The organism is Bacteroides zoogleoformans (genome assembly GCF_002998435.1).
In the GTDB taxonomy this organism is placed as follows: domain Bacteria; phylum Bacteroidota; class Bacteroidia; order Bacteroidales; family Bacteroidaceae; genus Bacteroides; species Bacteroides zoogleoformans.
Genome location: NZ_CP027231.1, coordinates 958,015 through 1,188,700 on the forward strand (window position 1 = coordinate 958,015; position 230,686 = coordinate 1,188,700).

A 230,686-nucleotide genomic window follows, 5' to 3' on the forward strand; every position below is an offset into this window, starting at 1 on the left:
AAAGCCACGCACATTCAGAAAAGACTTCGCAAGAAGACCGGGAAAGTCCAAACAGCTTCTTTTTTCACAACACAAAGGTAATATTTATTGCCGAAAGGACTATCTTTGCCCTGCAATAAATCAACAAATCACAAATCTTCTCATGAATAAACAAGAAGTAATTCTTTGCGAAAGACTGGCCGACAGCCTGACACGTGCCATTGAAAGATGCCCCCACAACAAGATCTTCATCCTCACCGACCAACACACCCATCGCCTCTGCCTGCCGCAATTAACGCACATCCCGGCAGTGAAAGAAGCTGAAGAAATCGTTATCGGAGCAGAAGACATACATAAGAATCTGGAAACATTGGCTTCGGTATGGCAGGCCTTGAGCGAGAAAGGGGCCGACCGACACTCTCTACTTATCAATCTGGGCGGAGGCATGGTGACCGACCTTGGTGGTTTTGCCGCTTCAACCTTTAAACGAGGCATTGCCTATATCAACATCCCCACCACCTTGCTCGCCATGGTCGACGCATCGGTAGGAGGCAAGACCGGCATCAACTTCAACGGTCTGAAGAATGAAATCGGTGTATTTGCACCCGCTGCCTGCGTACTCATAGAAACCGAATTCCTCCGTAGCCTTGACGCTCACAACTTCTTCTCCGGCTATGCCGAGATGTTGAAGCATGGCCTCATCAGTACTCCGAAGCATTGGACAGAATTGCTGGCTTTTGATACCGAAAACATTGACTATACGGTGTTGAAGCAAATGGTGGGACGTTCCGTGGAAGTAAAAGAACGCATTGTGGAAGAGGATCCTTTGGAGCATGGCATCCGGAAAGCCTTGAATCTGGGACATACCGTAGGCCATGCCTTCGAGAGCCTTTCCCTTGCGGAGCATCGTCCCGTATTGCACGGTTATGCCGTCGCATGGGGCATTGTCTGCGAGTTATACCTTTCTCATATAAAGGTAGGATTTCCCAAAGAAAGCATGTATCAAACCATCCGCTTTATCAAAGAGAACTATGGAGGTTTTTACTTCGACTGCAAACAATATGACCGCCTGTACGAACTGATGAAGCACGATAAGAAGAATATGGCCGGCGTAATCAACTTCACTTTATTGAAAGATATAGGCGACATTTGCCTCAACCAGACAGCAGACAAGGAAACCATCTTCGAGATGTTCGATTTCTATAGAGAATGTATGGGAGTGTAAAACTACCGGAAAGGCAGATGAGTGACAAATGCCGAAGAAAGCCACAAAAGCGGAAGCTTGCTTCAAGGCGTCACCCCCCGAAGCAGCCTCCCCTTTACAAACTCTTCCAGAAACTCCACCGTGGCATCAATGCCCAACACGGACGAGTCGATGCAAAGATGATAGGTAGAGGCAGCCCCCCACGTCTTGTTGCTGTAAAAATTATAGTAACCGGCACGCCTCTTATCAGCTTTCTCCATCAGCTCCTCTGCCTCTGTTCTCGAAATAGAACGCAGACTGCAAATACGGGCAATACGCTCTTCCGGAGTAGAGAAAACAAAGATATTGACACAACGGGGATGCTCGCGCAAGATATAGTCGGCACAACGCCCGACGAACAGACACGAGCCTTTCGAAGCCAGTTTTCTTATCACATCACTCTGAATTTTGAAAAGCGCATCGTTACTCAAACAACTCGTAACAGGAACAGCTCCGTCATTGATAAAAGGGAAACGCATTCCTAACAAGCCTCCAAACACGCCTTGCGATGCTTTTTCGTCGGCCTTCTCGAAGAATTCGCTGCAAAAGCCGCTTTCTTCCGAAGCCAGACTTATCAGTTCCTTGTCATAAAAACCGATGCCCAAGCGGGACGCCAGTTTCTCGCCCACTTCATGTCCGCCGCTACCAAGCTGGCGGCCGATGTTTACTACAAACTTTTTATCCATAATATATCGTCTATCGCACTTGCGGATAACAAATATAGGAAAAATCACGGAATATACTCCTGATAATGAAGAAGCAAATGCTCTTCCATTCTTTTTTTACTATTTTTCTTGCTATTCTAATGGCACTCCCGCCGCAGCAACCTTGAATTTGCGAAACTGCATCACCAGCATCACCAATGCTATCAAGCTTGCAAGCAGGTCGGAAACCGGCATGCTGTACCACACACCCTCCACTCCCCAAAACTGGGGCAGCACCAACAGGCAGGGAAGCAGAATCAACAGCTGGCGGGTAAGGGAAAGAAAGATGGCCTTGCCCGCCATCCCTATGCTCTGGAAAAAATTGGAAGTCACCATCTGAAAACCGATTACGGGAAAGAACATGACGACAATCCGCAATCCGCGGGACGACATCTCTATCAGTTGGGCATCGGAAGTGAAGATGCTCACCACCACGTCGGGCATCAACATGCCCACCCAAAAGCCGAAAGAGGTCACTCCCGTGGCGTAGATAATGGTCAGCTTCAACACTTTCGTGACGCGGGGATAGAGCCTTGCGCCGAAATTATATCCGGCAATGGGCTGCATGCCTTGGTTCAACCCCATCACAATCATCACGACGATAAACACCAATCGGTTCACGATGCCGTAGGCACCGATAGCCAAGTCTCCACCGTGCTTTTTCAGCCCTTGATTGATGAGAATCACGATGAAACAAGCCGCCAGATTCATCAGGAAAGGAGACATGCCGATGGACAGCGAGTCGAAAACAATCTTACGTTTCAGCCGGAAGATGCCGCGGTGGAAGTGCAACAGTTCATCCTTATTGCCGAACAGCTTGAATTGCCAAGCCAACGCCAAGAGCTGCGCCAAGACAGTAGCGATGGCCGCCCCGCGTATTCCCCAACCGAAGCCGTATATGAAAAGAGGGTCTAAAACGGTGTTGATTATTACCGTGCCCACGGTGGCATACATCGCCTTTTGCGGATGCCCCGAAGAGCGCAACACGGCATTCAGGCCAAGATACAGGTGGGTGACAATATTGCCCAGGAGAATGATTTGCATGTATTCTTTTGCATAGTCCACCGTCCGGTCGCTTCCGCCGAAGAAATAAAGAACAGGTTCGAGAAACGCCAGCATCACTGCCATAAAGACCACGCCCAACAGAATGTTCAGCACAAAGACATTGCCCAACACGCGTTGAGCCGTATCATAATCTTTCTGTCCCAACCTGACGGAAATCAGTGTGGAAGCTCCCACACCTACCAGCGAACCGAAGGCAGCCGAAAGATTCATCAGCGGAAAAGTCAGCGCCAGTCCCGAAATGGCCATCGTTCCCACTCCATGGCCTATGAAGATGCTGTCAACCATATTATATAAGGAAGAGGCCGTCATGGCTATGATTGCCGGAACGGCATATTGCAACAATAACCTGCCTATACTCTGCGTGCCCAGCGCTGTGGGTGTTCTTTGTCCTGCCATACTATACCCGTTTCTGTTTTTTCAGGGAACAAAGGTACTCAAATTCTCAAAAGCGTACAAGCAATCTGTCCGTCATTAAGACATAGAACGATGAAACGGGAATGAGAAGCCTACTCACGCAGGAAAAAAAATCAGGACAATCAGCTTTTCTTTTTTCTTACAAAGGGGCGACTATTACCACGAAGCCACCGAAGAGCTGCGCCGGCTGTGCCGCAGGCAAAAGGCGAACCCATCGAATTCTCTTATTGATAACGGAAAAGAAACATGACTACACAAAATTACAAAACTGTTTACTTCTGATATTTGCAAAGAAAAACCGCAGATTTGCTGAAATTTTGCAAATCGACGGGTTTTATATTCAGATTTTGGAAGATAACTTTCTATGGCTATAAGTATTTGTTGAGTTCCATAACCAGTTTGTGAACCGTTGTGGAGGACTCCTCTTCAGCAGGATTGCCATGTGAGATTTCCGCAAGTACTGTCTCTGCATTGTGTATGGCATGCTGCTGACGAGACAAAAGCAAATTGTACATGACTGCACCATATCCCTCACTCTTGCTGTAAGGCACTCCTGTCAGCCCGGTAAGCATGTCCTTGTATTGGCTGCGATGAATGGCACCAGTGTATATTTAGTCATATCAAGCAGGATTAAAGATTTTCTCTATGTCACCAAAGATGGGGGTTGCCCCGTATTTTCCAAGCAAATAGTCCCTCTCAAACGGCGATGTGCTGCGCACCTTGTATTCAGCCAATGAGAATAGTTCCGTTGCACCGAAGTTGTCCTTCTGTGTGAACCAAACCTGGTCTCTTCTGAACAGACCGGCACTCAGCAGGAAAGTATCGTGAGCGGTAAACAGGAGCTGCGCACCCTTTGGGTTCGTCTTGGCATCGTTGAATAGGGTAACGATCTTTTTGACAAGCAGCGGATGAAGCTTGGAGTCAAGTTCATCAATGACAATTCGTTTGCCATTATCGAGAGCGTCAATAATGGGATATGCCAGTGAAAAGTACTTGATAGTACCTTCTGACTCATTTTGGTTGAAAGCGAATGTGACGCTGTTTACTTCACGGCCTTCATCATCATACTGACGGTGATCGCTGACAATGCGGTTATCAATCTTTGATATGTTCTCTATGCCAAGGTCTGCATATTTGGCAAATGAAATGATACGATTGCGCAGAGCTTCATCATCAAGGCGCTTGATGGCATTATTCCACAGCTTGTCATCTTCAGAGCAGAAGACAACGAGCGTGTCATTTAGCCAACCGAGGATGCCGACTGCCGTCGGTTCATTGAACTGGGCAGCCGTTGAGAGCAGCAGCGCATTGCTGCGGATCATTTTCTTATTCACCAGTTCCTGCATCAACCGACTCTTAGGATGAACTGTCGTTCCATCCGCTTCGCGATAGAACAGCTCGACATCCTTGGCACGCTTCTTACATGCTCTTTTATAAAGCCACTCCTCATGAACAGTATGGTTGTCAGCTTCAAAACCATATCTGTAGATAAATTTACCATCGGTAAATGTGGCTTCAAAGGCAGTGGGCTCTTTTACGCTTGACGCATTTAGCCTGAAATTCTCAATGCCGATAGATTCTCCCACCTGGCTGTTCCGGAATGAATCGGTGATAAACCGTTTGTAAAAATCAAAGCCCTTCAGCACGTTGGATTTTCCCGACGCATTAGCACCGTAAATGACAGCACCCCTTACAAGCGATATGCCTGTGTCTTCAAGGGGAAAAAGGTCATTCGGCTCAGAGCAGGACTCTTTGAGCGGTGTCGAGACAAAAGAAAGTTTAAGTTCTTCCTTTATCGACAGATAGTTGCTTACACAAAATTCAAGAATCATGTATTTAACCCATATATTTGTAGATTTCATGCAAATATACAACTTTTCCCTTAAAAAACAAGAAAGAAAAGAACGAAATTTGTGTTATTCACTCTTAATCACACCGATTTTGCCAATTCTGAATAATAACTGAGTATATTGATACTATTTGTTTGAGTACAATGGTGAAAAGATTGCTCCGTAATGAGAAAAGGCCTGCATATGCACCCACACAAAAACAAGAATAAAGGTTGACGAGAACGCTCGTCGGCTCCTCGTCGCCCCTACTCCCCTTTTCTTTGCTCCGAACTTTAAAACATAAAAAAGATGGAAAACGAAAAAAAACTGTTACTATCGGAGAAGATGGAGCAGCTGCACACGCAGCTGACGGCACTGGCCCGCCTGCTCGAGAGGGCCGACGTAGAACCCCGCCCGGAGGTGGCGCGCGGATGGGTGGACGGAACAGACGTGATGGAAGCCCTGCACATCAGCCCGCGCACCCTGCAGACGCTGCGCAGCAACGGCACCATAGGCTACACCACCCTGGGCAAGAAGTACTATTACCGCATAGACGAGATAGACCGCCTGCTGCGCGACAACTACGTCATGTTCCGCCTCTCGGCGCAACGAGGAGGCGACGAGAGCACCTCGTCACGACACAAAAAAAAGGAAGGAGGCGGACGATGAACCGCTTCAGCTTTTTCCGCGCGCCCATCAGCAACGTGGTGCCGCACGCCACCGTGAGGTTACGGCAAATCTACAACGCCGTCAGGGGCGACTATTACCGCGAAGCCACCGAAGAGCTGCGACGGCTGTGCCGCAGGCAGAAGGCGGGCGAGGTGAGCCGCCAAGAGGTGCAACGCTTCAAGGCGGCGCACTTCGACTACGCCACCTTCAGCGGCATCTTCAGCCGGCGCCGCAGCGACGCCCTGGTGGAGCACAGCGGCCTGCTGTGCTTCGACTTCGACCACGTGGACCAATGGCACAGCCGGGGAACCCCGGAAGGGGTATATGGCCTGCGCTATGTCCTGCTCAACGACAAGGAAGTGGACTTCGCCTTGATTTTCCGCAGCCCCGGAGGCGACGGCCTGAAGTGGGTGGTGCCCATAGACACCTCCCTGGCCGACCATGCCGAATGGTTCGACGCCCTGGCCTGCTACGTGCAGCACACCTACGACATCGCCCCCGACCCTTCGGGACGCGACGTGACACGCGCTTGCTACCTGCCCTGGGATCCCGACGTGGCGCTCAGGGAAGACGGCGGACCCATCGAATTCTCTTATTGAAAACTGAAAGGAAACATGACTACACAAAAATTCAACCCGAACGGATGGCGGCAAAGTGCCGCCGCCGATTTGCGCGCGCAGGTGGAGATTGTCACCGCACGCATCGAGACCATGGGCGCGGACATAGCTCCCGCCTACAACGACTGGCGCGACCTGGGCTTCGCCTTGGCCTGCGGGCTGGGCGAAGAAGGCCGCGCCTACTTTCACCGCCTGAGCCGCTTCTACTCCGGCTATAAGCCTGCCGAAGCCGACAAGCAGTACACCGCCTGCCTGCAAAGCCGGGGGCATGGCATCACGCCGGCCACCTTCTTTCACCTGGCACGGCAGGCGGGCGTGGATTGCCGTATTGCCACTTTGCCAAGAAAGGACGGTGCTGATTTTCCCGCTCCCCCCTCCCGCCCCTCTTCCGGCTCGCCGGCTCCCTGCGCCCCAGGCCGCGAGGAGAGAGAGCACCCCGCCCGCGGGCAGGAGGCCGGCAGGCCGGAGCCGCTTCCGTCTTTCCCCGACGAGGTGTACGCCTCGCTGCCGCGCCTGCTCACCGACGTCTGTTCCTACGGCCTCTCGCCCGAAGACACCGACATCCTGCTGCTGGGGGCACTCACCGTGCTCTCTTCCTGCCTGACGCAGGTGTGGGGACTTTACGGGCAGCGGCAGGTGTTTCCCAACCTCTTCCTGTTCATCAGCGCGCAGGCCTCGGCGGGCAAGGGCAGGCTCACCCTGTGCCGCCATCTGGCCGACGTGGTGCACGCCGACCTGCGCATGCGCAACCGCAAGGAGTGGGAAGAGTATCGCAGCCGGAAGGCGCTCTACGACAAGCGGCGGAAAGACAGCCAGGGCGAAGAGCCGCAGCAACCGCCCGTCAGGATGCTCTTCATCCCGGCCAACAGCACCGCCACGGCCCTCTTCCAGACGCTGAACGACAATGACGGCCGGGCCCTGATGTTCGAGACCGAGGGCGACACGCTGGCCACCACCTTCCGCAGCGAGCACGGCAACTACAGCGACGGCCTGCGCAAGGCCTTCCACCACGAGCCCATCACCTACAACCGCCGGAAAGACCGCGAATACGTGGAGATTGCCATGCCCCGCCTGTCCGTCTTGCTCAGCGGCACGCCCGGACAGATAAGCGCGCTGATTCCCGACGCCGAGAACGGCCTCTTCTCCCGGTTCCTCTTCTACACGCTGCCCCTGCGGCCGGCATGGAACGATGTCTTTGCCGGCGACGAAAACGATACGCTGGACAACCGGTTCATCCGTCTGGGAGGACGCTTCTTCCAGTTCTACCGCCGCCTCTCCTGCTCCGAGCCCATGCGCTTTGCGCTGACGCGCCGGCAGCAGACCGACTTCAACCGGTTCTTCGCCGAACTTCAGGAGCAAGGCATGCGGCGCTTCGGCGTGGAGCTGCTGCCATCCGTGCGCCGGCTCGGATTGTCGGCCTACCGCATCTGCATGACGCTTTCCGTCTTGCGCCTGATGGACTACGAGGGCGACACTCCCCTGCCCGCCACGCTGCTCTGCGGCGACGACGACTTTCGAGCCATGCTCCTGATGATGCCCGTGCTGATGCGGCACACCGCGCTGGCCTTCGCCTCGCTGAAGGCCGAAGCGCCACGGCCCGACGCCGCCCCGGCGCCTGCGGGGACAAGCCACCGCGAGTGCCGGCGCAACGCTTTGCTCAACGCCATGCCCGATGCCTTCGACCGCGCGCAGTGGCAACAGAAGGCCGCCGAGCAGAACGTGCCCGTGCGCACCGCCGACCGCTACCTCATCGAGCTTTGCAACAACGGCCGGCTGCTGAAGCCCGCCTACGACTCGTATCGCAAGCCGCCGGCAGAGGGTCCGGAGTAAGGCCCGCTCCGCATCAGGTCCGCATCGGCTCCGTATAACCTCCGTACAGGCTCCGTATCAACTCCGTATCAACTCCGTATAACCTCCGCATAACCTCCGCTCACTTAGATACGGAGCCGACAGGAGGCTGATACAGAGCTGAAACGGAGTTAAAACGGACTTGAAACGGACTTGAAACGGACTTGAAACGGGCTTGAAACGAGCTTGAAACGGACTTGAAACAGAGTTGAAACGGACTTGAAACGGGCTTGACAGGAAGCCGATATGCCAAAAATATGTACATTTGCACCCCGCAACGGCCCGTGGCTTATGCGGGGTGCAATAAAAAAAAAGTTCCTATGTTTAAAATCGGAAGTGACGGATAACATAATATAGCCCTAAAAAAGCTATACCATTATAGTTAACTTTGTAAGTGATAACAACAATATTAACTCATAACGATATAGCTTATGAAACGTGTACAAAGTAACACATTAGATTTCAGTGGTCAAAATATTTATGTAGGAATTGATGTCCACCTGAAGAGTTGGTCGGTTGCAATTTTATCAGAGCATAGTGTTCTGAAGCGATTCAGCCAAATTCCGGAACCGGAAGCATTGCACAAGTATCTTGTCAGCAATTATCCGGGCGCCAATTACTTCTCTGTGTATGAAGCCGGATTCTGCGGCTTTTGGATACACGAGAAACTGATGGATTTAGGAATAACCAACATCGTGGTCAATCCAGCCGACGTTCCGACCATGAGTAAGGAAAAACTTCGTAAGACGGATGCCGTGGATTGTAACAAGCTGGCTCGTGAATTACGTTCCGGTTCGCTGGTAGGAATATACGTTCCCAAGGCGGATGTCCTGGAAATGCGCTCTTTGATAAGGATGAGAAACCTGATTGTAAAAGACAGCACCCGTGCGAAGAACCGCATCAAGTCATTGCTTCGTTTTCATGGAGTGGATATACCCGAAGAGTTTACCCGATGCTCGATAGGATGTTGGTCAAAACGTTTCCTGACTTGGCTTCATTCTCTCGAACTCTCAACAGAGTATGGCAAGAAGACTTTGGAACTGCACTTGGAGCAGTTCGTGCGTTTGCGTAAGATGCTTCTTCAGGAAACACGTGCCATCCGTGAGATATCACGTAACGCACCTTTTGAGAGGCCGATACGTCTTCTGACTTCTGTTCCCGGAATAGGCGTTACTACAGCTGCTACCCTGATGGTTGAACTTGACGGTATAGTCCGTTTCAGGAATGAGGACCATCTGGCTTCCTTCATCGGTCTGGTACCCATGTGCCATTCGAGTGGTGAGAGTAACGGCACAGGAGATATAACGGTACGTCGCCATTTCATGCTCCGCTGCCTGTTGGTGGAAGCTGCATGGATTGCAATCCGTAAGGATCCTGCAATGACTGTAGCCTATACGGAATACCGTAAACGTATGAATCCCCAGAAGTCAATCATAAAGATTGCCAGACGGCTTGTAAACAGAATATATTATGTACTCAAACATGAAAAGGAATATATACCGTGTGTTGTCAAATGATACAGAATCCTATAAGGTAAAACAACTTTCTTTTGAGGAAAATACTATCATTACTTTGCGGCTTTGAAGTCCGCTTAAAAAAGTTTGTAATCCTCATTAATGGTTTGACTGATAAAGGAACTTGCAGCCCCTTGTGTGGTGTCTGCTGTGGAAAGTTTGTTTTACCATAGGATTATGGTTAGGTTTTCTTAGCCATATCAGACGATATCAGTAATACAAAAAGAGAGGCGTGTAACCGCCTCCCAAAGTAGCATTACTGCGTACCGTTAGGATGCTTATTGCTGGTAGGTTGCTCCTCAGCAGAGCCTACTTCCTCTTAACATCCTGACAAAAAGATATGAAACTAAAGTTAATTATTAATGAATTATCCAACTTTGTTTGGATTTTAAATGGAAAGAAAATAGATGAAAGAACTTATATTGAAAGCTTTTCCGGATGACAAGGAACGGAAAGCCGAAGCCGGGAAACTGTGCGAATGGATAAAGACGCTGGCGCTTGCCCATCCGCCTTCGGACGGACACGCCCCGCTCTGCCACCGGCCTTCGCCCGAAACGGTGGAGGTGTGGCTGGCCGAAGAAGACGCTTCGCCCTGCCCCGGGGTGATGGTCTATCGCCGCGTGGCCTTCAGCCCGCTGCCTCCCTCGCCCGTCCCCTACAGATACGGTGGAGACGGCCGCGACGTAAAGGTGACGCTGCCGCCGCCCGTAAGCGTGTTCATGGGGCGTCCCCTCTCGGAGCTGAGACTGCTGGGAGCCGAGCCGGCGCTGGTGGCGGCAGACCGGGAGGTGCTGTCGCCGCACGTGCTGAAACGGGCGCAGATAGCACGGCTCGACAGTATTTACGCCGTGCTGACGGAGAAGATGGCCCTCCGGCTGGGGTTGCCGGCCGAAATCGCCCGCCCCGCGGCAGGCGCAAGGATTACGTCCGCCAATGTGGCGCACGAGGTGGAAGGATTGATACGCCGTTGTTTTCCCGGCGGAGGCGAAGCGGAGGGGTGCCCCCTCAAGCTGCGGCTCTCGCTGTGCGAAGTGCCAGTGGGACGCATCCTCAAGATAGACGACGCCCATCGCACGATGCTCTTCGGCGAAGGCGGTGAGGGGCAGGTGCCTCGCGAGGGGCTGGCGCGCCACGGCGCGTACCGCCCGCCGGAAGCCACCTTCCACACGCTCGTGATGCTCCATCCCGAGGGAGAGCGTCACGCCGCCCGCCGGCTCTTCCGGATGTTCGTGTCGCAACAGGCGCTGCTGCCCGTGATATGGACGGGCGACGAAGCCCACTGGCTGGAATACGAGCCGGGCGAAGGAAGCACCGAACAGCTGCTGCGGCTGCTCTGCCTCCACCCCGAAACCGAGGGCGACGCCAAGAGCAAGGTGTACTGCCTGCTGGTGCCGTCGGCCGGCAAGGCGCCGTCGGTCACAGAACAGGGGGCGGTCGGCAGCGTCAGGCGGCTGGTGGAAGCGGGCGGCGCGCACTTCGTGGGGCCGGTGCCGCTCCATGCCGTGGGCAGCGCCGCGCTGGAGCGCTTCATGCCCACACTGCTTTCCCGCCTGTCGCTACGGATGGGCGGCTTGCCGTGGATGCCCGCGCACTACGTTTCGCAAGACAGCGACCTCGTGGCGGGCATCTCCTGCACCTCCGGCGCCCGGGGCGTCGAGCTGTCTTTTGCCGCCGCCTTCTACGATGCGCCCGCCCGCTATTGCCGCTTCAGCGTTTGCGGGACGGAACATCGTTTCGCTTTCCTCTTCGGAGGACGCCTGCATGCCGCCTGCCGCAGCTTTGCCAACGACCACGACGGAGCGCCGCCCCGCCGGCTGGTGGTGTACTTCCATCACGACCTCCCCCGGGACATGCTGAGCCTGCTTGACGACACGCTGAAGGAGCATGCCGCCAAATTACCGGCGTTGCTGGTGTCGGTGCGGCGTACGGCAGGCGACGTCCCCCGCTGCTACGACAACGACACCTCGTCGGGGATGCCCGCCGCGGGCACGTGCGTGACGCTTTCCGACGGCCTTCATCACCTTTTCTGTCACGATGCCCGGGCCGGACATGCGGCGTACGGCCCCGCTCCGCTGGAGGCCGCTTTCTATCAGTTCGACGCCGACGGCGGCCTGCAACCCCTTTCGCCCTACGAAGAGGAGCATCTGCCGGCGCAGTTGTGCCAATTGGTATGGGCCAACCCGCGGTGCGTGGACGGCTGCGCGCTACCGCTCATCCTGGGATATACGGACGAGATGTTGAGGAAGCGGGAGAACCGATTCCGAGATATTGGGTTATAACATCGGACAAGTATAGTCTAATAAGCCCACGGATATGTGTTAATTTATCAAAAACAATAGGTTTTTAATGTAGATTTCACAAAATTATTCCCTTTTAATGGGAATTTATTGTTAACTTTGAACCGAATAAAATGCTAAACGCATGATTAAAGTAGATTTTTCAGACGACGACCTGCGTGAGCTCATACTAACCGGAGTGAATGCAGGAAAATATAAAAGAATTGCCCGTGACAAGAAATTTGTGAAGAAATTGACTGATATCTACAACCTGATGTGTTCCGTGGAGCACACCTCAAAATTGAGGGACTACAGTTTCCTTCACTACGAGCAACTGAGACATATATCCTTAAGTTCTGTGCGGATATTCAACAATAGAGTCGAGCGGCTGCTGTTCCGGGAAACAGAGACAGGACTGGAAATAACGTTAATCGAATTAAATGATGACCACTATGGCAACAAGAAATGAAAGCAATACTCCTTGGACGGTAACCCATCCGGGTACCATTCTGGGGTATGAATTGGAAGACAGAGACATCTCCCAAAAGGACTTTGCGGTCATGATTGGCATGCAAAAGTCGCACCTGAACGAGCTGATAAAAGGCAAAAGGCCCATGACGAAACCTATGGCAGACAAGATAGAGGAAGTTCTCGGTATCTCTGCCGTATCATTGGTCAACATGCAGACTCAGTATGAGCATGACATGAAGGTTATAGAGCGGAGAGGCGTCGAGGAATTGGAAGCGCAAAATGCCTTAAGCCTTTATAATGAGATTTTTGACGTCAAGACATTATTCAAGCGTATTGACAAGGGATTGACCACAGCCGTACAACAAATAAAGTATATTGCCGAGAACCTATGTCTGCCGCAACCTGCCGAACTGAAGTTGGAAACATCAGGCATGTTCAGGAAATCGGCAAAAACAGGTCAAGACGCCCGAATGTTGATGACATGGAAGTTGTTGGCAGAATCAAAAGCCAAGGAACAAAAGGTAGCCCGACCATTCAACAAGGATGATAAAGAAGCCGTAGTAAGCGCTCTGGCAAGAGCCTTGCATGACAACCGCCATACAGAGAATACCATCAAAGAGATATTATCTGCCCGGGGAATAGCTTTCTGCATAGAGAAAAAGGTGGACAAGGCTTCTGTAGACGGCTATTCCTATATAGAAGACGGTACGCCTTATATTATATTAACAAAGAGGTACGACCGCATAGACAACTTCGCTTTTGCACTAATGCATGAGGTGGGACATCTATTCTTGCATTATCTTGACAGATCGAGACGCGACTGCAAACTCAGCATTCCCGATTATGACAATGAGAGTACAGAAGAAAAAGAAGCCAATGCGTTTGCCGCCAATGCCCTCATACCTGACGAGGAATGGAAAAATGCTCCCCGGGTTAGGGTAAATCCGGTGACGATCCAGCACAAATATACCCAATGGGCCATAAAGAAAGGTCTGAACAAGTGGATAGTATTAGGCAGAATATCCTACGAGACCGGAATGTACAAGTTCCATTCGGATGAAAGTAGAAGAATCGGTTAGGCCTGTCAAGACATAGAAGTGCAGACATAAAGCCCGATTATCAGAAAAAGCACTCCCCCCCCTTGCCGGAGGCAGAAACGGCAAAGTGGCAATCCGGCAATCCGGCAATAAGGGCCGGGGGGGAGTTGCAGCGCAAAACAGCGCAACGGCAGGCAAAAAACACGCTTTTGGTTTTTTGTCCCGCCATTTGTCTTACCTTTGTCTCAGCCGGAAAGGAATACACCTTTTTCCCGCTGTGTGATGCTGCAGAATCACGCAGGGCGAGTCACTCGCTTCTCCGGCTTTCGGGCACGGCACATCGCCTTGCTCTCATCCCTAAAACTTTACGATTATGGGAGAAATCAGAAGAGGAATCCTCGGAGGATTCAGCGGAAGAGTGGGTACCGTGATTGGCAGCACTTGGAAAGACGTAAGCTATATGCGTGCGCTGGCCATCAACGTGAGCAATCCACGTACCCCGAAACAACAGAAGCAGCGCGGCAAGTTTGCCGTCTGCATGAACTTTCTTACGGCCATCACGCCCTATCTGCGCCAAAGCTACCGGACAATGACGCAAAACCGCACGGCTTTCAATGCGGCCATGTCTTACCTGCTTCGCCATGCCATCACGGGCGAAGCGCCCGACCTGAAGGTGGATTACGAGCGCGCGCTGGTGGCCCGCGGCACCCTGATGCCCGCCTTCAACCCCGCCGCCTCGGTGGCCGAAGGCAAGGTGACCTTCACCTGGAAGGACAACAGCGGCATGGGCGACGCGCTGGGCACTGACTTGGCCATGCCCCTTATCTACAACAAGAAAAAGGGGGTGGCCGTCTATACCCTTTCTGCCACCACCCGCGCCACCGGCAAAGCCGTGCAGGAACTTCCCGGCGACTGGACGGGCGACGCGCTGGCCGTCTATCTGGCCTTCGGAAGCGAAGACGGCAAACGGATGAGCAACAGCATCTGCCTGCGCAACGATGCCTACGAGGGCGGCGGCTCCGCACCGGCAGGCGGCGGTGTGCCGGCCGCTCCGGGCGGAGGTTCGGGTGCCGGCGCTTCGGGCGGCGAAGGCGGTCAGACCCCGAACCCGCTGGGCTGACGCATAGCGAACGAACAGATCTGTTTCAGGGCTTGTCAGCCACAGGCCCTGAAACTCGCAAGAACTCACCAAAACAGATTGATTATGCGAAAGATAAATTACATTGTGGTGCATTGCAGCGGCACCCGCGAAGACTGCCCCTACGAGGTGGACGACCTCCGGCGCGACCATTTGCGGCGCGGCTTCAAGGACATCGGCTATCACTACTACATCCGCCGCGACGGCACTGTGGCGCGCACCCGCCCCATCGAGCTTCCGGGAGCGCACGTCAAGGGTTTCAATAAATACTCGATAGGCATCTGCTACGAAGGCGGTCTGGACAGGCAAGGCCGTGCCAAGGACACCCGCACGCCCATACAGCGTGCCGCCCTGCGCCTGCTTGTGTCGCAGTTGCTGTGCCGCTTCCACCAGGCCCGCGTGTGCGGACATCGCGACCTCAGTCCCGACCTCGACGGCAGCGGTACGGTGGAACCCCGCGAGTGGGTGAAACGTTGCCCTTGCTTCGAGGTGAGCAAAGAATTATAGCTTTTCAACAAAAACATTGAAACATCATGAAAATGAGCAGAGAAACTTGGAAAAACATCCTGAAGATACTGGTCACCGTGATCACCACCGTTGCGGGTGTGCTGGGCGTTCAGGCCATGCCTTTGAACTAAGGCTTTGAACGGAAGGCTTTCCGCCCGCGGCATTCTTTTGCCGCCAAGGGGCGCGGAAGCCTTCTTTCTTTTGCCCGAGCGGCCTCCTCACGGGGGTTTTAGGGCCGTTCAGCTTCTTCAGCGGGATTGAATTACCGCCTCCGCTTGTTTCTTTTAAAAGTAAAAGTGTATATTTGTAGCATCTTTTCCTGGTGTTTTAATACTATATTAATAGAACGATGACCTTTAATCTGAGTGATTTCAATCAATTCTTCGAGGAATACCGGCAACGCTTTGTCCACTTTGTCGTCACCTACGTGCACGATGAAGCCGTAGCCGAAGACATTGTCATCGAGTCCATGATGTATTACTGGGAGAACAAGGGACGCCTTGCCGCCGACACCAACATCGCGGCCTACGTGCTGACCGCCATTAAGCATAAATGTATAGACTACCTGCGTCACCGGCGGCTTCAGCAAGAGGTTTCGGACGAGATATCCCGCCTGCATGCCTGGGAGCTGTCGAGCCGCATCCTGTCGCTGGAAGATTTTGAGCCCGACGAGATTTTCACCCATGAGATACAGGAGATAGTGGACAAAGCGCTGTCAGCGTTGCCCGAACAGACACGGCGCATTTTTGTCATGAGCCGTTATGAGAACAAATCTCACAAAGAAATAGCCGAATCGCTGGGAATAAGCACCAAAGGGGTGGAGTTTCATATATCGAAAGCCACCAAGGTGTTGCGTCTTGCCTTGAAAGATTATCTGCCCGCCGCTCTGCTTTTTCTACATCTTCACTGATCGCCGTTTTCTTTTTTCCTTAGAAAGTTTTTCAAGACGGCTTGTCTGAGGAGCAAAATTTAAACTCAAGTCCTAAAAAAACGCCTTTTCCGTTAGGGAAGTTTCTTTCTCATCCGCTATTACTATAGATACGCAAAACAGGAAGTATGTATGGATAAGGATATATTATACCGTTTTTTCGAAGGCTGCGCCTCTGTGGAAGAAATGAGGCGGGTTGAGGAATGGGCCGAGGCTTCTGACGAGAACCGCAAGCAGTTCTTGCGCGAGCGCAAGTTGTTTAACGCCATGATTCTCGTCGGCGGACCGCAATGGAGCGGTATGTGGAAAACGATGCGTAAGAGGCGGAGCCGCTTTATCGGCGAATTTCTGAAAATAGCCTCTGTGGTAGCGATAACGGTGAGTGTGACGGCTGCCTTGTTTTCAATAGGGAAAGAGAGCGATGAAGTGAACAGGGAGATGCAGACCATCACCGTGCCGCCCGGCCAGCGCGTGAACCTGGACTTGCCCGACGGTTCGAACGTGTGGCTGAATGCCGGCACCCGCATGCAGTATCCCACCGCCTTCATGAAGGGGAAGCGCGAAGTGGTGCTGGACGGAGAGGCTTACTTTGAAGTGACGCGCCATGAGAAGAGTCCGTTTGTGGTGCATACCCCTGTGATGGATGTGGAGGTGCTGGGCACGAAATTCAACGTGGAGGCCTATTCGAAGCGGAAGGTGTTTGAGACGTCTCTGATGGAGGGGAAGGTAAGGGTGAAGTCTCCCCTGAACGCGAAAGCTTCCGTGGTCCTTTCACCTCATTACAAGACTACATTGAGGGGGGGGAAGCTGGTGGTGAGCCGGATAGAAGACTACAATGTGTACCGATGGAAAGAGGGGTTGTATTGCTTCAAGAACAAGCCTTTTGCCGAAATCATGAGAGATCTGGAACGGTATTATGACCTGAAGATACAGATGGACAACCCCGCCGTGGCCGGGGTGGCGCTGACAGGCAAGTTCCGCATATCCGACGGCCCGGACTACGCGCTGCGCGTGCTGCAGAACGATGTGTCTTTCAGCTATCGCAGGGATAAAGAGAATGATGTCATTTATATAAAGTAAAGAATCTATTAACCTTAAAAAACAAGAGAACAGCCTATGGAACAATACCGTTGAAAAACAAAAGCCGGCGGATGTTTGCCCCATCCGCCGGCCCGGACTAATACAATTTTTTAATCAATCGTATCAATAACTCATTTGCAAAGATATGAAAAATACTCTTTTGCCGGATTTTTACAACCTTGAAAATCCGAAATTAAAACATTTATTCAGAATTATGCGAATATCGATATTCTTATTGTTTTTTTGTCTGTTCAGTCTGACGGCCGCGAACAGTAGTTCACAAAACGCGAGGGTGACCATAAACAGCAGCAATGCCCGCCTGGAATCCATTTTGAATGAGATAGAGACTCAAACGGATTATCTTTTCATATACAAGGAAGATGTAAACGTGAAAACACGCAAAAGCATACAGGTGACCGACAAACCGGTGTCAGAGGTGTTGCCCGTGTTGCTGGCCGGTTCTTCCATCGGCTACAAAATGGAGGGAAATCATATAATCCTTACGCGCAACGCCGCATTGGCAACGCAGCAGCAGAAGGTGACGGGAGTGGTGACCGACGCCTCGGGCGAACCGCTGATAGGCGTCACCGTGACGCTGAAAGGAGCCGTGCAAGGCACGGTGACGGATATGGACGGAAAGTTCGCGCTGCCCGCCGGAGTGGGAGACGTGATTGTGGTGAGCTATATAGGATATGCCTCGCAGGAGATAAAGCTGAAAGACATGAAGCTGCTCCGCATCCTGATGAAAGAAGATGTGGAACTGCTGGACGAGGTGGTGGTGATAGGTTACGGCTCCGTTTCGAAGAAGGAGCTGACCAGTGCCATTTCGCACGTATCGGCCAAGGACATGCTGCAGATTGGCAACAGCAATCCCGCCATGAAGATTCAGGGAAAGGTGGCGGGTGTGAATATCGATAATACGGCCTCGGCGGATCCTAACAGCAGCGCAAACATACAGATACGCGGGGTCGCCTCGCGCAGTGCCGGTTTAGGCCCGTTGATTGTCATCGACGGTGTCCCCGGCGGAAGTCTGGACAATGTGAATGAAAATGATATCGAGTCCATCGATGTACTGAAAGACGGCGCGGCTTCGGCCATCTATGGCACCCGCGGCTCCAATGGAGTAATTGTCATCACCACAAAGAAAGGCTCTACGGACGGCAACATCCATACTTTCTATTCGGGGTTTGTGAATATTGCCACTCCGATTAGAGAACTGGAAGTGCTGGGGGTAGATGAGTTCAGAAAATATAACCGCGGAAATGATTACGGGGCCAATACGGATTGGTTCGACGAAATCACGAAAGTGGGTATATCGCATAGCCATACTCTGCAAGTGACCGGTGGAAACTCAAAGAATAATTATAAAGGCACGGTGGATGTGAAAAACTCCGAGGGTATCGATTTACGTTCTTCCAAAAAAGAAATAGGCGCACGCCTCAGCCTGAATCATACCTCCAAGTCTGAATTATATAACATCGTATTGAACGTAGCTCCGCGAACAACAGATTATGAGCACTCGGACTATAACGCTTTTTGGACAGCCTTGACCGTGAATCCGACCATTCCGGTGATGGATCCCAAAGAGCCCCATAAGTATTATAAACTGACAGGATGGGATACTTACAATCCTGTGGAAACGTTGAAGCTGGAAAAACATGGCGGTAAGGGGAAAATCTTAAACTGGGACGGGACTTTCAAATTGAATCTATTCCCTTTATTGTGCCGTAACAAATCTCATTATCTCAGTACGCAGATTACCCTGGGCCAACAGATTATGGATTATGACAATTTCTTTTTCCGCCCCTCGACTTCTACCCGCGCGGAGCAGAAAGGTTTCAAAGGAGAAGCCAGCAAAAGTTATGATAAACATAAACAGGAGTCTTTAGAGTGGTTGGTGAACTATATGTTCGACAAAAACAACCACCATTTGAAGTTGATGGGAGGATATTCTTATCAATACTTCGAGAACTCGGGTTTCAATGCGGAAAACAAGAACTTTGCTTCCGATCTGCTGTCGTATAACAACCTGGGGGCAGGCTCGTATAACAGCGCGGCGATAGGACGTTTAGGCATGGGCTCGTATAAGAACGACTCAAAGCTGATAGCGTTCTTCGGGCGTATCAGTTATAACTTGTCTGACAAATATTTTGCGACTTTTTCATTGCGCCGCGAAGGTTCTTCCAAATTCGGGAAGAACAATAAGTGGGGCTCTTTTCCGGCCGTATCGGCGGGATGGAGAATCAGCGAGGAAAAATTCATGAAGAATCTGACATGGATTGATGATTTGAAAATCAGGGGAGATTATGGCGTGACGGGTAATCAGGAATTCGACAGTTACCAGTCGCTGGCCACCATGGGAAGTTATGACCTGAATTTTTATAAAGGACAATACATCCGGGGATGGTCGTTCAATTCCAATCCCAATCCTGACATAAAGTGGGAGAAGGGCAAGAACTGGAACATAGGCGTCGATTTCGTCCTTTTCAATCAGCGCCTGACGGGAAGCATGAACTATTATTCGAGAAGACAATCCGACCTGCTGGGCAGTTATAATGTGTCTCTCCCTCCCAATGGCACTCCTACCACTTTTGTGAATGTGGGTACGATGAAGAATTCCGGTCTGGAGATTGATTTGACCTGGAATGCGGTCAAGACAAAAAAAGCGGGTTATACCATCGGATTTGTCGGCGCCACCTCCAATAATCGTTTTGTCTCCTTTTCCAATCAGATGCATAAAGGACAGTCTTTTTATTGGATGAGTTCATTCCCCACTTATCCGGGAGACCCGGGACCGGTACAGCGCATTGAGGAAGGAGAACGTATTGGCAATTTTTACACGTTTGAATATGCCGGCGTCAACGACGAAGGCCAATGGCTGATCCGCTCCAAAAACGGTGAAGTGATTCCCATCAATAAAGGTACCGATGAGGACAAGCGTGTGGTGGGCAACGGATTGCCTAAATTTACAATGTCGATGACGCACTCTTTCAGATACAAGAACTTTGATATGAGCTTGTTCTTCCGGGGTAATTTCGGTTTCCAGATTTACGATACCCATAATTTGTACTACGGGCTGCAATCGGCCGCGCCCAACACCAATGTCTTAAAATCAGCATATGAAGAAAACAGTGCCGTAAGTACCGGAAAGAATGTGCATAGCGACTATTTTGTGCATAATGGTGATTTCTTAAAGTTGGATGTGGCCACATTGGGATATAATTATGACGTCAATTCGAAGTGGCTGAAGAAGGTACGCGTGTATTGCACGGCACGTAATTTATTCACCATCAGCGGATATAAGGGGTTGGACATGGATACATTCGCTGTGAATGGAATGGAGCCGGGAGTGTCTGCCAACAAAATAAGCTACTATCCTTCTTCACGACAATTTTTATTAGGCGTTCAAATTGACTTTTAATTTATGGCATTATGAAAAGAATAAGTTTAAAACAAATATGGGTCGGTTTAGGCCTTTTGGCAACAACAGGCTGCACCGATTTGTCTGAAAACACATACAGCATTATTCCTCAAGATGAATTTTACCAAACGAAGGAGAACGTGCTTCAAAGCTTTGTCCGGCCTTTCGGACATGCATATTGGTTGAGCTCCAGAAGTTCATACTTGTTCGGCGAGCTTTCGGCAGACCAATATATGATAGTGCAGAGAGAAGAGCATTGGTATGACGGAGGGGCTTATTTCCGCCTTCATTATCACACTTGGACCATTGACGACTGGTTTGTCAACAACATGTGGAAAGACACTTATCGGGGCATCATTCAGTGTAACTCGGTGATATCCGACTTTTCGAAACTGAACCCTACCCGCCTGGGCTATTCGGAACAAGAATTCAATGATTTCATTTCGCAACAGCGGGTTTTACGGGCATGGATGTATATGACGCTTTTTGACGTAATGCATAACATTCCGATTGTGACCCAATATCCGAGTTCCGAGCTGCCGCATCAATCTACGCCCAAGGAGACCTTTGCTTTCCTTGAGAAAGAACTTCTGGAGGCTCTTCCTACTTTGAGCGTCAAATCGAAAAGCGGAGGAAACGGGCCTGATCAAGGATTATGGAATCAGGCCGGAGCGGCAGCATTGTTGGCCCGGCTCTATATGAATGCCTCGTGGTGGATTGATGAAGATAAAAGTGCCGAATGTGAAAAGATTTGTGAAGACATCATCAACGGTAAATATGGCTACTACCAAATAGCCGACAGATGGGACGCTCCTTTTGATTGGGACAATGACAAATGCGATGAGGTGATTTATGCCTTTGCCAGCTCTTACGGAGGGGCTCATTGGGCATATACGGGAAATATGCATTGGTATGTGGCGCCTTTCATGTCGGCACCGTATTTCGGCTTTACAGATTGGGGACGGTGCAATCCGAAGTATGCTTTGCAACCGGGACTGGATTTGGAAGGCAGGGAATATACATTTGATAATGGAAAACCTGTACGTAAATTCATGAACTATCCGGATGATGTACGTTTGAAGAAATATCGAAATCTGGGAAAAGGAAAACGCGAAGGATTATTCTTGTACGGGACTCTGGATTATTCCACTCCGGACGGGAAAACAAAATACGTGCGCTCGGACAATGATGCTTATCAACTGTATATCCGCGACCAAGTAGGCATCTTCCAAGATACGGATACATTGAGCGTTTCGCCCGCACCTTCCAGCGGCAAAGAGACTCCCAAATCGGCCATGCCTTATGGTGACCAGAATTCCGGCTGGTGTCTGGTCAAGTATCCTATCTACAGGTCGGACGATGCTGCAAAAATAGAATCGGACTACACGGTGATTCGCCTGGCGGAAATTTATTATTACCTGGCGGAAATAAAATTTAATAAAGGAGAACGCGCATCTGCCGCCAAATTGCTCAACGCCGTCAGAAAAAGGTATTATCCGGAAGGTTCCGCGAGTTTATATAATGAAGACGGCAGCCAAATAACCAGACAAGAGTTGCTGGATGAATGGGGACGGGAATTTATAGGCGAAGGACAGCGAAGGCGTGTCTTGTGTCGGTTCGGAGTTTATAATTCCGGAACTTGGTGGGATAAAGAACCGGACGCGGACAAACACACCATGTGGATTCCTCTTTCACGCACGGTTCTTCAAACGAACCCTAACTTGAAACAAAATCCCGGATATCCTACTATCAATTAAGTAATAGAAAAAACAGTTTTGATTTTGACATGGAAAAAAGAAGTATGAAAAGATTCTTGAAAAGAATCCTGGTGTTTAGTTGCCTGGCAATGAGTGTGTCCAACTTGTACGCTCAATCTTATACATGGTTTTGCAGTACAGAAAATGATGTATGGAAAGAGACGAAGGTAAAGTTACAATCGAAGAGTGAAACGACTCCGATATTGAAGGTCACAGGAACAGAAAATATACAAATATTCAAAAGATGGGGAACCTGTTTTAATGAATTGGGATGGGATGCACTTAACCTGTTATCTCTTGAGCAACAGGACGCCGTTTTAAGCAAACTGTTCGCACCCGACGGAGAATTGCATTTCTCCATGGGGCGCATCCCGATGAATGCCAATGACTATGCCCGCGACTGGTATAGCTGTGATGAAGTCGACGGCGATTTTCAATTGAAATATTTTAATATTGATCGTGATAAAAAAACGATTATACCTTTCATAAGGAAAGCACAGCATTATAATCCGGATATGACTTTCTGGATTTCTCCATGGTCGCCCCCTTCTTGGATGAAAGTAAATCATTATTATTCGATTCTCAGTAATGATAAAGTGAATAAGATGTCTCCTTTGTCCAATGTTATTCTTCATGAGAACAGTACGGAGAGAAATAATGCTTACTACCCCAAACAACTTGCCGTGAATGACTATTTTATTCAGGATACACGTTATTTGAGAACGTATGCTGATTATTTTTGCAGATTCGTTTCTGCCTATCAGGATGAAAACGTTCCTGTAACAAGGGTGATGTTCCAGAATGAGCCATGGGCGTTTACCATATACCCCGGTTGTGCATGGACGCCGGAAGGAATCATCCGATTCAATGTAGAGTATTTAGCTCCGGAGTTAAAGAAACGGCATCCCGGCGTTTCTCTTTATCTGGGAACGCTTAACACAAATCGTTTCGAAATAGTGGATAAGATTCTCTCTGACCCTCGCATGCAGAAAACGGTGGACGGTTTAGGATTTCAATGGTGGGGTGGGCAGATTTTGCCTGATATCCGTAAAAAATATCCTCATTATAAATATATGCAGACAGAAAACGAATGCGGTTCGGGAACTTTTGACTGGAAAGCGGCGGAGCATACGTTTAATTTGATAAATCATTATTTAGGAAATGGTTGTGAAGAATATACATTTTGGAATGCGATATTGTGTGACGAGGGTACAAGCGGATGGGGATGGAAACAGAATGCTCTGATTCATGTGGATTCTAAAACCGAAACGGTAACCTATACTCCGGAATATTATGCCGTGAGACATTTTAGCGACAAAGTAACTTCCGGTACAAAGGTGTTACAGTACAAAGAAAAAGGCGATGATAAATTACCCGCTATGGTTTTCCTAACTTCAGATAATAAATATCTGGTAGTGGCAGGTAACTTTAATGATGAGCCGCGGGAGTTGACAATACAATTAGGGGCTAAATTCTTAGTTGCAACCTTAAAGCCGCATTCGTTTAATTCCTTTTATATGAAATAGAAAGATGTGCAAACGCCGACGACACAGGGCTTGCAAAAGGCTCTGAGTTGTCGGCGTTCTGCTTCCAGAGACCCGCTTAGCGGAAGCATGAGATTCTTTTCCGGCCGCTCTTATCGAAGCATGAAACGCAGGTTTCCTCCCTGCACCAGCTCTTCGTGAGAGATGCGATAGTGCGACAGCCTCTTACCGCCCAGCTTCATTTCACGGATGTAAAGAGACGTTGCCGAGGGACGCTCGGTTTCTATCACCAGGCGGTTGCGTCCCCAGAACTTCGGGTTGAGCCGGATGGTGACCTTATCGAATAGCGGGGTGGAAAGCGTATAGGCCGGTTCGCCGGGACAGTCGGGATAGAAGCCCATCATGTTGAAAACTGCCCAGGCGGACATGGTGCCTGTATCGTCGTTGCCGGGAATGCCGTCGGGGGCATCCTTGAAGTACGTCCGGAGCAGGCGATGCAACTCTTTCTGCGTGCGCCACTCTTCGCCCTTGAAATAGGAGAAAAGGTGTGCGTAGGCGATGTCCGGCTCGTTGGCCGGGTCATAAAGTCCCTCGTCGAAGACGCGTTGCAGCTTGTCGATGAAGGGTTTCTTTCCTCCCATGAGCTGCGCCAGCCCTTTGATATCGTGAGGCACATAGAAGGTGTAGTTCCAAGCGCAACCTTCGTGGAAGCCGGGATTGGGCTCGAAGTTCGCGCCTTGCTTCGGGTCGAAAGGAGCATAAAACTCACCGTTCGGCAGGATGGGGCGGAAGGTGCCTGACTCTTTGCTGTAATAGTGCTTGTAGCCCAACGAACGCTCATGAAACAGGCGGGCATCGGCCTGATAGCGGCGCGCCTTTTCTTTCTCTCCGCGTGCGGCGGCCTCCTTGCCAAGCGCTTCGGCCATGCGCGAAAGGGCATTGTCGGCAATGTAATATTCCAGCGCATGAGACACGGAATTGTCATACTGCCCGCGCAAGGGAACGTAGCCCAAAGAGAGATAGTCGTCGTTGTCGGGGCGCAAGAGGTTGTCCGCTCCGGGCAGGGTGGCTCCCTTGCGCATGGCTTCGTAGGCTGTTTCGATATCAAAGTCGCGCAAGCCTTTCAGCCAAGTATCCACGATGACGGGGATAGAGGGGTCGCCCTCCATGGTCAGCGTCTCCCGGCCATACAGTTCCCACTTGGGCAGCCATCCGTGCTCGCGATACATATCGAGCATGGAGCGTACCATCTGCAACTGCCGTTCGGGATAGACCAGCGTGAGGAGCTGATGCACATTACGATACGTGTCCCACAGGGAGAAGACGGTATAGCGGTCGCCCTGCGCGGTGAGCACCTTGTCGCTTTCCATGGCCGGATATTGCCCGTTGACATCTTGCAGGATATTGGGGTGTATCAGTGTATGATAGAGGGCGGTATAGAACACGGTTTTCCGTTCTTCCGTACCCCCTTCGACAAGGATGCGCGACAGGTCGTCGTTCCAGCGGCGACGGGCTTCGTCCAGTATTTGGGCGAAGTCTTTGCCTTTCTGCTCGGCCTCCAGATTGAGACGGGCGTTCTCCATGCTTACGAACGAGACGCCCATCTGTACCTCAATCTGCTCGCCTTCGCGGGTGTTGAATGTAAGATATGCGCCGATGTCATCGCCCGCCAACTCTCTGCCATAGTGGGTGTAGAGCTTGTAGCGTCCGTTGTCGGCATCCCATTCCGCCTCTACGCCGGTCATGGGACGCTGCTTCTTCCAATAGCCCGAAGCCACCGGCTGCTTGTTGACGCGCATCACGAAATAGATGGGAAACACGGCCTGCGGGTTGTAGCAGAAGGTGCCCAACAGCTTCGTGCCTTCGAACTCGCAGTCGCCCGTCCGCCGCAGAAAAGCACCGGTTTCGTTGGTAAGCCCCTCGCCCAGATTGAGCAGCACATGGCTCTGCCCGGCAGGGAAAGTGAAGCGGGTCACACCGGTGCGCGGCGTGGCGGTGACCTCGGTCTTCACCCCATAGCGGGTCAGGAAATTGCTGTAGTATCCGGGAGAGGCCTGCTCGTCCGTATAGCGACTGCCATATTCCTTATAATCTACGGAGAGCTTGCCCGTAGTGGGCATCAGCAGCAACGAACCCAAGTCGGGACACCCCACTCCGCTGAGGTTGACGTGGGAATATCCGGTAAAGAAACAGTTGTGATATTCGTAGGGCGTAGACCACCAACGGGCATCCTTATCGTATTGATTATCTTCGGAGCCCATCACGTTGAAAGGCACCACGGACATCATTCCGTTGGGGCATACGGCACCTGGATTGGTGGTGCCGAAGTTGCTGGTGCCGATAAACGGATTGACATAGTCGACAGGACGTTTGTCCGCCGCCGATACTGCCGCAAGCAGGCCGAAAGAGAGGATGAAAAAGGGTATCAGTCGTTTCATGGCAGCAGAAATCAAATACTTGTACGCTTCGTAAACTCTATGATGTCAGAGATATATCCGAAGGCCATTCCCACCACCGTATCGGCGGCGCCATAGTACACTGCCACTCGTTGGCCGTCCTGCAAAGCCGCGCAAGGGAACACCACGTTGGGCACATCTCCCTGCAACTCGTAAGGAGCGGCGGGCGCAAGCAGATACTCGCGCGTGCGGTACAGCACCTTGGCCGGATTCTCTCTGTCGAGGATGGCTGCTCCCATGGAGTAACGGAAGCCGTTGCAAGTGGTAATCACGCCGTGATAGAACATCAGCCAGCCTTCGTCCGTGAGGAAAGGCACCGAGCCCGCCCCTATCTTGGTGCACTGCCATGCGCTCTCGGGGAAAGGAGTAACCTTCATCACACAACGATGTTCGCCCCAATACTTCATGTCCGGGCTATAGCTGATGTAGATATCACCGAAAGGCGTATGCCCGTTGTCGCTCGGACGGCTCAGCATGGCATAGCGTCCGCCCACTTTCTGCGGGAGCAGCACTCCGTTGCGGTTGAAGGGCAGGAAAGCGTTCTCGCACTGGAAGAACTCCTTGAAATCGAACGTATAGCCGATGCCGATGGTAGGCCCGTGATAACCGTTGCACCACGTAATCCAGTATCGGTCTTCAATCCACGTCACGCGCGGGTCGTACTTATATTCGGACTCTATCATGTCCGTGTTTCCTGCCTTGAAGCGGATGGGCTCATGATTGATTTCCCAATGGATGCCGTCCTTGCTGAAACCGGCAAAGATGTTCATCTGCACGGCCTTGTTGTCGCAACGGAACACACCGGCAAAGCCATCGCCGAAAGGAACTACGGCACTGTTGAAAATACTGTTGGACGAAGGGATTTGATAACGTCCGATAACGGGATTCCCGGAGTAACGCCACATGACGTCCGCACATCCGGCGGGGCGGTCTTCCCACGGCATGGTAAATTTGCTGTTCATAATTAACTGCTGATTGGTTAAGTTAGTAATTAAAATTAGTGATATCGTAGGTATCTGGTCCGAAAGGAAGGATATTCCTTCGGCGGATTATGCTTTCGAGTCGTCATACGTGAACGGGATGAAGTAGGTTATCAGCAACGACGGAATGGCCGCCAACAATACATAGATAAAGAACTTCTCGTATCCCAACAAGTCACTGAAGAAACCGCTCATCATGCCCGGAAGCATGACACCCAGATTCATGATGCCCGACGCAAAGGCGTAGTGGGACATCTGATGCTTTCCCGGAGCTATCTGCTGCATCATGAACAAGGTCAGCCCTACAAAGCCGAAGCCGTATCCGAAGTATTCCGCCACAATGCCCGCCCCTATCAGATAGAGGTTTTCCGGCTGGTAAACGGCCAACAACGTATAGGCCATAAAGGGGAAGTTGAACACGACGCAGAGCGAAAACAGTGTCTTCTTCAGTCCACGCTTCGACACGTAAATGCCTGCCAGCAAAGACCCCAAGACAAAGGCTCCCGACCCCATCACACCGTTGAGTGTACCGATTTCGGTCAGTGAGAGACCCAGCCCCCCGACTTCGCGAGAGGCACGCAGAAACAGCGGAGCTATCTTCATCACAAAGCCCTCGGCAAAACGATAGAGGATGATGAAACAGATGTAATAGATGATGTGGCGCTTGGTGAAGAAGTTCTTTATCACCTCCCACAATCCGCGCATCACTTCCCTGCCCGAACGTCTGGCGTGCTCGGGTACCTGCGTGCAAGGCAGCATCTTGGAATGATACAAACCGAGCACCACCAGCAGCACAGCAATGACAATGAAGATTACCATCCATGCTTCCTTATAGGCCGGCATATTATCTTGCACAGACCGGCCTTCCACAGCCCCGAAGCTCTCGGCCAGCATGCCCGCCAACGCCACTAAACCGCCATTGGCCACCAGCTTGGCGATGTTGTAAAAAGCACCCTGCACGCCGATGTACTTGGCTTGGTCGGCAGGCGAAAGCTCGGCCATATATACGCCGTCGCAAGCAATGTCGTGCGTGGCTCCGCTGAAAGCGATGACCGCCATGGTGGAAATGCTGATGGCAAAGAAATAATCGAACTTCAGAGAGAAAGCCACAAGACCGAACAAGAGTCCGCTCAGCAACTGGGTGATGATGACGAAGAACTTCTTTGTCCGATACATCTCCAAGAAAGGACTCCAGAGGAACTTCAACGTCCAAGGCATCATGATGACCGATGTCCAGAAAGCTATCTGCGTATCGGATATGCCCAAGTCTTTGAACATGAAAGTAGAAACCAGATTCACTGCAATGAAAGGCAGTCCCATGGCAAAATAGACGGAAGGAACCCAAGATATGGGTTTACGAGGTTTATTGTGATTCATACCCTTTTCTTGAATTATCTGTTATTCATTCCTACAGGCTTATTGCCCATAACCAACTCCAGAGTACCTCCGTCTATTATATCCTGATGCGTAAAGAACGGCTGGGCAAGTTCCTTTCCGTTCAGCAGCATTTTCTGTACGTACTTGTTCGTGCGGCTGTTACCGGCGGCCTTCACCGTAAACTTCTTCCCGCCTTTCAGATTCACTGTGGCCTTGTCGAACAGCGGGCGCCCGATGGAATAGACCGGCCGGCCGGGACATACCTGATAGAATCCCATGGCGTTCAACACATACCACGCCGACATCTGCCCGCAGTCTTCATTGCCCGAAAGGCCGTTGGGGTCATTGAAGTAAAGTGTCTGTAACACCTCATCCACCAGTTCTTGCGTGCGCCACGGCTGCCCCACATAGTTATAGAAATGGGTGATGTGGTGGCTGGGCTCGTTGCCGTGAGCATACTGGCCTATCAGTCCGGAAATATCGGCCGACACCAATTCGCCTTCCAAAGAAGAATCCGCCACGAACAAGGAATCCAGCTTGCCGATGAAGACGTCACGGCCTCCCATCAGTTCTACCAGTCCTTCTACATCGTGGGGTACAAACCACGTCCATTGCCAAGCTGTACCTTCGCAGTAATCATCATTGCGGTGATTGGAGGAGCGGGGATTGAAAGGCGTACGCCAGTTGCCCTCACTGTCCAGTCCACGCATGAAACGGGTGGAAGGGTCAAAATACTTCTTATATCCTTTACTGAAATCGGCATACTTCCGATGATTCACCGTGTCGCCCAGCTCACCGGCCAATACGGAGATGCACCAGTCGTCATACGCATACTCCAACGCTTTGGCCACAGCCTCATTATCCTTGTCGCAAGGCACATAGCCAATCTTGTTCTTCCAGTATTTTGCCTGCGGCATCAGATGCGGCAACACCAACGGCGGACAATGGATGCCGGCAGTATCGTATTCGGCAGTACGCAAGCAGGCGCGATATGCTTCTTGCACATCGAAATCGCGGTATCCTTTCATGTAAGCATCGGCAATGAGGGAAGCCGCATGATAGCCAATCATCGTACCCGTGTAATTGCCCGCCAGCTCCCACATGGGGAAGATGCCTCCTTCGCGTTCCTTCTGTATCAGCGAACGAATGAAAGCCTGGTTCAGTTCAGGGTCTATGATTGTCATCAGCGGATGGTAAGCACGGAAGGTGTCCCACAAAGAGAAGATGGTGTAAACCGGTTGTTCCACGCTGCCCTGATGCGCTTTCAGATCCATGCCCAGATAGCGTCCGTCGGCATCGGTAAACAGGTTGGGGTGCATGCCGGTATGATAGAGTGCGGTATAGAAGATGGTTCGTTGGTCTTTATCGGCCGTCTCAATGTCAATCTTGGAAAGGTAGTCATTCCATGCCTGCCGGGCGGAGCGGCGTACACCGTCAAAATCCCAATCCCGCAATTCGGCTTCCACGTTCTTGCGTGCGCCATCCATATCGACAGCCGAAACGCCTACCTTCACCAATACCTGCTCGTCTTTTTCCGTCCGGAAGTGCAGCAGTACCTTGGCTGTGGGCAGAAGCGGGCCGCCTTCATCCAGCGCCGCGGAATCTGTCACCAGGGTATAAGTAAACGGTTTGGAGAACTTCGCATAGAAGTTGATGTATTGGTCGAAAGCCCAATAGACGGTCTTCTTGCGCCCTCGAATTTCGGTGTCGCTGATGACTTCCAACTCCATCTCTTCATTCTTCTGTCGCTGAAGGCTGTAATCCAAATCCAGAATGAAGCCCGATTCTTCCGACTCGGGGAAAGTATATCGATGAATGGCCGCACGCTTGGTGGCTGTCAGCTCGGCTTGCACGCTGTAACGGTCGAGGAAGACCGAATAGTAGCCCGGCTCCGCCTTCTCCTTCTCGTGAGAGAAAGCCGAAGCATAGGCCATCTGCTGGCTCTTTTCGCCCATGGCATGATACTCCTGACGGCCTACGGTGGGCATCAACAGCACATCGCCGTAGTCACCGCATCCCGTACCGCTGAGGTGGGTGTGTGAAAAGCCGTTGATGGTGGAGTCCGCATAGTAGTATCCCGAACAGGCATCCCACTGATAAATGCGCGTATCCGGACCGGGTTGAATCATTCCATTGGGTACTACCGCACCGGGATAGGTATGCCCATGCCCACCGGTGCCAATGAAAGGATTTACGTAAGAGGCATAATCTTCTTCCGAAGCAGCGGGGGTACAATTGCATACCGCCATGCCCGACAGCAAGAGGCAACCGGCCTGCAATGCAATCATTTTCATGTTCTTCATGCTTAATTTAAGTTTATAGATATACATATTATTCTTACACACATCAATGATACAATTTATTTAGCTTGACTACTAATATTAAACGTTTACTTTTTAAATTAATTAGCAAAAACGTCGCCTTCATGAGGCCCTGTACAAGCACGCACCACCAACTCGTCCACAAATATCCAACTGCCGATTATACCGTTGGATTTTGCCCGCAGGCGTACATACCGTGCCCTGCAGTCTCCCTCCCAGACATACGTTTGCAAGGTCAACTTCTCGTCTGTCACCGGTATTTCAGTCACTATACGCTTCAAGTCCGTAAAATCCTTTCCATCGGCAGAAACCGAAAATGTCACTTCTTCGGGCAACCAGACATACGGCCCTATCAGTTGCATAAAGTCCGCAGCTATCTGCCCGATATGCTCCTGCCGCTCCAAATCGACCGTTACATCAACGTCCGAATTTAAGAATCCTTGCCAACGGCGGTCTCCATATGTCCATCCGCCATGCCATCCATCCGTCAGAGCCGAATCTCCTCCTGCCGTATATTGTGAGGAATAAGGGGATGCATATCTTACGCTCTTTCCTTTTGCCAAATGATTGTCTGTCGCCAAGGCGATGGGGCGTTCACCTACCTCATTCTTCAGGTCGAACGCATGATAGCCGCACGCCCGCAACCTATCCACTTCGCGCAAGGCGGCTGTATGGAAGCTCTTCCAATCTTTCCGGCCGCCCGATGTCCAAGCCACTTCGGACAAAGCCAGCACGCGGGGATAAATCATATATTCCGCATGGTCGGCAGTAGCTATATACTCTGTCCAGACATTGGCCTGCACACCGCGTATGCCGGCGGCCTCTTCTCCGGTAAGTTCTTCGGGAACAGGATTATAGGAATAGACTTTTTGCAGACTGGTGTAGCCTCCTATCGCCTCCGGCTGTGTGGCAGGCGCATCCTGATAGAAATCGAAATAGCAATGGCTGCCGGGAGACATCACAGTGTAAAGCTCTCTGCGCACAGCCTCAACCCCTTTCGCTTCGCTGCGCCAAACCGTAATACCGGTTCCTTCGGACAATTTTCCACTCAATATTTCATCCCAACCCATCATCTTACGTCCATGCGCAGTCAGGAACGTTTCAATGCGACCTATCAGATATCCTTGCAGTTCACCTTCATCTTTCAAACCTTCTTTCTTGATGCGTTCCTGACAATCAGGGCACTTTTTCCAATGAGCCGTAGAAGCCTCATCTCCACCGATGTGAATATACTCTGACGGGAAAAGACTCATGACCTCCGTCAAGACATTTGTCAGGAAGGTATATGTTTCTTCTTTACCCGGGCACAGTTCCGAACCTGCCTGCCCGTTGCCACCACAAGCCAACCGGGGATAAGCAGCAAGCACCTCTTCCGAGTGCGACGGCATCTCTATTTCGGGGATGATTGTAATATGTCGCCGGCGGGCATATTCCACCACTTCGCGAATATCCGCCTGTGTATAGAACCCGCCTTGAGCACCCGGCGCATCCATCTCACAATAAGTCCGACCTCCTTTCCACCAACTTTTCCAATCAGAGAAAGGACGATAGGCAGTCTTTCGCGTCAGTTCAGGATATTGTTTTATCTCTATACGCCAGCCGGCACCATCTGTCAGATGCCAATGAAAACGATTGATTTTGTAATATGCCAGAGCATCCAGCTGTTTCTTAATGAACTCCTTGGTACGAAAATTCCGGGAAACGTCGAAATGCAATCCTCGGTAGGGAAAGCGCGGAGCGTCTTCTATTTCCACCAAAGGCAAACGCCAGCCACCCTTCCCGTCCGGTTGCGCCAGTTGCAGCAGCGATTGGAAAGCATAGAACAATCCGGCAGACGACGCAGCTTCGGCTTTAATGCCTTGCCTGTTTACCGTCAGCCGATAACCTTCTTCACCGCAACTCGCCAAACAAGATGGCTCTTGCACAAAAGAGATAGTCGATTTCTTCCCCCCCCTCTTCAGCTTCCAAGGAGAATTCTCCAAACAGTCAATAAAATCGGCCTTCTCCTTTGAAGGCAGATTACAGTAGAATGCAGAGTGCCCAGATACCTCATATCGTCCGGCTTCGACATGCAGGCAACGGGGGCGAGGAATGATGCGCACATCGTTCGAAGGTTGTGCAACGACTACTGCCGCTGTTATAGCAAGGAAAACAAAAAACATAAAAAATCGTTTCATGATAATATCCGAGTTTGTTTTTAATTGTACAATCACCGCCCTTTCTACTTATTTTCCGGCTTAAGCTCATTCGAGAAAGAATAAGGATAATCTTCCGGCCGGACGCCCCTCTCTCTATTCGGCCGGTTACTCATGTTGAACATCAGCGTCCCGCCGTTCAACAGTTCCTCATGTCTCAAATAATTCTTCGTATATTCGTCATCATTGAACCGGAGCGATTCAACATACAGATTATCCGGTGTATTATTGGCTGCGTCGATAATCAATGACTTGCCATTCTCGAAATGAAGTGTCGCTTTCTTAAACAAAGGAGCACCCAAGACATATTCGTCCGTCCCCGGACAAACCGGATAGAACCCCAGCGCCGAAAACACATACCAAGCCGATGTCTGACCGTTGTCTTCGTCGCCGCAGTAACCGTCAGGCCCTGAAGTGTACATGCGGTTCATCACCTGACGCAACCAATATTGGGCTTTCCAAGGCTGCCCCGCATAGTTATACAGATAAATCATGTGCTGAATGGGCTGATTGCCGTGGGCATAGTTACCCATATTCATTACCGTCATCTCACGAATTTCGTGAATGACCTGCCCGTAATAACTTTCGTCGAACAAGGGCGGAACAATGAAAACCGAATCGAGCATCTGCACGAACGGTTTTTCGCCTCCCATCAGCTCTATCAGACCTTGCGGGTCGTGAAATACCGACCACGAATAGTGCCAACTATTTCCCTCGGTAAAAGCGTCTCCCCACTTCAAAGGTGAGAAAGGCGACTGAAACCGCCCGTCTTTATTACGTCCCCGCATCAGCTTACTCTCTTTGTCGAACACATTCCGATAGTTCATAGCGCGCTTGGCAAAAAGCTTTTGTTCCTTCTCCGGACGGTTCAAGGCCTTGGCCATCCGATAAATACACCAGTCATTGTAAGCATATTCCAATGTGCGGGCCACACTCTCGTTAATCTTCACATCATAGGGGACATAGCCCAGTTTATTATAGTACTCGCACCCCAAACGGCCGGTAGAAAAGACCTCGGGATGAACATGCTTCGTCCCATGAATCAAGCCTTCATAGAGGGTTTTCACATCGTCAACCCTCACCCCTTTCAGATAAGCGTCGGCAAGCACTGAAGCCGAGTTATTGCCAATCATACAGCCTCGGTGTCCGGGACTGGCCCATTCGGGGAAGAAACCGCTTTCCTTGCAGGTATTGACAAGTCCCTCCTGAATCTTTTTGTTCACCGAGGGATACATCATATTAAGGAATGGAAAAAGAGAACGAAAAGTATCCCAAAAGCCGGTATCGGTATACATATAGCCCGGCAGGACCTCACCATTGTAAGGACTGTAGTGAATAGGGCTGCCATCCTCACCGTACTCGTAGAATGCACGCGGGAAAAGCAAGGAGCGATACAGACAGGAATAGAAGGTGCGATATTGGTCGAGGCTACCCCCTTCTACTTCCATCCGTCCCAATACCTCGTTCCACTCATTCTGTCCTTTCCGTACCAGTGTATCGAAAGAATCGTCACCCAGTTCCTTCAGATTCCTGTCGGCCTGCTCAAAACTGATAAAGGAGGAAGCCACGCACACATGCACCTTTTCACCTTGACGGGTTTTAAAGCCGATAATGGCACCGGCGTGTTCGGCATATCGCTCATCAGCATCTTCACACAACACACTATCGGCAACCAAGGCTTTATACACAAACGGCTTGTCGAACTCCATCACGAAATAGTTCCTGAAGTTCTTGGGCACGCCGCCACTGTTGCGGGTAGTATAGCCGATGATACGATTCCGTTCCGGAAAAATCTTCACGTATGAACCTTTATCAAAGGCATCGACCACAATGTAGGAATGGTCATTCTCGGGGAAGGTGAAGCGAAACATGACAGCGCGTTCTGTAGGCGTGAACTCGGCCAGCACATCATGTTCGGCAAGATATACCTTATAATAATGCGGAAGGGCAAGCTCTCCCTTGTGGGAAAACCAACTGGCACGTTTCTCCTCATCAAACTCAGGCTTGCCCACCACCGGCATGATGGAGAACTGCCCGTAGTCGTTTATCCAAGGACTAGGCTGATGGGTCTGCTTGAAGCCGCGAATTTTATGGGCAGTATATACATATTGCCAACCGTCGCCCATCTTACCCGTCTGAGGTGTCCAGAAGTTCATGCCCCACGGACGGGCTATGGCGGGATAGGTATTTCCGGCAGACAACTCGAAAGTGGACAATGTACCCACAAGCGGGTTTACATACCTGGTAAAATCTTTGGTATGCACTCCTAATGAGCAACTTATAAAGCAAATCAATATAAAAAATCTTCTCATGATATTAAAATTCAGATTATATGTGTCTGTTTAATTTTCATCTCCCATTTCAAATTCAAGAACACCGCCATCCATTATCTGTTCATAGGTAATATGTGTGTCATTATAAGTCTTGCCGTTAAGCTTCGCTGAGCGGATATAACGTTTGGTCTTGCTTACGGCGGGCGCCAATACCCTAAACACCTTTCCCCCGGGCAGATGCAACTTCGCCTCGGGATACAGCGGAGTACCTATTTCGTATCTGCCGCTAATCGGGTTTACCGGATAAAACCCCATTGCGCTGAACACATACCATGCAGACATCTGACCGCAATCTTCGTTGCCACACAAACCATCCGGCGTATTCTTATAAAGTTCGTGCATCACCTTGGCTGCATATTCCTGTGTCTTCCACGGCCGGCCGGCAGCATTGAACAGATAGATGACATGATGGCTCGGCTCATTGCCGTGTACGTATTGCCCAATCATGCCGGTACTGAAAATGGGAAGCTTGTCATCGGCCGAAGGATGGCAGGTGAACATGCTGTCCAGCTTTTGGACAAAGCGTTCCTTGCCTCCTACAAGGGTTATCAATCCATCGACATCATGCTGCACCGACCAGAAATATTGCCAGCCGTTGCTTTCGCAAATATGAGGGGTGTAATCATCGGGAGAGAAGCCTTCAATGAACCGTCCTTTGTCATCACGCGGCTGCATGAAAGAGGTCTGGGGATTATATACGTTCTTATAATTCCCGGCACGCTTATAAAACTCGTCCGCCGTCTGCTTCTGTCCCAGCTTCTCCGCCATGCGGGCAATGCAATAGTCATCGTAAGCGTATTCCAGAGTTTTGGAGAGCGACCAGTTCTCCGCATTATAGCCATCCGTCAGGTTGTAAGGCACATAGCCCAGTTTCTTATACAGCCCGATACCCCGATATGAGTCGATGTTGGCAGTGCTGACACAAGCCTCCAAAGCCTGCTCCGGATTAAAATCGCCCAAACCTTTCAAGTATGCGTCGGCGATGACCGCCACGGCATGATAACCTATCATCATATCCGTCTCGCTGCCATAAAAATTCCATACGGGCAGGCGTCCGTTCTGCTCATAAAAGGCAAGGAATGATTTCACCATATCGTTCACCCGTTCGGGGGCGATAAACGTGTAGAGAGGGTGTGCCGCACGATAAGTGTCCCACAAAGAGAAAGTACTGTAATTCGTCCACCCCGTGGCCTGATGAATTTTCTTGTCAGGACCGTAATAAGCCCCGTCCACGTCACAGTAAACAGTAGGAGCCAGCATCGAATGATACAAAGCCGTATAGAACTTGGCTTTCTCGTCAGAATCGTCACAAGTGATTTCTATTTTGGAAAGATGTTCGTCCCAAGCCTTGCGGGTAGCTGCCAGATACTTGTCGAAATCATCTTCGGGCACTTCGGCTGCCAGATTGCGTGCCGCCCCTTCGATGCTTACACCGGAGAGGGCCGTGCTGACAAGTATCTGTTCGCCGGCCTTGGTTCTGAAATCAAACCGTGCGACAACCGATGTCCCGGTTCGCCGGCCATCTTTCAACACAGCCGCCGTATCAAGCCGCATCGAAGCAAAAGGTTTGGAGAAACGGGTGCGGAAGTAGATGCGCTGGCCGCGTGCCCAGCCATCGGAAAAGCGATAACCTTGAACCGTGACCGAATCGACCGCTTCAACATGCGAATCATTGGTGAAATCCCAGTTCATGGCTTTCCGCAGATTCAGGAAAACCGCGGCATCGGCCTCAGGAAAGGTATATCGCTGGATGCCGCAACGTTCGGTAGCCGTCAGCTCCACATTGATGTCATAATCCTTCAAACGCACCTGATAATATCCGGCGCTTGCCGACTCTTCCGAATGGGAGAATAGGGAATATATGCCCAACGGCGCTTCCGCTTCCCGATAAGGCAATGTCACCGGCATAAAGGAAATATCATACAAGTCGCCCGCTCCGGCTCCTGAGAGGTGGGTGTGGCTGAAACCTGCAATGGTGCTGTCCGGATAAAAATATCCGGAAATCCTGTCCCACCCCGGCAACCCGTTGTCCGGACTAAGCTGCACCATACCGAACGGTGCTTGAGCACCCGGATAGGTGTTCCCTGTAAAGTCCGTACCGATAAAGGGATTCACCAAATCAGCATACGAAACGGGGGCTGCATCCTGCATCCGCACAGTACATGCCCCAAAGGACAAAAAGACTGCAAAGAAAGGGCATATTTTAATTAAATTCATAACATCCAAGGGTCAACATTATTTATTACAACCGAACAGAAAGGGCTACTCATCGCCATCTCTTCCAATATCATTCGAGCTAACAAAAATAATACAATATTCCGAATCTATGGCATAAAGAAGAAGATAAGCTGCTGCATGACATAAAAAACGAGGAAATTCGTTTATTCCACATCCGATTTTACGTTATCTTTGCAGCAAAAAGTCATAATGAACTACACGACCTATCTTTTCGATTTTGATTACACCCTTGCCGATTCATCACGAGGCATCATCACGTGTTTTCGCAATGTACTCACCCGGCATGGTTATGCGGAAGTAACGGATGATGAAATAAAACATACCATCGGAAGAACGCTGGAGGAGTCTTTCTCCGTGCTTACCGGAGTGACGGACGCCGGACGACTGGCCGACTTCAAGGCTGCATACCGTAAGGAAGCCGATACGCACATGACGGTGAACACCGTGCTCTTTTTGGAAACCAAATCGGTATTGACGGCGCTGAAAGACAGTGACGCGCAACTGGGCATCATCTCCACCAAATACCGTTTCCGCATCAAGGAACTGTTGGACCAACATTTCCCGAAAGGCTTTATAGACATCATCGTGGGCGGAGAAGACGTGAAAGAAGCCAAACCATCGCCCGAAGGCTTGCTGTCCGCCATCAAGCAGCTACATGCCACCAAAGCCGAAACGCTATACATAGGCGACAGCACGATAGACGCAGAAACCGCCCAAGCCGCCGGAATAGACTTCGCCGGCGTGATCCACGGAGTGACCACCGCCCAGGAATTAAGCAAGCATCCGCACATAAAAATAATGAACAGCTTGGAGGAGCTTCTGGAAGATTAGGAAAGCAGTCAGCTGCACGCAAGGCGGGAAGCCACATCCAGCCTGAATAACCACCACCTCCTACAGGGCATCTATATCGAGCCCACTTCCCAACACGACTGAAGTACCCTCAATTGTATTGGGAGATAGGGTCTCTCCCTTATCCATACAAGCGAAACCATAAGTCTCATGGTGGCAGCAAATAGTGAAACTGCAAGTGGTAGATTCCAATAGCAAGTGCAAAATCAAGAAATAATAAAACCGAATGAGGTTGATAAAACTCCATTCGGTTGTGAGAGTGAAGTATGTTGCGTAACTTCGCAACAAACATCCGACACTTTTTTGTCAGATAGTATGACAACTGTCAGAACAAGTCTTGACTATTACACCGCCGTCAACCGCTACTTAACCATTCTCCGGACGGAGCTTGCGGACGGTGACGGCGGTCTGCCACATTTCGCTTTCGCGCAAGGCTTTCAGCTCGGCATTCAGCTTGTCGCGATAATCGGGCTTGGAGTTGCTGTCGATGGAAATCTGAGCTTCGTTGCCGGACTTCACGCTTTCGTACAGCTTCTGCACAACGGGCTTGATGGCATCGTGGAACGGGGTCATCCAGTCAAGCGCACCGCGCTGAGCCGTAGTAGAGCAGTTGGCATACATCCAGTCCATGCCGTTCTTGGCAAAGAGGGGCATCAAGGATTGGGTCAACTCTTCCACGGTTTCGTTGAAGGCCTCGGAAGGAGAGTGACCGTTCTCGCGCAACACCTCGTACTGGGCCAGCAGCAATCCCTGAATGGCTCCCATGAGCGAACCGCGCTCGCCGGTCAAGTCGGAGGTAGCCTCGCGGATGAAGGTGGTCTCGAACAAATAGCCCGAACCGATGCCGATGCCCAAGGCGATGGTCTTGTCGAAAGCCCGGCCGGTGGCATCCTGATAGATGGCATAGGAAGAGTTCAGACCACGGCCTTCGAGGAACATGGTGCGGAGCGAAGTGCCGGAGCCCTTCGGAGCCACCATAATCACGTCGATGTCGCCGGGAGGAACCACACCCGTGCGGTCGTTCCAAGTGATGGCAAAGCCGTGGGAGAAGTAAAGCGCCTTGCCGGGAGTGAGACAGGGCTTGATGACGGGCCATACGGACATTACAGCCGCATCGGACAGCAAACACATCACGACAGTGCCCCTGCGGCAGGCCTCTTCGATGCCGAAGAGCGTTTCGCCCGGCACCCATCCGTCGGCCACAGCTTTCTCGTACGTCTTGCCCGGACGCTGCCCCACAATGACGTTGAAACCGTTATCGCGCAAGTTGCATGCCTGACCGGGGCCTTGCACGCCATAGCCGATAACTGCGATGGTTTCGTCTTTCAAAACCTCGCGCGCTTTTTCCAAAGGAAACTCTTCGCGGGTCATCACATTCTCGATAACACCGCCAAAATTCAATTGTGCCATATCTGTTTTAGTTTTTATTTGTGGCTTACGCCAACGTTTATACTTCTGTCTATTTCTCTGTAAATATCACTTTGGAGCGGCAGACTACCTCGCCGCCGCTTTTCTTCACTTCGACAGCGTAGACGCCGCCACCGTCATCGTCCATGAAGAAGGTAAGCCGGTCTCCATAGCGGCTTTCGGTGACATAGGCCATCTCGAAACGGCGGATGCGCTTCTCGCGGTACATCTCCATGGGGAACAGGTCGAGGATGTGCTCGATATAGCGGATGCTGTTGACGTGTCCGTTAATGTCGATATCGCTGTACTTGGCTGTCAGCGAAGCCACCGGCTCCGTGGAAGAGACCTTGATGCGCGACGGCTTCTCGATGGGGCAAGGCTCGTCGCAGACATAGTCCATGATGCCGCCGTCGTGAAGCGTCAGCAAATCGGCCGGCTTGCGCGTATTCATGCTGATCATGGCCCATACGGATCGCGCATAGCCCGTTGTCCGTCCGTCTTTGTCGATAAGGGCGAAATTACGGTCAGTGAAAAGGCGGTAAACATTCTCCACCCACGTCCGGATGGAAAACTCCTCATATTGGCAGGGCATCTCGTCCAGCTCGATGGCCAGACGGGACAGCACCCAGGTATAATTGTCCTCGTTCAAGGCAGCGATGCCGAAGCCGCGGTCGGTGGCATGGAAGCCTGCGCAATTCAGCAGATGATTGCCCAATACGCCCAAGGCGAGCCGTCCGGTGAAATCGACATGGAACGGTTCGGCCACGAACTTGTAAGTTCCTATCTTGTTCTTCTCACTCATCGCCGTTTTGTTTACTTTGAAGGTATTTCGCCTCACGCTCCGCCAGATATTCGTTGACCCGCTCGAAGCAACCGGTGGTAATGGCTACACGGCCCGAACGGACAAACTGAAGCACGCAGTCAAATGCGCTCAACTCCTCGTAGAGGGCGGTAATGTCTTCGCTCATGCCGTTCTTCTCTACAATGGAAAAGACTGTGTTCACCTCCACGATGCGCGCATTGTATCTGCGGATAACTTTAGAAACTTCCGGTTTCTCTTCCAATATGGAAGTGGTTATCTTATAAAGAGCTATTTCATGTTGGTAGATTTCATCGTCCGTAAAGTAATGGGCCTGCAACACATCTATTTTCTTGATGATTTGCTTGGTCACCTTTTCAATGGTCTCTTTGTCCGTCCAAGCAGTGATGGTATATTTGTGTACCCCTTTGATGGAGGAAGCCGATACGTTCAGGCTTTCGATATTGATTTGCCGGCGGGTAAAAACAGCCGTCACCTGATTGAGCAGACCGGCAAAGTTTTCCGAATGGACGATAATGGTATATAATGTTTTGTCACTCATATTTCTTTCGATTTTAAAAGTCAGCATTCCAGTAGCATCTGGTTCACCGAACCACCCGGTGGGGTCATCGGCATCACATTTCCTTCTTCTTCCACGCAAGCTTCGAGCAAGAACGGGCCATCCGTGGCAATCATCTCATCAATCGCTGCTGCCAACTCATCGCGCTTCATGATCCGACGGGCAGGAATGGCATAGGCCGACGCTATTTTCATATAGTCAGGGTTCATCATAGGGGTGAACGAATAACGGCGGTTGAAGAACATCGCCTGCCATTGCCGAACGTTGCCGAGAAAGTTATTGTTCAGCAGAATTATTTTCACCGGTGCCTTTTGCTCCATAACAGTGCCCAGCTCCTGTATGTTCATCTGTAATCCTCCATCGCCCATGAAAACGCATACTGTACGGTCGGGACTGCCAAAAGTGGCGCCTATGGCGGCCGGAAGCCCGAAACCCATAGTGCCCAAACCGCCTGAGGTGACAATGCTACGCTTCTTGCTATATTTGAAATATCGGGCGGCCATCATCTGATTTTGCCCCACGTCGGTGACCAATATAGCCTCATTGCCGGTAGCCTCGCTGACGGCACGCACCACTTCGCCCATGCTCAAAGCTTTGCCTGCCGGATGCAATTCCGGCCGAATGACTTTTTCCTCTTCTACCTTTTCATAAGGCAGAAAAGTTTCGAGCCATTCTTTATGTTCGGCAGGCTTCAGCAATTCGGTCACCACAGCCAGCGTCTCCTTGCAGTCGCCCAACACGGCAACATCCACTTTAACGTTCTTATCTATCTCGGCAGGGTCTATATCGAAATGAATAATCTTTGCTTGTGTGGCATAAGTGGACAATTTGCCGGTGACACGGTCGTCGAAGCGCATGCCCACGGCAATCAGTACATCGCATTTGCCTGTATTGATATTGGGACCCAAATTTCCGTGCATCCCCAGCATTCCCTTGTTCAAAGGATGTGCCGTAGGCAAAGCGGAAAGTCCCAGCAGGGTACATCCGGCAGGCATTCCGGCTTTCTCGATAAAAGTACGGAGTTCCTGTTGAGCTTCTCCCAACTCTACCCCTTGTCCCACCAATACCAAAGGACGCACCGCTCCGTTTATCAGCTCGGCTGCTTGTCTGATGGCTTCAGAATTCATTTCGGGAACCGGAAGATAACTGCGAATATAGTCCACTTTCGTGGGAACGTATTCGGTTTTATCTACTTGTGCATTCTTGGCAAAATCGAGTACTACCGGGCCGGGACGCCCGTTTTTTGCCACGTAAAATGCACGAGCCACCGCCCAAGCCACATCTTCTGCCCGACGGACTTGATAGCTCCATTTCGTAATGGGCTGCGTGATACCTACCAAATCGACTTCCTGAAAAGCATCTGTACCCAGGAAATTTGTTCCCACCTGGCCAGCTATGACAACAATCGGCGTGCTGTCTATCATGGCATCGGCAATGCCCGTAATAGTATTGGTGGCGCCCGGCCCACTGGTAACCAAGCATACGCCGACTTCGCCAGAGACGCGTGCAAAGCCTTGTGCTGCATGGGCAGCTCCCTGCTCATGGCGGACCAAAATATGATTCAACGTCTTACGATGGTCGTATAAGGCGTCGAACACCGGCATGATACTTCCTCCCGGATAACCGAAGATGGTTTTTACTCCCTGATATTCCAAAGAGCGCATCAATGCTTCGGCACCTGTTATCTGAGCTTCACTGCAATCTGTTCCCGAAAAGGAAGAGGAGGCATTGTTTTTTGTATCACTATTTATCATATTCAATAAATCTTCTGATTTCTTTCCATTAAAATGTTTTCTTATTCTCCATGTTTCGCGAAGTCTATATCAACCTCACAGCTCCTTTATCCGCCGAACTTACCATGCCGGCATAAGCTTTCAATGCTTTGGATATTTCGCGAGTGCGTGTGACCGGTGTCATGGGGCGGGCGTCCAATTCTTCATCCGTCAACCTCACGTTGATGCTACGTTCCGGAATATTGATTTCAATGATATCTCCATCTTGAATCTTACCGATGTTTCCACCGGCTGCAGCTTCGGGCGAGATATGCCCTATGCTGAGTCCGGAGGTGCCCCCACTGAAACGTCCGTCGGTAATCAGTGCACACTCCTTACCCAAATGGCGTGACTTGATATAAGAGGTGGGATAAAGCATCTCCTGCATGCCCGGCCCTCCTTTAGGACCTTCGTGGGTGATGACAACGACGTCGCCACTGACCACCTTTCCTCCCAATATACCGTTGCAGGCAGCTTCCTGCGAATCGAAAACCTTGGCCAGACCGGTAAACTTCCAGATACTTTCATCCACTCCGGCCGTTTTTACGACACAGCCATCTTGGGCTATATTTCCTTTCAGAACAGCCAAGCCGCCATCCTTGCTGTAGGCATGCTCCAATCCGCGGATACACCCGGCAACGCGGTCCACATCCGGTTCTTTGTAAGATGCCGCTTGCGAACCAAGCACGAGATTGAACTTTCCGGCAGCGGCGCTGGAGAATTTTTCAATGGCTTCCTCGCATACATTAGGAGAAGTGATGCTATAGCGGTCTATCGTTTCCGCCAACGTCATTCCGTCCACACGAAGAACACCGGTGTCTACCAGTCCGCCCTTCGCCAGTTCGTCCATTATGGCAATGATGCCACCGGCACGATTCACATCTTGGATATGATATTTTTGAGTATTAGGAGCCACTTTGCACAAACAAGGGGTTTGACGGGAGAGCATATCGATGTCGTCCATCGTAAAGCGGGTTTCGGCTTCATGGGCTATTGCCAACAAATGAAGCACCGTATTGGTAGAGCCTCCCATTGCAATGTCCAGTGTCATGGCGTTCAGAAAAGCTTCGCGGGTGGCAATGCTGCGCGGGAGTACGCTGTCATCTCCTTCCTCATAGTACCTGAAAGCATTCTTTACGATTAATTTGGCGGCATCTTCAAACAGTTTCCTGCGGTTGGCATGAGTGGCCACAATCGTCCCGTTGCCGGGCAAGGCCAACCCCAGTGCCTCATTCAGACAGTTCATCGAATTGGCCGTAAACATGCCCGAACAACATCCGCATGTGGGACAGGCCCGTTGTTCTATTTGGGCAACTTCATTGTCGCCTACACTTTCATCGGCCGATTGTATCATGGCATCGATCAAGTCCAGATGTCTGCCATTCCATTCACCGGCTTCCATCGGACCACCCGAAACGAACACGGCAGGAATATTCAGCCGCATTGCCGCCATCAGCATGCCCGGAGTAATTTTGTCGCAATTGCTGATGCAAATCATGGCATCTGCTTTATGGGCATTCACCATATATTCCACGCTATCGGCAATGAGGTCTCGCGAGGGTAAGGAATAAAGCATGCCGTCATGTCCCATAGCGATGCCATCGTCGATGGCAATGGTGTTGAACTCTGCTGCAAAGCATCCCATTTTTTCAATCTCACCCTTTACAAACTGACCGATTTCATGCAGGTGGACGTGTCCGGGTACGAACTGTGTAAACGAATTGACTATAGCGATAATGGGCCTTCCCATTTGTTCTTGCTTCATGCCATTGGCCGTCCACAAAGCCCGGGCGCCTGCCATGCGGCGTCCCTGTGTGCTGAACGAACTACGTAACCGATGCTTCATCTTAATGCTCCTTTCAATGAAAAAGCCTTTCTCACCGTTATGAGAAAGGCTTATTAAAATTATCTTTTATCGTACGAATGCATACACAAACCTTTCTCACGCTCCCAATGTCACCACCACGACGCGAATAATATGCAGGACTGCCAGGCTGATAGATGTATGCAAGTTCATAACTCTTTTTATCTCTGTTAATTTGGTTGCAAAGGTAAGGGCTTTTTTAGAATACCCAAACAAATTGAATAAAAAAAAGAGGATTGAGCAAGGAATCGTAAGAAAACAATCCATCTAAGAGCAAATATCGAAACAGAATTGAATATATACTGATTCAAGTTTCGCAAGTTAATGAGCAATGTTGATATAATGGCATAAAAAAGCATAGGAGTTTCTGTATGTTGCAGAAAATGAGTAAATTTAACGTGAGTTCGACGAATTATAAGTGTCTACAAATTTGGTGCTTATCGAAATTTGTTGTAACTTTATAGTAGTGAAATACAAAGAATTACAAATAAAAATCGCTATGATCACCGAGAGCAAAATTACAGAAATATTTTGTATGGCAGACGACTTCTGCAAGTTTTTTGATACAATGATGGCAAAATACACGCTAAAACCGCTCAAGAAGAGAAAATATCATCGTGACAGCACGATGTCAAAGGCGGAAATCATGCTTATCATGAGTCTCTTCCACGACTCCGGCTACCGCTGTCTGAAACATTTCTATCTTGAAAAGGTGTGCAGGCATCTGCGCCATCTGTTTCCCGAAGTTGTATCGTACAACCGTTTCGTGGAATTGGAAAGAGAAGTTGCCATTCCTCTTGCACTGTTCATCAAGAAAGTACTGCGTGGGGAAATGTACTGGTATCAGCTTCGTTGATAGCACTCCCCTGCGTGTCTGCAGGAATCAGCGTATCCATATCCATAAGGTGTTCAAAGGTATAGCGCAAAGGGGAAAATGCTCCATGGGCTGGTTCTTCGGATTTAAATTGCATCTGATTTGCAATGAGAAGGGAGAGCTGCTCAACTTCATGATAACACCCGGTGACATTGATGCCCGCAAGCCTTTGGAATACAAGGACTTTGCGAAATTCATATACGGCAAGTTGGTTGGGGATAAGGGATATATAAGCAAGAGGCTCTTCCAACGGCTGTTCGTGGACGGAATACAGCTTATTACCAAGTTGAAAAGCAACATGAAGGGTGCGCTGATGAGCGTTTCCGACAAACTGCTGCTCAGGAAGAGGGCTATCATAGAAACGGTTAACGATGAACTCAAGAACATTGCGTAAGTGGAACACTCCAGACATAGATGCTTTGAGAATTTCATCGTCAATTTATTGGGGGCTATTGCCGCATACTGCTTGTTTCCAAAGAAGCCGTGCATCAATGTAAAAAGAACATTTGATACGCAGCTTGCGTTATTATGAATTCGTCGAACTCACGTTAAAATTAATACTCTCCCCTATGCTCATACACAAAGTTACAACATTCCTCTCAGAGATCAGCATTTTTTCCGGGAAAATGATTCCCATAAAGCCATGTATGCCCTTATTGATGTGATTAAAGGATTAAAAATGACAGAGATGTCCCTCTTTGGGACCAAGAGCAAGTGCAACCATGTATATACATTGCTGCAAGTGTTCCAGACTCTATTGATGTATCCTTGTTTCATGGTTCACAATCCTTTCAATTATCATGATTCTTCATTAAGCCATATCCTGCATTGCAAGAAAGATGTATTCTACCGGTTTATGAGTAACCCTCAGATAGACTGGCGCAAACTTCTTTATAGCCTCAACATCCAATTGTGGAATAAAATAAGAGTCCGCACAGAATATAAGCAAGGCACTACCTGTCTGATCGTTGACGATACAGACTATCCCAAGGCCGGAAGACGGATTGAAAACATCGGAAGAGTTTATTCTCATGTTCATAACAAGTGTATCCTTGGCTTCAAAGCGCTGTTTCTTGCCATTACTGACGGCACGAGCCAGATGATCCTTGATTTCGCTATTCTTGGTGAGAAGGGAAAGAAAGGGAATTATGGCATGAGCGACAGGGAGCTTCAACAACGCTTTACCAAAGAACGGGATAAGGATTCCGCGCTGCAGGAACGGCTCGATGAATATTATCAGAAGAAAACAGACTTGATGATAAGCATGATCAGAAGAGCCATCCGAAAAAATATTGGGTTCAGCTACGTGTTGGCTGACAGTTGGTTTGCCTGTAAGGATATTATCCGTTTCATCCATTCCCGCCATATCAAATGCGATTATCTGGGTATGATTAAAGTTGGAGAGAATGGAAAAACCAAGTATGGTTTTGAACGGAAAGACTTTACGGCTCCTACGTTGATAAAGCTTCTTACCCAAAGAAAACAGAAGAAGTACAGTCGTAAGTTGCGCTGTTACTACATCACTGTTGATGTGGTCTTTGCCGATACCCCTGTCAGACTCTTCTTTGTCCGTAGTAGTAAGAACGGAGCATGGAATGGACTTATGACAACCAACACCAAACTGGAGTTCTTCGAAGCATACAGAATTTACTCCCAAAGATGGTCTCTGGAGGCCATTTTCAAGGAAGCCAAAGGGATGCTTGGATTGGGCAAATGTCAGGCCAATAACTTTGCTTCGCAGATTGCCGCCACTTCTTTGGTCGCTTTGCAATACAACATCCTTTCGGTTGTAAAGAGGTTTACGGCATACGAAACGATAGGGAAACTTTTTGAAGACATTACCAAAAACTCTTTGGAACTCTCGGTTACGGACAGAATATGGGGAGACCTTCAGGAAATTGTAATAGCCATAGCGAACCTCTTCGGATTGGTCGATGAGGAAATATATGATGCTATTATTAACAGGTCTGAGGAACAGAACCATATATGCGATATTTACAAATTAAAACTGGCAAGTTGAACTTGCGAAACATGAATACTGATACAACAAAGCCAAGGAGAACTTATCAGCCTATTACTTCACAGCATTGAGTGATAACTCCCTGACTATAACAAAGTCATATCTCATTTACCTCCCCCAAAAATAATCCATCATACAGTTCTATTCAGAGAATTACCAACTTCCATGTTCTTTCTCATATTCAAGAAAGTCGGATTCGCGGCTACATTCCCCACGATATTCCCATTCCATTTCATCCATATATTCTTTGCCTTGCCTGATGACAACTGCCCGCAATACATTCCTGCCGTCGTTCAGTAACACTTTTTCGAAGACGTAATGCACATCGGTATACCCTTTACGAATGCCGGACAGTTCACGACCGTTGAGATATACCTTGGGAGTGCCGATATTGGAATACACCGTGACAGAGGTTTCTTTTTTCTCACGCAACATATTCCGGCGTTGCGTCATGTAAAGCACCGGTTCCTTGCTCCAATTGGCCTTATACCAAAAATAAGAATCTTTCTTGATTTTGCGATCGAAAGTCATCATCCCTTTCATGTTACGCGCATCTACACTGCCTCTCTTCGAAGTAGGCACCGCAAAATCAAACATATTCCACAAATAGGAAGCTGTAATATAAGGATGCTGTGCAATAACGCTCCATTGATATTCATGGGTCTTGGTCTGGAATGTTTCCGGATAGAAAGGGCTCATCCAGTTCAGCGCATCGCGCAGAATTTCGGTCTGGTGAGCAATATTGGCGTCGGCACCATACTCCGTCAACATCAGACGTTGCCAGGGATACTCTTTTTCCATCTTCTCTACCCAAGGCTTTATATCCTGCATCTTCTTTTCGTACCAGCCGAAATAACGGTTCATGCCTTGTATATCCGCATTTTGATTGACCGGATGGTCGACATTGCCATAACCATTTACCGATATGGTATAACGGTCAGGGTCTTCCAGTTTGCAAAGATCATGGACGGACTGTGTAAGGGCGGCAGTATAACCATGTGGATGGTACACTTCATTATGAATGCCCCATACATAGATGGAAGGATGATTGAAACTCTGACGAATCAATTCACGCATCTGCTGATGTGCATTTTCCCACTCTTGTCCAGTCACCCGGTTGACAAAAGGAATCTCTGCCCAAATCACCAATCCCAACGTATCGCAACGCGAATAAATATAGTCGGACTGTTGATAATGGGCAAAACGAACGGTAGTCGCACCTATATCCATAATCTGTGCCAAATCAAAATCATGTTCTTTGTTAGTCAAGGCACTTCCCAGTTCCCACCAGTCCTGATGGCGGGTTACACCGTACATAGGATATTTCTTTCCGTTCAAGAAAAAGCCTTTACCTGCAACAACTTCATACTTGCGGAGCCCCAGCGGCTGAATAATTTCGTCCAGCACACGTCCGTCCTGCACGAGACGCGACACCACTTTATAGAGATAAGGATCTTCACGTCCCTGCCACAGATGAGGATTACTCAACTTGAACTGTGAAGAATAAGTTTGTACTCCCTGTGGTGTAAGTTCAAAGGCCTGACTATGCTTCTTCACCAACTTACCGCTTCCATCGCAGATGGCATTCTCCAGAACCAATGGAACCGGAGTCAGTGTCGCATTATCCATCTTCACTTTTACAGTCACTTCGGCATACTGCTTTGAAACATCTTTCTGGGTGATATATACACCAGACGAAGCACAGTCATTGGCAACAATACTGCAGAGCTCCGTTACCACCAGCCATACGGGACGGTAAATCCCTCCGTAAACGCCAAACAGTATATGATTGGTAGGGATGACATCAGGACGTGCAGTATTATCGGCCTTTACGATAACTTCATTCTCCTCCCCGAATTTCACTTGCGAGCCAATCTCGCATACAAAGGCAGAATAAGCTCCTTTGTGCGTTCCAACCAAATAGCCGTTGATATAAACCTCGGTACATGAGCCCACTCCTTCGAAACGCAGGAAGAGACGCTTGTCTTTCATGTTCTCGGGAAAGACATATATTTTCCGGTAATAGCCCATGCCCTCATAAAAAGCGGACACTTTCTTCTGCATATCTTCTGCATTCCAAGTATGCGGGAGAGTCACTTCCTGCCAGTCGGTACACCACTTCACGGCAGCCTGCATGGCGTCTTTGGGAAAAGGCCCTTTCTTAAACTCCCAATCACTGTTGAACGATATCACCTCACGAGCATTTACTCTGTTGAAGACTCCCGCCAGCAATATGAGAGCACCTACTATAAAAAAATTATTCTTCATAATCCCAGTACTTAACTATTCTATTTTAGAACCAGACAGCAAAAATAGAATTTCTATCTAAAAACATATCAAGTCTGTGCATCACAATATTTGTCAGTAGCACTTACATTATCCTCAATCTGTAGCTTGATAACGAAAGGAGATCCCGGGTCTTTAGCCGGCATATCTACATTATACTCATTACGGGCAGTTTCTTGCACTGCGACTTCTTTCCCGTTCAGCACAACCGCCTTTATAATCTTGACACCTTTCGGTGTTTTCACAACCAGATGTCCGGAATAAGAAGGATTGAAGACCACCATATACACCTCTTTCCCTTTACAGGTATAATATCCCCAAGGCTGCTTATCCCAACCGGCATAGTCACAACCATAAATACACTCCCCGTTTTCCTTCATCCATTTACCGACAGCATCAGCCAGTTCCTTTTCTTCCGGACGGAAATCACCGTCAGCCTGCGGCCCGAAGTTCACAACCATATTCCCTCCCATTGAAACGGCATGCACGATGCGTTCCAACACTTCCAAAGGAGTTTTTACGTAACTTAAAGACCAGTCTTTGTGGTATCCCCATTGGTTTTCAGGGACAGTCATACATGCCTCCCAATCCCACCGAGTTACCTTCAAGTCCTTCACCGGATCGGGAAGGCGACGTTCGTAGCCCGACTCGTAATCACCCATCAAGTGACCGTTACTATCAAAATGTCTCTTACCGTAAATCAGCACGTAAACGGCTATTGACTGTCACACCGGGCAGCATATCTTTCAGCATTCGTTCCACATGAGCAGTCCACCAGCCGTTTTTCTTGATACTTGCATCCCAAGTTCCATCGAACCAGAAATCTTTTACGGTAGGATAACGGATAGCAAGCTCTTTCAACTGATTGTCCGTAAATTCCAGAAAGCGAGTAAAAGCGGCTTCATCATCCAGCGACTTAATATCATACCTATAATCAGGATGACTCCAGTCCATCACCGAAAAATAGAAATGCACATCGATACCTTCGTCATTATAGGCTTTTACCAATTCTCCCAATATATCTTTCTTATAAGGTGTCTGTGCCACCGTATACTTACTATATTCACTCGGCCACAAGCAAAATCCTTCATGGTGTTTTGTAGTAATCTTCACATACTTCACACCCATTTTTCTGAACATCTTTGCCCATGCGCGGGCATTAAATTTTTTAGGACTCCACTGTTCCATCAGTTTCAACCATTCTTCCATCGGAACTTTAGCCCATGATTTCAGCCATTCCGCAGCCCCATTGTACATTTTACCATTCCATGCTCCTCCCGGAATGGCATAAAGTCCCCAATGTATGAAGGCTCCCAAACGGTTATCGCGAAATTTCTTCATATCCACATCCTGACGTTTACCTAAGCGGTCAGCTCCATACTTCAAAGATATTTCTTGATCAGCAGGCAAAATCTGAGACTGCTTTTGAGCCAATACACCCATACACATCCCCCAAACAAATATTCCCATTAATAATAATCGACTCATTACATTAAGCTTAAAATCAAATGATTACTTGTAGAAAAGGAACAAAATTCCATCTATAACAAGCTATTCTATTTCTAAATCCCTTATCTAAACAGGTTAATTCTCCTCGCAACATACTATTCACAACACGTATATCCGCATAGAGTTAGCATGCTTTTTTGAAAGAAAACGAAGTCAGAGAGAACAAAAGTGTCCGGAATAAAAAGAGGTGAGACATTCACATTTATTATTTCGACACACCTATAATATCAGTGCAAATAGAAAAAGACTTATCTATTATAAATAAACACTTGCAAATCTCCTACAGAAACATTACCGTTTTCCGAATAATTCCAATCAGCCTGTCCACTTCTCAAATGACCTTTTATAAAGGTAATTCTGATGTATCGGGCTTCTATCGGTTCTACTGGGAAGAATTGATAATCCTCTACCTTCAAAGACTCCGTTACGCATTCGCCCAAATCGATCCAAGTATCCCCTACTGTCTTTTTAGCCTCCAACCTAAACGTATGGCATTGCAGATGAGAATAATTCAGGCTACGATGTCTATATCCCAATTGTCCGAGCCTGATAACTTCTCCTAAATCAATGTCCAAATAACAAACCGGGTCATAAACCGGGCGCATTGTGATTTCAGGACACCAGAAGGTTGAATTCTTATCGTCAAACAGATTTTTCATATTCCCTTCTTTAGTCCCCAGATTGCAGGAGTAGCTCCATTTTTCAGAGAATGGAAAACCTACATACAAAGGTGCCTCTGCGGCCACCTTCACTCGGCATGTAGCAGTCTGCCTGCCTCTATCATTAGCAGTAATAGTTATCTTAGTAGACTGTCCGGTCTCACCGACCACCGTGATTATGCCATTCCGGTTTATGATTGCCACTGTCGGATCTTCCGAGGAATAAGTAACGCTCTTATCGGTAGCATTGTCGGGATTAACTGTCACATATTGTGCCAAGTTGAAAGTCTTGCCTCTTTCCACTTCCACATTCTGTCCGGCAGACTGAATCGTAATACTTGATACAAGCACAATATTGCTGACAACTCTAACCGGATATCTGACGTATGTACTCGAACCGTCGTCCACTCTTATGATGATCGTATCCGTACCCAATGGAGAAGGGATGTCGCCTGTAGCCGGAGTTGTCAGTTTAGGAGTTATCAAGCCGTCTTCACTTAAATCGATAGCACCGGTAGGTTCACCAGCAAAGTGATAACTAACGGTATTCTTTCTTGCACTCTTGGGCATGATGAAAGGCTTGAGTTGCAAAGGTTGCCCTTCCGTCACAACTACCCCAAAGATATCACTTTCAAGATTAGTCGCATTTTTAGCAGTAATAGTCACTGCCTTACCGAAATCATCGTCATCGCAACCCGCAAACAGTGCTCCGAACGAAAACATTCCTAACAAGATATATATATTTTTTTTCATAATCGTATATTGTTTTTTCTTTTATCTGTTAATATCTTTCCAACCCGGATTTTGTGTTAAAAGCGGATTCATAAGCAGTTCATTCAAAGGTATCGGGTAATAGTATCGTTTATCATTCCAAGGCCGAACCCCCTTGATAACAGTAGTGGATGTAGGATAAGGAATAATAAAGTCATCTTCATCTACAATTACTTTATTCCCCACTTCACCGATAGGAACAGTTACTTTGAACGGATAATTCTTATACTGTTCATCATTACGGTTCTTGGTGTATAACTCAATCTTTTCAGGTGTCATCTTCATACCTCTGGTAGGAACGGTAAATAATTTACCGGCTTTCCATCTCATCAAATCCTCATAACGCATACCCTCTATCATCGTTTCCACACGACGTTCACGTCTAATTTCACGAATAATCGGAGACACGGAGTAATCGAGCTTCTGAGAGTAAATGGCATCCAAACGAGGGTCATTAGGAATGTTAGACAAACTCAGCTTGGCATTGGGATATTTTACAAAATCATATCCGGCTCTTTCTCTCAATGCATTGACAGTAAGGTTCAAGTCGTCATCTGTGATTTCACCCAATTCGGCTCTGGCTTCCGCATAAATCAACAACAACTCTCCATAACGGAACATGTGTGCAGTTTGTACACCCTTCGGGTTAGCCTCCCATTCAGCGTAGTCAGGCATCCAATGCTTGATAAAGCGATATCCAGTCACCGTAGAGTTATACTGTTTCATTGGAGATCCGCCACCTGTATCGTATGTAATCATCGGGTAAATGACTCCGGACTCTTCAATGCTGTATGTATTGTCATCCGCATCAAAAATAGAGGCATACTCACCCGGCTTGCAAATGGTTTGTCTCAAACGTGGGTCACGGTTATCCAGCTCTTCCCACATGCCGTCATATCCCTTGAACAAAGGATTTCTTTCATAATTGCCTTCAGTACCATCGATATAGACCGGACGTCCGTCTTCACACAGATAGTCTTCGAGTACATCTACAGTAGCCCCCAAGCAGTAACGTGTGTGGTTGTTCTTCCCCCAATAACGAGGATTGTCATGCCCCAATTTCACGCCGTCATACACACGTGCCAGAATTGTTTCTTCATTACCTTCCGTTTCGGGAGAGCCTTTCTGCACGAATAATTGCCAGTAAGAATCTTTTTCCGTAGGGTGTTTGAAGAGCTTGTATCTATTCTTTTCAATAATCTTCCAAGCAGCATCACGGCTCATCTTCAATAACCCATCAGCAGTAGACAGCAGATTCAATTCCGTATGATATTTGCGAAAAGTTCCTTCGAACAGGCAGAAACGAGATTTTAGAAATAACGCCATATCTTGATTGATATATCCGCAAGAGTTGTCATTGTCTTCGAGATTCTGAATGGCAAAATCAAAACATTTCAAAATATTTTCAACTAACTCCACACGTGGCATACGAGGGCCGTAAAGTTCCGGAGAACTTGTATCCAGTTCTTTGTCCAGCCAAGGCACTTCACCCAGAGCCACCAATTTAATATAATAATCCCATGCTTTGAAGAAATAGGCTTGCGCCGCATATTTCTTCAGTGTTTCCGGGTCGCCCACTTCCGCATAATGGTTTAGGAAGTAGTTCACCTTACGAAGTTTTTCCCACTGCCAAGGAGCATCGAAGTTCTTGGACGCTGAATTCGGAGTATCGTACGTATCTCCCAATTTGCCATCGATACTGCCTGCATAAACCGTGTTGTCACTGAACGCATCTCCAAAAATAATCTGACTACCGGCTTTTACGGCCAAGAAACCTTTGTCATGCGAAGTATTATTAGTTCCACCAACTCCATGTCCATACACATAGTATCTGTAAATTCCGTCTAGATAGAGTTGCAAGTCGGCTTCTTTGGTAAAGAATGTGCCGTCTGCCATATCGTCTATCGGATCCCGCTGCATGAAATTATCGTTGCAAGACGACAAAGATGCCGCCAGAACCACGAGCAAAGTTATAACCGAATATTTTCTCATAATCTCTTTTCTATTTTAAACGTTAAAAACCTACTTGAATACCTACACTGAATGTCCGCTTTGGAGGATACGCATCAGATAGATAATCAGTGTCATAGTACTTGGGCATATCTGAAATTGCAAACAAATTGTAAGCAGCTACATTCAGCCTCAATTTCTGCAATCCGATTTTATTGACCTGCGCTTTCGGGAAAGTATATCCCAGAATCATCTGCTTCAGCTTGATGTAAGAAGCGTCAAGCAGATAACCGCTTTGAGTATAGCTGCCAAGGCCGAAACCATACATCGGAAATTTAGCATCTGTTCTTTCGGGAGTCCATGAATTATTATACGTTTCCCACGAACCGGCTCCATTGCCCCAATAACTTGAATAAGATGACAACCAGTAGTCTCTCTTACCTACTCCTTGGAACATCAAATCCAAGTCAAAACCTTTATGCTGGAAGTTGGCCGTAATGTTATAGCGATAGCGCGGTGAATTATTACCGATTACTTTTCTGTCGCCCGGATCATCCACCGTATTCAAGCCGGTGGTAATGACACCATCATGGTCCAAATCCTGATACCACACGTATCCCGGATAAGTCTGTCCTCCCTTGAAGTAAGGTCCGTAATATAACGGTTTCCCGTTAGGGCCTACACCGTCAAAGTCATCCTCTTGCAAAATGCCTCCGGTAACATACCCCCAGATATCACCCACCGTATACCCTTTGTATAAGACACCGTCGCCGATTTTGTTGGTAGGATTGGAAGGATAACTCATCACCTTGGCCCTATCATCAGAAAGTGCTACGCCTAAGCTATAAACAAATCCGTTAGCCAGTTTATCCGACCATTTGGCCTGAAGTTCAAAACCTGTGGTCTTCAAGATGCCTGCATTCTCGAAAGGCAGGTTATCGTCACCAATCAATGCCGGATAATCTTTTCCCCCAGGTATCAAAATATCTGTTACTTTTCTTTTGAATATATCGGCAGTAAACGTCAAACGGTTCCGCAAGAAAGTAAAATCAAACCCTAAATTTTTAGTAGTCGATTTTTCCCAGGTCAGGTTAGGATTGGTTAACGAAGGCGTAGTGATGCCTGTCGGATAACGCATACCGTCGAATAGGAAATGACCTTCAGTTGTTCCGAAAACAGACTGATACGGATACACAGAACTGGGTTGACTACCCAAACGTCCCCATGAGGCTCTGATTTTGAAGTTATCCAACCATTCTTTAGACCAATCCATAAATTTCTCTTCTGAAACTCTCCACCCCAATGATACGGTTGGGAAGAACTGGAAACGAGAATCTTTCGGAAATTTGGAACTACCGTCATAACGAGCATCCACTTCTATCAGATATTTGCTCATATAGTTATACATGACACGGCCGAACAAAGCACGCTGTGCTATCTCATGATGAGAATTACCCGATGTATTGGCTGTAATGTCCTCTACCAAAGAAGGATTCAATATATACGGGTCAAGCATTTTAGACAACGAGATAGAAGAACCGGCATATTTTTCCTCTTCCTGATTAACACCCAACAATACAGAGACATTATGCTTTTCTACAAAAGTCTGGTTATAATCAGCATATACGTTGATAGCATATCTGTCTGTAGTAGAACGTTGGATATAACCGGTATTCTCCGTTGCCCAACGATTTTCGAGAGCAGTCCATGAATTGTTCACGCGTGACTGCTTAGGATGTGTTTTTTCCTGCTGGTAAATAGTCGGAGTAAAAGACAAATCTGCCTTTATCTTCAGTATCTTAGGCAGAATCGTAAACTCAGGATTGATAGAAAGAATCGTCTTGCGCCTGGAAGTAATATTACGTCCACCTGCATACAGATAACTCACAGGGTTTTCTGTTACATAATTAGGTAGAGGATCGTCCGGAGCGGTCAATACAGGCTGATAAATATAGTTTTCAGGATAATAAGATTTTGCATACTGCCAAAGGTTCACGCCATCGGTTTGCTGCGTCGGGGCATCATAATCGAACACATTGTATGAAGCTTTTGCTGCTACCGTAAACCAATCTGTTACTTTAGCATTGACACTTAGCATCGCATTGTATCTTTTCAACTCATCGGTTCTGATTTCATACATACCTTTTTGGTCTTGCATACCCAAAGATATGTAATAGCTAATTCTGTCGCCACCACCACTGATAGACAGGTTGTGCTTCTGTGTCGGGGTCCACTTCTTCACCAGTTCCTCATAAGGATTCGTATTGCCCACCCACTGTATGGCATTACCTTCCATAAAATAAGGTTTGTTGCTCACTGGATCCTTTATATAGGCCATCATGTGTTCCATCATGTCTTTATCATGCTGAGAGTATTCGACAATAGCCCCCGTCCAGAGGTTCCTGTCTGCTCCCGCCTTATAGATATGATAAGAATCCATAATGTCGGGCAGCTTGTATGGCTGGTCGAAAGCCAGATTATAAGAATAATCTATTTTTGCCTTTTGCTTGTAAACTCCTCCCTTGGTCGTGACCAATATTACACCGAAAGTAGCACGCGTACCGTAGATGGCGGCAGCGGAGGCATCCTTCAGGAAAGACATGTTATCAATATCATTCGGGTTCAACTGGTTCAAGTCCTCAGCGGTAATTTCCACACCGTCCAGCAAAATCAGAGGAGAACCTGAAACTACGTCGAATTTGTTCTTGTCATCATTCGATGTACCTCTCTGACGAAATGTTGTAGCACCACGGATATTCAATGAAGGCACTTTGTTAGGGTCGCCGCCAGCAATGCTGACATTCAGACCAGGAACCATGCCTTGCAATGCCTGTCCGATATTAGCGACCGGACGATCTTCCAAGATTTCCGCTCCTACAGAAGCGACAGAGGCTGTAAGGTTTCCTTTCTTCTGAGACTGGAAACCGATTACTACCACCTCGTCAATCATTTTGGAGTCTTCAACCAAAGTGACATTGATGACTTGCTGATTATCGACCGTCACCTCTTTGGAAGTATATCCCACGAAAGAGAACGTCAGTACACTCTTGCTTTCGGATACAGATACATTATAGTTACCGTCAATGTCCGTGATAGCACCCGTAGCAGTACCTTTCACCATTACCGTAACTCCAATCATGGGCTCACCATTGACATCTTTTACAACACCCGTAATCCGCCTATTCTGGTCAACACTCATTGCAACATCCGAAGCGGCATATACCACCTGCGGAATCCCTACTGACAAGAAGAATAAGCAAAGGAAAAGCATCAGATACTGATGCTTTTTCCAATTTTTAATTAGCATTTTCGCATCTTTCATAATGTTTACATTTAAATAGTAGCGCAAAGATTACTCTATTAATACAATCAGCTTTACTGTTTTATGTTTTTCTTTTACTCTTTTAAACAAGAACGTTTAAATTACTGAAGAACAAAACCATAGTATACAAAAAAGAAGTAAATTCTTGAATAGACGTTAGCACGACGAATAAAAAAATGATTTATCAGCTTTCAAATCTTTCGAACCGATATTGTTCAGGATGAAAAAGATATATTTGGAGCAAAAAATGCCAAAAGCCACTTTGAATACTGCAGATAGAGGGACATTTTGCAAAATTCTGCAAATCATATACAGAGTCCTGCCAAAGACACTGTTGACATCAGCAATAGACATGCAGAAAACGCTATAAGAAAGAATAATAAGGTTTTATATATGAAGAAACAATAACAACATCTTCAAAACAAGAATCAACTGCCGTTATCGTATCATCAGTCAGCCAACTATCGTCCGAAAGACCACACTTTGTCGTTCGAGATCCAGAGTATTTCAGGAGATACGGTGTGGCGTTTCAGACGATAAAAACGTGGCGATGCAATTTACTTCTCTGACATCTTGTAAATCTGGCAGCCAGCCAACAAGAATGCTCCTACTCCATATACTTCGGTCATTTCTCTCGTCACCTTGCGCGGGTCAGCACCGATGGGTTGCACGTAACCCTGTTTCCCATCGGGTTCTACGGCGTCGACCAATGCTTCCCATCCCTTCTTGATAGTAGGCATGAAGGTCTTCTTGTCAAGTAAGCCTTCGTTCACACCATATGCAAAGGCATAAATGATAAGACCAGTTCCACTCGTCTCAGGCGACGGATAAGATGCTGGATCGAGTAAACTGGCGCGCCAATAACCATCCGCACTCTGCAATCCGGCAACACGGGTGGCCAGTTCCACGAACAAATCCTGATAGAAAATACGCGAAGGCTCATCTTCAGGGAGCATTTGTAGGATTTCTGCCAATCCGCCTAACACCCAACCGTTGCCACGTCCCCAAAACACTTTCTTACCATTGGTTTCACACTTGCCAAAGTATCGACGGTCACGGTAGAATAGTTGTTCCTCTTTATCATATAAATGGTCGTAGGTGGCCTTGTACTCCTTATTCAGGAAATCCAGATAACGCTTGTCCTTAGTCAACGCATACAGTTTGGCATATACGGGGGGGGCCATAAATAATGCGTCACACCAAGACCAGCGGTCTAAAGTTTCCAGTTTACCGTAATCTAGTCCCAGAGCTATTTCAGACGGATTTTCCACCACCCAGTTGGCACGAGCCATCACAGGATCTATCATCTTCTTATTGCCATATTTGAAGTAAAGATCGATAAAAGGCTGTCCTACAGCAATAAAATCTGCATGATACATCCACTTCCCTACCTGGAAATGATTGCGTTTCCCGATGTGGAGCAACCACTGGAAATAAGAGTCATCAGCATCTTCCTTCTCTGCCAATTCCGCCCAGTCCAGCATACCCATATACAAAGCAGCATGTGTCCAGTCCAAATCGTCATGTTCGACTCCTTTATTCGGATTGCTGATCTGCCAGTCGACCACACGTTTCATCACGGACTTTACGACAATCTTGCAGAAATTCTTCCCGGCATCCGCTTCCATCGCGAACAGCAAGAAGAAAGAGAATAACTTTTTCATCATAGAGAATACAATAAATTATAGAATTAAAAGTTGCACAAAGAAAATCCTTGCTACCTTCAGCCACTTGCTTTATTCGTTATTTCTTTTATCTAAATTACTCTTATTCCTTCTTTTTATGCTTGCTGGCAAATGAAGTGGGCGTTTCGCCAAAAATCTTCTTGAATGAGTTCGTAAAATAAGCCTGACTCTCAATGCCTACCTGAGCTATGACTTCTCTCATGGTCATGTCCTTTTCTATTATCAGTTTTGCTGCCTTGCGCAGCCGACAATTCAATACAAACTCCACGACTGATTTTCCTGTCAGGCTTTTCACTTTCGTATATAGCTTGCTCCGGCTCATCAGTAGCTCTTCGGCAATGAGGTTCACGTCCATGTCCGACTGATCCATGTGTTCGTCTATGAAGTCGACCAGTCGCTTCAGGAACTTGTTGTCCTGCTCGTTGGTCGCCAGCTCGCCACTATCGGCATAGTAATTCTTGGCATAATGTTCCTTGATCTGCTGTCGGTTCCTGAATATGTTCTGCATCGATAGTTTCAGATAAGTCAAGTCTACCGGCTTTTCAAAATAGAGGTCCGCACCGGAATCCACTCCTTCTATCTTGCTCTCCAAGCTGGTTTTTGCGGTCAGCAAGACTACCGGTATGTGCGAGGTATTGACATTACCCTTGATGTCATTGCATAAAGATACCCCATCCTTGCGTGGCATCATAATGTCGCTTATCACGAGGTCAAAATCCAAATCCTCCATCTGTTTCAGTGCCTCTACACCGTCACCTGCCTGCATCACCTGGAATTCGTCGGAAAGGGCTTCGGCAATCAATTCCCTGAGGTCTGTGTTGTCCTCTACGATAAGAATTTTCCGGGCGCTCGGATGCACGATTTCCAACTCCGGTTCCTTAGTCTCGTCCGGTGTCTGGCTTGTTGTGGGCAGGGATACGGAGACTTCGGTAATGAGATCAGACTTGCTCCGAGCAAAATCAGACTCGCAGAAAACGCTGCAGTCCATAGGCAGACAAACAACCATATCCGTACCTTTTTCGCGCTCACTGTAGATGGAAACGCTACCTTTATGTAGCAGCACGAGACTCTTGACCAATGCCAGCCCGATGCCCGTGCCCAGATGACAATCAGCATTCATGGTATTCACTTTGTAAAATCTCTCAAACACGCTGTTTATCGACTCACTTGAGATACCTACGCCTCTATCGCTCACCACGATGGAAAAAGCATCTTCCACACAGTCACCCTCTTTGTAGTGACCAGTCCACTGTGAGATAAACTCTTGACCACGTCTTGTCACTAACACGATACTCCCTCTGTCACGTGTATATTTGAAGGCATTGTTCAGCAGATTCATCACAATTTTCTCCACTACGTTCTTGTCCACATAGATCTCTGTAGGTAATGTCTCGTCACACTCTATCCGGAAACTAATCTTCCGCTCTGCAGCATAATCTGTAAAATCACCAGCGATACCTTTCACAAAACTGTTCACGTCTGTCGGTTCCAACTCCAGTTTCATCATTCCGTTCTCCACAGCTCTGAAGTCCATCAACTCATTTACCAGTTTCAACAATCGTTGCACGTTTCCGTTCAATAAGCGATAATAATATTCTTTCAGTCCTTCACGACGTAGTTTATCCAGAGCAGCCATAAGCAAGGATAACGGCGTACGGAAATCATGTGATATATTGGTAAAGAAGCGTAGCTGTGCCTGATGTATCTGCTCTTTTTTTTCTCTCTCCACATTCTCTTGATAGAGCAGCATCTTCAAGCGCTTCTTCTCTGCATAGTACCTGAAGGCCATGTAAACTATTCCCAGCACTGCCAACACGTAACAGATGTATGCCGGTACACTAACCCAAGGAGCCCTGCGTCTCACTACCTTGATAACTGTGGGATCGCCCCACACACCGTTATTGTTTGCGGCACACACTTCGAAAGTATAGGTTCCCGCAGCCACCTTGGAGTACATCACCGTGCGCTGTCTTGCATCCACCGTAATCCAATTATCGTTGTATCCTTTCAGTCTGTATCTAAACATGTTTTTCTCTGGAATCTGGTAGTTGTCTGCCGAGAATTCAAAACCGAAGTTCGACTCGTCATAATTCATCACAATGGTACGGAGTGAGCCACTCATTCCATATTGGGGATGAACAGGCTCATGATCCACAAAAAACTCTGAAATGACTGCTTGCGGCTTGTAGCGATTATAGGATATGCATGCAGGATTCACCACCGTAAACCCGTCGGTGCCTCCAAAGTAAAGTTTGCCATCCTTACCTTTTAGCACGGCCAGCGGATAATATACCTGCCCTTGTGTATTCTCACACTTGTCGAACTTCATCAGCTGCTCGCTTACCGTATCGTAGCAACATAGCCCGTCGTCCGTACCCATCCACACCTTGCCATCACTGTAGCAGATACTGTAAATGGAGTAGACTGCCCGTTGCAGCCCATCTTTCATCGGGATGAACTCCAAAGTATTGGTATCGAACTTTATCAGACCGTTGCCGATGGTTCCTATCCAGATGTTACCTCCGTCGTCTAAGCAAAAAGTGAACAATCCCAAGTATTCAGAATTGTCTGGTTGCACTTTTCTGACTTCCTCTGTCTGTATGTCAAGCCTGTAGAGCGCCTCATTACTGATGGCCCACAGCATCCGTTCACCCTGCCTAAGGATGTCGAACAAGTAATCATAATTTCCAACGCTGTCCAAGCTGATGTGCCTAAATTTCTTTTCCTTGAAAGAAAAATAAGAAATCTTCGGTGCCGGATACTGATAAGCTACCCACAGTCCCGAATCCCCCTCAAACACAGTCTTACGCACATCGTTTATAAGCAAATCTTCCGGTGCGCCGCGACCACGCTTATAATAAGTCTTTTTCCGATGCCCGCCATCGAACATCTCGATACCACCACGGAACATCGCAACCCACAGATTGTGCTGTCCGTCCATCATCAAAGATTTGATATTGTTGGACATGACGTTTTGTCCGTCCGTCAGTAACCTGAACTCACCCGTCCGCTTGTCCATTCGGTTCACTCCTCCGCCCTCGGTTCCTATCCACAGATAACGCTCGTCTTCGGCAAAGGCACTGACCGGTGCATAGTTCAGTCCGCTACTTCCGGGAAGGTAGGAGCGGAAGGCGTTTTCTTCCTCCATGTCCACGTAGCAAAGTTTTCCCGAATAGGTGCCTATCCAGATGTTACCTTGACGGTCTTCATAGATTTTCCACACGGAATTGTTCGGCAGGCTGAAAGCGTCCGTTGCTAAATGTTTGTATTCTTTCATTGAGCCGGTGGCGGGATCAAATATGTAAAGCCCTTCCATCGTGCCTAGCCAGATTTTCCCTTTACGATCCACATGAAATTCTCTGAGTCCTTTTTCCTCACACCCAATAAACGCCTTGTAATGTTCTTTTATCTCAAACGACGACAAGTCAATCTTATAGAGCCCTTCTTTATCCACATATATCCACATCTTTCCCGTCCGAGCTTGTGCAAAGCGAATATTTCCGCCCGTACCGGGCAACCGCATACAGAGGATGAAGCAATCCCCCGCCTCGTTGTATCTGTACACCTGCCGATAGATAAACGTATAAAGATCTTTGTTGTGCACACAAAAAACTTGGTTGACATACGTTGGCTTCTCCCCGTCATATTCAGGTATCCGGATTCCACCGGTAGTCAGGTTCAGCTGTCTATAGAGATTTCCCCACCTCACCCAAAGCCTGTCCCTGCCATCTATCTTCAACAAATTGACGTCCTCGAACACTCGCTCGAACCTATCCGTTATCCCGTCATGCCGATATATGCCGTTGTTCGTATTCACATACAGATTTCCTTTCCCGTCCGAACTCATTCCTCTGAATATCCATCGTTCCGTGGGTATCATTTTTCAAAACAAGGGTAATACTTCTTATACTTATATCCGTCGAAGCGGTATAGCTCGTAATCCATCATTATCCACACAAAACCATTTTTATCCTGTTCTATTGATTTGACTCCGTCGTAATAAAACCCCCCGTCGGGCGAGAGTGTCCTAAACTTATAATTTCCCGCAGCATTTATTATCATCCATGTACAGAGGAAGAAACACAATACGACCAAAGTTTTGTCTTTCATAATGGCATCCCGAGTAAATATAGTAAATCAACCCGTTGACGGAATTAAATTAAGCTAATAATTATGAACAAGTTGTACATATCGTTGTTTTTAGTAACTTAGCAGTATCAAAATCATTCAGCTTAAATCATCGTATGCACAGATCAGATACAAAATTCGTCAAAACACTTGAAATATGCAAGCAATTCTCTCAAAATATAGTCAAGGTAGAGTCAAAATAAGTTCGGCAGGCATTCACTAATCACACAAAATATTTGTATCTTCGCCAACTAATAAATAAACATTTATAAAATCAAGAGAATGGGAACAATAGAAAACAAGTACATTACAGTAGTATACAAGCTGTACGCCGTGGAGAACGACGAGAAAGATTTCACTGAAGAGGCGTCTGCAGAGCATCCTTTCCAGTTTATCTCCGGATTAGGAATGACGCTGGAAGCTTTTGAGACTCAAATCAAGGGGTTGAAAGCCGGTGATACTTTCGATTTCACCATTGCCGCTTCCGAAGCTTACGGCGATTATGACGACGACCACGTAATTGAGCTTCCCAAAGAAGTTTTCTTCATAGAAGGAAAGTTTGACGACGAACGGGTAACAGAGGGTGCTGTCCTCCCCCTGATGACGTCGGGAGGACAACGCATCAACGGAAGCGTGGTAGAGGTGAAAGAAGATGTGGTTGTGATGGATATGAATCATCCTTTGGCCGGTTGCAACCTGAATTTTACAGGCGAAATCGTGATGAGCCGTCCGGCTACGAACGATGAGATTGCAGAAGCGGTACGCCTGATGAGCGGCGGTTGCAATTGCGACGGTGATTGTGGCGACGGATGCGGCGACCACGGATGCGGTGGCGGATGCTGTCACTAAATCACGATGAGATGCTTCGACAGAAAAAAGTTTTTCCTTGATATCATCATAAGGCAGAAACACCTTTATGATTTTTTTTAGGCGCGGATTATGCGGATTTTGCCAATGAGCACAATATTAACCCGCATGATCTGCACCTCTTTTTATACCGCAACACAAGAAATTTACAGCTTCTCTACTCATACCCCTTCTTCCATCTTTTGTCAGCCTTTGTGCGTCATAATCTCCAATACCAGCTTGTCCGTTTCGTTCATGCCTTTCGAGCCTATCTTTGTCAGGTTGCGGATACTTTGATCCACATCTTCATCAATGATTCCTTCGACAGAAGTCACGCAACGGTTTTCCATAGCCATGATGGCTGAAAGAACCGCGGTTGAGACACCGGTGGTTACTTTCAGCGCGCAACTGGGTTTGGCACCATCGCAAATCATACCGGTGAGATTGGCAATCATATTCTGCACGGCATAAGCCACCCGGTCATAGTCTCCTCCCATCAGCCATGTGATTCCGCAACTGGAGCCGGTGGCTGCCACGACACAACCGCAAAGAGCGGATAACCTTCCTAAACTCTGCTTGATATAAATCACTGTTAGATGGCTCAACATCAAGGCACGGATGATTTCTTCTTCCGATTTTCCGTTTTCCTCGGCATAGACCAGAACCGGTAAAGTGGCCGATATGCCTTGATTTCCGCTGCCTGAATTGCTCATCACCGGAATCATGGCACCCGCCATACGTGCGTCGCATGCTCCGGATGTATAAGAAAGGATGTGAGAGAAAACACTGTCGCCCATCACCTTACGTTTATAAGTACCCCGAAGGATTTTCCCCAAGCTGTGACCGTAGTCTCCTTCGAAAGAGCGTTCGGCGGCCGCTTTGTTCAGTCGGGCTGTTTCCAGGATAAAACGGATTTCGTCCAACGGAGCTGTCAGGGCAAAATCATAGACTTTACGTAAACTCAACTCTGGCACGTTGTTCTCCTTTTCTTCACCGGCAGCGGCTTGCTTGGTCAGCAGCACTTCCTCGTTGCGCGCCATATATATAAAGGTAGTATGCCCGCCGGCAATGATGGCGGCAGACTTATCTTCTCCCGCCTCACAACACACTTCTATATAAAGTTTTTCTTCGATACCTTCTTTCAGAGCTATGTGAATGCGCTTCTCGTCGATGAACCGCTTTCCTTCCTCCACCGCATCGGGGGTGCAGTCTTTCAACACTTCCAACTGATATGCCGACTTGCCGATTAAAACGCCCAACGCCACAGCAATGGGCAGTCCGATCATTCCGGTTCCGGGAATTCCCACCCCCATTGCATTCTTCAATATATTGGCGCTTAAAAGCACGGTTACCTTTTCGGGACGCTTGTCCAATATTTCCGCCGCTTTTGCCGCACACAACGCCACGGCAATAGGCTCCGTACACCCTATGGCAGGTATCACTTCCGATTTAATCAGGGCTATTATCTGTTGCCTTTCTATTTCCGTCATAATGCTTTTATAGTATAGATCACTGCTGGGCACTTAATCCCAGCTGATTTTCAATTGTTTATAATTTAGTTCTTTGACATTTTTGTAATCGCAATCGGCAAGTATCTCTCTTACAGACGTTTTATCCAGTAGAGAAAAGCTCAAAATTTGTAGAATTTCGTAGATTGGACGGTTAACTTTCAATCTGTAAGCGATAATGGCAACCAGACAGTATGTTATGATGGCACAGTACACTTGTATCTTGACTGCATTCATCGTGGTGCCCCAAAAAGATTTTACTTTCAGGTGTTGCTTTATCCATTTGAAAAATAGTTCCACCTGCCAACGGTTCTTGTATAGCAAAGCAATTTCCTCTGCTGATAGTTCCATGTTGTTGGTGATGAACACAAATTCTCTGTCCAGTTCTTCATCGTAGTATTTAACCCGCCGGAGTTTGTCCGGATATGCTTTGAGCGATTTATACGTTTCAAGCATTCCAATCTGATCACATTTTATTCCGGTTGTTTTATCGACTTCACGGGAATACATTCTACGGAATCTCATATTATCTTTTGCACGTGTAACGAAGTAAGCACCACTGGTGTGAAGCTTATGCAAACGGGTGAAGTCAACATATCCTTTATCCATGATATAGAAACTTCCCTTTTCATAACTCAACTCATCCAGCATGTTTACGTCATGTACTTTAGCATTGGTTACCAGTACGATTGTCGGTATGGAAGTCTTTACATCATACAAGGTATGAAGTTTGATGCCTCCTTTGTGTTTCTTAAATTCCGCCCACCAAAAAACATTCAGACAAAGGTCTATGGTGGAGGAATCAAAGGCATAAACATTACCGTCAACTTTCACCTCGAAGTCATTTTTGTTGTAGCTATTACGGGCTTCCGCAATCAGGGTATAAGCAAATTCTTCGTAGATACGATAATCTCTATTCCGGTTTGCTTTCCCCAGATTGGTACGGCTAACTGTTGCACCGAATCCCAAGTGAAAATACTTGTTCTTGTGTGCCTCAAGGCTGAGCATAAGATCACGCATACTGTCTCGGGCGGTCAGTTGTCCGAAGATCATGCACAGCATCTGATTCCAACAGGTGAATGTTCTGATTTTCTTATTCCCGGAATACTTCTCTACCAAACGGTCAAAGACACGACGGGGAAGAAAATCTGTAAGTTGAGCGAAGATATATTTGCCTTGATTCATTGTTTTGAGCTTTTGGGCAAAGCTAAAACAACTTTTCAATTCAAATCGTCACGCTACAAAAAGATACATAACTATGCGATTATCAAAGATTTCAAAGAACGATGTTTAATTTAAAGTGCCCACTAGTGAGTATAGATGTCTTTGAGTACAAATGTACATGATAATTTTCATAAATCAAGCAATATTTGCAAATTGATACATATATACTATTTCTACAGGCAATTCACGTGAAGCAGCCCTTTAAATATACAGGCTATACTAACCTTTATGACAGGTGCATCGGGTTGCCATCACACCACAATCTGTTTCCTTGAGAGTAATTCAAAGGCAGGAGATACCCGATATCAGGGCCGGATTAAAGGAAAAATAAAACAAACTCTAAACGTTTTCTCATAAAATATTGTTATCTTTAGAAGCCCAAACATCATCGGGAGAGAAAAACAGCAATGCATCTACCTTATACATAAACCTTTAAAGCAGCAATTGATATGTTCAACTCATTTGGAAATATTCTTCGCCTTACCAGTTTCGGAGAGTCACACGGCAAAGGCATTGGGGGCGTAATAGACGGATTCCCGTCGGGAATAAGCATTGACATGGATTTTGTACAATCTGAACTCGACCGCCGTCGTCCCGGACAATCGCGCATTACAACCGCAAGAAAAGAAGGAGACAAAGTGGAATTTCTCTCCGGAATCTTCGAGGGTAAATCAACAGGGTGCCCCATAGGCTTCATTGTGTGGAATGAAAACCAACATTCCGACGATTACAACAACCTAAAGGAGGTATACCGCCCTTCACATGCCGACTATACCTACAAGGTGAAATACGGTATTCGCGACCATCGGGGAGGAGGACGCTCTTCGGCACGCGAAACCATTTCGCGCGTGGTGGCTGGAGCGTTGGCCAAACTGGCCCTGAAACAATTGGGCATATACATCACGGCATATACTTCGCAAGTAGGCCCCATCCGGTTGGAAGAAAATTATACCGCCTATGACCTTGACCTGACAGACACCAATCCGGTGCGCTGCCCCGACCCGGAGAAAGCCAAAGAGATGGAAGAACTCATCTTCAAAATAAAAGGAGAAGGAGACACCATCGGAGGTGTCATCACTTGCGTCATCAAAGGTTGCCCCATAGGGCTGGGTCAACCGATATACGGCAAACTGCAGGCCGCCCTTGGCAGTGCCATGCTCAGCATCAATGCCGCCAAAGCTTTTGAATACGGCGATGGTTTCAAAGGACTGAAACAGAAAGGTTCGGAACAAAACGACGTGTTCTACAACAATAACGGACGTATTGAAACGCGCACCAACCACTCGGGAGGCATACAAGGCGGCATCAGCAATGGACAAGACATCTACTTTCGTGTTGCTTTCAAACCTGTAGCCACCGTATTGATGGAGCAACATACGGTAAACATTGACGGCATAGACACCACATTGAAAGCCCGCGGCAGGCACGACCCATGTGTGTTGCCGCGTGCCGTACCTATTGTGGAAGCAATGGCCGCCATGACTTTGCTGGATTACTTTCTAATAGACAAAACCACGCAATTATAAGCAGTGAGTGGTGAGCGGTTAATGACTTTCGCCACCAGCCACTAATCATTACTCAACTAACCCCTAATTTACATATGGAAATAAAAAAATATATTGCAGAAAATGAGTCACGGATGCTTGAAGAGTTATTCAGCCTCATCCGTATTCCAAGTATAAGTGCCAAACCTGAGCATCATGACGACATGTTGGCGTGCGCCGAACGTTGGGAACAGTTGTTGCTACAAGCCGGAGCAGACGAAGCATTGGTGATGCCCTCGAAAGGCAACCCCATCGTCTTCGGACAAAAGATAATAGCCCCAAACGCCAAAACCGTATTGGTATATGCCCACTACGACGTGATGCCGGCAGAACCGATGGAGCTTTGGAAAAGCCGGCCTTTTGAACCCGAAGTACGGGATGGGCATATCTGGGCGCGCGGTGCCGATGATGACAAAGGACAATCGTTCATTCAGGTAAAGGCATTTGAATATCTCGTTAAGAACGACTTGTTGCGGACCAATGTAAAATTCATTTTCGAGGGTGAGGAAGAAATCGGTTCGCCAAGTCTGGAAAGCTTCTGTCAGGAGCATAAAGATTTATTGAAAGCAGACGTCATATTGGTATCGGATACCAGCATGCTCGGGGCCGATCTGCCTTCATTGACCACCGGACTGCGTGGGTTGGCTTATTGGGAAATAGAGGTTACGGGGCCTAACCGCGACCTTCACTCGGGACACTTCGGAGGTGCCGTGGCCAACCCCATCAATGTATTATGCCAATTAATCGGCAAAGTGACGGGTGCGGACGGACGAATCACCGTGCCCGGATTCTATGACGATGTGGAAGAGGTTCCAAAAGCAGAACGAGAAATGATAGCCCACATCCCCTTCGATGAAGATAAGTATAAGAAAGCCATCGGCGTACAAGCACTCTTCGGCGAGAAAGGATATAGCACACTGGAACGCAACAGCTGCCGCCCGTCATTCGACGTATGCGGCATATGGGGAGGCTATACCGGCGAAGGTTCCAAAACCGTACTTCCATCCAAGGCTTACGCCAAAGTGTCGTGCCGACTGGTTCCTCACCAAGACCATCACCAGATTTCCAAACTGTTTACCGACTATATCTTGAGCATCGCCCCCGACACTGTGCAGATAAAGGTCACTCCTATGCATGGAGGACAAGGCTATGTATGCCCCATCTCACTGCCGGCCTACCAGGCTGCCGAAAAAGGATTTGAAAAAGCATTCGGCAAGAAGCCGCTGACCGTACGCCGTGGCGGAAGCATCCCTATCATATCTACGTTCGAGCAGGTATTGGGGCTGAAAACGGTATTGATGGGTTTCGGACTTGAGTCCAATGCCATTCACTCACCCAACGAAAACATGTCACTCGATATTTTCCGCAAAGGGATTGAAGCCGTAACGGAATTTTATCAACACTACAAATAATCGTCCCTGAGCCTGTTCCCTTTTGCGGACAGGCTCTCAAACATATCCATCAACATGAAAGATTTTCAAATCCAAGCCATCGGACTCATGTCCGGCACTTCCCTTGATGGACTGGACGTTTGCTGTTGCACTTTCCTGAGACAGTCGGGCAAATGGAGCTTCCACATAGATTGTGCAAAAGGCTACAGCTATCCGGAAGAAATAAAACAGAGACTTGGCACCGGCGCACAACGGATGAGTGCTTTGGACTTTATCGCTTTTCATAGTTCCTATGGCAAGTTTCTCGGCGAACGGGTAAACGACTTTATGCGGGAATTCAACGTACGACCGGACATTATAGCCTCTCATGGACATACCATCTTCCACGAACCGCAAAAGAGAATCATGTATCAAATAGGAGACGGTGCCGCCATAGCGGCCGAAACCCGGATTCCTACCATATCGGATTTCCGTCGGTTGGACATCATGTTGGGCGGTCAAGGTGCTCCGCTTGTACCAATAGGAGACCGCCTGCTCTTTGCCGAATATGATTATTGCCTGAACATAGGCGGATTCTCCAACATTTCGTTCGAACAGGAGGGAAAGCGCATCGCCTTCGATATCAGTCCGGTTAATTATGTCATTAACCATTATTGCCGGCAAATAGGACTGGAATTTGATCGTGACGGAGGCATCGCCCGCCAAGGCACTGTCTGTCAAAATCTTTTAGATGAATTGAACGACATGGATTTCTATCGTCAATCAGGTCCTAAATCATTGGGTCGCGAGTGGGTAGAAACGCTTGTTTATCCGATGCTGGAACGTTATGAGTTGAGCATGGAGGACAGATTGTGTACGTTTTATGAGCATGCCGCCCATCAAGTGGAACGTGCTATCACAGTGCATCCGCTTTCAGGAGGCAGCGGTAAGTTGCTGATTACTGGCGGAGGCGCTTTCAACAAGTTCCTGATAGAACGGATCGGTACGCTCTGCCCGTGCAAGATCGTCATTCCCGACCGACAAATCATTGAATATAAAGAAGCTTTGATATTTGCTTTCCTCGGTGCGCTCTACATGACCGATGAACCCGGCTGCCTCGCTTCCGTAACAGGAGCTTCGACAGATAATATAGGAGGGATGTTGTTCAAGATTCAATAAATAAGTTCCTATGTTTAAAATCGGAAGTGACGGATAACAGAAGATAGCCCTAAAAAAGCTATACCATTATAGTTAACTTTGTAAGTGAAAAAAACAATATTAACTCATAACGATATAGCTTATGAAACGTGTACAAAGTAACACATTAGATTTTAGTGGACAAAATATTTACGTAGGAATTGATGTCCACCTGAAGAGTTGGTCGGTAGCAATCTTATCGAAACATTCAGTACTGAGAAGATTCAGACAAGATCCGGAGCCGGAAGCGTTGCATAAATATTTGGTAAGCAATTATCCGGGTGCCAATTACTTCTCAGTTTATGAAGCCGGTTTCTGTGGCTTCTGGATACACGAGAAGTTGACGGATTTAGGTATCAACAATATAGTGGTCAATCCTGCGGATGTTCCGACGATGAGCAAGGAGAAATTACGTAAGACCGATGCGGTGGATTGCAACAAGCTCGCCCGTGAGTTACGTTCAGGTTCGTTAGAAGGGATATATGTTCCGGGAACTGACATCCTGGAAATGCGCTCTTTGATAAGGCTGAGAAACCTGATAGTAAAAGACAGCACACGTGCCAAGAACCGTATCAAATCATTGCTTCGTTTCCATGGAGTGGAAATACCGGAAGAATTTACCCGGAGTTCAATCGGGTGCTGGTCGAAGCGTTTTCTGAATTGGCTGCACTGCCTTGAACTCTCAACGGAGTATGGAAAGAAAACACTGGAGCTTCACCTTGAGCAGTTCATCCGCTTGAGGAAGATGCTGCTGCAGGAAACACGTGCCATCCGTGAAATATCCCGGAAAGCACCATTCGACAAACCGATACGCCTGCTGACATCCGTTCCGGGTATAGGTGTTACAACCGCCGCTACCCTGATGGTCGAGATTGACGATATTGTCCGTTTCAGCAATGCGGACCATTTAGCCTCTTTCATTGGATTGGTTCCCATGTGTCATTCCAGTGGTGATAATGATAATGTGGGTGACATTACACCCCGTCGGCATTTCATGCTCCGGTGTCTGTTGGTGGAAGCCGCATGGGTTGCCATCCGGAAAGACCCGGCCATGACAATGGCTTATACGGAATACCGGAAACGGATGAATCCGCAAAAGGCTATTGTGAAAATTGCCAGACGGTTAGTGAACAGAGTCTATTCTGTACTTAAACATGAAAAGGAATATGTGCCATGTGTTATCAAATGATATAGAATCCTATAAGGTAAAACAACTTTCTTTTGAGAGAAATACTACATATCTTTTGCGGCTTTGAAGTCCGCTCAAAAAAGTCTGTAACTCTCATTACATGGTTTGACTGATAAAGGAACTTGCGGCTCACTTCGTTGATGTCCGCTGTGGAAAGTTTGTTTTACCATAGGATTTTGGCTCAGGTTTTCTTAGCCATATCAGACAGTATCAGTAATACAAAAAGAGAGGCGTGTAACCGCCTCCACAAGTAGCATTACTGCGTGCCGTCAGGATGCTTATCGCTGGTAGGTTGCTCCTCAGCAGAGCCTACTTCCTCTTAACATCCTGATACAAAGATATAATACAAAAGTTAATTATTAATGAATTATCCAACTTTGTTTGGATTTTAAATGGAAAATAAAATATGGGAAAATCGAAAGAAGCGTGGGAAATAATATCCGGTGAATATCTGCATAAAGCCCCTTGGCTCACCGTGCGGAAAGACCATGTTGTGTTACCCAACGGGAATCACATCCTTTCTTATTATATTTTGGAATATCCGGATTGGGTAAACACTATTGCCATCACACGGGACAGACAGTTCGTATTTATCCGCCAATACCGTCACGGGCTGCAAAAAACGTCTTATGAGCTTTGTGCCGGAGTCTGCGAGAAAGAAGATGCCTCGCCGTTGATTTCGGCGCAGCGCGAACTGCTGGAAGAAACCGGCTATGGAAACGGGAAATGGAAAGAATATATGCAAGTTTCTCCTAATCCAAGTACACATACCAACATCACATATTGTTTTCTGGCCACAGATGTGGAAAAAATTTCCGAGCCACATCTCGAAGATACGGAAAGCCTGACGGTACATCTGCTCTCCCTGCAAGAAGTGAAAGAAATATTGCAGCGAGGAGAAATACTACAAGCACTGATGGTTGCCCCTCTCTGGAAATACATGGTCGAAAACGGATTATGAGGGAAAATTATTCGAACGGTTTGCGGAAAACACAACCACTCCTCCACTCTGAGCACCCGTAAGCCGTTCTTCCTTTTATAATGGTGCCTTTGCCGCAGAGGGGGCAAGGAGTGCCAATCAAGAGGTCCGTTGCTTGTTGAGGCGACGTTGTGATGCTTGCCGCATCTTCCTTTTCCACCCCTTTCTTCCGCGGTGCTCTCTTCTTGAGTTCTTGTTTGGAGCTATCACTTTTTCCTGTTTCCTTGACAGAGGGCTGTCCGCTTTTTACCTCCGCAGCCGGTATGGTGATATGACGATTGCTATTATCGGAAAGCACATTCATCACCACCTCGGATACCATCTGCTTCAGTTCATTCAGAAATTGCCCGGCATTATACATACGTTTCTCTATCTCACGGAGCTTCTTCTCCCAAATACCGGTCAGCTCTGCCGACTTCAACAGTTCTTCACGGATAATCTGTATCAATTCCACCCCCGTAGGAGTAGCTATCAGATTCTTCTTTTCCTTACGGATATAGTTCCGCTTGAACAGTGTCTCGATAATGGCTGCACGCGTAGACGGTCGGCCGATACCATTTTCTTTTAAAGCATCGCGAAGTTCATCGTTGTCCACCAACTTTCCGGCAGTCTCCATGGCACGAAGCAGGGTGGCTTCAGTATAAGGGCGGGGCGGCTGTGTCCATTTTTCCATCAGCTCAGGCAAGTGAGGACCGCTTTCTCCTTTCACAAAAGCAGGCAGTAACTTGTCGGCCGAGGCCTCTTTTTCCTCTTTCTCCTCTTCAACCGGAGCATTGGGCGACTGCTGCGAAACAACAAACACCATCCTCCATCCGGGATTCAATATCTGTCGTCCGGTGGCTTTGAACAATATTCGCTCCACTTCACCCAGCACAGTGGTGGTAGCAAACTGACAATCAGGATAAAACACGGAAATGAAGCGACGCGCAATGAGGTCGTACACCTGCTTCTCCATGTTGCTCAGTGCCTGCGGATATTGCCCGGTAGGAATAATGGCATGGTGGTCGGTCACCTTGAAATTATCGAACACTTTCTTTGATTTAGGCAATGGTTCCTTTTCCAACGGAGCGGTAAGGCCAACGTAATCACGCAGGCCCTTCAAGATGCCGGGACATTTGGGATAGATGTCTTCGCTAAGGAAAGTTGTATCCACACGTGGATAGGTAACCACTTTTTTCTCATACAGAGATTGTATGGTTTTCAATGTATCATCGGCAGAGAAAGCAAACTTCTTATTGCACTCCACCTGAAGAGAGGTAAGATCGAAAAGTCGGGGGGGGGCCTCCTTGCCATTCTTCTTAACTACCGAAGTAATGGTGAATGGGGCGTGTTTTATCTGCTCCAGTAGAGCAACACCGCAATCATAGTCCGTAATGGGGTCTATACCGAGGTTATCATCGGTTGGCTTGTTCAAGGCCGAAGTCGCGTTGTTTTTCCGTCCTTCTCCTTGTTTCTCGGCTTCCAAAACAAGTTCTTCCTCACTCTTACGGATAAGAGCGGTGAACGCAGTTTCACGATAAATGGTGCTCAGTACCCAATATTGTTTGGGCACAAAATTCCGAATCTCCAACTGACGGTTCACTATCAACGCCAAAGTCGGTGTCTGCACACGCCCGATAGAAAGCACCTGTCTGTTTTGTCCATACTTCATTGTATAAAGACGGGTGGCGTTCATACCAAGCAGCCAATCACCGATGGCACGAGCCAACCCAGCCTCATACAAAGGCTGGAAATCCGAAGCGTCACGCAGTTTGGCAAACCCTTCGCGAATGGCCTCTTCCGTCAACGAGGAAATCCACAGACGTTTTACCAGACAATGCGCACCGGCTTTTTGCAGCACCCAGCGCTGTATCAATTCCCCTTCCTGCCCGGCATCACCGCAGTTTATAATCATATCGGCATGCTGCATGAGGTTTTCTATGACATGAAACTGGCGTTCGTAAGTGGGGTTGCTGATAAGTTTAATTCCGAAACGGGGCGGTATCATGGGCAGACTTCCCAAGCTCCACGATTTCCAGTTGGGTGTATATTCGTGCGGTTCTTTCAGCGTACAAAGATGGCCAAAGGTCCAAGTCACCTGATACCCGTTCCCCTCTATATATCCGTCTTTCTTATCTTTCGCTCCCAAAACATCGGCTATGTCACGTGCCACAGAAGGCTTTTCGGCAATACAAACTATCATTTGTCACTCTTAATTATTCATGGAGCAAAGGTACAAAAAAGGAAGGAAGGATAAAAAAATAAGTGATTATCCATACCGATAAAGTAATATTGAGACAAAAATGAGAGACTGCTACACAATATTAATAGCCGAAAGCACATTTTATAGCATAAAAAAAAGATTGATGACAGCTGTATTCTATAAAAAGAAGTAATTTAGTTGCGCTGAAAATTATCTGTTAAAACCATAACCATAAAAAAAGTTCCTATGTTTAAAATCGGAAGTGACGGATAACAGAAGATAGCCCTAAAAAAGCTATACCATTATAGTTAACTTTGTAAGTGAAAAAAACAATATTAACTCATAACGATATAGCTTATGAAACGTGTACAAAGTAACACATTAGATTTTAGTGGACAAAATATTTACGTAGGAATTGATGTCCACCTGAAGAGTTGGTCGGTAGCAATCTTATCGAAACATTCAGTACTGAGAAGATTCAGACAAGATCCGGAGCCGGAAGCGTTGCATAAATATTTGGTAAGCAATTATCCGGGTGCCAATTACTTCTCAGTTTATGAAGCCGGTTTCTGTGGCTTCTGGATACACGAGAAGTTGACGGATTTAGGTATCAACAATATAGTGGTCAATCCTGCGGATGTTCCGACGATGAGCAAGGAGAAATTACGTAAGACCGATGCGGTGGATTGCAACAAGCTCGCCCGTGAGTTACGTTCAGGTTCGTTAGAAGGGATATATGTTCCGGGAACTGACATCCTGGAAATGCGCTCTTTGATAAGGCTGAGAAACCTGATAGTAAAAGACAGCACACGTGCCAAGAACCGTATCAAATCATTGCTTCGTTTCCATGGAGTGGAAATACCGGAAGAATTTACCCGGAGTTCAATCGGGTGCTGGTCGAAGCGTTTTCTGAATTGGCTGCACTGCCTTGAACTCTCAACGGAGTATGGAAAGAAAACACTGGAGCTTCACCTTGAGCAGTTCATCCGCTTGAGGAAGATGCTGCTGCAGGAAACACGTGCCATCCGTGAAATATCCCGGAAAGCACCATTCGACAAACCGATACGCCTGCTGACATCCGTTCCGGGTATAGGTGTTACAACCGCCGCTACCCTGATGGTCGAGATTGACGATATTGTCCGTTTCAGCAATGCGGACCATTTAGCCTCTTTCATTGGATTGGTTCCCATGTGTCATTCCAGTGGTGATAATGATAATGTGGGTGACATTACACCCCGTCGGCATTTCATGCTCCGGTGTCTGTTGGTGGAAGCCGCATGGGTTGCCATCCGGAAAGACCCGGCCATGACAATGGCTTATACGGAATACCGGAAACGGATGAATCCGCAAAAGGCTATTGTGAAAATTGCCAGACGGTTAGTGAACAGAGTCTATTTTGTACTTAAACATGAAAAGGAATATGTGCCATGTGTTATCAAATGATATAGAATCCTATAAGGTAAAACAACTTTCTTTTGAGAGAAATACTACATATCTTTTGCGGCTTTGAAGTCCGCTCAAAAAAGTCTGTAACTCTCATTACATGGTTTGACTGATAAAGGAACTTGCGGCTCACTTCGTTGATGTCCGCTGTGGAAAGTTTGTTTTACCATAGGATTTTGGCTCAGGTTTTCTTAGCCATATCAGACAGTATCAGTAATACAAAAAGAGAGGCGTGTAACCGCCTCCACAAGTAGCATTACTGCGTGCCGTCAGGATGCTTATCGCTGGTAGGTTGCTCCTCAGCAGAGCCTACTTCCTCTTAACATCCTGATACAAAGATATAATACAAAAGTTAATTATTAATGAATTATCCAACTTTGTTTGGATTTTAAATGGAAAACAACGATATGATAAAACAAATCCTTATGAAGCGTTTGGCTTTTTTTTCATTACTATGCCCGTCTGCGGTTTCTGCCACCGAACGCCCTAACATCATCTACATCTTCACCGACCAACAGACAGCCAGTGCCATGAGCTGCACCGGAAATCCGGACTTACGCACTCCCAATCTTGACAGATTGGCAGCTGCCGGCATCATGTTCAAAAATGCTTATTGCACAGCTCCCCTCAGCGGCCCTTCACGAAGCTCCATGTTTACCGGATACTATCCGGGTGCGGTAGGATTATCCGTCAATGGGGCGCCCATGCCCGACTCTCTCGAGGCACAAACGTTGGGTACATTAGTAAAAAATACAGGATACGAATGTGCCTACGGCGGCAAATGGCATTTGCCTTTGCTTGACATCCCCGACAAGTTATACGGTTTTGAGAATATATACAGACACTGCGATGACGGACTGGCCGAGGCTTGCGTAGAATACCTCGCGCGCGAACATAAAAAGCCGTTTTTTTTAGTTGCGTCATACGACAATCCGCATAACATCTGCGAATATGCACGAAGCCAGAATTTACCTTACGGCAATATCGACATTCCCGACATACGAGACTGCCCGGGACTGCCTGCCAATTTTGCCAAGAATCCATATGACGCCGATGTCATCGAAAACGAAAGGAGCAACAATTATAAAGTATATCCCACCGCCAACTTCACTCCTGAAGACTGGCGCATGTACCGATACAATTATTATCGTCTGGTAGAAAAAGTAGATAAAGAAATCGGTAAAATCATTGATGCCATCGATAAATACAATCTCTGGAAGAATACGGTCGTGATTTTCTCGAGCGACCACGGCGACGGTACAGGCGCTCATCATTGGAATCAGAAATCAGCCTTATATGAAGAAGTCGTCAACATCCCCCTTATCGTCACGCTGCCGGGCAAAAAGAATGCAGGCAAGACGCTTCCACAACTCATCAGCAACGGTGTAGATTTTTTCGTTTCCGTGTGTGACTGGACGGGAGCCAAGAGACCTGAAGGCACAGCCGGGATATCTTTCCGCAGAATTGCAGAAGAAGGGAATTACCAAAATCCGCATCAAGAATATGTCATTACCGAAACACAGTTCGACGGAAGTAAGACAAGAGGCTGGGCTGTACGCAGCGAACGTTACAAATATGTGCTATACGACAAAGGAAGGTATCGCGAGCAACTGTTCGATATGCAGAAGGACAGAGGAGAAATGAGAAACCTGGTAATGGAGAATGCTTACGATAAAGAACTGCAAAAACATCGGGATATCCTCGAGAAATGGATGAGGATGTATAACATACGTCCTACCCGTCCGATACTGCACGATGTTCCGGGCAAAAGGCTCTAAAAAAACGGATTGTTCCGAAAGGCATGTGGAAAATTAAACCGCCTCAGGCTCAGTTCCATAAATCTGTTGGCAGTTCATGACTTCTTAAGGGCTACCTCTTCCTTAAAATGTGAGGATACCTTCTGAGGTATGGGAGTAGCTTCCGTAAGGTGTGAGCCGGATAAAGCCATCCTCACTAAAAAAACTACTGACCCTCATAAAGAGGAAACACAAAGACATAAAAAAAGGAGTACCGCTGTACTCCAACCTTTGTTAACCTTAAATCTAATACTATGAAAACACATTGCAAATGTACGAGTTTTGAAGTAACCTGCAAATTTTACAAGAGGAAAAGAGTGTTATATAACACAGATTAAGAAAAAGGAGCGAAAACGCAAAGATCTCCCGCTCCTTTTTAACATTCGTCACTAATATCATTCTCCTTAATCAAGGACATTGTCTCTTATCAGAGGACGCCTTCGCAAAAGGATGATATTATGCTTTTCTTATTCTTCGTCCAACAAGATTTCAAGAATCTGGCAGGCAGCCTTTGCCACCGGAGTACCCGGACCGAAGATTGCAGCCACACCTGCTTTATAGAGGAAATCGTAATCTTGCGCAGGGATTACGCCACCGGCAATTACTATGATGTCCTCACGGCCCAACTTCTTGAGCTCTTCGATGATCTGCGGAACCAATGTTTTGTGTCCGGCAGCCAGTGAAGAAACTCCCACTACATGGACGTCGTTTTCCACAGCTTCACGAGCCGCTTCGGCAGGAGTCTGAAACAACGGTCCCATATCCACGTCGAAGCCGCAATCGGCATATCCGGTTGCCACCACTTTGGCACCACGGTCGTGACCGTCCTGCCCCATCTTGGCTATCATAATACGAGGTTGACGTCCCTCTTTCTTTGCAAACTTCTCGGCCAACTCGCAGGCACGCTGGAAGTCACTGTCATTCTTACTTTCTGATGAATACACGCCTGAAATAGTTCTGATTATTGCTTTATAACGTCCTACAATCTTTTCGCAAGCATAAGAGATTTCGCCCAAAGTAGAGCGAACCCGAGCTGCTTCTACCGCCAGTTCAAGCAAGTTGCCCTTTCCGGTCTTCACACACTCGGTGATGGCTTCCAACGCCTTATCCACTTCGGCTTGATTACGCCCTTCTTTCAGACGTTTCAAATTCTCGATTTGCTCTTGTCGAACGGCCGTGTTGTCAATCTCAAGGATGTCAATCGGAGCCTCTTTCTCCAGACGATACTTATTCACGCCTACGATGGTCTGCGAACCACTGTCAATACGCGCCTGCGTACGTGCGGCCGCCTCTTCGATACGCATCTTGGGGATGCCCGTCTCGATGGCTTTCGCCATACCACCGAGCTTCTCCACTTCTTGCAGAAGCTCCCAAGCCTTGTGAGCCAGCTCATTGGTCAGAGACTCTACATAATAAGAACCTCCCCAAGGGTCGACGTTCTTACAGATATAAGTCTCCTCTTGAATATAAATCTGAGTATTACGTGCAATACGTGCGGAGAAATCGGTCGGCAGTGCAATCGCCTCGTCAAGCGCATTGGTGTGCAACGACTGCGTATGTCCCAATGCGGCCGCCATCGCTTCGATGCAAGTACGACCAACGTTATTGAAGGGGTCTTGCTCGGTCAGCGACCAGCCGGAAGTCTGGGAGTGCGTACGCAAAGCCAAAGATTTAGGATTCTTCGGATTGAACTGCTTCACAATCTTTGCCCACAACATACGGGCTGCGCGCATCTTGGCTATTTCCATGAAGTGGTTGGTACCGATGGCCCAGAAGAATGAAAGGCGCGGGGCGAAAGCATCGATATCAATGCCGGCAGCAGTTCCGGCACGCAAATATTCCAGTCCATCCGCCAAGGTATACGCCAGCTCGATGTCCGCCGTAGCACCGGCCTCCTGCATGTGATAGCCGGAAATGGAGATAGAGTTGAACTTAGGCATCTTCTGCGAAGTATATTCAAAGATGTCAGAGATAATCTTCATGGAGAATGCAGGAGGATAGATATAGGTATTACGCACCATGAACTCTTTTAGAATGTCATTCTGAATAGTACCTGCCATCTCTTCCAACTTGGCTCCCTGTTCCAGGCCGGCATTGATGTAGAACGCCATAACGGGAAGCACAGCGCCATTCATGGTCATGGAAACAGACATCTTGCTCAAAGGAATGCCGTCGAAAAGAACCTTCATGTTCTCCAACGAACAGATGGACACACCGGCTTTACCCACATCGCCCACTACCCGTTCGTGGTCGGGGTCGTAGCCGCGGTGAGTAGCCAAGTCGAAGGCTACGGATAAACCTTTCTGCCCGGAAGCCAGATTACGGCGATAGAAAGCATTAGACTCTTCGGCCGTCGAGAAACCCGCATATTGGCGGATAGTCCAAGGGCGCAGCGTGTACATCACAGAGTATGGTCCGCGCAAATAGGGAGGAAGACCGGCGGCATAATTCAGATGCTCCATTCCTTCGAGGTCTTCTTTTGTATAAACAGGCTTTACTTCAATATGCTCCGGCGTTTTCCAGTCTGCCCGGATGCCATTGGCCTTTTGCCACTCGGTTCCGTTGACAGGGCGGAAAGCGGCATATATATCTAAGTTCTTAAAATCTTTTCTCATTTTACTTCAAAAGTTTAGCGTTGTATTCCTTTAATGTTTCCAATACGTTGACACGAACATGGATAAAGTTCTCGATGCCGGCAGCCTTCAGCTCATCCATACACGCGGGAGCGCCCGCCACGATGAACATGGCACGGCCGTTCAAAGCCTTGAAAGTCGGAACGGCATACTCGGCATATTCATCATCGCTCGAGCAAAGCACCACAATATCAGCCTTGGTAGCCATGGCGGCTTCCACGCCTTCTTCTACTGTGGGGAAGCCGAGGTTATCAATAACTTCATATCCGGCACAAGCCAGGAAGTTGCATGAGAATTGCGCACGCGCCTGACGCATCGCCAAATTGCCGATGGTCAGCATAAAGGCTTTCGGACGTTTACCCGAAGCTTCTGTCTCCAGACGCAGAGCCTCGAACTCGCTAGCCGCACGGTTGAAGTTCAATGTAGGAACATCCTTTTCGCATGTATCATCATGGCCGCCGCAACAACCTGTTGCCTCAACCGGCTTCTTTTCACCCGCTTTTTCATTGAAGTTGGGGAACTGATTGGTGCCCAGCAATACTTCCTTACGCTTGGCCACATCGGCATGACGCTTATCGTTGCTTTCGTTCACGGCAGCTTGCACCTTACCGGCTTTGACGGCGTTGTAGAACCCGCCTTCTTCTTCCACGGCCAGGAACAACTCCCAAGCCTGCTTGGCAATAGCCACAGTCAGGTTTTCAATGTAGTAAGAACCGGCAGCCGGGTCAATGACCTTGTCAAAGTGAGATTCTTCTTTCAGCAATAACTGCTGGTTACGAGCCATACGCTCGGAGAATTCATTAGACGCCTCGTAGGTCTTGTCGAACGGAACAACCGTCATCGAGTCAACGCCGGCAAGAGCGGCACTCATGGCCTCGGTCTGTGTGCGCAACAGATTTACGTACGCGTCAAACAAAGTAAGATTGAAAGTGGAAGTTTCAGCATGAATGTTCATCTTGGCTGCGTTGTGGCACTCATCTTGCTCACCCTTATTTTTGCATTCCGAGGTATAAGTCGCCACGATATTCGCCCACAGCATACGGGCTGCACGGAATTTGGCTATCTCAAGGAAATAATTAGAACTGATGCCGAAGTTGAATTTCATCTTCCCGGCTACCAAAGCAGCGGGAAGTCCCGCATCGGTCAACCGGTTCATGTATTCATTGCCCCAGGCCAGTGCATAGCCCAATTCTTGATAGATATATGCACCGGCATTGTTCAGCGTCAGCGCACTCACATTCAGCACACGATACCGCGGAAGTTCGGCAGTAGCCTCAATCAACGCCTTGGCCGTTGCCACCATGTCGCCCTTTTCTTTGCCTCTGGTCAACATCTTGTTAAAGAAGTCATAGCCAATGGAGCCTTGCAACTTCGATAAATCATAACCTTTCTTCCGGAAGTAAGCCGCGAGAAGCTCAGCAAGCTCTACCACATGTCCCTGGCAGGTAGAGAAGTTGAGTTCGACACATTCGGCGCAGATGTCTTTCAAGAGCGTTTCAATGTACTCTGCGCTCAGCTCTTTGGCTTTCACCTGAAAAGAAAGAGAGTCGATACCCTTATTCAAGATGTTCAGTGCCTTGGCATTGGCCTCTTTAGGAGATTCGACCCTGATTTCTTGCCGGACAAACCATTCGTTGTTGTCCTTCTTGGTTCCTCTGAGGTAGGGGAACTCGCCGGGAAGAGCGTCTGTGGTTTTCAAGCCCTCGAGGTCTTCCATGCGGTAGAAAGGTTTCACCTTAAATCCTTCGTTTGTTTTCCAAACGAGTTTCTTCTCATAGTCCGCGCCTTTCAGGTCGGCGATGACCTTCTCCATCCACTCCTCAGTGGAAATGGGAGAGAAGTCTGAGAAGAGTTTTTCTTTACTGTCTGCCATAGTTTATTTAAAATTAAAAATAGATGAATATTATTCATTTTGTTGTCAAGAGACTTGCAAATATACTGAATTACTTAGAAGAACAAAGCGTTTTAGAGAAAAATAGCATGCCCTCGTAACCATCTGTCAATTGCCGGAAGTGGGTATCTGCCACTTTCATCCCGTTTTTTGCAAAGTCCAAGATTTTTTTAGAAAAATCTCCGAAATATATTTTTTAGAGCCGCTAAAAAGCTATATATTTGCAGTCCAAAAAATTAGGAAAACTATAGTAATAATATTTTTTTTTAAAGAAAATGACTAAAGCTGATATTGTAAACGAAATCACAAAGAACACCGGAATTGATAAGGCCACTGTACTTACAACCGTTGAAGCATTCATGGACGCTGTAAAAGCATCCCTATCCAAAGATGAGAATGTTTATCTTCGTGGGTTTGGTAGTTTTGTAGTGAAGAAGAGAGCTCAGAAAACAGCTCGCAACATCTCTAAAAACACCACTATAATCATTCCGGAACATAATATTCCGGCATTTAAACCTGCAAAAACATTCACTTTATCAGTGAAAAAATAACAAACAATAGTATTAACCCATAAAAATTGAAGCTATGCCAAGCGGAAAGAAGAAAAAAAGACATAAAATGTCTACGCACAAACGTAAAAAAAGACTAAGAAAGAACAGACATAAAAGCAAAAAGTAATTTTTAGTCTGAAAGACAAAATAAAGAACAAACTTGTGAAGAAAAATGTCTCGCGGGTTTGTTCTTTGTTTAAGTAGTAATATTGAATAATTATAAAAAGAATTTATTGTGACAAGCGAACTCGTTGTAGACGTACAGCCCAAAGAAGTATCCATCGCACTGCTTGAGGACAAGCAGCTGGTGGAACTGCAAAGTGAAGGCAGAAACCTCTCCTTTGCTGTGGGTAACATGTATTTAGGCCGCGTCAAGAAATTAATGCCCGGACTGAATGCTTGTTTCGTGGATGTAGGCTACGAGAAAGACGCTTTTCTTCATTACCAGGACTTAGGTCCTCAATTTAACTCCATAGCAAAGTACGTAAAGCAAACTTTAAGCAACAAAAAGAAACTAAATCCGATTACGAAAGCCTCCATACTTCCCGATCTTGAAAAGGATGGAACAGTATCCAACACCCTCAATGTAGGACAGGAAGTTGTGGTGCAAATCGTTAAAGAACCCATCTCGACTAAAGGACCGCGCCTAACTTCCGAGTTATCTTTTGCCGGAAGGTATCTTGTGCTGATTCCTTTCAATGACAAGGTTTCCGTATCACAAAAAATTAAATCGAGCGAAGAACGTGCCCGCCTCAAGCAATTGCTGATGAGCATAAAACCGAAGAATTTCGGGGTCATTGTCCGCACTGTAGCTGAAGGGAAACGCGTTGCCGAACTTGATGGAGAGCTTAAAGTTTTATTGAGACATTGGGAGGAATCCATCGGCAAGGTGCAAAAAGCAACCAAATACCCCACCCTGATTTACGAAGAAACCAGTCGTGCCGTCGGACTGCTGCGCGACTTATTCAATCCGTCATTCGAAAACATCTACATCAATGATGAAGCCGTGTTCCATGAAATAAAAGACTACGTGGCTCTCATCGCCCCAGAACGGGCAGGAATCGTAAAACAGTACAAAGGGCAACTCCCTATTTACGACAATTTCGGCATCACCAAACAAATCAAGGCATCATTCGGTAAGACTGTTTCATATAAAAGTGGCGCTTACCTGATTATTGAGCATACCGAAGCGCTTCATGTGGTAGACGTAAACAGCGGTAACCGCACCAAGAATGCCAACGGACAAGAAGGAAATGCATTAGAGGTGAATCTGGGTGCAGCCGATGAACTGGCTCGCCAGCTAAGACTGAGAGATATGGGAGGTATCATAGTGGTAGACTTCATTGACATGAATGAGGCCGAAAACCGCCAAAAGCTCTATGAGCGCATGTGTGCCAATATGCAGAAAGACAGAGCACGCCACAACATCCTGCCATTAAGCAAATTCGGGCTGATGCAGATTACCCGTCAGCGCGTGCGTCCGGCTATGGATGTAAATACGATGGAAACATGCCCCACTTGCTTTGGAAAAGGTTCTATCAAATCATCCATCCTCTTTACAGACACTTTGGAGAATAAAATTGACTATCTGGTCAATAAACTGAAGATTAAGAAGTTCTCGTTACACATCCATCCGTATATTGCCGCCTATGTCAATCAAGGATTTATTTCTTTGAAGCGCAAATGGCAAATGAAATACGGATTAGGTATCAAAATTATTCCAAGTCAAAAACTCGCATTTCTACAATATGTCTTTTATGATCCTCGAGGGGAAGAAATTGACATGAAAGAAGAAATTGAAATCAAATAAAAAAAGAATGGCGGAACGTTTTAAAGCCTTCCGCCATTCTTTTTTTATTTGATTTCAATTTAAGATAGTCACTCTACGGCAACTGCTCCTTCACCGCTGACTTGAGGCCATCCCGGATTTTGATAAACCACGGATATTTTCAAATCTGTTTTATCTCCACTGGCCGTTTGACGGAATGTACTTTGCGGCAACGGATTGAGGTAGTGAGCAGGTGTAAAATTGTAACCATTAAATACAGAGTTGTTCACCTTACTATTCTGGTACGGACGCATATAAACACCACTTATGCTCTCTGAGGAAATATTTCCTTTACCACCTTCCACATCAACCAAAACCAAATCTCTTCCTTCCTTATCGGTCAGATGTCCTTGATAGATGCTTCCCCAATAGCGCATACCCTCAATATGATAGCCTTTCACTTGGTCACATGCTCTCCAACGTTTCAAGTCAGCCCAGCGCATACCTTCTCCGATGAATTCGTTACGGCGTTCGCGACGGATATTATAGAGCGTAGCATCTACCAACTGACCGTGAGAATAAGCTCCAAAATCTCCTTTGGCCTCTTCGTTCATATCAGTAGCCGCAATAGTGACTTGATAGTCGTCATTCACTTTTGCACGACGACGCAAAGCTTTCCAATACTTATCGGCAGTGGCATCCAGATTCTTGTTCTTTTCATAACAAGCTTCCATATAGTTCAACAGAGCCTCCGTTCCTCGGAATACAATGCTTCCAGTTGTTCCTTTATGGTGCAAAGTCTGCATGTAGTCATTGTAATGCTTACCTTTCTTGATGGCAAAACCGGTAACCATACGCGTCTCGTTGTTGCCTTTCACAATCCATGTAAAATCTACTTTGTTTTCCGTCCCATCGGCATTATAATTGTCGATATCTCCGTCTTTCTTTGTGAAAAGGCGAATGCGCGAATCACGGTTTTGCAAAGTTTTAGCCACACCTTGCTTTTCCCATTCCACGTCATAACCCGATCCTGTTGCATAAATGGGCAGTCCGTTTTTCATTAGGAACGAGTTCACCAATCCGCGCGTCCATCCTGAACCACCTCCATTGTTTTGCAATTGCATTTGAATGTTATGAGTCACCTGTTGAGATTCATTATAAACACGCCACATCAACACCTCGCTATACGCATTCATATCCACATCGCAGAACATTGTATAATAGGGATTCAGACTGTTGAATTTTCCGTCCATTCCTTCAGATGAATCAGTATTTTCAACCAAATTATCTACCAGCTTATCACCGATAATCTTGGCCGACGTCATCGCTTCCGTCAAGAAAAAATTTATTTCACTATCAATATTGAACCCTTGCAGATCGGCGCTATTGCCCGGCCAGCCTTTACCTCCCGGAACAAAAGCAGTACCTTTATGGTGCTTGAGCCACGTGCCTTCATAAAGGGCTACGCGCGAACGGAATAACTGAGCGGCTGCTTTGGTGATACGATTCTTTCCGCCCGGACCAGATTCGGAAAGGAAGTCAATGGCCTTATCCAAATCAGAAAGGATGAAGCGTGCCACTTTATGGCGGGGTTGGCGCGCAGACGCCTTTACCAGTGTCTCCTCCACATCTTCCAAAGCAGTTTCTATGATCGGGCAGTCGCCGATAGTCTGTAGCTTATCGAAGTAGGCGTATGCACGCAACATGTACATCTCACCGATGTAATGACGTATATTCGCCTCGGAACCGGAGATGGCTTTGGCTTCGTATTTGGGCAATACCTGGTCAAAGAAATAATTGCAGTCTCGTATCTGGAAAAAGTTCCAAGGCTGTTCCTTTTTCTTTGGGTCGGTGGTAGAAGGTACTTTCCACTCGCCCGGCACCCAGCGAGTAGAGTAATCTACAGAAGCTTGATTGTCTGTTCCATTGTCATATCCGAAAACACTGATTCCGTAACTTCCGGGCTCGATGCTCGTGAAGTTATACAGATTAATGGCATAAGCCGCAAGATCAGCCTCAGCGGTGAAATAAGCATTAGGCGTGACCGAACTTTCGGGCACTTTGTCCAAAAAATCATTGCATGCGGTGAGTGAAGCACCCAGCAAAAGTATAGATAAATATTTTATTTTCATAATTTTATGATTTTGCAAATTAATAACGGGTTAATAAGAGCATTTCTGTTTTCCGTTTTAAAAAGTGACGCTCAAACCTAATGACACGGTCTTAGACAGCGGATAGGTCTTACCGAATCCCCAGCCTGAAGCATCAATCAATTCCGGATCGGCCAGTTTTGTAAAATCGGTAATGGTCAGCAGATTCTCACCCGATACAAACACACGGAGATTTTCTACATAGAATCTCTTTGTAACCTCTTTAGGCAGTGTATAACCCAGAGTAACGTTCTTCAAACGTCCGTATGCGGCATTTTGCAGGTACTTGGTTTGTATGTGTTCGTTTTTGCTTCCGTTCCATGCCACGCGAGGATAATAGCTGTCAAGATTCTGTCCCAACGGATCATTAGCATCCGCACGGAAATAATCCAAATGTTCCTTGAATCCCAAGGCTTGCCATTTGTTGACACTTCCTCCCCAAAATACGGCATCGTTTTGTCCGATTGCGTAATCGCGCTTCAGCGTGCCTTGGAAGAAAAGTTTCAAGTCAAATCCTTTGTAAGTTGCATCTATATTTAAACCAAAATTGTATCGAGGATTGGAGTTACCAATGATACGATAGTCACCGGACTTGTCTGCTCTATCTTCCCCTTTATTCACTTTGCCATCTCCATCCAAATCGGCATACATGATGTCGCCGGCTCCCCAATTACTGCCCAATGCGCTTTGGTCCACCTTAGCCAAGTGAGCTTTCATCTCTTCATCCGTCTTGGCGATACCCACTGTGGTGTATCCCCAAATGTCACCTAAACGTGCACCTTTGTAATATTTCAAGTTCAAGGCTTTCGAGTCATTGGGATATTTGTCTATCGTCACTTGATTGTCGCTCAATGACAGAGTGACGCCATAGCTCAATTCGTTAATCCGGTCTCTCCAGCTTATCTGCAAGTCCCAGCCTTTGGAAGTCATATCCAGATTGTTCACTTTTGGGGCATTAGCTCCAAGTACATCAGGCAACTCGGGCGCAGGGCCTACCATGTCATAAGTCTTACGCTGGAAGTAGCCGAATGATCCGGTCAGTCGGTTGTTGAATGCTCCCCAGTCCAAACCGATTTCCCACGTACGGCTCTTCTCCCATGTAAGCAGAGAAGAAACAAGGGCAGGTTGCCAAGATTTATTAGGCTTAACACCGTTCACCAACCAATTGCTGTCTTTTGCCTTGTAGCCGATGGTGGGATAGAACGGATACCAGTTTTCTGTATTTTGATTTCCCAATTGTCCCCACGAAGCACGCAACTTCAGCATATTTACAGTTCCTGACAGATTTTCCCAGAATTTTTCCTGTGCGATGTTCCATCCGATAGAGAAAGAGGGGAACCAATTCCAGCGATTGGCCCGCAAGAAACGTGACGAACCGTCGTAGCGCAAATTGGCTTCCAACAAATAACGTCCTTTATAGTCGTAATTCAAACGTCCGAAGAATCCGGCTGTAGCCCAGCTTTGATACTCTCCTTTCACGCGAGCGTTATCACTGGTAGTATCCAGCGTGGGCAATCCTGAAAGAATACCGTCTTGTTGAGCCGTCACAGACCGATGGCGCAACCATTCGCTTTGGAAGCCGACCATGATTTTAGCATTGTGGTCGCCGAAAGAACGGCTGTATTCGGTGAAAATGTTCGGGTTGAAATAATTGCTCTTATAGGTATATTCTTTCACGCTCGAAACATTGTTGAAAGCTACGTAAGGATTCTTATCCACATCATAAGCATTAACGGTGAGCCAGTCTGTGTGCTGATTCTCATTAATGATACGGTAATTCAGTTCGGCATTGACAATCCAACCTTTCACGGGAGTAAGTTGCAAACTGAGCTGTTGAGCCAAAACATCGTGTTGGTTGTTGTATCTACCTCCGTCTTTCAGCAGGCCGACGAATGATTCGGGCACATAGTATCCATTAGGATCGGTCACCGGAACAATGGGCCAATAGCGACAGACATTATGATAAAACAAACCTCCATCGGTACCGATGTTTGAAGGATTCTCAAAGTCCGTACGGGTAAAGCGAATGCTGTAACCCATCTTGAGCCAGTCGGTGAGGGAGGCATTAATTTTACCAGTCACGCCATAGCGTTGCTTATTTTCGTCGCCATGACGCAAGATGCCCTCTTGCTCCAGATAGTTAGCAGAGAAGTAGTATTGCATATTCTCGCTACCACCGTTTACACTCAGGGTATGCTCTTGTGAAAAGCTGTTGCCGAAATGTTCTTTCAACCAATCGGTATTGCCCACCGGAAGCAAATCCATCGCATCCCATACTTCCCAACGATTATTCTTATTGGCATACATCTTAGGTATGCTCGAATCGTTTTGAGCTTTCTTTAAGAGTGCAAGTTTGTTGTCTGAGAACCAGACACCGTTTCCGGAGTTAACGCTCGCCGCATTCATATAATTGGCCCATGTATAGGAATCCATCATTTCGGGCATATTCAACGGAGAGTTAAAACGAAAACTGTTGTTGTAGTTGATGGAAGTTTTACCGGCACGTCCTTTCTTGGTCGTTACCAAGATTACACCTCCCGCGGCACGCGAACCGTAGATAGACGAAGCCGAAGCATCCTTCAAGACTGAAACATTCTCAATGTCTTGCGGATTCAGCATGTTCAAGTCTCCTTCCATACCGTCAATCAAAACCAAGGGAGAAACCGATGAACCTTCACCGATGGTACCCGTACCGCGGATATTGAACCGTTTGTCCGAGTTCAAGGCACCACCTTGTTTGCCTACGAAAAAGTTCATGCCCGGAACCGCACCTTGCAAGGCATCGACAACCGAGTTGACCGGACGTGAAGCAAGTGTTTTGGCGTCCACCGTAGATACGGCTCCCGTGAGATTTACCTTTTTCTGCGTGCCGAAGCCCACTACCACCACTTCTTCCAGCATTTTGCTGTCATCTTTCAAGATAATGTTCAATGGTGTTCCCGTCCATCTGACTTCTTGTGTCTGATAACCGACGAATGAGATTTGAATAATACTTCCTTGAGGAACATTTCTGAGTGAAAAATCGCCGTCAATACCGGTAATCGTACCGTTGACGGTTCCTTTGACTAAGACAGAAGCTCCGATAATGGTTTCGCCAGTGCTGTCTTTTACAATGCCGGTACATGTGCCGTTTTGCTGAACGACTTCATTACCTGCCACATCCGCTGCAAATGAGGGTTGAACTCCCCCACACCAAAGGGAGAGAATCACCCCCCCAATTTAAAACTTTTTAACATAGACATTTGTTTTTGGTTATCTTATCGAGGTTAATTCGGTTAAAAGCTGTCAGTAAAGAATCTGAAATAACAGTCATCACCTTTACCAAAATCTCAATAAAACAAATTTAGCGGTGCAAAGATAGCTCTTTTTTTAATTCAAAAACAAATAACCAGCATTGTTATTAATCATTTTGTCAGAATCAAAGCCCTTTCGTGTAATTTTTCAGAAAAATCTCCCACCATATCCTGATTTAAAGTAGCAGTAACTTTCAAAATGATTATCCGCCCAAATCCGACAATTACCTACCATCGAAAAATCTCCCCCAATTGTTGTTTAAAGAAGTCTCGATAACCCGAGAAAAAAGACAAGACAAGTTTATCTTTCTTGATGTAAACATTCACACTTATGCACCTTAAATCTTTTAAAACTTGATTCAATCAGTACGCTTAATAGCCTCTGCAAACGCAGACATGCTTTTCCACTATTGGAAAGTGGGACATTTTTCCTCTACCTCCAAAAGAAAGAAGGTTGGGACAGCAAAGTGATTGATAACCTTTCCAAAGCTATACGTTCTAAATACCCAGATAAAAAGGGGTATTCTCGCAGAAATATCTTCTACATGTGCCAGTTCGCCCGTACTTATCCATTGGAAGTGCTGAAAGAAATGGACAGAATAGATGACTTGCTCACGACTCCTACGGTAGAACGACCAGCCTATTGGTGTTAGTGATTATCAACTAACAAAGGCTATCCCCGATAATCTGAAATCGGCTCTGCCTACGGTTGAAGAAGTTGAGAAAGAATTGTCGAAGATAGTAGAACAAGATAGCGAAAGATAAAGCGTCAATATTATTGAATTTTTGGTCCACTATTTGAGGCTACCCCACTCTATCATCTTTAAAACGCGTCTCCGAATAATATTTAGAGATGCGTTTTTTCTGCCTGAAACCTCTATCTAACATCTTTTAAAAAAAATCCTTAGTCCCGACAATAAGTAATCATTAAATTTGCTACACTAAATCGTTTGACAAACAAGATGAAACTTATCGTAGTTACGGCACCCACATTCTTTGTGGAAGAAGACAAGATTATCACTGCGCTTTTTGAAGAAGGATTGGACATCCTGCATCTAAGAAAGCCGGAAACCTCTGCCATGTATTCAGAGCGTCTTCTGACATTGATACCTCCCCAATATCATAAACGCATTGTTACGCATGAGCATTTTTACCTTCAGGAAGAATTTAATCTGATGGGAATCCATTTGAACGCCCGTAATCCGAAAGAGCCGCACGATTTTTCCGGTCACATCAGTTGCACCTACCATTCGTTGGACGAAGTAAAGAGCAAAAAGCATTTCTATGATTATGTCTTTCTAAGTCCGATATTCGACTGTATCACCAAAGACGGAATGTCTTCAGGTTTCGAAGCCGAAGAACTCAGACAGGCGGGAAAAGAGAGAATAATAGACAACAAGGTCATGGCTTTAGGAGGCATAACCCCTAACAACATATTAGAAATTAAAGATTATGGTTTTGGTGGTGCGGTTGTGGTGGGTGATTTATGGAATAAATTCAATGCTTGTACCGATTGTAACTATCTGGAGATTATCCGCCACTTCAAAAAGCTCAAGGAAATGGCTGATTGAGCGAACAGCACTCAATCAGAATTTACCATATTCCTTGTATTCCATACTGGCCGGCAAAGTAAAATAGAATGTTGAACCTTCTCCTTGTTTAGATTCTACGCCAATACCTCCACCATAATGCTCAATGATAGATTTGGTGATGGAAAGTCCTAATCCGGTGCCCTTTATATTGTAGTTCATTTTTACGAAACGCTCAAAAATGGCATGCCGCCCTTCAGCATCGATACCGCATCCCGTATCTGCTACATAAAAATAGTAATTGCCGTTACTCAGTCTTCTGCTTCCCACCGTCACACTGCCTTTTTCAGTGAATTTCAACGCATTCCCCAACAGATTTTCCATAACCTGAGCAAAACGCTTGCGATCTGTTCGCAGCCGGCATTGCGGCAGCCTTTCCGGATATTCCACTTTTATCCCACCGGGATGAAAGCGTCTATTCTGCACTGCACATACCTCATCAATAAGGGCATTTACATCTACCTCCTCGTCATTATACTCAAAAGTATTCGATTCTATTTTAGAGTAATCCAACAAGTCATTAATAATTCTCAGCAAAGACTCCTTGTTATCGTTTATTTCTTTTAAGAAAGACATACGCGTCTCTCTATCTAATCCATCCATCTCGGCAAGCATGGTGGTGAATCCCACAATGGCATTTAAAGGAGTACGTATTTCATGTGTCATATTGGCAATGAATGCCGTTTTCAACCGGTTAGCCTCTTCCGCAATATCTTTTATTTCCTGAAGAGCTTTTACTTGTCTGTTCTTACTGACATAAAATACAACCATAACCGTAAGCATCAGAAGGATAATCAGAGTAAAAGAAATCCATAAAGCTTCTTCCTTATGAATAGGCCCTATCCCCCAAGCATATAATATGGCAAGCACGTGTATCATAATTTACGTTGTTCTCTCATTTTTTCAGGAAAGCAAAGATAGAATTAAAATATTAAAAAATAAAAAAGGGAAGCACAAACTTTACACAAAATACGTTAACGAAAAGCCTTTGGAATCAATAAATCCTGTCATCTTCAGAACAGCTGTTCAACGAACCATCTTCTATAAAGATTAGTATTTCTTTCAAGGGAACAAACATCTCATGATTTTTATATACATTTGCAAATAAACTCATTGCAGCAAATTTACATGGAACTATTGGTATATAAGGCTTCCGCAGGCTCAGGAAAGACGTTTACACTGGCCGTGGAATACATCAAGCACTTGATAATCAACCCTCGCGCCTACCGTCAAATACTTGCCGTGACTTTCACCAATAAAGCTACGGCAGAAATGAAAGAACGAATCCTGCAACAACTCTACGGCATCTGGAAATGTGATCCGGAATCTGATGCCTATCTGAAACGCATCAAAGAGGAACTGGCAACAACCCGCTATTTGCAAGCTGCCCCGGACAGAGGGACAGAAGAGTTGCGGCAACGTGCGGGGGTGGCATTGCAATACATACTTCATGATTACAGCCGCTTCCGTGTAGAGACCATCGACTCTTTTTTCCAGTCCGTTATGCGCAACTTAGCCCGCGAACTAGAACTAAATCCTAATCTCAACATAGAGCTAAACACCAACGAAGTGCTGAGCGAGGCCGTAGACAGTCTTATTGAAAAGCTCACTCCTACTTCACCGGTACTGGCTTGGCTGCTGGAGTATATAGACGAACGCATTCGCGATGACAAACGCTGGAATGTTTCAAACGAAATCAAAAGTTTCGGGCTCAACATTTTCAATGAAAACTATATCGAACGAGGCGAAGGCGTGAGAGAATGCCTGCGCACGCCCAACACATTGAAACTCTATCGAAATGTGTTACGTGAAATGGAGACAGAAGCTTTAGAGCAAATGAAAGGCTTCTACGATCAGTTTGAAGGGGAATTGGAAGGGCATGCGCTCATGCCGGAGGATTTGAAAGGAGGCTCTCGGGGCATAGGCAGTTACTTCCGAAAACTTCGTGATGGCAAGTTGACAGATAAAGACATATTGAACGCCACGCTGCAAAACAGTCTGGCAGATGCCGGAAACTGGGCCGCTAAAACATCCTTGCGAAAAGATGACATCGTCCGGTTGGCAGAAAGCAGCCTGATACCGCTGTTGAAAGATGCCGAACGGCTACGCCCGCAAAAAAACCGTACCATCAACAGTTGCCGCCTTTCACTGCAACATCTCAACAAGTTGCAACTGCTCAATCACATCGACGAAGAAGTACGTACACTGAACCACGAGCAGAACCGTTTTTTACTGTCTGACACCAATGCTCTGTTGCACAAGTTGGTGCGCGAAGGCGACTCTTCTTTCGTATTCGAGAAAATCGGTGCCAATATACGAAATGTCATGATCGACGAGTTTCAGGATACCAGCCGTATGCAATGGGACAACTTTCGCTTGCTGCTACTCGAAGGGCTCTCGCAAGGAGCCGACAGCCTGATTGTAGGAGATGTAAAGCAATCCATTTATCGTTGGCGCAACGGAGACTGGGGCATTCTGAACAGTCTGGGACAAACCAGGCTAAACAATTTTCCCGTCCGCATAAAAACGCTGAAGACCAACCGGCGGAGCGAAGCAAATATCATCCGCTTCAACAATCAATTCTTCACTACTGCTGTGGAGTATCTCAACACTCAACATCTGAACGAGCTGAATGAAGAATGCTACCCCTTGAAACAGGCATATGCCGATGTCAGGCAAGAATCTCCAAAGACAGAAGCACGCGGTTACGTAAAAGCCTCTTTTCTTGAGCCGGACGATGAACACAACTATGCGGAACAGACACTGCTTGCCATGGGAGCAGAAGTGCAAAGATTGCTTGAAGAAGGCATACAACCCAACGATATCACCATTCTTGTACGCAAAAACAAGAACATTCCTCCTATAGCGGATTACTTCGACAAGGAACTTCAGCTACCCGTTGTATCAGACGAAGCTTTCCGGCTGGATGCATCTCTCGCCATCTGCATGCTGATAGACGCCTTGCGCTATTTGTCCAATCCGAAAGATAGAATCTCGAGTGCTTCGCTCATATTCAATTATAAACTGCAAGTTCTCAAAGAAGAGAACGATCCGTCTTTCCATCTTGACGCCCTATTGACAGAGCAACCCGAACTACTGCTTCCTGAGGCCTTCACATCTCGTCTGGAGACGTTGCGCCTGATGCCTCTATACGAACTGCTGGAAGAATTATTCACCATATTCGATATGGAGCGTATCAAGCAACAAGACGCCTATCTCTTCTTCTTTTTTGATGCGGTGACGGAGTTTCTTCAAAACAATTCATCCGATTTGGATAGCTTCATCCGTTATTGGGAAGAAACACTTTGCGGCAAAACGATTTCCGGTGGTGAAACGGACGGTATACGCATACTTTCCATACACAAATCCAAAGGACTGGAGTTCCATACCGTACTCATCCCGTTCTGCGATTGGAAACTGGAAAACGAAACCAATAACCAGCTGGTATGGTGTACCGCTCCCGAGGCACCCTACAATGCCATCAGCCTTGTTCCGATGAACTACTCAAGCACAATGGCAGAGTCAGTCTACCGACAAGACTATCTACATGAACGCCTGCAACTGTGGGTGGACAATCTCAACCTTTTGTATGTAGCCTTTACGCGTGCCGGAAAGAACCTCATCCTCTGGAGCAAGAATGGTCAAAAAGGAACGGTTTCCGAACTGCTCGCCAATGCTTTGCCGCCTATTGCCAATAATGACGAAGGAAATTGGGATGAAGAAGCAGCAGTCTATGAAAGCGGACGGATTGTCCCGTCTGCCCTCCCCCGGGCAGATGTCCGTCACAATGCTCAAGACGGCAGTATCATCAATAAATTCTCTCAAAAAGCCGTAAAGCTGCCCATCCGCATGGAAAGCACGCTTCATGACATCGAGTTCAGACAGTCTAACCGTTCGGCCGAATTCATTGCCGGAATAGATGAAACCGAATCCGACCGCCGTTTCATCAATCGCGGACGGCTACTGCACACTCTGTTTTCTGCCATCGAAACAGAAAAAGATATCGACAATGCCATCAGCCGACTGGTGTTCGAGGGAATCATCGGCCGAACCGAAACAGAAAAGGAAATACGTGCATTGACTGCACGCGCTTTCTCCTTGCCTCAAATCAAAGATTGGTATTCGGGCACATGGCAACTCTTCAACGAGTGCGACATCATCTGGCAAGAAAACGGAATACTCCGAACCCGGCGCCCGGACCGTGTCATGATGCGCAATGAAGAAGTTGTCGTAGTGGACTTCAAATTTGGAAAAACCAACAAGAAATACAACAAGCAGGTGAAAGACTATATGCAACTGCTTGCCCGCATGGGATATGCCTCTGACAAAATCAAAGGATATCTATGGTATGTAGAAGAAGAAATCGTTGAGAAAGTATAACACACACCCGCTAACCAGCCAAACAGTCAAAGATTAAAGAGAACATGGAACCATTCCTTCAATCAGTCGCCAAAGACCTTTATTCCAAAACAGGAAACAACTTGTCGCACACTGCCATCGTTTTCCCCAACAAACGTGCCGGATTGTTTTTTAATGAATTTCTGACAGCAGAGACCGACCGTCCCTTGTGGTCGCCCGCCTACATCAGCATCAGTGAACTCTTCCAACAACTATCACCCTTGAAATTGGGCGATTCTATCCGGCTGGTGTGCGAACTCTACAGAGTCTTTCGAGAAGAAACGCGCAGCGAAGAAACGCTTGATGACTTCTATTTTTGGGGCGAATTACTCATCAGCGACTTTGATGATGTAGACAAAAATCTTGTGGATGCAAGCAAACTCTTCACCAACCTGCAAGAACTGAAGAATATAATGGACGGATATGAATTTCTTGATAAAGAGCAAGAAGAAGCAATCCGGCAATTCTTTTTAAACTTTTCCATAGAGAAACGTACAGAACTAAAAGCCAAATTTATCTCACTTTGGGATAAACTCGGCGATATATACCGGCACTACCGCAACAATCTCTCCGACCTTGGCATTGCCTACGAAGGCATGATGTATCGTAACGTCATAGAACAATTGGACATCAACCACCTGCGCTACGACCGCTATGTATTTGTCGGGTTCAACGTACTGAACAAAGTGGAGACCGAGTTTTTCAAACTCCTGCAAGATGCCGGAAAAGCATTGTTCTATTGGGATTATGATATATACTACACCACACTTCCCCGCTTACAGACACCTCCCTACACCCACGAAGCCGGCGAATTCATTTTACGCAATCTGAGCAGATTTCCCAACCAACTGCCCGAAACCGCTTTCGACGTGATGAGGAGACCTAAAAAGATACATTACATTTCTTCTCCCACAGAAAATGCACAGGCACGCTATCTGCCGCAGTGGATTAAAGAAGTCGCCCACCCCTACTCAACAGCTGCTGAAGAAAGCCGAAGCGAACAAGAAGCGAAAGAAAAAGAAAATGCCGTTGTTCTCTGCAACGAAGCGTTGCTGCTCCCCATTCTCCATTCCATTCCCCCCGAGGTGAAAAACGTAAACATCACCATGGGATTTCCATTGGCACAAACTCCGGTCTATAGTTTCATCAATACATTGACAGCATTGCAGACCACCGGTTATCAGACAAAATCGGGATGCTACACCTACGATGCCGTGCTCGCCGTATTAAAGCATCCTTATGTCCGTATCCTCTCTTCGGCGGCAGAAGCTCTGGAGAAACAGCTGATTAAAAACAATCGCTTCTATCCCCTCCCATCCGAACTGAAGCAAGACGTTTTTCTGGAGCAGGTCTTCACTCCGCAAAACGGTATTGCGGCTCTATGCAGCTATCTCACCGACTTGCTTCGCGAGGTAGCAGTTGTGTATCGTAAGGAAAAAGAAACGGAAGATATCTTCAACCAGCTCTATCGCGAATCTTTGTTCAAGGGCTACACCCTTGTCAATCGCTTGCTTAACCTGATTGAAACCGGCGAGTTGAGCGGTCTGAAACCGGAGACATTGAAAGGTCTGCTGAACCGCCTGCTTACTTCCTCCAACATTCCTTTTCATGGCGAACCGGCCATCGGCATGCAGGTGATGGGGGTACTTGAGACGCGCAACCTCGATTTTCGTAACCTCATCATACTCTCCCTGAACGAAGGGCAATTGCCAAAAGCCGGCGGAGAATCTTCTTTTATCCCTCACAACCTGAGAAAAGCTTTCGGCATGACTACCATCGAGCATAAAAATGCGGTTTATGCCTATTATTTCTATCGCCTCATACAAAGAGCGGAAAATATTACCCTACTATACAACTCTTCTTCCGACGGGCTGAACCGTGGAGAGATGTCACGCTTCATGCTCCAGCTTCTGGCGGAGTCGCCCTGCGACATCTCGCGCCAATACCTTGAAGCCGGACAGTCACCTCAACAAAGTCGCCCTATCGACATTATAAAAACACCGGAGATGCTGCAACGGATGTACGATGCCTACGATATCCGGCGTCATCCCGCCAACTTCTTCTCTCCATCGGCCCTCAATGCCTATTTGGATTGTCGTCTGAAGTTTTATTACCGCTATGTGGCCGGCTTGAGGGTTCCCGATGAAGTAAGTGCGGAAATAGATTCCGCTCTGTTCGGAACGATTTTCCATCATGCCGCCGAATCCATATATAAAGATTTGACATCCAACAGCAAAGATATAAGGAAAGAAGATCTGGAGCAATTGATGAAGAATGAAGTCAGACTCCAGACCTATGTGGACAACGCTTTCAAAGAAAAGTTTTTCCATGTGCCCCAAACGGAGCAACCGGAATACAACGGCACGCAACTCATCCATTCAAAAGTTATCGTTTCCTACCTGCGTCAACTTCTACGCAACGACCTGCAATATGCCCCTTTCCGCATGGAAGGAATGGAAGAAGAGGTAAGGGAGATGGTAGAGATTGATACTCCGCAAGGAAAACTCCTGTTGCAGATTGGAGGAACCATAGACCGAATGGACAGTAAGGAAGGAACATTGCGCATCGTAGACTACAAAACCGGAGGAATGCCCAAAACTCCCGAAAACGTCGAACAACTGTTCACCCCTGCCGAAAACAGACCCACTTATATTTTCCAGACATTCATGTATGCAGCCATCATGTGCCGCCGGCAACCATTGAAAGTAGCCCCCTCACTACTTTATATACACCGTGCCGCTTCTGAAAGCTACTCACCGGTCATAGAGATGGGAGCACCCCGCCAGCCCAAACTTCCCGTAGAAAATTTCGCTTTCTTTGAAGAAGAATTCCGCAAGCGCCTGCTCAATTTGCTGCAAGAGATATATAATCCCGAAGAAACTTTCAGTCAAACGAAAGACAGCAAGAAATGTGAGTATTGTGATTTCCGAAGTCTCTGTGAAAAGTGATGACACGTTAGGGTCTACACTTGTACAATATTGTACTGCTTCAGTAGTCACTTCCTCCTAAATCATGCTGATATAGTAGACACACCTAAGTGTAAAAGCCTTCAGGCTTTTTCAATTAAAATATTGTGGATTTTTTTGACAGAGGATGACGTAGATGATGACCGGCGCCCCGATGACAGGAGTTACGGCATTCAGTGGAATAATGCCCGCTTCGCCCGGAAGTACACACACCAGATTGCACAGCAAGGCCACCGCCCCTCCGCTTAGAATAGTGACAGGCAATAACGAATTATGATTGGCCGTTCCCAAAATCATACGTGACACATGCGGCACGGCCAACCCGATGAAAGCCACCGGACCGCAGAAAGCTGTGGTGACGGCAGTCAACAATCCGGTTACTGCCAGCAATAAGTTCCTCACCCTACGGATGTTTACCCCCAGATTCTCCGCATAGCGTTCGCCCAGCAGCAACGCATTCAAAGGTTTTATCAGCAGCAACGAAGCGAACAACCCCAGCACGGTGATCGCAGCAAAGGCCGGCATTTGTCGCATAGACACACCGCCAAAGTTACCCATGCCCCATATCATGTACGATTGTACCCCTTCGGCAGTAGCGAAAAAGTTTAGCAACGCAATGGCCGAAGAAGCCATATAGCCAATCATGATACCCGTTATCAGCAACAGAATGTTACTCTTCAATAAAGTAGAGAAGAACAGGATGAGCGCCATGATCAACATAGCTCCTACAAATGCTCCGGTCAGCACGGAGAAGAAGCCCGACAGGCTCAACGTGCCCGTTGTGATGCTGCCGCCGAAAAACAGCATCACAAAAGCCACCCCGAGACTTGCGCCGGAGTTAATGCCCAAAATGGACGGACCGGCCAGCGGATTCTTAAAGGCGGTCTGCAACATCAGTCCGCAAACCGCAAGTGCGCTGCCACACAGCAATGCTGTCAATGCCAGAGGCAGCCGAGACTCCCACAGGATAAAAGCCCAACCGGCCTTCACTCCCTCAGCCCCCAAAAGAATACGGAACACATCGGCCGGCGGAATCGATACCGACCCCACCAGCAGATTGGCCATGAAAAGCAGCACGATGACCACCCCCAAGCCGATACCATATTTTCCCCCCCTACTCATTCAGTTTGCAAAAATAGCGCAAACCTCCCAAATCTCCTATTTCAGGATGCAGAATCTGTATCAGGTCGGCCAGCAAATAATCCGGACGAAAAGGCGTCTCTTCATAAAACGGCACTTTCCCGGTGTTGCAGCCGTAAATGTTCCGGGTCTTGAAAGCCTTGAAGCCGGTATAGCCCGCAAAGTCCGCTTCCAAATCCGCATAAGTCATATCCCGGTCGCGGTTGTATTTAATGGTCCACACATCCGCATCCCCTGCTTTGTCGAACACCGTTTCAAAGGCAAGAGGCACGGAGCCGCTGTGCGTGTCGTCGGCAAAGACATAGCGCCCGCAGGCATCCCCGAAGAGCCGCCCCATTGTGCTACGCCCGCCTGGCACATACCAAGCCGTCCCGTTCTTCAATTCACTGAGCACCGACAAACTCACCGACGAAAGTTCGGCACGCATCCTCAACCGCCGGTAGCAACTGTCCACCTCGGCAAAAAGCCTGTCGGCTTGATCCTCCGCACCGAACAGCAACCCGTAAAAGCGCATCCACTCGGCACGCCCCATGGCAGAAGTCTCCATGTAGTCGGCACACTCTATGATGGGGATGTTCAATTTCTCCACACGTCCATAGCCGCCGCTGTTCTCAAAAGGCGAGAGCAAGATGGCATCCGGGTGCAGGTCGATGATTTTCTCCATATCCGGATTCATTCCGTCGCCACAGTCCGCTATCGTTCCGTTGCGACATCCCTCCTGCACGGCCGGCAACTTGATGTACTTCAAGTCGCACACGCCGCCTATGCTGCGAAAGGCTCCCAGCCTCGCCACTAATCCGCAATGCACCGACGAGTAGATCACCGCCTTTGAGAGCGGCGTACGCACCACCGTACCCTCCGGCAGATTCTCCGGCAAGGGATCGGCGGCAGGCACAAGCACATACGTATGCAGTGTTTTCAACGTATCCCACGGATTGCGCAGCGAAGCCACGGTATAGTCAGGATAATCCACCAACACGAGGTTATCGGCATAGCGCAACACCACCGTGTCGCCTCCGGCAACGTCTGTAACACTCCTGCTCCTTCCGCCACAAGCCGCAAAGAGCCAAATGACAGAGCATACAACAACCGATACGAAAAATCTTCTCATCCGTTTTTAGTTAAAGAAAAGCGAGGTAAGGCCTGTTATCAAGTCCGATATTTTTTACCTATAATATTTTTCACAGAAATTCATTATGCCTTTTCTTATTTTTATTTTTAATCTTGCACTTTTGTCTTTTTTCTTTAACAAACTTCTTATATCCTTGTAATCTTCTTCTAATAAAAAAGAATAAGCCTCCCAAACTAATCTATAAATCTCTTTTTGATAATAACATCGTAACCACATTGCAGCAATCATTAAAAACACCAAGAAGAAAGCTATTCCACACTTATTGCCATTGGGAAATAAGAAAAGAACGGTATTACAATCTCCAAGAAATGCAATCAAATAGAGAAGAATTATTAAAAACATATTTCGCATAAAATTTTCAAGTGCTTCGAGAATTGGAATATTCATCAACCAACCCAGCTTGCCCATCTCGTAATATGTTGCAAGATATGTTCTTTTTATACTTTCCGGCAATGCTAAGTTGGGATTCTCTTTTGTGAAGGCTTCTTTTATCTCCTCCTCATTCAAACTAAGCCATGACTTTGTTAGCTGTCGAATGATGGCTTGATATACACAACCAACCATAAAAGCTACAATATAAAATACGATTCCACTCTCCATTTCTTCCCCCACAATAAGCAATAACAATAATACCCCCACAGTTAATTTGTTCAGGCTATCATAAAAACTTAATCCGGAAAAAGTCTTCATCGCATTAATTATTTCGAGTTCATTAATGTAATATCATTTATGAGTTTTTATCTCACTATCGCCTCTTTAATACTTTGCACTATATACCGCACATCCTCATCCGTCACATACGGACCTGCAGGCAGACACATGCCTATTTTGAAGAGTTCCTCCTCCACACCATTGGTATATACAGCAGCATCAGCATATACAGGTTGCTTGTGCATGGGCTTCCAGACAGGGCGGCACTCCACCTTCTTGTCAAGCATAAATACACGCATAGCCTCCACATTATCATTTGGCTGACAATCGGTCGTAGGGCTATCCACCTGATGAATCACACCGGCAGCACCACCCACGGCAGTCTTTATCACCTCCTTATATACATTCTCCTGTCCTTTCACCTTAACGTCTTTATCCAATGTCATTGTGCAAAGCCAGAAGTTAGCGTCATAGCGAGGATCCTCAGGTTGCTTGTTAATCTTTACTCCGAGCACATCAGCGAACAATTCCTCATACAGCTTCTGCACATGCTTATGGTGGGCTATATGGTCGTTCAGCACAGTCATTTGGCCACGACCGATACCTGCACACACATTACTCATACGATAGTTGAAACCAATAGCTGTATGCTGATAATAAGGATATGAATCCCGAGCTTGAGTAGCATACCACATAATCTCATTTGCATCCTCCTCATTACGGCAAACGAGTGCGCCACCACCGGAAGTAGTAATCATCTTGTTACCATTGAACGACATCACGCCATACTTGCCAAATGTGCCAAGCACCTGACCATCGAAACGAGAGCCAAGCCCCTCGGCAGCATCCTCAATAACAGGAATACCATACTTATCAGCAATAGCTATGATTTTATCAATCTGATAAGGCATACCATAAAGTGCCACAGGCACTATGGCCTTAGGATACTTACCAGTCTTCTCCTTACGGTCAAGAATCGCCTTCTCCAACAATTTCGGATCCATATTCCAGGTCTCCTTCTCACTGCCGATAAACACTGGTTTTGCGCCAAGGTAAGTAATTGGGTGCGAAGAAGCACAGAAAGTGAAGCTCTGCACACAAACCTCATCACCAGCCTGCACACCACAAGCGATTAATGCCAAGTGAACAGCCGCAGTACCAGCCGAAAGACAGACCACCCTGCGGTCGAGTTCTTCACTACCATCAACCTTACTATTGAAAAAATCCGCAAGATCTTTCTCGAAAGAATTCACATTAGGTCCCATAGGAACCACCCAATTCGTGTCAAATGCTTCCTTAACATATTTCTGTTCCATACCGTCTTCGCTCATATGAGCGAGACATAAATAGATTGTTTTTCTTTCTTCTGGCATAATTTATATGTTGTATTTTTAAAATTCTTCACCAGCAAACTTAATTTTGCAACCAAGTACAGTTGCGATAATCATCTCGATATCCTTGAAGAAATTGTAGTGGCGATAGTAATAGCAATTCAAGCGAACCTTATCAGGATAGATTACATTGTCATTATGCTCCACAGCAATTTCTTGAGCTTCACGTTTATCACCTTCTGCCTGCATCTTTGCCACATATTCAGAAATCATCTCATCTTCGAGACGATACTTCAATGTTGCAGGCCCCGTGATACCAGGGCGAAGCTTCAGTACATCGCGATCTTCACCTGTCAACTTATCTGCATAACCTGGAACATCCGGACGTGGCCCCACAAAACTCATGTTACCGATAAGCACATCCCAAAGCCCAGGAAGCTCATCCAACTTATAGTGACGCAACGTAACACCAAAAGGAGTAATTCGACTGTCACCCGCTACAGAAACCGATGAACCATTATGCTTCACTGTCATACTTCTGAACTTATGACAATTAAACAACTTACCATCTTTACCTACACGTTTCTGAACAAAGAATGCAGGCCCTCCAGGCATTTTAATCTTCACCATGATTGCTACAATGAGCAATACTGGCCACAGAAAAAGTAAACCAATAAGAGCAACTACACGATCAAAAATCCATTTTAATATCATAATTATTATTATTATTTCTATCTTGGAGAATATTTGCACTTCTTAGTGGAACTTATCGCTTAGCCCGGCGGTTGGACTTGCTTAATCCCGAAAGAGACTCTTGGAGTTCAAACAGGTCATGAATACGATATTGAGAGTAGTATTTCATGTCGCTTCTTGTAGGATTTAACACTCAAAGGTAATCATTTTTTGCGAATCAAGCAAATCTTATACAAGTTAATTTGTTAATTTCCAATATTTTGCATTAAATTAGTAGACCCTAATTAACGTGAATTCGACGAATTATAAGTGTCTACAAATTTGGTGATTATCGAAATTTGTTGTAACTTTATAGTAGTGAAATACAATGAAAAACTATAATAAGAAAATTGAATACGGTTAACGATAATTAGCATAATCATGCAGGTTCTCGTGTATGGAAAGCTCGTCGGGGCTGACTGCTCAGCCCCTTGCCGCATGGCGTTCCCTCCGCATATGAGTATTTATGGTCTTTCGGACTTGAACCCATCAACATACGGTTTCCCTTGCGTGACTACAGCAAAGGCTTGCCTTACAAGTTTGTTGGCGACCGCAACGACCGCCACCTTACCCGGCTTGCCGTTAGACCGCAAACGGTCGAAACATGCCTTGCACTCAGTATTACACCTGAGCGATGAGAATGCCGCTACATAAAGCTGGCTTCTGAGGCTTGAATCTCCGTTTCGGTTGATGTGACCTTTGACATTGACTGACGTACCGGATTGTTGGTAAGTAGGCGACAAGCCCAGATAACGGGTAAGTTGCTTGGCGTTATCAAAGTAGGTGAACCCACCGGTGGCTACGATGAGTGCTGCTGCCAGTGTGACACCGATACCCTTGATGGAGGTGAGCAGGTCCATCTGTTTCTTGTACTCACCTTGTGCCAAGGAAGCAATCTTCTCTTCCATTGCCTTGATTTGCTTCTCCAGGAATGTAATCGTCCTTTCGATGGTTTTCTTACATTCAGGGTCAAAAGAAGGAAGAACCTCCAGTGAACCTTTGAGGTTGCGTGTTGCCACGAGTTGCTTCTTGAGTTGTCGCAGTACCGTGCGTTTCTGCTTCAGGATGAGGATTGAATCGCTGCGCAGCTTGTAAGGAGCCGGTTGCATCCTCTCGCCGTACAGAGCTATCAGACGGGCATCAATCTCGTCCGTCTTGGTGACGGAGAGCATGGCACGGGCGAAGTTCTTTATCTTCAGCGGATTCTCAAGGCTGACGGTTATCCCGGCTTCGGAAAGCAGATAGACGAGCAACGCACTGTAATTCCCGGTGGCTTCCAAAACGCAATGGTGCTCTGCTGCTGAAACGGTCTGTATAAACTCATGTACACCTTTTACAGTGTTTTTAAATGTTTTTGTCCTGCCTGTCTTAGCAGACGAATAAGCGACAACGAAGGTCGCCTTGCTGACATCAATCCCAACGTAAGTCATAGTCTGAATAATTTATTAAAACAACATCTATATACCGTGAGCCATCATTGCGAATGCGGGGTCAAAAGCCCATTGAACTATCCGGTTTCTGATATAAAAGTGTGGGGGCGAAACATACCTCACGGTCTTTATGACTAATGAAAAAGCTGCCTTATTCCATACTCTGATGTTGAAACTTTATGCAAAAATATAACAATTAATAATATACAACGAAATATTGCAGATATAAGCAAATAATTTGCATTATAACAAACTATAAATCATGAGAGTATGAAGTATTTAAGGAACGACTATGTATGTGATATATATGATTCAAATGTCATCACATAGCAATTAGCCTCTTTCTTCTGGAATCCGAGGGATTGAAAGAAATGGTTGGCGGCTATTCGCTTGGGATTGGAGGTTACTTAAAACTCTATGGGTACAAATTTCTGGACTTTTAGCAATACATGCTCTAGATTTGCTTATCGAAGGTTTATTCCTCAGCCCCATAATACTTCGCATACCACTGAGCGAAGGCACGAAGGCCTTGACGAAGACTTGTACTTGGCTTGAATCCGAAATCTTGCTCAAGTGGAGTTGTGTCAGCGTATGTTACAGGCACATCACCTGGTTGCATGGGTACGAGTTCCTTGTGCGACTCAAAGTCATAGTCTGCAGGAAGCACCTTGGCAGCAATGAGTTCCTCCTGAAGGATAGTAACGAAGTCAAGAAGGTTCTCAGGACTGTTGCTGCCGATGTTATATACCTTGTATGGAGGGATTGGAAGGCCATCTTCGCCATTCTGCTTCTCTGGAGCGTGCTGCATGATGCGTACTACACCTTCTACGATATCGTCAACGTAGGTGAAGTCGCGTTTGCAATTGCCGTAGTTGAAGATTTGTATGGTCTTGCCTTCGCGAAGCTTGTTGGTGAAACCGAAGTAGGCCATATCAGGACGACCAGCAGGACCGTAGACCGTGAAGAAGCGGAGACCCGTTGACGAGATGTTATAGAGTTTTGAGTATGAATGAGCCATGAGCTCATTGCTCTTCTTGGTGGCGGCATAGAGCGAGACAGGGTTGTCCACCTTATCGTCTGTTGAGTATGGCACCTTCTTGTTAGAGCCATATACCGATGATGATGATGCATAGACGAGATGCTCTACTGGGTAGTTACGGCATGCCTCCAAGATGTTATAGAAACCAATAAGGTTGCTTTCTATATAGCTGCTAGGATTTGTGATTGAATAGCGCACACCTGCCTGAGCAGCAAGGTTGACAACAACAGCGAACTTCTCCTCGGCAAAAAGCCGATCAATAGCTGTTTTGTCTGCAAGGTTTACCTTAACGAACTTCCAGTCACGCCTGAGTGCCTCAATCTCAGCCAGGCGTTCGTTCTTGATATTCACATCATAGTAATCTGTGATGCTGTCCAGACCAACCACACGTACGTTCTGGAAATCCTTGAAAATACGCTTTACGAGATTAGCGCCAATAAAGCCTGCTGCACCGGTTACGAGAACTGTCTTACCCTCAAGGTTTACATTATAATTTACCATAATTATATTATCTATCATTGGTGAGTTAATAATCTGATGGACACTCGTTAATCATTTTACGATTCCGGGATATTCCTTCTGTACCTACTCATAGATCTGGAGATTGCCGATGTCATAGCGGCGACCGGGCATTTTCACGGCGTGGACGGTCGTCTGCTGGCAGAGCCATGCGATGAAGCTATCAGGAGCATCTGTGCCACAAACATTTGCGATAGCCTCGGGAATGCGATTGGCATCCTCTGCCTTGTAGTAGTAGAAAGGAGGGCAGCACCAGCGACTCTTAGGGACGGCTGGTTTTTCTTCCATGTTGATGATGCGATCGGTATCATCAAGCTGTAGCACACCACACTTGTGGAGACGCTCCTCGCTGGGTTCGTAGAAACGCATCACGCACGAGGTCTGCCTTCTCATTGCCATAGTGAACAAACTTCTGCAAGCTGAAGTTGAGGACATTGTCGCCTGCTATGACCAGGAAGTCTCCACTCTGGTTCAGCTGGTCAACAGCAAATTTGATATCACAGACAGCACCAAGGCTGGTCTCGTTGGTGGAAGTGTCATCATCCACAACGGTTACCTTCTGAGACTTAGTTTCCGCCCAGTCCTGAAAGTGGTGGGCAAACTTATGGTTGCTGATAACTACGTATTCATCCACGAGTCCGGCACCATCTATATCGTCAAGGAGCCAGTCAAGAATGTTCTTGTCACCAACCTTCAGAAGTGGCTTAGGGAAATTCTCTGTAAGGGGATATAAGCGGGTAGCGTAACCCGCAGCTAATATAAGACACTGCATAATCTTTATATGATAATCTTATGCCATCTGCACTATGGCAGATGATTGATTTATACTTTCCAATCAAATCAGGGAACACCTTAAGGTATTCCGTTGTGACTTTCTCGATGATGCTGTCACGGAGGGCGGGATCGATAACCGCTACACAACAACCCTTGAAACCGACACCCGAGAAGCGGTCACCATAGATACCATCCGTTCGGGTCATGATGTCGTATAGGCACTTGAGCTCGGGGCAACCCTTCTCCCAATTCTCGATAGACGACTTACCACTCTCAAACGACAGCTTGCCATAGGCTTCGATGTCACCTCTCTGCCATGCCTCGGCTGCCTGTTCCACATGCTCCTGCTCCGTATACCAATGCTCGGCTCTGCGAGCCCATGTCTCGGGCAACCTGTGCTTGTACTGTTCGAATATCTCACGTGGGATGTCTCGGGTATTCGTATCCTTGTACTTGCCATACTTCATGCCAGCAAAAGCCTCGAGGGCGTAGGCAGCACTCCACAGTTCGTCCACACGCATGTTGAGATTGGTGCCACTCAGGTTCCTTTCCTATCCGCTGAAGAAGATGGCAAACTCATAGGGTTTCATCGTGGGACTGGTAGGAATCAACTTGAAAGAGTCGTCCTTGTTGTCGATCAACACAAGGTTGTCCTTCTTGGAATAAACCTCACAGGCCTGATCATTCTTGCCCACGTTAACTCCCACATAGTCCTTCTCGGCCGACAAGGCCATGTCGATGATTCCCTGACGGGAGAGTTCGATGCCATTCACTTTGGAGAAGGCTGAGAGGAACACGGTGGTGACAGCTGCCGATGAAGACAGTCCACCAATAAGCAGTGAGCCATTAATCACGCCACTCATACCGTACCACGGAGGATATTTCTTGGCTAATACCAAGGTGGCACCTCTGAGGCAATCTGCCCAGTCCGACTAGGGTGTCTCAGACGTGCTTGCAATATGTCACTGAGCTCTCTTCTCAAACAGGAAAGACACCTGCTCAATGACGTCATTCATCTTCTTGCGGTACGCAAGTCGGATTCCCTTATCAATGGTGAAACCCGTACTCTTTCCCAATCCATAATCAGAGTGTGCGATTACAGGAACCACTCGCTGAGGGCAAAACTTTACTCCATCTGGATCTTTGCCATATCTCAAAAAATCTTTGTGCTGAAAGGTAATGCATCTGTAGTTGATTAAGAATTAGTCCCTTTTGAAAATATCACGTGTATAAACCTTGTCCATCACATCTTCCAAACAGTCATCATATCTGTTCGCAATAATCGCCTTTGACTTAGCCTTAAACTCATCAAGGTTGTTTACGATCTGGCTGCCAAAGAATGATGTTCCATTCTCGAGCGTTGGTTCATAGATAATTACTTCAGCACCCTTTGCTTTGATGCGCTTCATGATGCCCTGAATAGCAGACTGACGGAAGTTGTCTGAGTTGCTCTTCATTGTCAGACGATAAACGCCGATGACACACTGATGTTCCTTCGATGAATCCCATGAAGCATTTTCTGCATAGTAGCCAGCCTTGCGAAGGACTGCATCGGCAATATAGTCTTTACGAGTGCGATTTGAATCTACAATAGCACTCATCATGCACTGAGGGACTTCGGCATAATTTGCGAGCAACTGCTTAGTATCTTTAGGTAAGCAATAGCCACCATAACCGAACGAAGGGTTGTTATAGTGAGTACCGATACGTGGATCAAGACCTACTCCACTAATGATGTCCTGAGTATCAAGACCCTTAACCTCTGCGTATGTATCAAGCTCGTTAAAGTAAGAGACACGGAGGGCAAGGTAGGTATTTGCAAACAACTTTACCGCTTCTGCCTCCTTCAACCCCATGAACAAAGTATCAATATTCTCCTTGATAGCACCTTCTTGCAAAAGGGTAGCAAAAGCCTTTGCATACATCTCTGCTTCAGAATTTCCGATAGTAGCAATTGCCACATTCTCCTCTTCCCATTTCTTCTTCACGCCAGTAGGCAACACTTTTGGATAGCCCACAATGATACGACTTGGGTAGAGATTGTCTTCCAGAGCCTTTGACTCACGAAGGAACTCTGGCGAGAAGAGAAGATTGAACTTCTTATCCTTCAAAGTTGGATCAGTCAAGAACTTGAGAGCATACTTCACATAGAGAGAATGGCAATAACCAACAGGAATTGTCGACTTGATTACCATGATGGCATCAGGGTTTACGCTAATAACCAAGTCTATCACATCTTCAATATGATGAGTATCAAAGAAGTTCTTCACAGGGTCATAGTTGGTAGGAGCAGCTATAACCACATAGTCAGCATCCTTGTAAGCACTTGCACCATCAAGTGTTGCAGTCAAATTCAAATCTTTTTCAGCAAAGTATTTTTTTATATATTCATCTTGAATAGGACTAATTCGTTTATTGATCTTATTTACTTTCTCTTCTATTACATCAACAGCTGTAACCTGATGGTTTTGTGCCAACAGAGTCGCAATAGACAGACCTACGTAGCCTGTACCAGCTACAGCTATTTTCATTTCACTAAATTCTCTCATAATAATAGGGCTAAAACTTTATTTCATTCAAGTTATTTGTCATTAGTATATCATTTGGTACATATCATCCACGAATCTTGCACCATCGCCAGGTTTCACCCAGAATACCTTGAAGGTATTCTCGTATTCAGGATAGTCAGCGAGGTATTTTTCTGTGAGTTCCTTTTCGATGTTTTCCTTGTAAGCAGGATCAACAAGGGTTATTACAGCACCCTTGAAACCAGCACCAGAGAAACAACCTCCATAAACGCCTTGCATAGGACGATGATATTGTAGATAGAAATTAACTCAGGGCTACCGCACTCATAATTGTGAATAGAAGACTCACATGAATCAAATGAGAGTTTTCCCAGGAGTTGAAGATTACCTGTTTCCCAAGCAATTACTCCCTGACGTACTCTACAATACTCAGAATAGAAATGCTCTGCCCTGCGTGCAAAACGAGAAGGCATCATATCGCGGGTTTTGTCGAAAGATTCCTTTGGAATGTCACGAAGGAACGTCTTATCGAATGTTTTAAGAGGCTGATCCATATATGCAAGCATATTCCATACAGCAGTCTTACACTCAAAAACGCGGAGGTTATAATCTGAACTAACCAAAGAACGTATCAGTCCGCTGAAGAATACGCCAATCTCAAAGTCTGGCATATTCGGATTGCGTTTGATAACTCGCCAATCGTTGCTATCGCAGTCAAGGAAGAGAAGGCCATCTTTCTGCCCAAGTGCGATACAAACCTGATCAAGTAGGCCATTATTAAGTCCGATATACTCACGTTCTGCTTCAGAAGCAATTGTCACAACTTCAAACGGCTGCAACTTAATTAATGCCATTAGCCTTGGCAAAAGCTATGACATATGCGATAAGTACCGCTGCAGAAGAAGATAAACCTCCTACTGGTACTGATCCTTGCAGGACACCATCAATGCCATGTGTAAGTTCAAAACGCTTTTGTAGCGCATACTTTGCACCACGAGCATAGTCACCCCAATGTTTCTCACGTACTTCTGTGCGCTTCCGAAGATCTATATGCACTTCGCCTTCGAAGCTCTTGCTTGTAAGATTTACTTGTCAATCCTCACGCACATTCTGCTGCCCGTACATCTTGAAAGCTGCCCGGAGGCACTTGTAGTCATGCCGGCTGAAGCACGCAAGAAGATTGCCCGCCTGTCTGCCGAGGAAATCAAGAAATATCTGGAAATCTGCCTGGAGACAACGTATCTGGGTCAAAACGCCTTGCAAGGATTGCTTGGTTGCAAAATCGTACAAGACCTCCCATTCGGCAACAGAAGGAGCCTTGTCCAGACCCTCTCTATTGCCTAATGAAACCTTTATCAGTTCAAAGAATAGTTTTATCATCTAAACGTCTTATATGCAAATTTCTTCACCCATCCAGGGCTGATTGCCATAATGTAATACGCATAGCCGAAGAGTGTAGCCTTCATGCCATAACCCAAACCACGGTTTACCTCGTTTCTGAGCTTCAGCACCTCCTTGGCGAACTTCGTTCCACCTCTGCGCTTATACATGTCCTTCGATACGCGGAATGTCAGTACCACATCCTTCAGATTGCCGAACTTACATCCAGCCTTGAATGCTCGGTACCACAATTCCGTATCCTGATTTTTCTTATATGAAGCATTATACGATATAGCCTTGTCGAAGAACCTTGCTCGGAACATGACTGCAGGATGCGCCAACGGATTGCGAGTTGCGAAGAAAGCAAAGCAATCATCATGCGTCAACGGATAGTTTATCACCTTTCCATTCTGTTTGCCGTCATACTCCATTTCCTCAATAGCGCCACCTATCACGTCCAGATCTTCATGCTCCTCCAGGTACTTCACCTGCTTCTCAAAGCGATTTGTCTTCGATATGTCATCGGCATCCATGCGTGCAATATACTTTGGCTGCAACCGCTTGCCTTCTTCCAGCAGGTTGTTCAATACGGCAGTTAGACCTCTGTTCTCCGTGAACCAGAACACTTTCACGCAAGAATCCGACTCATATCCATGAAGCACATCAGCAAGGCCATCGCTCACAGTACCATCTACACCCACTAGCAGTACGAAGTCCTGATACGTTTGTCCAAGAATGCTCTCAACTGATAAACGTAAATGCTCGGGATTGTCGTTCTTATATACCGACATCAATACTATCATATTATTCATCCCTATTCTTTTTAATCAAGGTTTACTACATATAAACCACGTCTTCCTTCAAAAACCGAATCGAAGCAAACCGCCTTACCATCTTGACGCCAACGTGGGTGCAGGTCGTTACGGGTGTTGTTGTCGTACTTGAATGGAGAGAACACGCGAGCAATCACCTTCACACTTTCGCCTGTGGTATCAGTATCGAGTCCCAACTTCAATTCCTGCACACGCGAACGACTTGGGTAGGTATCGAACACCACCAGATGATTCTCGGTTGGGCAATAGCTTGGATGGCCGTCATTACTAAGCTGTGGCCAGATGTGAGTCCACTCCTGAGTCTTATCTTTCATAAGGTAGTAACCCGGGCCAAACTCCTTCTTACGCTCAAAAGCGATGATTTCCTCATCGTTCTTCCAGTAGCAATGGCTCACCATGTCGTCATCCGAGAGAACATACATATCCGTACCATCCACGTTACAGGTAACGAGTCGGGTGTATTTTCTCTGACCGCAGAACCAACGGTACAGTACCATGAAGCGTTTGCCGTTAGGCGACAACATCAGATGGTTCACCTTGTGTACACTACCCTCCTCCTGCATCTCCGGACGAGGCTGGAAGTTTGCGAAGTCGATATATTTTAGGAGTTCAACCACCTCACCAGTTTCCACATCCATCTTCCATACGGCAGGAGTATCGGGCAAAGCCACACCCTTCGTTACCTCAGGCAGTTCTGCATAACCATAACCAAGACGAAGCGAATGCAAACGTGAGAAGTCCAACCCGAGAGCTGTCTTACCATCAGCCGAAAGTGTATATACCGGCATAGGCAACACACGCTCTTGGAAGGTATTTACATCAAGAATTACCGAGCAATACTTGCCATCACGAAGGTCGTTATACAAAATACGCGATTTAAAGTCAGGCCCCATCCATTGTGCCATACAACCTTGCTGCACATTCCAGCAATTAGTGGTTGCAAGTGTAACGGCAGTTTTAGTCGTCGTGTCGATACGGATGATCTCTGCAATCCCAATTGGATCTGGCTCGCTCCATGTATCCTTCGCCTTCATGCAAAGCATATATCGCATGGTTGCATCCCATGGCGTCTTGTCGTAATAGCCGAAGAAGAATTCTCCTTCTTCATTGGGCGACACCTTTACGATATTACCCTGACTCTTTATTTTCTTGCTTACAGCATAGCATCCCAACTGATATATACGCTTTATTACCTTCTTAATAGCCGGATATTTATTCAGCTGATAATTTATCTTTTGTTCTATACTTGCCATATTTACAATGACTTTAATAGATTAAACATTTCTATAGGCGTTTTTATGTGTTCAAAACCAAAATATTTTTTACATATCATATCTTGTTCCGAAGTTAATAGTTTTTTGTATTCAGAAAAAATCGAGTAAAGTTCTTCTATCTCAGAATTGTGTGTACTATCCGAAGCCTGCCAATTATCTATTGCAAGATTTGCATTGCCTTTATCACTGTTTGCGGTCGTTTTTATTTCTTGTCTGACTATCCAATGTGGTTTTCTTAAATAGGTACAATATGCTATATGCGTACCCACACTATTTGACATTGTCATATCTGATAGTTCAATCATAGATTTTTGACGTGATAAAAAGTTATAATCATATCTATGACCTGAGCAAAATATTTTGTAATCTTTCTTCAAAAGTTTTTCTTCCACCTCAAGTGTTATGTCACTCCAGAATAAGGATATAACAACACTATCATAGTCATGACGGATTTGCTCAATTTTTGAAATCAAATAGTCTATGTCAAATGAAACACTACACCCAGTAGGAGCATGAGAAAAGAAAACCAACAATGTCCTACCAAGCATTTTTTTTATGTTACCAAATTCTAATTCTGTAAGGTACTGATTCGCATAATGAATATACGGTCCAATAGGTATAGCTTTTTTCTTTTCAATATGATTTTGTATATGTTTCACTCTCACCTCTCCAAAAGTTAGTATCGTATTAGCAAACGTCATTGTTTCTTGAGATGAAACATAACTGCCGAAAAAATAACCATGCTCGACTAATGCTTTTATATAAGACTTTTTCCAACTACAATATTTTCTTATACTATAACCAATGCCGAAACAATTATTGTCCGTTATTATTTCATTAAAGTATTTAGGAAGAGGCTTAGATAGCTGTTTATAATCAAACATGTCCAAATATGAGCGATTATGTACATCACGTACATAACGACTATTTTTTATGCGAATCAATGCACATGAAAAAGAGCTCAACAGTTTTGAGCCGTATACAATTTTAGATATACACATTATTCTGTAATATTAATTAAAATTTTGATATAGTTTAATATAGTTATCAAACATTCTATTTACCGTAAATCGTTCCTTGAATAGCTTTTTGGACTTTTCACCCATTATCATCAACTCTTCTGATGACAACGAAAGCATATATTTATATGCATTAGTTATTGAAACCACATCATATTCTATCACCAAACCTGTTTCGCCATCGATGATTTGCTCTGGTATTCCCGCTACATTCGAACCTACAACAGGAAGGCCAATCCGCATAGCTTCAATTATTGATATTGGCAATCCCTCGTCTTTACTGACCAATATAAAAACATCTGCTTTTTTTAAATACGAATCAACTTCAGTTGTATTACCAATAAAGTTTACACAATCTAAGTTATTTGTTAAAACTGCATCTTGGAGTTTTTCCCTTATAATACCATCACCGACTAATGAAAGTTCGACTCTTATTTTTTCTTCTGGAGTTAACCGAGTAATGGCTTCTATCAATCCCATTTGGTTTTTTCTATTAGTCAAAGACCCTACGCAGATAAAATGGAGTCTGCCTTTATTAGAAGTTGGTTCTTTAACAAAATCTTTATCAATAATACCGTTATAAACATAAAACAGTTTTTCTCTCTCAAACAAAGGATGGTTTTGAGAAAAAATTTCCATAGACTTTCTTGAAACAAATCCAACCTTTGTAATATGGGTTAGTACGAAGTTCAGTCTGTTGTATAGGTATTTTTTTCCTAACCAAGAATTAAGGGCTGGTTTATTAGTATATACCATAGAGAAATCTTCTCCATTTGTATGAAGTGTGAGAAATACCTTACTTTTAATAGAAGGATAATATTTATATAAATAATATGCAGTACTTAACTCCTGACAATGAATCACATCGTAATTCGGATTACTGTCGCAAAAGCGTTTTACTATTTCGCGCATATGCCGTTCTTCTACAAAATAGTTATACACTATTGATAGTATCGTACTATATTGCAATATTCTATGAATAAGGAATTTAATCTTATTTCTCTTTTTAATAGTTTCTTTGTTTGTAAAATCCTTGTAAACAAAACGTTCCTTGGAATAAACATCTAATTCTATTTTTTCTGAGAAATATGATTGATTATCTACAAAGCTTTTTACAAAAGATGATGCGCCATTAGGTGCATTATACCATCCAGAATAAAGAATACAAACTTTTTTCATTTATTAAAATATTAATTGTTTTCATAATCATGCTTCAATGCGAACGGTAAGGAAATAAACATAAAGAATATTCCCGACATGTATATAAATGTTGGTCTTTGATAGTAAAACATTAATATATACAAAATATATAAAAGAAATATTTTTTTATTCTTCCTACATGTCTTTATTCCATATAGTACCATTATCAACAATGATATCATAATATATATTAATCCGTAATCATAGATAATCATCTTATAAGTTGAAATTTTTGAATCAATAGCCATGTGAGCATTTAACCCTTTACCAAATAACAGATCAGATGACCCCCATAAAGCATCATACGCCCTATTAAAGCTTTCAGAGCTTCTATTGTCACCACCTAAATGACCATTTCCGATAGATAAGCGATCAGAAACAAGTTGTGTTAAGTCAATATCTGTTTGGTAATAACTGTTAATAACTAATAATGCAACAATGCTAATAATAGCAGGGATAATGAATTTTATATTAACAATTTTCCTATATTGAAACACAAAAAAAAGTATTGTTACTACGTAGAAAAAAAGTGAGAATGATACAATTCCAGAGATAAACAGAACTACGTTTCTCCATAAATTTAGTCTAAAACGGTCCATTATCAAAAAAGTAGTGGCAATCGTACTGACTACACCAGGTTCTTCAAATATAGCGTGAAACCTATATAATAATTGTATATCTCTTACATTCGTAGGTACTAGAAGAAGGTAATAGTTATTATACAAATAGTCTTTCGTTTCATTTAATGGCATAATTGTTATGTGAGGCAGATTCAAACCTACATAAACCACTGCTATATACATGACTAAAGACACTAATAATATACATGATATTAACGTTTTGAACCGTTCTAATATTTGTAACATATAGTCTTTATCTGTATATAAGAAGACAACAAGTAATATTCCTAGCACAGAACTTACCGATAGCTTAAAACTACAATCTAACAAAACTTTTAATATCAGTAGTAATATTATACCATTAAGACCATAATTATGAACAATTCTTTGACTGCAATGTGGTATCAATAATATTGTTAACACGATAAGAGAATATCCAGGCAATGCATTCGTCCATGCGAAATATGGCACAAACGTAACAAGAAGCAGAGCTGCCAGGAAAAAGTATAATATCTCCTTATTTAGAATAAAATCCGGTGATCTCATTTTTTTTATATAAAGACTTTTGTTTTGAAAATAAATTTATATATTTCAAAGCAATATTCTTACAATCATGCAAATTCAATGCATAATCGATTGATTCTTTTGAAATCATATCGATTTTTGATGGATCATTAATTAATATATCCAACTCGGTTAATATGCTATCTACAGTAGGACAAATATTAACAACTGGGCAATAATTAATGGTAAATTCTTGCATGTTTTCTGGCTCATTTCCACTTAATACAACTTTACCCATTGACAATGCCTCTATTGTGTTCATGCCGTAACTATGAGCGTAGCATTGGTCGATAATTATATCGGCATCTCTCATTATTGCTAAATATTCATTGAGCGGCAAATGCGATACAATATTAATTGTAACCTTATCGTTGTAACGCTCTGCAATTATCTTAAGCGCTTTAATGATAATTTCACTTCCCTTTTCTTTACTCCTTGTTACTCCGTGAAAAATATTAATTTTCCCACATCTTTCTTTTGTTTCAACCTTTAATTTCACGTCGTAAGGCAAAGGAATAGTATTAAATATTTTGTAATTATACTCCGTCTGGAAATAACGATATGCATCAGCATAATCAACCATAACAGGAATAACACCTCTAATTGAATCCAAAATATTCAGAAATTGTTTTTTTGTTGTTTCAATCTGTCCTTGATATTTCTTTATATAGAATTCGCTAGTTTTTTTTCTAAAAGGCAAAAACGAATTAAAAATAAAGTCATTTCCGCAAGCAGATAGAAAAATCATTTCTTTTTCAACTAACATGGACTTCACTTCTTCAATAGTGGGCAAAGGATCGTACCATAATCCATCATTATTTTTAATAAATGTTGGGTTCACAATCAAAGCACAATCATAATAGTGTTTCTTTTTTTTGATGATCCTCTTCATTTTTATATAGGAAAAAAATCTCCTAACATAGTGAGAGCCCTTTATATCCTTACCAAACAGTTGATAATTGCTTGTATCAATGGTTACTGAACCAGGTTCTGATACTATTTTTTTGAACGTATCACCCCAGTTGAATGCACACGCCTCCACTCCAACTCTGTGAAATCCCCTACATAAGTATTTTGAGAATCCGCTATATTCACCAATAATTAAAATTCTCATGCTATGATTTTTCAAAATATATGTACAGGTTGGCAGTATCGAACTGCATACTTCGAGATTACTCAGTACCACCTGTGCAACCTGTTAATCTTATAGATTTACTTGAACTCGTTGATGAGACGTACAACCTCTGCCACTTCCTCCAATGTAATAGCAGGACCGATAGGCAGACTCAGTTCTTCATCTGCCAAACGCTCTGTAATAGGAAGGGATAGCTGAGGAGTGTTCCAAACCTCTTTGGCATAGCACTCTTGCTGATGTGGGGCGATAGGATAATGGCATACAGTTCCTACACCTTTCTCTTCAAGATAGTCATGCAGACGGGCACGGTTCTCCTTACCGCTTACGATAACGGGAAATAGGTGATATGCATTCTGCTCATCAGGAAAGAGATCAGGAAGGGTAATCAGCGGATTGTTAATGTGCTCATAATAGTAGTGAGCAACGGCCTTACGCTTTGCATTATCCTCGGTCAGATACTTCAGTTTCACATCAAGAACAGCAGCCTGAATCTCATCCAAACGGCTGTTACGGCCAGCGTACTTGAAGACATACTTCTTCTGGCTACCATAGTTAGCAAGAGCACGAACGGCAGCAGCCAGCTCAGGATCATTGGTAGTAACAGCACCACCATCACCAAGTGCACCAAGGTTCTTTCCAGGATAGAACGAGTGACCTGCTGCATCACCAATATTACCGGTTACACGGCCATCGGTATGCTTGCAGCCATGGCTCTGAGCGCAATCCTCAATGAGCTTGAGGTTGTACTTCTTGCAGATCTCGCCAATCTTATCAGTATAAGCGATACGACCATAGAGATGTACGATAGCGATGGCCTTGGTACGAGGAGTGATAGCGGCTTCAATCAAGTCGTCATCAATCTCAAGGGTGTTGGGCTTTGGCTCAATGCTAACAGGCACCAATCCGTTCTCTGTGATAGAGAGGGTGGTTGCTATATAGGTGTTTGCAGGAACGAGCACCTCATCACCTGGCTGCATCACGCCCATCTCGATGTAGGCACGGAAGATCCAGATGAGAGCATCCAAGCCATTGGCACAACCGATGGTATGCTTGCAGCCGATAAACTCACTATAGTGCTTCTCGAACTGCTCGTTCTCCTTACCCTGGAGATACCAGCCATTGTTTACTACTCGTGTAACAGCTTCGTTAATTTCAGATCCATGAAGAGCGGTTACGTCCTTAAGGGACAGAAAGGGGATATTCATAATTTTAAAATTTATTTATTTCTTTATATCATCTTTATCCTTCAGCATGAATGGTTCTCCATGTCCAGGATAAATGTTAGTTTCATTTGGATAGGTGCCCACAATCATCTGTATGCTTTGTTTATACAGTTCAAAGCTACCATTACGCTTGTTGACATATGCTTTGTATTGCATGATGGTATCGCCTGTAAACAAGCATCCATCTAAATCAATACATATTGAACCCATGCTATGCCCTGGAGTTGGTACAAACCTAACAGTATGCTCACCCCATGTCAATATATGGTTCAAAGATTCTGTGGTATAATCCACACGTCTTACAGCATAGGTATAATTTTCACGCTCATAATACAAACGGAAATACATATTACCAGCTTCTAGCAGATTGTTTTTGCATGCCTCCGAACATATTACCTTGGAATCATACTTGTCTAAGAGTGCATTCACACCCCATGTATGATCTGTATGTTCATGGGTTAGAATTATGTAGTCTAAGTGCAAGCCGTTCTCTTCTATGAAAGCAGTCTCACGAAGAGAGAATTCACTTGCTGGATCTATACAAATGGTGCACTTTGTTACATCGTCCCAGACGATGTAACAATTGGATGTCATAAGTTCGTTTACGTATCTTTCTATCTGTATCATACGTTAAAAATAGAGTACCATACCACCCCACGTGTATCCCAAGCCTTGAGCCATGGAGAGTACCTTCATGCCTTGTTTCAAAGTGCCGTCCTCCAACGCTATGCAAAGTGCAATAGGAATAGTAGAAGAAACGGTATTACCTACGTTGGCAATGTTGACATAATACTTCTCAGGTGCAATCTTCAACTTACGTCTTTCAAGATTAGCAAGGAAAATGTTGGCCTGGTGGTAAACGTGCAAGTCAATGTTGTCCTTCTCCTCGCCATTCTTCTCCAGTACATCCTTAAAGAGTTGAGGTATGCTTTCGAGAGAGTAGTTGAGGATAGCAGGGCCATCCATATAGAGGTTGTCTGACGAATGAGGATTGCCGTAATCGTCAAATTTCAAGTCGTTCAGAGGTTTTGGATTGCGAGCACAACCTGACTTTACAATCAGATTCTCTGCACCGCTACCATCGGTACCAATCACGAAATTGCCTATACGTGCCATGCCCTCAGTACTTACGAGAGTAGCAGCTGCACCATCACCAAAGATTGTACGGTTGCCCTTGTCACGCTCATGCATGTACTTCGAATAGGTCTCTGCTGTCAATAGCAATACATTCTGAGCCTGACCGCTTACTACCACAGCCTTTGCAAGAGACAGACCTGTTACGAAGCCAGAACAGCCCAAATTAACATCGATAGCTGTAATTTTGTTGGACAGTCCTAAACGGGTTTGAATGGTACAAGCAGTTGTCGGCAGATGATAATCTGGACTCTGTGTAACGAAGATAAGGTAATCAATGGTCTGGCGGTCAATATTGTTTGCCGCAAACAATTTTTCAGTAGCACCACAAGCCAAGTCGCTTGCAGTCTCACCATCGACTGTAACATGACGCTCCATGATACCTATCTTGGATGCTATCTTCTCTTCAGTCCACTCGGGAAAATCCTTCGCAATATCAGCATTGGTCAGGATTTTCTCCGGGAGGTTGTAAGAGAGAGCTTTAATATATGCTTCTATCATTACAGTTCAGTTTTTTCAAGAATCTTACAATCAGCAATGTTCAAGAGAACAGTACCATAAGCAAAACCAGCACCAATAGCATTCATCAATACAGAATTGTTTGGCTGAATCTTCTCACGGTTTTCTACCATGCACAAAGGGATGGAGGTTCCTGCTGTATTACCATACTTCTGAATTGAGTGAAGAATCTTATCAGGATTGGCCTTTGCCTTCTTTGCAATATAATTTGACATGAAGTTATTAGCCTGATGGAATGCATAGATGTCAATCTCATCAATCTCCTTGCCAGCATAAGCAAGCAATTTCTTGATATCCTTTGGCAAAACAGATATAGCAAAGCTGAACACGTCATCGCCAACCATATTGATCTGCTCATAGCTTCTCATGCTTCCATCTTCCTGCTCCACGAGCTTCATGGTCTCAGCTGAGCTGGGGATACGCGCTCCACCTGCAGGTAGAATTACAGAATTGAGGTGAGCACCATCCGTATTCATCGAGAAGTAACTCTCGCCATATTGCTCTCCCTTGCTCAAAACGGCTACAGTACCGGCATCACCTAAAAGCTTACCAGTACCTTTATCCTGCATGGAAATCATCTTGGTAAGTGTTTCACCTACCATGATCATTACGTTATTGATACCAGGCTGCTGCAGGAAATTGTATGCCATAAGCAGACCATGAATAAAGCCAGAGCATGACATATTAACATCATATACGATGGTCTCCTTGCTCAAACCCAGTTTGTTCTGAAGAAAGCCTGATGTTCCAGGAATCTTGTAGTCAGGACTCTGACTTATAAAAAAGAGTGCATCAATATCCTCGCGGTTGATTTCCGTTTCGTCAAAAATCTGACAGGCAGCCTTGTAGCAAAGATCTGAAGCGCAAACATCCGGATCAGCAAATCTGCGCTCTTCAACACCCGTTGCAGCAATAAACTTTTCAATCTCTTCCTCTGAATAATATTCGGTAAGGGAAGTGGTCTTGACAACCTTGTGAGGAACCGTTGCAGCAATAGCACGGAGACCGATATTGTTGAATTTTAGTAATGCCATATTATGCAAGACAGTAACCACCGTCAATTAAAAGATTAATACCAGTTACCCAAGTTGATGCGTCAGACAGCAGATAGATAGCACCATTAGCAATATCTTCTGGTGTACCCACACGCTTCAAAGGGTAGCGGCCATACATCGTCTCTTTCAGCTGTTCCTCAGAGAACATTTCGTTTGCCAGGTCAAGAATGCTTGTTGGAACAAGACCTGGGCAGATAGTGTTAACACGTGTACCCATGGCAGCAAGTTCGTAAGCAGCACTCTTGGTGAAGCCTGCTAATGCACCCTTTGTTGCATCATATAGAGACTCGCCTGTATTGCCAATAAATACACCTGACATTGATGCGATGAAGACAATAGAAGACCTCTTTACGAGTTTCTTTTTCTTCAGCAAACCAGAGGTAAGAAGGATTGGAGCCAACTCATTTACGTTGACAATTTCTTCTAACAACTCACGTTTGATGTTCTTTACACCACATATTTTAGGAATACCTGCACTATGAACTATGCCATTAATTTCGAGGCATTCCGCTACCACCTTGTCAATATCCTCCTGATTTGACAGATCGGCCTGGATAGCAAAGTGTCCTTCACCCTCCAACATGCCAAGAGTTTCGTTCAAACGTTCCTGATTACGACCGTTAATAACCATTTTAGCTCCCATCTTGGAGCACTCAACGGCAATGCCTCGTCCGATACCGGACGAAGCACCCGTTACGAGTATGGTCTTTCCTGCTAGAGAAAAGGGATTATATGCCATTACTTGCACAGGATTACGTTATACAAATCCTCGATAGTAGTGCAAGAACGGATGTCTGCACCAGTAATGCTCTTGTCAAACTCTTCGTCAACCATAGCGATGATTGAGAGAGCGGTCAGAGAGCCCCACTCTTCGAGCTCACGGAAGTGAGTACCAGCAGTGAACATTGACTCTTCAGTTTCGTTGAACTCTTCTGCGAAACGACTTACAAATTCTTCCAAATTCACAATTGTAAAATTTTAATTATTTTTAAATGTTAACTAAAAATATTATTTAAACGGTTTTTCAAAATCCGGATTTTCATACGGTTTTACACCTTGGTACTCAAGGGTGTCCCAAATGCTCTTTACTGTAAGATCGGGCACCATGCGAGCCACAATCTTCTGGAGGGTATCGTCACAACCCACCTCATACCATTCGGTCACGCCATTAGCTTTCATATTCATGGTGATATCAGTCCATTGAACAGGATAGGTCATCAGCTTCAACTCTGTCTCAAGAATATCCTGAGGGTCAGTATGTTCCTTTCCATCGGCATCCATATAAATAGGCACACGTGGAGTCATCCAATGCATCTTCTTCAGCTCTTCACCAAGTATGCGACCCTCTTCAGCAGAGTTAGGTGAATGACCCACACCCTTCTGAGGGAGAACCAAAGCACGTTTTGCACCCATACCTTTCAGTATCTTACATGCTTTCTTTACAGAATCGCGAGCTCCGGTAATAACCAACTGGCCAGGGCCATTATAGTTGGCCACATAAAGGCCGGTGTTATCCTCCTCGCTCACTTGCTTCAGCACTTCACGCACCTGCTCATCAGGAACTGCAATAACTGCACCCATGGCAGAAGGATTGCGCTGGAAGACATCATAGAACACCTGTCCGCGAGTCTTGATGAATGGCAGACACTCCTCAAAGCTAAGAGCGCCGGCTACTACAAGAGCAGCATACTCGCCAAGTGAATGGCCTGCAGTACAATCGGCCAAGACTGCATCCTGACCAAGGGCAGCAGCCACCTGGTAGATGAAGATAGCAGGTTGTGTATAACGGGTATCCATCAGGACATCCTCCGATGCTTCAAACAGGAAGTCCGAGAACCGCTCACCAAGGATGTCATTGGCGTGCTCAAAGATGGCTCTCGCCTTCGGACACTTCTCGTACAGGTCCTTACCCATACCGAGCTTCTGGCTACTTTGGCCAGGGAAAACGAATGCTTTCATATATATTAATATCCTATCATTTTTAATAATTTTGGTTTATGCGACTCAAAATCTTCCTTGGTCATAGACATAGCCACATATTCACCTTTGACATCTTGAAAATGCTTACATATCTTCATTCCACTCATAAGATTATATTTAATAACTTTCTTGTTATCAACATGGCATGCATCATAATCATCTTCAAACTCCATTCCGCACACTTCAAACGCGATTTCTCGCATCATAATTGGACATGCAATAACCTCTTCCATAGAAGCTTCCGGAGCCATAACCCAACTACCTCCGGTATATGTTCTATCATGAATGCTGTAAATACGGTTTAAACCGACAGGTATCTCATCCCTATAAAATATAAAATAATAGTCCGTGCCTTCTTCCTCTCGTTTTTTATAATTTCGAATCCATTCAACCTGGTTTTCGACACCTCCCTCAATGTCATGAATATATTTTGACCGAGTTGCATCAGATCGAAGTCTGAAGATAAATTCAGCGTCAGATTCTTCCACAAGTCTTGCATGTAAACCATACTTTTCGTATGTGAAGTCTTTTTCGATTAATCTCATAAATTATTTACTCAAGTTTCGGGTTTAGTCTGAAGAACTAAAAAATTGCATAAAAAGACTTTGAGCATTTCCATATATCACGGAAAATAAGTAAATTAGATGTGTAAAAAACATTACTCAAAACTCGAAGCCATGAGCAAATTTACAAAAATTCTTTCAGAAATCCGCCATTTTTTCAGTGAAAAACATCGTAGCATAGTAATGGATACGTTCACCCGACTACTTGACAACATCAATTTGGACTGCCGCAGCCTTGGAGGAATGAAACGCAAGAACTGCCGACTTACCAATCTTCAGATATTGGTTATTCTCTCACGTGCAGGGTAATTATATTGAAGTTGTTGCTACCGTAGCTGAACTTACGGGTGCAGATTCTGACGATTTGACTATGCAGATTATTGAAAATGACAAAAGACTGGCGACACTTAGAGCGTATGCGCAAACAGCGTAAATTCTAAATCCGAAACTTGAATTATTTAGTCTTTCTGTATTCTAAAAATTCGTTATAATCACGTATGTAATCCTCCTTTATGTATATATCAGACGCTAGTACCATACAAACAGCACCAGAAGAGAAATCCCCTAGGTCACGCCACATTCCAGGCTTCACATACAAACCCTGGTAGGGTCGGTTCAAGAAGAATGTACGCTTGCATCTGCCATCATCTAGAGTTACATTAAATGAACCAGAAGCTGCAATTATAAGTTGACTCAAATCACGATGAGCATGGGCTCCACGCTCTTCTCCACCTGGCACATCATATAAATAGTATACACGTTTAACATCAAAAGGAAGGGTCTCGCCATTTTGCACAACAGTAAGATTACCCTTGCGATCTGAATGATGTCTGTCGAGCTCTATGATAGAGCAATCAAATACATTAAATTTCTCCATCCTCTTTTAACTTAACAAATTGCTTGTATTCTATGATATAGTCCTTTTTATCATACTTAGTATCTGCAAATTCCAATGCAAGTGAGTTAGTAGAGAAATTCTCCATCTGACGCCACAAGCCATTGGGAATATAGAGACCATAATAAGAGCGATTGAGAGTAAACGTCTTCCGATTTATTCCATCATCGACCGTTACATCAAAACCACCAGAAATGGCGATGATAAACTCTGATGTTTTTCTGTAAGCATGTCCACCTCGATTTTCTCCACCAGGAACATCATAAATCCAGTAAATCCTCTGTATTGAAAACGGGATATGGTTATTCTGCTCTGCAAAAGAAAGATTTCCTCGTGGATCATTAAAACGAGGCAATTCAACGAGTTTTACATCATCTTTTGTCATTGTTTTTCTTTTTAATTATTGTCAAAATATCGATTCTATGATTAAGTCCCATAATTCCATGAATTAATGAAGTAAAAATAATTAATGAGCCTAATAGGTACTTAATAAATCCATCTGTTACTAAGACTAACACTAAACTGCTTATTACGAATAATAATTGAATCCCATAACACTTAACAAACTGTATGCTAAACTCAAATGAGTATTTATTTCTTGCTATGACATAGACTTGTATGAAATAAATAAAATAAGTTAGGGCAAAAGCTATTCCAACACCCTCTAACCCCAATACCTTATAACCTAGTATATTAAATATCAACCCATAAGAACATGCAAAAACCTCGTTGAGCATGAATAATTTGGATTCAGCTTTTGCAACAAACAAATAACTAATTACCCAAGAACCCAATCTAAGTAACATACCTAAACATGCCCATGAAATATACAAATTTGCAGATAGGAACTTATCGCTGTATAAAATTTCTAACACAAATGGCATAAACAAAAGGCAAATTGTGAGCAAAGGTGCTAGTATCAATGTCCCTATCTCTCCTTGCTGACATACGGCATTTCTGCATTTATTATTATCCTTATTTATAGAAGCTAATCGAGGATAATAATCTGTTGCAATGGCATTCATGACTAGTCCGACATAGGTTGTCATAATCATAAAACCAGCTTGATATAAACCTACTTCCCCTACTCCACCAAGACTCTGAATATAACTCCTTGTTATGTATGCTACTGCCGTTGCCAGTATGCCGCTAATACTCATAGATATACCCATAACAAGCATTTGCCGACCATGGGAAAAAGTTTGCTTCAAAGAAATATTATTCTTTTCAATTTTGATTTTTCTAGAATATAACCATGATATAACCAAGGAGCATAAACTTGTTAATACCAACGTTGGAGCAATGCCGTTTATTCCTAACCAATAATAAAAAGGTATAGAAACTAATAATCCTATAGTAATACCAATCGCTGAACACTTAGCAAGTTCCTTTAATCTTCTTAACCCTTGAAGTACCACTTTTTGTCCAGCTGATAATTGATCAAAAAGTAAAGTAAACGATAGAAAAACAAATGGAATAGAGTAATCGTAGTTACCAAACGCGGACTTACTCAAAAGAGGTGATATAAAAACGACACCTAATAACCCTAAAACTCCGGTTATTCTAACTAATCTACGAACAACTGTAACGGTTTTGGATATTCTTTGAAGATTACCCGAACCATTAGCTTCAGATACGTCACGTACCGCACTTGAGGCAAGTCCCATATTAGTTATTTGTTGTACTAATTGTAAACCACTCTGAAACAAGCCTAGCACTCCGACACCAGCTGGACCAAGAAGAATTGCGATAACTTTCGACTTTATTATTTGAATCAGAATTTGATAAAACTGAACACCTCCAAATAATGATGTCGCTTTAAAAATACTTCTATATGATGATGTATTATCAGACATTTTATATATCACTCATTTATCTTCCTTTATACATATCCTCGTAGTACTTCTCATACTCTCCGCTCGTGATGTTGTCCATTCAGGCTTCGTTCTCAAGGCACCACTTCACTGTCTTCTCGATGCTCTCTTCAAATTGGAGTGATGGTTCCCAGCCAATTTCCTTCTGCAGTTTGGTGCTATCAATAGCATAACGTGCATCATGACCGAAACGGTCGGTGACGTACGTAATGAGGTCAAGGTCGGCACCCTCTGGACGGCCAAGGAGACGGTCCACTGTCTTGATAACGGTATGGATGATATCAATGTTCTTCCACTCATTAAAACCGCCAATGTTGTAAGTCTCTGCAATAGTACCCTTGTGGAAAATCACATCTATTGCACGGGCATGATCCACGACATACAACCAGTCGCGTACATTCTCGCCCTTGCCATAAACAGGGAGAGGCTTGCGGTGGCAGATGTTGTTGATGAACAGCGGTATCAGCTTCTCTGGGAACTGATAGGAACCGTAATTATTAGAGCGGTTGGTCACGATAGTTGGCATGCCGTAGGTATCGTGGAAGGCACGGACAAAATGGTCGCTACTAGCCTTGCTTGCTGAATATGGTGAGTGAGGATTATACTTGGTGATTTCATAAAAGAAGTCCTTGCCGTAAGCAAAATGATGTTCAGAAGAACTTGAGTTGTGGTGAACGGAGGTTCAATTTCCTCAGGATTGGCCATTTCAAATGCGCCATAGACTTCATCGGTTGAGATATGATAGAAGCGCTTGCCCTCATACTTCTCAGGGAGTGATTCCCAATAAAGCTTTGCAGCCTGAAGAAGGCTCAAGGCACCCATCACATTAGTTCGAGCAAAAGTGAACGAGTCTTTGATGCTTCTATCAACATGACTTTCAGCAGCAAGATGGATGATGCCATCAATCTTCTCGTCCTGCATCAGCTTATAGAATGCATCGAAGTCACATATATTCATCTTGATGAACTTGTAGTTGGGCTTATCCTCAACATCTTTGAGGTTGGCGAGGTTGCCAGCGTATGTGAAATTATCTAGGTTGATGATGTTGTACTCGGGGTACCTGTTTACGAAAAGGCGAACAACGTGGATGCCAATGAAACCGGCACCACCAGTGACAACGATATTTTTCATATTTTTATACTTGATAAAAAGTCACAATCAAGCCCGCATGATATTTATTGCGGAGTAATCATCGATTTGCAGAAAAAGTGTAACTATCTTAGAATGAGACAGGTATACACACTTCTTCAGAAACATGGCATTGCCATCAGTATGACGGAAGACTACAAACCGACCGACAATGCCGTTGCGGAACGTATCAACGGAATTATTAAGACGGAAAGTAGCCATTCTCGACACCGGTTCAATGACATCGGGCATGCAAGAAATGTAATAGGCCGCTGCATACATTTTTATAACCATCGCAGACTGCATATGAGCATCGGATACAAAATACCCGCTGTGGCGCATCTGGAGAAGGGAATACAGAAGAAAGGGTGGCAAAAGAAAAAATATCCTTCTAAAAGTAGCAATAAAGAGAAGGATACAATATCTTTGCAAAGCCGAACAACAAGTCCGGGAGAAGGCGTATGCCGGCGTACCTGACAAAAACAGATTCCCCATCCGGGGGCACCCTGTCTTGCCGAACAAGCAAGCACGGACGCTGTAAATCCGGCAAGACGACTGTCTACAGAATCAGGACAACTCACTTAAGTGTGTCTACCATATCAGCATGGCTTAGGAGGAAGTGACTACTGAAGCAGTACGATATTCTAAAGAACAGTCTACTGATATCGTTTATAAACAGAAAAAGCGTATAGCTAAATCAGGAAAAGACAGCGGTTTAAAGAAAAGATATGTTTATCCTTACCATCATCCAAGATTACATCAAAGCTACCTGACATTGCTACTATGAATTCACAATTCTCATAATAAGCATGCCCTCCTCTTTTTTCTCCTCCAGGTACATATGCACGTTCAATCTTAAAAGGGATCTGTTTAAACTCCTCTATAATAGACAAATTTCCCCTTTTATCTCCAATCTTGAGGAGCTGTATTATTTTTGGTTGTTCCATATTTTATGTTTTATATCTGTTTTTTTTACATTCCAGAAAGACTTGCAACAGCCAAATTTTAGTTTTTTTATTACTTTTCAACAATCCTCCCCAAAATGCAGAGGCAATCAACAAGTGTTATATTACGAAATTATATTAAAAAATGCCTTTCTGGGACAACGCCTCCTGCAAGAAGAAAAACTTTCATGTTATATATTTTACAAAATTGTAATCGCCCCATAGCAAGGTCTCAGTGCCAAATGTCTATGAATACTAAAACCATTCTTATTCACACCATCCACGTCATGATATTTGCCACAATAGATTCTATCACCATTGTGATCTACATCAGAGCACCATACAAAATCGTGATACCATAGCTTCTTTCTCTTTGATAGCCAAAGGACAAAGAATGAATAGGTACACTGAATAGCAGTTGGGAATGAGATTGTCATCATCAATTCTGTTGGCATGACAGCGCGACTATCTTCAAATACATCCTTACGAATAAGATACCAACCTTCTTTCATTGCTAAATCAATAAAGTCTTCCTGTTCATACCAATCCTGATTGTAGAAACAAGGTTCACATACTCCTGAGTCTTTACCAAAAATAGACTTCATATTTCGAATGGTGACTTTTTTACTATCCTCAAATTCAGACAATCCAAGAACTAAACAATAATGATTCTTAACTTCTGAAAGTTCTTCTTCCGAATAAGGAATTGTTGGCAGTTTTACAGGGTATGAGAAATTTAAAATAGGCGCACATGCTTGAAGTTCATCAAGTCCAATGAAAGCATCGCTCATAATCTCCTTAGCTCTTTCTATAGTGATATTACTCATTTTTTATTTATTATCAAGAAAAGATTCTTTCCACCTCTGATATTTAACAACCTCTTCAACATTTGCCAAATGGCCTAATGCTGTATAATTTTCTATCCTATCGAATTCTCCTTTAAGTCGATCAAAGCGCATCCCCCATCCACTATCCACAAACCATTTGAGATTTCTTGCAGGCGCATTATAGAGGATGATACCACTTTTTGAATCAAGCACTTGACGCAGGAAAGTCAAATAAGCACGGTACTGATGCTCGTGTGAGGCCACCAATGCAAGACGTTTCCAGCCATTCTCCATAGCCATCTTTACAATCTCGACAGCTTGTTGTTGTGTCTGAAGAGATTTATTCTCATGAATCAAATCTTCTTCAAGAACTCCCGCTTTTAGGATAAGCGGCTTTATTTCCTCAAATGGATAACTGCCATATTCTTTCTGAACAATAGCACCACTGAAGACAATCTTTTTGCCCATACCTCGATGATAAAGGTTGACAGCTTTTTGATACCTATGGAAGCCATCGCCCTCCAAGAGAATGATGGCATCCGAAGGTTTCAAGCAATCGTTGTTGACAATTGCCATGATAATTTCTCTATCTGTAATCATCTATTAAAGATCTTCCCAGAAAATAGGATCACGGGCAAGGATGTCCTTATTGACAGTCTTGCCAATGATCACGTCCTTATACTTAGGCAGAATACCCAGGGCAGGACGCAACACGTCCAAATCACCTTCAGTAATCACCTGGCCTTTCTTCAAATCCTTCCTGGCATAGAGGCAACGACGTTGTACGAATACGGTCTCGCCTTCCTCCTTCTGCACTTCCTTACGAGTGCTACCCATAGCCTTTTCAACTTCACGGATACTATCCACCATAAACTTAAACTCAGTAGGCTCCATAGAATGAGGATGGTCAGGGCCCTTGTCCTTCTTGTCCAGCGTAAAGTGCTTCTCAATCACGCGACCGCCCAGAACCACAGAAGCAATGGCCACAACGGAGCCGGGTGCATGATCGCTGTAACCGGTCAGGCAGCCAAAGGCGCTCTGATAGGTCTTCAGCACGTTAACATTGGCACTCTCCAGCTTGGAAGGATAGTTGGTAATGCACTGCATCAGTACAAAGTCCTTGTTACCAGTCCTCTCAATGGTGCGCACAGCCTCATCAATCTCAGACATGGTGGCATCACCTGTAGCCAGCATGATAGGCATACCCTTACGAGCAATGTAGTCCAGCATTTCCAGCCAAGTGATTTCACCAGAGCCAATCTTGATAAAAGGTAGCTTCATCTTGGCGCAGAGGTCAACGGCCTCCTTATTGTAAGGAGAGGTTGAGAAGTCAATACCTATCTTTGCACAATAGTCTGCCAACTCCTGATGCCACTCCAGCGGGAGTTCCACATCCCTGAATACCTCGCTCACGGTACGCCCCCATGAGCCATGTACGCCGTGAAGTTCCATCTTTGAGAAACCGCCCTCAGAGACAATGCTCTCGGCTTTGAAGGTTTGGAATTTGGCGCAGTCAGCACCTGCGGTCTTGGCGGCGTCAATCAGGCGTTTTGCCTTATCAAGACTACCATCAAAGTTACCACCAATCTCAGCAATGATATAGGTGGGATAGTCGAGACCTATCATACGGTCACCGATCTTGATGTTTTGATTAAAATCCAACATATTTGATTATTAATTTAAGCGTTTAAAACCGGATTGACAAACAGGGCCTTCCAGTGCTTTCATTACATCGCGACCATCTTCGAAGTCACGGATATCGGCAAACACCTTATCCAACTCCTCAAAGTAATGGTCAATGATATCAGACGTGTGGGCAATGCAAGGATACATGCTGTTACCTGCCAGGAAACCCTTCTTTAACATCTGCTGTGTGATGTAGGTTTTGTAAGCAAGATGGTTGGGGCTATCGAAGTTATAACCAGCCAATGCAGGAATACCCCATTGGATAATCTTCAGACCATACTTGTCTGCCAATGTCTGCCAACGACGCTTATTCTCCATACCCTTGGCGGTAATAATTTCCCAAGACTTCATGCGCTCCATCTCTGCCATAGCAGCCAGTGCAGCAGTAGGTCCAATACGCTCTGTCCAGAAAGTAGAGCTAATCCAAGAACCCTGAGCAGCTTCCATTATATCCTTGCGACCAATTACTGCGGCGCAAGCATAACCATTAGCCATGGTCTTGCTATAAATGGTCATATCAGGAATCACACCATATTTCTTGAACAGGCCACCAAAAGTCTCACGAAAACCACTAGTACATTCATCAAAGATAAGGATGATGCCACGTTCGGTACAAAGGTCACGAACCTTTCCAAGAAAGTTGTCCTCAGGACCAAAGTTACGACATACTTCCATCTTGACAATAGCCAAATCTGGATTCTTGTTGACAATGTCAAGCAGTTCCTCAAAGTTGTTGTAGTGAAAAGGAATAGCCGTCCCACGAAGTTCACTGGGTACACCATTGGTAGGAATACCAGGGAGAAGGTGCCCTGCAAGAGCATTACTCTCACCTAAATTCACAGATACATACCAGTCGTGCCATCCGTGATAACCACAAATAGCAACTTTGTCTTTTCCAGTAAAAGCACGAGCAATACGAACACACATAGAGTTGGCTTCGCCACCGCCACGAGTATAACGAACACCACCTGCCCAAGTCTCCATCGAAAGAAGTTTTTCAGCCAGATAAACCTCCTCAGGGCAATTAAGCGTAGTCATATTACCATTCTTAACCACCTCCATAACAGCCTCATCAACAGCGTCATTGGCATAACCAAGGGTGTTGGTGCCAATGCCCATCATGGAACAGTCATAGTAATGGTTACCATCCAAATCCCATACTTCACAGCCTTTAGATTTACTGTAATATGAAGGCCAACTCTCGGGCAATAATTGCTCAGGTCTCTTAGAAAGGAGAGAGGTTCCTCCAGGAATCATTGTTTTTGCTTTCTTGTAAAGCTCTTGACCTTTTCCCATAATAAATTTTATCTGATTATTTAATTTCTTTATCATTTGCCAAAGACTTAGCATATCCTTCATTGCGCATGATGGAAGAATTAATGTCCTTCACATCCTTGTGCATATCCAAATAGTTCACATAGTCAGCACAATGCTTATCAACTCCAACGTTCTCAATGAGAACCTTAATAACCTCAAAGTCGCGCTGTTCATCAACCGTGATGCGGAGTGCGGACAAATCCACATCATTCACCACATTGAATGACTTAAAGATAGTACCACCCATTACCGTGGAGTTTTTCTTGATGTAAGGAGTCACATGTTCATGTTCGCTGGGCAGTTTGGCATCCTTCCACGCAACTTCCAAAACAGAGAACTTGAATACCTCAACATCCATTCCATCAGGATAGGTAGGAATCAAGGTGTTTGATGCATAGTCATAGCCACCATCAATACAAGTCTTGATGGTCTGGTCAATAATATCCGAATCAATCAGAGGGCAGTCGGAGGTAACACGCACTATATAATCCGGATTCTCAGGCTTAGCCGTCTGATAGAAACGGTCAAGTACATCATCCACTGAACCCTGACAATATTCCACACCTACTTTATCGCAGATGTCAATGATATACTTGGATCCTTCCTCATCAGTGGTAGCCACCTTAAGTTTGGTTATCATCTTCGACTGTATAATGCGGCGAAGGTGGAGCTCCAATAATGTAACACCATTCACTTCCTTCAATATTTTTGCAGGAAAGCGGGCTGAGCCGTAACGGGCTTGAGTGATTGCTAACACTTTCATTTTACCTCGAAATTTGGATCAACATATTTCTTGATGTTTTCACGCATAGACTCCACTGTTTCCCACTCAGTATTGATATCCGAACTATAATGGAATCCATCAGAAACCAATTTCGCATTATGATGTTTGATAAACTCTTCGCGAGTATGTATGTAAGACACAGATGGCATGATTACATAGTATTTACCCAAATCTATGGTGTCTAGTGCATCTGTAACCGTAATCATCTCCTCGTGAAGCTTCTCACCTGGGCGTATTCCTACCTCTACCTGCTTAAGGTTTGGTGCTATTGCAGTAGCAACGTCGCAAATCTTATATGAAGGAATCTTAGGAATAAAAATCTCCCCACCAAGATGATGACCAATAGCATACATCACCATAGCGACACCTGCTTCCAAGGAAATATTAAATCGCGTCATACGCATATCAGTAATAGGCAGTTCCTTAGCGCCCTGATCTCTCAATTTAATGAAGAAAGGAATAACGGAACCTCGAGAGCCCATTACGTTACCGTAACGAACCACTGAGAACCGGATATCCTTACTACCCTTGATGTTATTGGCTGCACAGAAAAGCTTATCACTAGTCAATTTCGTAGCACCATAGAGGTTGATAGGTGCGCATGCCTTATCGGTGCTAAGTGCGACAACATCACTTACGCCTGTTGCCAAAGCCGCTTTAATTACATTCTGCGCTCCATGCACATTGGTCTTTATGCACTCTTCCGGATTATACTCCGCCGTATCCACCTGTTTGATTGCAGCAGCATGGATAATCACATTTACTCCCTCACAAGCACGCGTCAGACGTTCCAAATCACGAACATCCCCAATAAAGAAGCGAAGTTGCGGATATTTTCTTTCCGGATACTTTTGTTTTAACTCAAATTGTTTGAGTTCATCACGTGAATAGATAATGATTTTTTTCACTTGCGGATAATCACGTAAAATCGTTTCCACAAACTTCTTACCGAACGAACCAGTTCCTCCGGTAATCAATACGACTTTATTATTCAACATTATAATAAAATATTAGTTATAGCCTTTTCTTTGGTTATAAGTTTCTACCCCACCACCTCCAGCATCCCCCCCGCAATCTCCATCCTGGCGCATCCCAGCATATCCACCCGTATCACCAAGTAGTTTTTTCCATCTCCAACTTCCAGCACATACCCTTCCAGCCCCATGAGCTTGCCGCCGTTGACACGGACTTTGGCTCCAAGGGGGATATCGATGGGGGCGATGGAGACTTCGCTGTCGCCGTCGTTCACCATCCGTTTGAGGCTGCACATCTGGCTGTCGGGGATGACGGCTACGGGGCGGATGCCTGTAGCGCCAGGCTTGCCGGCGATGTTCACCATGAAGCGTTTGATGTAGGGCAGGCGGACGATGTCCCGGCGGCGCAGCTGCTCCGTACAACGGATGAAGAGCATGGAGGGAAAGAGGATGCGCTCTACGGTGCGGCGCTTGCCGTCGGCACGGACACAGAGCGTTTGCTGGACGGGGACATAGACTTCGTAATCCTTGGCGCCGGAGGGCTGAGCGGCAATGCGGGCTTCGAGCTTGTCGCGGCAGATGCGCTCGGAGTTGTTGCCCACAATGGCGATGTACCACTGCTTCATTGCGGGTGTTTTCTCCGCGGCGGGTACGCCTACGGCGTCGTCGGTTTCTGCAACCGCCGCTGTCTTCCGAGGCTTGAGCGAACTCTTTTCTGTATTTTTTTTCACAAACTGATGAAAGCCTTAGAACTATTCAATCCTCTTCTTTTTCACTTTTCCGGCGGCGTCTCCATACGACCTCTCTCACTCATACAAGAGAAAGAGACCAAAGAAAGCCAAAGCGTGCCGGACGAGACTACAAGCGGCTTCTTATCGCAAGGATATGGCGCCGACGCAACGGTCAGAGAATCGTCTGTCGATGCAAAGATACTGCTTTTTTTCATATCCCACCGCTTATCTTTTAAAAAAAAAGAAAAATTTCAACAGAACGATAAGTTCCACTAAGAAGTGCAAATAGTCTCTGTTATTAGAAGGTGACTATAAAAAACACTCGAAGAGCGCTGTCGGCAAGGGGCTGAAAGCCCCGACGAAACAAAAGATTTCAATAGCAATACAAAAAAAGAGAAAAGGGAGACCGAAATCTCCCCGAGATTAATCAACTTTGTATTGTTATGAAATATCATCAATTAACCTCAGCACAAAAGTACATAAAAAGCATGAGCTTTTTACACCGGCATAATAAAGAAATCATTTTTTTCTAATGAGGAAAGATACACGATTTTTGTATTGCTGAAAAAGAGAATATCGGTAAAAGACATTGCAGATACGATAAATGTGTAGCAAATAGAACGGTTGCCAAATTGTTACTCGAAAATCTGTCTGTCATACGGAACACCTTTGTACAAAGGGTTACTGGCTCTCTAACCAAAGTTACGGAAAACATCATTCCTGATAGAACAAAAAGAAGGACAGAACGTAAAAAAAGAAGGCTACCTCAAAGCAAATTGAGATAGCCTTTTTACAATCGGATAGGTTATAATCAATTAGGTTGAGCCAATTTATTATCCGAGCCAAGCACGTTGATAATCTTATGCTTGTACAATTTTTCCATATTGTCGCGAGCCGGACCGAGATACTTACGCGGGTCGAACTCTGCAGGTTTCTCTGCAAAAACCTTACGAACTGCGGCCGTCATTGCCAAACGAGAGTCCGAGTCGATATTGATTTTGCAAACGGCAGATTTCGCAGCCTTGCGCAGTTGTTCTTCAGGAATACCGATAGCTGCTTCCAGCTTACCGCCATATTTATTGATGGTATCCACTTCTTCCTGAGGAACTGAAGAAGAGCCGTGAAGAACGATGGGGAATCCCGGAAGTTTCTTCATTACGGCATCCAGCACGGCAAATTCCAGAGGAGGAGGAACCAGACGGCCGGTAGCAGGATCTACATGGCACTGTTCCGGTCTGAACTTGTATGCGCCATGAGAAGTTCCGATAGAGATGGCCAGAGAATCGCAACCGGTACGGGTAGCAAAGTCAATCACCTCTTCCGGATTGGTATATGTGTGGTGCTCGGCAGACACTTCATCTTCCACGCCGGCCAGTACGCCCAGTTCACCTTCTACGGTTACATCGAACTGATGAGCGTATTCAACCACTTTCTTGGTCAAAGCAACGTTTTCTTCGTAAGGCAAGTGCGAGCCGTCAATCATTACTGAAGAGAAACCTGAATCGATACAAGACTTGCAAGTTTCAAAAGTATCACCGTGGTCCAGGTGAAGAACAATTTCCGGATGTGCGCACCCCAATTCCTTGGCATATTCCACAGCGCCTTGCGCCATGTAGCGCAACAATGTAGCGTTGGCATACTGACGAGCACCTTTGGATACCTGAAGAATGACAGGAGATTTAGTTTCGACAGCAGCCTTGATGATGGCCTGCATCTGTTCCATATTGTTGAAGTTGAATGCCGGAATAGCATACCCGCCTTTAATGGCTCTGGCAAACATCTCTCTTGTGTTTACCAGTCCTAAATCTTTGTAGTTTACCATTTTGTTTAAAGTTTATTGTTAGTGAATAAAAATTCTATGCAAAAGTAATCATTATCCTTCAAACTAAACCACCCGACCGGAATAAAAGTTCAGGTTTTCGCCGTCAATTACATTCTATTTCAAAGCTATTGGTTTCATTTAACAGAAGATTGCAATCTCTATATTACAAAAAAACGGCAAATTTCTGCTTTTCACCCACCTTTTACTTACACGGTTTTATCAATAAATTTACCCTTCGCGACCTCTTCTTTCCAGTTACTTTCCGGACTCTAAAAAAAACTTCTCTCACAGCTGTCCCTGTGGTGTTTTTTCGTACCTTTCCTCTAAAAAGAAAAATCTCCATCTATTATATATCCATATTTAACCGATTCGTATTCCTTTGGTTATATTATAGCTTGTAAACTTTTCCCATAAGTCTCTTTAGACGACAAGTATTTTGTCGTCTGTACTAATAAAGTTTTTTACTTTCCTCTTCAGCCTGGAAGGACTACGCCGGTGTCCAATCCCTCTATGGATGCAATAATTTTGTAAACGCGCTCATGTGGCGGCACAAAGGTAATTATGTTGTCGATAGAGGTATATCGGAATGGTCTATCCGACCAATAACGATTCTAATTCCCGGATTTTATTTTGCCATTCCGCCTCCTTTTCAAGACGCTTGAGATAAACATCCATAAAATCCTCATCTTTTGTCAGCATGTGCCATACCGCGACTAATATCTTTCGGGCGATGGCTACTTGTATCTTCATCTTGTTCTTATGCCGTTGGGTGCATTGCACGTAGCTGAAGTTTGAGAAAAAGCAGTTTCGGGTTCTTGATGCGCCCCAGGATATTTCAACCAATATCTGACGCAGGAATCGGTTCCCATGCGTCGTCCTATTGCTCTTGACTTTATTGTTGCTTATATCATTGCGTGGTTTCAATCCACACCATCCAACAAGATTTGTTGCTTTTTCAAACGGTTTCATGTCAGCCCCGGTCTCCGCAATTATAGCTGAAGCTGCGCGTTCTTTAACACCGGGGATGCTCTGTAGACGTTTGAATTGTTTCGGGAAATGTTCCTGACACATGGCAATGAGAGCTTGCCTGCATTCTTCGATTTGTCGCCCGATTACGTCTATAAGCTCTGCGTATTGCTTTAATAAACAGATGTCTGCCTGGTGAAAGTCACCCGTTACGGCATCCTTTATGATGTTAAGTCCGTATTTACGTAGAGTTTTTCCATGAATGAGTTTCACCAACTCCTCAGGGGCTGTTATCCCGGTTATTATCGCACGGACGCACTTCTGATAACTTTTTCCATTGACGCGGGATACATAGTTACTTAACCGGAAACCACATCGCTGTAAAGCAGCGTCCAATTTATTCAGGTCTTCATTCAGGTCGAAGATGCGACGGTTATACTTGCGCATATCCTGCACGCTCTTCTCCGGCACAAAACTTCCCCGAATCAGATGCTTCAACAGACACTCCGCTATCCATTGGGCATCTTTCACATCACTCTTGCGACCGGGAAGCTGCTTTATAAAATAAGGATTTACCAATTTGAGCGACATGCTATCGCACAAGGCATTCCACACCGGAACCCAATAGGTCGAGGTGCTTTCCATTGCCGCCTCTGTCACCCCATGAGAAACCATATCCGAACACATAAGTTGCAAATCCGGAGTTAATGTGCCATAAACATTTGCAAAAATAACGGTCTCTGCAGTGTCCAACACACAGAGATAAACTGTATCTTTGTGCACATCGAGGCCGGCCACGATTCTGTCTTTGTCCATATTTGAGATTTTTTAGTTACACTCCTTAAATATAGGACATTCGTAACAATTAAACAAAGCATGAAGCTGAGTTTGTGGCCCGGCCTCGGTTTTTATTACGCCGGTATAGAAAAACTCGATTTTTCTATATAATTTTGTGCATCAAAAAAAAAGTTTTATGCCGAATATGGAAGCATTCACATTAGAGAATTCTGAAAAAATATTGCTTGTCGCAATAAGCGTGTTGTTCATCATCCAGACTCTTTACTACTTCTGTCTGTACAATCGCATTCACTCCCGAAACCGTGCAGTGAAACAAGGTGATACACATTTTGCGCAAGCGCTTCCACCTGTATCGATCATCATTTGTGCCCACGACGAAGCAGAAAATTTACGCGACAACCTGAGTGCCGTGTTGGAGCAAGACTATCCCCAATACGAGGTTATCGTCATCAATGACGGGAACACCGATGAAAGCAAAGACTACCTGACATTGCTCGAAGAAAAATACCCCCATCTATACCACAGTTTTGTTCCGGCTTCTTCCCGCTATATCAGCCGGAAGAAGCTGGCCGCAACACTCGGCATTAAAGCCAGCAAGTACGATTGGGTAGTATTCACCGACGCCAACTGCCGGCCGCAAAGCAATCAATGGTTGCGATTGTTGGCACGCAACTTCACGCCGCGCACTCAGGTGGTGCTGGGTTACAGTGGATATGAACGCGGCAAAGGCTGGTTGCATAAGCAAGTGTCTTTCGACAATCTGTTCACCTCCATGCGCTATTTGGGATTTGCCTTGGCCGGCAGCCCCTACATGGGCATAGGACGCAACCTTGCCTACAGAAAAGAGTTGTTTTATCAGCAAAAAGGCTTCGCGGCCCACCTCAACCTGCAAAGAGGAGACGACGACCTTTTTATCAACCGCATAGCCACAGCCGACAACACAAGGATAGAGACGGACGCGGACGCCATCGTGCGCATGCAACCCGTCCGGCGGGCCAAAGACTGGCGAGAGGAGAAAATCGGATATACTTCTACATCCTATCTGTATCATGGGATGCAACGATGGTTGGCAGGAGGAGAGACCTTTACACGCTTGGCTTTCCATGCGACATGGATAACCCTGCTCATCGTCGGCATTCTGCATGCCAACCGGCCGGCAGCCGGAATCGCATTCACACTTTTCCTGCTACGCTTCATCGTGCAGGCCATCATCATCAATCAAACGGCAAAAGACTTGAAGGAGAAACGCAGGTACTACTTCACACTCCCCTTGTTCGATTTGTTGCAACCGATGCAATCCATGCGTTGGAAGTTATACTGCCTGTTACGCAAAAAGAGCAACTTCCTCAGAAAATGAAACCTTTTACTCGTATCGGATAGAGGTGGCCGGGTGGATGCGCGTAATCAGGAAAGAGGGTCCCAGCAACATCAGCACGGCAGCCAATAGGGTGCCGACATTCAGCAATAAGAACAACCAGATATTGAAAGATACCGGAACCGCAGCCATATAGTACGTTTCCGGATCAAGTTTGAATAAGCCGAACCAATGCTGAACAAAATAGAATGCCAGTCCGATAGCATTTCCCCACAACATTCCTTTCCCTATCAGAAAGACTGAAAACCAGAGAAAAACCTTACGAATGGTAAAATTATTGGCTCCCAGCGATTTCAGCACACCTATCATGGAAGTACGCTCTATGATGATAATCAGCAAACCGGAAACCATCGTAAAGCCGGCAACTCCAATCATGAGTATAAGAATAACCCAGATATTCACATCCAATATGCCCAACCAGGCAAAAATAGGAGGATTAAGCTGCTCCACGTTACGTACACAATATTCGGCGCCATAACGGTCGAAGCACTGATCTGTATCGGCGGCAATCTCATAAGTGACTTCTTCCAGCCTGTCATAGTCGCGGATTTCCAATTCTACCCCGCTCACCTGATCCGGTTGCCAACCATTCAAGCGATTTACCAAACAAATATCGGTAAGGAGGAAAAGGTTGTCGTATTCTGAAAAGTTCGTCTGATAGATACCCACAATCTTCAAGCGACGGGCACGCACGTCATCCTGAATAAAATACGCGTCAATCTTGTCGCCAAGCTTCAACTTCATTTTATCGGCAAGTAGCTTTGAGATGACCACACGATTGGAGGAAGCCGAGTCACTGAACTGTGGAAATTCACCTTGAATGATATGTCGGCGGAAGAATGTCCTGTCATACTCAGGGCCGACACCCTTCAATACCATTCCCTGAAATGCGTCGGAAGTCTTTATCATGCCAGGTTTGGTGGAATAACGTTGCACATGCTTCACCTCCAGATAATCGGTAAGTGCGGCAATCATGCTATCGCCCACTGCAACGGGGCGTGTCTCGTAGGAACGTGCGGCATCGAGATTGCTTATCTGTATATGCGCACCGAAGCCGACAATCTTATCGCGCACTTCGCTCTTGAAACCTATGATTACGGACACGGCAATAATCATTACCGCCAGACCTATGGCAATGCCAATCATGGCGATAAGTACGGCAGGACGGGAAACTTGCTTTCCCGGTTGTGCATTACGATAAATGCGAAGCGCTATGAAACGAGATAAATCCATACCCTGTGCCCGACAGCCATTTATTCAGTACGCCCCGGATAAGCCTCCAATGCCTTCTGCAAGACAAATAGCGCCCGTGTCAGATCTTCTTTTTTCAACACATAAGCAATGCGCACCTCGTTACGCCCGGCACCCGGCGTAGTATAGAAACCTGATGCCGGAGCCATAAAGACCGTCTGCCCTTCGTACTCGAAATCGGAAAGACACCAAGCGCAGAACTTGTCGGAATCATCTACCGGCAATTTAGCCACGGTGTAGAATGCTCCCATCGGAATGGGAGAATAGACACCGGGAATGCGATTCAGCCCATCAATCAAGCATTTACGGCGTTCCACATATTCATCATACGTGTCGCGCAGATAATCCTCACTCGCATCAAGCGAAGCCTCTGCCGCAATCTGACCAATCAGGGGAGGACTGAGGCGGGCTTGGCAAAACTTCATGACTGCATCGCGTATCTCCTTATTCTTCGTTATCAAAGCCCCGATACGGATGCCGCACTCGGAGTAACGCTTGGATACGGAATCAATCAGTACCACATTGTTTTCGATACCTTCCAGATGGCAGGCCGAAATATAGGGGGAACCCGTATAAATAAATTCCCGGTACACCTCGTCCGAGAAAAGGAATAAATCGTATTTCTTCACTAAGTCGCGAATCTGGTTCATCTCGCGCCGTGTATAAAGATAGCCTGTCGGATTATTCGGGTTACAAATCAGTATGGCGCGCGTACGTTCATTTATCAGTTCCTCGAACTTCTCTACCTTGGGCAACGAAAAGCCCTCTTCTATAGTAGTGGCAATGGTACGTATCTTGGCTCCGGCAGAGATGGCAAACGCCATGTAATTGGCATAGGCCGGTTCGGGCACGATGATTTCATCGCCCGGGTTGAGGCAGGCCAGAAAAGAGAACAATACGGCTTCCGAACCGCCGGAAGTGATGATGATGTCGTCTGCCGTGAGATGGATGTTGTATTTCTCGTAGTAGCCCACCAACTTCTCGCGATAACTGCGATAGCCCGCACTGGGGCTATATTCCAGAATCTTCCGGTCGATATTTCTTATCGCCTCAATAGCAACTTGCGGTGTAGGGAGGTCGGGCTGCCCGATATTCAGATGGAATACATGTATGCCCCTTTGTTTGGCGGCGTCTGCCAGAGGAGCCAGCTTTCTGATGGGAGATGCGGGCATCTCCGTTCCACGAATAGATATTGTTGGCATTGAAGTCTTTTTTATTATTTGAAACTGCAAATGTAGCGCAATTATTCGAAACCGAAAGGAAGCATGGACATAAAAACTTTAGAAACTTTATTTTATCGTAAAAACGTTGTGTCATATAGAAAGAAACCCTTATTTTTGAATCTGCAAACAAGAAAAGAGCTTTGCTCACAAAAGCAAACAGTAAAAACTAAAACAACATCATGGTCATCAACCTAATAGCTTTTGCTTCTATCCTGCATAAACAGACCACTGTCCGTAACTCTCACGAAGTGATACTCACAGAGCTGGAAAAATATTTTACCGTCAATATCATCGATTACCAAAATCTCGACCAACTCTCGTCCGATGATTTCAGCATCCTGTTCATTGCCACCGGAGGTGTGGAACGATTGGTCATCCAACATTTCGAATCCCTGCCCCGCCCTGCCATCCTTTTGGCAGACGGCATGCAGAACTCGCTGGCCGCAGCACTCGAAATATCGTCATGGCTGCGCGGACGCGGAATGAAAAGCGAAATCCTTCATGGGGAACTGTCGGAGATTGTCAAACGCATCTTCGTTCTTCACAGCAACTTCATGGCGCAACGCAATCTTTCAGGGACTCGTGTCGGCGTGATAGGCACTCCGGCGGGTTGGTTGGTGGCCAGCAATGTAGATTACCTGCTTGCCAAACGCCGTTGGGGCATTGAATACACAGATATTCCATTGGAACGTGTGTATGAATATTACGAACAAATCACAGACGATGAAGTAGGCCAGGCATGTGCCGATTTGGCCGGAAAAGCATTGGTCTGCCGCGAAGCCACCCCCGAAGATTTGGTAAAAGCCATGCGCCTTTACCGTGCCGTCAAAAGAATAGTGACAGAAGAGAGGTTGAACGCCATAACCCTGAGTTGTTTCCGGCTGATAGAGCAGACAGGAACTACCGGATGCCTTGCACTTGCTTTGCTCAACGATGAAGGGATTGTGGCCGGATGTGAAGGAGATTTGCAGTCGGTTTTCAGTATGCTGGCCGTCAAGGCATTGACCGGAAAAGGTTCTTTCATGGCCAATCCTTCGATGATTAACACCCGCTCCAACGAAATCATATTGACCCATTGCAGCATCGGCATCACCCAGACAGAGAAATTCATTATCCGCAACCATTTTGAAACGGAAAGCGGCATAAGCATTCAGGGAATCTTGCCTACGGGAGACGTAACCATCGTAAAATGCGGAAGCGAAAGCTTGGACGAGTACTATCTAACCACCGGCACACTGATCGAAAACACCAACTACATCAATATGTGTCGCACGCAAGTAAGGGTAAAGCTGGATTCTTCCACCGATTATTTCCTCAAAACGCCCTTAGGCAACCATCACATCATGCTGCATGGCAATTATGAGGATGTGCTGAATGAATTTCTGCAAGCAAACGGGTGCAAACGGATTGAATAATCCGGTGGGTTGCACCTGTTTCACTCTGCTTCATCGGGCAGCCTCACCTCAAAGCGCGTCCCTTTTCCTTCTTCAGAAGTCACCGAGATGGTTCCACCAAGGCGGGTTACTATGGTCTGACAGATACTCAATCCCAAACCTGCGCCTTGAGTAAAATTATCCACCTTATAGAAACGTTCGAAGATGAGTTTTTTGTTCTCTTCGGAGATACCCTTACCGGTGTCTTCCACAAAGACTGTAGTGTATCCCGGCTCGGTAACTGTATATCCCAATGTGATGCTTCCTTCTGCCGTAAACTTCTTGGCATTGTTTATCAAGTTATTCACAACCTGCTTCAGCCGAACAGCATCCGTCCGTATAAACTTGTCTTCGTTTACCGGACATTCAACGCGCAGTTCCACTCCCCGCGGCATTCCCATGCGCTGACTGTTGTATATCTCTTGCATGACGGAAGTAAGATTGTAATTGGAGAACTTAAAATCCATCGTACCCGCCTCGATACGCGACAAATCGAGGATATCATTGATCAGTGCCAGCAGCAAAGAGCAATTGACGCCTATCAGTTCCACAAAATCTTGCACTTCTTCCGTGGTGAAAGCATCCAGGTTCTTCAGCAAATCCGAGAACCCCACAATGGCATTCAGCGGAGTGCGTATCTCGTGGCTCATGTTCGCCAAAAAAGCTGATTTAAGTTTATCGGCTTCCAAAGCATGGTCTCTGGCAGCAATCAGAGCAGTCTCCGTGTCTTTGTATCGCTGAATGCTCTGTCCTACGCCCAATACCATATAAGGGACATCAATAGCCAATCCCTTATAGATGGTACAGCGAAACTCCCACCATCCATAATCTCCTTCGGATTTCTTCACCCGGAAACTCATATGCACATTGGTGCACTCTCCATGCAAAAGGTCTAAAAAGCTATTATTAGCAGACTCACGGTCATCGGGATGTATCAAGCTTTGCATCTCTTCGGGAGTCATAAAACCGCGGTTTGGCGGATAGCCCAAACGAGCCAACAATCCTTCGGAGATGTTGAAGCGCTTGGTATGTGTGTCGAACTGCCACGGATATATGGAACTCTCGTCCATAGCCATGCGGAAAAGGCGTTTCTGCCTTTCTTCCTCAGAGATGTTACGGCATATCAACACAACACCGTTTATCCTACCTCTGGCAAAAACCGGAACAACCTCGCCGGACACGGGAAAGTAAAGTCCTTTTTGATTTTCGCACATGAAAGCATTGGAAGGAATGCGCATAGCCTTCTGTTGTGCAAGAACCTGCTTCAACAATTCAATCAAGATATTCTTACCATCGAGGTAAATATGAAAAACACTTCCTGCCTCCTGTCCCTCGTACGAACAAACCGAATGCCCCTCAAACGGGAGTCCGAGCATCTGTCTCAACGAACGATTGACAAAATGAATGCGCAAATCGCTATCATAAGATATAATACCGTCGCGGATAGAGTAGAATATATCGTCGAGCTCATTTCGCTGTTCCACCAAGCGCAATTGAATCAAGAGACGGGTCTGAGCTTGAATGCGACGGCGGGCTTCCTTCCTGTTAGAACGTACCAACCGGATTATCAAAACCACCGGCAATGCCATAACAAGCAAATAGAAAGTAATGAGCCATGCCATGTAGCGTTCGCTGAAAGAGATATTCATGACAATGCCATGTTTATTTACAACGCTACCGTCCACGTGAAAGAAAGCCAACTGCTTGTAGTCGTACAAGAACTTCCCCTCGAGGTTGACCACTCCATGGGCCGAAGGAGTGGTTTTTCCCGATAATATCCGTGCCGCCAGTTTCCCTGCCACCAACGTACTTTCCAAAGGTTCGGCGTCGTAAGCACAGAACACTCCGTTTGTCAGCGCCAGATTCTGTCCGGTGAAGACCGGTGCCTTGGAGTTCTTACCTATGAAAGAGAGAAAAGGACTCCATTTGGGAGCAACCACAACGCAGTCATAAGCATTATAATTGTAGCAAACGGAAGAGATGGCGGTTATAGGAGATTGCTTCTGCACGTTATTGCTGATAAGGGTATATTCCGGATTCTCTTTCTGAAACCCGGGCCATACACTCTCAAAAGCTTTCACTCCTCTGCGGCTGAGCAGAGAACTGTCGGAAAGACAAACAACCTCCTTGCGATGGGGAAATATGCGTTTCATCTCATCAAGCAGCTTCCTGAAATCTATTCCGACTGTGAAGCCGGAAACATTAGGCAGACTTTTCATCAACTCTTCATTGGGATATTTGATAGCCGTAACAACAACCGGCAACTGGTATCCCAACGAATCTCCACACTTCATCAAGCCATAAAAAGCCTCATCGCCCGACGTCACAATCAGATCCGTCCCACGTTGCCGCGCCCGTTGGCAAATGCGGCGCATAATCGCACGCTCCGAAACATAAAGCCAATAATCGGCGTTGATGTATTCCACGGTAACATCGGCTTTGACACCTTCCTTATTCAAACCTTTTTTCAATCCTTCGATAAGCACATCGTGGTAGGGAGTATTATTGGCATACGACTGTATAAACAGGATATTGTACGCACGGTCTGCACCGGAGATTGTACCGGACAGTACACCTGCCATTCCCAAGAGCAGAGACAGAAGGAGTCTTTTCATAGTAAATGTTGTTTGCCGATTAAATCGGTCGTTACATTCGCAAAGATAATGTTTTTGTCATTTCACGCATTGTTTTTATGAAAGATATTACCAAATTCCACTTAGAAAGTCGAGGAAAAAGACGTGACAACTATTCGTCGTGCAGCGCTTCGGCCGGCTGTATCTGCATCGCCTTGCGGGCGGGGAAACAGATGCCGAACACGATTATTACGGCCAACAGCAGCACCGCAGCGGCAAAACACAGGAAGAAGCGCCCCGGAGTGGCGTCCATCAATGTATGCACCGTGAGGTCGGCCGCCTGCATATTGACACAGACAATCAAGGCGGGCAACGCCGCCAGAGCCAGCAACAGCATTCCTTCCATCAGATAATAGCCGAAAACGCCGGAACGGGAGCTGCCCAGCGCCATGCGCAGAGCCATCTCGCACTTCCGTTTGCGGGTACGGAACCAGAAAGTGCCCAACACTCCCAGAAAGACATTGAATGCAAAGAAAAGTATGACCGCATAGGTGGTGTTCAGATAGTTCACCGTGCCCTTCTCAATATCGAAGGCCTCCTTCATGTCGGCATACGAACGGATGTCGTACAGATGATAGGGGCCGATGGCCAGGCGGCTTTGCATGTCAGTGGTGAAGCGTTCGGCAAAACCGGCCACAGAGCCGGATGCTACGCGGAGGGCAATGCCGGCCCAATGTCCCGGCAGGGAAGCGGCGGCCGGAAGGTAGATGAAAGGTTCGTAGCGCTCGTATTCGTCCGTCTTATGGGCGGGAAGCACAGCCATCACTTTATAGTTGGTCTCGGGCCGGGCACTTTTCATATAGTAAGGGTTGAAACACGTCTCTCCCACCCCGCTGCGGCCACTGAAAAGCGAATCGCTCAACGCCGCGCTCATCATGACGGGCGTGGGATATTCGTCCTTCAGCCAATGGGCTGCATCGAAAGTGCCGCGCAAAGGTTTCAGGCGAAACACTTCGAAATAGTCGGGACTGACGTAGCGGATGTTGCAATGCACCACGTGGGTAGAATCGGTGTGAGGAGCATATCCTTCGAACATGACATTATCGGTATAGGGAACGGTTCCCCAATAGTAGCAAGCCGACTCCACACCGGGATAGCTGCCGATAAGACCGTATATCTGCTCTAAATAGTCGGCAGAACGGCTCATCATGGCAGAATCGCGCGAAAGCATGGGCTCGATGGTGAGCTGCACATGAAACACGTTCGCCGTATCATAACCTTTGGGGCGGCGGGCAGCCGCCTCGTAATTATATATCAGGTCGATGCCGTACCACAACAGTACAAGCACCACCCACAGTTCCGCCCCTATCCATGCGTTGGAACGACGCTGATTCCATATCTGACTGAACAAGCTCTTTATCATTTTTCTTCTCCTTTCAAAGTGGACGCTATGTTGCGCCGCGAGGCCATATAAGCCGGCAACAGCACCGATAGCAGATTAAACAACAGGCAAACGACAAACACAAGCCCGAACAGCGCAGGCCGAAGCAGCAGGCCGCCGCCCACACTGATGCCCGACAATTCTACATCGCCCGTGCCGAACAACCATGTCCGCCCCAGCCATACCAGCAGGCAAGAGAGTAAATACCCTAGCACGCCTCCGGCAAAGACCGCAAGCAGGTTCTCCGTGAACAAGCGGTAAAGGATGGAGGCGTTCGAGGCTCCATAGGCCTTGCGCACGGCTATCTCGCTGACACGTTCCTGCATTTGCGCATGCGTCATGCCGGAAATGTTGATGGCAGGAACGATGAGCAGCACCATCGCCAGCAACCCGTAAACCAACGAGGCGCTGATGTTTTTGTCGCGGAAGAACGTATATCCGACATGCGTATAGAGAGACGACAACTCAAAAGCATATTCGGCCGTGGAGCTGTTCAAGCGGTCTTGCCGATGCTGCACTTCCGCACGGATGTCGGCAGGACGGGCACCGGCCGAGAGCTTCAGCACACAGCGGCGAATGCCTCGCAAACCCTCCGTGCGGCCGGAATAACCGTCTTCATTCTCCAAGGAGAAAGGCGTGAAGACATCGGCATAGGCCGTCTGGAAGATGGCATTGACATCCTTCACCACACCCACCACACGCGCCGGAAAGAAACTGATGCGAAGTTCCTCACCCACGGCATCCGTCGTGCCGAAAAGCTGCAAGGCAGCATGTTCGGTGAGGACGCATACCCAACGGCAGGCATCGTATTCCTCGGCGGTAAAAGGGCGTCCGGCCACAAACTCATAGCGGAAGAAGCTGAACCAGTTTGCCGCAACGGGACGGACAAAATAGTTGTAGGTCGATTGGGAAGCCGGCAGCCCGCAGATGGATTTGGATACACCGCGATACCAAGTCACATCTTCCACACCGTCCAAATCATTGAAAAGTGCTTCGAATGCCATACGGCCTATTCCACCGTTATTGACATCGCTATGATTGCTGCGGCGATAGGTCGTGGCATCGCCCACATACATCAGCCGGGAACGGTCTGCTTCCGGAGCCATATCAGCCGTACGAAAATCATAAATCATCGCCACCGCCATTACGAAAGCGATGGTAACAGCCGTTCCCGTCACACTGATGACAGCATGAAAAGGATGCTGTCGCATCAGCCGGACGGCTTGAGAGACAATCTGTTTCATTCCTTTATATTTAAGTTCCAATTCATTACCTATTCGTCGTGCAGCGCCTCGGCAGGCTGTATGTTCATCGCCTTGCGGGCGGGGATGCCGATGCCGACGGCAATCATCAGTGCCATCAACAGGAAGCTGATGACGGCACACAACAGCAGACGCTCCCACTCCAGTGTGGTTCCGTTGCGCCAAGAGTTCAGTTCCAAATCTGCCAGATGATAATCGACGAGCAATGCCAACGGGGTGACTAATAACAGGAGCAGCCAGCCTTCGCACAGCAAACGCCTAAATACGCCGCCGTCCGTTGCGCCGTGCACCTTGTGCAAAGCAATCTCCGACTTGCGTTGCTGCGTACGAAACCAGAACGTGCCCAGCAGACCGAGAAAGATGTTGAGCAGCAGGAAGCCCATGCCCACCCCGTAGTTGCGCAACTGCGACATCCAGCTCCGCTGGAAATTCTCGCGCACCTCGGCAAACGAGCGCACCTCGGCAATGAAAAGATTGCCCACGCGATAGAGTTTCTCGCTATCGGCCTTCAGGCGGTCGATGAAGTCACGGTCTTGGTCGGCACGCACCCGCACGCACCATTCCTTGCTGTAATCCATCATGTAATCCGGCAACTTATAGACCATCCGGTAGGAACTGCGGGCCTGCTGATAGTCGCTGTATCTCACATTCTGCAAGGCTGCGCCCAACTTAATTGCATTGACCGTGTCACCGAACAGAAAGAAAGGCTTCCCCACCAACGAGGTCATCGTCAGGTTGTACTTTCTGTAAAGATTATCCGAGGCAAGGAACTGCCGAGGATCTTTCAGGATTTCGGCCAACTGTTCCGGTGTCTCGCCACGCGTGCCCCGGTAGCGGAACACCCGTACAAAATCAGGTGTCACAACGCTGCGTATCGTCCATTCGGGCGACTCCAAAGTATCATGCCGCACCATCGTCGTACTGTTGCTTCCATTGTAAGGGAAAGAGTTCTGCGAAAGGCTCACGGCCTCCACGTCCGGACGGTGTTGCAGCCTGTTCAGCATCTCCCGCACGTCGTTACGGCAGTCTTCTTCAGTCTGATGGGGGATGTAGTCGGGACTTTTGTCGGTCAGCATCCCCATATTGATAAGGTAGCAATGCTCTATGTCGAAGCCTCTCGGCTCCAGGTAAGTGGCCGCACTTGTATAGATGTAGTCCACAATGTACCACATCACCACGCTGACCACCAACAGCTCCAGAGCCAGCCAGACATTGCCTTGCCACTCGTTCTTTATCTGTGTCAATAATTTCTTAGTCATTGATGTATCGTTTGAGTTCGTTAGAATCTGTTCATCGGATAAACGCCGGCCGGCCGTTAATGCAGACGTCCGCCCAATGCGTTCACCACTCCCACTCTCGAAGCGCGCCATGCCGGAAAGCCGCTGCTCAGCACATTCAGTACGAAGCAGAAAAGCAGTGCCCAACCGAAGGTGGAGGCATGTATCAGGATGGAGGCGTCAATCACCGGCACGTTTATCATCTTGCGGAAGCCTTCGGCAAAGAGCATCGCATCGGCCGCATAGGCAAACGCCACACTCAGCAGCAGCCCCAGCACACCGGCCAGAAGCGTCACCACCATGTTCTCCGCCACAATCTGCCCCATAATCTCCATGCGTGTACTTCCGAAGGCACGCCTCACACCTATCTCGCCGACACGCTGACGCAAGCGGCTCTGTGTCATGCTGCTCAGGTTGATGGCAGGCACTATCAGGAGGATGGCGAAGACAATGAGGCGTTGGCGTCGCGCGGCCTCCACATCGGGCTCTATGTTGGCTCCTACCACAAGCGCATTCTTCTCTTGGTCGTAAGGGCGGTTGCGGTAAAGCAGCGTGTAGCCCTCTTCGCCGATGACCTTGTTGTGTTCCTGCCTGCGTCGCTCCACCTCCTCGCGTATGGCGGGAAAGTCGCTGCGCCGGCGGGCCAGTATCGTACAGCTGGCCATTCCCATGTGGTCATCGGTCCAAGTGTCTTGCTCGAAGTCGGTAGAAGTGAACGGTATCCATACCTGCCCGTAGGCAGAGGAAGCAAGCGTAGAGACATCTCTCACCACCGCGCATACCCGGTAGGGGGCATGATTCAGCAGAAACTCCTTCCCGATGGCTTCCGTCGTGCCGAAGAGATGGCGTGCCACACTTTCCGTGACCACCGCCACCGGCCTCCCGGCATCGAACGTGGCCTTGTCGTAGGGCTTTCCGCCGATGAAAGAGAAATCGAACACCTGCCAAAACACGTCGTCCGTCTGCAGCAGGTCTATGCCCGTGGCAGGCTGCCCCGGCAGGGAGACGGGTGTGGAAACCGTCATGCAGGCATAAATGGTGACAGCCTCCGGTGTCTTCAACGACTGGAAACATTCGCGGGCTGTGCGCACGCTCATCGGCCCGTTGCTGGTGCTCCCCTCTCCCCAGTCCTTATGGTTGATGCTCATCCACTTGACGTGCAGAAAGCGGTCGCGATTGCTCTCGGGAGCGAAGGACACCACCTGCACCTGCTGAATCATCACCACCAGCATGATGAGGAAAATGGCGAGCGCCGTGCCCGCTATGCCTACGGCACTGATGACGGGCTGCTGGCGAAGCTGCGCCAATGCTTGTGTGATATATTGTTTAATCATAACTCAACGTCCTATCCTTTAAAGCGCGTGTATTCACACGGCCTATGCCACCCCGTACGTAGAGGCGACATCTGTCATACTTGTTCTTATCTTGTCTCGCTCTTTCAATCTGTGTTCTTCTTGCCGCCCGGCTTATTCCACTTGCCGTCCGTCGAAGAAGCGGACAGTTCTTGAAGTCTGCTTGGCCTGATCTTCGTTGTGCGTCACCATCACGATGGTGCGCCCGTCTTCTTTGTTGAGCCGGTGCAACAGCTCCATGACTTCGGCACCCATCTTGGAGTCCAGATTACCCGTAGGCTCATCGGCAAGGATTATCTCCGGATTGCCGATAATGGCACGGGCAATGGCTACACGCTGGCACTGACCGCCGGACAACTGCGTAGGCATGTGACGCATGCGGTGGCTCAGCCCCACCTTCTGCAATACCTCTTCCGCCAGCCGGCGACGCTCTTTGGCCGACACCTTTCTGTATAGCAGGGGCAACTCTACATTGTCCAGTACGTTCAATGAGTTTATCAGGTGGAAAGACTGGAACACGAAGCCCAGATTCCGGTTACGGAATGCGGCCAGTTCCTTATCTTTCATGCCTTCTACTTCGGTGCCCGCAATTTCGATGGTGCCGCTGGTAGGAGCATCAAGCAAGCCCATAATGTTCAGCAAGGTAGACTTGCCGCAACCCGACGGCCCCATGACGCTGAGGAACTCGCCTTTGTTCACTTCGAGGTTTACATTCTCCAATGCTACGGTCTCAATCTCGTTCGTACGATAAATCTTGTTGATGCCTGTTAACTTAATCATAATGGTAAAGTATTAAATTGTTATTATTTGGTTTATTATATCTCATGGGCGACGTCCTATATATCTCATTAAGCATGTCCTATATATCTCATGAGTGACGACATACGTATCTCATGGGCAATGACATCAGCATCTCATGAGCAATGACATCAGTATCTCATGAGCAATGACATCAGCATCTCATGAGCAATGACATCAGCATCTCATGGGCGATGACATCAGTATCTCATGGGCGATGACATCAGCATCTCATGAGCAACGACATCAGCATCTCATGAGCAATGACATCAGCATCTCATAGGTAACGACATACGCATGTCATAATCAATGACATAATTAACTCATAGAACACGTTGCACAACACTCGCCCCCTACTCGTCACGCAAAGCTTCCGTGGGCGAAATGCGGCTGATGTTGCGCGCCGGAAAGAAGATGCCCGCCATCACCACTGCAAGCAGCAGGATGAAGATGATGAGCGATACTCCGATGAAATGCTGCGTGAAGTCGCTCACCCAATAAGAGTCGGCCGCCCCCTCCATCCATGACAGCCCCTTGTGAAGCCCCTCCTTCAAGGCATATTGCAGGTAAATGAAGAAACCCACAAGCGAAGCCGTCAGCGTGAGAACCGTCCCCTCGCCCATCAGCATGCGTATGATGCGACCGGGCGTCCCTCCGAACGAAAGCATCACGCCCACCTCTTCGCGGCGTGTACGCGTCTGCAACCAGAAGGTGCCGATGACGCCCAGGCAGAGATTGACGAGGAAGAAAGCCGCCATCGCCAGATTGCGGCGGTAGATAGGTCCCGCATTTGTCGCCTCGCGCTCTGCAATGATGGCATCGTAGGAGCGCACCTGCCGGGCGAAGAGGTTGCCTGCCCTGAGCTCTTTCACCATCCACGGACGGAAGTCGTGCAGAAAACGCTTCATGCTGACGCCCTCCTTGAGCCTGACCAATATCTGTGCGTTCTCCGGGATGTCGGTCACGTCCACCGACAGCACGGGGCGGAAAGCAACCATGACGGGCTTCCATTCACTATATGCCTTGAACGTCCCCAGCACACCGACCACCGGATAGTAAGTTGTATCGTTGGCGTATGCATTATAGCAACGTTTGCCGGACACGTCGCTCCGTCCGAAAAGCGCTTGGGCGGTATTCTCCGAGAGCACAACATCGTTTTGCGCATAGTCGCAGTCGGACAGCTGTTCGGGCGTTCTTCCCGCCGCCGGACGGAAGCCGTAGGTCTCGAAGAACTGCGTATGGGGCAGAAACTGCATCCGCAACATTTGATAACGCAGCGTGTCGTTTTCGGCCATCACGACGTTGCTGCTGTTTCCTTGCGAGCAGGGATAGCAAAAGCCCAATACCGGCGTTGTACGCTCCACGCCTTCGAAGTCGCGGGCGCGACGCACCAAATTCATGTAACTGCTCATCAGCGTGGCCGAGTCCAGCTTCTCCGAATCATAGTCCGGAGCGCCCGGCTGCAAAGCGGCCAGCGAAACCAAGCAAAGACGGTCGGCGTCATAGCCGAGGGGAATACTGCGGTCGTGCGTCACCACAATAACGGGGTCCAATATCACCCAGGCGAGGATGCTTACCAGCAACAACTCGGCCAGCAGCCATCCGTTACGGCGACGGCGTGCCCAAAGGTTCTTCAATATAAGTCTGAACATAACTATATCTCCATTTTATCACCTCTCATCGGGAACGAGAGGGTTAACGTTTTTCATTCAATGAGTTCACAATAGGCCGGCGCAACGAATGCCAGGCGGGAAGTAAGGCCGACAGCAGATTCAGCAGCACGCATACCACCAATGCCGCCAAGAAGACCAACGGGGCAAACAGCATCTCACCCGAAACGCGCACCTCCACTCCTTCGGGCATGATTCCCGGCCAACCGTCGAATACCGTGAACACCCACTCGCGGGTGACATAGAGAGTCAGCCATGCCAGCAGCAACCCCAACGCACCGCCCATCAGCGTCAGCAGCAGATTCTCCCACATCACCTGCGAGAGCAGCGTCCGCCTCCCGGCGCCGAACGACTTGCGCACACCCATCTCGGCCAACCGCCCGTCCATGCGGCTCGAAATCATGCCGCTCAAATTCAGCGAAGGAACCAGCAGCAATACAATCAGTATCAGCGCAAAGTAGCGCACCGTGCGCCATGCATCAAACTCTTGGCTTACATATTCTTGAAACACGCTGCGCAAATGGGTGGTGGGCTGCTCCCAGAAATTCACTATCCAGTCATCGGGGTGCATCGAGTTCTCCTTACGGACAATCTCTTCCAGTTCCGCCCGCAAAGCCTCGCCCTGCCGGCTGTCCCCTACAAGGAAAGTCACGTCGAACGCCCCCAGATAGTCGAAGCCGTACTCCGCCTTCCGATAGTCCGGCGATACGCTGTAAGGAAGATAGACCTGCGCATACGACTTGCGCATCAGGTAGCTGGCGGAACGAGCCACACCGCATACACGGTAGTCCACATAGTTCAGACTGAACGTACGTCCTTCCACTCCCTCGGCCGTGCCGAAAAGGCGGTGGGCCAGCTCGTCCGTTATCACGGCCGTATGGATGCCTCCGTCCAAATCGGCCTCCGTAAACGCCTTCCCCTCCATGAAACGGAAGGCATAGATACGGAAAAAGGCAGGGTCGGTCAGCTTGACGGATACGGAGAAATCGCCGCTTCCATCCACAGGCTGCACATAACTGTTCTCCTGCATGTCGTTACTCAAGGAAGCCGAAACGACCAACGCATTCTTCATCGGATAGAACCACTCCTGCAAAGCTTTGTAAGACACACCCCACTGATAGGTGTGCCGGCGGTCGGTGCCGGGATTCTTATCAAAGCGGGCATTGGTGAGATAGAGCGTGTTCGCCCTGTTCACCTCCGGATAGACGGGGGCCAGCTTGACGTAATAGACCACGGCGATAATCATGGTCATGGCAATGGCCAGTCCCGTGCCCACGATGTAGAGCGCACTGAAGAGCTTGTTTTGCCTCATCAATGCCCAAGCTTGTTTGAAATAGAGTTTTATCATAATATGTTGAGAGATTATATTAATCGGGATTATTCTTTCTGTTCCGGTTTACTTCTTTCAGCTTCCGTTTAATCTTTCAGCTTCTGTTTGTTCTTCCAGCTTCTGTTTACTCTTTCAGCTTCAGCCTGTTCTTGTTCTTATACTGACTCATGTCGCTCACCACCACTTCGTCGCCCGGCTGCAGGCCGCCGATGACTTCCACGAACTCGAAATTGCTGTCGCCCAGTTGCACTTTGCGTTTCACGATCTCCCGGTCGGAGTTGCGCACAAAAAGCTCGTACTCTCCGCGCCCCACGTAATAGCTTGCATTTGCCACACGCATCACGTCTTCTTTCACGGCATTCATCACATAGACATCCGTCTTCAACCCCGAACGCAGGCGGCGGTTGTTGTCTTCGTTCAGTTGCACGGTGAAAGATATCACGCCGTTCTTCGAAAGCGGTGTCACACTGCTGATGTTCCCTTCCAGCTTCTCGCTGCCAATCTTCACGATGGCCCGTCCGCCCGCCGCCACACGGTCTCCGTAGGTGTCGGCAATCTCGCCCTCTACCTTGAAGTGGCTCAAGTCAGAGATAACGGCTATCCGGCTGCCTTCGGGCACTTGCGCCCCAATCTGATTGTTGATGTATGTAAGGATGGCCTTGCGGGGCGAACGCACCTGCGCATCGTCCAGCGTGCGCTTGGTTTCGGCCAGGGTCTTCCTGAACATGCTGAAGTCCAGTTCCCGCACCTGATATTCGGCGGCCAGCACCTCTTTCTCGTTGGCATACTGCTGCCGCAATTGTTCGTACTCCAGTTGCGCCACGTTGTAACTGAGCTCCGCTTGGCGCACCTTGTCGGTAGTGCCCGAGCCGAGGCTGTCGAGGTATTGCTCGTTGCGCAGCTCCACCTTCATGCGGTCCAGCTTCATGGCGGAGACCTTGATTTTCATCTGCAAGTCGGTCAGCTTGGTCTGATTGTCGAGCTTCAGCTGTTTCAGCTTGTAGCTGCGCATCTGCTCTTCGTCCAGCAACTTCTTGTAGTCTGTCTCGGCGCTCTGCAAGTCCAGCTTCAGGATGGGAGTGCCCGCATCCACACTGTCTCCCCCCTTCTTATACACTTCCAGAATACGTGTGTTGATGGGCGAATTTATGATTTCCTCGAAGGCCGGAACCACCTTTCCCGAGGCGCTGACACTGACCTCGATGGTTCCTTTCCCTACTTTTGAGAATACAAGGTCGCTTTCCTTCACCCCCGTACGCATCAGCGAGATAAGTATGCTGACCGCAACGACACTTACCCCGGCAACAATGCCGTAGCGAATGATTTTCTTATTACGCTCTTTCTTACGCACTTCTTTCGGAATTTCCCTATCCATAGCTTCTGTTTTTACTGTTTGCGAACATTATACTGAAAATAAACCAATTCCATGCCAAAACCATAAAGAGCTGAAAATAAGCGTAAAGAGAAAAAAGAAAGGTGTCCGTTTTCGAACACCCTGTACATTTTCGGATAAGAAAGTATGTTTTATTTGGATTTATTTGTAAACTTGTCCTTTGTTTCATTGAAGCCTGCCAATTTACAGTTCACACCGTACATCCTCCGCATCAGCTCCGTATCAGCTCCGTATATCCTCCGTATATCCTCCGTATCAACTCCGTATCAACTCCGTATATCCTCCGCTTCTATAGACACGGAGCTGATACGGAGAGGACACGGCTTTGATAAGGCCGGGGTATCAACAAGGAAATTAAGCGCCTGTTTAAATATTACCCTCAAAACAAGCCGGTCAAAACTTCCTAAGGAAAAATCAGACAGGTTCTAAGGGGATGAAACGCAATGCGTCCGGCTTCAAAGACGGGAAGTGCTTCTGATTGAGACTATACTCTTTGCATGACTGCCGTTTCACCCGAAAGGCAGGGTGAACCCAATCGCACAGCATACAAGTCGTCATCGCAGCCTCAACCTGTCTCCCACCTCGGGCACGTAGTCCGCATCCTTACGATTCATCTTATAGAGGTTCCTCAAACGGATGCCGTATTTCTGCGAAATGGAATGCATGGAATCACCGTCTTTCACAATGTATACGGTATATGCCTTAGAAGCTTTTTTCTTTTTCCCTTTCAGATAAATGATGTCTCCATCCTCCAATGTATAGTCTTTATGGAGGTCGTTGTACTTCACCAACTTCTTCCAACTGATGTCGAACTCCTTGCCCAATAGACGGAAAGAATCTCCGTCGCGCGCCACCACGTAGGCTATGCCATTGGCAATATACACCTGATGCGGATGGGCAAGCCAAGGTTTCTTCTTCAACTCCTTCTCCCAATTGCGGGTTTCGCTCTTGCTCATGCCGCGACTGTCGTACCGATAGAGTTCATAATCCTCGATAATCGTAATCAACCGGTTGGCATACGAAGGGTCGGTGGCATAACCGGCTTTTTTCAATCCGCGCGCCCAACCTTTATAATCCGTAATCTTCAGGCTGAAAAGAAACGCATAACGCGCACCTTGTCTCAGAAAGAGAGAATGATCCTCATAGGAATCTTTCGGGTCGGGATAGGCACGGAAGCACTCGTCACGGGCGTCGTCATCATGATAAGTTCTGCGTCCGGACCAGTTACGATGACACTTTATTCCGAAGTGATTGTTGCTTTTGCGTGCCAACAAGCTATATCCGGCGCCACTTTCAAGCAACCCTTGCGCCAAAGTGATACTGGCAGGTATCTTATATTTCCGCATCTGCTCCACGGCAAGCGGAGCATATTGTTTGATATATTCATTGAAACGGGGATTTCTGCGCTGGGCATGTGCCGAAGAAACAGAAAAGAGTATAAGGATAATGACAGCAGTCTGTCTGAAAACACATTTCATTATTTCAATAATTGAATTTGATACTTTTGATACAAAAGTCCGCAAAAGAATTGAAAAAACCAATCTCTTTTCTACCTTTGTAACATTAATTACAATATAATCCTCCTTCTTATGAAAGAACTGAGTATCAAAATCAACCTCAAAATATACCAATACGAAGAGCTGGATGCCGCCGACCGCGAACTGACGGATGCCGCTTGCGAAGCCACGAAACGTAGCTATGCACCCTACTCGCACTTCTCGGTGGGTGCTGCCGCCAGACTGGCAAACGGCATCATCGTAACAGGCACTAATCAGGAAAATGCCGCCTACCCGTCGGGAACTTGCGCCGAACGCACCACTCTGTTCTATGCCAACTCGCAATGCCCCGACCAAGCTGTGGATACTTTGGCCATCGCTGCACGTAATGAACACGGTAACTTTTTGGAAGATCCCATCCCACCTTGCGGAGCCTGCCGACAAGTTATGCTTGAAACGGAAAAGCGCTTCAAGCACCCCATGCGTGTGTTACTGTATGGAACAAAAGGAATTTATGAATTGAACAACATAGGTGAACTACTCCCCTTGTCATTCGATGCTTCGGCCATGAAATGACTCTTGTTGTGCATATTACAGCAAGATAATCTGTTTTCACCAACCGCATTTCCCTTAAAAAATAAAACAATATGGCAATGGAAACAAAAACAGTAAAATTCTACACGCTGGACTATAGCAACGTAAAAACTTATCTGGCAGCCTCTCTGTTCATTTTAGGCAACATCGTTCTTCCTCAATGCTTTCACCTCGTTCCTCAAGGAGGAATTACTTGGCTACCTATCTACTTCTTCACTTTAGCAGGAGCTTATAAGTTCGGTTGGAAAGCAGGTATGCTTACTGCGATTTTCTCTCCCACTATCAATACTTTATTATTCGGCATGCCACTCCCCGCAGCACTTCCCGCCATTCTTCTGAAGTCTGTATTATTAGCAGCAATAGCCGGTTGGGCCGCACATCATTTCCAACGCGTCTCCTTGCCCATCCTGTTGGCTGTTGTTCTTTCTTATCAAATTTTCGGCACCCTTGGAGAATGGGCCATGACCGGCAGTTTTTTCAAGGCGGCACAAGATTTCCGCATCGGCATGCCGGGCATGGCGCTGCAAGTAATAGGCGGATATTTATTACTGAAATATGGCTGTGGAAGAGTTTAAAATCAGTAACCAAGAGCAGCGGTTTCATGCAAACGTTTTCCGGTGAATCATCCCTTTTTCAATCCGATGATATCGGGAAGTCATTCATTCTTACATATATTTGCACTACAAACGTTATAAAAGAAAAGTAGCATGAGAAACATGAAAGCAATCTGCACAAGAATGGTTTGCTTCCTGCTCGTTTTGATGATGAGTAGTGCAGCAATGGCAGAGGGTATCACCTCTCCAAACGGACAACTCAAACTGAACTTCTCGGTGAATGCGCAAGGCGAACCGGTTTATGAGCTTTTTTATAAAGGAAAGGCCGTGATTAGCCCTTCAAAGTTGGGACTGGAACTGAAAAACGATTCGGGACTGATGAACGGTTTTACGCTGACAAACGCAAGTACATCTACATTTGATGAAACGTGGCAACCGGTTTGGGGAGAAGTGAAACACATCCGTAACCACTACAACGAATTGGTTGTGACGCTTAACCAGAAAGCGCAAGACAGAAATATGATTATCCGTTTCCGATTGTTTAACGATGGTCTCGGCTTTCGCTATGAATTTCCTTTGCAGAAGAATCTGAATTATTTTATCGTCAAAGAAGAGCGTACACAGTTTGCCATGACCGGTGACCATACGGCTTTTTGGATTCCGGGCGACTATGATACACAGGAATACGACTACACAGAGTCCAAACTCTCCGAGATTCGCGGGTTGATGGACGAGGCCATTACCGAGAACTCTTCGCAAACGCAGTTTTCTCCTACCGGCGTTCAGACCTCCTTACAGATGAAAACAGCCGATGGCTTGTACATCAATCTCCATGAGGCGGCTTTGGTAGATTATTCTTGCATGCACCTGAATCTGGATGACAAGAACTTTGTGTTTGAGTCTTGGCTGACACCTGATGCCGTAGGAGACAAAGGTTATCTGCAAGCGCCTTGTACTTCGCCGTGGCGCACGGTGATTGTCAGCGATGACGCCCGTGATATTCTTGCGTCTAAAATCACACTGAACCTGAATGAGCCTTGCGCTTATGAAGACGTTTCGTGGATAAAACCGGTGAAGTACGTAGGCGTATGGTGGGAAATGATTGCCGGCAAAAGTTCTTGGGCATACACGGACAACCTGCCTTCTATAAAATTGGGCGAAACGGATTATGCGAAGACCCGACCAAACGGACGCCATGGAGCCAACAATGAGAATGTCAAGAAGTACATTGATTTTGCAGCCAGGCATGGCTTCGACCAAGTATTGGTAGAAGGCTGGAATGAAGGTTGGGAAGACTGGTTCGGCAAATCGAAAGACTACGTGTTCGACTTTGTAACTCCTTATCCTGATTTTGACGTCAAGATGCTGAATGCCTATGCCAAGAGCAAAGGCGTAAGATTGATGATGCACCACGAAACTTCCGGTTCCATACGAAACTACGAACGACATATGGACAAAGCTTATCAATTCATGGTGAGCAATGGCTACAATGCCGTGAAGAGTGGATACGTGGGAAATATGATTCCCCGCGGAGAACATCATTACGGCCAGTGGCTTAACAATCACTACCTCTATGCTGTGAAGAAAGCGGCCGACTATAAAATTTGCGTCAATGCTCATGAGGCTGTGCGCCCCACCGGTTTGTGCCGCACATATCCCAACCTGATTGCCAATGAGTCGGCGCGCGGTACTGAATACGAAGCATTTGGCGGCAGTAAACCGTTCCACACCACATTGTTACCTTTCAACCGTCTGATTGGCGGCCCGATGGACTACACGCCGGGCATATTCGACACGAAACTCGACTTTATGGGTACTCTGCCTCATGGGCAAGTGCAGACCACCCTTGCCAAACAGTTGGCTCTTTATGTCACCCTCTACAGTCCGTTGCAGATGGCTGCCGACTTGGTGGAGAACTACGAAAAGCACATGGATGCTTTCCAATTCATCAAAGACGTTGCGGTAGATTGGGATGACAGCAAGTACATAGAGGCAGAACCGGGTGATTACATCACCGTGGCTCGTAAAGCAAAAGGCACCGGCAATTGGTTTGTGGGCGGCATCACGGATGAGAATACGCATACCGCTGTCTTTACACTCGATTTCTTGGAGCCGGGCAAACAATATGTGGCTACTCTCTATGCCGACGGCAAAGATGCAGACTACCAAACAAACCCCACCTCTTATCAAGTCAAAAAAGGTATTGTAACCCATAAGACCAAGCTATCTGTGAAGGAAGCACGCAGCGGCGGTTTTGCCCTCAGTCTGTTTGAAGCAACTTCCATGGATAATAAGTCACTGAAGAAATGGAAATAACTTAGAGCCTGTTTGTTTTGACAATTCCTCAAAAAGGATTCACGACAGAGCTGATAAAGGCAGAAAAGGAAAAAACAGACAGGCTCTAAGTTTTTTTTTTAGATATGTATCGGCAGAAAATAATGTGAAGAAAGAAACTTCTTTGTACCTTTGTCTCCGTTAATTTTAGTAACCAACAATAAAAAAGATTTTATGGGAGGCTTTTTCGGCACAGTAGCCAAGGCTGATTGCGTGGCTGATGTGTTCTATGGTACAGATTACAATTCCCATTTGGGAACGAAACGTGGCGGCCTGGCCACATACAATACAGAAAAAAAAGAATTTATCCGTTCTATCCACAACCTGGAAAGCACCTATTTCCGCACGAAGTTTGAAGATGAACTGGATACATTCAAGGGAAATTCCGGAATAGGAATCATCAGTGATACAGATCCGCAACCCTTGATTCTGAACTCTCACCTTGGCCGCTTTGCCATCACGACAGTCGCCAAAATCGTAAATCTACAAGAACTTGAAGCCGAACTACTGGCTCAAAACATGCACTTCGCTGAACTAAGCTCGGGCAAAACCAATCAAACAGAACTTATCGCTCTCCTTATAATACAAGGCAAAAATTTTGTGGAAGGAATTGAAAATGTGTATAAGCACATCAAAGGTTCCTGTTCCATGCTCCTGCTTACGGAAGATGGCATTATTGCCGCACGCGACCATTGGGGACGCACACCTGTGGTCATCGGCAAGAAAGAAGGCGCCTATGCCGTCACAAGCGAGTCGAGCAGCTTCCCGAATCTGGGTTATGAAATAGAACGTTATCTCGGCCCCGGTGAAATCGTCCGTTTGCGAGCCGACGGCGTGGAACAGATGCGCAAACCTAATGAGCAAATGCAAATCTGTTCATTCCTATGGGTATATTATGGCTTTCCCACTTCTTGCTACGAAGGTAGAAACGTAGAAGAGGTACGTTTTGCTTCCGGTTTCAAAATGGGACAGAAAGATGACTCGGTAGTAGATTGCGCGTGTGGCATCCCGGATTCCGGTGTAGGCATGGCTTTGGGCTATGCCGAAGGTAAAGGGGTTCCCTATCACCGCGCCATCTCCAAATACACTCCTACTTGGCCTCGCAGCTTTACTCCCAGTAAACAGGAAATGCGTTCTCTGGTGGCAAAGATGAAGCTGATACCCAACAGGGCCATGCTCGAAGGTAAACGGGTGTTGTTCTGCGATGACTCCATTGTTCGAGGCACACAACTGCGTGACAATGTGAAGGTGCTTTATGAATACGGAGCCAAAGAAGTACACATCCGCATTGCGTGTCCTCCATTGATTTACGGTTGTCCCTTCATTGGTTTTACAGCCTCTAAAAACGATTTGGAACTCATCACAAGACGTATCATCAAAGATTTGGAAGGAGATGATGCCAAAAATCTGGAGAAGTATGCCACTACCGGTTCACCGGAGTATGAAAAAATGGTAGAGGTGATTCGAGAGCGTTTCGGCCTTTCTTCTTTGAAGTTCAATACACTGGAAACTCTGATAGAGGCCATCGGTCTGCCTAAGTGCAAGATTTGCACGCATTGTTTTGATGGCAGCAGCCATTTCTGATTGACAAAATGCTATACATGAATGAAAAAGGGGAGTGAATTGCTTGGCTATTCACTTCCCTTTTTTTACCTTTACGGCAATCAATAAGCACCTTTTTTCTTGTAAATAATTAAAGCCTTATGGACATGACATTAATAGAACGTTTTTTGAAGTATGTAAGCTTCGACACCCAAGCAAATGAAGACAGTGGAGTGACCCCGAGCACTCCGGGACAAATGGTATTTGCCAAGTATCTGCAAGAGGAGCTGGAGGCTTTAGGCCTGAAAGAAATAACATTGGACGAGAATGGCTATCTGTTTGCCACACTTCCGGCCAATACGAATAAGCCGTTGCCTACCATCGGATTCATTGCACATATGGATACAAGTCCAGACATGAGCGGAAAAGATGTATCTCCGCGCATTGTGAAAAACTACGATGGCAAGGATATCGTTCTCTGCGCTGAACAGAATGTGATTCTTTCTCCTTCACAATTCCCCGAACTGCTTGATCATAAAGGAGAAGACCTGATAGTAACGAACGGCAAGACCCTGCTGGGAGCTGATGACAAGGCCGGTATCTCCGAAATTGTATCAGCCATGGTTTATTTGATGGAACACCCTGAAATCAAACACGGAAAGATTCGCATCGGCTTCAATCCGGATGAAGAAATCGGTTTGGGAGCTCATAAATTCGATGTAGAGAAATTTGGCTGCGAATGGGCTTATACCATGGATGGCGGTGAAGTGGGCGAACTCGAGTTCGAGAATTTCAATGCGGCAGCAGCCAAAATAATTTTCAAGGGACGCAATGTACATCCGGGTTATGCCAAGAACAAAATGATTAATTCCATTCGAGTGGCAAACCGCTTCATGGCCATGCTTCCCGCTCATGAAGTTCCGGAACATACCGAAGGTTATGAAGGTTTTTATCATCTGATCGGCATCAACGGCGAAGTGGAACAGACAACGGTTTCTTATATTATTCGCGATCACGACCGCACGCGATTCGAAAGCCGCAAGAAAGAGATGGAACATCTTGTGGAGAAAATAAATGCCGAATACGGTTTGGGAACCGCCACCCTTGAACTTCGCGACCAATACTACAACATGCGCGAACAGATAGAACCGGTGATGCACATCATCGATACCGCCTTTGCAGCAATGAAAGCAGCAGGCGTTGAACCCCGCGTAAAGGCTATTCGTGGAGGAACGGACGGCGCACAGCTCTCTTTCAAAGGGTTGCCATGCCCCAATATCTTTGCCGGTGGATTGAACTTCCACGGGCGCTATGAGTTTGTGCCCGTTCAGAGTATGGAAAAGGCCATGAACGTCATCGTAAAAATTGTAGAACTTGTAGCCGAGAAATAATTTATAAATAATCATTCATCACTTAATTCTTTATCATCATGAAAACCACTCCGTTTACAGAGAAACACATCTCGCTGGGTGCCAAGATGCACGAGTTTGCGGGATACAATATGCCTATCGAATACTCCGGAATCATAGATGAACACCTCACCGTTTGCCGGGAAGTGGGTGTATTCGATGTATCCCACATGGGAGAATTCTGGGTAAAAGGGCCTCATGCACTGGAGTTCCTGCAAAAAGTAACGTCAAACAATGTAGCGGCTCTTACCCCGGGAAAAGTGCAATATTCCTGCTTCCCTAATGAAAAAGGAGGTATTGTAGATGATTTTCTGGTCTATCACTATGAGCCCGAAAAATACTTGTTGGTTGTGAACGCCTCCAATATAGAAAAAGACTGGAACTGGTGCGTTTCGCATAATACGGAAGGAGCCGAACTGGAAAACGCCTCCGACCGCATGGCACAGCTTGCCGTACAAGGCCCAAAGGCGATTCTTGCTTTGCAGAAACTGACCTCCATCAACCTCTCCGAACTTCCTTATTACACTTTCGCGCATGGAGACTTTACCGGTCAAAAAGATGTCATTATCTCCAACACCGGCTATACAGGTGCCGGAGGCTTTGAACTCTATTTCTATCCTGATGTCGCCATGAAAATCTGGGATGCCGTATTCGAGGCCGGTGCAGAATTCGGAATCAAGCCTATCGGACTGGGGGCACGCGACACACTACGCCTGGAAATGGGCTTCTGCCTGTATGGCAACGATTTGGATGATACCACTTCGCCCATTGAAGCAGGATTAGGATGGATTACAAAGTTCGTGGACGGGAAAAACTTTATCAACCGCCCGATGCTCGAGAAGCAAAAAGCCGAAGGAATCGTTCGCAAGTTGGTAGGTTTTGAGATGCTGGATCGCGGCATTCCTCGTCATGGATGCGAGCTTTTCAGCGCGGATGGCACTGCTATCGGTGTGGTGACATCGGGCACCATGTCTCCTATGCGCAAAATCGGAATAGGCATGGGGTATGTGAAACCGGAATACGCTAAAGCAGATACGGAAATCTACATCGATGTGCGTGGGCGTAAGCTGAAAGCGCAAGTGGTAAAGCCACCGTTCCGTAAATAGAGCGGCCGGCAATCAGCGGTTAGTGACCATGCGGCATGAGAATATCTTGTTCTCTATTTGTCGCTGCTCACTAACCACTATTTATTCATAGCAGTCGCTACACACACTATAACATGAGCCGTTGCATATTTTGAAGAGTATCACAAGAAGAGAAGCTTGTATCAAAATTTGATTTCGGTTGAATAAAACTTTCAATCCGGAACTTGTCCCCTCAAAAAGATAATGAAAAAGCCCTATCAGAACTTGAAAACAGAGTTCGATAGGGCTTTTCATATATGCTTGTCACAACCTGTAACTTTAAGGAATGTCCACCATCTTAATTTTGATGCGCTCTCCTCTTGCCACAAAAAAATAAATCAGGGCTGATTATTTCTTACGATTACCATAACGGCTCATAAACTTATCAACACGACCGGCTGTATCAACCAGCTTAGACTTACCGGTGTAGAACGGGTGGGAAGTGCTGGAAATTTCGAGCTTTACCAACGGATAAGTTTCACCTTCGAATTCGATAGTCTCTTTTGTGCTGCAAGTGGAACGAGACAAAAACATGTCACCGTTTGACATATCTTTAAATACTACCGGACGGTAATTTTCAGGATGAATACCTTTTTTCATTTTGATATTTGTTTTATAATTTATTATTCTGTTACTATTTTGGTAATAAATAGTGTAATGGTCTTCTTTTTCAGAGCGCAAAGATAGTACAAGTCCGAGACACCGCAAAATAAAATCCGATTTATTTTTCGCAAGGGATATGGGGATAAGTTCCACTGAGAAGTACAAATAGTCTCTGTTATTAAACGAAGAGAATGAAAAACACTCGGGGAGCGCTGTCGGCAAGGGGCTGAAAGCCCCGACGAGACAAAAGATTTCAGTAGCAATACAAAAAAGCATAAAAGGAAGTAGGTTTATCGCATTTTATTTCTGACTTTTGCAGAAAATAACTCTATAAATATGAAGAAATTATTTGTATTATTCTTTGTCTGGCTTTATGTCTCGACATCGGGTGCACAAAATACGGAGCAAAAAGTATATAGCGTGGCGTTCTATAATCTGGAAAATTTGTTTGATACGATTCATGATGCGGGTAAAGCGGATTATGATTTTTTGCCCAATGGCAGTTATAAATGGACTGCTCGAAAATATGAGGCAAAGCTGCGGAACATCTCCAAGGTGCTGGGAGAACTGTCGAGAGATTTAGTGCCCCAAGGCCCGGCTTTCATCGGAGTGGCAGAAGTGGAAAACAGCAGGGTATTGGACGACTTGATTAAACAACCGGCCATATCGGACTACCGGTATATACATTATGAAGGCCCCGACCGGCGCGGAGTGGACTGTGCTTTGTTGTACAATCCGAAGCAATTCAGCGTCACCAAGTCCGAGTTGGTTCTTTCCGTCCCTTTCAAAGGAGACACTACGCACCTGACACGCGGATTCCTGATAGTAGACGGCCGGTTGGCCGGTGAGCGGGTTTGTGTCATCGTCAACCATTGGCCGTCCCGCGGAGCAGATTCACCGCTTCGCGTACATGCGGCACGGCAGGTAAAAGCCTTGAAAGATTCGCTGATGCGCGAAGACAAGAAACTTAAACTCATCATTATGGGCGACATGAATGATGACCCTATGGACGAAAGCTTGCAAGAGCTCGGAGGACGCAAATACGCCAAACAGGTGAAGCAAGGCGGACTTTACAACCCTTGGTGGGAAATATTGGAAGACAAGGGAGTAGGCACGCTGCTCTATCGGGGCAAATGGAACCTGTTCGACCAGATTCTCGTCTCCCGCTCCCTGCTGAAAAAGCGCAAAGGATTGAGATACGACCATAACGAAGTATTTATCCGCGATTATATGATTCAGCAAGAGGGAAAATACAAAGGCACTCTGCTGCGCACACACGGTGGAAGAACTTGGCTTAATGGCTACAGCGACCACTTACCTACCATTATCTATCTACGAAAGTAATCTTGGATTTATACGCATTTTTTACTCCTCATAAAAAGATTCATAAACAATTAAAGCGTCTCTAACGTTATGTAAATCAGAGCGATAGTTTTTACTAAAAAACGGGAAGGGGGTTAACACAGCATCCTATTTTCGTTACGAAGAAGCGCTTTTTGTAAATAATAAAAAAAAGAAAGAAAAGGATTCAAACTAAATTCCGGTTGTTTGTTATTTAAATACATTTTAAATTGTCTACGATATATGTGCATAAACACTATCTTTGTAATATAAAAACAGAAAGACGGAAGAGAGTATGCGTTTATCCGAGTTGAAAACCGGTGAAAAAGGGGTAATCGTGAAAGTGCTGGGACACGGCGGTTTCCGAAAACGGATTGTGGAAATGGGGTTCATAAAAGGAAAAACCGTAGAGGTGCTCCTAAATGCCCCTTTGAAAGACCCCATTAAATATAAAGTGATGGGATATGAGATTTCTTTGCGACGCCAAGAGGCCGAGATGATAGAAATCATCAGCGAACAGGAAGCCAAAACGCAAATTGTGGTGCCTGACTATCACAGAGGACTGAGCAAAGAAGAGAGTTTGGACGAAGCCCACCTCAAACGCCTTGCTCTTGGCAAACGCCGCATCATTAACGTGGCCTTGGTGGGAAATCCTAATTGCGGCAAGACTTCCCTTTTCAACATCGCTTCCGGCGCACACGAGCATGTGGGGAACTACAGCGGAGTCACCGTGGATGCCAAAGAAGGCTATTTCGATTTCCAAGGGTATCACTTCCGCATCGTCGATCTTCCGGGCACCTATTCCCTTTCTGCCTATTCGCCCGAAGAAATTTACGTCCGCCGCCATATCATCAACGAAACGCCCGATATCATCATTAATGTGGTGGATGCTTCCAATCTGGAACGCAACCTTTATCTCACCACTCAGCTGATTGACATGGACCTGCGTATGGTCATTGCTCTGAACATGTACGATGAATTGGAGTCCAGTGGAAATACGCTGGATTATGCCAAACTCGGCCGGCTCTTCGGCATCCCGATGATACCTACGGTCAGCCGTAATGGAAAAGGCATCGACCAATTGTTTCATGTAATCATAAGCATCTACGAAGGCGCTGATTTTCTGAACAACAATGGCAAAATGAATAGTGAAGTCTTAGATGACCTTCGGGATTGGCACCAGGAATATGTACCCGACCACGCTTTCGGCAGCCACAAAGAGGAAGTGGAACAGACACGTGGGTTTTACCGGCACATTCACATCAATCATGGGCCGGAATTAGAACGGAGCATCGAGAGTGTGAAGCAGGTAATCAGTCTTAATGAAAACATTCGCCATAAATACTCCACCCGCTTCTTGGCCATCAAGCTGCTGGAGAACGACAAAGATGTGGAGAAGGAAATACAGAAACTGCCCAATGCAAAAGATATTCTTGAGGTGCGCGACCGGGAAATGAAGCGCCTCCGCAATGCAATAAATGAAGATAGCGAAGAAGCCATCACAGACGCCAAGTATGGTTTTATTGCCGGCGCCTTACGCGAGACCTATGTGGATAACCATCAGGACATATCACGCGTCACCCATACCATCGACTTCTTCGTGACACATCGCATTTGGGGATACCCCATTTTCTTCCTGTTCTTGTATCTGATGTTCGAAGGCACCTTCGTGCTGGGCGACTATCCGATGCAAGGCATCGAATGGCTTGTCGGACAACTGGGCAATGCGGTACATGAGATTATGCCTGAAGGCCCATTGAAAGATTTGCTGATAGACGGCATTATCGGCGGCGTAGGAGGCGTCATCGTCTTTCTACCGAACATTCTCATCCTATACTTTTTTATTTCATTGATGGAAGATTCGGGTTATATGGCACGTGCCGCCTTCATCATGGATAAGATTATGCACAAGATGGGATTGCACGGAAAGTCTTTCATTCCACTGATTATGGGATTCGGCTGCAATGTTCCTGCCATAATGGCTTCGCGGACCATTGAGAACCGCAAAAGCCGTTTAGTCACAATGCTCATCAACCCCTTGATGTCGTGCAGTGCCCGTCTGCCTATTTATCTCCTGCTTGTCGGAACCTTCTTTCCGGACAGCGCCAGTCTGGTACTACTATCCATTTACGCCATCGGCATCCTGCTGGCGGTAATCATGGCACGCCTCTTCTGCCGTTTCCTGGTCAAGGGCGATGACACGCCTTTCGTCATGGAACTTCCGCCCTACCGAATGCCTACTTCGAAATCCATCCTGCGCCACACTTGGGAAAAGGGAGTACAATACTTGCGCAAAATGGGAGGAATCATCATGATGGCCTCGGTTGTGATATGGGCTTTGGGCTACTATCCCAACCACAACAGCTACGACACAGTGGCCGAACAGCAAGAGAATTCCTATATCGGTCGCATCGGCAAAGCCATGGAGCCGGTAATCAAGCCGTTAGGCTTTGATTGGAAACTGGGCATCGGCATCCTTTCCGGTGTGGGAGCAAAAGAATTGGTAGTAAGCACGCTGGGAGTACTCTACACCGATGATTCTGAGGCAAATGCCGTTAGTTTGGGCGAGCGCATCCCTATTACTCCCTTGGCAGCTTTTGCCTACATGGTATTTATTTTGATATATTTTCCCTGCATAGCCACTTTGGCGGCTATTCGAGGGGAGTCCGGCAGCTGGAAGTGGGCATTGTTCTCTGCATCATATACCACGGTGCTGGCCTGGCTGATTTCTTTTGCAATTTATCAGATAGGAGGACTATTTACATGAGTAATTGGCAAGAGTGGATAGTAGCCGCTTTTTTATTGTTTTGCGTTACACGCATCGGCATGAGTTTTTATACATTTTTCCGTCGTTCAAAGAAGAGCGCAAACCCATGCGACAGCTGTGCCGGTGGCTGCGATTTAAAGCGATTACTGGATGAAAAACGAAATGAATGTGTAAAAACAAAAGGGGAAAAGAAGAAAAGTTGCTGTGGATAGTTGGAAGTTACAGAAAATATACTACCTTTGCATCCGCAATCGAGAAACAAAGATTTCTTGAACAGTCCGGTTCCTTGGATGAGTGGCTTAGTCAGCGGTCTGCAAAACCGTGTACGGCGGTTCGAATCCGCCAGGAACCTCAAGCAAAGCTCCGAAACTACTGATAATAAAGGATTTCGGAGCTTTTAAATTTTGAGGGGGCGCAAATAGGGGCGCAAAATGATTATTTTATAAGTGGCAGATTATCAATATATCTTTTAAATCATCCCAACTTATAGAGGAAAATGGAGACTTAAATACATCATCATCTTCTTTCATGAGAATGTATATCTGAGGACGGTCAATAGCTTTTTAGTTTCACTTTTTCAGGATAAAACAGAACATAATTATGTCCTCTGTGGCACTATAAAATATTTTGTGTAAATGTAAAATACGGGATTCAATATGGGTTCCGTATTTTTTATTTAATAGCTTTGCAAAATGAAGAAAATTATGAAAGAGAAGAATCATGTAGTGCCTGATGAGGTATTAAGTAAGGAGTTCCTTAGCCTGTTCAAGACAGAAGCTGATGTGAGCAAGTTTCTGAAGCAGTTACACGCGCAGGTATTGGAGAAAATGCTTGAAGGTGAGATGGATGCGCATCTGGGTTATGAGAAGAATTCGGTTTCCGGTCATAACAGCGGTAATTCCCGTAACGGCAGCTACCCCAAGAAAATCCAAACCGAACACGGTGAAGCGGTCATACCTATTCCCCGTGACCGTAACGGTGAATTCGAGCCCATAGTTGTTCCCAAACACGAGAGTCGTGGGCTTTCCATAGAAAAACTTGTTATCTCCCTATATGCCAAAGGAATGAGCGTGTCCGACATTGAAGAGGAGATGCGTGAAATCTATGAAATAGAACTGTCCACATCAGCCATTTCCATCATCACGAACAAAGTCAGCCAGGCTGCTCAGGAATGGCAGAACCGCCCTTTGGATCCTGTCTATCTCATCGTTTGGATGGACGGTATTGTATTCAAGGTTCGTGACAACGGAAAAATCATCAACAAGACTGTCTATCTCTGTGTCGGTCTGAAACAGAACGGCTTGAAGGAAGTCCTTGGCATGTGGGTGGGAAAATCAGAAAGTTCTTCATTCTGGATGGGTGTCCTGACAGATTTGAAGGCCCGCGGAGTGCAGGACATACTGATTACCTGCACTGACAACCTGAACGGATTTACCGACACCATACGTGCCGTATTTCCTGAGTCTTCCACACAAATATGTGTCGTACATCAGATCAGGAACTCCTGCAAATATGTCGTTTACAAGGACAAGAAAGAGTTTACAGCCGATATGAAGAACATCTATAACGCGCCCAACAAGGAGGCTGCTGCCGTGGAACTGGATAATTTGGAAAAGAAATGGGGAGGGAAGTACCCTTATGCCATCCTCTCATGGAGGAACAACTGGGATGACCTGACTGTTTTCTTCCAGTTTCCATTGGAAATCAGGAAAATAATCTACACTACAAACCTCACAGAAAATCTGAATGGGAAAATAAGAAAGTACACTAAATCAAAACTTTCATTCCCGTCGGATGATGCTGTGAAGAAAATGGTATACCTCGCTCTGATGGAGATTGAGAAGAAATGGACGATGCCGATTACTAACTGGGGATTGATTATGAATCAATTTATGCTTATGTTTGAAAACAGAATTCAGATATAAGAGAACTTATAACTGAATCCCGTTTACATTTACACAAAATTGTGGACAGTGCCTCCTCTGTCATGAAGATTTCTTTAAAATCCCTGACAAGCGTGGTCATCTTCGCCTGCATGGCGGCACGCTTGTCGTTGGCCGCCTTCTCCACATCAATGACACGCTGCCCCGACTTACGCACGATGTCCTCTTTGGTCTCGGCATCTGTCAAAGCCATGGAGCGCGCATCCTCGTAGAATTCCCGTTCTATCTGCAAGCGGGCTTCCGCATTCTCTTTCTCCAAGGAAAGCATCATCATGTCGTGCTCGTCCTTGGACATGCGGTTCTCCGACAAGGCCGCGTTAAACCCGGCCACCGATTTATTGTACCACTCCTGCTGCGATAGGAGGGCGTCTTCACGCAACGCCTCCAGCGACTTCACCGCTTCCTTTTCGGTGCGGACACTGTCCTTCAGCTCTTTATCGGCGGCCTTGCCCAAGGCGCTATCCTTTTTTTTTGCGGACGCCCAAATTCTGCAAGGCTTCCAGTTCAGCCTTCAGGACAGCCACCTTCCGGTTGCGGGCGGCAACTTCCTGCCTGGTGGTAGCCACCACCTTTTCGGCTTCCTCTATTTCCTTCTTCTTCAAGGCAACGAGATCTCCTTTTTCGGAAGAGCCGGCTGTTACGGAAGAGTATTTGTTCGAGATATTGGCCAACTCTTCCGCATATCGGCGCATCATGTCTTCATAGCGCTTGACGTCATTGTCCACTTTTTTCTTCTGCTCTGACCAAGCCCGGAATGCGGAGGGGGAAACTCCCACAGAGGCCGCGACCTCCGCCTCCGATTTCCCTTGATTTTGCATGTCGTTCTTGCCCCATTCCACTTCTTTCATTTTCAGAGCCGTGCCTTTGTCTTGCTTGGAATACCATTCGTCCCGAGCCTCGAGGGCTTCCCGGAGTTTGGCGTTGGCCGCTTGTTGCTTGGCGGTAATAAGCAACTTCTGGACATACAAGTCTAAAGCGTCAGCGTTGTTGATGAGCTCACCTTCCTTGGTCAGCGAGGCATGATAATCGGGTACCATCTCTTGTATCCGATCGAGCGCCCATTTCCTCTGGTCATAGCCTTTTGAAGAGTCGAACAGTATTTTCTTAAGAGACTCGAGATTGTTTCTTTCTTCCGCAATGGAACTGTTGGCCTCTTTCGTTATTTTCATCACTTCATCCGTCCGCTTGCGGAACAGGAGGAAGGCCGATGCGCCGGCGACGATTCCCGCGACCAAAAGTCCGATAAGATTGGCCTTACAGGTCTTATTGAACAACTTCATCGCCGCATTGGCCTTCAGTGTGTTCCCCGCCAGCTTGGATTTCGCCGCCGCATACAGCAAAGTAGCCCCCTTGGTGTTGTTTATCCAAGCGAGTTTTATCTTGTCGAGCAAAATGGAAGCTTTGGTAGCGGTTGCATTCTTGTAAGTCTCCGTTGTGGCCAGTCTGACGGCAGCTCGATAGGATAAATAGGCAGCCAGTAGAGTTAACAGTACGCTATAATGCTTGACACTCCACCCAATCAGATTCATGACTCCGATGGAAGCCCCTGTATAGAGCTCTTTGAAACCTTCTTTCAACGGAAGCAAAGTTTGCCCCAACCTCAACTGCGCGTTCTGAAAACGGACGGTGGCCGCCTGTGCACGGTCGGAAGCCGACACATAATTTTCGCCGGCCGCCGCCAGCTGCTTGTCCACGATGGAGGCAACGGCCGACATGAAGTCGCCGGTCTTCGATACCTGCTCATTGATTTCAGCGGCGGAGAGTCCGAGGTTGTCGAGTATCATCACGGATTTTCTACCCAAACCGGTGATGATGGAATTGGTCATGTACTCCACCGATTGCCCGGTTTGCTGAGCCTTCAGCTGGGCGAACTGCAGATACTTTCCCAGGTCTTCCAAGGGTATGCGGAAGTCCTTGGCCTGTACGGTGGCTTTCATCAGGTCGAGGTCGGTAACGGTACCTTTGGTGGCCTTGCGCAGGTTGTCGAGAATGGAACCGTCGTCCAACCGGTCGAACGCACGCTTTACGCCGTCGGCGGCTTCGGCCATTTCTACGCCTTCGGCGGCAAGTTCTTTCAGCTTTCCAAGTCCGGTCAACCCCCATTTTGCAACCTGCATGTAGAGATTACCGAAGAAGGCAGTCCACTTGCCGGTGGACTTGGCAGCCTGCATGAATTGAGATTCAAGTTCTTTTCCGGAATCTTTGAGCTGCGACATCCTTTCTTTGGTGTCTGTCAGCTTTCGGTTCAGTTTATTCCATTGGTCGGGATGGAGGGCCTGAGAAGTATTGTCAAGCTGTTTCTGCAAGTCCTGCGCACGGCGTTTCAACGAGGTCATGGACAGATTGTTCAGGTCCTGCTGGTCTTCCAGCTTCTTCAGGGCAAGGCGGTTCAGCGTAAGCTTCTCTGTATTCTTTTTGTATTGAGCCGACAAGGTTTTATATTCCCTGCTCTCCTTTCCCAACCGGAATTCTACCTCGCGGATGGACTTGGCCAGTTCTTTGTTCCGCGACTGGAGTTCTTTATTCCGCTCTGTGATTTTGTGTATTTCCTTGTCCGCGTCACTGGCGTCCAAAGAAAGAATCCATTTGATATGGTCTTCCGACAAACGTTTTGCCATAAAAAAACTGCTACTTTGGTGATGACACGAAAGTAGCAGCTGAAAGCCCTGTTACAAAGGACAGGATTTATCATTTAGGCCACCCAATCAGCTTGTTGGCAAGCCACAAAGGAAACATGCCCAGAAATGCGGCAAACGGCGAAAGTACTAAGGATACCGGTGTTATAGAGAGTGCAATAATGACGGCTACTGTCCTGTTTTCTACACACCATCCCTTAGACTTCATGTGTAAGGGCAGCAAGGTAAAGCTGAAGATTATATGCAATATGATTATTATTCCCATTGCAGTTGTGTCCATTACAGTTGTTTCCATGAAAGTCATTTTTTTAGTTTCAACAAAACTACTAAACCTCTATCGAAAATCAAAGCTTTTCAGGAGATATTTCCTTCAATTTCGCCGTAATGGAGTCCTTGATGTCCTGTGTCAGTCCGTATCGCAAATCATTGATAGTCTCATGATAGAGGCGTCCCCATACGACCCGGTTATAGAGTGCCAGTCGGCTGCGCAATTCCATGCTTTCACGGCTGTACTTGATGTCGAGAAACCGGAGGTAGGGGAATATATTGAAATGATAGTCCAGTTTCAGTCCTCCTCCTGAAACACTGAACGGGCGGGAGGAAAGGAATGAGGCAAGTTCTATGGCTCGTGGGTTCGTAAAGTTGTCACGCAGGACTCTTGCTTGCGTCTCGTAGATGAAAGCGGCATCTCGGCGCAGTATCTGGTGTACGAACTGTTTGCGGATAATTTCTTCTGTAATCATGGCTTATCGTTGTTTTTGCAAAGAAATGTATTTATTCTATCTTAAGTAAAGGACAGTGCGGCTATTCGTCGCGAACCGCCGCACCCGGAAAAATGTATAAAAAATGTTCCTTCAGTCAGGTCTTTGCCTGAAGCATCCAGCGGAAGTCGAGACCGGTGGCCCCGGGACGGGGCTGGTATTTGTAACCGGCATCGAGCATGGCTTGATGCACTTGCTCTTTGGAGATGTTGGCTCCGGGGTCGATGCTCCGAATGGCGTCGAAGACCTCGTCGGTGGAAAACCAATGAGAGGTGTGTCCGGCATCGAAGGCGGGCCTGAACGTGGAGGACAGGGCCGCAATGTAGATGCTGACATCTGTGATGGTTTGTTCTTGCTCTTTTTTCATTGTTCTGTTTTTTTTGTTTAACATCAGGGTTATTCGCCCGCATCCTTTTGGGCATCGGGCAGCAATTCCAACAGGGCCTCCTTGGCGTTATAGGCGGCGAACAGGCTTTCCAGGAGTTCGGAGGAAAAGTCGGCAAGTTCAAGTTGGCGCTTCAGCAGGAAGCCAATCAGTTTATCCAAGGAGTCGACAACTGCCTGGCCGTAGCCGTCCTGCAGGTTGGATAAAGATTCGGAGACTCGATGGTTCAATATCACTCCGTTGATGGAGGTGTCTCTCTTATTCATGATATCCTCCTTTCTTCGCTTTATAAACACACCATGCAGTGGCTGCGAACAGCGGTGGGAAAACAAAGCCCAGACAGGTGGAGAGGATGGCGCCGAAGTACCAGCGGTCGGCGGCGGTGCGAAGTTCGCAGTCGGGGGCAAGGCTGCGGTAGTAGCGGCGTTGCAGGTTGTTTACTCGCTCGGTGAGAGCGTTAACTTTCTCGCTCACGATAATGCGTGAGGATGGTACGGATGGCGTACCGAGAGTTAATTCTTTCATCTTTGTAGGTCATTTTAAAATGAAACAATATGTTGATTAAAGACAGGAAGGGAACAATAAAGGTTCCGCTTTCCCGTTGACCTACACCCTGAATCAGGCAGCGGGCGCATTAACGCTCCACACGGGGGTCGGAACCAGTATCGCAAGTTGAAGGCATAAAAAATGCCCGCAGCAATTATGGCGAGCCTACTCGCCCGATTCAAATGTAGGTCACTGCAAATATGCACATTCTTTTTGAATCTGCAAACTTTTGAAGAATGTTTTTTCACTTGCCCGGTAAGGGCGTTGACATTCTCACTCACGGCGATACGTGAGGATGGTACGGATGGCGTACCGATGATAAGTTCTTTCATATCATTGTTCAGTTTAGCATTTAGGCAGAAAAACGGCTGCCATTTCCCGTGTTGCTAAACTGAACAATGATAGTTGCCGAGGCAAAAATAATGTTTGGGAAAGGCAGCCGCCAATATCATAAGAACCGGGCATAAAAAAAGCCCGCAAAACCTGTGAGCATTATACGATGCACATCGGCAACCAATCCGGGTTGCTCAGTTTAGCACGACAAATATCAGAATAATATTTGTAACGGCAAAAGAATATTGATTATTTTTGTAGAACTAAATAATGTTATCAAAATGGAGAGATTGACAAAGCAACAACTTACAGTGATAGAGCTTTCATTGCTTGAATGGTACTATGAACAGGCCAGCATCAGACACCGGGATATGATACGGGTAGAAGCTTTTATCACCGAAAGGTCTTATACCCTGTTCACTGTATATTTTGCAATCCTGTCGGCGGCACTGGGGTATGTGCTAACCCATCTCAACACACATAATGACATGGCACTCGCAGCGGGATGTCTCGCACTTATCGTCTTTACAAGTGTTTCGATAGGATATATCTGCCGCGTGATGTGGCCGCACGATTTCATGCCACCGGGCAAGGAACCCGACAAATTTGCAATACCCGATTACATCGCTTATTTTAAAGACAACAACATTTCGGAAACCGATCAGAAAAAACAAATCATTGGCGATGAACTTGTAGAACTGCAAAGAAAGACTTCCATACAAGAAAAAAGCAATATTAAAAGAGTCGAACAGACCAAATACTCTATCGTATTCTTACTGTTCGGCTCCTTTGTAGCCGTCATCTCTTTTCTCATAGGCCTTGCCATGAATCAGTAGAATCATCAACAATCATCCCATTGGTAGCAGATGGTGTTTCTTGAGGAATGTCAGGAAGCTCCGCAGGCTCCGACGATTGTTCGGAGTTATATTCTCCGGGGATAAAGCCTCCCGACTCCGAGCTGAAATAATCTTCAAACATATGTCAAATGGCGAACCTCTTATCAGCACGTGCCCAAAGGTTCACATCACCTTAACCCGATTGTCTACGGATTACGTACTGAAAAGAGGTTCATATATGTGATTGATAGGGCATTGCAAAAATGAGGATTCCTTCCGTAACGGCAAAATAAAAAGCGGAGTTTTTCGCTCCGCTAAACTTATATAGTTACCTATAGATATCATCATCCTCAAGTCTCTTCTTTTTGGATGATACTTCTAGGCTTTAAATGCTGTCCGCTGCACGACGTATTCGGTCGGACAATTATACAAAAGCCGTTGCTGCCTTTTTCAATTTATTAGCCACATCATTCAGGGCATCAGCCAGTTGATGCAGTTCACCGGGAGTGAACGTGACCGTTTTGCCATGCACTTCGTTCCCGTTAATGCGCTGATGCAGCCATGAAGCCGACTTTCCAAAATAAGTCTTTGCGAATTCCGATACAGAGATGAACGGCAATGTTTCAGACAAGATTTTGCGCACTTCTATCCGCTGCTTTAGAATCTTTGCTTCCTCAATGTCGTTATGAATTCTGGCAAAGTCTTCCGTGACAGCTTCTTGAAGCTCTGCTTCATCTTCCGGGCGTATGGAGTTAAAGAACGCTTCCATTTCTTGCTCCGCTTTTATCCGATCAGCTCCTTTACTTTTAATACAAGCCTCTTTCAGTCTGAAAAAATCTTCTTTTACTCCCATAGCTTTTATTTTTTAAGTAATACATAATGAATGAAGATAAGGAAGCTGTCCGGCCAGACAGCTTCCTCTTTTCTACCGGAATGCGGAAAGACGTTGAATCTCCAATTTAAGAGATTCTATTTCAGCATCCAGTACCGATTTTCTATATCCCAGCCCGATAAGCCGGTGATAATTTCGGAGGTAGTAGTTGAGATTCTCGATCAACTCATCTACCTGCGCTTTTAGCGCTTCTTCATCAGTCATTCAAAGAGCTCTTTTTGATTGACAATACAAAGATAAAGAAATTATTATCACCTGCAAGATGTTTAGATAAAAATTTTATTATCAACCTGCAAAATAGTATAAATCGCCCATTTGCATAGATGCGAAATGACCTTTCATTCAATATTTAAATATTTATATAACTTTAAATCCTCCAAGAAGTGCTCCGGAGAATCGGCTCTAATCACATGCCCGGTCTGGTCGTGATAACGGTCTAATGCAAGTATCACCCCACATCGAACCAATCGGAGGCCGACGCACTGAACATCAACGTCCAGCCAATGGACTTGAATTCGGGCGAGACGAACGGAATGATCTCGTGGCTGTCCGACATCTTGTCGAGCCACGGCAACTCCTCCGATCGGGAGTCGAGTATGAGACGTTTCCGTAAATCGGCAAGCAGGGACAAGGCTGTGTCCGACGCGATGGCCGTCTCGACGATGTCGGCCGAGTCGGTGAGCTTTATCGCCACGGTGGCCGCCAGCTTCTGGCTGTCGATGATGGAGTTGCGAGCCGTCCGGCCGGAGGAGAACTCGCCGTAGTCGACGAACAGGTAGCTGCCGGTGATGCGGTCTATGCACTGTTTGACGTGGTCGAACGACTGTCCGAACACGAAGTTCTCTATCTCCGGGATGACAGCCTCCGGCAGGTTCCGTACGAAGCCGGACAGTTCCGCATACCGGGGGAAGTCGCTGCCGCCGTTGGCGAACATGGAGAGGACGCCGGCTTTCCGCGGAAACCGGGCGAAATACTTAAGCAGGTCGATGATCATCATAATATGTCGTTTATAATATGTATGGGTAGTCTGGTTTCATTGGCTATATCCATCTTGTCCATCTTGGCGGCGTGCAGGCTGCGTACGGTGTCGATGAGTTTCTTACGGAGGATCGTCAGGAACTGGACGATGTTCATCCGTTCCACCCGCTCCACGTCGCCGTACCCTTCGGAACTCAGGTTGTACAGCGATTCGAGGGCACCGGTAGAAATGGCAGACTCCTTGCTGTTCCCGACCTCGGTAAGCAACCTGAATTCCGTGCGGGTGAACAGATAGTTGATGAAAGCCTGGAAGTTGAAGGCTACGGCCGCCAGTTCGTCCGGGTCGGCGGCCGCGAACTTCCGTGCCAGCTCGTGAGCGCCGGCCGACGAGTACCGGCCGGGATAGTACAGGATGGCCGCCAGCAGCGGAAGCTGCTCTGCCGGGCATCCCGCGAGGGTGCGCGCCTCGATGAGCTGCAGGGCCGTGAGCGAGCAGGTCAGCCGGCCGAAGTCAGTGTCTATCGTGTAGGCGTGATACACTTCGTCGTCATCGATGTGCAGTGCCGGAACCAGTTGCGCGCAAAAGCAGGAATCTATGGCATACCGGTAGTCCAGCCGGCTCAGATAGCGCGACAGGGTGATGCCGTGCAGCCTGTGGGGCGGTATGCGCTTGCAGAGCCTGTACGTCTCGGTGTCCAGGCCCTGAAGGGCGGCATCGTTGTCCGGATAGACGATGGTGAACGGAAAGGTGACCTGCTCGGCAAGCCATGCCAGGTTCTCCCACCCGCCGGATTCCTTTATCTTCTCCGCGTTCCATCCCATTGTCCGGCATATATGGTTGACACGCACCATCGCTACTGACATCTTGCCTTGGGCAAATGCATACAAGTCACGTATAAGAGCTTGGAACAGATAAGGGCTCAGCCCCTCCCAAGCATTGGGGATGCTATATTGCACCCCCCTTACCATAAAGTCTATCGTCAGCATGGCATCAGCATGATTATGTCGTCTGGACGGTTGAAAGATGTGTCGGTATCGACGCTTCCGGAGGCTTCCGTCGTCAGAAGCATGTCCACGCCGGCCAGTTCGCGCTTCACCTCCCCGGCCAGCCTGTCGGCCAGCTCAAGCATGCGGGTTTGTTCTTGAGCGCCATCCCGCGCAGCCTTGGAGTCGTCGAACAGGTTACGGATGGTGACGGGGAAGTCGAGGATATCGAACCGGCGCAGGGCAATGGCAATCGTCTGTTTGGCCAGGCACCGCTCCAGCAGGGATATAACATCCGCTTTTCCCTCGGCGCGCTCGAAGTAAGAGGCCAGCCCGTCGTCCAGGGCCTCCTTCTGCAGAGGGATTGTCCGGAAGAAGAAGAGGTAAGACAGGTCGACGGGATAGAGCAGGTCGAAGTCCTCGGTGCGCTTTATGCGCAGGCCGTCGAGCATCTTCCGGTAGCGTGTCTCCTGCCAGGAGGGCACATCGTCTCCGGCGTCGAGCAGCCGGATGATGCTGTCCATAGCGTTGTAATAGTTCTCGATGTAGGAGCGGCGCATGGCCTCCTGCTCGTGCTTGTAGATGTCCACATCGTCTTTCCGCTTGGCCACCACGTCGAATATCAGCTGCTTGGCCATGGTCAGGTTGGCCATTGCCAAAGACAGAGCCTCGCGCGGCTCACCGCCGGCGGCGATGATGGCCGTGTAGACATCCCGTGTCAGGATGACGACGATCTGTTTCTTGGCCGAGATGGCGGATGAGTTGAGCTGGGCGAAACTGATGTTGCTCTCGGCATACGGAGCGTACTTGCGGAACTCCGCTACGTTCTGGAAAAGTTCTTCTAATATGATCATGATTGTTGCTGATTAAGTCGGTCTTCGGGTGATACATCCTCCTGCCTGGCCGGCACTTCGCGGTAGAAGCCGATACGGAAGCCTTGCCTGTAGAGGTGTGGGAAGTTGACCTGCAGGGCCATGTTGAAAGGCTCGGAGCAGATCTCATCTTCCGAGGTGAGTGACATGATGTATATCAGGTAATTGTAGTAGGCATCGGCTCCCGACTTGGAGATGACCCCGTCCTTGCTCACGCCGGAGATGGAAGCATCGAGCCCCACGCTGGAGAGGAGGACTTCGTCGGCCCGCTTGTCGTAGGCTATCAGGGCTTCCACATACTCCTTGTACTTCAGGTCCACGGTCTCTATCTTCCACCGTTCCTCCTCGTTCTGCCCGTTCTTGAAGCTGATGGTGGCATAGGCCTTGCCCTGGTTGTCCGCACCGGACAGGTAGCCGGATATCTTGCGCAGCTCCGACTGCAGATAACGTATCAGCAGCGATTCCTTGAATTCCGTGCCTATCTCGATATCGTTGTAGAGCAGCAACTCATCCCCCTCCTTCTTGCGCCGCTTGTTCTCATCGCACAGCTTGGTTATCTGGGTGCGTTTCGCCTCCAGCCAGGCGTTGGGGATGACGATGTGTATCTTGGCGGCCAGCGAATTGCGCAGGAAGGAGTTGATGTAGTCCGCCGTCTCGTTAGAGCCTTTGATGTACGAGCGTGTCCCGGCGTGGGTCTCGTTCACGCCGTAGAATTCATCCACAGATTTCTCGCGGTGGTGCGACACGGCGGCGAACCGGTAACTGTCCACCTCCGAGAGCGAGAACTTGGGATAGATGCCGAACGAGGAGGTGCCATACCCCCACCTTCCTACGGCGATATGCCGGAAGTCTTTATAATAGACCACGTCCGTAGCCACATCTTTTTTCGTGGTGGCCAGCCGGCACAGGTTGTTCTCCATGGCCTCCAGCCCGGCCACGGGCAGCGCGCCACAGCCTTTGCCCCGGGTGAAGCGCCACTTCACGAAGAAGTCCCTGAAGTAATAGTAGTTCTTGATGATGGCCTTGGCCACTTCCCGGTAACCCGCCTCCAGGCCGCGCTCCTGCCAGCTATCCAGCCAGTCCGTGACCTCCGGGCAATCCACCCACTCCTTCTTCAGTTTCCCGTCGGCAATGGCAGTCTTGTAAACAGCCGGCCCATGCCCGTACAGCATGTTCACCTGCTTGGTGATGAGACGCGGCAGCAGGCGGTTCTTCTTGATGTCGGAAGCTATCTCCTCGCACTTCCGGTTATTATACCCGCGGCTGCACACCTGGAAGCCCCGGATGCTCTGCCACTGCACGTCCTGACTGTCGGCGCCGAAGAACTCGTGGAACAACGGGTCGGTCGCAAGCAGCGAAGCCCGCGGGCCGTCGCCCACCTGAAAGGATATCACATTGTCGTCGTCAAGGTAGCAACCGAAGTTGCCCAGCATCTGAATATTACTCATAGCCAATCTATTTTATGAAGTTTGTAACCGTCCTGCGGAAATCCCATGTAGCGGATGAGTATGCGGTAGCACATCTTCGGCTCGCCGTATTCGTCCGTGAACAGGAAGAAGTTGTCGCTGTCTATACTGAACCTCTCTTCCGGAAGCTGCGTGCGCCACCGGCACCCCTCTTTTACCTTCAGCACGGTGGAAGCCTCCCCCTTGAGCCTCGAGCAGGGGAAGAAGGCTATGCTGAAGCAGCCGTCGGGGAGCTTGGACAGCTCCCTGGCCCATTGCATGGCCCGAAGGCCTGTCATCGTCGTTTCCATGCCCGAAGATAGTCCGTTTCCGCCGCCGGAGAAAGGACGGAGCCCGGCGCCCCGTCATATTTCCGCCGTCGGGGAAGACGTGCCGCGCAAACCGGAAAGTCAGCGGTGCGGGGAGACAATCGTGGCATGAAATTTCCCCGGTTTTCAGTCCAAACAGCGAAAGTGCTGTCAATCAACGAACTAAATATTATTTTCATGTCAAAAGGCATCATTATTGCCCCTTTCGGCTCTATTTTTCGGGGAAGAAAGAGCCGTTATACGGTCAGATTGTCGGGCAGATTGTCCGGCATGGACGATAATTCACTAAGCACTTTGTTTCCATACCTGCCGAACAGCAGATAAATCAGGGCGCTGGGAAGCTGCGTCGTCAGTCCCGCCTGGTGCTTCAGGGCTACCTTCCGCTCCGACGATTTGTCAAGCTCGATGCGCCCTTCCGTCCGCTTCAGCGGCGACAGCATGATGGCGCTGCACAGGTTCTTGCACTCGTTCTCGTCTATCAGCACTTCGGGCAAGGCGTTGCTCCTGCCGCCGAAGATGAGCAGCAGCAGCTTGAACTGCTGCCAGTGGTAGATGGTGGCCTGCCCCTCGTTCATCAGCTCCACCTCGAAGCCGTAGCTCTCCAGCTCGCGCTTCAGCGCCCGGCTGTCGGTGGTTATCTGTTCCAGCTCCTCGCGGCGCTTGTTGCCGGCACGGTCGGGATAGAGGATGACGCGCTTGTTCCCCGCGTCGGCGCCGAAGAACTCGTGGAACTGCCGGGCAAGTTCCGGCTGTTCGTCGGGATAGCAGCAGTAGAACTCCTTCAATATCCGCAGACGCCGCCCGTAGTCTTTTTCCTGCCCCACCACCAGCGACGAGAAGTGTCCCGGGTCGTAGCCCACCAGCAGTTCGCCGCGACGGTCGTAGTGCTTGAGGTAGCGGGCCGTCAGGATGAAGTGCTCGCGCAGGTCGAGGCGGAGTATCGACTCGTAGATGTAGCTGTCCGCGAACTGGTGCTTCTCCTTGTTGTAGTGGGCGAAGAACTTGTTGACCGCCTCTTTGTGCCGGATGGCGCAGATGGAGGTGAGGAACTCGTCCATGTCCAGCGTGTCGAGCTGCGTCTTGAAGAACTTAGGGCCAAGGATGTCCTTGTTGCAGAAAGAGCTGGCACGGATGTAGAGCGTGGCGTTGCGGCGCATGTCGGCCAGGCGCGGCTGCCACAAGGCGATGATGCGCTCTTGCTTGATGATGTCGAGCCGGATGCGTTCCAGCGTGACGGGGTTAGTGGTCTCGCGCTGCGAGTTCATCAGCCGATATTTCCGATAGATGGCCTCGTTCACGTGCAATGCCACGGTGGAGACTTCCTCCATGAGCCGCCTGTCCATATTCTTCTCGTACTCCTCGAACCAGTCGTCCTCGCCGAGGTCTACGCGGGCGGTGTCGGACACGCCGGTGACGCCTTGGTAGTAGGGCGAGCGACGTATCTCGGCACTTGCCCCGCGGAGTGACGGGAACAGGCGCGTCTTCAGCTTCTCGCCTTTATTATGCTTCATCTCCTCGATGACGGCATGCACGGCCGAACGTCCGGCCACCGACTCCGGCTGGTCGGAACTCACCAGCTGTATGTGATGCCCGTTGCGGAACACCACGCTGTGCCTGGGGTAAGCTATGGGATAGCGCGGCCGCCGGAAGTGAGAGGGCAGCTTCGCCTCGCCCACCACATAATCGATGCCGTATTCGAGCATGGGGCGCACCCTGCCGCCTACGGTAACTTCCTTGGAGAAATAGGCTTGCAGGTTGGGCCACACGTTCATCATCAGGGCCACGTAGGTCTTGTGCACGAGGAAGGAGAGTTCGCCCGGCATGTCGCCCGCCACACGGATGATACGCGGGCCGGTGATGCCTTCCGTCTTACCGCCGGCACGGGCCACTTCGGCAAAGATGTTGTTGGCGTCTATCACGTTGGCCAAGATTTGCATCTCGTTCATGTAGTAGCGTTCAAAGTCGGCCACTGTGTCCCGCTCCCTTTCAGCAAGCGGGAATGTCGTATCTCTTCTCATGTCACTCTTCGTTAAGTTCTTCGTACTCGGCCTCCTGAATGTCAGCATCGCGCAGAAGGCGCTTCTTCTCCGCCTTTTCGATAGGCAGGTTCTCAATCAGGTTCAGATAGAAGCCTTGATTATGTTTGGCGGCTATCTCCTTGAGGGATGCCTTGGTATAGCCCAAGTCTTCCGGCGTGAGGTTCGGCGAAATAAGGAACACGATGCCGAGGTCGCGGTCGGCTTCGGCAATCTCGGAGGCCCGGCGCCGGCATTCCAGCGCGGCGGCGTAACATTTTCCCTGTGTTTTGTAATCGCCGGCTGCCGCACAAAGTTTAGCCAAGTCCTCATATTTGTCGGCGTAGTTGGACTCCCACACCTTGATAGATACGTTGTTGTCGATGTTGAAGTAGTTGATGGCAGCGTATATGCGCGCCTTGCAAGTCCGTTCGTCCAGACTGAGCCGCTGCATGGCGTTGATGCGCTGGCGCAGCTGCTTGGCTGCACGTGTCAGGTTTCGCTCGTACTCATAGATTTCGGCCGCCCATTGCAGCTGCTTGAGGAACAGCTGCACATCGGCGGGGATGCCGTCGCTCTTTCCGGAGGTGAGGAAAGCGGATATCAGGTCGGGGTGTATCTTGTCAAGGGCGTCGAGCTGTGTCATATTCCGAAGAGTTCTTTTCGCAGTTTTTCAAGTTTGGCCTCCCGGGCGGTTTCTTTCAGCAGGACGATGGCGTCGAGGTCTCCGCCGGAGGCTTTGTCGAGGAGCTGCTTCATGATGGCTTGCGCCGTTTCCTCCGCGGTGAGCGGGGCGGCTTCCGCCTTTTTTTCGCTGTCGGGTGCGGTTTTCTCTTTCATGAGCTGCATGTCTTTTTTTATCTACGGCAAATATAGCCCATTGTGCGGCCGCCACAAAAGACAGGCCGGCACTCCCCGTCGCGGGCAAGGGTGCCGGCCTGTTCACTCATTCATCGGATGCCTGTTCCTTTTTATTCATGTCCGCCGCCTTCCTTGTTAACGTCGAGGGCGTGTTGCAGGCACGAGATGATCTCCTTGAGGCAAAAGGAAAGCGGAGTTTTTCGCTCCGCTTCCGTTCACCCGGCAAAAGAAAAGGCTTTCCGCAAGAGGAAAGCCCCGCTTCACATCAAAAAGATGCCGTCAAACAAATAATTCGATCGTGAAGCTATAATACCGACAACTCGGATAGTTCGTCGGCAAAGCCGTGCAAAGCTTTTTCTATCCGTTCCTTTTGCTGCGCGCGCGGCTTGGAACGACCGTGCATATAGGCCCACAACTGCTTTTGATGAATTCCCGTTAAACGCTCCAAGCCTGAGAGAGACAGCGTATTTCCATAATAATACAACAAGCTCTGTACATCATAACGCCATACCAGCACATAATCTTTCTTTATTTGTTCAGGCCACTGTTCTTCAGGCAGATTTTTCTTTATCAACGAGATAGCCGTTTCCACGTCTTTCTTGCATTCTTCCACTGTATCGCCGGCTGCATAGATGCCTTCACAGTTTTCCGAATAAGCCGCGAAGCTATCCGAACTTGCACAGATGTTCATAATAATTCTTTCCATGATTCAAAGATGCTTATAGGATTAATATTATTTCTGTTTTAAAGGAGTGGATGGGGTCAAACCCCCATCGCCTTCGCTATTTTCTTTCTTAACGGTTCCGGCATCTCTTTCGCCCCGTGATAGGGCACCGGTTCCGACAGCCTGTCGCCCTTGACGTAAAAGTAGTGACTGCCCTCCGCATGGTGAAACTTCCAGCCGGCAGAAATGATTTTTCGATGGAATTCTTTGTACTTCATTTTCACTTATTATTTGTTTGACCCTGCAAAGATAGAAATTTTTCTATCAATAACAAGGAATAATGGAAATATTTCTATTAATAAATGTCCGTAACGGCAAAATAAAAAGCGGAGTTTTTCGCTCCGCTTCCGTTCCGGTTTTATTCTCCCGGTTCGCCCAGATACCTGATGATGGCCTCGTGCTGCATGGGGGTCAGGGCCCGCTGGCGGGGCTTGAAGTGCAGGGCCTTGAGCTCGGCCTTCAGTTCGGGGTTCAACTCTATCCAGCGGTGCAGCTGGGTGCAGGCGCTGCGAGGGGTGCTCTTGGGGAAGTAGGATTGAGCGAGGTCGCTCATGTAGATTGCTTTCATGTTTTTCTCGTTTTGTTTTCCGTATCGCTAAATTAAAATAAACTGCCTATAGGCAATAGGACATCCGCCTATAGGCAGTGGCGGGATTACCTATAGGCGGTGTCGTGACAGCCTATAGGCGGCGCCGTTATCCCAACGGGTTTTCGCCCTGGTTTTCGCCGCCTCCCGGCTTCGGGCTTTCCGCTGCGGCGTCCTCTTTTCCGGGCTTCGGGCCTTTGCCTTTCTTGGGCACCTGCCTGAAGGTCAGGGCGCCGTCGGCCGCACGGGTGGCAGCCTTGAAGGGCTTGCCGGGGCGGAACTGTATGGCGGCCCCGGTGATGTGGGCCGGCGTGAACTTCTTTTCGGTCTCGGCGCCTTTGGAGCGAAGCTGAAGCTGGAAGCTGCCGAAGTTCTCCAGCCTGACAATCTTGCCGGCCGCCAGGTGCTTGTTGACCTGCTTGACGAGGGCGCGGATGGTGTTCAGCACGTCGCCGTCGGTCAGGGAGGTGGAGTAGGCAATCTCCTCGGCCATTTCGTCCATGGTCACTTCGCCGTCGGCTTGCGCCTTGGCATAAAAAAGTTTCGGTGCGCCCGCTTTGCCGGGCTTGCTGCTCATGCGGGCAAGGGAATAATTTACACTCATCTTTTTCCAATGTTTTAATGGTTACTGCTTTTGTCGTTTCGCGAATTGACAAAGCTAAGATAGCTGGTTGTGGAGAAGACGACGTGGATTAGGGCGCATTATCCGGGGTTTGGGGCGCCTTATGCGGATTCATGGGTGATTCGTCGAGCAGAATTGCTTTGAACAGCGCCTCACGCTCGCGATGGCGGCGTAGGTTCTCTTTGTCCTGCGCGCGCCGCGTCTGCCGGTCGGCCCGCTTCAGGTAGGATTCGTACCGGCGGATGTTGTCCGCCACATTCTTGTGTTGGCGCAGGAACTCCTGCGGGTCGGTCTTCATCAGCTTCGCCAGTTGCGCTCTCTCCGACCGGTGGGCGATGAGCGGGTGAATGTAGAGGAACTTCCCGGTGTCGTTGAACGATTGCAGCTCGTCGAACGCTTGCAGATTGCGGATGCGCAGCTCCACCATGTCCATGATGTCGCGTTCAGCCGGTTTCTTGTCCAATCGCTCGTCGAGCTGCTTCATTTGTTTCCAGGTGACCACACGGTCGTTGTAGATGAGTGTGGCCATTTGCACTTGCGGGTCGAAGAGATTGTCCCAGTCTATTTGCGGGTACTCTTCTTGCTTTTGGATTTTGCGGGAGCCTTGGCCGGAGCTTTTTTTTCTCCTCTTCCAATGCCTGTTCGGCTTCCTCGGCACGTTGCTCAGCAACCTCTTTGGCTGCCTCGGCTTCCTCGGCACGGATTTCCGCTTCTTCTCTGGCATCTTCAGCTTCCTCGGCACGGGCTTTCAGTTCCTCTTTGGTTTCCGATGCATGGGATGCGCAAGCCATCGGGCTGCGGCGGTTGTCGCGGATCTCCTCGCGGCTCACGCAATCGAGCAGCGCATAGAGGATGTCGTCGGCATATCGGCCGGGGTTGCGCTTGAAGGTTTCCAGCCGCGGCTCCGCGGGGTTCGCCTTCTGGAGCAGCCGAAGGTCGTGTCCGGCGACGGCAGGATTGCGGAGTGCGGCGAAGTGATGTTTTTTCTCTTTGAAACTATACATTATAATAGTGTGTTAGGATTGCAAGCCGGTGCCTCCGGAAGACGCCGGCTTGCAGTCAGGTTATGAATCAGGCTGTCTGAATCCGGCTGCCGGCAACCTCTACGAGTGTGGAAGCGTCCAGCACCTGAAGCGTGATGGAAGAACCGGCGCGGGCCGTCCAGGTGGCGCCGTCCTCGAGGACGAACGCGGAGCCGTCGGCCACGGTGGCCGCCTTGTCGGTTCCGCTGCCTTCGAGCGTGATGTAGCGGCCCTTGTCGTTGGCCGTCAGGCCGGCAAGCGCGTTGATGGCATAGGTGGCGCTTGCGCCGTTGGGAATCTCATAGCGGCTGTTCTGCGGCGAGACGGTCAGGGTGGTGGCGCCGGCCGCATGCTTGGCGGCGGGAACCCGGACGATGTCGCCCGAGTACTTGCAGTACTGGTCGATGGAGGTGCGCTTGAAGGTGAAGGTGACGTAGCGTCCGTCCTTGTCGTTCTTGGCCTCGAAAGAGGAGAGTATCATGGGGCGGTCGTAGCTGCCTATAACGTACCATTGCTTATCGCCCACCTCCTTGAAGATGACGATGAACTTGCCGCCGGCATGCTCTTCGATGAAGTTGAGCAGCTGGTCGCGCATGCCGCCCATGACGATGACAAAGTTGTTCTCGCCGCTGGTCGTGATGTCGCCCTTCTCGCCGGTGGCGGTGTAGGTGGGCACGTCGTGGGCGTCGAAGTATTTCATGTACTGCCCGGGCTTCAGGGGAATGGTACCTACTTCACGGCTGGCGTTGGGCAACGGGAAGTCGACTGCCGGGTTTATCTGCGACAGCTCTACCAGATAGACCTTATAGGCGATGTTGGAACCGTGCGTCTTGCGGTCGGACACGTCCTCCACATCGCCTATCAGCATCATCGACGCCATTGTGGTGCCTCCGAATCCGGAGAGGCAGAATACGGAAGACTCAGGGTCGAGCAACGCACCGATGACGAACACCAGGGCGAACAGCGTCATCAACGAGAGAAAAAAGCGGACTTGCATCTTGCGAGCCGCCCGGTTTCCTTTACGGAAAGGATCTGAGATTTTTTTTGCTTTCATTTTTTTTCTGAATTAAAATTGGAGTTAAAGAAAGGGGCGGGCTACCCACCCGCCCCGTGTCACCTGAAAAACAATCCTGTTACCTGTGTGAAGAACTATCTCACGCCGGGAATGTTGGGCTGCAAGTCTTTGTTCACCTTGCGGACGCCGCCCTGCTGACGTTCCAGCTCGAGGAAGTTGCCCGCGCCGTTCAGGATGAGCATGATGTAGTCTCCCACCCGGGTCGGCGTATAAGCGGCGGTGATTGCGGCGAACTTTCCGCTTTTTGCAATCGTAGTGGCATTATCCGTGCTTCCGCACTCGATGATGTAAGCCACTCCCGCCTTGGCGTTGGTGATGTCGGTAATGGCCTTTGCGCCCGTGTTGGCAACCGTCATCTGCCAGAAACCTTTGGACGCGTCTACCGTGGCGGCATCGGCCTCCATCTTGACAACCGGCTTGTTCATGAAGATCTGCTGGAACTCGAAGTTGTTGGCTTTCAGTTTCTCAGGGCTGTCGAAGCGACGTCCCGTAAAGGAAGCTGCCGTGCCCTCCTTCCAGGTAGACCACGCCTTTAGAAGCTCCATGTCTTCTTTCACCTTGATGGAGAGCATTTCGCCGGGAACGTACTCGAGGAACTGCAAGTTGCCGGGAACGTCCATGAACATCAGCGGCAGCTGGCCGAGATAAGGCAGCCACACGATGCGCATGCCGGTGTCGGGAACCACGTTCTTGTAGCTGTCGGGCCCGGTGAAGTCGATGTCCTTGCCGTACTTGGCGCGTACGTTCTTGATCCACCACGGCTGGTGCGTCTTGTTCAGGTAGAGGACGTGGCGGTCAAGATCCATGTCCTCGGAGCAGGAGGCGGTGACATCGGCCACGAACTCCTGAACGGAGTCGAGCATGTTGGCCGACGTGTAGCCGCGATAGCTCTCATCGTCGTGCGCCAGGATCTTGTACTCGTGCATGTAGCGCACCAGCGTGTAGAGGATGCCGGTGGAAGCGTTCAGGAAAGAACCGGCGACGCCGGCTTCGGGCTTCACATAGATTCCGCGCATGCGGCGTTTGTTCTGTTCCACCTGGGCGGTCTCCAGCGAGTTGAGAATGCAGAACTCGATCATGTTCCACTTGACGGGGTCGGAGCCTTCCTTGTTCAGGTAGGCGATGTACATGCGTTCCAGTTCTTTCATGGGGCCGAACTTGAGCTTGATCATCGCGTCGTCCACGTGTCCCATCTCGTTCTCGAGCTTCATGTCGCCCTTCCAGATCTCGCCGGTCTGGTAGGCCTGTGAAACCTCCGAGAAGAAGGCGTTGAACACGAGGTCGTGATCCTGAATGCCGTAGCGGACGGGGAAGTACTGCGTAAGGTCGCGAACCTTAAGCACACGCGCTATCAAGGCATCCTGACGAAGAACAACGTACTGGTTGCCCACGCCGGCGGTGTTCACGCCCTCGTAGTTCGTGGCGAACTCTCCGGCGGCCAGACGCTTGTGGTCGAGCATGCCGTTGGCGTGCAGGTAAGCGTAGCGGTTCTGAAGGGAGCGTGAGAACGCCACCGCCTGCTTACGGAACGCGGCCCCCTCGAGTTCTTCGTCCCAGGCTCCGAACGAAGCGGAAGCGGAGGGGTTGAGGGTGATGCGGTTCCAGCGGTCGCGCATGGAGAACATGGGATGCTCGATGCCGAAAAGATACTGCGAGCGGTCGGCCGGGCCGGTGAACATGACGCCGGCCCCGACAACGGTCTGCGCCGGCCGGTCTTCGGCAGCCTGGTTGCTCAGGCGACTGACCAGAGCCTGTACGGAACCGGCAAGCTGCACCAGGGCGGCACCGTCGGCCGGCTGTTCGGCGGCCTGTTGTCCGGAGGTCTGTTGTGCCGCCGGGTCACCGCCTTCTTCGCCGGCGGCCGGAGAGGAAGCGCTGACAATGCTACCCAGGATTGACTGTATCCGGTCAATCTGTTCCTGTGTCATGGTTGGCGGTTCCTGTCCGCCGGATTGCTCGGCCGCCATGTCGTCCTGCAAGGCGGACCGGTATTCCGTCTGATAGGAGTTGACGATCTGCCCCCACTCTTCATGGGTAAGCTGATTGGCTTTCGCTTTGTCCCACAGATTCAGCTTCTGCAGGACAGTTTGAAGTTTTTCTCTGAAATTCATGATAAACAAAATGTTAAGTTATAAATAGTTGAGAGCGCCTTGTTTTATTTTCTCCATCTCCGAATAGTTGCGACCGAGCTCGACGGCTTTCGCCACGGCCTCGGTGAAAGTCATGGACCCGTCGATGAGTCCCTTTTCAATGGCGTGCCGCGTATCGAACGTCTCACCTCGGAATACCGGGTCGTCCTCATCCAGACTGCTCATTCCGGGTCTGGAAGCAAGCACGGCTGCCAGGAATTTCTCATTGATGGGATCCAGCTCTTCCTTGATGTATTGCTCCGGCTTGCCGTTCTGAAGGTCTTCCCACTTCTTGTTCTTAAGGTCGGCTTTCGTGGCACGAGCCATGATGCGCTTAATACCCATCTTTTCGAACCAGCCATCGTAGTTGTAAGTCTCGATCATCGTTCCGATACAACCAATCGTGTCGTGAGCCGTAAGGGAAGCGATGTAGGCAGAGTGGCAGGTGATGTAGTAGCAGGCCGAGCAATCTGACTTCTCCACAAGGGTGATGATGGGCTTGTTGCAGGCACACATGGTCTCCGTCAGCCGGTCGATGTACCACGCCTCTTCTCCGGGGGAGTTCGCATGAAGGAAGTGGCAAGTGACGGCCGGATTGGCTTCAGCCGCAAGAAGGTCGAGCTCGAACTGTTTGGAAGAGAAGTACCAACGGCTGTCGGCGGTAATAAATCCCCAGATGCGATGGTAAGCGATACTGCCTTCGGGAAGTTCCTGCGAGGCATAGTCATCTGTAAGGGTTACACCCTGGAGTTCCGAACGGGCCACTTCCTGCTGAAGAAGCGAAAGAGCCTTTGTCGATAGATCCTTATAAGTAGGAGGATTCTTATCGAAAAAGAAAGAGGTAGGCTTCTCCATGGCAAAGGCTTCCATCACGGCGGCGGACAAACCTTCCGCTGTGATGAGAAGTCTTTTTAAGTCGGATGTAAGAAGCTGGCGAAGAAAGATTCTGTTCATTGCATGTCTTTTCAGCGAAGATAGGCAGCATACAGAATGTAGTGAAGGACGTTATAATAAAGGAGATTGAAGCATTTTACATTCTATCCTCAACGTAGCCGTGTTCAGGTGGGGCGATACAGATACAATGGCGGGTATCCGCTTATCGCCGACACGGAACACCCGGCGCTTCGTGTCGGCGAACTCGACAACCGCAAGCCGTCCGGCTATGAACTCCCTTGTCACTTCCGAAGGGGGAAGGCTGATGACTATATCTTTGTCGCAGTTGAAGCAACACCCGGCTTCGGAAATTTCGGCCAAAGGGGAGAACTCAAACTCTTCGGCCGTGAAGTGATACACCTCCTGACGCATTTTCGTAACAGGATGAACCTTGATTTGAATGGAAAGCTCTTTCATTGTCGGCAATATGCTTATAATTAATCAGTTCGCAACTATTGTGTCTAATATGATTCAGGGGCATCAGGCTACGTTCAAGCCTATCAGTGACCACGTTTGTTTTGGCATCGCGTTGCTGACAAGTAAATTGCTGTCACTTGGCGCATTGCTCGTGGGATTGGAGTATAATAACTGTATAACTATATATAACGTAAGCTCAGCGAACTATGAAATTGAAGACGCTACTGTGTTTAAGAAGACCAATGAGGGGAGTGAACCCTTCCTGCTTTGGATTACAGGAGAAGCATACAACGAAAATTGATGCTGGTCAATAAATAACTCAAAAACACAATAATAGAACAAGTTTTTTGTTATCTATTTGCGCAGTTAGACAAAAAATGTCCATCTTTGCAAACGAAATAATGAATACAAGATAATGGCGAGTATAGCAAGCTGGATATATGATAAGTCGCTTAGAGGCAATTACACCTTCACACACGATGAGGTGGCGCAGGCATTCCCTGACCTGAGTGCCGGCAGCATTGCACGGGCGCTGACTAGGGAGGTGAGCAAGGGACGGATTATGTCGCCCCTGCGCGGTTTCTACGTCATAGTGCCGGATGAGTATGTGCTGCGCGGAGCTGTGCCGCAGTCGTTTTACTTGGATGACATGATGCACCACCTGAGACGCAAATACTATGTGGCTCTGTTGAGTGCGGCAAGTTATCACGGAGCTTCGCATCAGGTTCCGCTGCGGTTCAGCGTGATGATAGAGCCTCCCGCTATGCGTGACAAGAAGGGAGAGAAGTACCTTACGCATTATTTCTGCAAGAATCATATTCCTGAGGCATACGTGGAGAGACGGCAGACACGGACAGGCTACATTAACGTGTCATGTCCTGAACTGACGGCAGTGGATTTGTTGACGTATCAGGCTAAGACAGGGAGCGTTTCGCGGGCAGCCACTGTTTTGGCTGAACTGGCTGAGAAACTGGATTTTGGGCGCTTAAGGGCTGACTTTGTGAAGGAGGTGCCGGTAACTAGTCTGCAGCGTCTGGGCTATATTTTGGACGAGGTGCTGGAGGAAGGGGAAACGGCAGAGTCAGTGTACAGTCTGTTAAAGTGTTCCGGTTTTGTGCTCCAGTATATACCTTTAAAGGCAGGAAAGAGCAGCGAGGGGTGCGAAAGGAACGCCAAGTGGAGAATTATTGTGAACGAAACCATCGAGATTGACGAGTTATGATACCAGAGCGATATATTACGGAATGGAGCGAGCAGGCCCCGTGGGTGGTGAATAAATTCATCGAACAGGATTTGATAGTCTGCCGTGCATTAGTGTCTATTTATAGCGATGCATTTCTTGCGGAGCATCTGGCATTCAGAGGCGGCACGGCATTGGGTAAGTTGTATCTGAAGCCGCAGCCCAGATACTCGGAAGACATCGACTTGGTGCAAGTGAAGGCAGAACCCATCAAAGAGACGATAGACCATCTAAGGGATGCGTTGGTCTGGCTGGGCGAACCGGTGGTAAAGCAAAAGAAACACAACAATACGCTGGTATTCAAGGTGCAACCGACGGATATGGATGCGGGGGAGATTCACTTGAAGGTGGAGATTAACTGCAAGGAGCATTTCAGTGTTTTTCCAATGGTAAGAATGCCTTTTGCGGTGAATAGTTCGTGGTTCAAGGGGGCCTGCGAGATGCTGACGTATGAGTTGGCAGAACTGACAGGGACGAAACTGAGGGCTGTGTATCAGCGGAGAAAAGGGCGTGATTTGTTTGACCTATGGAAGATACTGTCAATGCACCCCGAGTTGGATAAAGGGAAAGTGATTGAGAGCTATGAGCGGTATCTGGGCTTCACGGCATCGCACCTGCCTACGTACAAGGAATTTGTGCTGAATATGGACGGGAAGCTACAGGATGAGGAATTCTTGACGGACACGGAAATGATTCTTGGGCCACAGGTGGAGTATGCCCCTCAGGTGGCGTGGGAAAAGGTGAAAGTGGAGTTGGTGGAGAGGCTTAATACTGAAGTTTGAATCTTAATACTTGAAACATGGAACTTGAAACAAATAATATCATAGTTGGTGCAGGCCTGATAAGTCTGGATGTGTTGATTTGGGACGGGCAAAGAGTCCCCATATCCTATTACGTAGGTGGCACATGCGGTAATGTGATGATGATTCTCTCCCACATGGGTTGGGATGCCTATCCCATAGCCCGTCTGGATGGCACGAAAGACGGGGTGAGAGTGTTGGATGACATGAAAAAGCACCATGTACACACTGATTTTGTCTCTACCCAAGACGGTAAGACACCGGTGATAGTGCAGCGTAACTTCATTAACAAGGACGGTGTTCCCACGCACAAGTTTAAATCACGCAACAATATCGGGCGGTTCTATCTGGACTTCAAGTCGCTGACGCTGAAACAGGCGAATGAGGTGATTGAGAGGATAGACTTTGTGCCAAAGGTATTCTTCTTTGACAGGGTTTCACCCGCCATCTTGAAGCTAGCCCCCACATTCAAGGAAAAGGGTTCGGTGATATTCTTTGAGCCTTCCAGTAGAGGAGGTAATGTTAGCCTGTTCAACAAATGTATTGAGGTGTCTGATATAGTCAAGTTCTCGGAACAGAGGATAAAAGACATTAACCAGTTTAAAGACTATAAGGATAAGCTGTTTATCCAGACGCAAGGGGCAAAGGGTTTGAGCTACCGCTTGAGTGGTGATTGGAAGCACTTGGAACCTGTTGCAAATGAAAAAGTGGTGGATACCGCTGGTGCGGGTGACAGGACAGCGGCTGCTTTGATTAATAATTTGTTCAAAGATAAAGTAATGTTTGGAATATGCGATCTCTTAGAATCAGATTTGGAAACAGCTCTGAAAGAAGCGCAGAAAGTAGGTGCTGAGAGTTGTTCTTATGAAGGGGCGCGTGGCATGATGCAGCAATGAAACAACTAAAGGACGGAGATATAGATGAAATAATAGCTAAAATTAACACTAGGCCAAGAAAGAAACTCAATTTTCTGAAAGGAATGAAAAGTAGTGCAAGCAAAAAAATCGAGAAATCGCAAAAAAGATGTTTTTGTTCGGAAGCTGTTTAAAAATGAATTAAGATAATTACTATATATACGTTTATTATATTGAATATCAGTTGGTTGATTGATATATTATTTATAACTTTATGGTTGCAAAGACATTAAGTTATGGAACAATATTCAACCAACCTCACTGATAAACAGTGGCAATTTATAGAAAAAATACTCGTTGGTTGAATTAAATTAAAGCGTATTTAACTTGTCCGATAGGCTTATGATTTATAAGATTGAAATACTGCAACATGGTGAAAGCAGCGACTTTGGCAGCCATTCTGGTAAAAAAGCCTTGTGGTTGCTTGGCATAAGTTGCGTATCATCATCAGATGGTCATTGAGTTGGGAGAATACCGTCTCAATTCTCTTCCTGTACCTTTTGTAAGGCCACAGCGGAGGTCTCCAGTTCTTCTGGTTCAGCCTGTAAGGGACCTCAAGGGTGATGTTTGCCGATGTAAACAAGTCCTGATGCATGGGAGCGCTCAAATACCCCTTGTCCCCAAGTATCATACAGTCATGGTATTCCCACTGAATGTCTTTCAGGTAGTGGATGTCATGCACGTTTGCTGCGGTCATGTCATAGGAATGTATGCCCCCCGTTGTGCCGCAAAGAGCATGGAGTTTGTAGCCGTAGTAGTGCATTCCTTGCGAGGCGCAATAGCCCCAGGATGGCGCATGGTCTATATCCGTCTTGCCCATGGCACATCTTTTGGCACGTGCGTTCTGGCACACCTTGACAGGCTTGGAATCAATGCAGAACACAAACTCTCCGCCGTCAAGGGCCTTGGCTATAGCCTTTCGAATGTTCTCGCCAAGCAGGCGGGTCAATTTCCTGCGCTGATTGAACTGCCGGCGGGTAATAAGGTTGGGAATGGCGTCAGGACACTCAATGCTCAGACGGGTAAAGAGATAGTTCTCGCTGTCGATACAGAATGCCTCAGCAGTGATGGAAAGTGCCACAACCTCCAGGTCGGAGAAAGTGGGAACAACACCACGGCGAGGAACATTTCCTCTCTTGTTTACTTGATTTCCTGCATATTGCTTGCAGATTTCAAGAACTTTTCGGAACTTTGCAATGAAGTTGTGCATGGCTATGATATTGTAACATAATGGATTTAACACTACTAAGTTACTAAAAAATCAACGACATGTGCAACTTTTTCATCATCAAAATCTTATAAAATCAATTCATCCAACAGGTTTTTTTTATACTCTCTGCAATTATTTCGCCTAATCTTGGAGGTACAGCATTTCCTATATAACGTGAAGCTTTAACTAAAGATACTTCTTGCTCATTAGGAAAGAACTTATATGTTATCGGAAAAGTCTGGAACAATGCAGCTTCACGTGCTGAAATAGCTCTGTTTTGAACTGGATGTCCGAAACGCCCGTTACCTATACCTGTACAGAGTGTGGTCATCGTTGGAGCAGGTTCTTCCCAAGTCATACGTCCATAAACACTGCCAAAACTCTTACCGCCTTCTTTCTTATGGCAATTTAACATGAGTTCCTCTGGCCAATCTCTCCAGCTTCCACCATATGGCGTAGCCTCAATTCTTCTCATATTCAATGCAGATAAGGCCCGGCAACGATGCAACTTGTCAGTAGGACATTCTTCACCAGCTTGAAGTGGGGGAAGGTTACTGATTACATCACCAACGGTCACGTAATTATCTTTTTGGTGTGTTGGAGAAATCAATTCAATCTCACCTAATTTAGAGGCTAGCAATACTAATCGTTTACGTGTCTGTGGTATGCCATAATCGGGACAATAAACCACATGATAGGAGACATAATATCCTTTTGCCTCAAGTGTATTAACAAAGTCTCCTAATACTGATTGAAGTTTAAATGAAGCTATAGCCGGAACATTCTCCATTGTAACGATGTCTGGTTGCACATCTTTAACAAGACGTCCAAATTCATAAAGAAGGTTGTATTTTTTTTGGCTCTTCCGACATTTCGAGTGATGGTATGTTAAAGAAGAAAACCGCTGAACAAATTGTATATTTGAATAACCACAAACAAATGTACATTTATGAACAGCAGTTTTCTATATCATGCGTGGGGGCTATACAATCACAAATGCACCCGTGAGGAATACAAAGGTAATACAATTATTCTGCATGTTGAAGCAAAAGAACGTCAAAATGAGTGTCCCAAGTGCGGATGCCGCCATTTGGTGAAGAATGGTTACCGTATGCGTGACTTTATCGGTCTTCCTGTTGGCGGCAAAAAGGTGATAGTCCGCATGAAAGTACAACGCTACAAGTGTAAGAACAAGGATTGTGATTACGACCGCCAAGAGAATATCCCCTTCGCCACAGGCAATTGCAGCTACACCCACCGTTTCGCAAGGTACGTGGTCGGATTGTTAAAGGCAATGACTTTGAAAGATGCGGCCAACCTGTTGGGAGTAACATGGGACACCATCAAAGACATACATAGCCGGTATTTGGAATACCATTACACCCCTCCTTCGTTGGAGGGTGTGGATTGTATCGGCATAGACGAGTTCGCCGTAAGAAGAGGGCACATATACAAGACAATAGTTGTCGACCTGAGGAGCGGACGTATCATATATGTTGGCGAAGGCAAAGGAGCTGATGCCTTGAACGGCTTTTGGAAAAGGGTAAAGCGAAAAGGCATTGACATCAAGTATGTTACCACAGACCTTTCTGCGGCATTCATTTCGTCCGTATATGAACATTGTCCCAATGCGCTTCATGTTTTTGACCATTTCCACGTGGTCAAGCTCATGAACGAAAAGCTGGATGACATACGCAGAGTACAGTACAACATGGAAAAGGATATCAATAAGCGGAAGGTCCTCAAAGGCACGAGATACCTCCTGTTAAGCAATGGTGAGGACATCTTTGACAAGGAATATAAAACGAGGCTTGACAATGCTCTGGACATGAACAAGCCTCTCTCGCAGGCATATTACCTCAAGGAGCAGCTCCGGGAATTTTGGACACAGATCAACAAGGAAGAGGCGGAGAAAGTAATGCTGGATTGGGTAAACCAGGCTAAAGAGAGCAAAGTGCCACAGCTGATGAAAATGGCTGCAACCATTATGGCGCATCGAACGGGAATACTCGCATGGTACGACTGCCATATCTCTACCGGCAAAGTGGAGGGCATCAACAATAAGATAAAAGTAATGAAAAGGAATGCGTACGGATTCAGGGATGAACGATACTTTGAGCTTAGGCTTTATGCACTACACGACTGCCGTATCACTCGAAATGTCGGATGAGCCTTTTTTTTTATCTTTATTCTTGTTTTTAAATGCGTATGACGAAAAAGGCTGACAAGGAGCGCAACCAGCTAAAACCTTTATTGATTTCTTGGAATAGAAGGATATTATGTCCTCTTTTTGAACTGTCCTAATGTCCTTGAAAATAAACTTTGCTTCATTATTGGTCTCATATCACTGCTGGGCACTTAATCCCAGCTGATTTTCAATTGTTTATAATTTAGTTCTTTGACATTTTTGTAATCGCAATCGGCAAGTATCTCTCTTACAGACGTTTTATCCAGTAGAGAAAAGCTCAAAATTTGTAGAATTTCGTAGATTGGACGGTTAACTTTCAATCTGTAAGCGATAATGGCAACCAGACAGTATGTTATGATGGCACAGTACACTTGTATCTTGACTGCATTCATCGTGGTGCCCCAAAAAGATTTTACTTTCAGGTGTTGCTTTATCCATTTGAAAAATAGTTCCACCTGCCAACGGTTCTTGTATAGCAAAGCAATTTCCTCTGCTGATAGTTCCATGTTGTTGGTGATGAACACAAATTCTCTGTCCAGTTCTTCATCGTAGTATTTAACCCGCCGGAGTTTGTCCGGATATGCTTTGAGCGATTTATACGTTTCAAGCATTCCAATCTGATCACATTTTATTCCGGTTGTTTTATCGACTTCACGGGAATACATTCTACGGAATCTCATATTATCTTTTGCACGTGTAACGAAGTAAGCACCACTGGTGTGAAGCTTATGCAAACGGGTGAAGTCAACATATCCTTTATCCATGATATAGAAACTTCCCTTTTCATAACTCAACTCATCCAGCATGTTTACGTCATGTACTTTAGCATTGGTTACCAGTACGATTGTCGGTATGGAAGTCTTTACATCATACAAGGTATGAAGTTTGATGCCTCCTTTGTGTTTCTTAAATTCCGCCCACCAAAAAACATTCAGACAAAGGTCTATGGTGGAGGAATCAAAGGCATAAACATTACCGTCAACTTTCACCTCGAAGTCATTTTTGTTGTAGCTATTACGGGCTTCCGCAATCAGGGTATAAGCAAATTCTTCGTAGATACGATAATCTCTATTCCGGTTTGCTTTCCCCAGATTGGTACGGCTAACTGTTGCACCGAATCCCAAGTGAAAATACTTGTTCTTGTGTGCCTCAAGGCTGAGCATAAGATCACGCATACTGTCTCGGGCGGTCAGTTGTCCGAAGATCATGCACAGCATCTGATTCCAACAGGTGAATGTTCTGATTTTCTTATTCCCGGAATACTTCTCTACCAAACGGTCAAAGACACGACGGGGAAGAAAATCTGTAAGTTGAGCGAAGATATATTTGCCTTGATTCATTGTTTTGAGCTTTTGGGCAAAGCTAAAACAACTTTTCAATTCAAATCGTCACGCTACAAAAAGATACATAACTATGCGATTATCAAAGATTTCAAAGAACGATGTTTAATTTAAAGTGCCCACTAGTGGTCTCATATGCATACACACAAGTCCAATCCAAATCGAAACCGGCTTTTATCTTGAGGCCTCTTGACTTCATTCCATAACTCAGTCCGCCTATTCCGCAAAATAGGTCAACCACCTCTATTGAAGGTAGTTTCCCGCGTCGTTTATGTATTTTACTTTTAGGCATATTATTCTGTGATAAGTTTTCGTTTTTCACATCCTAACAAATCGGCAATCTTAGCTAACGTCTGTAAGCCCGGCTGGTGCATATTGGTGCACCACTTACTTACTGTTACAGTTGATACGCCCAATTGTTCAGCCAACCATTTGCTTGTCTTTTGCTTCTCAACAAGAACCACTTTAAGTTGATTAAGAGATTTCATTCATCTATATTTAATTAAATATCAAATACAAATATACGCCAGTTCGGGATAAGTTTAGCATGCAAATAGTTCCAGCTGCCTTGATTTTTCCACATACACCGGCAGTGCCTCCGGCTTGTTCTCAAAGAAGCAGTATGCCGTAAGGGCAGAACACAAGTTCATGATAAAGTTGTGTATCGATCGGTGTCTCGAGTGCACGAGGTTGGCTTTGTTCTTGAGCAATTCGTTAATGCACTCGATGATGTACCTTTTCCTTAGCATGATCTTGTCCCACATAGGCATCAGTTTGTTCTTCATCTTAGCCTTGAGCCCATGAACGAGTTGGATGCCTTGATCGAACAGGCTCTCGAAGAGTTCCTGCTTGATGTATCCCCTGTCTGCAAATACCTTTCCATATAACACTTTTGCAAACACCGTCCATACCCTGCTATCCCTGTCATCCACGTTTGCTCCTGTAAGACAGAACGTTATCACTTCTCCGGAATCATTGCAGAGCAGATGCAGCTTGAATCCATGGCACCAGCACATGGTACCCTTTCCGTTCTTGGCAAGGCCGGCAAAGACCTTGTTGTAATATCGTCGTACATTGTGGCATACGGGTATCATGGTGCTGTCAACGTAGGTGATTCCCGTACACTTGCCAAAAGCATAGAGCTTCATGAACAGCATCATCTTAAAGAACACTCTTGGCATGAGCTCAACGAAGCGGTTATAGGAAACCCCATCGGGAAAATCCTGCCGCATCACCCCTTTGACCCAATTCAAATAATACTCCTTGAAATTGCGATATGTGCCGAAATGATAGCATACCAGAATGGTCATAATCTCACTTTCGGAGAGCCTGCCCTTGCGGTTCCGGTAGCGTTTGCCGTCACTGTTATGGGACGGCAGACGCAGGTTTTTCGTAAGTTCAGCACTCAAATTCTTGTCAAACTCGTCGATTATACAGAAAATTTCAGTAACTTTGTCGTTGGTAATCATCGCTTAATTATTTTTTAACTCATTGATTTTTAACTATAAAGGTACGAAATATTAGCGAGATTACCAACTTTTTAAAGACTTTTTCTTATCCCGAACTGGCGTATATATGCAAAGAGGGTTTGTTATTCGCAATACAAGATTAGTTATACAAAGTCAGCCAATAATATTAGGCTTTTCCAATGTAGATGTTCTTTTATTCTACATATCTCAAATTACTCTTTTATACTCTATCCCTTACTTTTCCTATTTATTAGAAGAGAAAAGACTATTTTCCGCTTAAAATGCTTGATAATTCAGCGAATTCAATCTTTTCATCCTTACTTTTCCTAAACAAACTTTTCATTATATCATCATTGTAAGCATTCGAAGCACTACAGGTTTTGAACCTTTCTATACAACAATAACGACTGTCACTATAAACCAAATAGTTGCAGTCGCTATTGTTTTGTTGAACCTATATTTTGCAGCTGGGGGTCAGTTACTGGATTCTGTTGCCTGTTTGGTCAACACACTCTCCGGATGTTGCAACTTCCATTGATGCGGAAGCAGCTTTATGAGTTCCTCATGTGTGGCCTTCTTATGATAGGGCATTCGGGCAATGATGTCATTCAGATAATCCCTCGGATTCACATCGTGTGCTTTGCAAGTAGCCAGCAGGGAACAGATTACAGACATATTGACGGCCGCCTCGTGGTTGCCGCAGAAGAGGTAATTCTTTCGTCCCAGTGTGATGGGGCGGATGACATTTTCCGCCAGGTTGTTGTCCCATAGCAGACGTCCGTCTTCCAGGCACCGCATCATATTGTTCCATCGGGTATAGGTATATGTGATGGCTTTGCCGGCCTGTGACCTGGGGCTGTACTTGATACCTTCCGCTTCCATCCATGCCTTCATGGCTTCCAGGATGGGACGGGCCAGTTCCTGACGCTTGTTCTTGCGTTCTTCATACGACAAGCCTGCGTCATTGCAGCCATGCTCTATCTGATAGACTTTCTGTATCTGCGTAAGCCCATATTCGGCCATTTCCCTATTTTCATCAAGCGCCTGTTCAAAATGCCGGCGGATATGTACCAGACAGTTGACCAGGTGCACACCGGGGTTGGTCTTGAAGGCTGTTTCATAACCCGCAAAACCGTCGCATTGGAGGTAACCCTTGAAGTGGTGCTGATTAGCCAGGGATTCGATGACCGCTCCGGCCCGCGATCCCCCGTCGTAATGGAAGATGACCAGTTTTTCCAGGACCGACCTGACCATCCAGAGGTATTCCTTGTCGGCCCTGTGCTTTTCCTTGTTGATGACCGGAACGGTGGTTTCATCCGCCTGCACATAGTCACAGGAAAAGACTTCCTGCTTTAGCGCTTCGTACAGCGGTTTCAGCAGTTCTACCGTTTTCTTGAACCATCCGTCCAGCGTGCTTTCCGTCAGTCCTTTCATGCCAAGGTGGCGATACTGCTGTATCTGACGGTAGAACGGAACGTGATACTCGTATTTCTGGAGGAGGATTTCGGCAAGCAGGCTGGGGTCGGCGATGCACTTGTCGACGGGCATCAGCGGCATGGGAGCCATCTCCACACCTTTCTGTCCCCCGGGTGGAAGACGCGTGTTGTCCTTGAGCGCATATTTGGGACGGATGATTTCCTTTACATAGAGCATTCCCGGTTTGTGTTTGACAACACGGGTTACCTCTTCGCCTATTCTGCGGTACAGGGAAAGGTCCACGCCATCCGGCTCAATCACTTCGGTTTCGAGTACAGGCAGGTCTTCCATCATTTTTCGGTTCTGCCGCTTCTGTCTCTTCTCCTCGGCGGACTCCTTTTCCATCTTCTCCACCGCTTCGTCACGCTTTTCTTCGGCCTTTCGCTGCAGGCCGGCAAATTCATCCGCAAAGAGATCCGGCATGTTGGGGTCGTAGACAGGAAGCTTTTCTGCTTTACGGCCAAAGAGCTGGCGGTTCAGCCATGCGACCTGAGCCGTCAACTCTTTGATACGTTCCTGCAGCTTTTCATTCTGCTCTGCCTGTTTTTTGTTGATGGCAGACAATGAAGCAACAGAGGTATTCAGCCCTTCTATCGTCTTGAGTAATGTATCTTTTTCATCCATTGTCTGTCTCTTTTTATAGATGTAAAGATACTAAATATTAGCGGATTGCACAATAGGAACACTACTTTTGTTTCAGAAAAACAGGTTATACATGGTACTCTTTACGCTCGGCCCTAAGCCGCCGGAGCCTCTGCTGCGGATTCTCCTGAATGCCTTCAACCATCATTACCAGGTCACGCCATTCCATGGGATAGCTGTTTGATTCGGGATCGTATTCCGGCAGTTTGAAGCGACCTGCCTCCAGCCGTTTGACGTACATCACCATGCCGCCGTCTTCCGCATGAAGCAGTTTCATGAGATTGAGGCTGGACCCGACAAAGATGAACACGTCACCGTTCCTCACTTCGCTCTTCATCTTCTCATGCACCAGTCCGCACAGCGAACTGATGCCCTTGCGCATATCTGTCCTGCCGGGACACAGAAAGTAGCGCATCGTATCGTTCAGGCTAAACATGGGCATCTTCGAGACTATGGGTTAGCAGTTCCATCAACAGCTTCTCGGATCCGCTCCCGAAGTGGGCACGGAGACCGTTGGGGGGAAAAGCAGGGCTACACCATGCGGCACCTGTTCACCCAAGGTCAGTTCTGCAGTGGGGCGCTTGAAACTGATGGGAGCCAACTCCTGTTTCAGACTGTCTGTTTCTGCGGCACATTTTTTACGCCAGTAATGATAGGTTGAATAACTTACACCTGCCTGTTGCAGGTACAACTTCAATGGCAGGGCGCTTTGTTGAACCTGCAATTCCAATTCTTCAAATTTGGATCTGTTCATAACAATTAGGGTTTGATTGTTTTCGCGAGTACAAAACTACAATCAAACCCTAAGGGGGGTAATGTGTATTTATTCGAAAGCTTACTCATCATTGAAAGTTTTAACCCGTTGGCGGAATTAAATAGTTGGCAAAATGTATAAGAAAAAGTTGCATATATCGCAGATTTTTAGTAACTTAGAGTATTCAATATTTAAGTTATATAATCTCGTTATGTGCAACTTGTATACAAAGTTCGTCAAAATTCTGGAGATATGCAAGGAATTCTCCGAAGATTTAGTTACTGAAGCTGGAAATGTTCGTCGTCCAGGCCCTGTGCCTCGTTTCTCCGATTTGGAAGTCATCGCATTGAGCATGGCTGCCGAGGCTGAGGAGATAGACAGCGAGAACTGGCTGTTTGAAGCGAAGTTGAAGGAGTGCCGTTCTTCCATCCCCAACCTTATCTCCCGCCGTCAGTTCAACGACCGCCGCAAGTTGGTTAGTGGTCTTTGTGAGCAGATACGCAGCCGCATGGCCAATCATATAGATGGTGGCGAGGATTACTTCTGCATAGACTCAAAGCCAATAGAAGTGTGCCGTGTGGCTCGTGGTAAGAGATGTAAGATGGGACGTATTGGTGATTTCCACAAAGCCCCTGACTTCGGTTATTGTGCATCCCAAGGCAGTTACTTCTTCGGATATAAACTTCACGCACTCTGTGGCTTAAGCGGTGTCATACATTCATACGACCTGTCCAAGGCGAGTGTTCACGACATCAACTATCTGAATGACATCAAGCCGCTTTACCACGATTGTAGCATATTCGGTGACAAGGGATATATCGGAGCGGAAATCCAGCTTGACCTCTTCGAGACGGCCAACATCAGGCTTGAGTGTCCCTACAGGCTCAACCAAAAGAACTGGAAGCCGGCCTTCATTCCTTTTGCAAAGGCAAGAAAGAGGATTGAAACTCTGTTCTCACAACTTACAGACCAGTTCCTCGTCATCAGGAACTACGCAAAAGAAACATGCGGCCTTTTTGCCCGAATAGTGGGCAAAGTCAGTGCCCTGACTGCATTACAATACATCAATTACATTAACAACAAACCCATAGGTAGGATTAAGTACGCACTGATTTAATTCCGCCAACGGGTGTTTTAAAATTATAATCTTCTTCCGAAGCATACTTTTTCAAAATTATAACTACATCTTTGAAAGCGTCACTTTTTGCGGATTTTTTACTATCAGAAGTCTTGGCACTTTCTATACGTTCTGCCCGATATTCTTCCAAAAACATTTCAAATCCGAAATTCTCTAATCCATAAATAATATGCCTTTCCTTTGGAGTTAGTTTTTCTTCTTGGTAACTCAACTTATTGAAGAGTACCAACCGTTTGATTTCCCTAACAAAGAAACGGTACAGGTCTGAATAATTATCTAACAAATCCCCAAGATTCTGAATATGCTTCATTTTGTGATGATCGAATGCATTTTGATCATCAAGAGTAAATTCTATCCGTAAAAAATCATTTGTAAGCCTCCGGTAAACCACGTATTTTCTGCAATCTCTTCGACCAGTATCTTTGTGCCCAAAAATAAAACTTATGATGACACGAGAAGAAGTTGCAGAAAATACGTGGTTTACCGGAGGCTTACATTTTATGGTGTAATACATCACATAAAAAGACAGCAACGAAACATAACTGTCATAAGGATTACATGTTGATTATCAATGTAAGTAGTGGAGAATATCAGTAGCAGATTTTTATGGTAGTGTCGCCTATCATATAGGAATCATAAGGCAATCACAAGAAATGACCGTAGATAAAAATAAAAAGCCACCCATGTAAATTCTACGCAGATGGTTATGTTTATTGAAAACATTGAAACGATAAAAGCTTATAGCACTCTATTTGCAATTGGTTAATATTATTCTTTCTTCTTTTGGACTTCTAAAAATGCGTTTATTATTGGATACATAAACGAAGAGCCATCTTTAGTTTTAACTTTTGTCAGAGTGGGAAATAAACAGTCCTTTGAGTTTTCAATAATGGCTTCTTTACTAACCAAATATTGAGCAGAATCATTTTTTGTTATTAAATCAAATGAGAGTAATTCTGAATGCATGTGTTTTGTTCTATGTCTATAATCTAAATTCAACAAATTGATATCGTTGTAGTATATCATTTCTCCTACATAAAAAACTGCTGCAATATTTGCTCCTGCCCTTATTTCTGCTGCAATTTCATTAATCTTTCTATATGTTGTTGTTTTGATAGATGCATCATACATGAGCATAGATAAGACTCCATCTCCGCTTAAGATCAAGAATGTTGGCATAATCTTTTTTTGCTTAGAAAAAGATATAATATGCATCTTTTTAAATGCTTCGAAAGTTTCTTGAATAAAATCTCCTTTTTTCTCTATGTGAAGTAATTTGCAAAAATCAATGTATTTAACACCTATTTTAAATGGTGTAACTAATTCCAACCGTTCACCTTTCTCAAAAATATTATTTTCTCGATAGTAAACATAGTCATCAATAAACCAAGTATCTTTTGGAATACGGTGAAAAAGTAGTTTTTCAATCTTATTTTGAACAGTTTTACGCATTGGAGACACTTCATTGCCAATTTCTTTATCCAATTCTACAATTAAAGACAGAAGTGCTTCTATACCATAATTTATACTATTAAATAAATTTACATCTGAAGCTATTTCCTTATATACGAATTCAACAGAAAAAAATACTTCAATAGCAGAAATATTAGAAATGATTGTCTTGACAGATTCAATTAATGATTCATAATCAACTTCATCCTCTATAGTATAAGATTCGGAATGAAATACACCTGCTGTATGTGGCAAATAGATAGTCAATATGATTTTTTTCTCTAAAGAAAAAGGTCTCTCTTTAAGTACTTCGTTGCGTTTCTTTACCAACCAAGAACATTGGTCATTTTTTAGATATTTATCGCGAAGATTTTCATATAAAGATATATAGCCTGTGTGTGCTAAAGATTTTTGCAGAACGAAAGTAACATTACGATATTCAGACAAAAAACTATCAATGCAAGCAATGTTATCATATAAATCTTGCCCCTTACCAAATCTTTCCAGACTAGCAAGAGCCGCATATAGTTTTTGATATACAGGTAATAACAAATCTTCTTTCATAAATTATTTCATTCTTATAGTTATAATATTATATTACTATTGAACTAAATGCTTATATATGATAGATCACTAGTGGGCACTTTAAATTAAACATCGTTCTTTGAAATCTTTGATAATCGCATAGTTATGTATCTTTTTGTAGCGTGACGATTTGAATTGAAAAGTTGTTTTAGCTTTGCCCAAAAGCTCAAAACAATGAATCAAGGCAAATATATCTTCGCTCAACTTACAGATTTTCTTCCCCGTCGTGTCTTTGACCGTTTGGTAGAGAAGTATTCCGGGAATAAGAAAATCAGAACATTCACCTGTTGGAATCAGATGCTGTGCATGATCTTCGGACAACTGACCGCCCGAGACAGTATGCGTGATCTTATGCTCAGCCTTGAGGCACACAAGAACAAGTATTTTCACTTGGGATTCGGTGCAACAGTTAGCCGTACCAATCTGGGGAAAGCAAACCGGAATAGAGATTATCGTATCTACGAAGAATTTGCTTATACCCTGATTGCGGAAGCCCGTAATAGCTACAACAAAAATGACTTCGAGGTGAAAGTTGACGGTAATGTTTATGCCTTTGATTCCTCCACCATAGACCTTTGTCTGAATGTTTTTTGGTGGGCGGAATTTAAGAAACACAAAGGAGGCATCAAACTTCATACCTTGTATGATGTAAAGACTTCCATACCGACAATCGTACTGGTAACCAATGCTAAAGTACATGACGTAAACATGCTGGATGAGTTGAGTTATGAAAAGGGAAGTTTCTATATCATGGATAAAGGATATGTTGACTTCACCCGTTTGCATAAGCTTCACACCAGTGGTGCTTACTTCGTTACACGTGCAAAAGATAATATGAGATTCCGTAGAATGTATTCCCGTGAAGTCGATAAAACAACCGGAATAAAATGTGATCAGATTGGAATGCTTGAAACGTATAAATCGCTCAAAGCATATCCGGACAAACTCCGGCGGGTTAAATACTACGATGAAGAACTGGACAGAGAATTTGTGTTCATCACCAACAACATGGAACTATCAGCAGAGGAAATTGCTTTGCTATACAAGAACCGTTGGCAGGTGGAACTATTTTTCAAATGGATAAAGCAACACCTGAAAGTAAAATCTTTTTGGGGCACCACGATGAATGCAGTCAAGATACAAGTGTACTGTGCCATCATAACATACTGTCTGGTTGCCATTATCGCTTACAGATTGAAAGTTAACCGTCCAATCTACGAAATTCTACAAATTTTGAGCTTTTCTCTACTGGATAAAACGTCTGTAAGAGAGATACTTGCCGATTGCGATTACAAAAATGTCAAAGAACTAAATTATAAACAATTGAAAATCAGCTGGGATTAAGTGCCCAGCAGTGATGATAGATAATAAAATCTATTCTCACATAGATAAATCCAATTTAATGGTTTCTGTAGCTTTCTCTTTCTTTTCATCAACAACCTTTGCATACACTTGGGTTGTCCTTACGTTTGTATGCCCCAACATTTTGCTAACTGTATAAATATCAGTACCTCCAGCCAGTTGCAGGGTCGCATACGAGTGCCTAAAACAATGAAATGTAATGTGTTTGGATATTCCGGCTGCTTCAACCCATTTCTTGACAGGGCGATTTATCCATGAAGGGTTGGGTAGTCCGGCAAACACAAGAAGTTCTCCTTCCTGTTGTTCTCCGCAAAGACTATATGCTTGCTCTGAAATGGGCATATATTCAACACCTTTTGTCTTTTGTTGGGTAAAGTTCAGCCGATAGCCTCCATTGAACATTTCCACTTCCGACCATTTCAATTTTTGAATGTCGCAGTGACGGATTCCTGTTAAAGCAGAAAACAGAGCAGCACGTTTCAGTAATGGGTCACAAGGCGTTTGAGCCAGTCGGTTCAATTCCTCTACTGTGAGATGTTCTCTCCGGCTTTCCCTTTCCTGAACACCTTTGACTTTCGCAGAAATATCAATAGTCAAGTAGCCGTCTATAAATGCTTGCTTCAATCCGGCTTTGAAGATTGAGAAATAAGTCGCTGCTGTATTTTGAGATATTGTACCTCGCTTAGTACCACCTTGCGGTGCGTTCATTATGAATTGACGGAACGATTCTACCAACTTTAAGTCTATTTGCGAAAAGAGGATGATATCGCTTTTTGCAAAGATCTTCAACAACTCATGAACTCGCCTCCAGTTGACAATGATAGAATCAGAACTATAGGCATGTCTTGTTCGTTGCACATGGTCGAAGTATTCGATAAAATTGCTTCGGGAGCGTTCTAATTGTTCTGCCTGTTCAGCATCGGTATCGGCATAAAGAGCCGCATTGTCATATTCCTTTTGCCGTAGACTTCTGACCTTATCGGCATAGATACATGATTCTTGGTCTAATTGAGACTTGCATTGTATAATACCGTTCAGGTCTCGCTTTGGCTTATAAGTGGTTTTGCCATCGGCATTAGTTCTGGCATTGCGAGACTTATCCCAAATAGGTGTCGTAATGGTACGATTGAGATATTCACGTACTCTTTGCGGTGTATCTTTACCGGATTGGAATACTGGGTAAGATTCCACATAAAGATACCACTCATCACGATATTCAGACTTACGAAGCTTTACCGACACTCGTGTGTTTACTAATGCTTTCTTCATCGCTTCATACCTTTATATAAGTTATCAATTTCTTTCTTGGGTACATACACAAAATTTCCTATCTGCCGGGTAGGAATGGAGTATTTTCGGATATGGAGATAAACTGTACTTTCATTCACAAGAAACTTTTCTGTTATCTCTCCAATTGTATAACAGTCTTTTGGCTCCAGACTATACAGCTTGGCAATAGGCTTTGGTTTTGCGAAAGCTTTCTTTCGGAGAGGATAGAGTTTCATCAATTCTTCTTTTGATAGTAAAGTCTGTCTTTCTCCGGCATTCACACTTGGGATTGTACCCTTACGAATTAAATGATAAAGAGTTTCCTTACTTATGCCAAACAAAGCGTATGCTTCAAGAACTGTGATATACTCTTTGGACTTGGGGATCTTCTTAACCACATCGTCCAACTTTTTCAATCTCAGTTCTTCATCCTTGCGCCGTTTCCATGCAATTTTGGAACATTTGGGAGAGCAATACCACGATTCAATGGTTTTAGCAACAAAGGTTTCTCCACAAACCTTGCATTGACGTGTTATTTCAAATTTTGCTGCTGGCATAATCTACTTTTTACTTATATTCTTCATTCTCAATACCGTTATTTTTATAAGTGTCACATTATCTACTTTTAAGTGTCGGTGCAATTATGGCATAAATATACAATAAAAATTCGGATAACAAGCAAAATCAAAGAAAAGTGATATAAAAAGAAATAGGGCATAACTTACTGAGTTACACCCTATATTCCTATTATTAGTTATCGTTGTTTACCGATACTTACTTCACTTCCTCAAAGTCCGCATCTTGTACATTGTCGTCATGCTTATTATTCCCTTGTGCATTGGCATTTGATCCGGCATTCATGTCAGAACTTGTTTGTGCATTGCTTTGAGCATACATTTCAGCACTTGCAGCTTGGAAAGCAGAGTTAAGTTCTGCCATAGCGGAATCAGTAGCAACTAAATCCTGAGACTTGTGGGCATCTTTCAATTTCTGTAGAGCGGCCTCAATAGAAGCTTTCTTGTCAGCAGGCAATTTGTCGCCCAATTCTTTCAGCTGATTCTCTGTCGTGAAAATCATGGAGTCTGCCTGATTCAGTTTATCAATCTTTTCACGTTCTTTCTTATCCGCTTCGGCATTGGCCTCTGCCTCAGCTTTCATTTTTTCGATTTCTTCCTTGCTCAAGCCACTGGAAGCTTCAATGCGGATGGCTTGTTCCTTGCCGGTAGCTTTGTCTTTGGCCGATACCTTCAAGATACCGTTGGCGTCTATGTCGAACGTAACCTCGATTTGAGGAACGCCGCGAAGAGCTGGAGCAATACCGGTCAAATTAAACTGGCCGATTGATTTATTCATTGAAGCCATCGGACGTTCTCCCTGCAATACATGAATGGTTACCTCTGTCTGATTATCGGCTGCAGTAGAGAATGTTTCACTTTTCTTGCATGGGATGGTTGTGTTGGCATCAATCAGCTTGGTCATCACACCACCTAACGTTTCAATACCCATAGACAGCGGAGTGACATCCAGCAACACCACACCCTTTATTTCATCCGTCAACACTGCACCTTGAACAGCAGCTCCCACAGCTACCACTTCATCTGGGTTAACACCCTTGGAAGGTACCTTACCGAAGAACTCTTCCACAAGTTTCTGAACAGCAGGAATACGTGAAGACCCCCCGACAAGGATTACCTCATCAATATCTGCGTTGTTCAATCCGGCATCGCTTATGGCTTTCTTACAAGGCTCCAAACAAGCTTGGATCAAGCTATGGGCCAAAGCTTCGAATTTAGCGCGAGTCAATGTCTTCACCAAGTGCTTGGGCACACCACCTACCGGCATGATATAAGGCAGATTGATTTCTGTGCTGGTAGAAGAAGACAGTTCTATTTTTGCCTTCTCGGCTGCTTCCTTCAAACGCTGCATTGCCATTGGATCCTGCGTCAGATCGGCACCCTCGTCGTTCTTGAATTCCTGAACTAACCAATCGATAATCACTTGATCAAAGTCGTCACCTCCGAGATGAGTGTCACCGTTAGTTGACAGGACTTCGAATACGCCACCGCCAAATTCAAGAATAGAGATATCGAATGTACCGCCACCAAGGTCGAATACAGCCACTTTCATATCCTTGTGAGATTTGTCAATACCATAAGCAAGAGCCGCTGCAGTAGGCTCGTTCACAATACGTTTCACTTCAAGACCTGCAATTTGGCCGGCTTCTTTCGTAGCCTGACGTTGAGAGTCTGAAAAATAAGCGGGAACGGTAATAACAGCTTCTGTAACTTCCTGTCCCAGATAATCTTCGGCAGTTTTTTTCATCTTTTGCAGAATCATAGCGGAAATCTCCTGCGGAGTATACAGACGGCCATCAATATCTACACGCGGAGTGTTGTTGTCGCCTTTCACCACTTTATATGGCATGCGAGCTACTTCTTTCTGCACCTGCTCCCAATTTTCGCCCATGAAGCGCTTGATAGAGAATACGGTCTTCGTTGGGTTGGTGATGGCCTGACGCTTGGCCGGGTCGCCAACTTTACGCTCACCACCATCTACAAATGCCACTACCGAAGGGGTGGTGCGCTTGCCTTCACTGTTGGCGATTACCACCGGCTCGTTACCTTCGAATACGGAAACACAAGAGTTTGTTGTTCCTAAGTCAATTCCAATAATTTTTCCCATGATTGTTCTTATTTTATTTGTTATTATTCAATGTTAACCGTCCACTATATCAGCAGACATCAACCCCTAAAAGACAAACGTCGTGCCAAAACTTGCAAAGGTCTGTTACAATTCGATGGTGACAGAACTTACTGTCAAATTGTCAGAATTCTCTTCTTTTTTCTGTCTACAATAGTAGTTCCCACTTCAGAGCTTGTTCAGAGACTGACTTCCGTAATGTCTTCAAGATGCAAAATAGGAGTTTTTCTGGTCTGAAGACTTTTTCTGTTTCTATGATGTAATATGATTGCGACACGTTTGTAAAAGCTGGACGACCTCATATTTTCCATCCTCTAAAATTCTTCACCATTGTTTTACCCCAGAAAAGCAAAAAACGTTGTAACTTGTTCAGTTACAACGTTCCGTGAGGTTTTTAAGAGTGGTGCCACCAGAAAGTGAACACTTCACGTATCACCATTGACAATCACCGACTTATCTTTTCTTTCATCGGAAAATCCACACGATTTAGCACACGATTATTTCTCATCGTTTTGCCCGTGATTTAACACGATTGTTGTTGCAAAGTTAAGAAAGAATATCAAATCAATCCATTGTTTACCCGAAAATTTGAAATAATTAGTCTTTTTATTTCTGCTATGCAGTAAAAATGGTGCATAACGGAAATAGAATGGGAGATTTTATGGTGGTAAAATTTACGGCTGTTTAATTTGCCTTTCCATTGTTCCGAAACTATCAGTTCCGAAACGCACATTTCGGATCGAACTATTCTGTAAGTGAATTTACAAATTCTCCAAACCTCAAAATCTTCTCGCTATTCGCTTTATTGAAAAGTAGGTGCTCAAAATCCTTTTTTTTCTTCTTCAAATCGACTGTTTTCAGCAATTCGGCTGTTGCTTGTTTGAACTCCTGCAAATTATGTACTCCGCAACGCTTTGAAAGAAAATCGTAATCGGGTTTTGCCTGCGCCAATAAAAACATCAGGTCGTAGAAATCACGTCCTTTTGCACGGGCTAACATGGCGGCAATTTTCATACTGCACAATACACCATCGGAAGGAACAGGAAACGGAAAAAAGAATCCGCAGCCTTTGATATTGGTAATAACCGGAGGATAAACGATTCTTTGGCCTTGGCTTTCAACCTTTATCAAAAAACGTTCTTCCTTGTGTCCGCTCAACCCCAAATCGAATAGTAGTTCAGGTAAATGGATATTCCGCCTAAAAGCTGTTAGTTTCGGATTATCCTTATCCTTTGCCTCCACCCTCAACCCTGAACACTCTAAAAACTGGATTACTCCGTTTGTCATTTCAATAAACTCGTCTTTCGACAGGTCTTTGCAGTAGAAATCCAAATTTTCAGAAAACCTGTCTATACCCTTTACCAGACGCAAGTTTGTTCCACCAATAAAAGCCATCTTTTGGATGCTTGGCGTAGAAGAAAGGTAATCTAGAATCATCAACTGCAAATACTCTTTCAGGATGTGCTTATTGAAACCCGAATTTCCACGGATTTGAGCCGGAAAATAATTCTTTATCTGTTCTATCTGTATCATAAATCGTAAGTTTTAAGAAGTAGCTTTACCCGATGGTCAAGCGCCTTGCTTTGAAACTTGTCGCAGTAGTCCATCAGTAAATCCTTGTTTAAATCATCATGCAGGTAATCTTCATCCAAACGCAACTCTTCCAATTCCTGTTTGCTATCATAGAACGGATAAAGATACAGTAAATCAAGTAATGCCTTCTCAGGTGTGGCAAACTGTATGGTGCGGTTGTCTGCCATTGGCTTTAAGTCGTACCCGAATAGCAGATTTTCTTTGACATTCTTATATGAGTATTCGCCGAAGTCATTGGCGAATGATGCTGTTTTCAGGGTTGTCACACAGGTAATCTGCACCACCGCCTCCGGTATCATCCCGTAAAACGACAATGTCGTATGCAGGCTGATATAGGACGGACGGTAAATCCGGTTGGCAAAATAAAGGGAATAATCCGGCTTGCTCTTATACTCCGAAAAAGCAAAATATCCCATACAGTTATACAGGAACTTCTACGTTAATCAGCATATCAGGTTATTACTCATAATGATGTTCAATTTATTTTTTATTGAACATGCTGAAAATAGAGAGCAAAAGATGGACAATGTTCATAGTATTAATTGGTGTCTGTAATATTGATTGAGGATATGATTGCCAGATAATCCAAAAATAATATTACTATGGATGAAAAGTTCAAAATTATTCCTTCTAAAAGGAGGAAAGTGTCCTCTCATTGCTTTTCAATGATGAGAAGAGTGAAAAAAGTTAATGAGTAATCTCTACTTTTTTTCTAATAGGCTATAATAAAAAAGGACACCTAACTGAATAGATGTCCTTTTCTAAAGTTTAAAAAGTAATTTGTTATTTCTTGGTATAATGGTATTTCATGGAAAATATGTAAACCTCCACTATATCGTCATGTACGGAATAGACTATTCTGTGTTCCGCATTAATGCGCCTTGACCATTTGCCAGTCAGTTCATATTTGAGGGCTTCGGACTTTCCTATGCCTGTGTAGGGATGTTCCGCAATGTCATTCAGCAAAGCCTTAATCTTGTTCAAAACAGCTTTGTTTCCGCATTGGCAGAAAAAACGATATTCCTTTTGCGCCTGTTCTGATAATGTTATTCTGTACATGATATGCGTTCCAAGAAATCCTTCATGCTTTCACCCTCATTCTGAGAAATGAATTTTCCGTTCTTAATATCTTCCTCTCCCTTGCGTATAGCTTCCATCGTGGCAGGTGAAGACATGATGTATTCCGTTTCCTTTAATGAATTGTATTCATCCAAAGAAATCATCACTACCCCTTTACCGTTTCCCCGATTGATAATTACTGTATCACAATCATCCACCACTGAATCTATGTAGCCTTTCAAGTTGGCTCTTAAATCCGTATAATTGGCTGTTCTCATAATTTCTCCTTTTTAGTTATTGCAAATATATGTACTTATTAGCGTACTTACAAACTTATATAGTTAATTTTGTAAGCCTCCGGTAAACCACGTATTTTCTGCAATCTCTTCGACCAATATCTTTGTGCCCAAAAATAAAACTTATGATGACACGAGAAGAAGTTGCAGAAAATACGTGGTTTACCGGAGGCTTACGTTGCTATGTAGTCGTCCCTTAAAAACTATATTTCAGCGTAAAGTTTGTAAAAGCGAACTTCACGCTGATTTTTTTTGGTAGTGTAAATAACCTGTGTCACGCATTATTTCTCTCTATAAAACTCATCGGTCGAGGAACGGCCAGCGCCAAGGGGCAGGACTACCCGTCCCGACGAGCGTAAAATTACAATAATTTAAATCGGTCTCCAAACTTTATGGCCATTTGTTGCGAGATTGTGGCCTGATGCCCTCAAGTTATTAATTATTTTTCTTTTGACGCTTTTAAGCGGAAAATACTAACTTTGCAGTCCGAAATCCACCTAATACAGACTCTTATATGGCAGAAAATACCTCTATCTCCATCAAAGGCGCGCGCGTTAACAACCTAAAAAACATCAATGTAGATATTCCACGTAACCGTTTAGTAGTCATTACCGGATTGTCCGGTTCAGGTAAGTCGTCGCTGGCTTTCGACACGCTTTACGCCGAAGGGCAACGCCGCTACGTGGAGAGCCTGAGCAGCTACGCCCGCCAGTTCTTGGGACGGATGAGCAAGCCCGAATGCGACTTCATCAAAGGCATACCGCCTGCCATCGCCATTGAGCAAAAAGTAAGTAGCCGCAATCCTCGCTCCACCGTAGGTACCTCCACAGAGATATACGAATACCTGCGGCTGCTCTACGCACGAGTAGGAAAAACACTCAGCCCCGTCAGCGGGCAGGAAGTGAAGAAACATTTTACCGAGGACATCGTAAAATGTATGCTACAATACCCCGAAGGAACAAAATATACCATACTTGCTCCGGTAGTGCTACGCGAAGGCCGAAACATGCAGCAACAATTGGAAGTGGACATGAAGCAGGGATTCACCCGGCTGGAGGTGAACGGCGAAACGATGCGCATGGAGGAATATCAACCGAAAGCCGGTGACACCGTTTTCCTGCTGATAGACCGCATGACGGCCTCGGCCGAGAAAGACTCCATCAGTCGCCTGACCGACTCAGCCGAGACGGCCATGTACGAGGGTGACGGCGCCTGCCTGCTGCGTTTTTACCAACCGGACGGCACAACGTGCCTTTACCGCTTCAGCACCAAGTTCGAGGCAGACGGCATTACTTTCGAGGAGCCGAACGACCAAATGTTCTCTTTCAACTCGCCCGTAGGCGCTTGTCCGGTATGCGAAGGCTTCGGCAAGGTGATAGGAATTGACGAACATCTGGTAGTACCCGACCGCTCACTGTCCGTCTACGACGGTGCTGTGGTGTGCTGGCGAGGCGAAGTGATGGGCGAATGGCGGGACATGTTGATACGAGGAGCCGAGAAAGCCGGCTTCCCCATCTTCACTCCCTACTACGAACTGACTGACGAACAACGCCGGATGCTCTGGGAGGGTACTCCTTACTTCGAAGGCATCAATGCTTTCTTCAAGATGGTGCAGGAGAACCAATACAAGATACAATACCGCGTGATGTTGGCACGTTATCGTGGCAAGACCATCTGCCCCAAGTGCCACGGCACCCGCCTAAAACCCGAAGCCAACTACGTGCGAGTGGGAGGACGCAGCATCTCCGAGCTGGTGGATCTGCCCATCACAGAGCTGAAGCTTTTCTTCGACAAACTTAAACTCGAACCGCACGATGCCGATGTAGCACGCCGTCTGCTGACGGAAATAAACAATCGCATCCGCTTCTTGCTCGACGTAGGTCTGGGCTATCTCACACTGAACCGCCTGAGCAACTCGCTGTCCGGCGGCGAGAGCCAGCGCATCAACCTTGCCACCTCGCTGGGCAGCAGTTTGGTGGGCAGTCTCTACATCCTCGACGAACCGAGCATCGGCCTGCACAGTCGGGACACCGACAAACTCATCGGCGTGCTGCGCCAACTGCAACAGTTGGGCAATACGGTCGTCGTTGTGGAGCACGACGAAGAAATCATCCGCGCGGCGGACTATATCATCGACATCGGCCCCAAGGCAGGACGCTTGGGGGGCGAGGTGGTCTATCAGGGTGATATGAAAGACCTCCACAAAGGAAGCAACAGCTACACTGTGCGCTACCTGCTGGGTGAAGAAACCATCCCAACGCCCGCACAACGCCGCCCATGGAACAACTATATCGAGATTAAAGGGGCCCGTGAAAACAACCTGAAAGGAGTGGACGTGCGCTTCCCGCTGAACGTAATGACCGTAGTGACAGGTGTCAGCGGTTCGGGTAAGAGTACGCTGGTACGCGACATCTTCTACCGTGCTCTGAAACGCGAACTGGACGAATGCAACGAACGTCCGGGCGAGTTCGTCTCCATCAGCGGCGATCTACGCAACCTGCGCAATGTGGAGTTCGTAGACCAGAACCCTATCGGGAAATCGTCACGAAGCAATCCGGTGACTTACGTCAAGGCTTACGATGAAATACGCAAGCTCTGGGCGGAACAACCTCTTGCCAAGCAGATGGGTTACAGTGCCGGGCATTTCAGCTTCAACAGCGAGGGAGGACGTTGCGAGGAGTGTAAGGGCGAAGGTACCATCACTGTGGAGATGCAATTCATGGCCGACCTTGTGCTGGAATGCGAGTCGTGTCACGGCAAACGCTTCAAAGCCGACACGCTGGAGGTGAAGTTCCACGACGTCAACATCTACGACGTGCTGAACATGACCATCGACCAAGCCATCGAGTTCTTTGCAAAGCATGGGCAGAAGAAAATCGTAAAGAAGTTGCAACCCCTTCAAGATGTGGGTTTGGGATATATCAAGCTGGGGCAATCGTCCTCCACGTTATCAGGCGGTGAAAATCAACGTGTGAAGTTGGCCTATTACCTCAGCCAGGAGAAGGCCGACCCCACCCTCTTTATCTTCGACGAGCCAACCACCGGTCTGCACTTCCACGACATCAAGAAACTGCTCGAGGCATTCGACGCGCTGATACGCCGTGGACACTCCATCCTCATCATCGAACACAACCTCGACGTGGTGAAGTGTGCGGATTATGTGATAGACCTCGGCCCGGAAGGCGGAGACCAAGGCGGCTACATCGTAGCGGCAGGCACACCGGAAGAGGTGGCCCGATGTGCGGCAAGCTATACTGGACAGTTTCTGCAAGAGAAACTGCAAGGAGACCGACATGACGGTATGAAATGATTCTTTAGACGCAGATGACACAGATTTTCTTTTTATTTTATATCTGTGCCATCCGCATCTGAAAAATATCTTAAGGGAATATACCCTTCCTTTTTCGAGAATCCCTATAAAGTAGGGCTGTTTGCTTAGAAATAAAAACCGAATCCCACCTTCAGGCCAAACTTGGAACGGTCGTCATTTATATTCCAATAAACGGCAGGCTCAATTGTCACCGTACGGCTGAGGAAAAACGCATAACCGGCTTCCAGACCAAAGGAAATATTTGTTTTATCCTGATTGTCACCCCAATTCCAATGATCCGCATTCACATCGGCTCCCAAGAACACACCGACTTTATCCAAATAATAACGCCCACCCACACCCATCGTATAGATGTCGACATCAGAACCTCCCGCATTCCATGAAACACCTGCATGCACCAATAAGGCCAAATTATCTGCAAGAAATGCACCACCCTCTGCCTCCAGTTCGAAAGAGGATTTCTCCCTTCCGGTATCATACGACAAATCCAACCCCGTTATAGACGGGCTTACAAACCATTTTCCTTTTTCAAACTGCGCCTGTACCGCAACTGTAGCAACAAGCAGACAAACAAGTAATCCTATCTTTTTCATCTTGATTATTTTTTGAGTGAATAGTTATCATTTTCTATTTTCTTCTCTTCTTTTTCTTTGCAGCTCCTCCTTTTTGCGAAGAACCAGCCACAACAGCAATACGATAACGTATGAGGCCGCTACCGTGACATATTTCTCGGTTGCACTGATCTCCGTATTACGAGGCAGAAAATAAGCCGCTGTTATCGTGACATAAACAAACAGAGCCCCAATCAGTCCGGTAGACTTTTTAATCTTTCTCATCACCAAAGTTTTTTAGTTGTTCTAAAGTGCCAAATGCCAAACCACAAAGTCGCTATCACCACTGCCGACAAAGCTATGGGCAATACTACCTGATCTCCCATGCCTAACCCTTCGGGTGAAATACAGATATAAGTGGTACACACTGCCGTCATAAACAATGCCGGAAGGTAAGTGACATAATAATAGTGTCCTTTCTTTTCACGCACCAGATAAACGGTGATAGCCCATAAAGTGAAAACAGACAAAGTCTGATTGGCCCACGCAAAATACCGCCAGATCATGTCGAAGCCGTCTTTATCGCGCAGACTGTAAAGCAACAACCCGACAGCCACCAAAAACATCGGCACACATATATATAAACGACGACGTATGCTTTTTTGTTCCATTCCCAGAAAATCGGCCACAATCAGACGTGCCGAACGAAAAGCGGTATCGCCACTGGTGATTGGAGCCGCAATGACACCAAGAACAGCCAATATGCCCCCAATCGCCCCCAACCAGTTCTTCGTTATGGCATCTACGATGACGGCAGCATTGGTCTCTTCCATACCATGACGATGAAAGAAATAAGTGGCAGCGGCAGCCCAAATCAAAGCGACGATACCTTCGGTTATCATTGCACCATAGAATATGGGACGCCCATGGTGTTCGCTCGTCATACAACGTGCCATCAAAGGACTTTGAGTGGCATGAAACCCACTGATTGCGCCACAGGCTATACTGACGAACATAATGGGGAAAATAGGCAGTTTGTCCGCATTGGGATGTGTGTTCTGCAGTCCGTCCCAGATTTCGGGCAATGCAGGATGGTTGACATAGAGCATCGTCAGAATACCGACAGCCATGAATAGCAGGGCAACAGCAAATAACGGATATATCTTACCGATAATCTTATCTATAGGCAACAAAGTGGCGAGAATGTAGTAGGCAAAAACTACAATAATCCAGAAGGTGGCATCCATACTATCGGGAGTCAACTTAGCAAGCAGACCCGCCGGTCCTGCCACGAACACCGCTCCCACCAATATCATCAGTACAACCGTAAAGCCACGCATCACCTGTTTGGTTTCCACACCCAAATAACGTCCGATGATTTCGGGCAGGCTCTCACCTCCATGACGCATGGAGAGCATGCCGGCAAGGTAATCGTGCACGGCACCGGCAAAGATACTTCCAAGCACAATCCACAGATAGGATGCCACACCGAATTTGGCGCCCATAATAGCTCCGAAGATAGGTCCTAACCCCGCAATATTAAGGAATTGTATCATAAAGATCTTCCATGTAGGCAAAGGCATGTAGTCCACACCATCGGCCTTGGTCAAAGCAGGTGTGCTACGGTCATCAGGAGCAAAGACACCCTCCACAAAGCGACCGTACAATACATAGCCGGTTATCAACGTCAGCAGGCAAAGTGTAAATGTAATCATGGTGTATTCCTCTTTTTAATACGTGCAAATGTAACAGTTTCTAAATAAACAGCATAAAATTATCGAAGGTTTTGCTTACCTTCGTCGCTAAAATATAGAACCTGCATGAAACGAAGAATCTTCACCTTATTATATGTAGTGCTTATGCTGCCTCTTGCAGCTCAGCCCCCCAAACACGAAGTACGTGCCGCTTGGATAACCGCCGTCTACGGGCTGGACTGGCCTCGCACACGTGCCACCTCGCTCGAAAGAATGCGCAAGCAGCAAGACGAACTCGTGGAGATACTGGACAAGCTGAAAGCCGCCAACTTCAACACCGTGCTGTTCCAGACGCGCACACGGGGCGATGTGCTCTACCAATCATCCATCGAGCCTTACAACTCCATACTGACAGGCAAGGTAGGAGGAGACCCCGGCTACGACCCGCTGGTCTTTGCCATAGAGGAGTGCCATAAACGGGGCATGGAATGCCATGCTTGGATGGTGAGTATCCCTTTGGGTAATAAAAAGCATGTAACGGCTCTGGGCAAAGAGTCGGTCACCAAAAAGAAAGCGGCCATATGCGTCCCCTATAAGAATGAGTATTTCCTCAACCCCGGACATCCGCAAACCAAAGAATACCTGATGAGCCTCGTACGCGAAGTAGTGAAGCGCTATGATGTGGATGGAGTGCACTTCGACTATCTGCGCTATCCGGAGAATGCCCCGCGATTTCCCGATGGATATGACTACAAAAGATACTCCAAAGGCCGCAGTCTGGCGCAATGGCGCAGAGACAACATCACCGACATTGTGCGCTATATTTACAAAGAAGTGAAAGCGCTGAAGCCTTGGGTAAAAGTCAGTACCTCGCCCGTAGGCAAATACCGCGACACTTCCCGCTACTCCTCACGTGGGTGGAATGCCTACCACACCGTCTACCAGGATGTGCAAGGTTGGTTAGGCGAAGGCATTCAGGATCAGATTTTCCCGATGCAGTATTTCCGCGGCAACCACTTCTACCCATTCGTTCTCGACTGGAAAGAACAGAGTAACGGACGACATATCATCCCCGGTCTCGGCATCTATTTCCTCGACCCCGCCGAAGGCAACTGGACATTGGATGAAATTGAGCGGCAAATGCACTTCATACGTGCCCAAAAGTTGGAAGGCGAAGCGCACTATCGGGTGAAGTACTTGATGGACAACACGCAAGGAGTATATGATGTTCTGGAAGAAAAATTCTATACCGCCCCTGCACTGCAACCTGCCATGCCATGGATAGACAACATGTCGCCTACCCCTCCCACCAATCTCCGAACGGAACAATTAGCCCAGGGCTACCTGCGCCTCTATTGGGAACCTTCTACCGATAACGACCGGCAGAATGCGCCGACGTATGTCATCTATGGCTCGGACACGTATCCCGTAGATACAGACAATCCGGAAAACATTCTGGCGCAACGGGTGCAAGAAACAGAATTTATCTATGCCCCCATCCTCCCTTGGACTGCCCGGAAGTATTTCGCAGTGACGGCAGTAGACCGATGCGGAAACGAGAGCAAGGCAGCACTATTTGACGGAACGTTTCTTAAGGAAAAGCAATAAGCAGAAGTGATGCCCCATCAGTCGACCTGTACATACGCCCGGTAGCTGCTTCTCGCCGTAACCGGAACTAACGGAAGATAACCGGAGACTAATTTCCCGTCTTTTACCACAACAGGGTGTTGTAACCGATCTTGTTCATGTTGCTTGCGTAGTGCTTCATTGGAAAGAAAATATTCAATAGTGAATAGACCGGTACGCTCCGAAGCCATAAAGTATTCGTGAAAAAGGAGAGAAAACACCCCCATATTCATCCGCATATTGACTTCTACACAAGGATGAACAGCATATCGGCCATCCTGCAGTAGACAAACCATCATATCCACTCCCAGATAGCCTTGATAGGTGGCACCATATTGTTCTGAAAGTATCTTGCACAATCTGTTGCGCACATCGTGCAACAGCTGCCCGCTGACGTATCCTGCCATTCGTTTCTCTATCTCCGGCGAAGCCATCAGAAGGTTACCGCTATACGCCCCGCTTTTATTCGTCAAGAACAAAGAATACCCCACAAAAGAAACCTTGCCGCATCCATCGGAACAAAATTCCATGGCAAAATCTTCCACTTTATGATAGAGAGGCTCTCCCGACACAAATCCTTGCTCCCTAATGATGCGTTCGCACCAGCCCTCAATGGATTTTGTGAAAATGCTCTTACACCAATTCAACCCCTTGCCACTACCCGACCAAGGCATTTTCAGCACACAAGCATCGTGCTTCAGGACGAACTCACGACAATCGGCTGTAGTAGCCAGGCGATGAGATTCACCGCAACATCCTTCGGGCTGTAAGGACATAAAGTGCTTCAAAACCTCCATTGCCCTTTCGCGCGAAGAAAGGCGACGATAGGCGGCAAGCTGCTCTGCCACGGGTAGTCTGCATGCAGGAACTCCGGCTTTCAACAAACGCTTACAAATGGCAGGATTCCATCCCCAAGGCATCACCTGTACATCTTTACAGATAGCCAATTCCGGCAAAGTCAGTAATTTCACATCCGGCCGGAACATCTCCTCCACCTGCTTCAGGAAATCAGTGTTATAGGCCGAAGGAGCCAATACCGCACTGCCCGGTTCGGCATACCAAACGGGCAGCAGAGCTAAATCTTCAGCCATGCGGCAAATGGCGGCAGGTGCCATGTAGTTCTCCTCATTGTTTCCTAAGGCCATATCCGCATCCGGATTGAACAGGTAGAGCTTCATCTTTAATGGTTCATTGGTTATTCATTGCTTACTTGACGGCACAAAGTTATATAATATTTTGTCATCTCCACTTTGCAATTTCATAAAAAAGGAATATCTTTGTCGCCTGATAAACCGAACTTAAAGCATGGAAGCATTTTACCGTACACACGCTTATCTTGTAGAGCATACCAATGCTCCCGTACGCCGCGACCTTATGGATGAGATTGACTGGAACGACCGTCTTATCGGCATCAAAGGGACAAGAGGGGTCGGTAAAACCACATTCCTCCTCCAATATGCCAAAGAAAAATTCGGAACGGATCGCTCTTGTCTCTTCATCAACATGAACAACTTCTACTTCTCCGGACACAGCATTGTAGAATTTGCCGCCGAGTTCCAGCGCCGTGGAGGGAAAGTGCTGCTGATAGACCAAGTGTTCAAGTACCCTGATTGGAGTCAGGAGCTGCGCATGTGCTATGACCGCTTCCCTCATCTGAAGATCGTATTCACCGGTTCGTCCGTGATGAGACTGAAAGAAGAAAACCTTGAGTTGCGCGATATTGTCAAGAGCTACAACCTCCGTGGATTTTCATTCCGGGAGTACTTGAACCTGCAAACAGGCATGAAGTTCCGGGCCTATACGCTGGAAGAAATTCTGAGTAACCATGAACAGATAGCCAAAGGCATTCTTTCCAAAGTGCATCCGCTGGACTATCTTCAAGACTATATGCACCATGGGTTCTACCCTTTCTTTCTCGAAAAACGGAACTTCTCGGAGAATCTGCTTAAAACCATGAACATGATGGTGGAGGTAGATATTTTGCTGATTAAGCAAATAGAGCTGAAATATCTTTCAAAGATAAAGAAACTGCTATACCTGCTGGCCGTAGACGGACCGAAAGCACCGAATGTCAGTCAACTGGCAAACGACATACAGACCTCACGCGCCACTGTGATGAACTACATCAAATATTTGGCAGATGCACGTCTCATCAACATGTTGTATCCCAAAGAAGAAGAATTTCCCAAGAAGCCTTCTAAGATAATGATGCACAATTCAAACTTGATGTATTCCATCTACCCCGTCAAGGTGGAAGAACAAGACGTATTAGATACATTTTTTGCAAACACCATGTGGAAAGACCACAAAGTGAACAAAGGAGACAAGAACATGTCGTTCATGGTAGATGAAGTGATGCCCTTTAAGATCTGCCTGGAAGGAATGAAAATAAAAAATAATCCGGGGGTAACGTACGTTCTGCATAAAGCTGAAATAGGCCGGGGCAACCAAATACCTCTTTGGCTGTTTGGCTTCTTATATTAATAGTATTTTTTCACTTAATAAATAAATTAGTTATGACTAAACAAAAGAAATTCATTACTTGTGATGGAAATCAAGCTGCTGCACATATCTCGTATATGTTCTCAGAAGTAGCCGCTATTTATCCTATCACCCCCTCTTCTACGATGGCTGAATACGTAGACGAATGGGCTGCCGCAGGTCGCAAGAATATCTTCGGCGAAACAGTTTTGGTGCAAGAAATGCAATCAGAAGGCGGTGCCGCAGGTGCCGTTCACGGTTCTTTGCAAGCAGGAGCACTGACCACTACGTATACCGCCTCGCAGGGTCTGTTGCTGATGATTCCGAACATGTACAAAATTGCCGGTGAATTTCTGCCTTGCGTATTCCACGTATCGGCACGTACTTTGGCAAGCCATGCGCTGTGTATCTTCGGCGACCACCAAGACGTGATGTCTGCCCGTCAAACCGGCTTTGCCATGCTGGCAGAAGGTTCCGTACAGGAAGTAATGGACTTGGCGGGTGTGGCTCACCTCTCTACTTTGAAAAGTCGCGTGCCGTTCGTCAACTTCTTCGACGGCTTCCGCACCTCGCACGAAATCCAGAAGATTGAAATGCTGGAGAACGAAGACCTCGCTCCGCTTATCGACCAAGAAGCTTTGGCCGAGTTCCGCGCA

184 protein-coding genes, 1 tRNA gene and 12 pseudogenes (1 of these 197 cut by a window edge) are annotated in these 230,686 nt (G+C 46.8%); 59 read left to right on the forward strand and 138 right to left on the reverse strand.

The window, feature by feature from the left end:
* Positions 1–142: 142 nt before the first annotated feature.
* The gene (gene aroB / locus C4H11_RS04035; RefSeq protein ID WP_106040561.1) at positions 143–1,204 is read left to right on the forward strand and encodes a 3-dehydroquinate synthase; all 1,062 of its coding nucleotides are present in this window, start codon (positions 143–145) and stop codon (positions 1,202–1,204) included.
* A 62-nt stretch (positions 1,205–1,266) separates the two neighbouring features.
* Here aroB and C4H11_RS04040 read toward each other — a convergent pair whose 3' ends face one another.
* The 3 genes from C4H11_RS04040 to C4H11_RS04060 form a co-directional block, all read right to left on the reverse strand.
* Entirely contained in the window at positions 1,267–1,908 is a 642-nt protein-coding gene (locus tag C4H11_RS04040; protein ID WP_106040562.1) for a cytidylate kinase-like family protein, read from the reverse strand.
* A gap of 111 nt (positions 1,909–2,019) precedes the next feature.
* Positions 2,020–3,387, reverse strand: coding sequence for an MATE family efflux transporter (locus tag C4H11_RS04045; protein WP_106040563.1), 1,368 nt, complete (start codon positions 3,385–3,387; stop codon positions 2,020–2,022).
* 638 nt (positions 3,388–4,025) lie between these two features.
* Positions 4,026–5,237: an AAA family ATPase gene (locus C4H11_RS04060; RefSeq protein ID WP_106043114.1), complete on the reverse strand. Its 1,212-nt coding sequence runs from the start codon at positions 5,235–5,237 to the stop codon at positions 4,026–4,028.
* 306 nt (positions 5,238–5,543) lie between these two features.
* Between C4H11_RS04060 and C4H11_RS04065 the strand changes: the two genes are divergently transcribed.
* From C4H11_RS04065 to C4H11_RS04140, 15 genes are all read left to right on the forward strand, one after another.
* Positions 5,544–5,903 (forward strand): helix-turn-helix domain-containing protein, encoded by a 360-nt coding sequence (locus C4H11_RS04065; protein ID WP_106040566.1) that lies wholly within the window; start codon positions 5,544–5,546, stop codon positions 5,901–5,903.
* Positions 5,900–6,502, forward strand: a complete 603-nt coding sequence (locus C4H11_RS04070; RefSeq protein WP_106040567.1) for a BT4734/BF3469 family protein — start codon at positions 5,900–5,902, stop codon at positions 6,500–6,502. The genes C4H11_RS04065 and C4H11_RS04070 overlap by 4 nt, the downstream gene beginning before the upstream one ends.
* A gap of 15 nt (positions 6,503–6,517) precedes the next feature.
* Positions 6,518–8,350 (forward strand): DUF3987 domain-containing protein, encoded by a 1,833-nt coding sequence (locus C4H11_RS04075; protein WP_106040568.1) that lies wholly within the window; start codon positions 6,518–6,520, stop codon positions 8,348–8,350.
* Between the two features lie 449 nt (positions 8,351–8,799).
* Entirely contained in the window at positions 8,800–9,885 is a 1,086-nt protein-coding gene (locus C4H11_RS04080) for an IS110 family RNA-guided transposase (RefSeq protein ID WP_106040569.1), read from the forward strand.
* A gap of 404 nt (positions 9,886–10,289) precedes the next feature.
* On the forward strand, positions 10,290–12,161 hold the full coding sequence (locus C4H11_RS04085; protein ID WP_106040570.1) for a hypothetical protein: 1,872 nt from the start codon (positions 10,290–10,292) through the stop codon (positions 12,159–12,161).
* 142 nt (positions 12,162–12,303) lie between these two features.
* Positions 12,304–12,627: a hypothetical protein gene (locus C4H11_RS04090; RefSeq protein ID WP_106040571.1), complete on the forward strand. Its 324-nt coding sequence runs from the start codon at positions 12,304–12,306 to the stop codon at positions 12,625–12,627.
* Positions 12,611–13,708: an ImmA/IrrE family metallo-endopeptidase gene (locus C4H11_RS04095; RefSeq protein WP_164996505.1), complete on the forward strand. Its 1,098-nt coding sequence runs from the start codon at positions 12,611–12,613 to the stop codon at positions 13,706–13,708. Before C4H11_RS04090 ends, C4H11_RS04095 begins: the two co-directional genes overlap by 17 nt.
* 331 nt (positions 13,709–14,039) lie before the next feature.
* Positions 14,040–14,786: a DUF6266 family protein gene (locus tag C4H11_RS04105; protein WP_205729981.1), complete on the forward strand. Its 747-nt coding sequence runs from the start codon at positions 14,040–14,042 to the stop codon at positions 14,784–14,786.
* Positions 14,787–14,870: 84 nt separating this feature from the next.
* A complete protein-coding gene (locus tag C4H11_RS04115) occupies positions 14,871–15,311 on the forward strand; it encodes an N-acetylmuramoyl-L-alanine amidase (RefSeq protein WP_106040574.1) in 441 nt (146 codons plus the stop codon).
* 32 nt (positions 15,312–15,343) lie between these two features.
* Positions 15,344–15,442: a smalltalk protein gene (locus tag C4H11_RS14145; protein ID WP_234819872.1), complete on the forward strand. Its 99-nt coding sequence runs from the start codon at positions 15,344–15,346 to the stop codon at positions 15,440–15,442.
* Between the two features lie 218 nt (positions 15,443–15,660).
* A complete protein-coding gene (locus C4H11_RS04120; RefSeq protein ID WP_106040575.1) occupies positions 15,661–16,221 on the forward strand; it encodes an RNA polymerase sigma-70 factor in 561 nt (186 codons plus the stop codon).
* Between the two features lie 150 nt (positions 16,222–16,371).
* A complete protein-coding gene (locus C4H11_RS04125) occupies positions 16,372–17,319 on the forward strand; it encodes a FecR family protein (RefSeq protein ID WP_106040576.1) in 948 nt (315 codons plus the stop codon).
* 214 nt (positions 17,320–17,533) lie between these two features.
* Positions 17,534–20,740 carry a SusC/RagA family TonB-linked outer membrane protein gene (locus C4H11_RS04130; RefSeq protein ID WP_234819873.1) on the forward strand — a complete coding sequence of 1,069 codons (3,207 nt, stop codon included), beginning with the start codon at positions 17,534–17,536 and terminating at the stop codon, positions 20,738–20,740.
* An 11-nt stretch (positions 20,741–20,751) separates the two neighbouring features.
* A complete protein-coding gene (locus C4H11_RS04135; protein ID WP_106040578.1) occupies positions 20,752–22,497 on the forward strand; it encodes a RagB/SusD family nutrient uptake outer membrane protein in 1,746 nt (581 codons plus the stop codon).
* A gap of 44 nt (positions 22,498–22,541) precedes the next feature.
* Positions 22,542–24,023 carry a glycoside hydrolase family 30 protein gene (locus tag C4H11_RS04140; RefSeq protein WP_106043116.1) on the forward strand — a complete coding sequence of 494 codons (1,482 nt, stop codon included), beginning with the start codon at positions 22,542–22,544 and terminating at the stop codon, positions 24,021–24,023.
* A gap of 110 nt (positions 24,024–24,133) precedes the next feature.
* Here the strand turns inward: C4H11_RS04140 and C4H11_RS04145 are convergent, their stop codons facing one another.
* The 7 genes from C4H11_RS04145 to C4H11_RS04175 all read right to left on the reverse strand — a co-directional run bounded on the left by C4H11_RS04145 (position 24,134) and on the right by C4H11_RS04175 (position 37,860).
* A complete protein-coding gene (locus C4H11_RS04145) occupies positions 24,134–26,419 on the reverse strand; it encodes a GH92 family glycosyl hydrolase (RefSeq protein ID WP_106043118.1) in 2,286 nt (761 codons plus the stop codon).
* An 11-nt stretch (positions 26,420–26,430) separates the two neighbouring features.
* Entirely contained in the window at positions 26,431–27,399 is a 969-nt protein-coding gene (locus C4H11_RS04150) for a glycoside hydrolase family 130 protein (RefSeq protein ID WP_106040579.1), read from the reverse strand.
* An 87-nt stretch (positions 27,400–27,486) separates the two neighbouring features.
* Complete coding sequence (locus C4H11_RS04155) at positions 27,487–28,794, reverse strand: MFS transporter (RefSeq protein WP_106040580.1); 1,308 nt, start codon at positions 28,792–28,794, stop codon at positions 27,487–27,489.
* A gap of 14 nt (positions 28,795–28,808) precedes the next feature.
* Positions 28,809–31,097 carry a GH92 family glycosyl hydrolase gene (locus C4H11_RS04160; protein ID WP_205729982.1) on the reverse strand — a complete coding sequence of 763 codons (2,289 nt, stop codon included), beginning with the start codon at positions 31,095–31,097 and terminating at the stop codon, positions 28,809–28,811.
* Positions 31,098–31,195: 98 nt separating this feature from the next.
* Entirely contained in the window at positions 31,196–33,292 is a 2,097-nt protein-coding gene (locus C4H11_RS04165; RefSeq protein ID WP_106040581.1) for a glycoside hydrolase family 20 protein, read from the reverse strand.
* 44 nt (positions 33,293–33,336) lie between these two features.
* Complete coding sequence (locus C4H11_RS04170; RefSeq protein ID WP_106040582.1) at positions 33,337–35,622, reverse strand: GH92 family glycosyl hydrolase; 2,286 nt, start codon at positions 35,620–35,622, stop codon at positions 33,337–33,339.
* A gap of 30 nt (positions 35,623–35,652) precedes the next feature.
* Positions 35,653–37,860, reverse strand: a complete 2,208-nt coding sequence (locus C4H11_RS04175) for a GH92 family glycosyl hydrolase (RefSeq protein ID WP_106040583.1) — start codon at positions 37,858–37,860, stop codon at positions 35,653–35,655.
* A 210-nt stretch (positions 37,861–38,070) separates the two neighbouring features.
* On the opposite strand from C4H11_RS04175, the pseudogene C4H11_RS04180 reads away from it, so the two are divergent.
* A pseudogene (locus C4H11_RS04180) lies at positions 38,071–38,703 on the forward strand (HAD family hydrolase); the annotation flags it as partial.
* Between the two features lie 393 nt (positions 38,704–39,096).
* Here the strand turns inward: C4H11_RS04180 and ilvC are convergent.
* From ilvC to ilvD, 5 genes are all read right to left on the reverse strand, one after another.
* A complete protein-coding gene (gene ilvC / locus C4H11_RS04185; protein WP_106040585.1) occupies positions 39,097–40,140 on the reverse strand; it encodes a ketol-acid reductoisomerase in 1,044 nt (347 codons plus the stop codon).
* Between the two features lie 49 nt (positions 40,141–40,189).
* On the reverse strand, positions 40,190–40,939 hold the full coding sequence (locus C4H11_RS04190; protein WP_106040586.1) for an acyl-[acyl-carrier-protein] thioesterase: 750 nt from the start codon (positions 40,937–40,939) through the stop codon (positions 40,190–40,192).
* Positions 40,932–41,498 (reverse strand): acetolactate synthase small subunit, encoded by a 567-nt coding sequence (gene ilvN, locus C4H11_RS04195; protein WP_106043122.1) that lies wholly within the window; start codon positions 41,496–41,498, stop codon positions 40,932–40,934. Before ilvN ends, C4H11_RS04190 begins: the two co-directional genes overlap by 8 nt.
* Before the next feature lie 20 nt (positions 41,499–41,518).
* The gene (gene ilvB, locus C4H11_RS04200; RefSeq protein WP_234819901.1) at positions 41,519–43,180 is read right to left on the reverse strand and encodes a biosynthetic-type acetolactate synthase large subunit; all 1,662 of its coding nucleotides are present in this window, start codon (positions 43,178–43,180) and stop codon (positions 41,519–41,521) included.
* Between the two features lie 154 nt (positions 43,181–43,334).
* Entirely contained in the window at positions 43,335–45,134 is a 1,800-nt protein-coding gene (gene ilvD / locus C4H11_RS04205; RefSeq protein ID WP_106040588.1) for a dihydroxy-acid dehydratase, read from the reverse strand.
* 517 nt (positions 45,135–45,651) lie between these two features.
* On the opposite strand from ilvD, the pseudogene C4H11_RS04210 reads away from it, so the two are divergent.
* Both C4H11_RS04210 and C4H11_RS04215 read left to right on the forward strand, forming a co-directional pair.
* Positions 45,652–46,558 (forward strand): annotated as a pseudogene (locus C4H11_RS04210) (IS982 family transposase).
* Positions 46,559–46,595: 37 nt separating this feature from the next.
* Positions 46,596–48,046: pseudogene (locus C4H11_RS04215) on the forward strand (IS4 family transposase).
* A gap of 153 nt (positions 48,047–48,199) precedes the next feature.
* On the opposite strand, the gene C4H11_RS04220 reads toward C4H11_RS04215, so the two are convergent.
* From C4H11_RS04220 to C4H11_RS14380, 8 genes and pseudogenes are all read right to left on the reverse strand, one after another.
* Positions 48,200–50,314 (reverse strand): glycoside hydrolase family 2 protein, encoded by a 2,115-nt coding sequence (locus C4H11_RS04220; RefSeq protein WP_106040589.1) that lies wholly within the window; start codon positions 50,312–50,314, stop codon positions 48,200–48,202.
* Positions 50,315–50,382: 68 nt separating this feature from the next.
* A pseudogene (locus C4H11_RS04225) lies at positions 50,383–51,775 on the reverse strand (alpha-L-fucosidase).
* A gap of 314 nt (positions 51,776–52,089) precedes the next feature.
* Positions 52,090–53,253, reverse strand: a complete 1,164-nt coding sequence (locus tag C4H11_RS04230) for a discoidin domain-containing protein (RefSeq protein ID WP_106040590.1) — start codon at positions 53,251–53,253, stop codon at positions 52,090–52,092.
* Positions 53,254–53,274: 21 nt separating this feature from the next.
* Complete coding sequence (locus C4H11_RS04235; protein ID WP_106040591.1) at positions 53,275–55,263, reverse strand: RagB/SusD family nutrient uptake outer membrane protein; 1,989 nt, start codon at positions 55,261–55,263, stop codon at positions 53,275–53,277.
* 22 nt (positions 55,264–55,285) lie between these two features.
* Entirely contained in the window at positions 55,286–58,528 is a 3,243-nt protein-coding gene (locus tag C4H11_RS04240; protein WP_234819874.1) for a SusC/RagA family TonB-linked outer membrane protein, read from the reverse strand.
* 572 nt (positions 58,529–59,100) lie between these two features.
* Positions 59,101–60,207 (reverse strand): glycoside hydrolase family 88/105 protein, encoded by a 1,107-nt coding sequence (locus C4H11_RS04245; protein ID WP_106043124.1) that lies wholly within the window; start codon positions 60,205–60,207, stop codon positions 59,101–59,103.
* Positions 60,208–60,310: 103 nt separating this feature from the next.
* Complete coding sequence (locus tag C4H11_RS04250) at positions 60,311–64,108, reverse strand: hybrid sensor histidine kinase/response regulator transcription factor (RefSeq protein ID WP_234819875.1); 3,798 nt, start codon at positions 64,106–64,108, stop codon at positions 60,311–60,313.
* A complete protein-coding gene (locus C4H11_RS14380; RefSeq protein WP_234819876.1) occupies positions 64,105–64,338 on the reverse strand; it encodes a hypothetical protein in 234 nt (77 codons plus the stop codon). Before C4H11_RS14380 ends, C4H11_RS04250 begins: the two co-directional genes overlap by 4 nt.
* Positions 64,339–64,418: 80 nt before the next feature.
* Here C4H11_RS14380 and C4H11_RS14645 point away from each other — a divergent pair.
* Together C4H11_RS14645 and C4H11_RS04255 are read left to right on the forward strand one after the other, a co-directional pair.
* A pseudogene (locus C4H11_RS14645) lies at positions 64,419–64,541 on the forward strand (IS982 family transposase); the annotation flags it as partial.
* 97 nt (positions 64,542–64,638) lie between these two features.
* A complete protein-coding gene (locus C4H11_RS04255) occupies positions 64,639–65,205 on the forward strand; it encodes an FKBP-type peptidyl-prolyl cis-trans isomerase (RefSeq protein ID WP_106040593.1) in 567 nt (188 codons plus the stop codon).
* Between the two features lie 203 nt (positions 65,206–65,408).
* Here C4H11_RS04255 and C4H11_RS04260 read toward each other — a convergent pair whose 3' ends face one another.
* Entirely contained in the window at positions 65,409–66,692 is a 1,284-nt protein-coding gene (locus tag C4H11_RS04260; protein ID WP_106040594.1) for an L-cysteine desulfidase family protein, read from the reverse strand.
* A 33-nt stretch (positions 66,693–66,725) separates the two neighbouring features.
* Positions 66,726–67,895 (reverse strand): IS4 family transposase, encoded by a 1,170-nt coding sequence (locus C4H11_RS04265; protein WP_106040595.1) that lies wholly within the window; start codon positions 67,893–67,895, stop codon positions 66,726–66,728.
* A gap of 488 nt (positions 67,896–68,383) precedes the next feature.
* Between C4H11_RS04265 and aroC the strand changes: the two genes are divergently transcribed.
* The 5 genes from aroC to C4H11_RS04290 all read left to right on the forward strand — a co-directional run bounded on the left by aroC (position 68,384) and on the right by C4H11_RS04290 (position 74,195).
* Positions 68,384–69,460 carry a chorismate synthase gene (gene aroC / locus C4H11_RS04270; RefSeq protein WP_106040596.1) on the forward strand — a complete coding sequence of 359 codons (1,077 nt, stop codon included), beginning with the start codon at positions 68,384–68,386 and terminating at the stop codon, positions 69,458–69,460.
* A gap of 74 nt (positions 69,461–69,534) precedes the next feature.
* Positions 69,535–70,890, forward strand: a complete 1,356-nt coding sequence (locus C4H11_RS04275; RefSeq protein ID WP_106040597.1) for a dipeptidase — start codon at positions 69,535–69,537, stop codon at positions 70,888–70,890.
* A 54-nt stretch (positions 70,891–70,944) separates the two neighbouring features.
* Positions 70,945–72,027: an anhydro-N-acetylmuramic acid kinase gene (locus C4H11_RS04280; RefSeq protein ID WP_106040598.1), complete on the forward strand. Its 1,083-nt coding sequence runs from the start codon at positions 70,945–70,947 to the stop codon at positions 72,025–72,027.
* 121 nt (positions 72,028–72,148) lie between these two features.
* Positions 72,149–73,234: an IS110 family RNA-guided transposase gene (locus tag C4H11_RS04285; RefSeq protein WP_106040599.1), complete on the forward strand. Its 1,086-nt coding sequence runs from the start codon at positions 72,149–72,151 to the stop codon at positions 73,232–73,234.
* Between the two features lie 406 nt (positions 73,235–73,640).
* Positions 73,641–74,195, forward strand: coding sequence for an NUDIX hydrolase (locus C4H11_RS04290; protein WP_106040600.1), 555 nt, complete (start codon positions 73,641–73,643; stop codon positions 74,193–74,195).
* 7 nt (positions 74,196–74,202) lie between these two features.
* On the opposite strand, the gene C4H11_RS04295 is transcribed toward C4H11_RS04290, so the two are convergent.
* Positions 74,203–76,395 carry a DNA topoisomerase 3 gene (locus C4H11_RS04295; protein ID WP_106040601.1) on the reverse strand — a complete coding sequence of 731 codons (2,193 nt, stop codon included), beginning with the start codon at positions 76,393–76,395 and terminating at the stop codon, positions 74,203–74,205.
* 357 nt (positions 76,396–76,752) lie between these two features.
* Here C4H11_RS04295 and C4H11_RS04300 point away from each other — a divergent pair, with 357 nt between their 5' ends.
* Together C4H11_RS04300 and C4H11_RS04305 are read left to right on the forward strand one after the other, a co-directional pair.
* Complete coding sequence (locus tag C4H11_RS04300) at positions 76,753–77,838, forward strand: IS110 family RNA-guided transposase (RefSeq protein WP_106040103.1); 1,086 nt, start codon at positions 76,753–76,755, stop codon at positions 77,836–77,838.
* Between the two features lie 425 nt (positions 77,839–78,263).
* Complete coding sequence (locus C4H11_RS04305) at positions 78,264–79,616, forward strand: sulfatase family protein (RefSeq protein WP_234819902.1); 1,353 nt, start codon at positions 78,264–78,266, stop codon at positions 79,614–79,616.
* Between the two features lie 485 nt (positions 79,617–80,101).
* Here the strand turns inward: C4H11_RS04305 and scpA are convergent, their stop codons facing one another.
* Positions 80,102–82,249 carry a methylmalonyl-CoA mutase gene (scpA, locus tag C4H11_RS04310; protein ID WP_106040603.1) on the reverse strand — a complete coding sequence of 716 codons (2,148 nt, stop codon included), beginning with the start codon at positions 82,247–82,249 and terminating at the stop codon, positions 80,102–80,104.
* A gap of 1 nt (position 82,250) precedes the next feature.
* A complete protein-coding gene (gene mutA / locus C4H11_RS04315) occupies positions 82,251–84,140 on the reverse strand; it encodes a methylmalonyl-CoA mutase small subunit (protein ID WP_106040604.1) in 1,890 nt (629 codons plus the stop codon).
* Positions 84,141–84,433: 293 nt separating this feature from the next.
* Between mutA and C4H11_RS04320 the strand changes: the two genes are divergently transcribed.
* Both C4H11_RS04320 and C4H11_RS04325 read left to right on the forward strand, forming a co-directional pair.
* On the forward strand, positions 84,434–84,709 hold the full coding sequence (locus C4H11_RS04320) for an HU family DNA-binding protein (RefSeq protein WP_106040605.1): 276 nt from the start codon (positions 84,434–84,436) through the stop codon (positions 84,707–84,709).
* Between the two features lie 235 nt (positions 84,710–84,944).
* Positions 84,945–86,519, forward strand: coding sequence for an Rne/Rng family ribonuclease (locus tag C4H11_RS04325; RefSeq protein ID WP_106040606.1), 1,575 nt, complete (start codon positions 84,945–84,947; stop codon positions 86,517–86,519).
* Positions 86,520–86,587: 68 nt separating this feature from the next.
* Here C4H11_RS04325 and C4H11_RS04330 read toward each other — a convergent pair whose 3' ends face one another.
* Both C4H11_RS04330 and C4H11_RS04335 read right to left on the reverse strand, forming a co-directional pair.
* Positions 86,588–88,609, reverse strand: coding sequence for a RagB/SusD family nutrient uptake outer membrane protein (locus C4H11_RS04330; RefSeq protein WP_106040607.1), 2,022 nt, complete (start codon positions 88,607–88,609; stop codon positions 86,588–86,590).
* 57 nt (positions 88,610–88,666) lie between these two features.
* Positions 88,667–91,786 carry a SusC/RagA family TonB-linked outer membrane protein gene (locus tag C4H11_RS04335; protein ID WP_234819877.1) on the reverse strand — a complete coding sequence of 1,040 codons (3,120 nt, stop codon included), beginning with the start codon at positions 91,784–91,786 and terminating at the stop codon, positions 88,667–88,669.
* 500 nt (positions 91,787–92,286) lie between these two features.
* Here C4H11_RS04335 and C4H11_RS04340 point away from each other — a divergent pair.
* Both C4H11_RS04340 and C4H11_RS04345 read left to right on the forward strand, forming a co-directional pair.
* Positions 92,287–92,552: pseudogene (locus C4H11_RS04340) on the forward strand (DUF1016 N-terminal domain-containing protein); the annotation flags it as partial.
* A gap of 330 nt (positions 92,553–92,882) precedes the next feature.
* Positions 92,883–93,491 (forward strand): thiamine phosphate synthase, encoded by a 609-nt coding sequence (locus tag C4H11_RS04345; RefSeq protein WP_106040609.1) that lies wholly within the window; start codon positions 92,883–92,885, stop codon positions 93,489–93,491.
* A 15-nt stretch (positions 93,492–93,506) separates the two neighbouring features.
* Here the strand turns inward: C4H11_RS04345 and C4H11_RS04350 are convergent, their stop codons facing one another.
* Positions 93,507–94,388 carry a sensor histidine kinase gene (locus tag C4H11_RS04350; protein ID WP_106040610.1) on the reverse strand — a complete coding sequence of 294 codons (882 nt, stop codon included), beginning with the start codon at positions 94,386–94,388 and terminating at the stop codon, positions 93,507–93,509.
* A 249-nt stretch (positions 94,389–94,637) separates the two neighbouring features.
* On the opposite strand from C4H11_RS04350, the gene C4H11_RS04360 reads away from it, so the two are divergent.
* Positions 94,638–97,889, forward strand: coding sequence for a UvrD-helicase domain-containing protein (locus tag C4H11_RS04360; protein WP_106040612.1), 3,252 nt, complete (start codon positions 94,638–94,640; stop codon positions 97,887–97,889).
* 44 nt (positions 97,890–97,933) lie between these two features.
* Entirely contained in the window at positions 97,934–100,855 is a 2,922-nt protein-coding gene (locus C4H11_RS04365) for a PD-(D/E)XK nuclease family protein (RefSeq protein WP_106040613.1), read from the forward strand.
* Between the two features lie 111 nt (positions 100,856–100,966).
* Here C4H11_RS04365 and C4H11_RS04370 read toward each other — a convergent pair whose 3' ends face one another.
* The 29 genes from C4H11_RS04370 to C4H11_RS04500 all read right to left on the reverse strand — a co-directional run bounded on the left by C4H11_RS04370 (position 100,967) and on the right by C4H11_RS04500 (position 126,630).
* Positions 100,967–101,995 (reverse strand): iron ABC transporter permease, encoded by a 1,029-nt coding sequence (locus C4H11_RS04370; protein ID WP_106040614.1) that lies wholly within the window; start codon positions 101,993–101,995, stop codon positions 100,967–100,969.
* The gene (locus C4H11_RS04375) at positions 101,988–103,124 is read right to left on the reverse strand and encodes an ABC transporter substrate-binding protein (protein ID WP_106040615.1); all 1,137 of its coding nucleotides are present in this window, start codon (positions 103,122–103,124) and stop codon (positions 101,988–101,990) included. Before C4H11_RS04375 ends, C4H11_RS04370 begins: the two co-directional genes overlap by 8 nt.
* 54 nt (positions 103,125–103,178) lie before the next feature.
* Positions 103,179–103,835, reverse strand: coding sequence for a hypothetical protein (locus C4H11_RS04380; protein ID WP_106040616.1), 657 nt, complete (start codon positions 103,833–103,835; stop codon positions 103,179–103,181).
* A 47-nt stretch (positions 103,836–103,882) separates the two neighbouring features.
* Complete coding sequence (locus C4H11_RS04385; RefSeq protein WP_106040617.1) at positions 103,883–105,169, reverse strand: DegT/DnrJ/EryC1/StrS family aminotransferase; 1,287 nt, start codon at positions 105,167–105,169, stop codon at positions 103,883–103,885.
* 18 nt (positions 105,170–105,187) lie between these two features.
* Positions 105,188–105,841, reverse strand: coding sequence for a sugar transferase (locus C4H11_RS04390; RefSeq protein WP_106043126.1), 654 nt, complete (start codon positions 105,839–105,841; stop codon positions 105,188–105,190).
* A 482-nt stretch (positions 105,842–106,323) separates the two neighbouring features.
* Positions 106,324–107,289, reverse strand: a complete 966-nt coding sequence (locus C4H11_RS04395) for an IS110 family RNA-guided transposase (protein WP_106040618.1) — start codon at positions 107,287–107,289, stop codon at positions 106,324–106,326.
* Between the two features lie 475 nt (positions 107,290–107,764).
* Positions 107,765–108,829, reverse strand: coding sequence for an NAD-dependent epimerase/dehydratase family protein (locus tag C4H11_RS04400; RefSeq protein ID WP_106043128.1), 1,065 nt, complete (start codon positions 108,827–108,829; stop codon positions 107,765–107,767).
* Between the two features lie 84 nt (positions 108,830–108,913).
* Positions 108,914–109,246: a glycosyltransferase family protein gene (locus tag C4H11_RS14385; protein ID WP_234819938.1), complete on the reverse strand. Its 333-nt coding sequence runs from the start codon at positions 109,244–109,246 to the stop codon at positions 108,914–108,916.
* Entirely contained in the window at positions 109,158–109,619 is a 462-nt protein-coding gene (locus tag C4H11_RS04405; RefSeq protein WP_234819878.1) for a nucleotidyltransferase family protein, read from the reverse strand. The genes C4H11_RS14385 and C4H11_RS04405 overlap by 89 nt, the downstream gene beginning before the upstream one ends.
* A complete protein-coding gene (locus tag C4H11_RS04410; RefSeq protein WP_129588274.1) occupies positions 109,552–110,136 on the reverse strand; it encodes a hypothetical protein in 585 nt (194 codons plus the stop codon). Before C4H11_RS04410 ends, C4H11_RS04405 begins: the two co-directional genes overlap by 68 nt.
* Positions 110,137–110,172: 36 nt before the next feature.
* Complete coding sequence (locus C4H11_RS04415; RefSeq protein WP_129588275.1) at positions 110,173–110,520, reverse strand: GHMP family kinase ATP-binding protein; 348 nt, start codon at positions 110,518–110,520, stop codon at positions 110,173–110,175.
* A gap of 303 nt (positions 110,521–110,823) precedes the next feature.
* Complete coding sequence (locus tag C4H11_RS04425; RefSeq protein WP_205729983.1) at positions 110,824–112,152, reverse strand: UDP binding domain-containing protein; 1,329 nt, start codon at positions 112,150–112,152, stop codon at positions 110,824–110,826.
* A 221-nt stretch (positions 112,153–112,373) separates the two neighbouring features.
* Positions 112,374–113,003: a hypothetical protein gene (locus tag C4H11_RS14390; protein WP_234819879.1), complete on the reverse strand. Its 630-nt coding sequence runs from the start codon at positions 113,001–113,003 to the stop codon at positions 112,374–112,376.
* Positions 112,990–113,205 (reverse strand): GHMP family kinase ATP-binding protein, encoded by a 216-nt coding sequence (locus C4H11_RS14685; protein ID WP_449374856.1) that lies wholly within the window; start codon positions 113,203–113,205, stop codon positions 112,990–112,992. The genes C4H11_RS14390 and C4H11_RS14685 overlap by 14 nt, the downstream gene beginning before the upstream one ends.
* A gap of 36 nt (positions 113,206–113,241) precedes the next feature.
* Positions 113,242–113,529, reverse strand: coding sequence for a hypothetical protein (locus C4H11_RS14395; RefSeq protein WP_234819880.1), 288 nt, complete (start codon positions 113,527–113,529; stop codon positions 113,242–113,244).
* A complete protein-coding gene (locus C4H11_RS04435) occupies positions 113,526–114,341 on the reverse strand; it encodes a glycosyltransferase (protein ID WP_106040623.1) in 816 nt (271 codons plus the stop codon). Before C4H11_RS04435 ends, C4H11_RS14395 begins: the two co-directional genes overlap by 4 nt.
* Positions 114,342–114,352: 11 nt before the next feature.
* Positions 114,353–115,615, reverse strand: a complete 1,263-nt coding sequence (locus C4H11_RS04440) for a TolB-like translocation protein (protein WP_106040624.1) — start codon at positions 115,613–115,615, stop codon at positions 114,353–114,355.
* A gap of 2 nt (positions 115,616–115,617) precedes the next feature.
* Positions 115,618–116,520, reverse strand: a complete 903-nt coding sequence (locus C4H11_RS04445) for a hypothetical protein (protein WP_106040625.1) — start codon at positions 116,518–116,520, stop codon at positions 115,618–115,620.
* A gap of 129 nt (positions 116,521–116,649) precedes the next feature.
* A complete protein-coding gene (locus tag C4H11_RS04450; RefSeq protein WP_106040626.1) occupies positions 116,650–117,834 on the reverse strand; it encodes a glycosyltransferase family 4 protein in 1,185 nt (394 codons plus the stop codon).
* Between the two features lie 11 nt (positions 117,835–117,845).
* Positions 117,846–118,721 carry a hypothetical protein gene (locus C4H11_RS04455; RefSeq protein WP_144597897.1) on the reverse strand — a complete coding sequence of 292 codons (876 nt, stop codon included), beginning with the start codon at positions 118,719–118,721 and terminating at the stop codon, positions 117,846–117,848.
* Positions 118,722–118,992: 271 nt separating this feature from the next.
* Entirely contained in the window at positions 118,993–120,153 is a 1,161-nt protein-coding gene (locus C4H11_RS04460; RefSeq protein WP_106040628.1) for a glycosyltransferase, read from the reverse strand.
* 98 nt (positions 120,154–120,251) lie between these two features.
* A complete protein-coding gene (locus C4H11_RS04465; protein ID WP_106040629.1) occupies positions 120,252–121,379 on the reverse strand; it encodes a DegT/DnrJ/EryC1/StrS family aminotransferase in 1,128 nt (375 codons plus the stop codon).
* Positions 121,380–121,394: 15 nt separating this feature from the next.
* Positions 121,395–122,024 (reverse strand): MBL fold metallo-hydrolase, encoded by a 630-nt coding sequence (locus tag C4H11_RS04470; RefSeq protein WP_106040630.1) that lies wholly within the window; start codon positions 122,022–122,024, stop codon positions 121,395–121,397.
* A gap of 3 nt (positions 122,025–122,027) precedes the next feature.
* Positions 122,028–123,032, reverse strand: a complete 1,005-nt coding sequence (locus tag C4H11_RS04475) for a 3-oxoacyl-ACP synthase III family protein (protein WP_317045992.1) — start codon at positions 123,030–123,032, stop codon at positions 122,028–122,030.
* Entirely contained in the window at positions 123,032–124,084 is a 1,053-nt protein-coding gene (locus C4H11_RS04480; protein ID WP_106040631.1) for a 3-oxoacyl-ACP synthase III family protein, read from the reverse strand. Before C4H11_RS04480 ends, C4H11_RS04475 begins: the two co-directional genes overlap by 1 nt.
* A 1-nt stretch (position 124,085) precedes the next feature.
* Positions 124,086–124,844, reverse strand: coding sequence for an SDR family NAD(P)-dependent oxidoreductase (locus tag C4H11_RS04485; protein WP_106040632.1), 759 nt, complete (start codon positions 124,842–124,844; stop codon positions 124,086–124,088).
* Positions 124,844–125,071 carry an acyl carrier protein gene (locus C4H11_RS04490; protein ID WP_106040633.1) on the reverse strand — a complete coding sequence of 76 codons (228 nt, stop codon included), beginning with the start codon at positions 125,069–125,071 and terminating at the stop codon, positions 124,844–124,846. Before C4H11_RS04490 ends, C4H11_RS04485 begins: the two co-directional genes overlap by 1 nt.
* Before the next feature lie 42 nt (positions 125,072–125,113).
* Positions 125,114–126,019, reverse strand: a complete 906-nt coding sequence (locus C4H11_RS04495) for an ACP S-malonyltransferase (RefSeq protein ID WP_164996507.1) — start codon at positions 126,017–126,019, stop codon at positions 125,114–125,116.
* A gap of 50 nt (positions 126,020–126,069) precedes the next feature.
* On the reverse strand, positions 126,070–126,630 hold the full coding sequence (locus C4H11_RS04500) for a GNAT family N-acetyltransferase (RefSeq protein WP_106040635.1): 561 nt from the start codon (positions 126,628–126,630) through the stop codon (positions 126,070–126,072).
* 132 nt (positions 126,631–126,762) lie between these two features.
* Between C4H11_RS04500 and C4H11_RS14065 the strand changes: the two genes are divergently transcribed.
* Positions 126,763–126,957 (forward strand): hypothetical protein, encoded by a 195-nt coding sequence (locus tag C4H11_RS14065; protein WP_129588276.1) that lies wholly within the window; start codon positions 126,763–126,765, stop codon positions 126,955–126,957.
* Between the two features lie 145 nt (positions 126,958–127,102).
* Here the strand turns inward: C4H11_RS14065 and C4H11_RS04505 are convergent, their stop codons facing one another.
* From C4H11_RS04505 to C4H11_RS04520, 4 genes and pseudogenes are all read right to left on the reverse strand, one after another.
* Complete coding sequence (locus tag C4H11_RS04505) at positions 127,103–127,525, reverse strand: sugar 3,4-ketoisomerase (protein ID WP_106040636.1); 423 nt, start codon at positions 127,523–127,525, stop codon at positions 127,103–127,105.
* Positions 127,512–127,928: a sugar 3,4-ketoisomerase gene (locus C4H11_RS04510; RefSeq protein ID WP_106040637.1), complete on the reverse strand. Its 417-nt coding sequence runs from the start codon at positions 127,926–127,928 to the stop codon at positions 127,512–127,514. The genes C4H11_RS04505 and C4H11_RS04510 overlap by 14 nt, the downstream gene beginning before the upstream one ends.
* Positions 127,915–129,399, reverse strand: a complete 1,485-nt coding sequence (locus C4H11_RS04515) for an O-antigen translocase (RefSeq protein ID WP_106040638.1) — start codon at positions 129,397–129,399, stop codon at positions 127,915–127,917. The genes C4H11_RS04510 and C4H11_RS04515 overlap by 14 nt, the downstream gene beginning before the upstream one ends.
* A gap of 16 nt (positions 129,400–129,415) precedes the next feature.
* Positions 129,416–130,548: pseudogene (locus C4H11_RS04520) on the reverse strand (dTDP-glucose 4,6-dehydratase).
* Between the two features lie 93 nt (positions 130,549–130,641).
* On the opposite strand from C4H11_RS04520, the gene C4H11_RS04525 reads away from it, so the two are divergent.
* On the forward strand, positions 130,642–131,022 hold the full coding sequence (locus C4H11_RS04525; protein WP_106040639.1) for an integrase core domain-containing protein: 381 nt from the start codon (positions 130,642–130,644) through the stop codon (positions 131,020–131,022).
* 224 nt (positions 131,023–131,246) lie between these two features.
* Here the strand turns inward: C4H11_RS04525 and C4H11_RS04530 are convergent.
* The 11 genes and pseudogenes from C4H11_RS04530 to C4H11_RS04580 all read right to left on the reverse strand — a co-directional run.
* A pseudogene (locus tag C4H11_RS04530) lies at positions 131,247–131,492 on the reverse strand (WxcM-like domain-containing protein); the annotation flags it as partial.
* A gap of 197 nt (positions 131,493–131,689) precedes the next feature.
* On the reverse strand, positions 131,690–132,316 hold the full coding sequence (locus C4H11_RS04535; RefSeq protein WP_106040641.1) for a hypothetical protein: 627 nt from the start codon (positions 132,314–132,316) through the stop codon (positions 131,690–131,692).
* Between the two features lie 3 nt (positions 132,317–132,319).
* Positions 132,320–132,916: a YdcF family protein gene (locus C4H11_RS04540; RefSeq protein ID WP_106040642.1), complete on the reverse strand. Its 597-nt coding sequence runs from the start codon at positions 132,914–132,916 to the stop codon at positions 132,320–132,322.
* Between the two features lie 3 nt (positions 132,917–132,919).
* Positions 132,920–133,981, reverse strand: coding sequence for an N-acetylneuraminate synthase family protein (locus tag C4H11_RS04545; protein WP_106040643.1), 1,062 nt, complete (start codon positions 133,979–133,981; stop codon positions 132,920–132,922).
* Positions 133,982–133,990: 9 nt separating this feature from the next.
* The gene (locus C4H11_RS04550) at positions 133,991–135,334 is read right to left on the reverse strand and encodes an aminotransferase class III-fold pyridoxal phosphate-dependent enzyme (protein WP_234819881.1); all 1,344 of its coding nucleotides are present in this window, start codon (positions 135,332–135,334) and stop codon (positions 133,991–133,993) included.
* On the reverse strand, positions 135,315–136,082 hold the full coding sequence (locus C4H11_RS04555; protein WP_106040644.1) for a cytidylyltransferase domain-containing protein: 768 nt from the start codon (positions 136,080–136,082) through the stop codon (positions 135,315–135,317). The genes C4H11_RS04550 and C4H11_RS04555 overlap by 20 nt, the downstream gene beginning before the upstream one ends.
* Positions 136,079–137,101 carry a UDP-N-acetylglucosamine 4,6-dehydratase (inverting) gene (gene pseB / locus C4H11_RS04560; protein WP_106040645.1) on the reverse strand — a complete coding sequence of 341 codons (1,023 nt, stop codon included), beginning with the start codon at positions 137,099–137,101 and terminating at the stop codon, positions 136,079–136,081. Before pseB ends, C4H11_RS04555 begins: the two co-directional genes overlap by 4 nt.
* Before the next feature lie 44 nt (positions 137,102–137,145).
* A complete protein-coding gene (locus C4H11_RS04565; RefSeq protein WP_234819882.1) occupies positions 137,146–137,808 on the reverse strand; it encodes a transcription termination/antitermination NusG family protein in 663 nt (220 codons plus the stop codon).
* A 41-nt stretch (positions 137,809–137,849) separates the two neighbouring features.
* A complete protein-coding gene (locus C4H11_RS14290; protein ID WP_170231665.1) occupies positions 137,850–138,023 on the reverse strand; it encodes a hypothetical protein in 174 nt (57 codons plus the stop codon).
* Between the two features lie 596 nt (positions 138,024–138,619).
* Positions 138,620–139,630: a class II fructose-bisphosphate aldolase gene (locus tag C4H11_RS04575; RefSeq protein WP_106040647.1), complete on the reverse strand. Its 1,011-nt coding sequence runs from the start codon at positions 139,628–139,630 to the stop codon at positions 138,620–138,622.
* A 591-nt stretch (positions 139,631–140,221) separates the two neighbouring features.
* Positions 140,222–141,412 (reverse strand): IS110 family RNA-guided transposase, encoded by a 1,191-nt coding sequence (locus C4H11_RS04580; RefSeq protein WP_106040648.1) that lies wholly within the window; start codon positions 141,410–141,412, stop codon positions 140,222–140,224.
* Between the two features lie 166 nt (positions 141,413–141,578).
* Here C4H11_RS04580 and C4H11_RS04585 point away from each other — a divergent pair, with 166 nt between their 5' ends.
* Positions 141,579–142,751 carry a glycosyltransferase gene (locus C4H11_RS04585; protein ID WP_106043136.1) on the forward strand — a complete coding sequence of 391 codons (1,173 nt, stop codon included), beginning with the start codon at positions 141,579–141,581 and terminating at the stop codon, positions 142,749–142,751.
* Between the two features lie 6 nt (positions 142,752–142,757).
* On the opposite strand, the gene C4H11_RS04590 is transcribed toward C4H11_RS04585, so the two are convergent.
* A complete protein-coding gene (locus C4H11_RS04590) occupies positions 142,758–144,002 on the reverse strand; it encodes an ABC transporter permease (protein ID WP_106040649.1) in 1,245 nt (414 codons plus the stop codon).
* Between the two features lie 20 nt (positions 144,003–144,022).
* A complete protein-coding gene (locus tag C4H11_RS04595; protein WP_106040650.1) occupies positions 144,023–145,222 on the reverse strand; it encodes a pyridoxal phosphate-dependent aminotransferase in 1,200 nt (399 codons plus the stop codon).
* A 200-nt stretch (positions 145,223–145,422) separates the two neighbouring features.
* Here C4H11_RS04595 and C4H11_RS04600 point away from each other — a divergent pair, with 200 nt between their 5' ends.
* The gene (locus tag C4H11_RS04600) at positions 145,423–146,658 is read left to right on the forward strand and encodes a fucose isomerase (RefSeq protein ID WP_106040651.1); all 1,236 of its coding nucleotides are present in this window, start codon (positions 145,423–145,425) and stop codon (positions 146,656–146,658) included.
* A gap of 20 nt (positions 146,659–146,678) precedes the next feature.
* Here C4H11_RS04600 and C4H11_RS04605 read toward each other — a convergent pair whose 3' ends face one another.
* From C4H11_RS04605 to C4H11_RS04650, 10 genes are all read right to left on the reverse strand, one after another.
* The gene (locus tag C4H11_RS04605; protein WP_106040652.1) at positions 146,679–149,291 is read right to left on the reverse strand and encodes a sensor histidine kinase; all 2,613 of its coding nucleotides are present in this window, start codon (positions 149,289–149,291) and stop codon (positions 146,679–146,681) included.
* A gap of 130 nt (positions 149,292–149,421) precedes the next feature.
* The gene (locus tag C4H11_RS04610; RefSeq protein WP_106040653.1) at positions 149,422–150,672 is read right to left on the reverse strand and encodes an FtsX-like permease family protein; all 1,251 of its coding nucleotides are present in this window, start codon (positions 150,670–150,672) and stop codon (positions 149,422–149,424) included.
* Positions 150,669–151,934, reverse strand: coding sequence for an ABC transporter permease (locus tag C4H11_RS04615; protein ID WP_106043138.1), 1,266 nt, complete (start codon positions 151,932–151,934; stop codon positions 150,669–150,671). The genes C4H11_RS04610 and C4H11_RS04615 overlap by 4 nt, the downstream gene beginning before the upstream one ends.
* Positions 151,935–151,963: 29 nt before the next feature.
* Complete coding sequence (locus C4H11_RS04620) at positions 151,964–153,211, reverse strand: FtsX-like permease family protein (protein WP_106040654.1); 1,248 nt, start codon at positions 153,209–153,211, stop codon at positions 151,964–151,966.
* 56 nt (positions 153,212–153,267) lie between these two features.
* A complete protein-coding gene (locus tag C4H11_RS04625; protein WP_106040655.1) occupies positions 153,268–154,563 on the reverse strand; it encodes an ABC transporter permease in 1,296 nt (431 codons plus the stop codon).
* A gap of 132 nt (positions 154,564–154,695) precedes the next feature.
* Positions 154,696–155,361 carry an ABC transporter ATP-binding protein gene (locus C4H11_RS04630; RefSeq protein ID WP_106040656.1) on the reverse strand — a complete coding sequence of 222 codons (666 nt, stop codon included), beginning with the start codon at positions 155,359–155,361 and terminating at the stop codon, positions 154,696–154,698.
* A gap of 371 nt (positions 155,362–155,732) precedes the next feature.
* Positions 155,733–157,031, reverse strand: coding sequence for an ABC transporter permease (locus tag C4H11_RS04635; RefSeq protein ID WP_106040657.1), 1,299 nt, complete (start codon positions 157,029–157,031; stop codon positions 155,733–155,735).
* Positions 157,032–157,074: 43 nt separating this feature from the next.
* Positions 157,075–158,397: an ABC transporter permease gene (locus tag C4H11_RS04640; RefSeq protein WP_106040658.1), complete on the reverse strand. Its 1,323-nt coding sequence runs from the start codon at positions 158,395–158,397 to the stop codon at positions 157,075–157,077.
* Between the two features lie 106 nt (positions 158,398–158,503).
* Complete coding sequence (locus tag C4H11_RS04645; RefSeq protein ID WP_106040659.1) at positions 158,504–159,754, reverse strand: efflux RND transporter periplasmic adaptor subunit; 1,251 nt, start codon at positions 159,752–159,754, stop codon at positions 158,504–158,506.
* A 572-nt stretch (positions 159,755–160,326) separates the two neighbouring features.
* Positions 160,327–161,250, reverse strand: a complete 924-nt coding sequence (locus C4H11_RS04650) for a glucosaminidase domain-containing protein (RefSeq protein WP_106040660.1) — start codon at positions 161,248–161,250, stop codon at positions 160,327–160,329.
* 111 nt (positions 161,251–161,361) lie between these two features.
* On the opposite strand from C4H11_RS04650, the gene cdd reads away from it, so the two are divergent.
* From cdd to gcvT, 6 genes are all read left to right on the forward strand, one after another.
* Positions 161,362–161,844: a cytidine deaminase gene (gene cdd / locus C4H11_RS04655; protein WP_106040661.1), complete on the forward strand. Its 483-nt coding sequence runs from the start codon at positions 161,362–161,364 to the stop codon at positions 161,842–161,844.
* Between the two features lie 77 nt (positions 161,845–161,921).
* Positions 161,922–162,437, forward strand: a complete 516-nt coding sequence (locus C4H11_RS04660; RefSeq protein ID WP_106043140.1) for an ECF transporter S component — start codon at positions 161,922–161,924, stop codon at positions 162,435–162,437.
* A 132-nt stretch (positions 162,438–162,569) separates the two neighbouring features.
* Positions 162,570–164,732 (forward strand): glycoside hydrolase family 97 protein, encoded by a 2,163-nt coding sequence (locus C4H11_RS04665; protein ID WP_106040662.1) that lies wholly within the window; start codon positions 162,570–162,572, stop codon positions 164,730–164,732.
* Positions 164,733–164,924: 192 nt separating this feature from the next.
* Entirely contained in the window at positions 164,925–166,334 is a 1,410-nt protein-coding gene (locus C4H11_RS04670; RefSeq protein ID WP_106040663.1) for an amidophosphoribosyltransferase, read from the forward strand.
* Between the two features lie 125 nt (positions 166,335–166,459).
* The gene (pepT, locus tag C4H11_RS04675; protein ID WP_106043142.1) at positions 166,460–167,683 is read left to right on the forward strand and encodes a peptidase T; all 1,224 of its coding nucleotides are present in this window, start codon (positions 166,460–166,462) and stop codon (positions 167,681–167,683) included.
* Positions 167,684–167,721: 38 nt separating this feature from the next.
* Positions 167,722–168,807 (forward strand): glycine cleavage system aminomethyltransferase GcvT, encoded by a 1,086-nt coding sequence (gene gcvT / locus C4H11_RS04680; RefSeq protein WP_106040664.1) that lies wholly within the window; start codon positions 167,722–167,724, stop codon positions 168,805–168,807.
* A 366-nt stretch (positions 168,808–169,173) separates the two neighbouring features.
* Here the strand turns inward: gcvT and C4H11_RS04685 are convergent, their stop codons facing one another.
* Positions 169,174–169,425 (reverse strand): type B 50S ribosomal protein L31, encoded by a 252-nt coding sequence (locus tag C4H11_RS04685; RefSeq protein WP_106040665.1) that lies wholly within the window; start codon positions 169,423–169,425, stop codon positions 169,174–169,176.
* A gap of 339 nt (positions 169,426–169,764) precedes the next feature.
* Here C4H11_RS04685 and C4H11_RS04690 point away from each other — a divergent pair, with 339 nt between their 5' ends.
* The 4 genes from C4H11_RS04690 (at position 169,765) to C4H11_RS04710 (ending at position 175,461) form a co-directional block, all read left to right on the forward strand.
* Complete coding sequence (locus tag C4H11_RS04690; RefSeq protein ID WP_106040666.1) at positions 169,765–170,772, forward strand: endonuclease/exonuclease/phosphatase family protein; 1,008 nt, start codon at positions 169,765–169,767, stop codon at positions 170,770–170,772.
* Between the two features lie 292 nt (positions 170,773–171,064).
* Positions 171,065–173,536 carry a ferrous iron transport protein B gene (gene feoB / locus C4H11_RS04695; RefSeq protein ID WP_106040667.1) on the forward strand — a complete coding sequence of 824 codons (2,472 nt, stop codon included), beginning with the start codon at positions 171,065–171,067 and terminating at the stop codon, positions 173,534–173,536.
* Between the two features lie 280 nt (positions 173,537–173,816).
* Positions 173,817–173,888: transfer RNA gene (locus C4H11_RS04705), tRNA-Cys, on the forward strand.
* A 352-nt stretch (positions 173,889–174,240) separates the two neighbouring features.
* Entirely contained in the window at positions 174,241–175,461 is a 1,221-nt protein-coding gene (locus C4H11_RS04710; RefSeq protein ID WP_449374857.1) for an IS256 family transposase, read from the forward strand.
* Here the strand turns inward: C4H11_RS04710 and C4H11_RS04715 are convergent.
* The 7 genes from C4H11_RS04715 to C4H11_RS04745 form a co-directional block, all read right to left on the reverse strand.
* Positions 175,433–175,933: a hypothetical protein gene (locus tag C4H11_RS04715; RefSeq protein ID WP_106040670.1), complete on the reverse strand. Its 501-nt coding sequence runs from the start codon at positions 175,931–175,933 to the stop codon at positions 175,433–175,435. The two genes, C4H11_RS04710 and C4H11_RS04715, sit on opposite strands and share 29 nt — an antisense overlap.
* Positions 175,934–175,937: 4 nt before the next feature.
* Positions 175,938–178,097, reverse strand: a complete 2,160-nt coding sequence (locus C4H11_RS04720; protein WP_129588277.1) for a coiled-coil domain-containing protein — start codon at positions 178,095–178,097, stop codon at positions 175,938–175,940.
* Positions 178,098–178,167: 70 nt separating this feature from the next.
* Positions 178,168–178,410, reverse strand: coding sequence for a hypothetical protein (locus C4H11_RS04725; protein WP_129588278.1), 243 nt, complete (start codon positions 178,408–178,410; stop codon positions 178,168–178,170).
* Between the two features lie 49 nt (positions 178,411–178,459).
* The gene (locus C4H11_RS04730) at positions 178,460–178,858 is read right to left on the reverse strand and encodes a hypothetical protein (RefSeq protein WP_106040673.1); all 399 of its coding nucleotides are present in this window, start codon (positions 178,856–178,858) and stop codon (positions 178,460–178,462) included.
* 115 nt (positions 178,859–178,973) lie between these two features.
* Positions 178,974–179,243 (reverse strand): 5-formyltetrahydrofolate cyclo-ligase, encoded by a 270-nt coding sequence (locus C4H11_RS04735; protein ID WP_106040674.1) that lies wholly within the window; start codon positions 179,241–179,243, stop codon positions 178,974–178,976.
* Positions 179,244–179,272: 29 nt separating this feature from the next.
* Complete coding sequence (locus tag C4H11_RS04740) at positions 179,273–179,527, reverse strand: hypothetical protein (RefSeq protein WP_106040675.1); 255 nt, start codon at positions 179,525–179,527, stop codon at positions 179,273–179,275.
* Positions 179,520–179,786, reverse strand: coding sequence for a hypothetical protein (locus tag C4H11_RS04745; RefSeq protein ID WP_106040676.1), 267 nt, complete (start codon positions 179,784–179,786; stop codon positions 179,520–179,522). The genes C4H11_RS04740 and C4H11_RS04745 overlap by 8 nt, the downstream gene beginning before the upstream one ends.
* A gap of 635 nt (positions 179,787–180,421) precedes the next feature.
* Between C4H11_RS04745 and C4H11_RS04750 the strand changes: the two genes are divergently transcribed.
* On the forward strand, positions 180,422–180,976 hold the full coding sequence (locus C4H11_RS04750) for a hypothetical protein (RefSeq protein ID WP_106040677.1): 555 nt from the start codon (positions 180,422–180,424) through the stop codon (positions 180,974–180,976).
* A gap of 424 nt (positions 180,977–181,400) precedes the next feature.
* Here C4H11_RS04750 and C4H11_RS04755 read toward each other — a convergent pair whose 3' ends face one another.
* The 20 genes from C4H11_RS04755 to C4H11_RS04850 all read right to left on the reverse strand — a co-directional run bounded on the left by C4H11_RS04755 (position 181,401) and on the right by C4H11_RS04850 (position 196,860).
* A complete protein-coding gene (locus C4H11_RS04755) occupies positions 181,401–181,829 on the reverse strand; it encodes a DUF5053 domain-containing protein (protein ID WP_106040678.1) in 429 nt (142 codons plus the stop codon).
* Between the two features lie 72 nt (positions 181,830–181,901).
* The gene (locus C4H11_RS14155; RefSeq protein ID WP_164996508.1) at positions 181,902–182,072 is read right to left on the reverse strand and encodes a hypothetical protein; all 171 of its coding nucleotides are present in this window, start codon (positions 182,070–182,072) and stop codon (positions 181,902–181,904) included.
* A 244-nt stretch (positions 182,073–182,316) separates the two neighbouring features.
* A complete protein-coding gene (locus tag C4H11_RS04760) occupies positions 182,317–182,865 on the reverse strand; it encodes a hypothetical protein (protein ID WP_234819883.1) in 549 nt (182 codons plus the stop codon).
* Positions 182,862–183,833: a hypothetical protein gene (locus C4H11_RS04765; RefSeq protein ID WP_106040679.1), complete on the reverse strand. Its 972-nt coding sequence runs from the start codon at positions 183,831–183,833 to the stop codon at positions 182,862–182,864. Before C4H11_RS04765 ends, C4H11_RS04760 begins: the two co-directional genes overlap by 4 nt.
* Positions 183,827–184,684, reverse strand: coding sequence for a hypothetical protein (locus tag C4H11_RS04770; protein ID WP_106040680.1), 858 nt, complete (start codon positions 184,682–184,684; stop codon positions 183,827–183,829). Before C4H11_RS04770 ends, C4H11_RS04765 begins: the two co-directional genes overlap by 7 nt.
* On the reverse strand, positions 184,681–186,150 hold the full coding sequence (locus C4H11_RS04775) for a hypothetical protein (protein WP_106040681.1): 1,470 nt from the start codon (positions 186,148–186,150) through the stop codon (positions 184,681–184,683). The genes C4H11_RS04770 and C4H11_RS04775 overlap by 4 nt, the downstream gene beginning before the upstream one ends.
* Entirely contained in the window at positions 186,147–186,458 is a 312-nt protein-coding gene (locus C4H11_RS04780; RefSeq protein WP_106040682.1) for a hypothetical protein, read from the reverse strand. The genes C4H11_RS04775 and C4H11_RS04780 overlap by 4 nt, the downstream gene beginning before the upstream one ends.
* Positions 186,443–186,655 carry a hypothetical protein gene (locus C4H11_RS14070; protein WP_129588279.1) on the reverse strand — a complete coding sequence of 71 codons (213 nt, stop codon included), beginning with the start codon at positions 186,653–186,655 and terminating at the stop codon, positions 186,443–186,445. The genes C4H11_RS04780 and C4H11_RS14070 overlap by 16 nt, the downstream gene beginning before the upstream one ends.
* A gap of 57 nt (positions 186,656–186,712) precedes the next feature.
* Entirely contained in the window at positions 186,713–188,494 is a 1,782-nt protein-coding gene (locus tag C4H11_RS04785; RefSeq protein WP_106040683.1) for a hypothetical protein, read from the reverse strand.
* Between the two features lies 1 nt (position 188,495).
* Positions 188,496–189,137: a hypothetical protein gene (locus tag C4H11_RS04790; RefSeq protein ID WP_106040684.1), complete on the reverse strand. Its 642-nt coding sequence runs from the start codon at positions 189,135–189,137 to the stop codon at positions 188,496–188,498.
* Complete coding sequence (locus tag C4H11_RS04795) at positions 189,134–189,331, reverse strand: hypothetical protein (RefSeq protein WP_129588280.1); 198 nt, start codon at positions 189,329–189,331, stop codon at positions 189,134–189,136. Before C4H11_RS04795 ends, C4H11_RS04790 begins: the two co-directional genes overlap by 4 nt.
* Before the next feature lie 325 nt (positions 189,332–189,656).
* On the reverse strand, positions 189,657–190,058 hold the full coding sequence (locus C4H11_RS04805; RefSeq protein ID WP_106040687.1) for a helix-turn-helix domain-containing protein: 402 nt from the start codon (positions 190,056–190,058) through the stop codon (positions 189,657–189,659).
* A 56-nt stretch (positions 190,059–190,114) separates the two neighbouring features.
* The gene (locus C4H11_RS04810) at positions 190,115–190,294 is read right to left on the reverse strand and encodes a type II toxin-antitoxin system HicA family toxin (protein ID WP_106043146.1); all 180 of its coding nucleotides are present in this window, start codon (positions 190,292–190,294) and stop codon (positions 190,115–190,117) included.
* 140 nt (positions 190,295–190,434) lie between these two features.
* A complete protein-coding gene (locus C4H11_RS04815) occupies positions 190,435–190,644 on the reverse strand; it encodes a DUF4248 domain-containing protein (protein ID WP_106040688.1) in 210 nt (69 codons plus the stop codon).
* A 127-nt stretch (positions 190,645–190,771) separates the two neighbouring features.
* A complete protein-coding gene (locus C4H11_RS04820; protein WP_106040689.1) occupies positions 190,772–191,266 on the reverse strand; it encodes an HU family DNA-binding protein in 495 nt (164 codons plus the stop codon).
* An 88-nt stretch (positions 191,267–191,354) separates the two neighbouring features.
* Positions 191,355–191,768 carry a hypothetical protein gene (locus tag C4H11_RS04825; RefSeq protein WP_106040690.1) on the reverse strand — a complete coding sequence of 138 codons (414 nt, stop codon included), beginning with the start codon at positions 191,766–191,768 and terminating at the stop codon, positions 191,355–191,357.
* 587 nt (positions 191,769–192,355) lie between these two features.
* The gene (locus tag C4H11_RS04835) at positions 192,356–193,360 is read right to left on the reverse strand and encodes a hypothetical protein (RefSeq protein WP_106040692.1); all 1,005 of its coding nucleotides are present in this window, start codon (positions 193,358–193,360) and stop codon (positions 192,356–192,358) included.
* Positions 193,361–193,455: 95 nt separating this feature from the next.
* On the reverse strand, positions 193,456–195,492 hold the full coding sequence (locus C4H11_RS04840) for a hypothetical protein (RefSeq protein ID WP_106043148.1): 2,037 nt from the start codon (positions 195,490–195,492) through the stop codon (positions 193,456–193,458).
* An 18-nt stretch (positions 195,493–195,510) separates the two neighbouring features.
* A complete protein-coding gene (locus C4H11_RS04845; RefSeq protein WP_106040693.1) occupies positions 195,511–196,464 on the reverse strand; it encodes a S49 family peptidase in 954 nt (317 codons plus the stop codon).
* Positions 196,465–196,515: 51 nt separating this feature from the next.
* Positions 196,516–196,860, reverse strand: coding sequence for a hypothetical protein (locus C4H11_RS04850; RefSeq protein ID WP_106040694.1), 345 nt, complete (start codon positions 196,858–196,860; stop codon positions 196,516–196,518).
* A 415-nt stretch (positions 196,861–197,275) separates the two neighbouring features.
* Between C4H11_RS04850 and C4H11_RS04860 the strand changes: the two genes are divergently transcribed.
* The 3 genes from C4H11_RS04860 to C4H11_RS04870 are packed head-to-tail and all read left to right on the forward strand — an operon-like array spanning position 197,276 to position 199,796.
* On the forward strand, positions 197,276–198,082 hold the full coding sequence (locus C4H11_RS04860; protein ID WP_106040695.1) for a type IV toxin-antitoxin system AbiEi family antitoxin domain-containing protein: 807 nt from the start codon (positions 197,276–197,278) through the stop codon (positions 198,080–198,082).
* A complete protein-coding gene (locus C4H11_RS04865) occupies positions 198,079–198,882 on the forward strand; it encodes a nucleotidyl transferase AbiEii/AbiGii toxin family protein (RefSeq protein WP_106040696.1) in 804 nt (267 codons plus the stop codon). The genes C4H11_RS04860 and C4H11_RS04865 overlap by 4 nt, the downstream gene beginning before the upstream one ends.
* 17 nt (positions 198,883–198,899) lie before the next feature.
* Positions 198,900–199,796: a carbohydrate kinase family protein gene (locus C4H11_RS04870; RefSeq protein ID WP_106040697.1), complete on the forward strand. Its 897-nt coding sequence runs from the start codon at positions 198,900–198,902 to the stop codon at positions 199,794–199,796.
* Positions 199,797–200,120: 324 nt separating this feature from the next.
* On the opposite strand, the pseudogene C4H11_RS04875 reads toward C4H11_RS04870, so the two are convergent.
* Positions 200,121–201,103, reverse strand: a pseudogene (locus tag C4H11_RS04875) (IS982 family transposase).
* A gap of 15 nt (positions 201,104–201,118) precedes the next feature.
* Positions 201,119–201,931 (reverse strand): annotated as a pseudogene (locus C4H11_RS04880) (DNA cytosine methyltransferase); the annotation flags it as partial.
* 42 nt (positions 201,932–201,973) lie between these two features.
* On the opposite strand from C4H11_RS04880, the gene C4H11_RS04885 reads away from it, so the two are divergent.
* A complete protein-coding gene (locus C4H11_RS04885; protein WP_106040698.1) occupies positions 201,974–203,194 on the forward strand; it encodes an ISL3 family transposase in 1,221 nt (406 codons plus the stop codon).
* Between the two features lie 3 nt (positions 203,195–203,197).
* Here C4H11_RS04885 and C4H11_RS04890 read toward each other — a convergent pair.
* The 8 genes and pseudogenes from C4H11_RS04890 to tnpA all read right to left on the reverse strand — a co-directional run.
* Positions 203,198–203,368 (reverse strand): annotated as a pseudogene (locus C4H11_RS04890) (DNA cytosine methyltransferase); the annotation flags it as partial.
* Positions 203,369–203,382: 14 nt separating this feature from the next.
* Positions 203,383–204,552 carry an IS4 family transposase gene (locus C4H11_RS04895; protein ID WP_106040595.1) on the reverse strand — a complete coding sequence of 390 codons (1,170 nt, stop codon included), beginning with the start codon at positions 204,550–204,552 and terminating at the stop codon, positions 203,383–203,385.
* A 121-nt stretch (positions 204,553–204,673) separates the two neighbouring features.
* A pseudogene (locus tag C4H11_RS04900) lies at positions 204,674–204,844 on the reverse strand (DNA cytosine methyltransferase); the annotation flags it as partial.
* Between the two features lies 1 nt (position 204,845).
* The gene (locus tag C4H11_RS04905; RefSeq protein WP_106040699.1) at positions 204,846–205,040 is read right to left on the reverse strand and encodes a helix-turn-helix transcriptional regulator; all 195 of its coding nucleotides are present in this window, start codon (positions 205,038–205,040) and stop codon (positions 204,846–204,848) included.
* A 54-nt stretch (positions 205,041–205,094) separates the two neighbouring features.
* On the reverse strand, positions 205,095–206,021 hold the full coding sequence (locus tag C4H11_RS04910; RefSeq protein WP_106040700.1) for an IS982 family transposase: 927 nt from the start codon (positions 206,019–206,021) through the stop codon (positions 205,095–205,097).
* 474 nt (positions 206,022–206,495) lie between these two features.
* Positions 206,496–208,121 carry an IS66 family transposase gene (gene tnpC, locus C4H11_RS04915; protein WP_106040701.1) on the reverse strand — a complete coding sequence of 542 codons (1,626 nt, stop codon included), beginning with the start codon at positions 208,119–208,121 and terminating at the stop codon, positions 206,496–206,498.
* Between the two features lie 85 nt (positions 208,122–208,206).
* A complete protein-coding gene (gene tnpB, locus C4H11_RS04920; RefSeq protein WP_234819856.1) occupies positions 208,207–208,581 on the reverse strand; it encodes an IS66 family insertion sequence element accessory protein TnpB in 375 nt (124 codons plus the stop codon).
* Between the two features lie 27 nt (positions 208,582–208,608).
* Positions 208,609–208,893: an IS66 family insertion sequence element accessory protein TnpA gene (tnpA, locus tag C4H11_RS04925; protein WP_234819855.1), complete on the reverse strand. Its 285-nt coding sequence runs from the start codon at positions 208,891–208,893 to the stop codon at positions 208,609–208,611.
* 133 nt (positions 208,894–209,026) lie between these two features.
* Between tnpA and C4H11_RS04930 the strand changes: the two genes are divergently transcribed.
* Positions 209,027–210,010 (forward strand): IS982 family transposase, encoded by a 984-nt coding sequence (locus tag C4H11_RS04930; RefSeq protein WP_106040391.1) that lies wholly within the window; start codon positions 209,027–209,029, stop codon positions 210,008–210,010.
* On the opposite strand, the gene C4H11_RS04935 is transcribed toward C4H11_RS04930, so the two are convergent.
* Positions 209,991–210,545 carry a histone H3/H4 domain-containing protein gene (locus C4H11_RS04935; RefSeq protein ID WP_129588281.1) on the reverse strand — a complete coding sequence of 185 codons (555 nt, stop codon included), beginning with the start codon at positions 210,543–210,545 and terminating at the stop codon, positions 209,991–209,993. The genes C4H11_RS04930 and C4H11_RS04935 overlap by 20 nt on opposite strands.
* A 254-nt stretch (positions 210,546–210,799) precedes the next feature.
* Entirely contained in the window at positions 210,800–212,047 is a 1,248-nt protein-coding gene (locus tag C4H11_RS04940) for a hypothetical protein (protein WP_106040703.1), read from the reverse strand.
* A gap of 195 nt (positions 212,048–212,242) precedes the next feature.
* Between C4H11_RS04940 and C4H11_RS04945 the strand changes: the two genes are divergently transcribed.
* Positions 212,243–213,412, forward strand: coding sequence for an IS4 family transposase (locus tag C4H11_RS04945; protein ID WP_106040595.1), 1,170 nt, complete (start codon positions 212,243–212,245; stop codon positions 213,410–213,412).
* A 36-nt stretch (positions 213,413–213,448) separates the two neighbouring features.
* Here the strand turns inward: C4H11_RS04945 and C4H11_RS04950 are convergent, their stop codons facing one another.
* The 7 genes from C4H11_RS04950 to C4H11_RS04980 all read right to left on the reverse strand — a co-directional run bounded on the left by C4H11_RS04950 (position 213,449) and on the right by C4H11_RS04980 (position 220,329).
* The gene (locus C4H11_RS04950; RefSeq protein WP_106040704.1) at positions 213,449–214,699 is read right to left on the reverse strand and encodes a site-specific integrase; all 1,251 of its coding nucleotides are present in this window, start codon (positions 214,697–214,699) and stop codon (positions 213,449–213,451) included.
* On the reverse strand, positions 214,696–215,256 hold the full coding sequence (locus tag C4H11_RS04955; RefSeq protein WP_106040705.1) for a helix-turn-helix domain-containing protein: 561 nt from the start codon (positions 215,254–215,256) through the stop codon (positions 214,696–214,698). Before C4H11_RS04955 ends, C4H11_RS04950 begins: the two co-directional genes overlap by 4 nt.
* A gap of 217 nt (positions 215,257–215,473) precedes the next feature.
* Entirely contained in the window at positions 215,474–217,381 is a 1,908-nt protein-coding gene (dnaK, locus tag C4H11_RS04960) for a molecular chaperone DnaK (protein WP_106040706.1), read from the reverse strand.
* Between the two features lie 762 nt (positions 217,382–218,143).
* Positions 218,144–218,836: a nucleotidyl transferase AbiEii/AbiGii toxin family protein gene (locus tag C4H11_RS04965; protein ID WP_234819903.1), complete on the reverse strand. Its 693-nt coding sequence runs from the start codon at positions 218,834–218,836 to the stop codon at positions 218,144–218,146.
* A gap of 92 nt (positions 218,837–218,928) precedes the next feature.
* Positions 218,929–219,408, reverse strand: a complete 480-nt coding sequence (locus tag C4H11_RS04970) for a type IV toxin-antitoxin system AbiEi family antitoxin domain-containing protein (RefSeq protein WP_234819884.1) — start codon at positions 219,406–219,408, stop codon at positions 218,929–218,931.
* A gap of 367 nt (positions 219,409–219,775) precedes the next feature.
* Positions 219,776–220,051: a Txe/YoeB family addiction module toxin gene (locus C4H11_RS04975; RefSeq protein ID WP_106040708.1), complete on the reverse strand. Its 276-nt coding sequence runs from the start codon at positions 220,049–220,051 to the stop codon at positions 219,776–219,778.
* The gene (locus C4H11_RS04980; protein ID WP_106040709.1) at positions 220,039–220,329 is read right to left on the reverse strand and encodes a type II toxin-antitoxin system Phd/YefM family antitoxin; all 291 of its coding nucleotides are present in this window, start codon (positions 220,327–220,329) and stop codon (positions 220,039–220,041) included. The genes C4H11_RS04975 and C4H11_RS04980 overlap by 13 nt, the downstream gene beginning before the upstream one ends.
* A gap of 532 nt (positions 220,330–220,861) precedes the next feature.
* Here C4H11_RS04980 and uvrA point away from each other — a divergent pair.
* Positions 220,862–223,657 carry an excinuclease ABC subunit UvrA gene (gene uvrA / locus C4H11_RS04985; RefSeq protein WP_106040710.1) on the forward strand — a complete coding sequence of 932 codons (2,796 nt, stop codon included), beginning with the start codon at positions 220,862–220,864 and terminating at the stop codon, positions 223,655–223,657.
* A gap of 125 nt (positions 223,658–223,782) precedes the next feature.
* On the opposite strand, the gene C4H11_RS04990 is transcribed toward uvrA, so the two are convergent.
* The 3 genes from C4H11_RS04990 to C4H11_RS05000 are packed head-to-tail and all read right to left on the reverse strand — an operon-like array spanning position 223,783 to position 225,944.
* Positions 223,783–224,271, reverse strand: a complete 489-nt coding sequence (locus C4H11_RS04990; protein WP_106040711.1) for a hypothetical protein — start codon at positions 224,269–224,271, stop codon at positions 223,783–223,785.
* Between the two features lie 27 nt (positions 224,272–224,298).
* Complete coding sequence (locus tag C4H11_RS04995; protein WP_106040712.1) at positions 224,299–224,514, reverse strand: hypothetical protein; 216 nt, start codon at positions 224,512–224,514, stop codon at positions 224,299–224,301.
* Positions 224,514–225,944, reverse strand: a complete 1,431-nt coding sequence (locus C4H11_RS05000; protein ID WP_106040713.1) for a carbon starvation CstA family protein — start codon at positions 225,942–225,944, stop codon at positions 224,514–224,516. The genes C4H11_RS04995 and C4H11_RS05000 overlap by 1 nt, the downstream gene beginning before the upstream one ends.
* A gap of 105 nt (positions 225,945–226,049) precedes the next feature.
* On the opposite strand from C4H11_RS05000, the gene C4H11_RS05005 reads away from it, so the two are divergent.
* Complete coding sequence (locus C4H11_RS05005) at positions 226,050–227,531, forward strand: glycoside hydrolase family 10 protein (RefSeq protein ID WP_106040714.1); 1,482 nt, start codon at positions 226,050–226,052, stop codon at positions 227,529–227,531.
* A gap of 17 nt (positions 227,532–227,548) precedes the next feature.
* On the opposite strand, the gene C4H11_RS05010 is transcribed toward C4H11_RS05005, so the two are convergent.
* Complete coding sequence (locus C4H11_RS05010) at positions 227,549–228,727, reverse strand: hypothetical protein (RefSeq protein ID WP_106040715.1); 1,179 nt, start codon at positions 228,725–228,727, stop codon at positions 227,549–227,551.
* Between the two features lie 127 nt (positions 228,728–228,854).
* On the opposite strand from C4H11_RS05010, the gene C4H11_RS05015 reads away from it, so the two are divergent.
* A complete protein-coding gene (locus tag C4H11_RS05015) occupies positions 228,855–230,033 on the forward strand; it encodes an ATP-binding protein (RefSeq protein WP_106040716.1) in 1,179 nt (392 codons plus the stop codon).
* A 32-nt stretch (positions 230,034–230,065) separates the two neighbouring features.
* Positions 230,066–230,686, forward strand: partial view of a pyruvate:ferredoxin (flavodoxin) oxidoreductase gene (gene nifJ / locus C4H11_RS05020; RefSeq protein ID WP_106040717.1) — the start only. Its footprint extends 2,943 nt past the window's final position; only the first 621 of its 3,564 coding nucleotides appear in the window; its start codon is at positions 230,066–230,068; its stop codon lies off the right edge, out of view.

What these genes read in the sequence shown, in the direction of transcription:
- aroB (WP_106040561.1), top strand. Translation starts at nt 143, where the DNA reads ATGAATAAACAAGAAGTAATTCTTTGCGAAAGACTGGCCGACAGCCTG.
- C4H11_RS04040 (WP_106040562.1), bottom strand. Translation starts at nt 1,908, where the DNA reads ATGGATAAAAAGTTTGTAGTAAACATCGGCCGCCAGCTTGGTAGCGGC.
- C4H11_RS04045 (WP_106040563.1), bottom strand. Translation starts at nt 3,387, where the DNA reads ATGGCAGGACAAAGAACACCCACAGCGCTGGGCACGCAGAGTATAGGC.
- C4H11_RS04060 (WP_106043114.1), bottom strand. Translation starts at nt 5,237, where the DNA reads ATGATTCTTGAATTTTGTGTAAGCAACTATCTGTCGATAAAGGAAGAA.
- C4H11_RS04065 (WP_106040566.1), top strand. Translation starts at nt 5,544, where the DNA reads ATGGAAAACGAAAAAAAACTGTTACTATCGGAGAAGATGGAGCAGCTG.
- C4H11_RS04070 (WP_106040567.1), top strand. Translation starts at nt 5,900, where the DNA reads ATGAACCGCTTCAGCTTTTTCCGCGCGCCCATCAGCAACGTGGTGCCG.
- C4H11_RS04075 (WP_106040568.1), top strand. Translation starts at nt 6,518, where the DNA reads ATGACTACACAAAAATTCAACCCGAACGGATGGCGGCAAAGTGCCGCC.
- C4H11_RS04080 (WP_106040569.1), top strand. Translation starts at nt 8,800, where the DNA reads ATGAAACGTGTACAAAGTAACACATTAGATTTCAGTGGTCAAAATATT.
- C4H11_RS04085 (WP_106040570.1), top strand. Translation starts at nt 10,290, where the DNA reads ATGAAAGAACTTATATTGAAAGCTTTTCCGGATGACAAGGAACGGAAA.
- C4H11_RS04090 (WP_106040571.1), top strand. Translation starts at nt 12,304, where the DNA reads ATGATTAAAGTAGATTTTTCAGACGACGACCTGCGTGAGCTCATACTA.
- C4H11_RS04095 (WP_164996505.1), top strand. Translation starts at nt 12,611, where the DNA reads ATGGCAACAAGAAATGAAAGCAATACTCCTTGGACGGTAACCCATCCG.
- C4H11_RS04105 (WP_205729981.1), top strand. Translation starts at nt 14,040, where the DNA reads ATGGGAGAAATCAGAAGAGGAATCCTCGGAGGATTCAGCGGAAGAGTG.
- C4H11_RS04115 (WP_106040574.1), top strand. Translation starts at nt 14,871, where the DNA reads ATGCGAAAGATAAATTACATTGTGGTGCATTGCAGCGGCACCCGCGAA.
- C4H11_RS14145 (WP_234819872.1), top strand. Translation starts at nt 15,344, where the DNA reads ATGAGCAGAGAAACTTGGAAAAACATCCTGAAGATACTGGTCACCGTG.
- C4H11_RS04120 (WP_106040575.1), top strand. Translation starts at nt 15,661, where the DNA reads ATGACCTTTAATCTGAGTGATTTCAATCAATTCTTCGAGGAATACCGG.
- C4H11_RS04125 (WP_106040576.1), top strand. Translation starts at nt 16,372, where the DNA reads ATGGATAAGGATATATTATACCGTTTTTTCGAAGGCTGCGCCTCTGTG.
- C4H11_RS04130 (WP_234819873.1), top strand. Translation starts at nt 17,534, where the DNA reads ATGCGAATATCGATATTCTTATTGTTTTTTTGTCTGTTCAGTCTGACG.
- C4H11_RS04135 (WP_106040578.1), top strand. Translation starts at nt 20,752, where the DNA reads ATGAAAAGAATAAGTTTAAAACAAATATGGGTCGGTTTAGGCCTTTTG.
- C4H11_RS04140 (WP_106043116.1), top strand. Translation starts at nt 22,542, where the DNA reads ATGAAAAGATTCTTGAAAAGAATCCTGGTGTTTAGTTGCCTGGCAATG.
- C4H11_RS04145 (WP_106043118.1), bottom strand. Translation starts at nt 26,419, where the DNA reads ATGAAACGACTGATACCCTTTTTCATCCTCTCTTTCGGCCTGCTTGCG.
- C4H11_RS04150 (WP_106040579.1), bottom strand. Translation starts at nt 27,399, where the DNA reads ATGAACAGCAAATTTACCATGCCGTGGGAAGACCGCCCCGCCGGATGT.
- C4H11_RS04155 (WP_106040580.1), bottom strand. Translation starts at nt 28,794, where the DNA reads ATGAATCACAATAAACCTCGTAAACCCATATCTTGGGTTCCTTCCGTC.
- C4H11_RS04160 (WP_205729982.1), bottom strand. Translation starts at nt 31,097, where the DNA reads ATGAAGAACATGAAAATGATTGCATTGCAGGCCGGTTGCCTCTTGCTG.
- C4H11_RS04165 (WP_106040581.1), bottom strand. Translation starts at nt 33,292, where the DNA reads ATGAAACGATTTTTTATGTTTTTTGTTTTCCTTGCTATAACAGCGGCA.
- C4H11_RS04170 (WP_106040582.1), bottom strand. Translation starts at nt 35,622, where the DNA reads ATGAGAAGATTTTTTATATTGATTTGCTTTATAAGTTGCTCATTAGGA.
- C4H11_RS04175 (WP_106040583.1), bottom strand. Translation starts at nt 37,860, where the DNA reads ATGAATTTAATTAAAATATGCCCTTTCTTTGCAGTCTTTTTGTCCTTT.
- ilvC (WP_106040585.1), bottom strand. Translation starts at nt 40,140, where the DNA reads ATGGCACAATTGAATTTTGGCGGTGTTATCGAGAATGTGATGACCCGC.
- C4H11_RS04190 (WP_106040586.1), bottom strand. Translation starts at nt 40,939, where the DNA reads ATGAGTGAGAAGAACAAGATAGGAACTTACAAGTTCGTGGCCGAACCG.
- ilvN (WP_106043122.1), bottom strand. Translation starts at nt 41,498, where the DNA reads ATGAGTGACAAAACATTATATACCATTATCGTCCATTCGGAAAACTTT.
- ilvB (WP_234819901.1), bottom strand. Translation starts at nt 43,180, where the DNA reads ATGCGCTCTTTGGAATATCAGGGAGTAAAAACCATCTTCGGTTATCCG.
- ilvD (WP_106040588.1), bottom strand. Translation starts at nt 45,134, where the DNA reads ATGAAGCATCGGTTACGTAGTTCGTTCAGCACACAGGGACGCCGCATG.
- C4H11_RS04220 (WP_106040589.1), bottom strand. Translation starts at nt 50,314, where the DNA reads ATGAAGAATAATTTTTTTATAGTAGGTGCTCTCATATTGCTGGCGGGA.
- C4H11_RS04230 (WP_106040590.1), bottom strand. Translation starts at nt 53,253, where the DNA reads ATGAAAAAAAATATATATATCTTGTTAGGAATGTTTTCGTTCGGAGCA.
- C4H11_RS04235 (WP_106040591.1), bottom strand. Translation starts at nt 55,263, where the DNA reads ATGAGAAAATATTCGGTTATAACTTTGCTCGTGGTTCTGGCGGCATCT.
- C4H11_RS04240 (WP_234819874.1), bottom strand. Translation starts at nt 58,528, where the DNA reads ATGCTAATTAAAAATTGGAAAAAGCATCAGTATCTGATGCTTTTCCTT.
- C4H11_RS04245 (WP_106043124.1), bottom strand. Translation starts at nt 60,207, where the DNA reads ATGAAAAAGTTATTCTCTTTCTTCTTGCTGTTCGCGATGGAAGCGGAT.
- C4H11_RS04250 (WP_234819875.1), bottom strand. Translation starts at nt 64,108, where the DNA reads ATGATACCCACGGAACGATGGATATTCAGAGGAATGAGTTCGGACGGG.
- C4H11_RS14380 (WP_234819876.1), bottom strand. Translation starts at nt 64,338, where the DNA reads ATGAAAGACAAAACTTTGGTCGTATTGTGTTTCTTCCTCTGTACATGG.
- C4H11_RS04255 (WP_106040593.1), top strand. Translation starts at nt 64,639, where the DNA reads ATGGGAACAATAGAAAACAAGTACATTACAGTAGTATACAAGCTGTAC.
- C4H11_RS04260 (WP_106040594.1), bottom strand. Translation starts at nt 66,692, where the DNA reads ATGACGGAAATAGAAAGGCAACAGATAATAGCCCTGATTAAATCGGAA.
- C4H11_RS04265 (WP_106040595.1), bottom strand. Translation starts at nt 67,895, where the DNA reads ATGAATCAAGGCAAATATATCTTCGCTCAACTTACAGATTTTCTTCCC.
- aroC (WP_106040596.1), top strand. Translation starts at nt 68,384, where the DNA reads ATGTTCAACTCATTTGGAAATATTCTTCGCCTTACCAGTTTCGGAGAG.
- C4H11_RS04275 (WP_106040597.1), top strand. Translation starts at nt 69,535, where the DNA reads ATGGAAATAAAAAAATATATTGCAGAAAATGAGTCACGGATGCTTGAA.
- C4H11_RS04280 (WP_106040598.1), top strand. Translation starts at nt 70,945, where the DNA reads ATGAAAGATTTTCAAATCCAAGCCATCGGACTCATGTCCGGCACTTCC.
- C4H11_RS04285 (WP_106040599.1), top strand. Translation starts at nt 72,149, where the DNA reads ATGAAACGTGTACAAAGTAACACATTAGATTTTAGTGGACAAAATATT.
- C4H11_RS04290 (WP_106040600.1), top strand. Translation starts at nt 73,641, where the DNA reads ATGGGAAAATCGAAAGAAGCGTGGGAAATAATATCCGGTGAATATCTG.
- C4H11_RS04295 (WP_106040601.1), bottom strand. Translation starts at nt 76,395, where the DNA reads ATGATAGTTTGTATTGCCGAAAAGCCTTCTGTGGCACGTGACATAGCC.
- C4H11_RS04300 (WP_106040103.1), top strand. Translation starts at nt 76,753, where the DNA reads ATGAAACGTGTACAAAGTAACACATTAGATTTTAGTGGACAAAATATT.
- C4H11_RS04305 (WP_234819902.1), top strand. Translation starts at nt 78,264, where the DNA reads ATGAAGCGTTTGGCTTTTTTTTCATTACTATGCCCGTCTGCGGTTTCT.
- scpA (WP_106040603.1), bottom strand. Translation starts at nt 82,249, where the DNA reads ATGAGAAAAGATTTTAAGAACTTAGATATATATGCCGCTTTCCGCCCT.
- mutA (WP_106040604.1), bottom strand. Translation starts at nt 84,140, where the DNA reads ATGGCAGACAGTAAAGAAAAACTCTTCTCAGACTTCTCTCCCATTTCC.
- C4H11_RS04320 (WP_106040605.1), top strand. Translation starts at nt 84,434, where the DNA reads ATGACTAAAGCTGATATTGTAAACGAAATCACAAAGAACACCGGAATT.
- C4H11_RS04330 (WP_106040607.1), bottom strand. Translation starts at nt 88,609, where the DNA reads ATGAAAATAAAATATTTATCTATACTTTTGCTGGGTGCTTCACTCACC.
- C4H11_RS04345 (WP_106040609.1), top strand. Translation starts at nt 92,883, where the DNA reads ATGAAACTTATCGTAGTTACGGCACCCACATTCTTTGTGGAAGAAGAC.
- C4H11_RS04350 (WP_106040610.1), bottom strand. Translation starts at nt 94,388, where the DNA reads ATGATACACGTGCTTGCCATATTATATGCTTGGGGGATAGGGCCTATT.
- C4H11_RS04360 (WP_106040612.1), top strand. Translation starts at nt 94,638, where the DNA reads ATGGAACTATTGGTATATAAGGCTTCCGCAGGCTCAGGAAAGACGTTT.
- C4H11_RS04365 (WP_106040613.1), top strand. Translation starts at nt 97,934, where the DNA reads ATGGAACCATTCCTTCAATCAGTCGCCAAAGACCTTTATTCCAAAACA.
- C4H11_RS04370 (WP_106040614.1), bottom strand. Translation starts at nt 101,995, where the DNA reads ATGAGTAGGGGGGGAAAATATGGTATCGGCTTGGGGGTGGTCATCGTG.
- C4H11_RS04375 (WP_106040615.1), bottom strand. Translation starts at nt 103,124, where the DNA reads ATGAGAAGATTTTTCGTATCGGTTGTTGTATGCTCTGTCATTTGGCTC.
- C4H11_RS04380 (WP_106040616.1), bottom strand. Translation starts at nt 103,835, where the DNA reads ATGAAGACTTTTTCCGGATTAAGTTTTTATGATAGCCTGAACAAATTA.
- C4H11_RS04385 (WP_106040617.1), bottom strand. Translation starts at nt 105,169, where the DNA reads ATGCCAGAAGAAAGAAAAACAATCTATTTATGTCTCGCTCATATGAGC.
- C4H11_RS04390 (WP_106043126.1), bottom strand. Translation starts at nt 105,841, where the DNA reads ATGATATTAAAATGGATTTTTGATCGTGTAGTTGCTCTTATTGGTTTA.
- C4H11_RS04395 (WP_106040618.1), bottom strand. Translation starts at nt 107,289, where the DNA reads ATGACTTACGTTGGGATTGATGTCAGCAAGGCGACCTTCGTTGTCGCT.
- C4H11_RS04400 (WP_106043128.1), bottom strand. Translation starts at nt 108,829, where the DNA reads ATGGTAAATTATAATGTAAACCTTGAGGGTAAGACAGTTCTCGTAACC.
- C4H11_RS14385 (WP_234819938.1), bottom strand. Translation starts at nt 109,246, where the DNA reads ATGGCAATGAGAAGGCAGACCTCGTGCGTGATGCGTTTCTACGAACCC.
- C4H11_RS04405 (WP_234819878.1), bottom strand. Translation starts at nt 109,619, where the DNA reads ATGCAGTGTCTTATATTAGCTGCGGGTTACGCTACCCGCTTATATCCC.
- C4H11_RS04425 (WP_205729983.1), bottom strand. Translation starts at nt 112,152, where the DNA reads ATGAAAATAGCTGTAGCTGGTACAGGCTACGTAGGTCTGTCTATTGCG.
- C4H11_RS14390 (WP_234819879.1), bottom strand. Translation starts at nt 113,003, where the DNA reads ATGGCATTAATTAAGTTGCAGCCGTTTGAAGTTGTGACAATTGCTTCT.
- C4H11_RS14395 (WP_234819880.1), bottom strand. Translation starts at nt 113,529, where the DNA reads ATGATAAAACTATTCTTTGAACTGATAAAGGTTTCATTAGGCAATAGA.
- C4H11_RS04435 (WP_106040623.1), bottom strand. Translation starts at nt 114,341, where the DNA reads ATGAATAATATGATAGTATTGATGTCGGTATATAAGAACGACAATCCC.
- C4H11_RS04440 (WP_106040624.1), bottom strand. Translation starts at nt 115,615, where the DNA reads ATGGCAAGTATAGAACAAAAGATAAATTATCAGCTGAATAAATATCCG.
- C4H11_RS04445 (WP_106040625.1), bottom strand. Translation starts at nt 116,520, where the DNA reads ATGTTTGATTATAAACAGCTATCTAAGCCTCTTCCTAAATACTTTAAT.
- C4H11_RS04450 (WP_106040626.1), bottom strand. Translation starts at nt 117,834, where the DNA reads ATGAAAAAAGTTTGTATTCTTTATTCTGGATGGTATAATGCACCTAAT.
- C4H11_RS04455 (WP_144597897.1), bottom strand. Translation starts at nt 118,721, where the DNA reads ATGTTACAAATATTAGAACGGTTCAAAACGTTAATATCATGTATATTA.
- C4H11_RS04460 (WP_106040628.1), bottom strand. Translation starts at nt 120,153, where the DNA reads ATGAGAATTTTAATTATTGGTGAATATAGCGGATTCTCAAAATACTTA.
- C4H11_RS04465 (WP_106040629.1), bottom strand. Translation starts at nt 121,379, where the DNA reads ATGAATATCCCCTTTCTGTCCCTTAAGGACGTAACCGCTCTTCATGGA.
- C4H11_RS04470 (WP_106040630.1), bottom strand. Translation starts at nt 122,024, where the DNA reads ATGATACAGATAGAAAGATACGTAAACGAACTTATGACATCCAATTGT.
- C4H11_RS04475 (WP_317045992.1), bottom strand. Translation starts at nt 123,032, where the DNA reads ATGATAGAAGCATATATTAAAGCTCTCTCTTACAACCTCCCGGAGAAA.
- C4H11_RS04480 (WP_106040631.1), bottom strand. Translation starts at nt 124,084, where the DNA reads ATGGCATTACTAAAATTCAACAATATCGGTCTCCGTGCTATTGCTGCA.
- C4H11_RS04485 (WP_106040632.1), bottom strand. Translation starts at nt 124,844, where the DNA reads ATGGCATATAATCCCTTTTCTCTAGCAGGAAAGACCATACTCGTAACG.
- C4H11_RS04495 (WP_164996507.1), bottom strand. Translation starts at nt 126,019, where the DNA reads ATGGGTAAGGACCTGTACGAGAAGTGTCCGAAGGCGAGAGCCATCTTT.
- C4H11_RS04500 (WP_106040635.1), bottom strand. Translation starts at nt 126,630, where the DNA reads ATGAGATTAATCGAAAAAGACTTCACATACGAAAAGTATGGTTTACAT.
- C4H11_RS14065 (WP_129588276.1), top strand. Translation starts at nt 126,763, where the DNA reads ATGAGCAAATTTACAAAAATTCTTTCAGAAATCCGCCATTTTTTCAGT.
- C4H11_RS04505 (WP_106040636.1), bottom strand. Translation starts at nt 127,525, where the DNA reads ATGGAGAAATTTAATGTATTTGATTGCTCTATCATAGAGCTCGACAGA.
- C4H11_RS04510 (WP_106040637.1), bottom strand. Translation starts at nt 127,928, where the DNA reads ATGACAAAAGATGATGTAAAACTCGTTGAATTGCCTCGTTTTAATGAT.
- C4H11_RS04515 (WP_106040638.1), bottom strand. Translation starts at nt 129,399, where the DNA reads ATGTCTGATAATACATCATCATATAGAAGTATTTTTAAAGCGACATCA.
- C4H11_RS04525 (WP_106040639.1), top strand. Translation starts at nt 130,642, where the DNA reads ATGAGACAGGTATACACACTTCTTCAGAAACATGGCATTGCCATCAGT.
- C4H11_RS04535 (WP_106040641.1), bottom strand. Translation starts at nt 132,316, where the DNA reads ATGAGTAATATCACTATAGAAAGAGCTAAGGAGATTATGAGCGATGCT.
- C4H11_RS04540 (WP_106040642.1), bottom strand. Translation starts at nt 132,916, where the DNA reads ATGATTACAGATAGAGAAATTATCATGGCAATTGTCAACAACGATTGC.
- C4H11_RS04545 (WP_106040643.1), bottom strand. Translation starts at nt 133,981, where the DNA reads ATGTTGGATTTTAATCAAAACATCAAGATCGGTGACCGTATGATAGGT.
- C4H11_RS04550 (WP_234819881.1), bottom strand. Translation starts at nt 135,334, where the DNA reads ATGATAAAGAAATTAAATAATCAGATAAAATTTATTATGGGAAAAGGT.
- C4H11_RS04555 (WP_106040644.1), bottom strand. Translation starts at nt 136,082, where the DNA reads ATGAAAGTGTTAGCAATCACTCAAGCCCGTTACGGCTCAGCCCGCTTT.
- pseB (WP_106040645.1), bottom strand. Translation starts at nt 137,101, where the DNA reads ATGTTGAATAATAAAGTCGTATTGATTACCGGAGGAACTGGTTCGTTC.
- C4H11_RS14290 (WP_170231665.1), bottom strand. Translation starts at nt 138,023, where the DNA reads ATGAAAAAAAGCAGTATCTTTGCATCGACAGACGATTCTCTGACCGTT.
- C4H11_RS04575 (WP_106040647.1), bottom strand. Translation starts at nt 139,630, where the DNA reads ATGGTAAACTACAAAGATTTAGGACTGGTAAACACAAGAGAGATGTTT.
- C4H11_RS04580 (WP_106040648.1), bottom strand. Translation starts at nt 141,412, where the DNA reads ATGGACAAAGACAGAATCGTGGCCGGCCTCGATGTGCACAAAGATACA.
- C4H11_RS04585 (WP_106043136.1), top strand. Translation starts at nt 141,579, where the DNA reads ATGGAAGCATTCACATTAGAGAATTCTGAAAAAATATTGCTTGTCGCA.
- C4H11_RS04590 (WP_106040649.1), bottom strand. Translation starts at nt 144,002, where the DNA reads ATGGATTTATCTCGTTTCATAGCGCTTCGCATTTATCGTAATGCACAA.
- C4H11_RS04595 (WP_106040650.1), bottom strand. Translation starts at nt 145,222, where the DNA reads ATGCCAACAATATCTATTCGTGGAACGGAGATGCCCGCATCTCCCATC.
- C4H11_RS04600 (WP_106040651.1), top strand. Translation starts at nt 145,423, where the DNA reads ATGGTCATCAACCTAATAGCTTTTGCTTCTATCCTGCATAAACAGACC.
- C4H11_RS04605 (WP_106040652.1), bottom strand. Translation starts at nt 149,291, where the DNA reads ATGAAAAGACTCCTTCTGTCTCTGCTCTTGGGAATGGCAGGTGTACTG.
- C4H11_RS04610 (WP_106040653.1), bottom strand. Translation starts at nt 150,672, where the DNA reads ATGATAAAGAGCTTGTTCAGTCAGATATGGAATCAGCGTCGTTCCAAC.
- C4H11_RS04615 (WP_106043138.1), bottom strand. Translation starts at nt 151,934, where the DNA reads ATGAAACAGATTGTCTCTCAAGCCGTCCGGCTGATGCGACAGCATCCT.
- C4H11_RS04620 (WP_106040654.1), bottom strand. Translation starts at nt 153,211, where the DNA reads ATGACTAAGAAATTATTGACACAGATAAAGAACGAGTGGCAAGGCAAT.
- C4H11_RS04625 (WP_106040655.1), bottom strand. Translation starts at nt 154,563, where the DNA reads ATGATTAAACAATATATCACACAAGCATTGGCGCAGCTTCGCCAGCAG.
- C4H11_RS04630 (WP_106040656.1), bottom strand. Translation starts at nt 155,361, where the DNA reads ATGATTAAGTTAACAGGCATCAACAAGATTTATCGTACGAACGAGATT.
- C4H11_RS04635 (WP_106040657.1), bottom strand. Translation starts at nt 157,031, where the DNA reads ATGTTCAGACTTATATTGAAGAACCTTTGGGCACGCCGTCGCCGTAAC.
- C4H11_RS04640 (WP_106040658.1), bottom strand. Translation starts at nt 158,397, where the DNA reads ATGATAAAACTCTATTTCAAACAAGCTTGGGCATTGATGAGGCAAAAC.
- C4H11_RS04645 (WP_106040659.1), bottom strand. Translation starts at nt 159,754, where the DNA reads ATGGATAGGGAAATTCCGAAAGAAGTGCGTAAGAAAGAGCGTAATAAG.
- C4H11_RS04650 (WP_106040660.1), bottom strand. Translation starts at nt 161,250, where the DNA reads ATGAAATGTGTTTTCAGACAGACTGCTGTCATTATCCTTATACTCTTT.
- cdd (WP_106040661.1), top strand. Translation starts at nt 161,362, where the DNA reads ATGAAAGAACTGAGTATCAAAATCAACCTCAAAATATACCAATACGAA.
- C4H11_RS04660 (WP_106043140.1), top strand. Translation starts at nt 161,922, where the DNA reads ATGGAAACAAAAACAGTAAAATTCTACACGCTGGACTATAGCAACGTA.
- C4H11_RS04665 (WP_106040662.1), top strand. Translation starts at nt 162,570, where the DNA reads ATGAGAAACATGAAAGCAATCTGCACAAGAATGGTTTGCTTCCTGCTC.
- C4H11_RS04670 (WP_106040663.1), top strand. Translation starts at nt 164,925, where the DNA reads ATGGGAGGCTTTTTCGGCACAGTAGCCAAGGCTGATTGCGTGGCTGAT.
- pepT (WP_106043142.1), top strand. Translation starts at nt 166,460, where the DNA reads ATGACATTAATAGAACGTTTTTTGAAGTATGTAAGCTTCGACACCCAA.
- gcvT (WP_106040664.1), top strand. Translation starts at nt 167,722, where the DNA reads ATGAAAACCACTCCGTTTACAGAGAAACACATCTCGCTGGGTGCCAAG.
- C4H11_RS04685 (WP_106040665.1), bottom strand. Translation starts at nt 169,425, where the DNA reads ATGAAAAAAGGTATTCATCCTGAAAATTACCGTCCGGTAGTATTTAAA.
- C4H11_RS04690 (WP_106040666.1), top strand. Translation starts at nt 169,765, where the DNA reads ATGAAGAAATTATTTGTATTATTCTTTGTCTGGCTTTATGTCTCGACA.
- feoB (WP_106040667.1), top strand. Translation starts at nt 171,065, where the DNA reads ATGCGTTTATCCGAGTTGAAAACCGGTGAAAAAGGGGTAATCGTGAAA.
- C4H11_RS04710 (WP_449374857.1), top strand. Translation starts at nt 174,241, where the DNA reads ATGAAAGAGAAGAATCATGTAGTGCCTGATGAGGTATTAAGTAAGGAG.
- C4H11_RS04720 (WP_129588277.1), bottom strand. Translation starts at nt 178,097, where the DNA reads ATGGCAAAACGTTTGTCGGAAGACCATATCAAATGGATTCTTTCTTTG.
- C4H11_RS04725 (WP_129588278.1), bottom strand. Translation starts at nt 178,410, where the DNA reads ATGGAAACAACTGTAATGGACACAACTGCAATGGGAATAATAATCATA.
- C4H11_RS04730 (WP_106040673.1), bottom strand. Translation starts at nt 178,858, where the DNA reads ATGATTACAGAAGAAATTATCCGCAAACAGTTCGTACACCAGATACTG.
- C4H11_RS04735 (WP_106040674.1), bottom strand. Translation starts at nt 179,243, where the DNA reads ATGAAAAAAGAGCAAGAACAAACCATCACAGATGTCAGCATCTACATT.
- C4H11_RS04740 (WP_106040675.1), bottom strand. Translation starts at nt 179,527, where the DNA reads ATGAATAAGAGAGACACCTCCATCAACGGAGTGATATTGAACCATCGA.
- C4H11_RS04745 (WP_106040676.1), bottom strand. Translation starts at nt 179,786, where the DNA reads ATGAAAGAATTAACTCTCGGTACGCCATCCGTACCATCCTCACGCATT.
- C4H11_RS04750 (WP_106040677.1), top strand. Translation starts at nt 180,422, where the DNA reads ATGGAGAGATTGACAAAGCAACAACTTACAGTGATAGAGCTTTCATTG.
- C4H11_RS04755 (WP_106040678.1), bottom strand. Translation starts at nt 181,829, where the DNA reads ATGGGAGTAAAAGAAGATTTTTTCAGACTGAAAGAGGCTTGTATTAAA.
- C4H11_RS14155 (WP_164996508.1), bottom strand. Translation starts at nt 182,072, where the DNA reads ATGACTGATGAAGAAGCGCTAAAAGCGCAGGTAGATGAGTTGATCGAG.
- C4H11_RS04760 (WP_234819883.1), bottom strand. Translation starts at nt 182,865, where the DNA reads ATGATGATCATCGACCTGCTTAAGTATTTCGCCCGGTTTCCGCGGAAA.
- C4H11_RS04765 (WP_106040679.1), bottom strand. Translation starts at nt 183,833, where the DNA reads ATGCTGACGATAGACTTTATGGTAAGGGGGGTGCAATATAGCATCCCC.
- C4H11_RS04770 (WP_106040680.1), bottom strand. Translation starts at nt 184,684, where the DNA reads ATGATCATATTAGAAGAACTTTTCCAGAACGTAGCGGAGTTCCGCAAG.
- C4H11_RS04775 (WP_106040681.1), bottom strand. Translation starts at nt 186,150, where the DNA reads ATGAGTAATATTCAGATGCTGGGCAACTTCGGTTGCTACCTTGACGAC.
- C4H11_RS04780 (WP_106040682.1), bottom strand. Translation starts at nt 186,458, where the DNA reads ATGGAAACGACGATGACAGGCCTTCGGGCCATGCAATGGGCCAGGGAG.
- C4H11_RS14070 (WP_129588279.1), bottom strand. Translation starts at nt 186,655, where the DNA reads ATGAAAATAATATTTAGTTCGTTGATTGACAGCACTTTCGCTGTTTGG.
- C4H11_RS04785 (WP_106040683.1), bottom strand. Translation starts at nt 188,494, where the DNA reads ATGAGAAGAGATACGACATTCCCGCTTGCTGAAAGGGAGCGGGACACA.
- C4H11_RS04790 (WP_106040684.1), bottom strand. Translation starts at nt 189,137, where the DNA reads ATGACACAGCTCGACGCCCTTGACAAGATACACCCCGACCTGATATCC.
- C4H11_RS04795 (WP_129588280.1), bottom strand. Translation starts at nt 189,331, where the DNA reads ATGAAAGAGAAAACCGCACCCGACAGCGAAAAAAAGGCGGAAGCCGCC.
- C4H11_RS04805 (WP_106040687.1), bottom strand. Translation starts at nt 190,058, where the DNA reads ATGGAAAGAATTATTATGAACATCTGTGCAAGTTCGGATAGCTTCGCG.
- C4H11_RS04810 (WP_106043146.1), bottom strand. Translation starts at nt 190,294, where the DNA reads ATGAAGTACAAAGAATTCCATCGAAAAATCATTTCTGCCGGCTGGAAG.
- C4H11_RS04815 (WP_106040688.1), bottom strand. Translation starts at nt 190,644, where the DNA reads ATGAAAGCAATCTACATGAGCGACCTCGCTCAATCCTACTTCCCCAAG.
- C4H11_RS04820 (WP_106040689.1), bottom strand. Translation starts at nt 191,266, where the DNA reads ATGAGTGTAAATTATTCCCTTGCCCGCATGAGCAGCAAGCCCGGCAAA.
- C4H11_RS04825 (WP_106040690.1), bottom strand. Translation starts at nt 191,768, where the DNA reads ATGAAGCAGCTCGACGAGCGATTGGACAAGAAACCGGCTGAACGCGAC.
- C4H11_RS04835 (WP_106040692.1), bottom strand. Translation starts at nt 193,360, where the DNA reads ATGAAAGCAAAAAAAATCTCAGATCCTTTCCGTAAAGGAAACCGGGCG.
- C4H11_RS04840 (WP_106043148.1), bottom strand. Translation starts at nt 195,492, where the DNA reads ATGAATTTCAGAGAAAAACTTCAAACTGTCCTGCAGAAGCTGAATCTG.
- C4H11_RS04845 (WP_106040693.1), bottom strand. Translation starts at nt 196,464, where the DNA reads ATGAACAGAATCTTTCTTCGCCAGCTTCTTACATCCGACTTAAAAAGA.
- C4H11_RS04850 (WP_106040694.1), bottom strand. Translation starts at nt 196,860, where the DNA reads ATGAAAGAGCTTTCCATTCAAATCAAGGTTCATCCTGTTACGAAAATG.
- C4H11_RS04860 (WP_106040695.1), top strand. Translation starts at nt 197,276, where the DNA reads ATGGCGAGTATAGCAAGCTGGATATATGATAAGTCGCTTAGAGGCAAT.
- C4H11_RS04865 (WP_106040696.1), top strand. Translation starts at nt 198,079, where the DNA reads ATGATACCAGAGCGATATATTACGGAATGGAGCGAGCAGGCCCCGTGG.
- C4H11_RS04870 (WP_106040697.1), top strand. Translation starts at nt 198,900, where the DNA reads ATGGAACTTGAAACAAATAATATCATAGTTGGTGCAGGCCTGATAAGT.
- C4H11_RS04885 (WP_106040698.1), top strand. Translation starts at nt 201,974, where the DNA reads ATGAACAGCAGTTTTCTATATCATGCGTGGGGGCTATACAATCACAAA.
- C4H11_RS04895 (WP_106040595.1), bottom strand. Translation starts at nt 204,552, where the DNA reads ATGAATCAAGGCAAATATATCTTCGCTCAACTTACAGATTTTCTTCCC.
- C4H11_RS04905 (WP_106040699.1), bottom strand. Translation starts at nt 205,040, where the DNA reads ATGAAATCTCTTAATCAACTTAAAGTGGTTCTTGTTGAGAAGCAAAAG.
- C4H11_RS04910 (WP_106040700.1), bottom strand. Translation starts at nt 206,021, where the DNA reads ATGATTACCAACGACAAAGTTACTGAAATTTTCTGTATAATCGACGAG.
- tnpC (WP_106040701.1), bottom strand. Translation starts at nt 208,121, where the DNA reads ATGGATGAAAAAGATACATTACTCAAGACGATAGAAGGGCTGAATACC.
- tnpB (WP_234819856.1), bottom strand. Translation starts at nt 208,581, where the DNA reads ATGCCCATGTTTAGCCTGAACGATACGATGCGCTACTTTCTGTGTCCC.
- tnpA (WP_234819855.1), bottom strand. Translation starts at nt 208,893, where the DNA reads ATGAACAGATCCAAATTTGAAGAATTGGAATTGCAGGTTCAACAAAGC.
- C4H11_RS04930 (WP_106040391.1), top strand. Translation starts at nt 209,027, where the DNA reads ATGTATAAGAAAAAGTTGCATATATCGCAGATTTTTAGTAACTTAGAG.
- C4H11_RS04935 (WP_129588281.1), bottom strand. Translation starts at nt 210,545, where the DNA reads ATGTATTACACCATAAAATGTAAGCCTCCGGTAAACCACGTATTTTCT.
- C4H11_RS04940 (WP_106040703.1), bottom strand. Translation starts at nt 212,047, where the DNA reads ATGAAAGAAGATTTGTTATTACCTGTATATCAAAAACTATATGCGGCT.
- C4H11_RS04945 (WP_106040595.1), top strand. Translation starts at nt 212,243, where the DNA reads ATGAATCAAGGCAAATATATCTTCGCTCAACTTACAGATTTTCTTCCC.
- C4H11_RS04950 (WP_106040704.1), bottom strand. Translation starts at nt 214,699, where the DNA reads ATGAAGAAAGCATTAGTAAACACACGAGTGTCGGTAAAGCTTCGTAAG.
- C4H11_RS04955 (WP_106040705.1), bottom strand. Translation starts at nt 215,256, where the DNA reads ATGCCAGCAGCAAAATTTGAAATAACACGTCAATGCAAGGTTTGTGGA.
- dnaK (WP_106040706.1), bottom strand. Translation starts at nt 217,381, where the DNA reads ATGGGAAAAATTATTGGAATTGACTTAGGAACAACAAACTCTTGTGTT.
- C4H11_RS04965 (WP_234819903.1), bottom strand. Translation starts at nt 218,836, where the DNA reads ATGATTCTAGATTACCTTTCTTCTACGCCAAGCATCCAAAAGATGGCT.
- C4H11_RS04970 (WP_234819884.1), bottom strand. Translation starts at nt 219,408, where the DNA reads ATGGGATATTTTGCTTTTTCGGAGTATAAGAGCAAGCCGGATTATTCC.
- C4H11_RS04975 (WP_106040708.1), bottom strand. Translation starts at nt 220,051, where the DNA reads ATGTACAGAATAACATTATCAGAACAGGCGCAAAAGGAATATCGTTTT.
- C4H11_RS04980 (WP_106040709.1), bottom strand. Translation starts at nt 220,329, where the DNA reads ATGAGAACAGCCAATTATACGGATTTAAGAGCCAACTTGAAAGGCTAC.
- uvrA (WP_106040710.1), top strand. Translation starts at nt 220,862, where the DNA reads ATGGCAGAAAATACCTCTATCTCCATCAAAGGCGCGCGCGTTAACAAC.
- C4H11_RS04990 (WP_106040711.1), bottom strand. Translation starts at nt 224,271, where the DNA reads ATGAAAAAGATAGGATTACTTGTTTGTCTGCTTGTTGCTACAGTTGCG.
- C4H11_RS04995 (WP_106040712.1), bottom strand. Translation starts at nt 224,514, where the DNA reads ATGAGAAAGATTAAAAAGTCTACCGGACTGATTGGGGCTCTGTTTGTT.
- C4H11_RS05000 (WP_106040713.1), bottom strand. Translation starts at nt 225,944, where the DNA reads ATGATTACATTTACACTTTGCCTGCTGACGTTGATAACCGGCTATGTA.
- C4H11_RS05005 (WP_106040714.1), top strand. Translation starts at nt 226,050, where the DNA reads ATGAAACGAAGAATCTTCACCTTATTATATGTAGTGCTTATGCTGCCT.
- C4H11_RS05010 (WP_106040715.1), bottom strand. Translation starts at nt 228,727, where the DNA reads ATGAAGCTCTACCTGTTCAATCCGGATGCGGATATGGCCTTAGGAAAC.
- C4H11_RS05015 (WP_106040716.1), top strand. Translation starts at nt 228,855, where the DNA reads ATGGAAGCATTTTACCGTACACACGCTTATCTTGTAGAGCATACCAAT.